Origin of the sequence: Nitrobacter sp. TKz-YC02 (assembly GCF_049852135.1) — a bacterium.
Lineage (GTDB): Bacteria > Pseudomonadota > Alphaproteobacteria > Rhizobiales > Xanthobacteraceae > Nitrobacter > Nitrobacter vulgaris.
In genome coordinates, this window is record NZ_CP180728.1 from 2318581 (window position 1) to 2549266 (window position 230686).

Annotated in this window: 191 protein-coding genes, 12 pseudogenes and 1 riboswitch (1 of these 204 cut by a window edge); of the genes and pseudogenes, 82 read left to right on the forward strand and 121 right to left on the reverse strand. The window is 58.9% G+C overall.

The window, feature by feature from the left end:
* The 10 genes from ACM561_RS11045 to ACM561_RS11090 form a co-directional block, all read right to left on the reverse strand.
* On the reverse strand, window positions 1-400 hold the 5' portion of the coding sequence (locus ACM561_RS11045) for an HlyD family secretion protein (protein ID WP_425905071.1). Its footprint begins 389 nt before the window's first position; the window shows 400 of its 789 coding nt (coding positions 1-400); it begins with the start codon at window positions 398-400; its stop codon lies off the left edge, out of view.
* On the reverse strand, window positions 397-1116 hold the full coding sequence (locus tag ACM561_RS11050; RefSeq protein ID WP_425905073.1) for a TetR/AcrR family transcriptional regulator: 720 nt from the start codon (window positions 1114-1116) through the stop codon (window positions 397-399). The genes ACM561_RS11045 and ACM561_RS11050 overlap by 4 nt, the downstream gene beginning before the upstream one ends.
* A 305-nt stretch (window positions 1117-1421) precedes the next feature.
* On the reverse strand, window positions 1422-3026 hold the full coding sequence (locus ACM561_RS11055) for an NTP transferase domain-containing protein (protein WP_425905075.1): 1605 nt from the start codon (window positions 3024-3026) through the stop codon (window positions 1422-1424).
* Complete coding sequence (locus ACM561_RS11060; RefSeq protein ID WP_425905077.1) at window positions 3023-3715, reverse strand: XdhC family protein; 693 nt, start codon at window positions 3713-3715, stop codon at window positions 3023-3025. Before ACM561_RS11060 ends, ACM561_RS11055 begins: the two co-directional genes overlap by 4 nt.
* 244 nt (window positions 3716-3959) lie before the next feature.
* On the reverse strand, window positions 3960-4283 hold the full coding sequence (locus tag ACM561_RS11065; RefSeq protein WP_425905078.1) for an XdhC family protein: 324 nt from the start codon (window positions 4281-4283) through the stop codon (window positions 3960-3962).
* On the reverse strand, window positions 4267-5493 hold the full coding sequence (locus ACM561_RS11070) for a vWA domain-containing protein (protein ID WP_425905080.1): 1227 nt from the start codon (window positions 5491-5493) through the stop codon (window positions 4267-4269). The genes ACM561_RS11065 and ACM561_RS11070 overlap by 17 nt, the downstream gene beginning before the upstream one ends.
* Before the next feature lie 12 nt (window positions 5494-5505).
* A complete protein-coding gene (locus ACM561_RS11075) occupies window positions 5506-6411 on the reverse strand; it encodes an AAA family ATPase (protein ID WP_425905082.1) in 906 nt (301 codons plus the stop codon).
* 33 nt (window positions 6412-6444) lie between these two features.
* A complete protein-coding gene (locus tag ACM561_RS11080; RefSeq protein WP_425905083.1) occupies window positions 6445-7251 on the reverse strand; it encodes an FAD binding domain-containing protein in 807 nt (268 codons plus the stop codon).
* Between the two features lie 44 nt (window positions 7252-7295).
* A complete protein-coding gene (locus ACM561_RS11085) occupies window positions 7296-7781 on the reverse strand; it encodes a (2Fe-2S)-binding protein (protein ID WP_425905084.1) in 486 nt (161 codons plus the stop codon).
* Between the two features lie 137 nt (window positions 7782-7918).
* On the reverse strand, window positions 7919-8365 hold the full coding sequence (locus ACM561_RS11090) for an SRPBCC family protein (RefSeq protein ID WP_425905086.1): 447 nt from the start codon (window positions 8363-8365) through the stop codon (window positions 7919-7921).
* 178 nt (window positions 8366-8543) lie between these two features.
* Between ACM561_RS11090 and pcaD the strand changes: the two genes are divergently transcribed.
* Window positions 8544-9326: a 3-oxoadipate enol-lactonase gene (gene pcaD / locus ACM561_RS11095; protein WP_425905087.1), complete on the forward strand. Its 783-nt coding sequence runs from the start codon at window positions 8544-8546 to the stop codon at window positions 9324-9326.
* Window positions 9327-9378: 52 nt separating this feature from the next.
* Here the strand turns inward: pcaD and ACM561_RS11100 are convergent, their stop codons facing one another.
* On the reverse strand, window positions 9379-9906 hold the full coding sequence (locus tag ACM561_RS11100; RefSeq protein WP_425905089.1) for a hypothetical protein: 528 nt from the start codon (window positions 9904-9906) through the stop codon (window positions 9379-9381).
* 445 nt (window positions 9907-10351) lie between these two features.
* Here ACM561_RS11100 and ACM561_RS11105 point away from each other — a divergent pair, with 445 nt between their 5' ends.
* The 5 genes from ACM561_RS11105 (at window position 10352) to ACM561_RS11125 (ending at window position 15532) form a co-directional block, all read left to right on the forward strand.
* Window positions 10352-11266, forward strand: coding sequence for an ABC transporter permease subunit (locus ACM561_RS11105; RefSeq protein ID WP_425905091.1), 915 nt, complete (start codon window positions 10352-10354; stop codon window positions 11264-11266).
* 70 nt (window positions 11267-11336) lie between these two features.
* Window positions 11337-12662 (forward strand): high-affinity branched-chain amino acid ABC transporter permease LivM, encoded by a 1326-nt coding sequence (gene livM / locus ACM561_RS11110; RefSeq protein ID WP_425909715.1) that lies wholly within the window; start codon window positions 11337-11339, stop codon window positions 12660-12662.
* Window positions 12659-13495 carry an ABC transporter ATP-binding protein gene (locus ACM561_RS11115; protein ID WP_425905092.1) on the forward strand — a complete coding sequence of 279 codons (837 nt, stop codon included), beginning with the start codon at window positions 12659-12661 and terminating at the stop codon, window positions 13493-13495. The genes livM and ACM561_RS11115 overlap by 4 nt, the downstream gene beginning before the upstream one ends.
* Complete coding sequence (locus ACM561_RS11120; RefSeq protein WP_425905094.1) at window positions 13492-14235, forward strand: ABC transporter ATP-binding protein; 744 nt, start codon at window positions 13492-13494, stop codon at window positions 14233-14235. Before ACM561_RS11115 ends, ACM561_RS11120 begins: the two co-directional genes overlap by 4 nt.
* A gap of 181 nt (window positions 14236-14416) precedes the next feature.
* Complete coding sequence (locus tag ACM561_RS11125) at window positions 14417-15532, forward strand: branched-chain amino acid ABC transporter substrate-binding protein (RefSeq protein ID WP_425905096.1); 1116 nt, start codon at window positions 14417-14419, stop codon at window positions 15530-15532.
* Between the two features lie 96 nt (window positions 15533-15628).
* Here ACM561_RS11125 and ACM561_RS11130 read toward each other — a convergent pair whose 3' ends face one another.
* A complete protein-coding gene (locus ACM561_RS11130; RefSeq protein WP_079447254.1) occupies window positions 15629-16363 on the reverse strand; it encodes a cytochrome c biogenesis CcdA family protein in 735 nt (244 codons plus the stop codon).
* 150 nt (window positions 16364-16513) lie between these two features.
* Between ACM561_RS11130 and ACM561_RS11135 the strand changes: the two genes are divergently transcribed.
* The 3 genes from ACM561_RS11135 (at window position 16514) to ACM561_RS11145 (ending at window position 21117) form a co-directional block, all read left to right on the forward strand.
* Window positions 16514-17512, forward strand: coding sequence for a P1 family peptidase (locus ACM561_RS11135; RefSeq protein WP_425905098.1), 999 nt, complete (start codon window positions 16514-16516; stop codon window positions 17510-17512).
* Between the two features lie 292 nt (window positions 17513-17804).
* A complete protein-coding gene (rpe, locus tag ACM561_RS11140) occupies window positions 17805-18506 on the forward strand; it encodes a ribulose-phosphate 3-epimerase (protein ID WP_079447256.1) in 702 nt (233 codons plus the stop codon).
* A gap of 218 nt (window positions 18507-18724) precedes the next feature.
* Window positions 18725-18919: riboswitch (cobalamin riboswitch) on the forward strand.
* Between the two features lie 113 nt (window positions 18920-19032).
* Entirely contained in the window at window positions 19033-21117 is a 2085-nt protein-coding gene (locus ACM561_RS11145) for a TonB-dependent receptor plug domain-containing protein (RefSeq protein ID WP_425905100.1), read from the forward strand.
* 198 nt (window positions 21118-21315) lie between these two features.
* Here ACM561_RS11145 and ACM561_RS11150 read toward each other — a convergent pair whose 3' ends face one another.
* Window positions 21316-21879: a peptidoglycan-binding domain-containing protein gene (locus tag ACM561_RS11150; protein ID WP_425905101.1), complete on the reverse strand. Its 564-nt coding sequence runs from the start codon at window positions 21877-21879 to the stop codon at window positions 21316-21318.
* Between the two features lie 22 nt (window positions 21880-21901).
* Window positions 21902-23722, reverse strand: coding sequence for an ATP-binding protein (locus tag ACM561_RS11155; RefSeq protein ID WP_425909716.1), 1821 nt, complete (start codon window positions 23720-23722; stop codon window positions 21902-21904).
* A 427-nt stretch (window positions 23723-24149) separates the two neighbouring features.
* Here ACM561_RS11155 and ACM561_RS11160 point away from each other — a divergent pair, with 427 nt between their 5' ends.
* Complete coding sequence (locus ACM561_RS11160) at window positions 24150-24566, forward strand: DUF5330 domain-containing protein (RefSeq protein ID WP_425905103.1); 417 nt, start codon at window positions 24150-24152, stop codon at window positions 24564-24566.
* Between the two features lie 76 nt (window positions 24567-24642).
* The gene (locus tag ACM561_RS11165; RefSeq protein WP_425905104.1) at window positions 24643-25074 is read left to right on the forward strand and encodes a SufE family protein; all 432 of its coding nucleotides are present in this window, start codon (window positions 24643-24645) and stop codon (window positions 25072-25074) included.
* 118 nt (window positions 25075-25192) lie between these two features.
* On the opposite strand, the gene ACM561_RS11170 is transcribed toward ACM561_RS11165, so the two are convergent.
* The 9 genes and pseudogenes from ACM561_RS11170 to ACM561_RS11210 all read right to left on the reverse strand — a co-directional run bounded on the left by ACM561_RS11170 (window position 25193) and on the right by ACM561_RS11210 (window position 33611).
* On the reverse strand, window positions 25193-25810 hold the full coding sequence (locus ACM561_RS11170) for a DUF6456 domain-containing protein (protein WP_425909717.1): 618 nt from the start codon (window positions 25808-25810) through the stop codon (window positions 25193-25195).
* Entirely contained in the window at window positions 25797-26180 is a 384-nt protein-coding gene (locus tag ACM561_RS11175; protein ID WP_425905105.1) for a helix-turn-helix domain-containing protein, read from the reverse strand. Before ACM561_RS11175 ends, ACM561_RS11170 begins: the two co-directional genes overlap by 14 nt.
* A 799-nt stretch (window positions 26181-26979) precedes the next feature.
* Window positions 26980-27318: a hypothetical protein gene (locus ACM561_RS11180; protein WP_425905107.1), complete on the reverse strand. Its 339-nt coding sequence runs from the start codon at window positions 27316-27318 to the stop codon at window positions 26980-26982.
* A 47-nt stretch (window positions 27319-27365) separates the two neighbouring features.
* Window positions 27366-27551: pseudogene (locus ACM561_RS11185) on the reverse strand (IS1595 family transposase); the annotation flags it as partial.
* 9 nt (window positions 27552-27560) lie between these two features.
* Window positions 27561-27974, reverse strand: coding sequence for a MucR family transcriptional regulator (locus ACM561_RS11190; RefSeq protein ID WP_079447268.1), 414 nt, complete (start codon window positions 27972-27974; stop codon window positions 27561-27563).
* A 129-nt stretch (window positions 27975-28103) separates the two neighbouring features.
* The gene (locus tag ACM561_RS11195) at window positions 28104-28892 is read right to left on the reverse strand and encodes a hypothetical protein (protein WP_425905109.1); all 789 of its coding nucleotides are present in this window, start codon (window positions 28890-28892) and stop codon (window positions 28104-28106) included.
* Between the two features lie 299 nt (window positions 28893-29191).
* Entirely contained in the window at window positions 29192-30598 is a 1407-nt protein-coding gene (locus tag ACM561_RS11200; RefSeq protein ID WP_425905110.1) for a M20/M25/M40 family metallo-hydrolase, read from the reverse strand.
* A gap of 36 nt (window positions 30599-30634) precedes the next feature.
* Complete coding sequence (locus ACM561_RS11205; protein WP_425909719.1) at window positions 30635-31930, reverse strand: glycosyltransferase family 87 protein; 1296 nt, start codon at window positions 31928-31930, stop codon at window positions 30635-30637.
* A gap of 115 nt (window positions 31931-32045) precedes the next feature.
* Complete coding sequence (locus ACM561_RS11210; protein WP_425905112.1) at window positions 32046-33611, reverse strand: helicase HerA-like C-terminal domain-containing protein; 1566 nt, start codon at window positions 33609-33611, stop codon at window positions 32046-32048.
* A 313-nt stretch (window positions 33612-33924) separates the two neighbouring features.
* Here ACM561_RS11210 and ACM561_RS11215 point away from each other — a divergent pair, with 313 nt between their 5' ends.
* The 13 genes from ACM561_RS11215 (at window position 33925) to ACM561_RS11275 (ending at window position 46540) form a co-directional block, all read left to right on the forward strand.
* Window positions 33925-34155, forward strand: a complete 231-nt coding sequence (locus tag ACM561_RS11215) for a hypothetical protein (RefSeq protein WP_425905114.1) — start codon at window positions 33925-33927, stop codon at window positions 34153-34155.
* On the forward strand, window positions 34152-34559 hold the full coding sequence (locus tag ACM561_RS11220; protein WP_425905116.1) for a DUF4332 domain-containing protein: 408 nt from the start codon (window positions 34152-34154) through the stop codon (window positions 34557-34559). Before ACM561_RS11215 ends, ACM561_RS11220 begins: the two co-directional genes overlap by 4 nt.
* 101 nt (window positions 34560-34660) lie before the next feature.
* Entirely contained in the window at window positions 34661-35518 is an 858-nt protein-coding gene (folP, locus tag ACM561_RS11225; protein WP_425905118.1) for a dihydropteroate synthase, read from the forward strand.
* The gene (gene folB, locus ACM561_RS11230; RefSeq protein ID WP_425905119.1) at window positions 35515-35880 is read left to right on the forward strand and encodes a dihydroneopterin aldolase; all 366 of its coding nucleotides are present in this window, start codon (window positions 35515-35517) and stop codon (window positions 35878-35880) included. Before folP ends, folB begins: the two co-directional genes overlap by 4 nt.
* An 8-nt stretch (window positions 35881-35888) precedes the next feature.
* A complete protein-coding gene (folK, locus tag ACM561_RS11235) occupies window positions 35889-36380 on the forward strand; it encodes a 2-amino-4-hydroxy-6-hydroxymethyldihydropteridine diphosphokinase (protein ID WP_425905121.1) in 492 nt (163 codons plus the stop codon).
* Window positions 36381-36562: 182 nt separating this feature from the next.
* A complete protein-coding gene (locus ACM561_RS11240; protein ID WP_425905123.1) occupies window positions 36563-38467 on the forward strand; it encodes a methylmalonyl-CoA mutase family protein in 1905 nt (634 codons plus the stop codon).
* Window positions 38452-38916, forward strand: a complete 465-nt coding sequence (locus ACM561_RS11245) for a GFA family protein (RefSeq protein WP_425905124.1) — start codon at window positions 38452-38454, stop codon at window positions 38914-38916. The genes ACM561_RS11240 and ACM561_RS11245 overlap by 16 nt, the downstream gene beginning before the upstream one ends.
* Window positions 38917-38922: 6 nt before the next feature.
* Window positions 38923-41088, forward strand: a complete 2166-nt coding sequence (scpA, locus tag ACM561_RS11250) for a methylmalonyl-CoA mutase (protein ID WP_425909720.1) — start codon at window positions 38923-38925, stop codon at window positions 41086-41088.
* Window positions 41089-41193: 105 nt separating this feature from the next.
* Window positions 41194-42018 (forward strand): PdaC/SigV domain-containing protein, encoded by an 825-nt coding sequence (locus tag ACM561_RS11255; RefSeq protein ID WP_425905126.1) that lies wholly within the window; start codon window positions 41194-41196, stop codon window positions 42016-42018.
* Window positions 42015-42995, forward strand: coding sequence for a methylmalonyl Co-A mutase-associated GTPase MeaB (gene meaB / locus ACM561_RS11260; RefSeq protein ID WP_425905127.1), 981 nt, complete (start codon window positions 42015-42017; stop codon window positions 42993-42995). The genes ACM561_RS11255 and meaB overlap by 4 nt, the downstream gene beginning before the upstream one ends.
* 55 nt (window positions 42996-43050) lie before the next feature.
* The gene (locus ACM561_RS11265; protein ID WP_425905129.1) at window positions 43051-43686 is read left to right on the forward strand and encodes a pyroglutamyl-peptidase I; all 636 of its coding nucleotides are present in this window, start codon (window positions 43051-43053) and stop codon (window positions 43684-43686) included.
* 117 nt (window positions 43687-43803) lie between these two features.
* Window positions 43804-45066 (forward strand): multidrug effflux MFS transporter, encoded by a 1263-nt coding sequence (locus tag ACM561_RS11270; RefSeq protein ID WP_425905131.1) that lies wholly within the window; start codon window positions 43804-43806, stop codon window positions 45064-45066.
* A gap of 106 nt (window positions 45067-45172) precedes the next feature.
* A complete protein-coding gene (locus ACM561_RS11275; RefSeq protein ID WP_425905133.1) occupies window positions 45173-46540 on the forward strand; it encodes a TIGR03808 family TAT-translocated repetitive protein in 1368 nt (455 codons plus the stop codon).
* Between the two features lie 105 nt (window positions 46541-46645).
* On the opposite strand, the gene ACM561_RS11280 is transcribed toward ACM561_RS11275, so the two are convergent.
* Window positions 46646-47044 carry a TIGR03809 family protein gene (locus tag ACM561_RS11280; protein ID WP_425905135.1) on the reverse strand — a complete coding sequence of 133 codons (399 nt, stop codon included), beginning with the start codon at window positions 47042-47044 and terminating at the stop codon, window positions 46646-46648.
* A 311-nt stretch (window positions 47045-47355) separates the two neighbouring features.
* On the reverse strand, window positions 47356-47559 hold the full coding sequence (locus ACM561_RS11285; RefSeq protein ID WP_079447284.1) for a CsbD family protein: 204 nt from the start codon (window positions 47557-47559) through the stop codon (window positions 47356-47358).
* A 527-nt stretch (window positions 47560-48086) separates the two neighbouring features.
* On the opposite strand from ACM561_RS11285, the gene ACM561_RS11290 reads away from it, so the two are divergent.
* Together ACM561_RS11290 and ACM561_RS11295 are read left to right on the forward strand one after the other, a co-directional pair.
* Complete coding sequence (locus tag ACM561_RS11290; protein WP_425905137.1) at window positions 48087-48290, forward strand: hypothetical protein; 204 nt, start codon at window positions 48087-48089, stop codon at window positions 48288-48290.
* Window positions 48291-48718: 428 nt separating this feature from the next.
* Entirely contained in the window at window positions 48719-49039 is a 321-nt protein-coding gene (locus ACM561_RS11295; RefSeq protein WP_425905139.1) for a hypothetical protein, read from the forward strand.
* 906 nt (window positions 49040-49945) lie between these two features.
* Here ACM561_RS11295 and ACM561_RS11300 read toward each other — a convergent pair.
* From ACM561_RS11300 to ACM561_RS11310, 3 genes are read right to left on the reverse strand one after another with little or no spacing between them, the layout of a single operon-like run.
* Window positions 49946-50149, reverse strand: a complete 204-nt coding sequence (locus ACM561_RS11300; protein ID WP_425905140.1) for a hypothetical protein — start codon at window positions 50147-50149, stop codon at window positions 49946-49948.
* Window positions 50146-50424: a hypothetical protein gene (locus ACM561_RS11305; protein ID WP_425905142.1), complete on the reverse strand. Its 279-nt coding sequence runs from the start codon at window positions 50422-50424 to the stop codon at window positions 50146-50148. Before ACM561_RS11305 ends, ACM561_RS11300 begins: the two co-directional genes overlap by 4 nt.
* Before the next feature lies 1 nt (window position 50425).
* Window positions 50426-50590: a hypothetical protein gene (locus ACM561_RS11310; protein ID WP_425905144.1), complete on the reverse strand. Its 165-nt coding sequence runs from the start codon at window positions 50588-50590 to the stop codon at window positions 50426-50428.
* 150 nt (window positions 50591-50740) lie between these two features.
* On the opposite strand from ACM561_RS11310, the gene ACM561_RS11315 reads away from it, so the two are divergent.
* On the forward strand, window positions 50741-50965 hold the full coding sequence (locus tag ACM561_RS11315) for a type II toxin-antitoxin system HicB family antitoxin (RefSeq protein WP_425905146.1): 225 nt from the start codon (window positions 50741-50743) through the stop codon (window positions 50963-50965).
* A 597-nt stretch (window positions 50966-51562) separates the two neighbouring features.
* Here the strand turns inward: ACM561_RS11315 and ACM561_RS11320 are convergent.
* Window positions 51563-51973: a hypothetical protein gene (locus tag ACM561_RS11320; RefSeq protein ID WP_425905148.1), complete on the reverse strand. Its 411-nt coding sequence runs from the start codon at window positions 51971-51973 to the stop codon at window positions 51563-51565.
* 188 nt (window positions 51974-52161) lie between these two features.
* On the opposite strand from ACM561_RS11320, the gene ACM561_RS11325 reads away from it, so the two are divergent.
* Window positions 52162-52896: a tyrosine-type recombinase/integrase gene (locus tag ACM561_RS11325; protein WP_425905149.1), complete on the forward strand. Its 735-nt coding sequence runs from the start codon at window positions 52162-52164 to the stop codon at window positions 52894-52896.
* Between the two features lie 264 nt (window positions 52897-53160).
* On the opposite strand, the gene ACM561_RS11330 is transcribed toward ACM561_RS11325, so the two are convergent.
* Genes ACM561_RS11330 through ACM561_RS11340 form a run of 3 tightly spaced genes read right to left on the reverse strand, consistent with a single transcriptional unit; the run spans window position 53161 to window position 56336 of the window.
* Complete coding sequence (locus ACM561_RS11330) at window positions 53161-55017, reverse strand: S8 family serine peptidase (protein ID WP_425905150.1); 1857 nt, start codon at window positions 55015-55017, stop codon at window positions 53161-53163.
* 60 nt (window positions 55018-55077) lie between these two features.
* Window positions 55078-55770: a hypothetical protein gene (locus tag ACM561_RS11335; RefSeq protein ID WP_425905152.1), complete on the reverse strand. Its 693-nt coding sequence runs from the start codon at window positions 55768-55770 to the stop codon at window positions 55078-55080.
* Window positions 55767-56336, reverse strand: coding sequence for a sigma-70 family RNA polymerase sigma factor (locus ACM561_RS11340; protein WP_079447286.1), 570 nt, complete (start codon window positions 56334-56336; stop codon window positions 55767-55769). The genes ACM561_RS11335 and ACM561_RS11340 overlap by 4 nt, the downstream gene beginning before the upstream one ends.
* 369 nt (window positions 56337-56705) lie before the next feature.
* Between ACM561_RS11340 and ACM561_RS11345 the strand changes: the two genes are divergently transcribed.
* The 4 genes from ACM561_RS11345 to ACM561_RS11360 all read left to right on the forward strand — a co-directional run bounded on the left by ACM561_RS11345 (window position 56706) and on the right by ACM561_RS11360 (window position 60843).
* Window positions 56706-57812 (forward strand): DUF2336 domain-containing protein, encoded by a 1107-nt coding sequence (locus tag ACM561_RS11345; protein ID WP_425905154.1) that lies wholly within the window; start codon window positions 56706-56708, stop codon window positions 57810-57812.
* A 318-nt stretch (window positions 57813-58130) separates the two neighbouring features.
* Window positions 58131-58823: a hypothetical protein gene (locus ACM561_RS11350; protein ID WP_425905156.1), complete on the forward strand. Its 693-nt coding sequence runs from the start codon at window positions 58131-58133 to the stop codon at window positions 58821-58823.
* A 212-nt stretch (window positions 58824-59035) separates the two neighbouring features.
* Window positions 59036-59815 (forward strand): enoyl-CoA hydratase, encoded by a 780-nt coding sequence (locus ACM561_RS11355; protein WP_425905158.1) that lies wholly within the window; start codon window positions 59036-59038, stop codon window positions 59813-59815.
* A gap of 62 nt (window positions 59816-59877) precedes the next feature.
* Window positions 59878-60843 carry an IS481 family transposase gene (locus ACM561_RS11360; RefSeq protein ID WP_425904734.1) on the forward strand — a complete coding sequence of 322 codons (966 nt, stop codon included), beginning with the start codon at window positions 59878-59880 and terminating at the stop codon, window positions 60841-60843.
* Window positions 60844-60880: 37 nt separating this feature from the next.
* Here ACM561_RS11360 and ACM561_RS11365 read toward each other — a convergent pair whose 3' ends face one another.
* The gene (locus ACM561_RS11365) at window positions 60881-62728 is read right to left on the reverse strand and encodes an acetyl-CoA hydrolase/transferase C-terminal domain-containing protein (protein ID WP_425905160.1); all 1848 of its coding nucleotides are present in this window, start codon (window positions 62726-62728) and stop codon (window positions 60881-60883) included.
* A 93-nt stretch (window positions 62729-62821) separates the two neighbouring features.
* A complete protein-coding gene (locus ACM561_RS11370) occupies window positions 62822-64069 on the reverse strand; it encodes a threonine ammonia-lyase (RefSeq protein WP_425905161.1) in 1248 nt (415 codons plus the stop codon).
* Between the two features lie 296 nt (window positions 64070-64365).
* Here ACM561_RS11370 and ACM561_RS11375 point away from each other — a divergent pair, with 296 nt between their 5' ends.
* On the forward strand, window positions 64366-64653 hold the full coding sequence (locus ACM561_RS11375; RefSeq protein WP_079447291.1) for a hypothetical protein: 288 nt from the start codon (window positions 64366-64368) through the stop codon (window positions 64651-64653).
* Window positions 64654-64800: 147 nt separating this feature from the next.
* Here the strand turns inward: ACM561_RS11375 and ACM561_RS11380 are convergent, their stop codons facing one another.
* The 3 genes from ACM561_RS11380 to ACM561_RS11390 are packed head-to-tail and all read right to left on the reverse strand — an operon-like array spanning window position 64801 to window position 70491.
* Complete coding sequence (locus tag ACM561_RS11380) at window positions 64801-68163, reverse strand: error-prone DNA polymerase (RefSeq protein ID WP_425905164.1); 3363 nt, start codon at window positions 68161-68163, stop codon at window positions 64801-64803.
* The gene (locus ACM561_RS11385; RefSeq protein ID WP_425909722.1) at window positions 68160-69770 is read right to left on the reverse strand and encodes a DUF6504 family protein; all 1611 of its coding nucleotides are present in this window, start codon (window positions 69768-69770) and stop codon (window positions 68160-68162) included. Before ACM561_RS11385 ends, ACM561_RS11380 begins: the two co-directional genes overlap by 4 nt.
* Window positions 69679-70491 (reverse strand): ImuA family protein, encoded by an 813-nt coding sequence (locus tag ACM561_RS11390; protein WP_425905166.1) that lies wholly within the window; start codon window positions 70489-70491, stop codon window positions 69679-69681. Before ACM561_RS11390 ends, ACM561_RS11385 begins: the two co-directional genes overlap by 92 nt.
* A gap of 76 nt (window positions 70492-70567) precedes the next feature.
* Here ACM561_RS11390 and ACM561_RS11395 point away from each other — a divergent pair, with 76 nt between their 5' ends.
* Window positions 70568-70768, forward strand: a complete 201-nt coding sequence (locus tag ACM561_RS11395) for a hypothetical protein (RefSeq protein ID WP_425905167.1) — start codon at window positions 70568-70570, stop codon at window positions 70766-70768.
* Window positions 70769-70812: 44 nt separating this feature from the next.
* On the opposite strand, the gene ACM561_RS11400 is transcribed toward ACM561_RS11395, so the two are convergent.
* Both ACM561_RS11400 and hpnO read right to left on the reverse strand, forming a co-directional pair.
* Window positions 70813-71982, reverse strand: a complete 1170-nt coding sequence (locus tag ACM561_RS11400) for a M20 aminoacylase family protein (RefSeq protein ID WP_425905169.1) — start codon at window positions 71980-71982, stop codon at window positions 70813-70815.
* Between the two features lie 61 nt (window positions 71983-72043).
* The gene (hpnO, locus tag ACM561_RS11405) at window positions 72044-73435 is read right to left on the reverse strand and encodes an aminobacteriohopanetriol synthase HpnO (RefSeq protein ID WP_425905170.1); all 1392 of its coding nucleotides are present in this window, start codon (window positions 73433-73435) and stop codon (window positions 72044-72046) included.
* Window positions 73436-73568: 133 nt separating this feature from the next.
* Between hpnO and ACM561_RS11410 the strand changes: the two genes are divergently transcribed.
* Window positions 73569-74192, forward strand: coding sequence for a DUF2147 domain-containing protein (locus ACM561_RS11410; RefSeq protein ID WP_425905171.1), 624 nt, complete (start codon window positions 73569-73571; stop codon window positions 74190-74192).
* Here ACM561_RS11410 and ACM561_RS11415 read toward each other — a convergent pair.
* A complete protein-coding gene (locus ACM561_RS11415; RefSeq protein WP_425905173.1) occupies window positions 74160-76748 on the reverse strand; it encodes an MMPL family transporter in 2589 nt (862 codons plus the stop codon). The two genes, ACM561_RS11410 and ACM561_RS11415, sit on opposite strands and share 33 nt — an antisense overlap.
* Before the next feature lie 472 nt (window positions 76749-77220).
* Here ACM561_RS11415 and ispH point away from each other — a divergent pair, with 472 nt between their 5' ends.
* A complete protein-coding gene (ispH, locus tag ACM561_RS11420) occupies window positions 77221-78147 on the forward strand; it encodes a 4-hydroxy-3-methylbut-2-enyl diphosphate reductase (RefSeq protein ID WP_309773884.1) in 927 nt (308 codons plus the stop codon).
* Window positions 78148-78192: 45 nt separating this feature from the next.
* Window positions 78193-79362 carry an adenosyl-hopene transferase HpnH gene (gene hpnH / locus ACM561_RS11425; protein ID WP_425905174.1) on the forward strand — a complete coding sequence of 390 codons (1170 nt, stop codon included), beginning with the start codon at window positions 78193-78195 and terminating at the stop codon, window positions 79360-79362.
* A gap of 169 nt (window positions 79363-79531) precedes the next feature.
* Here the strand turns inward: hpnH and ACM561_RS11430 are convergent, their stop codons facing one another.
* From ACM561_RS11430 to ACM561_RS11455, 6 genes are all read right to left on the reverse strand, one after another.
* Window positions 79532-80419: a phosphorylase gene (locus ACM561_RS11430; protein ID WP_425905176.1), complete on the reverse strand. Its 888-nt coding sequence runs from the start codon at window positions 80417-80419 to the stop codon at window positions 79532-79534.
* On the reverse strand, window positions 80416-82380 hold the full coding sequence (gene shc / locus ACM561_RS11435; RefSeq protein WP_425905178.1) for a squalene--hopene cyclase: 1965 nt from the start codon (window positions 82378-82380) through the stop codon (window positions 80416-80418). The genes ACM561_RS11430 and shc overlap by 4 nt, the downstream gene beginning before the upstream one ends.
* Window positions 82381-82392: 12 nt before the next feature.
* Window positions 82393-83646, reverse strand: a complete 1254-nt coding sequence (hpnE, locus tag ACM561_RS11440; RefSeq protein ID WP_425905180.1) for a hydroxysqualene dehydroxylase HpnE — start codon at window positions 83644-83646, stop codon at window positions 82393-82395.
* Window positions 83646-84479, reverse strand: coding sequence for a presqualene diphosphate synthase HpnD (gene hpnD / locus ACM561_RS11445; protein WP_425905182.1), 834 nt, complete (start codon window positions 84477-84479; stop codon window positions 83646-83648). The genes hpnE and hpnD overlap by 1 nt, the downstream gene beginning before the upstream one ends.
* The gene (gene hpnC / locus ACM561_RS11450) at window positions 84476-85354 is read right to left on the reverse strand and encodes a squalene synthase HpnC (protein ID WP_425905184.1); all 879 of its coding nucleotides are present in this window, start codon (window positions 85352-85354) and stop codon (window positions 84476-84478) included. The genes hpnD and hpnC overlap by 4 nt, the downstream gene beginning before the upstream one ends.
* Before the next feature lie 183 nt (window positions 85355-85537).
* Complete coding sequence (locus ACM561_RS11455) at window positions 85538-85837, reverse strand: hypothetical protein (RefSeq protein ID WP_425905186.1); 300 nt, start codon at window positions 85835-85837, stop codon at window positions 85538-85540.
* Between the two features lie 571 nt (window positions 85838-86408).
* Here ACM561_RS11455 and ACM561_RS11460 point away from each other — a divergent pair.
* The gene (locus ACM561_RS11460) at window positions 86409-86909 is read left to right on the forward strand and encodes a hypothetical protein (RefSeq protein WP_425905188.1); all 501 of its coding nucleotides are present in this window, start codon (window positions 86409-86411) and stop codon (window positions 86907-86909) included.
* Window positions 86910-86950: 41 nt separating this feature from the next.
* On the opposite strand, the gene ACM561_RS11465 is transcribed toward ACM561_RS11460, so the two are convergent.
* The 11 genes from ACM561_RS11465 to ACM561_RS11515 all read right to left on the reverse strand — a co-directional run bounded on the left by ACM561_RS11465 (window position 86951) and on the right by ACM561_RS11515 (window position 105624).
* Window positions 86951-89317 carry an efflux RND transporter permease subunit gene (locus ACM561_RS11465; protein ID WP_425905190.1) on the reverse strand — a complete coding sequence of 789 codons (2367 nt, stop codon included), beginning with the start codon at window positions 89315-89317 and terminating at the stop codon, window positions 86951-86953.
* Between the two features lie 325 nt (window positions 89318-89642).
* The gene (locus ACM561_RS11470; protein ID WP_425905191.1) at window positions 89643-91226 is read right to left on the reverse strand and encodes a B12-binding domain-containing radical SAM protein; all 1584 of its coding nucleotides are present in this window, start codon (window positions 91224-91226) and stop codon (window positions 89643-89645) included.
* A gap of 249 nt (window positions 91227-91475) precedes the next feature.
* The gene (locus ACM561_RS11475) at window positions 91476-92825 is read right to left on the reverse strand and encodes an amidase (RefSeq protein ID WP_425905192.1); all 1350 of its coding nucleotides are present in this window, start codon (window positions 92823-92825) and stop codon (window positions 91476-91478) included.
* A 33-nt stretch (window positions 92826-92858) separates the two neighbouring features.
* A complete protein-coding gene (ppc, locus tag ACM561_RS11480; protein WP_425905193.1) occupies window positions 92859-95645 on the reverse strand; it encodes a phosphoenolpyruvate carboxylase in 2787 nt (928 codons plus the stop codon).
* 202 nt (window positions 95646-95847) lie between these two features.
* The gene (locus ACM561_RS11485; protein WP_079447350.1) at window positions 95848-96096 is read right to left on the reverse strand and encodes a DUF6489 family protein; all 249 of its coding nucleotides are present in this window, start codon (window positions 96094-96096) and stop codon (window positions 95848-95850) included.
* 99 nt (window positions 96097-96195) lie between these two features.
* The gene (locus tag ACM561_RS11490; RefSeq protein WP_425905194.1) at window positions 96196-97449 is read right to left on the reverse strand and encodes an NAD(P)/FAD-dependent oxidoreductase; all 1254 of its coding nucleotides are present in this window, start codon (window positions 97447-97449) and stop codon (window positions 96196-96198) included.
* Window positions 97450-97643: 194 nt separating this feature from the next.
* On the reverse strand, window positions 97644-100739 hold the full coding sequence (locus tag ACM561_RS11495; RefSeq protein ID WP_425905196.1) for a multidrug efflux RND transporter permease subunit: 3096 nt from the start codon (window positions 100737-100739) through the stop codon (window positions 97644-97646).
* Between the two features lie 96 nt (window positions 100740-100835).
* Complete coding sequence (locus tag ACM561_RS11500; protein ID WP_425905198.1) at window positions 100836-102047, reverse strand: efflux RND transporter periplasmic adaptor subunit; 1212 nt, start codon at window positions 102045-102047, stop codon at window positions 100836-100838.
* Between the two features lies 1 nt (window position 102048).
* A complete protein-coding gene (locus tag ACM561_RS11505; protein WP_425905199.1) occupies window positions 102049-102750 on the reverse strand; it encodes a TetR/AcrR family transcriptional regulator in 702 nt (233 codons plus the stop codon).
* Window positions 102751-102885: 135 nt separating this feature from the next.
* A complete protein-coding gene (locus ACM561_RS11510; RefSeq protein ID WP_425905201.1) occupies window positions 102886-104145 on the reverse strand; it encodes a Glu/Leu/Phe/Val family dehydrogenase in 1260 nt (419 codons plus the stop codon).
* A gap of 258 nt (window positions 104146-104403) precedes the next feature.
* Window positions 104404-105624 carry an NAD(P)/FAD-dependent oxidoreductase gene (locus tag ACM561_RS11515; protein WP_425905203.1) on the reverse strand — a complete coding sequence of 407 codons (1221 nt, stop codon included), beginning with the start codon at window positions 105622-105624 and terminating at the stop codon, window positions 104404-104406.
* 226 nt (window positions 105625-105850) lie between these two features.
* Between ACM561_RS11515 and ACM561_RS11520 the strand changes: the two genes are divergently transcribed.
* Window positions 105851-107125: a serine hydrolase domain-containing protein gene (locus ACM561_RS11520; protein WP_425905205.1), complete on the forward strand. Its 1275-nt coding sequence runs from the start codon at window positions 105851-105853 to the stop codon at window positions 107123-107125.
* A 51-nt stretch (window positions 107126-107176) separates the two neighbouring features.
* On the opposite strand, the gene ACM561_RS11525 is transcribed toward ACM561_RS11520, so the two are convergent.
* A complete protein-coding gene (locus ACM561_RS11525; protein WP_425909723.1) occupies window positions 107177-108094 on the reverse strand; it encodes an HpcH/HpaI aldolase/citrate lyase family protein in 918 nt (305 codons plus the stop codon).
* Window positions 108091-108543, reverse strand: a complete 453-nt coding sequence (locus ACM561_RS11530; RefSeq protein WP_425905207.1) for a MaoC family dehydratase — start codon at window positions 108541-108543, stop codon at window positions 108091-108093. The genes ACM561_RS11525 and ACM561_RS11530 overlap by 4 nt, the downstream gene beginning before the upstream one ends.
* Before the next feature lie 438 nt (window positions 108544-108981).
* Between ACM561_RS11530 and ACM561_RS11535 the strand changes: the two genes are divergently transcribed.
* Window positions 108982-109197, forward strand: a complete 216-nt coding sequence (locus ACM561_RS11535; RefSeq protein WP_425905208.1) for a hypothetical protein — start codon at window positions 108982-108984, stop codon at window positions 109195-109197.
* Between the two features lie 214 nt (window positions 109198-109411).
* On the opposite strand, the gene ACM561_RS11540 is transcribed toward ACM561_RS11535, so the two are convergent.
* The 6 genes from ACM561_RS11540 to ACM561_RS11565 all read right to left on the reverse strand — a co-directional run bounded on the left by ACM561_RS11540 (window position 109412) and on the right by ACM561_RS11565 (window position 116470).
* Entirely contained in the window at window positions 109412-111871 is a 2460-nt protein-coding gene (locus ACM561_RS11540) for a TonB-dependent siderophore receptor (RefSeq protein ID WP_425905209.1), read from the reverse strand.
* 112 nt (window positions 111872-111983) lie between these two features.
* Entirely contained in the window at window positions 111984-112946 is a 963-nt protein-coding gene (locus ACM561_RS11545) for a FecR family protein (RefSeq protein ID WP_425905211.1), read from the reverse strand.
* Window positions 112947-113057: 111 nt separating this feature from the next.
* On the reverse strand, window positions 113058-113558 hold the full coding sequence (locus tag ACM561_RS11550) for an RNA polymerase sigma factor (protein ID WP_425905213.1): 501 nt from the start codon (window positions 113556-113558) through the stop codon (window positions 113058-113060).
* Between the two features lie 322 nt (window positions 113559-113880).
* Window positions 113881-114672: a TOBE domain-containing protein gene (locus tag ACM561_RS11555; RefSeq protein ID WP_425905214.1), complete on the reverse strand. Its 792-nt coding sequence runs from the start codon at window positions 114670-114672 to the stop codon at window positions 113881-113883.
* Between the two features lie 142 nt (window positions 114673-114814).
* Window positions 114815-115648: a molybdenum storage protein subunit alpha gene (locus ACM561_RS11560; RefSeq protein WP_425905215.1), complete on the reverse strand. Its 834-nt coding sequence runs from the start codon at window positions 115646-115648 to the stop codon at window positions 114815-114817.
* 12 nt (window positions 115649-115660) lie between these two features.
* Window positions 115661-116470, reverse strand: coding sequence for a uridine kinase (locus ACM561_RS11565; protein ID WP_425905216.1), 810 nt, complete (start codon window positions 116468-116470; stop codon window positions 115661-115663).
* A gap of 505 nt (window positions 116471-116975) precedes the next feature.
* Between ACM561_RS11565 and ACM561_RS11570 the strand changes: the two genes are divergently transcribed.
* Window positions 116976-117680 (forward strand): class I SAM-dependent methyltransferase, encoded by a 705-nt coding sequence (locus tag ACM561_RS11570; protein ID WP_425905218.1) that lies wholly within the window; start codon window positions 116976-116978, stop codon window positions 117678-117680.
* Window positions 117681-117689: 9 nt separating this feature from the next.
* Here ACM561_RS11570 and asd read toward each other — a convergent pair whose 3' ends face one another.
* The gene (gene asd, locus ACM561_RS11575) at window positions 117690-118592 is read right to left on the reverse strand and encodes an archaetidylserine decarboxylase (RefSeq protein WP_425905220.1); all 903 of its coding nucleotides are present in this window, start codon (window positions 118590-118592) and stop codon (window positions 117690-117692) included.
* 34 nt (window positions 118593-118626) lie between these two features.
* On the opposite strand from asd, the gene ACM561_RS11580 reads away from it, so the two are divergent.
* The gene (locus ACM561_RS11580; protein WP_425909725.1) at window positions 118627-120291 is read left to right on the forward strand and encodes an aminotransferase class III-fold pyridoxal phosphate-dependent enzyme; all 1665 of its coding nucleotides are present in this window, start codon (window positions 118627-118629) and stop codon (window positions 120289-120291) included.
* 29 nt (window positions 120292-120320) lie between these two features.
* On the opposite strand, the gene ACM561_RS11585 is transcribed toward ACM561_RS11580, so the two are convergent.
* The 3 genes from ACM561_RS11585 to ACM561_RS11595 form a co-directional block, all read right to left on the reverse strand.
* Window positions 120321-120944: a hypothetical protein gene (locus tag ACM561_RS11585; protein WP_374708908.1), complete on the reverse strand. Its 624-nt coding sequence runs from the start codon at window positions 120942-120944 to the stop codon at window positions 120321-120323.
* A gap of 125 nt (window positions 120945-121069) precedes the next feature.
* Entirely contained in the window at window positions 121070-121759 is a 690-nt protein-coding gene (locus ACM561_RS11590; protein ID WP_425905221.1) for a methyltransferase domain-containing protein, read from the reverse strand.
* 30 nt (window positions 121760-121789) lie between these two features.
* Window positions 121790-122845, reverse strand: a complete 1056-nt coding sequence (locus tag ACM561_RS11595) for a glycosyltransferase family 4 protein (RefSeq protein ID WP_425909727.1) — start codon at window positions 122843-122845, stop codon at window positions 121790-121792.
* A gap of 665 nt (window positions 122846-123510) precedes the next feature.
* Between ACM561_RS11595 and ACM561_RS11600 the strand changes: the two genes are divergently transcribed.
* Together ACM561_RS11600 and ACM561_RS11605 are read left to right on the forward strand one after the other, a co-directional pair.
* Entirely contained in the window at window positions 123511-124296 is a 786-nt protein-coding gene (locus ACM561_RS11600; protein ID WP_425909729.1) for an RMD1 family protein, read from the forward strand.
* 676 nt (window positions 124297-124972) lie between these two features.
* Window positions 124973-126487: a CHAD domain-containing protein gene (locus ACM561_RS11605; protein WP_425905222.1), complete on the forward strand. Its 1515-nt coding sequence runs from the start codon at window positions 124973-124975 to the stop codon at window positions 126485-126487.
* A 181-nt stretch (window positions 126488-126668) separates the two neighbouring features.
* Here the strand turns inward: ACM561_RS11605 and ACM561_RS11610 are convergent, their stop codons facing one another.
* Together ACM561_RS11610 and ACM561_RS11615 are read right to left on the reverse strand one after the other, a co-directional pair.
* Window positions 126669-126908 (reverse strand): DUF6894 family protein, encoded by a 240-nt coding sequence (locus tag ACM561_RS11610; protein ID WP_425905223.1) that lies wholly within the window; start codon window positions 126906-126908, stop codon window positions 126669-126671.
* Window positions 126909-128201: 1293 nt separating this feature from the next.
* Window positions 128202-130199 carry a PhoX family protein gene (locus tag ACM561_RS11615; protein WP_425905224.1) on the reverse strand — a complete coding sequence of 666 codons (1998 nt, stop codon included), beginning with the start codon at window positions 130197-130199 and terminating at the stop codon, window positions 128202-128204.
* Between the two features lie 273 nt (window positions 130200-130472).
* Here ACM561_RS11615 and ACM561_RS11620 point away from each other — a divergent pair, with 273 nt between their 5' ends.
* Together ACM561_RS11620 and ACM561_RS11625 are read left to right on the forward strand one after the other, a co-directional pair.
* Window positions 130473-130946 (forward strand): DUF1348 family protein, encoded by a 474-nt coding sequence (locus ACM561_RS11620; protein WP_425905226.1) that lies wholly within the window; start codon window positions 130473-130475, stop codon window positions 130944-130946.
* 236 nt (window positions 130947-131182) lie between these two features.
* Window positions 131183-132040 carry a L,D-transpeptidase gene (locus tag ACM561_RS11625; RefSeq protein ID WP_425905228.1) on the forward strand — a complete coding sequence of 286 codons (858 nt, stop codon included), beginning with the start codon at window positions 131183-131185 and terminating at the stop codon, window positions 132038-132040.
* Window positions 132041-132199: 159 nt separating this feature from the next.
* Here the strand turns inward: ACM561_RS11625 and ACM561_RS11630 are convergent, their stop codons facing one another.
* Window positions 132200-132325: a hypothetical protein gene (locus tag ACM561_RS11630; protein ID WP_274533977.1), complete on the reverse strand. Its 126-nt coding sequence runs from the start codon at window positions 132323-132325 to the stop codon at window positions 132200-132202.
* 670 nt (window positions 132326-132995) lie between these two features.
* Window positions 132996-134135, reverse strand: a complete 1140-nt coding sequence (locus ACM561_RS11635) for a PepSY-associated TM helix domain-containing protein (RefSeq protein WP_425905229.1) — start codon at window positions 134133-134135, stop codon at window positions 132996-132998.
* 588 nt (window positions 134136-134723) lie between these two features.
* Here ACM561_RS11635 and ACM561_RS11640 point away from each other — a divergent pair.
* On the forward strand, window positions 134724-135185 hold the full coding sequence (locus ACM561_RS11640) for a hypothetical protein (protein ID WP_425905230.1): 462 nt from the start codon (window positions 134724-134726) through the stop codon (window positions 135183-135185).
* Here the strand turns inward: ACM561_RS11640 and ACM561_RS11645 are convergent.
* The 3 genes from ACM561_RS11645 to ACM561_RS11655 form a co-directional block, all read right to left on the reverse strand.
* Window positions 135164-135289, reverse strand: a complete 126-nt coding sequence (locus tag ACM561_RS11645) for a hypothetical protein (RefSeq protein ID WP_425905231.1) — start codon at window positions 135287-135289, stop codon at window positions 135164-135166. The two genes, ACM561_RS11640 and ACM561_RS11645, sit on opposite strands and share 22 nt — an antisense overlap.
* Entirely contained in the window at window positions 135274-135960 is a 687-nt protein-coding gene (locus tag ACM561_RS11650) for a Fe2+-dependent dioxygenase (RefSeq protein WP_425905232.1), read from the reverse strand. Before ACM561_RS11650 ends, ACM561_RS11645 begins: the two co-directional genes overlap by 16 nt.
* Window positions 135961-136040: 80 nt before the next feature.
* Window positions 136041-138425: a TonB-dependent receptor gene (locus tag ACM561_RS11655; protein ID WP_425905233.1), complete on the reverse strand. Its 2385-nt coding sequence runs from the start codon at window positions 138423-138425 to the stop codon at window positions 136041-136043.
* 484 nt (window positions 138426-138909) lie between these two features.
* Between ACM561_RS11655 and exbB the strand changes: the two genes are divergently transcribed.
* The 8 genes and pseudogenes from exbB (at window position 138910) to ACM561_RS11695 (ending at window position 147232) form a co-directional block, all read left to right on the forward strand.
* Complete coding sequence (gene exbB / locus ACM561_RS11660; RefSeq protein WP_425905234.1) at window positions 138910-139920, forward strand: tonB-system energizer ExbB; 1011 nt, start codon at window positions 138910-138912, stop codon at window positions 139918-139920.
* A 51-nt stretch (window positions 139921-139971) separates the two neighbouring features.
* Window positions 139972-140385, forward strand: coding sequence for a TonB system transport protein ExbD (gene exbD / locus ACM561_RS11665; RefSeq protein ID WP_425909731.1), 414 nt, complete (start codon window positions 139972-139974; stop codon window positions 140383-140385).
* Entirely contained in the window at window positions 140382-141137 is a 756-nt protein-coding gene (locus ACM561_RS11670) for an energy transducer TonB family protein (protein ID WP_425905235.1), read from the forward strand. The genes exbD and ACM561_RS11670 overlap by 4 nt, the downstream gene beginning before the upstream one ends.
* Window positions 141134-143554 (forward strand): preprotein translocase subunit SecA, encoded by a 2421-nt coding sequence (locus ACM561_RS11675; RefSeq protein WP_425905237.1) that lies wholly within the window; start codon window positions 141134-141136, stop codon window positions 143552-143554. Before ACM561_RS11670 ends, ACM561_RS11675 begins: the two co-directional genes overlap by 4 nt.
* A gap of 471 nt (window positions 143555-144025) precedes the next feature.
* Window positions 144026-145357, forward strand: a pseudogene (locus ACM561_RS11680) (AmpG family muropeptide MFS transporter).
* A gap of 347 nt (window positions 145358-145704) precedes the next feature.
* Window positions 145705-146700, forward strand: a complete 996-nt coding sequence (locus ACM561_RS11685; protein WP_425905239.1) for a catalase family peroxidase — start codon at window positions 145705-145707, stop codon at window positions 146698-146700.
* Between the two features lie 117 nt (window positions 146701-146817).
* Window positions 146818-147108, forward strand: a complete 291-nt coding sequence (locus ACM561_RS11690) for an alkyl sulfatase C-terminal domain-containing protein (protein WP_425905240.1) — start codon at window positions 146818-146820, stop codon at window positions 147106-147108.
* Window positions 147035-147232, forward strand: coding sequence for an alkyl sulfatase C-terminal domain-containing protein (locus ACM561_RS11695; protein ID WP_425909732.1), 198 nt, complete (start codon window positions 147035-147037; stop codon window positions 147230-147232). Before ACM561_RS11690 ends, ACM561_RS11695 begins: the two co-directional genes overlap by 74 nt.
* A gap of 74 nt (window positions 147233-147306) precedes the next feature.
* Here the strand turns inward: ACM561_RS11695 and ACM561_RS11700 are convergent, their stop codons facing one another.
* The 4 genes from ACM561_RS11700 to ACM561_RS11715 form a co-directional block, all read right to left on the reverse strand.
* Window positions 147307-147543 (reverse strand): DUF992 domain-containing protein, encoded by a 237-nt coding sequence (locus ACM561_RS11700; RefSeq protein ID WP_425905242.1) that lies wholly within the window; start codon window positions 147541-147543, stop codon window positions 147307-147309.
* The gene (locus tag ACM561_RS11705; protein ID WP_425905243.1) at window positions 147540-147788 is read right to left on the reverse strand and encodes a hypothetical protein; all 249 of its coding nucleotides are present in this window, start codon (window positions 147786-147788) and stop codon (window positions 147540-147542) included. Before ACM561_RS11705 ends, ACM561_RS11700 begins: the two co-directional genes overlap by 4 nt.
* Window positions 147789-147980: 192 nt before the next feature.
* The gene (locus tag ACM561_RS11710) at window positions 147981-149201 is read right to left on the reverse strand and encodes a M14 family metallopeptidase (protein ID WP_425905244.1); all 1221 of its coding nucleotides are present in this window, start codon (window positions 149199-149201) and stop codon (window positions 147981-147983) included.
* 482 nt (window positions 149202-149683) lie between these two features.
* Window positions 149684-150469: a ceramidase domain-containing protein gene (locus ACM561_RS11715; RefSeq protein WP_425905246.1), complete on the reverse strand. Its 786-nt coding sequence runs from the start codon at window positions 150467-150469 to the stop codon at window positions 149684-149686.
* 213 nt (window positions 150470-150682) lie between these two features.
* Here ACM561_RS11715 and ACM561_RS11720 point away from each other — a divergent pair, with 213 nt between their 5' ends.
* The gene (locus ACM561_RS11720; RefSeq protein WP_425905247.1) at window positions 150683-151711 is read left to right on the forward strand and encodes a DUF4105 domain-containing protein; all 1029 of its coding nucleotides are present in this window, start codon (window positions 150683-150685) and stop codon (window positions 151709-151711) included.
* A 129-nt stretch (window positions 151712-151840) separates the two neighbouring features.
* On the opposite strand, the pseudogene ACM561_RS11725 reads toward ACM561_RS11720, so the two are convergent.
* Window positions 151841-151960, reverse strand: a pseudogene (locus ACM561_RS11725) (DNA-binding response regulator); the annotation flags it as partial.
* Window positions 151961-153006: 1046 nt separating this feature from the next.
* On the opposite strand from ACM561_RS11725, the gene ACM561_RS11730 reads away from it, so the two are divergent.
* Entirely contained in the window at window positions 153007-155604 is a 2598-nt protein-coding gene (locus ACM561_RS11730; protein ID WP_425905249.1) for a mechanosensitive ion channel domain-containing protein, read from the forward strand.
* 52 nt (window positions 155605-155656) lie between these two features.
* On the opposite strand, the gene ACM561_RS11735 is transcribed toward ACM561_RS11730, so the two are convergent.
* Window positions 155657-156556, reverse strand: coding sequence for an alpha/beta hydrolase (locus ACM561_RS11735; RefSeq protein ID WP_425905251.1), 900 nt, complete (start codon window positions 156554-156556; stop codon window positions 155657-155659).
* 1045 nt (window positions 156557-157601) lie between these two features.
* Here ACM561_RS11735 and ACM561_RS11740 point away from each other — a divergent pair.
* On the forward strand, window positions 157602-159206 hold the full coding sequence (locus ACM561_RS11740) for an alginate export family protein (protein ID WP_425905253.1): 1605 nt from the start codon (window positions 157602-157604) through the stop codon (window positions 159204-159206).
* A 93-nt stretch (window positions 159207-159299) separates the two neighbouring features.
* Here ACM561_RS11740 and ACM561_RS11745 read toward each other — a convergent pair whose 3' ends face one another.
* Window positions 159300-159851, reverse strand: coding sequence for a tetratricopeptide repeat protein (locus tag ACM561_RS11745; protein WP_425905254.1), 552 nt, complete (start codon window positions 159849-159851; stop codon window positions 159300-159302).
* On the reverse strand, window positions 159823-161526 hold the full coding sequence (locus ACM561_RS11750; RefSeq protein ID WP_425905255.1) for a secretin N-terminal domain-containing protein: 1704 nt from the start codon (window positions 161524-161526) through the stop codon (window positions 159823-159825). Before ACM561_RS11750 ends, ACM561_RS11745 begins: the two co-directional genes overlap by 29 nt.
* Window positions 161527-161613: 87 nt before the next feature.
* Between ACM561_RS11750 and ACM561_RS11755 the strand changes: the two genes are divergently transcribed.
* Window positions 161614-162965 (forward strand): IS3 family transposase gene (locus ACM561_RS11755; protein WP_425905256.1). Its coding sequence is split into 2 segments (ribosomal slippage): window positions 161614-161950 and window positions 161950-162965, totalling 1353 coding nucleotides; the frame shifts between segments, so codons are not numbered across the junction.
* Between the two features lie 324 nt (window positions 162966-163289).
* Here ACM561_RS11755 and ACM561_RS11760 read toward each other — a convergent pair.
* The 14 genes from ACM561_RS11760 to ACM561_RS11825 all read right to left on the reverse strand — a co-directional run bounded on the left by ACM561_RS11760 (window position 163290) and on the right by ACM561_RS11825 (window position 173589).
* The gene (locus ACM561_RS11760) at window positions 163290-164408 is read right to left on the reverse strand and encodes an alpha/beta hydrolase (RefSeq protein ID WP_425905257.1); all 1119 of its coding nucleotides are present in this window, start codon (window positions 164406-164408) and stop codon (window positions 163290-163292) included.
* Between the two features lie 227 nt (window positions 164409-164635).
* Window positions 164636-165070 carry a hypothetical protein gene (locus tag ACM561_RS11765; protein WP_425905259.1) on the reverse strand — a complete coding sequence of 145 codons (435 nt, stop codon included), beginning with the start codon at window positions 165068-165070 and terminating at the stop codon, window positions 164636-164638.
* Window positions 165071-165363: 293 nt separating this feature from the next.
* Window positions 165364-165663: an HdeA/HdeB family chaperone gene (locus ACM561_RS11770; protein ID WP_425905261.1), complete on the reverse strand. Its 300-nt coding sequence runs from the start codon at window positions 165661-165663 to the stop codon at window positions 165364-165366.
* Window positions 165664-165749: 86 nt separating this feature from the next.
* On the reverse strand, window positions 165750-166256 hold the full coding sequence (locus ACM561_RS11775) for a DUF992 domain-containing protein (RefSeq protein WP_425905262.1): 507 nt from the start codon (window positions 166254-166256) through the stop codon (window positions 165750-165752).
* 193 nt (window positions 166257-166449) lie between these two features.
* Window positions 166450-166761 (reverse strand): hypothetical protein, encoded by a 312-nt coding sequence (locus ACM561_RS11780; protein WP_425905264.1) that lies wholly within the window; start codon window positions 166759-166761, stop codon window positions 166450-166452.
* Window positions 166758-167573: a DUF2092 domain-containing protein gene (locus ACM561_RS11785; RefSeq protein WP_425905265.1), complete on the reverse strand. Its 816-nt coding sequence runs from the start codon at window positions 167571-167573 to the stop codon at window positions 166758-166760. Before ACM561_RS11785 ends, ACM561_RS11780 begins: the two co-directional genes overlap by 4 nt.
* 107 nt (window positions 167574-167680) lie before the next feature.
* Window positions 167681-167923 (reverse strand): hypothetical protein, encoded by a 243-nt coding sequence (locus ACM561_RS11790; RefSeq protein ID WP_425905267.1) that lies wholly within the window; start codon window positions 167921-167923, stop codon window positions 167681-167683.
* Window positions 167920-168045 carry a hypothetical protein gene (locus tag ACM561_RS11795; protein WP_425905269.1) on the reverse strand — a complete coding sequence of 42 codons (126 nt, stop codon included), beginning with the start codon at window positions 168043-168045 and terminating at the stop codon, window positions 167920-167922. The genes ACM561_RS11790 and ACM561_RS11795 overlap by 4 nt, the downstream gene beginning before the upstream one ends.
* Window positions 168042-168290 carry a cysteine rich repeat-containing protein gene (locus tag ACM561_RS11800; RefSeq protein ID WP_425905270.1) on the reverse strand — a complete coding sequence of 83 codons (249 nt, stop codon included), beginning with the start codon at window positions 168288-168290 and terminating at the stop codon, window positions 168042-168044. The genes ACM561_RS11795 and ACM561_RS11800 overlap by 4 nt, the downstream gene beginning before the upstream one ends.
* 334 nt (window positions 168291-168624) lie before the next feature.
* Window positions 168625-169245, reverse strand: coding sequence for a DUF2721 domain-containing protein (locus tag ACM561_RS11805; RefSeq protein ID WP_425905272.1), 621 nt, complete (start codon window positions 169243-169245; stop codon window positions 168625-168627).
* A 195-nt stretch (window positions 169246-169440) separates the two neighbouring features.
* Window positions 169441-169995, reverse strand: a complete 555-nt coding sequence (locus ACM561_RS11810; RefSeq protein ID WP_425905273.1) for a thioredoxin family protein — start codon at window positions 169993-169995, stop codon at window positions 169441-169443.
* Window positions 169996-170293: 298 nt separating this feature from the next.
* On the reverse strand, window positions 170294-170542 hold the full coding sequence (locus ACM561_RS11815; RefSeq protein WP_425905275.1) for a hypothetical protein: 249 nt from the start codon (window positions 170540-170542) through the stop codon (window positions 170294-170296).
* A 1-nt stretch (window position 170543) separates the two neighbouring features.
* Window positions 170544-172043 carry a S8 family peptidase gene (locus ACM561_RS11820; RefSeq protein WP_425905277.1) on the reverse strand — a complete coding sequence of 500 codons (1500 nt, stop codon included), beginning with the start codon at window positions 172041-172043 and terminating at the stop codon, window positions 170544-170546.
* Between the two features lie 40 nt (window positions 172044-172083).
* Window positions 172084-173589: a tyrosinase family protein gene (locus ACM561_RS11825; protein ID WP_425905278.1), complete on the reverse strand. Its 1506-nt coding sequence runs from the start codon at window positions 173587-173589 to the stop codon at window positions 172084-172086.
* Between the two features lie 953 nt (window positions 173590-174542).
* Here ACM561_RS11825 and ACM561_RS11830 point away from each other — a divergent pair.
* Window positions 174543-176837 carry a DUF2235 domain-containing protein gene (locus ACM561_RS11830; protein ID WP_425905280.1) on the forward strand — a complete coding sequence of 765 codons (2295 nt, stop codon included), beginning with the start codon at window positions 174543-174545 and terminating at the stop codon, window positions 176835-176837.
* A gap of 85 nt (window positions 176838-176922) precedes the next feature.
* Here ACM561_RS11830 and ACM561_RS11835 read toward each other — a convergent pair whose 3' ends face one another.
* Entirely contained in the window at window positions 176923-177486 is a 564-nt protein-coding gene (locus tag ACM561_RS11835; RefSeq protein WP_425905282.1) for a hypothetical protein, read from the reverse strand.
* A gap of 1011 nt (window positions 177487-178497) precedes the next feature.
* Between ACM561_RS11835 and ACM561_RS11840 the strand changes: the two genes are divergently transcribed.
* Entirely contained in the window at window positions 178498-178977 is a 480-nt protein-coding gene (locus ACM561_RS11840) for a hypothetical protein (RefSeq protein WP_079445802.1), read from the forward strand.
* Between the two features lie 250 nt (window positions 178978-179227).
* Here ACM561_RS11840 and ACM561_RS11845 read toward each other — a convergent pair whose 3' ends face one another.
* The 3 genes from ACM561_RS11845 to ACM561_RS11855 form a co-directional block, all read right to left on the reverse strand.
* A complete protein-coding gene (locus tag ACM561_RS11845; RefSeq protein WP_425905284.1) occupies window positions 179228-181141 on the reverse strand; it encodes a di-heme-cytochrome C peroxidase in 1914 nt (637 codons plus the stop codon).
* Between the two features lie 258 nt (window positions 181142-181399).
* Window positions 181400-182647: a cytochrome P450 gene (locus tag ACM561_RS11850; RefSeq protein ID WP_425905288.1), complete on the reverse strand. Its 1248-nt coding sequence runs from the start codon at window positions 182645-182647 to the stop codon at window positions 181400-181402.
* A gap of 145 nt (window positions 182648-182792) precedes the next feature.
* Window positions 182793-183401: a hypothetical protein gene (locus ACM561_RS11855; RefSeq protein ID WP_425905290.1), complete on the reverse strand. Its 609-nt coding sequence runs from the start codon at window positions 183399-183401 to the stop codon at window positions 182793-182795.
* Between the two features lie 223 nt (window positions 183402-183624).
* On the opposite strand from ACM561_RS11855, the gene ACM561_RS11860 reads away from it, so the two are divergent.
* The 3 genes from ACM561_RS11860 to ACM561_RS11870 all read left to right on the forward strand — a co-directional run bounded on the left by ACM561_RS11860 (window position 183625) and on the right by ACM561_RS11870 (window position 188906).
* Window positions 183625-186468 carry a peroxidase family protein gene (locus ACM561_RS11860; protein ID WP_425905291.1) on the forward strand — a complete coding sequence of 948 codons (2844 nt, stop codon included), beginning with the start codon at window positions 183625-183627 and terminating at the stop codon, window positions 186466-186468.
* A 936-nt stretch (window positions 186469-187404) separates the two neighbouring features.
* Entirely contained in the window at window positions 187405-188193 is a 789-nt protein-coding gene (locus ACM561_RS11865) for a nodulate formation efficiency C protein (protein ID WP_425905293.1), read from the forward strand.
* 398 nt (window positions 188194-188591) lie between these two features.
* Complete coding sequence (locus ACM561_RS11870; RefSeq protein ID WP_425905295.1) at window positions 188592-188906, forward strand: hypothetical protein; 315 nt, start codon at window positions 188592-188594, stop codon at window positions 188904-188906.
* A gap of 52 nt (window positions 188907-188958) precedes the next feature.
* Here ACM561_RS11870 and ACM561_RS11875 read toward each other — a convergent pair whose 3' ends face one another.
* On the reverse strand, window positions 188959-189261 hold the full coding sequence (locus ACM561_RS11875; RefSeq protein WP_425905296.1) for a hypothetical protein: 303 nt from the start codon (window positions 189259-189261) through the stop codon (window positions 188959-188961).
* 407 nt (window positions 189262-189668) lie between these two features.
* On the opposite strand from ACM561_RS11875, the gene ACM561_RS11880 reads away from it, so the two are divergent.
* Window positions 189669-189959 (forward strand): hypothetical protein, encoded by a 291-nt coding sequence (locus ACM561_RS11880; RefSeq protein WP_425905298.1) that lies wholly within the window; start codon window positions 189669-189671, stop codon window positions 189957-189959.
* 248 nt (window positions 189960-190207) lie between these two features.
* Here the strand turns inward: ACM561_RS11880 and ACM561_RS11885 are convergent, their stop codons facing one another.
* Together ACM561_RS11885 and ACM561_RS11890 are read right to left on the reverse strand one after the other, a co-directional pair.
* Entirely contained in the window at window positions 190208-190654 is a 447-nt protein-coding gene (locus tag ACM561_RS11885) for an NUDIX hydrolase (protein WP_425905300.1), read from the reverse strand.
* A gap of 370 nt (window positions 190655-191024) precedes the next feature.
* Complete coding sequence (locus tag ACM561_RS11890; protein WP_425905302.1) at window positions 191025-191486, reverse strand: hypothetical protein; 462 nt, start codon at window positions 191484-191486, stop codon at window positions 191025-191027.
* Window positions 191487-191837: 351 nt separating this feature from the next.
* Between ACM561_RS11890 and ACM561_RS11895 the strand changes: the two genes are divergently transcribed.
* Both ACM561_RS11895 and ACM561_RS11900 read left to right on the forward strand, forming a co-directional pair.
* A complete protein-coding gene (locus ACM561_RS11895) occupies window positions 191838-192281 on the forward strand; it encodes a VOC family protein (RefSeq protein ID WP_425905303.1) in 444 nt (147 codons plus the stop codon).
* A 924-nt stretch (window positions 192282-193205) separates the two neighbouring features.
* A complete protein-coding gene (locus ACM561_RS11900) occupies window positions 193206-194054 on the forward strand; it encodes an AraC family transcriptional regulator (protein ID WP_425905304.1) in 849 nt (282 codons plus the stop codon).
* Window positions 194055-194230: 176 nt separating this feature from the next.
* On the opposite strand, the gene ACM561_RS11905 is transcribed toward ACM561_RS11900, so the two are convergent.
* From ACM561_RS11905 to ACM561_RS11920, 4 genes and pseudogenes are all read right to left on the reverse strand, one after another.
* Entirely contained in the window at window positions 194231-194443 is a 213-nt protein-coding gene (locus ACM561_RS11905; protein WP_425905306.1) for a cold-shock protein, read from the reverse strand.
* 302 nt (window positions 194444-194745) lie between these two features.
* Window positions 194746-194880 (reverse strand): annotated as a pseudogene (locus ACM561_RS11910) (catalase); the annotation flags it as partial.
* Window positions 194881-194920: 40 nt separating this feature from the next.
* Window positions 194921-195190 carry a hypothetical protein gene (locus ACM561_RS11915; RefSeq protein ID WP_425905307.1) on the reverse strand — a complete coding sequence of 90 codons (270 nt, stop codon included), beginning with the start codon at window positions 195188-195190 and terminating at the stop codon, window positions 194921-194923.
* 149 nt (window positions 195191-195339) lie between these two features.
* Window positions 195340-195531: a hypothetical protein gene (locus tag ACM561_RS11920; RefSeq protein ID WP_425905308.1), complete on the reverse strand. Its 192-nt coding sequence runs from the start codon at window positions 195529-195531 to the stop codon at window positions 195340-195342.
* A gap of 236 nt (window positions 195532-195767) precedes the next feature.
* On the opposite strand from ACM561_RS11920, the gene ACM561_RS11925 reads away from it, so the two are divergent.
* The 4 genes and pseudogenes from ACM561_RS11925 to ACM561_RS11940 all read left to right on the forward strand — a co-directional run bounded on the left by ACM561_RS11925 (window position 195768) and on the right by ACM561_RS11940 (window position 199527).
* Entirely contained in the window at window positions 195768-196337 is a 570-nt protein-coding gene (locus ACM561_RS11925) for a hypothetical protein (protein ID WP_425905309.1), read from the forward strand.
* 121 nt (window positions 196338-196458) lie between these two features.
* Window positions 196459-196713: a hypothetical protein gene (locus ACM561_RS11930; RefSeq protein WP_079448348.1), complete on the forward strand. Its 255-nt coding sequence runs from the start codon at window positions 196459-196461 to the stop codon at window positions 196711-196713.
* A gap of 202 nt (window positions 196714-196915) precedes the next feature.
* Window positions 196916-197113: pseudogene (locus tag ACM561_RS11935) on the forward strand (DNA methyltransferase); the annotation flags it as partial.
* Window positions 197114-197193: 80 nt separating this feature from the next.
* Window positions 197194-199527: a Tex family protein gene (locus ACM561_RS11940; RefSeq protein ID WP_425905311.1), complete on the forward strand. Its 2334-nt coding sequence runs from the start codon at window positions 197194-197196 to the stop codon at window positions 199525-199527.
* Window positions 199528-200225: 698 nt separating this feature from the next.
* On the opposite strand, the gene ACM561_RS11945 is transcribed toward ACM561_RS11940, so the two are convergent.
* Entirely contained in the window at window positions 200226-200807 is a 582-nt protein-coding gene (locus ACM561_RS11945) for a GNAT family N-acetyltransferase (RefSeq protein WP_425905313.1), read from the reverse strand.
* Window positions 200808-201443: 636 nt separating this feature from the next.
* Here ACM561_RS11945 and ACM561_RS11950 point away from each other — a divergent pair.
* From ACM561_RS11950 to pflA, 4 genes are all read left to right on the forward strand, one after another.
* Complete coding sequence (locus tag ACM561_RS11950) at window positions 201444-202415, forward strand: phosphate acetyltransferase (RefSeq protein ID WP_425905314.1); 972 nt, start codon at window positions 201444-201446, stop codon at window positions 202413-202415.
* Window positions 202416-202420: 5 nt separating this feature from the next.
* Complete coding sequence (locus tag ACM561_RS11955; RefSeq protein WP_425905316.1) at window positions 202421-203635, forward strand: acetate/propionate family kinase; 1215 nt, start codon at window positions 202421-202423, stop codon at window positions 203633-203635.
* 160 nt (window positions 203636-203795) lie between these two features.
* Window positions 203796-206066 (forward strand): formate C-acetyltransferase, encoded by a 2271-nt coding sequence (gene pflB / locus ACM561_RS11960; RefSeq protein ID WP_425905318.1) that lies wholly within the window; start codon window positions 203796-203798, stop codon window positions 206064-206066.
* Between the two features lie 13 nt (window positions 206067-206079).
* Window positions 206080-206907 carry a pyruvate formate-lyase-activating protein gene (gene pflA, locus ACM561_RS11965; RefSeq protein WP_425905320.1) on the forward strand — a complete coding sequence of 276 codons (828 nt, stop codon included), beginning with the start codon at window positions 206080-206082 and terminating at the stop codon, window positions 206905-206907.
* 51 nt (window positions 206908-206958) lie between these two features.
* Here the strand turns inward: pflA and glgX are convergent, their stop codons facing one another.
* The 5 genes from glgX to ACM561_RS11990 form a co-directional block, all read right to left on the reverse strand.
* A complete protein-coding gene (gene glgX, locus ACM561_RS11970; RefSeq protein ID WP_425905321.1) occupies window positions 206959-209052 on the reverse strand; it encodes a glycogen debranching protein GlgX in 2094 nt (697 codons plus the stop codon).
* Between the two features lie 14 nt (window positions 209053-209066).
* Window positions 209067-211631 carry a glycogen/starch/alpha-glucan phosphorylase gene (locus ACM561_RS11975; protein WP_425905323.1) on the reverse strand — a complete coding sequence of 855 codons (2565 nt, stop codon included), beginning with the start codon at window positions 211629-211631 and terminating at the stop codon, window positions 209067-209069.
* Between the two features lie 255 nt (window positions 211632-211886).
* Entirely contained in the window at window positions 211887-214169 is a 2283-nt protein-coding gene (locus ACM561_RS11980; protein WP_425905325.1) for a glycoside hydrolase family 65 protein, read from the reverse strand.
* Window positions 214170-214204: 35 nt separating this feature from the next.
* Window positions 214205-214957, reverse strand: a complete 753-nt coding sequence (locus ACM561_RS11985) for an HAD family hydrolase (protein ID WP_425905326.1) — start codon at window positions 214955-214957, stop codon at window positions 214205-214207.
* Between the two features lie 142 nt (window positions 214958-215099).
* The gene (locus tag ACM561_RS11990; protein WP_425905327.1) at window positions 215100-217505 is read right to left on the reverse strand and encodes a phosphoketolase family protein; all 2406 of its coding nucleotides are present in this window, start codon (window positions 217503-217505) and stop codon (window positions 215100-215102) included.
* A 608-nt stretch (window positions 217506-218113) separates the two neighbouring features.
* On the opposite strand from ACM561_RS11990, the gene ACM561_RS11995 reads away from it, so the two are divergent.
* From ACM561_RS11995 to ACM561_RS12010, 4 genes and pseudogenes are all read left to right on the forward strand, one after another.
* A complete protein-coding gene (locus tag ACM561_RS11995; protein WP_425905328.1) occupies window positions 218114-218317 on the forward strand; it encodes a hypothetical protein in 204 nt (67 codons plus the stop codon).
* 47 nt (window positions 218318-218364) lie between these two features.
* A complete protein-coding gene (locus ACM561_RS12000; protein WP_425905329.1) occupies window positions 218365-218571 on the forward strand; it encodes a hypothetical protein in 207 nt (68 codons plus the stop codon).
* Window positions 218572-218760: 189 nt separating this feature from the next.
* Window positions 218761-219261: pseudogene (locus ACM561_RS12005) on the forward strand (site-specific integrase).
* Window positions 219262-219931: 670 nt separating this feature from the next.
* Window positions 219932-220243: a hypothetical protein gene (locus tag ACM561_RS12010; RefSeq protein ID WP_425905330.1), complete on the forward strand. Its 312-nt coding sequence runs from the start codon at window positions 219932-219934 to the stop codon at window positions 220241-220243.
* A gap of 1325 nt (window positions 220244-221568) precedes the next feature.
* On the opposite strand, the pseudogene ACM561_RS12015 reads toward ACM561_RS12010, so the two are convergent.
* The 5 genes and pseudogenes from ACM561_RS12015 to ACM561_RS12035 all read right to left on the reverse strand — a co-directional run.
* A pseudogene (locus ACM561_RS12015) lies at window positions 221569-222006 on the reverse strand (ATP-binding cassette domain-containing protein); the annotation flags it as partial.
* Between the two features lie 197 nt (window positions 222007-222203).
* Window positions 222204-225374 (reverse strand): annotated as a pseudogene (locus ACM561_RS12020) (efflux RND transporter permease subunit).
* Window positions 225371-226811, reverse strand: a pseudogene (locus ACM561_RS12025) (efflux RND transporter periplasmic adaptor subunit). The pseudogenes ACM561_RS12020 and ACM561_RS12025 overlap by 4 nt, the downstream one beginning before the upstream one ends.
* On the reverse strand, window positions 226808-227212 hold the full coding sequence (locus ACM561_RS12030) for a FixH family protein (protein ID WP_425905331.1): 405 nt from the start codon (window positions 227210-227212) through the stop codon (window positions 226808-226810). Before ACM561_RS12030 ends, ACM561_RS12025 begins: the two are co-directional and overlap by 4 nt.
* A gap of 568 nt (window positions 227213-227780) precedes the next feature.
* The gene (locus ACM561_RS12035; RefSeq protein WP_425905333.1) at window positions 227781-227903 is read right to left on the reverse strand and encodes a hypothetical protein; all 123 of its coding nucleotides are present in this window, start codon (window positions 227901-227903) and stop codon (window positions 227781-227783) included.
* A 269-nt stretch (window positions 227904-228172) separates the two neighbouring features.
* On the opposite strand from ACM561_RS12035, the gene ACM561_RS12040 reads away from it, so the two are divergent.
* The 3 genes and pseudogenes from ACM561_RS12040 to ACM561_RS12050 form a co-directional block, all read left to right on the forward strand.
* A complete protein-coding gene (locus ACM561_RS12040; protein WP_425905334.1) occupies window positions 228173-228475 on the forward strand; it encodes a hypothetical protein in 303 nt (100 codons plus the stop codon).
* A gap of 348 nt (window positions 228476-228823) precedes the next feature.
* Window positions 228824-229003: pseudogene (locus ACM561_RS12045) on the forward strand (helix-turn-helix domain-containing protein); the annotation flags it as partial.
* Window positions 228919-229588, forward strand: a pseudogene (locus ACM561_RS12050) (integrase core domain-containing protein); the annotation flags it as partial. The pseudogenes ACM561_RS12045 and ACM561_RS12050, both read left to right, overlap by 85 nt.
* On the opposite strand, the pseudogene ACM561_RS12055 reads toward ACM561_RS12050, so the two are convergent.
* Window positions 229588-230187, reverse strand: a pseudogene (locus ACM561_RS12055) (IS110 family transposase); the annotation flags it as partial. The pseudogenes ACM561_RS12050 and ACM561_RS12055 overlap by 1 nt on opposite strands.
* Window positions 230188-230686: the final 499 nt, after the last annotated feature.

Below are 230686 nucleotides of genomic sequence, written 5' to 3' on the forward strand. Positions count from 1 at the left end.
GCCGCGACAGCCGCGTCTGCGAGGTGTTGACCCGCGCCTCGGCGACACGCAACGCCGAGACGGCGGAATCCAGAGTCGCCTGCGTACCGGCCCCGGTTTTCCTCAGCGAGGCCGCACGATCGTAAGTCTGCTGCGCATTCGCCAGCGTCGCTTTGTTCTGATTGAGATCAGCCTGCTGCAGGTCATCGTCGACCGAATAGAGCTGCGCGCCGACCTCGACAGCGTCGCCCTCGCGCACATTCAGTTTGGTAACGCGACCACTCTCGTCGGGACTCACAAAAATCATATCGGCCTCGACCCAACCCTGATAGCCGGGCGGCAGTTTCTGGCCGCAGCCGGCAACGAGAACCGCCAGCGCCAACGCGGTGCCGGCACGCGCGACTGTACGCAGCGCGGTCATGAAGCTCTCCGTTCGCCAAAGATCAGATCGAGATGGACCTTCAACATTGCCATGGCATCGAGCGGCGCATGCCGGCCGAACAGGCCTTGCCACATCACGGCGACCATGGCAGGCGCAATAACGATCTGGGGAAAGTCGGCAAGGCGCGCGTTGCGGATTTCTCCGCGCTCAATACCGTATTCGATCAGCTTGCGCATGCCCGCGAGGCCACGCGAAACGACTTCACGAAAGTAGAAGTCGGCGAGCGACGGAAAGCGCGTGCCCTCCGCCATAATCAAGCGAACGATATCGCCGCGCTTGGTTCCGGCAACGTCGCGCACAAAGGTCTCAGCGAAGCGTTCAAGGATCTCGCGTACCGATCCGCCAGCGGCAGGCACAGTCATCAGATTTTCGATCAGCGGCACGAGCGCCGTGCGCACAAGCTCCTGGAACAGCGCCTCCTTGTCCTTGAAGTGCAGATAGATGGTACCCTTGGCGACGCCTGCCCGCTTTGCCACGTCGTCCAGACGGGTTGCGGCAAAACCACGCGCGGTGAATTCATCGAGTCCCGCCGCGATGATCGCCTCGCGCCGCTGCGCTGCGCGTGCTGCGCGGTCCGGAGGTTTGGCTGCCCTGCCCGTCTGCGTGGAGGTCGCACCGGCTCTGCTTGTGGCAGATCGGCCTTTGGCGGACTTCGCAGTGGCGGCGTTTGGTCGTTTGGGTTTTGCAGCTTTCATCTGATTATTATGACTGACCAGTCAGTCATAATAAAGGTAAACCTTTGCCCCGGGCAGTCAATCCGCCGTGATGCAACCTATCTGTCTGAAATAGCTAGTAAATCTAAGGAAGTCGAAGCGCCGACGGACCCAGTCTGGAGCGGAAATCTCATTGATGCATCGCAAGCCGACCGGATTGAAAGCGGGACCGCACCGCTTTGCAGCGTCGATGCGTCCTGAACAATTCTCCGATGCAGGTCGTGGGCCTGACGTCGCCCGTCAGCGCCCTCTCTGAAGTCCGGACAGCGCCGTCCAGGAGCTCATTATCAGCCGCGTTGAATCGCCGCCAATGCTTGAGGCGTATCTATGTCGAAGAAGGCACCATGAGCATCGACTGAGACTTCCGCCACCGCCTCGGCGTGACGCGCGAGCAGATGGCACGCGCCGACGTCACCTTCAAGCAACATCAGTTCGCCGAAAAAGCGCCGCGACCACAAGACCGGATTGCCGCGCCTGCCGTCGCTGACGGGGACGGCTATTAGCATACCCCGATCCGGAGCAAACGCTGCAATCAGCCGATCGACGAGTTGCGCATCGACCAGCGGCATGTCGCCAAGACAGATCAAGGCGCCGCCGGCCTCTTTAGGAACCGTGCTGATACCGGTTCTGACCGAGCCGGCGAGACCCGTAGAGAAATCCGGATTGTACACAAAGGTAACGTTGAGCCCCCGCAGTGCGCGCTCGACTTCCCTTGCTTCATGGCCGGTAACGACCGTGACGCTCGATGCTTTTGACGCTAGCACCTGCTCGGTCACGATACGGACCAGCGGCTTGCCATTCAGCTCCGCCAAGAGCTTGTTGGGGCCGCCCATGCGGGTTGATCGCCCTGCGGCGAGGACCACCGCTGCAATATTGCTGTTGGTGTCGGTCGCAGGTGAGATACGCGGTTGCGGTCGCGTCACGATTTCCATCAGCAGGCCGCCGACGCCCATGCCGGTCAGGTCACGTCGCGCGACCTTCAATCCGGCGAGCAGCCGCATCAGTACCCAATCGAACCCGTTCTCAACGGGAGACCGCGCGCAACCCGGGGCACCCAGCACCGGCACGCCACGCGCTTTTCCGATCAGAAGCAAGTTGCCCGGATCGACCGGCATACCAAAATGTTGGACCACGCCGCCCGCATCGGTGAGGGCCGCGGGAATGACATCGCGGCGATCCGCAATCGCGGATGCACCGAATACGATAACCAGCTCGGCGCCGAGATCGAGTATCTCCGTGATCGCCGCCGACAGTACGGTTTGGTCATGCGTCACGCGACGATCGGCGATGATCGTCGCACCCGCTGGCGCGAGACGTTCGGCGGTGACGCGCAATGTCTTGTCGATCACCTTCGGCGCAAGGCCAGGGAGCATGGTCGAGACAATGCCAACGCGCTTGATGCTGTAAGGCGCAACCCGCAACACACCACCGCCTGCCGCCGCAATCGCGGCATCGCGCAGCTTCGCTTCAACGCCGAACGGAATCAGCTTGACGGTGGCGATCATCTCGCCCTGGACTACCGGCTTGTAGGCCGAAAGCGTCGCAAAGGTGATCGCTTCGTCCACATTGTTGATGCGGTTGACGGCCACGCGATCGATCACCAGCACGCCAGCCCGCGACGCGAACAGATTAGCCCGGCCGGTAAACGCCCGTTCCACCGTGACACCATCGCCGGCAACCGCTTTCGCGACATCCGCCGCCGCCTCGTCCTCCGATACATCTCCATCATCGAGGCGAACGACGACAACTTCCTTCACACCCGCCCTGTTGAGCGCCTCAACCTCCACTGGCCCAATGATGGTGCCCTTCTTGAGTACAAACGTACCCTGCCGCAGGGTATGAACAGTGACACCGCCAATGGCATCGTCCGGGGTAGCGGGACCAAATTTCATGCAGCGCTCGCTTTCGGCTGCCGTAGCTGCGCCGTGATTTCCGCCATGATGGCCACGGCGATCTCGGAGGGCGAAATCGCGCCGATCTCCAAGCCGATCGGCGCGTGGATGCGCTCGATGTCAGCATTAGAAATGTTTTGTGCTTTCAGGCGGAGGGCACGCTGAACGTGGGTCTTCCGCGAGCCCAATGCCCCGATGTAGAAGCAATCGCACTTCAGCCCGTGCAATAACGCAGGATCGTCGATCTTCGGATCGTGAGTGACAGCAACAAAGGCTGTATAATGATCCATGTTGAGCGGCGGCAGTGCAACATCCGGCCATTCGGCGATCAGCGTCACGTCCGGAAACCGCTCAGGACTTGCAAATGCGGAGCGCGGATCGACCACGGTGACATCATAGCCGAGCGAACGCGCCAGCGGCGCCAGCGCCTGACTAATGTGAACCGCGCCGACGATCACAAGCTTGGCGGTCGGCGCATAGACGTTCAGGAACAGCTTCCGGCCCGCGACTTCAATGGTGCCGCTCTTGCCCATACGCAGATGTCGTTCCAATTCGATATGCAAAGGATCGCTGGCAATGTCAGCGGCGTTTATAAGGCGCTGCTCGCCATTATCGATATCGGTCACCACGATCACCGGCCTCCGCGCGGCCCGCTCGATATTGATCGCTGAAAGTGTGGCAAACTTCACGACAAACGCCTGAGACCGAGATCGTAAACATCCACAGCCCCCCGTTCGAACTCGGAAAACAGGGGTACTCTCGCACTACAAGACTAGTGGAATGGATCTGACATTTGGTGCCCACCTCAGGCGAGTCTACGAACCAAATGTTAGAATCGGACCACTAGTGCCCTTTCGATCGAAGTCCCCGGATGGGCCTCCCATCATATCCCATCATATCCCATCATAACGGAAGAACTTTACGCCAATGACACTAAACGACTTTCTCAACAAAGATGCGGATCCTGCCCCCGCATGACAGGCCGACAGTCCACGCGGTCTCATCCGCGACACCAAACTCCAGCATCCTGGGCGCCCCACTGGAGATCACGTCCAGCGCCTCGGTCACCACGGTGCCTTCGACGCAGCCGCCCGAGACCGAGCCCAGAAACGTGCCGTCTTCGTTGATGACGAGACTCGAACCGGCTGGACGCGGTGCGGAGCCCCAGGTTTCAACGACCGTTGCCAGCGCGACGCCCTTGCCCTCTTTCCTCCAGTTTTCCGCCGCCCTCAGAATGTCTTCATCGCGATCCAGCATGATGCCACTCGTTCAAGCTACGGGGCGAAGGGACCGCGGCCATTGGTCTCGACGCCCGGGAAAGCGCAGCAACCAGCCCCTCGATGGATGATAAACTATGCACCGGGCGAAATTCGTCAACGTGCGGTAGCATCATCTTAATTCCTTGCGCCTTGGGCTCAAAGCCGTCATAGCGCAATAGCGGGTTGAGCCAGATCAACCGACGGCAGGATCGGTGCAGCCGATCCATCTCGAACGCTAGTTTGGAGTCGGCTTCCCGCTCCAGCCCGTCGGTGATCAGCAGTACAATGGCGCCCTGCGCCAGCACGCGCCGGCCCCACAGCTTGTTGAAGTGGTGCAGCGAGGTCGCGATCCGCGTTCCCCCCGCCCAGTCCTCCACCACCGAGGAACAAGCGGCCAGCGCCTCGTCGGGATCGCGCGCGCGCAACGCGCGCGTCACATTAGTCAACCGCGTTCCGAACAGAAAGACCGAAACGCGCTTATGCTCATTTGCGACAGCATGGAGAAAATGCAAAAATAGTCGCGTATATTCGCTCATCGAGCCTGAGATATCGAGCAGGGCTACGATCGGCGCCGACTTGCCGGCCCTGCCGAGGCGTTGAATATCGACGATCTCGCCCCCGGTGCGTAGGCCGCCGCGCAGCGTGCGGCGCAGATCCAGCGACGCTCCTCGTGAATCGGGCCGGGTGCGTCGTGTGCGCAGCTTGGCTTGCGGCAGTTCCATCTTCGCGATCAGCTGCGTCACTTCGGCCATCTCGGCTGCGCTCATCTGGGCGAAATCCTTCCTTTGCAGCACCTCGCGGTCGGAGACAGAAGGCCGGATCTCATGCTCCCGCGACGCCTCGCGCTCACCCGTGATCGCAGGCTGCGACAATGCCTCAAGAACACGCAGACAGGTAGACGACGGCGGTTTCCTGGCCTGGTCCGGCAGCGGAACCGAGTCCAGCATGTTGTTCTGTTGCTCTGCGATACGAAAAAAAAGCTCGAAGGCTTGCGCGAATATCAGCGCATGCTCGTGGCGAGTCAGCAAAACCGCCTGAAGCGTACTGAAAACGTCCGCGCGATTGCCGATGTCGATCAAGCGCAATGCGTTCAGCGCGTCGATGACGGCGGCCGAACCCACGGGAAGACCGGAGGCGCGCAGCGTGCGGGCGAAGCCGATAACGTTGTCCGCAATACGGCCGGTCGGCGAATCGAGATGGATGGCCATGCGAATCCTGCTTTATTGGTTGCTGGCGGCTTCCTTCAATAGGTTTTGCAAAGCGTCGCCCTGCATCCGGCCGATATCATCCTGATATTTCAAGAGCGCGCCGATGGTATCGCCGACAACCTGCGGCGTCAGCAAACGGGTATCGAGCTCGGTCAGCGCCGTCGCCCAGTCGATGGTCTCGGCGACGCCCGGATTCTTGTAGAAATCCCGGTTGCGCAGCGCCTGCACAAAGCCGACGACCTGTTGCGACAATGCGGCGGAGATACCTGCTACCCGTGACCGGACGATCGCAAGTTCGCGCTCGGCGGAAGGATAGTCCACCCAGTGATAGAGACAGCGGCGCTTCAACGCATCATGAACTTCACGCGTCCTGTTCGAAGTCACGATAACGATCGGCGGTGTCACCGCCTTGACGGTACCGGATTCGGGGATCGTCACCTGGAAATCACTGAGGATTTCCAGAAGAAAGGCTTCGAAAGCTTCGTCGGCGCGATCGAGTTCGTCAATCAGGAGTACCGGCGGGCCGCCGACATCCGGCTCCAGGGCCTGGAGCAACGGCCGTTTGATCAAGTATCTCTCGGCAAAGATGTCGCTGGAAAGCTGCTCGCGATCGGTATCACCCGCCGCTTCGGCCAGCCGAATTGCAATCATCTGAGCGTGGCTGTTCCACTCATAGACGGCGGAGGCAACATCCAATCCTTCATAACATTGCAGCCGAATCAGCCTGCGGCCCAGTGCAGCCGATAGCACTTTCGCGATCTCGGTCTTGCCGACACCTGCCTCGCCTTCGACAAACAGCGGCCGCGCCATGCGCAGCGAAAGAAACACGACAGTCGCCAAGGAACGCTCGGCGAAATAGCCATGCTTCGCCAGCAGAGCGAGCGTTGCATCGACGGAAGATGGCAATACCGTCGTCATGAGATCTGACCCAGCGCGGCGAGCATCCGCATGTCATGCCTTACCGTTCGCGCAATCGACTGCTCGCCGCGCAAGCACCCCGATCAGATGCGCGCGATATTCCGCGCTGCCGTGCAAGTCGCTGTTGAGGCCGTCGGAGGGAACGCACAGCCCCTCAAGCGATTTCGATGTGAAGCTTTTTTTCAGAGCTTCTTCGAACGCCGCCAAGCGGAACACGCCATCGGCCCCGGCGCCCGTAACGGCGACACGCACATCCGACGGCCGCCTAGCAACGAACACGCCCACCAGAGCATAGCGGGAAGCCTGATTGCGAAATTTCTGATAGGCTGCCTTCTCCGGCAGCGGAAACATCACCTGGGTGATGATCTCATCCGCGTCCAGCGCGGTGGAAAACATTCCCTGGAAATAGTCATCTGATTTCAGCCGGCGCTTGTTGGTGACGATGGTGGCGCCGAGCGCCAGACAGGCTGCCGGATAATCGGCCGTGGGATCGTTGTTGGCCAGCGAGCCCCCGATGGTACCTTTGTGGCGCACAGCTGGATCGCCGATCATCCCAGCGAGTTCGGCGAGCGCCGGGATAGCCTCGCCCACGATCGGCGAGTCGGCGACATCGGCGTGCTTCGCGGTCGCGCCTATCACCAGCAGGCCCTCCCTCATCTCGATGCTATCAAGACCTTCGATATGCGTAAGATCGATCAGATGTGCGGGGCTTGCGAGCCGCTGCTTCATGACCGGCACCAGCGTGTGGCCGCCCGCGATCAACATGGCGTCCTCGCTCTCGGCCAGGAGGCTGACGGCCTGCTCCAAGGTCGCCGGTCGATGATACTTGAATTCGTACATGGCTCAGGTTCTCTGGTATCGTCTCGCGGCGTGTAACTCTACGCTCATGCGAGATCCGATTTGGCCATTGCCATCGCGCCGGCCGCAATCGATGTGACGATATTCTGATAGCCGGTGCAGCGGCAGAGGTTGCCCTCCAGTTCCTCGCGAATGGTACGATCGTCAAGATCGTAACCCTTGCGGCGGACCATATCGATCGCGGTCATGATCATGCCCGGTGTGCAGAAGCCGCATTGCAAGCCGTGATGCTCGCGAAACGCCTCCTGCATCGGATGCAGGGAGGCCCCGTCCGCTGCGAGACCTTCGATCGTCTTGATCTCGTGCCCATCGGCCATCACCGCCAGCGTAGTACATGACTTCACCGCTTTCCCATCGAGATGCACAATGCAAGCGCCACACTGCGAGGTATCGCATCCGACATGGGTGCCGGTGAGGTGCAGGTTCTCGCGCAAGAACTGCACCAGCAGCGTGCGGGGATCGATATCGGCAGTGGCCGGCCTGCCGTTCACGATCAGCGAAATCTTGGCCATTTGACACTCTCTACGGTCGCACGTCGGAAGGTCGTTTTACAATACACCATATGAGCCATGCCGATAATGGGTTCATACAACGGCAACGCCGGTCACGCCGAAGCGGATCTTTAGATAGGCCTATCCCTGAACCGCCTTTATCCCTGAACGACTTCGGCGAAGCTCGCGAAGAATTGGTCGGCCAGCTTTTTGGCTGTACCGCCGATCAACCGCTGACCCAATTGCGCCAGCTTGCCACCAGTCTGCGCCGCGGCTTCGTATTTCAGAAGTGTGCCGCCATTGTGATCGACCAGCACCACGGTTGCTTCACCCTTTGCAAATCCGGCGACGCCGCCCTCCCCCTCACCTGCAATCTTGTATCCGTTCGGCGGGTCGAGATCGCTAAGGGTCACCTTGCCCTTGAAGCGGGCGGATACCGGACCGATTTTCATCTTGGCGACAGCATGGAATTGGTTCGCGTCGGTCTTGATCAAGTCCTCGCAACCGGGAATGCAAGCTTTCAAGACCTCGGGATCGTTGAGCTTGGCCCAGACACGATCGCGAGAGGCTGCGAGCTCGACTTCGCCGCTCATTGTCATCGCCATGAGCTTGCCTCCTTGATCGGCGGCCACACTGTTCGAAAGCGCTCACCCCTGACGTAGAGTACGACAGCCGCAAAAGAAAGAGGACCGCGGTGGAGAGCTCACACATAAGCGCGGCGATTTCCGATGGTGAAACCGATCGCTCCCGACTAAAACGCTTGAGTCTGGAGGAGAAACGACAATGCCCATGATCGATGCCGAGGGTTGCCTGCTGAATGTTTCCGTCGACGGGCGCGACGGCGGCCCGACGCTGGTGTTGTCGAACGCGCTCGGCTGCACGCTGCAGATGTGGGAGCCGCAGATGGCGACACTGTCGAAGCTGTTCCGAATCATCCGCTATGACCGGCGCGGCCATGGCAAATCCGGTGCGCCACCCGGCCCCTATTCGATGGAGCGCTTTGGCCGGGATGTGCTGGCAATTCTGGACGACCTCAACATCACGAGAGCGCACTGGTGCGGACTATCCATGGGCGGCATGGTCGGTCAATGGCTCGGAGCAAATGCACCGGAGCGGTTCGACCGGATCATTCTCGCCAATACGAATTGCTACTATCCCGATCCGACCAATTGGCACGCCCGCATCAAGGCAGTGAAGGATGGCGGTCTCGCTGCAATCGCCAACACCGTAATCAGCGGCTGGCTGACCGCAAGCTTTCGCGAACGCGAACCTCAGGTCACGGCGAAGATTAAAGCCATGTTGAGCACCTCTCCGGTGGAAGGTTACATCGCCTGCTGTCAGGCGTTGAGTACCCTGGATCAGCGCGCGTTGCTGCCGCGCATCAAAAGCCCTACGCTCGTCATCGCCGGACGGCACGACCTGTCGACGCCTGTCGCGGCCGGTGAATACATCCGCAGCCAGATTCCCTCCGCCAGCATGACCATCCTTGACGCCGCACATATCTCTAACGTCGAACAATCACACGCTTTCACAGAGGCAGTGGCCGGCTTCCTGATGCAGCAGTAGCCAATGAACGCCCTGCAACCGGTCACGCGGTCAAGACAGCCAGCACGATCGTTCAGGAACTGGCATTAGTTGAAGGAGAGACTTCCGGCTGCGAAGGCCATTGCCTCACCGGCGGCGGATCGCGCTGGAACGGCGGCTCGGCCGCCATCAGGATGGCGCCGCCAAGTAGCAATAGCAGTTCGGTCGCATGCAGGCGCACCGCGGCCATTTCGCCGACTCGTGACGCCATCACCATGCTGGCAAAGGCGATGAGGCTGCCGATGCCGAGCGCGAGCGCCAATGCCTCGTCGAAGCTGCCTGACTTCCGGACCGAAGCGCGCGTGGTCATCACCAGGAACACTGCGAAGAACGCGACGACGGTCATCTTGCCGAGCGCCAGGAGCCAGGCTAACCGCACAAGATCCATCGCCGCGAAATGGAGGTGGTCGCTGAGAAACAACGCAACCGACACATTGGCCAGGTCGTAAAGTCCGTGCACCGGCGACGCCACGATCTTGAAAGCGACGAAGGTCCAGGCAGGAATGAAATAGAGCGCCAGCAACGCTCCGTTGACGGTGCTGATGCGCCAGGAATTGGTCATGCGCCATCCCGCTAATCGCGTGGCCGCCGCGTCGGGAACCAGCGCGGCCTTGACGGTGATTAACGTCGGGTAAACCGAGCGGCGCAACGGAAACCCTTTGTTTACCTTAACAGTCCCGCAGCCCTGTGGACAAAACCCCAACGCGAACGGAGCCGCATCGATTGGATTTCGGGAGACTGGGAACTATGATTTGACGGATTTCCAACCGCTTACCCGCCAAATTGCCGTTAGACTGGCCGATTTAACCCCCGCCCCGGCAGCGGCCTGCTTCCGCTGAGCAAACGACGCCGGAGAAATACACAGCCGCCGGTCCCGCTGAAATTGCCGCGGTTGCCGCCCTCGATTCCCACTGTTAGACATTGATTCAAGACGCGCCGGTCCGGCTGCCGGAGCCTAGCATCGCGTCTGATATAGTCACATTCGGATACGCAGATCACGGCAGCGCATGGACTATCTTGCCCAGCAACTCATCAATGGCGTCGTACTCGGCTCGATCTATGGGCTGATCGCGATCGGCTATACGATGGTTTACGGCATCGTCGGCATGATCAATTTCGCTCACGGCGACATCTTCATGATCGGCGGCTTCATCGCGATGATCACCTTCCTCATCCTGATATCGATGGGCCTCTCCGCCGTGCCGCTGATCCTGCTCGTTATGCTCCTCGTTTCAATGGCCGTTACTGCCGTGTACGGCTGGGTTGTCGAGCGCCTTGCCTATAGGCCCCTGCGTCAATCGTTTCGACTCGCGCCGCTCTTGTCGGCGATCGGCATGTCGTTCGTGCTCTTCAATTTTTCTCAGGTTTCGCAAGGCGCGCAGGCCAAGCCCATTCCGCCGCTCATCACCGGCGGCTACACGCTTCACGATTCCGGAAATTTTGCAGTCCAACTATCCAACGTCCAGATCGTGGTGGTGGTTACCACCATCGTTCTGCTCGCGATCTTCAGTTTCATTGTGTCGCGCACGCGCTTCGGCCGCGATATGCGCGCGTGCGAACAGGATCAGACCATGGCGGCGCTGCTCGGCGTGAACGTCGATCGCACCATCTCAATGACCTTCGTGATTGGGGCGGCGCTCGCTGCCGTCGCCGGCATGATGTACTTGCTGTATTATGGCCTGGTTGATTTCTTCATGGGCTTCGTCGCCGGCATCAAGGCATTTACCGCCGCGGTTCTTGGCGGCATAGGTTCGCTGCCTGGCGCGATGCTCGGCGGTCTCGCGATCGGATTGATCGAGACCTTTTGGTCGGCTTACTTTTCGATCGAGTACAAGGATGTCGCCGCCTTCTCGATCCTGATCGTCGTCCTGATTTTCAGGCCGACCGGCCTGCTTGGCCGTCCCGAAGTCGAAAAAGTCTGACGGTTCGGACGTGTCAGCGCCCGCTCTGAGCCAACAAACCGCGGCGCGCGATCATGGCGTCGTCTTCATCATGAAGAAAGCGGTCGTGAGCGCGGTCCTGGCGCTGGTGCTGTTCTCGCTCATGATCGGCATTCGTACAGAATCCGGCTCCTCGGGACAGTTGACCTACTGGACCCGGTTCGGCGAACTCGCGACCACAGTCGGCGCGGTGTTCGTCGGCAGCATCATTGTCGAAACGCTAAGGCGCTGGATCGGACCCGTCGGAAGTGTCGAACTGCCAGCAACCGTGCGTCGTACGTTCTCGATGCTGGGTCGCCTGCTGACGCCCGCGCTTCTGATTTTCGCTTTGCTGGTGCCGGTCATCTTCTACAATCAGCGCTACCTGCTCGACCTTGGGATCCTCGTACTGACCTATGTGATGCTGGGCTGGGGTCTCAACATCGTGGTCGGTCTCGCCGGACTGCTCGACCTCGGCTACGTCGCGTTCTATGCGGTCGGTGCCTATTCCTATGCGCTGCTGGCGCAAAGCGGCCTGCCGTTTCCATATTTCATGGAAACCTATCCCTATCTCGCGATCGACTTCCTGCAACTCGGCCCGTGGGCGTTCTGGGTGCTGTTTCCTGTCTCCGGCCTGCTCGCCGCATTCTGGGGCATGCTGCTTGGCTTCCCGGTGTTGCGGCTTCGCGGCGACTATCTCGCGATCGTTACGCTGGCATTCGGTGAGATCATCCGGCTTGTCATCCTCAACTGGCAGAAACTCACTGGCGGACCGAACGGGATCAGCGGCATCCCGCGGCCTACTGTGTTCGGCATTCCACTGACGCCGGGCGAAGATGGCTTCGCGGCGCTGATCGGCGTGCCGTTCTCGCCAACGCATCGCCTGGTTTTCCTGTTCTACCTTATCCTGGCGCTGGCACTGCTTACGAACTGGGTCACCATCCGCCTGCGACGGCTACCTATCGGTCGTGCCTGGGAAGCCATGCGCGAGGATGAGATCGCCTGTCGGGCGCTCGGCATCAACATCACCACGACGAAACTCTCGGCCTTCGCCATAGGCGCGATGTTCGGCGGCTTTGCGGGCGCGTTCTTCGCAACCCGCCAGGGCTTCATCAGTCCTGAGTCCTTCACCTTTCAGGAATCGGCACTGGTTCTCGCCATCGTCGTGCTCGGAGGTATGGGCTCGCAACTCGGCGTGGCGCTCGCCGCGATCGCAATGATCGGGGGATTTGAGTTGTTTCGCGGCCTTGACCAGTTTCGCATGCTGGTGTTTGGCGGAGTCATGGTGCTGTTGATGGTCTGGCGGCCGCGAGGTCTGGTCAGCCATCGCGCTCCAACCGTGTTCCTGCAAAAACGGACAGAGATATCGTCGTCGCTGGTGAAGGAAGGTCAGGGATGACGACGCCTGTTCCCATCCTCGCCATCGATGGACTGATGATGCGCTTCGGAGGTATCCTTGCCATCAACGAACTGTCGTTCGCCGCGCAGCGCGGCCACATCACTGCGCTGATCGGGCCGAACGGCGCTGGCAAGACCACGGTATTCAACTGCGTAACCGGATTCTATCGGCCCTCGCGAGGCACCATGCGCCTGGTGCACGACGACGGCGCGACCTTCCGGCTCGATCGCCTGCACGACTTTCGCATCTGCAAATTTGCCAAGGTAACGCGCACCTTCCAGAACATCCGCTTGTTTCCCGGCATGACGGCGCTGGAAAACCTGATGGTCGCGCAGCACAATGCCTTGATGCGGGCGTCCGGATTCGGCCTGCTTGGCCTGATCGGCGCTCCGTCGTTCCGGTCCGCGGAGAAGCAAGCGATCAATTCTGCTCGCGACTGGCTCGACCGCATTGGCCTGCTGCAACGCGCCGATGACGCCGCGGGCAATCTGCCCTATGGCGACCAGCGCCGTCTGGAGATCGCGCGCGCAATGTGCACTCATCCCGCGCTGCTCTGCCTTGATGAGCCGGCCGCGGGGCTCAATGCCAACGAGAGTGCCAGTTTGAGCGAGCTCTTGCTATCGATCCGCAGCGACTTCGGTACTTCGATCCTTTTGATCGAACACGACATGAGCGTGGTGATGGAAATCTCCGACCACATCGTTGTGCTCGACCATGGCGTCAAGATCGCCGACGGCACGCCACGCGCGGTGCGCGACGATCCGAAGGTCGTCGCGGCCTATCTCGGCGCCGACGAGGATGCTGCTACGGCGGTCATGGAGGGCGGCGTATGAACGCCGACGCGACGCCCCTGCTCGCCATTCGCGGGCTTCACGCCGCTTATGGCAAGATCGAAGCACTGAAGGGCATCGATCTCGACATCAAGGCCGGCGAGATCGTCGCGTTGATCGGCGCCAACGGCGCAGGAAAATCGACTTTGATGATGACCATTTTCGGTCGTCCTCGCGCCCGCGCCGGCCAGATCCTGTTCGATGGTCAGGACATCAGCTCCATGCCGACGCACGAGGTGGCCCGGTTGCGCATCGCGCAATCCCCGGAGGGACGGCGCATTTTTCCGCGCATGACAGTCGCGGAGAACCTACAGATGGGCGCGGACGCCACGCCCGGCAGCAAGGCTGAGCGAGCTGCCAGCCAGGAGCGCGTGCTTAGATTGTTCCCGCGCTTGCAGGAGCGTATGTCGCAGCGGGGCGGCACGCTGTCCGGCGGAGAGCAACAGATGCTGGCAATCGGCCGCGCGCTGTTGAGCCGACCTCGCCTGTTGTTGCTGGACGAGCCCTCACTTGGTCTTGCGCCGCTGATCACCCGGCAGATTTTCAGCGCTATCCATACGCTGAACCGCGAGGACCATCTCACAGTACTGATCGTCGAGCAGAACGCCAATCACGCCCTTCGCCTCGCCCATCGCGGCTATGTGATGGTGAATGGGTTGATCACGATGAGCGGTGCCGGCATGGAATTGCTGCAACGACCGGAAATACGCGCGGCCTATCTCGAAGGCGGCCGCCACGCCTGAGGAGAGCGCGAGTTTACTGGGCGATGGCGCGCATGCCGAATCGCTCCCCTGACCGATGAGACCAAGTGGCGATCACGGAGTGGCGCTCGAAATTTGTCCATGACACCGACGACAAATCATCGGACAATGCCTGCACAACGGCAAACATGGTACCTGATCCGCCTCCGCGAGGACTGCTCGAATGAAATCATTGAAGCTGATCGGTCTGACCCTTTTCGCCTCGCTGGCGCTTTCGGCCACGACCTTCGCCCAGGATATCACAGTGGCGGTGGCCGGCCCGATGACGGGCAGCGAGTCCGCTTTCGGCCGCCAGTTGCAGAACGGCGCCGAACAGTTCGTTGCCGATGCCAACGATGCGGGTGGCGTGCTCAACAAGAAGCTGAAGCTGTTCATCGGCGACGATGCCTGCGAACCGAAGCAAGCGCGCTCCATCGCAGAAAGAATCGCAAGCCGGGGTATTCCGTTCGTCGCCGGGCATTTCTGCTCGTCGTCATCCATTCCGGCTTCCGAAGCTTACGCCGACGGCAATGTACTGCAGATCACGCCGGCCTCGACCAACCCGCTGTTCACGGAACGCAAGCTGTGGAACGTGCTGCGTGTCTGCGGCCGCGACGACCAGCAAGGCGTCGCCGCCGCTGAATACATCGTCGAAAACTTCAAAGGCAAGAACATCGCCATCCTTAACGACAAGACCACCTACGGCAAGGGCCTCGCCGACGAGACCAAGAAGGCGCTGAACAAGGCCGGATTTCAGGAGAAGATGTTCGAGTCCTACAATAAGGGCGACAAGGACTTTAACTCCATCGTCTCGCGGCTGAAGCGCGACAGCATCGATCTGGTGTTCGTCGGCGGCTATTATCAGGAGGCCGGACTAATCCTGCGCCAGATGCGTGATCAGGGCCTCAAGACCATCCTGATGGCAGGCGACGCCATGAACGACAAGAAGTTCGCATCCATTACCGGCCCTCTTGCCGAGGGCACACTGTTCACCTTCGGCCCGGACCCGCGCAAGAAGCCGACAGCCAAGGCGATCGTCGAGAAATTCAAGGCCAAGGGCGTCGATCCGGAAGGTTACACGCTCTACACCTATGCGGCGATGCAGGTGTGGGCACAGGGCGCTGCCAAAGTGGGCACGACGGATCCTATGAAGGTGATGAAAGTCATCAAGGCAGGCGCGTGGGATACCATTCTCGGCAAGCTGGAATTCGATGCGAAGGGCGACATCAAGCAGATGGGCTATGTCATCTACAAATGGGACGACAAGGGCAACTATGCCGAGATCGACCCCGCCATCTGAGCCGCGACATTCATCATGGCATCGTCCCCGCGAACGCGGGGAAGACCCGCGCGCGTCATCCTACCGAGCGAGAGTAAAGCCAGGTGCCTCGTCCAATCATCCGAAATTCTGCAACGCCGGAAAGGTCTCTAGCAGCCAGATACTAGCGTTGGAGATCGTTCCGGTGAGAAATGCGATGCCGGTCAGCACCATGAGTACGCCAATTCCACGCTCTATCTTAGCGAGATGACGTTTCATCCGATTGAGCAGCGAAGAAAACTGTTCAACCATGAATGCCGCCAGCAGAAACGGAAGGCCGAGCCCGGCCGAATACACCGCAAGCAAACCCGCTCCCTTCACGACGGTGTCCTCCGCCGCCGCCACCGACAGAATCGCCGCCAGGATCGGCCCGATGCACGGCGTCCACCCGAATGCGAACGCGAGCCCCATCACATAGGCGCCCCATAACCCGACCGGCTTCGGCGCCGTGAGCCGTCCTTCGCGCATCAAAAAGCCGATTCGCGTCAGCCCGAGAAAGTGCAGGCCCATGATGATGATGACGATGCCGGCAACGATCGACAATTGCGCCGACCAGGCCCGGATCAGGCTGCCGATGAAGCTCGCACTGGCGCCTAGCGCGACGAAGACCGTGGAAAAGCCGAATACAAACATCAACGCGGCGAGCATCACGGCCCGCTTCGATGCCTTCACTGTCTCGTCGTGAGAAACGTGTTCGATGGTAGTGCCGGTGAGATAGATCAAATAAGGCGGCACCAGCGGAAGAACGCAGGGCGACAGGAAGCTGACAAGGCCCGCGACCATGGCGGCGGGAAAGGAAACGTCGTGAATCATGCGGCTACTTGCCCTGCCATCGCGCCACGATGCAAGGGCTTCGCTTCCTTCCGTGACATTTGTGATCAGGCGTGATCGGTTGACCCGGACACGCCCGTGCCGTCATCTGACGGTCGGCCGTTTCCCATCGCCCGCAAACGAGACCGAACCATGAAGAACCTTCTTACCGACATTTCCGGGGTCCGTGTCGGCCACGCAGACGACACGAAGCTGGCGTCAGGCGTCACGGCGGTGCTTTTCGATACCCCAGTCGTCGCGGCGATGGACGTGCGTGGTGGGGGCCCGGGTACGCGCGACAGCACCCTGCTCGACCCGGTCAATACGGTGGAGCGGATCGACGCTCTCGCGCTGTCAGGCGGCTCTGCTTTTGGAATCGAGGCCGGCGGCGGCGTTCAGGCCTGGCTCGCCGAACAGCGGCGCGGCTTTGCGATCGGCAACGCGGTCATACCCATTGTGCCCGGCGCGGTCGTGTTCGATCTCTTGAACGGTGGCGACAAGCAGTGGGGTCGTTTTGCGCCCTATCGCGATCTCGGCTACGCCGCAGCAGCGGCGGCGGGAAACGATTTCGCACTCGGCAGCACCGGCGCCGGACTTGGCGCTACGACCGCCAATATGAAGGGCGGTGTCGGCTCCGCTTCGGCCGCCACACCAAGTGGCGTGCGGGTGGCGGCGCTCGCCGTGGTGAACGCGGTCGGCAGCGTAACAGTCGGAGACGGCCCCTGGTTCTGGGCGGCGCCATTTGAATCCGGTGACGAATACGGCGGACGTGGGTTGCCGCCGTCGTTCACGCCGGAGATGCTGGCGATGCGATTGAAGGGCGGCGGGACAGCAAACGCTGGCGAAAACACTACGCTCGTTATCGTCATCACCGATGCGGTGCTTACCAAACCGCAAGCCAGACGGCTTGCGATCATCGCCCAAACCGGTTTCGCGCGGGCGATTTATCCAGTTCACGCTCCCCTGGACGGCGATATCGTGTTCGCTGCCGCCACCGGAGCCAAGCGAATCGATCCGCTCGTCGGATTGACCGAACTCGGAATGATCGCAGCCAACACGGTGGCTCGCGCGATCGCACGCGGCGTCTATGAAGCAAAAGCACTTCCGTTTCCGAACGCATTGCCGGCATGGAAGGATCGGTTTGAAAGATGATTCCAATCTGGCGTGCATTTCCGCCATCGAGGATGGCATGTAATTCAAGTATAGTATAAATATATAATTGTATTATTTTGTGTATTTAAGGTTAGTTAGACAACAATCTGACCGGCGGATACTCTCCTCGTGCGCACAGTCGCGCATCTCAGCAATGGAGAAACGTCATGAAGAGAATCCTCGTACTCGCGTTCCGTCCCCCGACCCGGTGCTGACGCCGCTCATTGCCCCCGGACGCGGCTCATGTTACGCGGGGCTCTCTCAAGCTCCGCAGAAATTTTCGGAAACGTTCATGTCCCAGACTTTTGTGCCGCGTCCTCTCGTTATCGCACCGTCGATCCTGGCCTCCGACTTCTCGAAGCTTGGCGAGGAGGTTCGCGCCGTCGATCAGGGGGGGGCCGACTGGATCCACCTCGACGTGATGGACGGCCATTTCGTGCCGAACATCTCCTACGGTCCCGATGTCATCAAGGCGATGCGCCCGCACACGAAGAAGATCTTCGATGCTCATCTGATGATCTCGCCGTGCGATCCTTACCTCGAAGCCTTCGCCAAGGCCGGTTGTGATCACATCACGGTTCACGTCGAAGCGGGACCACACCTGCACCGCTCGCTGCAGGCCATTCGCGCGCTCGGCAAGAAGGCGGGGGTCACACTCAATCCCGCAACGCCGCTCTCCACCATCGAATACGTGCTCGACATGGTCGATCTGGTGTTGGTGATGTCGGTCAATCCCGGTTTCGGCGGCCAGAAGTTCATCTCCTCGGCGGTCGGCAAGATTCGGGATTTGCGTACGATGATCGCTGGACGGCCGATCGACATCGAGGTTGACGGCGGAGTCGGCCCCGACGTTGCGGGTGAACTCGGCGCCGCCGGCGCCAATGCCTTTGTGGCGGGCTCCGCGGTGTTCAAGGGCGGCACCATGGAGTCCTACAAGGCGAACATGGACGCGATCCGCAGCGCCGCCGCGGCAGCACGGGGCGAAGTGGTCTGACGCAAACGCCGGTACCGGCAGCGTATAGCTCCCGCCCCAAACAGGATGGTTGCAAGTCCGCCTGCCCAGACGGCTTGCTCGCATCGGCAACATACAGCCTCGAGAATGCAGACAAAGCAGATCTCGCCGGCGGCAACTTGTTGCTGCGGATATGCAACGCCACGAGGAAAAGCCGTAGCTGAATCGCTCAGTCGATTGACATCGACTTTGTTCCCCCCCAAACAGATCGGCGACGGTTCTCCCTCGGGAGATCAAAAGGGAACGTGGTGCGGGATCATCCTAACGCCACGGCTGCCCCCGCAACTGTAAGCGGTGAATCTGCGTCACACGCCACTGGGATATCTCGGCCCCGGGAAGGCGACGCCAGGTAACGACCCGCGAGCCAGGAGACCTGCCGTCAACCCGTGGTCACACGCGAAGATGTCAGTCGGGGACTACAGACATCCGCTTCATCGGCGCCAACGTAGGCTCCCGTGAAACCTCGTTCGCTGTGACGTGCCACCGACGTCCTGCCGAGGTTTTCTTAATGTTTGGCTCCTTCTTGTCCGGGGTTTATCGCAGAAGCCTGCTTGCATCCACCATCCTCGCCTCGCTGGGATCGGTCGGCCTGAATACGCCTTCGAACGCGCAACAATCCGCCTCTCCCAATCTGCTGCCTCCGATCCGGATCGCGCCGCCGCCGGATAGAACGACAGATTCACGGCCGCCATCGCACCGCGCGGCGTCGCGATCGCGCCGTGCGGCCCGTTCCGCTCCTCGACAACCTCCTATCACTGAGACTCCCGTTCCAGGCACGATGGGCTCTACCGTGGTCAGCCCCACGGGAGTGGTGACGCCTGCAAGGCAATTGGCAAGCTCCATCACCATCGTCACCGAGAAGGATATACAGACCCAGCAGTACCGCACCGTTCCGGATATCCTGAGGACGGCTCCCGGTCTGAATGTGTTGCAAGCCGGCGGACCGGGCGCCCAGACTTCGGTTTTCATGCGAGGCACGAACGCCAACCACACCAAGGTGATCCTCGACGGAATCGACATCGGCGATCCCGGCAACGCGAATGGCGCATTCGACTATGCGCACCTTCTTGCGGCGGACATTCAGCAGATGGAAATTCTCCGGGGTCCGCAAAGCGGACTCTATGGTTCCGACGCAATCGGCGGAGTTATCTCCATCATCACAAAAAAGGGAGAAGGTCCTCCGCGCGCCACCGCGTCAATCGAGTCCGGCTCATTCAAAACGTTCAACCAGACGCTCGGATTGAGCGGCTCCGAAAAGAACTTCAACTATGCGGTCAACGTCGCCCATCTCCATGCCGGAGATGTTCCTGTCACACCGCCGGAGCTTCTCCCGCCGGGACGGCAAGCGATCGGAAACAACTATGACAACATGACTTATTCGACCAAGCTCGGCGTCGATCTCAATGAGAATCTGACCGTCAATTCGGTGGTCCGCTATACTGACGCGACGCTACTCTTCACGGGCGACGGTGGATTTCCAAGCACTCCCAACGCCACCCAGAGCACACACGCCGTCCAGCAACTCTTCAACCGCGAAGAAGCCGTGTGGTCTCTGTTCGACGGGCGCGTCCAGAGCTACTTCGGTGTCAATTACACCAACAGTAGGGGCTACGACGCAGGTCCCGGCAGTCCGGTCACGACTACCACGGGCGAGCGCCTCAAGTTTGACTGGCGCACGGTGGCCGAAATTGCGCGTGACAACCATCTGGTCTTCGGCGCCGAGCATCAGACCGATCGCATCGACACCACCGATCTTGCCGCTAAGAACGGCAACAAAGCAGGCTTCATCGAGTTGCAATCAGCTCTCGCGAACCGCCTTTTCCTCGTTGCGAATGTCCGCCAAGACTCCAACGACCTGTTCGGCGAGCGTATGACCTACCGAGTCGCGCCGGCGATCATTGTTCCCATCACGGAAACGAAACTGAAAGCAAGCTACGGCACGGGATTCAAGGCGCCTTCGCTGAGCCAGCTGTTCCGGGACTTTCCAACCTTCAATTTCTTCGCCAATCGCAACCTGAAACCGGAAGATAGTCGCGGCTACGATGCCGGATTCGAGCAACCGCTGTTCAACGATCGCGTACGGTTCGGCTCGACTTACTTCCACAACGACATCACCAACCTGATCGACTACAATGCCACGTTCACATCGTTGGTGAACGTGAACAGTGCGACGACCGAAGGCACCGAAACTTTCGTTTCGGCACAGATCACCGAGCGTTTCGGAATTCGCGCAGATTACACCTTTACCCGTGCCGTCAATGCAGCCACCGGTATGCAGCTGCTGCGCCGACCGAAGGAAAAGTGGAGCGCAACCGCGACCTGGCTCCCCCTCGATGCATTGACACTGTCGGCGACCGTGCTCCGCGTCAACGACTGGATTGATGTCACCCGCGACGGTTCAATCTCCGGAATTGTAGCGCCGGGCTATACGCTGGTGAACTTGCGTGGCGACTACGCCGTCAATGACCAGGTCAAGATATTCGGGCGGATCGATAATCTCTTTGATGCCCGCTACCAAAACCCGACCGGGTTCCTTGCGCCAGGCCTCGCGATTTTTGGCGGCATCCGGGTGGCAAGTTACGGGGTGCGATAGCTCTCGACCTCTCCCGACGAGGAGAAGTGAAAAGGCGGCGGGAGTCCACGCAACAACGGAGCTCGCTAAAGCTATTTCCGGCTTTGATGAATCAAAGCCGGGCCTTTAGCTTTTTGTTTTGACGTGTTTTCTTTACGCGAACAGGTCATCCATCCTCGGGTCAAGCCCGAGGATATGTTTCGCTCGAAACGCTGTAGTCTAATCGATCGGCCGTCCGGTCAGGGCAACGAGCTCGCGCACGAGACGATCGGACATCTGGCCGGTCACCGGCATCCGGCGAGCCTGCTCGAATTTCCGGATCGCTGCCTGGGTTTCGGGTCCGGCCGTTCCTGTCGGCTTAAATTGACCATAGCCATATTCCGTCAATATCCGCTGCACGGCGGCGACGCGACGATTCGCATTGATAAGATCGGCGACGGGATCGCTATGCGACCCAGTCGTTTTGACAGGATTGGTGGGCGCTTCTCCCGCACTCGCGTGCTGTTCTGTCGTCCCCGTCTGATCCGCCTCGACTGGTCGAGGCCGCGGCAGCGGATTGCTCTGTTGCACCAGCGGCATGGTGACAGCCGATCCGAACATCGGCGACGGATGATGGCCGGCCTGCATGAACATGGCGTTCGTGACGATCGCACCGATGGCGGTAAAAGCTAGGCACCCGGCAACGAGATCTTTCGGGCTATGCAGGAGCACGCGCATCGCGAGACCGCGTTCCTCGTCAACTTCGCTCTTCCTGGTTGCCACGCTGCGACGGCGTGGCCGCATCACACCCTCTTCAACAATTTTTCTAGGCACTCTTCCTCACCCGGTAATCTTGATCCTGCTTGCCGGAGCGGGAGGCCGGCGTCAGCGTCGCGATGTTATTCGATGCCGACTCCGCGTCGGGCACGAGTATCAGCGGCAACATGACGGTTACCGTGGTCCCCTCTTCTACCTTGCTCTGCACGTCGATCTCGCCCTGGTGCAACGCAACCAGACTCTTGACGATCGACAATCCAAGCCCAGTCCCTTCCTGACGTCGTTGATAGGTTTTCCCCGCCTGGAAGAAGGGGTCGCCAATCCGCTTAAGATCTTCCTGCGCGATGCCGACACCGTTGTCCATCACGCGCAGCGCCATGCGCGATCCTTCGACGCGGGCCGAGATCGTAACGCGGCCGCCCCGCTCCGTGAACTTGATGGCATTCGATACCAGATTCAGAACGATTTGTTTGAACGCGCGCGGATCGCCAATCATCTGCGGCAAATTTTCCGGAACGCGCGTGACCAGCTCGATACCGTTGTCGCGCGCCTTGAGCGCGAGCAGATTGCTCCCGTTGAGCAGCACCTCGCGCGGCGTGAACGGCTCGGGCAATATCTCGAAATTCCCGGACTCCATTTTCGACATATCGAGAATGCTGTTGACCACCGATAATAGATGCTGGCCGGAGTCGTTAATGAGCTGGGCATACTCCTTGCGGCGCGTGGCATCGAGCGGCAGCGTCGCTTCCTGAACGATCATCTCTGAAAATCCGATGATGGCATTGAGCGGCGTTCGCAGTTCGTGGCTCATGGTCGCGAGAAACCGTGTCTTGGCAGCGTCAGCACGTTCGGCCGTGGTGCGCGCCAGATCCAGCGCGTGCTCCTGCTGCTTCCGGTCGGTGACGTCCCGCATCACCGCGACGACTTCGGGTTCGGCCAAGGAGGACGGCTCAAGCGGTCGGCACCGCATTTCCACCCATATGAAATCCCCCGAAGACCGCGCCTCTGATTTCGCACCAGACGCGACTTCGCGCCTGAGTCTGAATTCGACGCTTTGGGCGTCCTTGCCAAGTGCAGCCGCCGCGAGCGCAGTGAGATAGGCCGGGCGATCAGCGACGTGGACCCGATCGAACAGACCATGATCCTGCAACTCCGACACCGGCACGCCGAGCAGGGCTTCCGCAGCCGGCGAAATGAACTGCACGGCGCCGTTGCGCCGGTGACGCGAAATCACGTCGCACATGTGGCGCGCCAGCAGGCGATAACGGTCTTCCTCGACATTCAGCAGTGAGGCGCCGGTGCGCATCAGCGCTTCGTAACCGAACGCCACCCCGGCGGCATAGAGCATGGCGGACGCAATACCGAACGCCATGAAAACGCTATGCGCCGCCACGCCGGCATCGGGCAGTGGCAAAACATCAAAATAGCTCATCCCGATCAGCGCGAGCACGCACGACACTGCAAGCATCGCGGCGAAGACGACGACACGGCGGGACGCGGACAGCGCCGCCTCCAGCGGAATCACAACGAGCCAGACGGCAGCGAACGATTCAATCCCACCGGTCGGGAGCGCGATCATCATGACGAGACCGGCGAGCGCGATCGACGACAGCACGTGCGCGCCTTCGTAGCGGCCGGTGCGTGACAGGAAATAGGACAGCAAGATCGGCACGACGAGCCAGGCGAAAGCCACCACTTCCAGTGCCGTCGGTGCACCGCGGATCGCCAGATACATCGGAAACGCCGCGAGCGCGACGAGACTGCCGAGCAGCCGCGGCCCCATGAAGGTTCGATGCCGCGCCCGCGTCAACGCGTCGTATCGCGCCGATGGATGCAGCAACGCGTCGAGACGGTCCTGGATGATGGTCAATGCGGTCACGTTGCTTGCGCTTCAGCTAACGTCGTATCCGACGCGCCGGAACGCCTCCATTTGTGGGCTCAACGTGTCAGAGTGAACTTAAGCGAACGCTAAGGCGAAGCTCACTTCGTCACGAAACAGCACACACGGATGGCTCTTTGTCGCCTTGCAACGCCGTCATCGGTGCGAATGGTGAACGCAAGGTTTCCGCCACCATATACCGATGACACCGAGGACCGGCGTCGCGTCGGCGACCGCGTTCCGCAAACGCGCATCAATCGAAAATTTACGCCGAATCAAATTCTGCAGCCGTTTTGCGGGATTTTGTTTGCCCGAAGGCGCCGAGCATACGGGGGATTCAGGACCATTTGATAGGGAAAGGACAGATTGCGGAATTCAACGCAACGTGACGAAGATCAAAAACGCATAGGGACGCGACATGTTTTTCCTGCTTCGCATGGCATTCTGGCTCGGGCTCGTGCTCGTGCTGCTGCCGAGGGATGAGGCGCCCGAGGCGAACAAGGCACCCAAGATTGGGGCTTCCGACGCTGTATCGGCCGCCACAGCCGCCGTATCGGACATGAGTCAATTCTGCACACGTCAACCGGGTGTTTGCGAGGTCGGTGGCCAGGCTGCCTCCGCAATCGGCCAGCGCGCGCAGGACGGCGCGAGAAAACTCTACCGGATCATCACCGAGAAGCGCCCTCCCGACCATACAGGGTCGATCGACGGTATTCCCTCCGTCGAAACGGCGGCTTCCGGCGACACGCAGCACGACACCCTGACGCCGGAGGATCTGCAGGCGGAATGGCATCTCGCTGCTCCGAAAACCGTCCCGAGGGAACAATTCCCATAGATCGCCGGGTCCATATCGATTTTATGTCTCCATGGCCTTATATTAGCCAGCTGGGACACATTACACATGAGCCGTGATGACGACGATCGACGAGATCAGGGACAACTTTGAGATTCTGGAAGAGTGGGACGACCGCTACCGGTACGTCATCGAACTCGGACGCACCCTTGAGCCCATGAGCGAGGCCGAGCACTCCGCGGCGAACAAGGTGCAGGGCTGCGCCAGTCAGGTCTGGCTGTCGCTCAAAGCCGGTCGCGGCGCTGACAGCCACCCGGTGCTGACCTATGTCGGCGACAGCGACGCGCATATCGTTCGCGGGCTGATTGCGATCCTGCTCACGCTTTTTTCCGGCAGGAAGCCACAGGACATTCTGGACACCGACGCGATCGCCGTCTTCGATGACCTCGGCTTCCGCGAGCATCTCACGCCGCAACGGTCCAACGGGCTGCGCGCAATGGTTGAGCGCATTCGCAGGGACGCGCGCGAAGCGCTGGCTGCCGCAGCCTGAGGCTGGTTTTCGCCTTTCGAATTTCGGGCAAGAGGGAATGTGGGTCGCGCGAACGACGCGCGATCCCATCTGGAGCGTTTTCTTCACGCGAACCGGATTCCACTTCGCTCGAAACGCTCTAGCCGCTCGTAAACCTTGCATCGCTGGCCAACCACGTCCGCACGTAGGCACTCGTGTCTGCACGCGCGTGGAGACCGTAGTGCCTCGCCAGCCTGTCCAGTGCCAGTTGCAGCACGACTTTCGCCGATCGCGGGGGCCACCCGCGTTCGCGTTCGACATCTTCGAGCCCGCGAAGAAAACAGCAGACATCCATCAACAGGCCGGAAAATTCCGGTCCGCACGCTTCCAGCGCCAGCCGCACACGCTGCCGCGCTGCCACGATCAGATCGGTCATCTCACAGGCGCCGGCTCCGGACCCGCGTCCTCCGGTCGGCGCCGACCAGTTCAAGGTCACCCGCGGCGTGAGATTCCCACGCGTAAAATCCGCGCGCAATCTTTCGCCGGCCGCGAACTGATTGGGGCTGATCATGGCGCGTCCATCGCGACCCTTACGCCGCGCCAGCCAGGCGAGAGGGCTCTCGCTGTCATTGGCCATCACGGTCGCAACGCCTGCGTCGGTCACGATCTCGCGCTCGGCAAGCGAGAGATGCTGCGCGCGAAACCGGTCCACGATTTCAACCGGCCGCTCTTTCGGGCGACGCGGCGATTTAGGGCCGCCGCGATTAGAGGCCATCATCGGATGGTCCATCGAGGCGTTCGCCGCAAACCGTGCACATCGCTTCGAGCGCTGCGAGCCGGCGATCAAGCCTGAGGTCATCGCGGCTGTCCTCCACGACGCGGCATGCATGCGAGACCGTGGTGCGATCACGATCGAAGGCACGGCCGATTGCCTCGAAACTCAACGCAAAACCGACGTGAGCCAGATACATGGCGACCTGCCGGGCAAAGGCGGCGTGCGGCGCGCCGCGGGTCGGCGATATCATCGCCGCAGCATCGAGACCAAACTCTCCGGCGACCAGTCGCGCGATATCGTGACAGACGAGCCTTGCCCAGGTTCGCGACCGCCGGCGGGATGCGGGTGAAGTGGACGGATAGGTCAGAAGCATGAAGCAGGCCATCTAGGAAAATAATCACATATCCTAGAGGTTGTTCTCTACCCGGGGATAGCATTTTTTCGTTAAATTTAAAGCTCAGGGTATCGTTGGGGATAATATTCCTAATTATACTTGAAGTACCATTCTATTTGATCAGTATGTCTGGGGTCCGAGACAGGGCAGCAACACAGTTGAGAGTTGAGCTTCCAAAGGCTTTGGAAGTTCACAAAACGTGAAATAGGATTTATCCTCTTTTGAGGATGATGAGTCCTAGAATCACAAAGGCCGCCCCGGGTGGACCCGGAAACGGCCTTTGCTTCGAGCCTCGCATTTCGAACTGCGAGGATGGTGTGGTCCCCGGCTCGAACCGGAGGGATCGCCAGTCAGAAGATGTTGCAGGGCCGATCTACTTTTCGAGGGCGGATCGGTCCCGCTTTTCTCTGACAATTCATATTGTAGGGCTCCCGAGACGATTCGCAAAAACCAATCCCGCCAGTTTCCCGGGGTAATTCCCGAAAAAAACACCAAAAACGCGGGCAAACGACAGAGCACCCTGCTTGCTACTGGAATCCAGAGGTTTTTATTGACGGGAACGAAGCAAAATAAAGAGAACGGGATGAAATCTTGAAGCGGATGCTCAAGATGAAGCCGAAGCCTCATACGGCGACCAAGCCGCCAGCTAAGCCAGCAAAAAAATCTGTCCTTAAGAGAGGGGCGTCCTGAATGCGGCAATGGCTACTGTTTTCTCCTTTTGCAGTAGCGATAGCCACAATCGAAATATGGATTAGAAAAAAACAAGTGGCCGCGATCTTTAGTGACGCTGAAGCCACGTCAAGGCGCGCGTAAATCCCTTGGTGCTGTCAGCCTCCGCGCCGAGTTGGATTATTAGCAGCGCGTCATTGCCCTCCAATATTGGCATTTTGCTCGTTAAAGATGAAACTCCTCCGGGTGACTCAATGCGCGCTCTGATTTGCTGTGGTGCCAAGTCGGTATCGACAAAAAAGCCGAATAAGTCTGCTGGAGCCGACCGAAAAGCGAGTTCAACAGGCTCCTTTGACATCGCACCTAATTCGGCTTGCAGACTAGGAACCAGATTGGAGACGTGAGAGACGGTTGCCTGTCCAAGCTGAACAATAACAAGATAGCGCATATTATCCCTTTGCTTTTCGCTACCGCCAAAACTTTAGCGCCATCTGCTTACGATACCTTGGCTTCGTCAGGTCTGCGATACATTAGGCGTTTGCCAACGATACCCTTAAGCGCGGCTTCGCTGCGCATCGTGTCGTTGTAACCAACTGAAATTCGGGTGCTGCAACGGAAATCAAACTCGGCAAGGTAGCGGTGCAGATGTTGTTCACCGCAATGCTGATAAACGCCTTTCAACCGCTCGCGCTATTTTCGGCGCCGGCGCTGCTGGCCAAGGCCCATGTTCTTGGCCAGTTGCGATCGCGTGACCGCGTAGTTGGGGGCCACCATGGGATAATCCGCGGGGAGCTTCCATTTGTCCCGATACTGCTCGGGGCTCATGTTGTACTGAGACCGCAGATGGCGCTTGAGCGATTTGAAGCGCTTCCCGTCCTCCAGGCAGATCAGGTAGTCGGCCGTCATCGATTTCTTGACCGGCACGGCCGGCTTGGTCGGTTCCGACGGTAATTCACCCCGCCCGGACGACACGCGCAGCAGCGCGGCATGCACCTGGCTGATAAGGGCGGGAATTTCCGAGGCCGGCGTCGTGTTGTTGCTGAGGTAGGCGGAAACGATCTCCGCCGTGAGGTCGAGAAAACTTTTACCCGCTGAATCGCTCATGATCTCAAATTTTCCGGATCGTAAAGCATCGATACGCTCGGAATGCGATCAGAATCGGCCTTTGCGCCCCAAGGAATATGACCGGATTGCTGCCGGCATGACAAGAACGGAAGGCGCGCACGCGGAACTTTATTTGGGAGACGGGCGGTCGGAGCCTTGATCGAGATGGGCGCGCAGTCGATCAATCGAGGCGAAGCGCATCGTGCCCTCCGACAGTTGGGCGTCGATCGTACCGTCGGAATAAAGCGAATAGGCCATTCCGTTGACCACACCGGACCTCAGCACGGTGACGGAGGACGCGTTGTGATCCGGCGGGGCCGACGGGCGGTCGGCTCTCGATGCTGGCCGGGGCGCCTCAGGATCACGAGCATGTCTCGCAAGCGCGGATGAACCAGCCGGCCCGGCTTGGTCCACGACCACCCGCTCGCGCTCCTTCATCATGGACGCAAACAGAAGATTGCGTCGTGGTTTCGGCTGCGATGGCTCGTCGGAGGATGCCGGAAACTCCGCATCCTCGACCGCGACAACGGTCTCGCGGTCACGGTCGAACACGTCCGCTTGCCGGCGTGGCGACAGGACAGAGGCCGTAGCGCTCCGGTCGCTCCCCAGGCTTGGTGCGACCCGATCGCTGTCAGACAGCGGAGGTGGGCGCTCTTCGATGTGCCTGCCCGGCAGAATGGGCGCGTGGGCACTATCATCGCGATCAACAAATGCTCCGGAGCCGAGTTGGTCCGCGACCCTTCGCAATTCGCGGACGACGACCGACAGGCTGATCATAATCAGGCCCGTGCAGGTCACGACCGCGCCGGATACGACCAGGGTATCGCCGAAGCTGAACTCCTTGATGGGAATCCCGAAGGCGATCGTCACCAGACCGGCCACGAATACAACGAACCCGGCGACTAAAAGCACGCTCATCGAAAAGCTCCGTCCCCCCAAAGGAGACGACAGCGCCTGATAGCCAAGCTATCCGGCCTCGCCGCCCGCCATTTCGGTCCCCATTACCGACAACACGATGGCGATGAGGTCAACTGCAAACGACGGAAATGGTTCAATTCAGCGGCAAAGGAGCGCTAGAATCCAGCGATCAGGCCAGCAGATCTGTTCGAACTTGTCTGACGTCGGATTTGGTGTAAGGCTTAGTCACCATCCTCTACACCTCAATCCAACGCCGCCCAATTCCGGGCGGCGTTTGCACATGAAGCCCGAAGCTGGCTTCAGCGCGGCGCTTCCGCAAGCGCAGCGAGAATCCGCGCCCACGACCGGATACCTTTGTGAAAACTTTTCAGGTCGTATTTCTCGTTCGGCGAATGGATGTTGTCGTCCTCGAGGCCGAAGCCGACCAGCACCGTGTCGAGACCCAGCGAGGTCTTGAAATCGGCAACGATAGGAATTGACGCGCCGCAGCCGATCAGCTGCGCCTCCTTATTCCATTCATCGGTCAGCGCCTGCTTCGCGGCCGCCAGTGGCTTCATGTTCCAGTCGAGCGCAATCGCGGGCGCGCCGGCATGATCGAGAAACTCGACCGAGCAGTCCGCCGGCACGCGCTCCTTCACGAACGCACGGAAAGCGTCACGTATTTTTTTGGGCTCCTGCCCCTCGACGAGGCGGAACGAAATTTTCGCCGACGCCTGCGCCGGAATCACCGTCTTGGACCCCTCTCCCGTGTAGCCGCCGACAATTCCGTTGATGTCGCAGGTCGGTCGCGACACGACCTGCTCGATCAGCAAACGATCCTTTTCACCGGCAGGAATCGAGAGTCCGATCGGCTTCAGGAATCGATCCGGCGTCAAATCGAGCTGAGCCCACTGAGCGCGGATGTCGGACGGCAAATCCTTCACGCCATCGTAGAAACCGGGAAGTGTGATGCGGCCGTCATCGTCATGAAGGCCGCCAAGGATTCGGGTCAGGACTCGGATCGGGTTTTGAGCACCGCCGCCGAAAAGGCCGGAATGCAGATCGCGGTTCGCGGCTCTGATGATCACTTCCTCATAGACCAATCCGCGCAGCGACGTGGTGATCGCCGGCGTGTCGGGATCCCACATGCCGGTGTCGCACACCAAAGCGAAATCCGCGGCAAGATCCTTCTTGTTCTGCTCGAGGAAAGGCACGAAGTTTTTCGAGCCCACCTCCTCCTCGCCCTCGATCAAGATCGTCACGTCGAGCGGCAACGAACCGGTCACCGACATCCAGGCGCGGCAAGCCTCGACGAACGTCATCAACTGACCTTTGTCGTCTTCCGCGCCGCGCGCCACAATAATCTTGCGGCCGTCCGCGTGGTTCGTCACCACCGGTTCGAACGGCGGCCGATGCCACAAATTCAGCGGATCGACCGGCTGAACGTCATAGTGGCCATAGAACAGAACATGCGGCCGCGATCCGGTGTTGCCGTTGCTTTTGGCGACGATCGCGGGATGGCCAGCCGTCGGTCGGACCTCCGCGGCAAATTTCAGTGTCGCGATATCGGCTGCGAGATGATCGGCCGCCGCCTTGCAATCGCCAGCAAATGCCGGATCGGCTGAGATCGATTTGATGCGGAGCAGCGCGAACAGCCGGTTCAGGCTGTTGTCGAAGTCGGCGTCGATGTGATCGAGGATGGCTTGCAGTTGCGACGTGCCGGACATTTTTGTTGTCCCCTGAGTTGCGGGTTAAACGACCGTTCAAACTTTTTCTGGCGGAGCGACCGAATGCGGACCACTCGCCAGTGACGGGTGACGGATATGCCACGCCAATGCGGCGATCAGTATGAACGTCGCCGCGAGGTTGTTTCCGGCGGCTTGAAGAATTTTCGGAAACACCGGCAACGACAGCGCCATCAGCGCAAATGATGCACCGAGCGCTAAGCGCGAGATCGCCCGCGCCTTTGGCCGAAAATCGAGCACGGCACGATGAAACAGAATCGTTAATGGAAAGAACAGCCAAACGAAGTAATACTGACGAGCCAGCGGCGATGCGAGCGTCATCAGGCAGAACAGAATCCCGACCTCCTCGGCGATCGATCGCTGCGTCATTTTCGCCCGCGCCGGAATGATGGCGATAAAGCCCAGCCCTATCGCGGCGAAGACAGCCAGCACGATCCCGTTCGCCGTCCTGTAATCGACATTGGCCACGTTCATGTATTGCGCCGGTTTGGCGGGATCGATCTGGTTATAATTGACCGGACGCACAAGCCGATGCGTAACAGCGATGATGGACTGATTGACCCAGGACCAGTTCTGGGCGTCACGCTGCCCGAACCCATGCTCCGAATTCGATCCGATCATTCCGCGGTACCAAGTGGTCAGCTCAGAAACATTGCGGTCGAAGCCACGGATCGGAGCCGGTACCAGAAACAGCAAAACGCCCAGGGACGCGACCATGCTTATCGCGCTCGTCCAATGGCGGCGCCAAAGCAGATACGGCAGCACGGCGACGGGAAAGACCTTGATGGCTGCCGCGAGCGCAAACATGCTTCCCGACAGCCACCCGCATCCCTGCCACAGACACCAGAATCCGAACAGCATCAACGCGAGAAGAACGAGGTTGGGCTGCCCGAGATCGAACATATCGAAGACGAAGGGGATCGTCACGATGCCCGGCAACGCCTCGAGCCAAGGACCAGGCGTCGTGCCCGCCCCTGTCATCGCGTTGGAGAGTTGCGCCGTCATCCACCATGCGGCGGCATTGAGAAGGCACAGTCCAAGATACAGCGGAATCTTTCCGAAGGTGCTCGGTATGGCAAGCAGAATGGCCGACAATGGCGGGTAAAGGAAGGCGAAGCCTTCGCTCGGCCCTTGCGGATACAGATCGCCGCCGTGCAGAATCTGCTGTCCGGCCCAGTACCACAACGGATAATCCTTCGTCTTGCCGTGTCCCCAGATTTCCGGAACAAGAACGTCGGCAGTCAGCAGGATGCAGGCCACGAGAAACAGGACATCCAGCGGGCGCCAGAGCGATGGCCATCTCAGCACGAGCATTTTTCCGTTGTCACGCGGCGGCATCGTCCGCGCGCACTGCGTTATCAGATGCGCTTCCGGCTGCAAACTGTCTCGCACTTCTGCCAAGGCGCAAGCCAAAGAGCAGCCTGGGCGATCAACGCCGCAGCAGCCCTCCGAGAGCGCCGCGCACCAGCGCACGACCGACCGAACCGCCAAGCGAGCCGCCGAGCGACTTGCCGATATCAGCGACGAGCCCCCCGACAACCTTGTTGGTGACGGAGCGGGTGACGCTGCGCGCGATCACCTGCCCGGTCGACAACCTGCCGCGGGGCGTGTTGGTCCCGAATACGCTGCCGACGATCGATCCGATCTGATCAAGAACTCCGCCGTTCGATCCATCCGTAGTCACCGCGGTGTCCTCGACCCGCTTCTGAAGCATCTCGTAAGCCGATTCGGAATCGATCGCAGTGTCGTACTTTCCCTTCACCGGGCTGCCGGCAATGATCGCTTTACGTTCCTCAGGAGTGATCGGGCCGATCCTCGCAGACGGCGGCCGTACCATCACACGCTCGACCATAGCCGGCGTTCCGTTGCCTTCAAGGCACGACACGAGAGCCTCGCCCTTGCCGAGTTCGGTAATGACCTGCGCCGTGTTCAGCTTCGGGTTTGGCCGGAACGTCTGCGCCGCGGCCGCGACGGCCTTCTGGTCGCGGGGCGTGAATGCGCGCAGCGCGTGCTGAACCCTGTTTCCTAGTTGGGCCAGCACCTTGTCCGGGACATCGATCGGATTTTGAGTGACGAAATAAACCCCGACGCCCTTGGAGCGGATCAGCCGCACCACTTGCTCGATCTTATCCATCAACGCTTTGGGCGCATCATTGAACAGAAGGTGGGCTTCGTCGAAGAAGAACACAAGCTTCGGTTTTGGCGGATCGCCGACCTCTGGCAATTGTTCGAACAGCTCCGACAACATCCACAACAGAAACGTCGCATAAAGCCGCGGGCTCTGCATCAGCTTATCGGCAACCAGGATGTTGACCATGCCGCGGCCGTCGCGATCGGTGCGCATGAAATCGTTCAAATCCAGTGCCGGCTCACCGAAAAATTTGTCGCCGCCTTGATTTTCGAGCACCAGAAGCTGGCGCTGGATGGCTCCCACACTTTGCTTCGACACATTGCCGTACTGCGTCGTCAATTCTGCCGCATGTTCGGCAATAAAAGAGAGGATGGCACGAAGATCCTTCATATCGAGCAGAAGCAGCCCCTGTTCGTCTGCTACTCGAAAGGCGATGTTGAGCACGCCCTCCTGAGCCTCGCTCAAATCCATCATGCGGGACAACAGCAACGGACCCATTTCCGACACGGTGGCGCGTACCGGATGGCCCTGCTCACCGAAAACATCCCAGAAAATTGTCGAGAACTGATCAGGCTGGAACCCAAGGCCCATCGTCCTGGCGCGCTCGAGTATGAAGTCCTTGGCTGCGCCAGGCTCTGAAATGCCGGACAGATCGCCTTTGATATCGGCGACGAATACCGGCACACCCGCGCGAGAAAATCCTTCCGCCATCACCTGGAGCGACACGGTTTTTCCAGTTCCAGTGGCGCCAGTGACAAGACCGTGTCGGTTGGCGAGGCCCAGCGTCAGCCACACCGGCTGCTCACCTTTGCCGATGAAGATACCTTGATCGGTATCGCCGATCCCGGTCGCGGTCTTCGCCATGAGCGCCTCTTCGTGATCCCGTCGTCGAACCATCATTCTACTTCAAGTTCCGCGCCGATTGAAACCGGCGAACCCCAACGCGGCGCTCGAAATCTTCTAACGGAGCAGAAGCTTTCTAACTCGCAAATGACCGGCGACCGCGATGTTTTCGGCATAATCGAGTACGCAGGTCTTGCATCTCGGCAACACTCGTCGTGCGATTGCAGATCAACGAGCGTTTGTTCTGCCTGCTGACTTGTCTTTCGCATCCCGAGGGTATCAAGATGAAAGCATAAATAACGAGCCGGCGAGCAACCGGTGGAGGCGGGGTACCATGAACGAACTGGTGGAGCGGCGTGCCGCGACAGTTGGCACCGCTGTCGCGGAAGCAGTCGTCGGCACGATCCCGGACTTTCGCAGCAAAGAAGGTGCTGGCGACAAGGTTCTATCAGCGGTCGTTACGAGAACCGACACGAAAAGCTCGATTGTGGTTTCCCGTAACTGGATAGGCCGCTCAGCGTTCGCCAGCCCTCAATACGCACCGTTAGACCGCCGAACGTCATGACATATCCAATCTCCAAGCTCGAAGGGCTGAGCGCCCCCGACGCCAAAAAGCTGAGATCTATCGGCATTAGAACGACCGATGCCTACCTCGAAGCGGCGCGCACGCCGAAAGGCCGCAAGGCGCTTGCCGCCAAGACCGGCATCAGCGAACAGCAACTCCTAGAGTGGGCCAATCTTGCCGACTACATGCGCATTCCGGGGATGGGCAACGGGAAGACCAAGCTGCTGCGCGCGGCCGGCGTTACCACTGTGCGTGAATTGACGCATCGTAACCCGGCCCGTCTGGCTCAAGCCATGAAAGATGTGAATACCAAGCGCAGGCTTGTCAGCGTTCTTCCTTCGGAGAAGTCGATCGGCACGCTGATTGCGCAAGCGCGGAAGCTTCCACTCAAGATCACCTATTAAGCCGCCCGCTGCTGCACGGCCCGACCCTTTGAAGGGTCTTTTCGAGCCTTGACAGCATGTGCTGGACCGCGCAAAGCCACCGCATGACGTCGGCAGATACCATGTCCAGACCTGTGGCGGACGAGACGCGTCATCCCACGCTCGAAGCGCTGCTGTCGCGGCCGTATCCGGCGGTCATGGGAGTCCTGAATATCACCCCCGACTCATTTTCCGACGGCGGTCAGTTCATGACGCCCGACCGGGCCTTGGCGCAGGCGCGCCGCATGATCGCGGAAGGAGCGGACATCATCGATATCGGCGCGGAATCCACCCGCCCCTACGGATCTCAGCCGGTCTCGCACGATGAGGAGATGCGGCGGCTAAAGCCGGTTCTCGCTGCGGTGGTCGCGCTTGGAGCCCCCATATCCATCGACAGCATGAAGTCCTCGATTGTCGAGTGGGCGCTTGAGAACGGGGTCGCAATCGCCAACGACGTCTGGGGATTGCAGCGCGATCCGGACATGGCCCGCGTGGTGGCGGCGCACAATGCGCCCGTCATTGTCATGCATAACCGGGACAAACCCGACGATACGCTCGACATCATGCGGGACATCGTTGAGTTCTTCGAACGATCGCTGAAGATCGCGGCGAAAGCCGGCATACCTGCCGGCCACATCGTCCTCGATCCGGGCATTGGATTCGGCAAAACGCCGGAACAGAGCATGGTCGTGCTGGCCCGGCTCAATGAATTGCAGACACTCGGATTTCCGATTCTCGTGGGCGCGTCCCGTAAGCGCTTCATCAACACGGTGGTGCCGTCAGAGCCGGACGAACGGCTAGGCGGCTCGCTCGCTGCGCATCTGATCGCGGCAAGAAACGGCGCGCGCATCATCCGCACACACGATGTGGCAGACACGGTGCAGGCGCTGCGGGTGGCGCACGCCATCGAGTCCACAACAGTCGGGATGACCGGACCATGACCGGCACGATCTTTATCCGCGGCCTCGTAATTCACGCGCAGCACGGCGTCATGGAGCACGAGACCGAAGTCGGCCAGCGCTTCGTGATGGACATCGAACTATCGACTGATCTTTCCGAATCCTCCCGCACCGATCGTCTCGCCGATACGGTGTCCTATGCCGGCGTGGTGGCGACAGCCAGCGCCGCGTTCAAGGATGCCAACTACAAGCTGCTCGAACGTGCCGCAGGGGCCGTTGCCGATGCGGTTCTGGCTACTTTTCCGCGCGTGATCACGATCAAAATCACCGTGCACAAGCCGCACGCGCCGATCCCGGCGATTTTCGACGACGTCGGCATTTCGCTCACTCGCAGCAGGGAATAGCTGTCGCGATGGCCAGCGTCCTGATCGCACTCGGGGGAAACGTCGGAGACGTGCGGCAGACTTTTCGCAAGGCCATCGCCAACATATGCGGCATGGCGCAGGCCGAACTTCTTGCCCGTTCGTCCGACTACACCACGCCGCCATGGGGCGACGAGAACCAGGCTCGTTTCATCAACGCCTGCATCGAGATCGACACCCGCCTCGACCCGCACGCGCTGCTGTTCACGCTGCACAAGATCGAGACGAAATTCGGTCGCGACCGCGGCACCGAAAAACGCTGGGGACCGCGCACGCTGGATCTCGATCTGATCGCCTATGACGACGCCGTCCTCGACAAACCGGAACTGACGCTGCCACATCCCCGCCTGTTCGAGCGCGCCTTCGTTCTGGTTCCGCTTGCCGAAATCGCGCCGGACCGCGTGATTGCAGGGCGAACCGCGGCTAAGGAGCTGGCCAACATATCCACCGCCGGAATCGAGCGCCTCCCCGACCTCCACTGATCGATCCACAACGACCGTTTGGCTTGTCAGCCGCCGCGTGGCATTTTGAAAACCCGGAGCATTTCCGCTTCTGATTGAATCAGAAGCGAAGCTCTAGATGTTGTTTTGACGCGTTTTCTTCACGCGAACCGGTATCCACTTCGCTCGAAAACACTGTAGATTTCCCGGAAACGAGCGCACGAATGCCCGCTGCTTCCGACGAGTTCATGAATCCACCGCTGGCGGCCGATTTCGCACCGGCTACAGCAGCCGACTGGCGCAAGCTGGTCGATGACGTGCTGAAGGGCACACCATTCGAGAAGCTGGTTGGAAAGACCTATGACGGTCTTAGGATCGAACCGCTCTATACCCGAGCGAAAGGCGCGTCCGCGATTGGCGGCCGCGCCGCGGCGGCACCATGGCAGATCATGCAGCGGATCGATCATCCCGATCCCGCACAGGCCAACGCACAGGCGCTGCATGACCTCGACAACGGCGCTGGCGGCCTGACGCTGGTGTTCGCGGGCGCCAACGGCGCGCGTGGCTTCGGACTGCCGCCGACCGCAGAAGCTGTTGCCAAGGTGCTGGACGGTGTTTTTCTCGATGCAGGCATCTCCATGGAGTTGCAGATCGGCCCGCAATCGCGCGCGGTCGCGCTCCAAATCGCGGACTACATCAGAACGAAAGGAATTAGTCCGACCACTTGCGATATCCGCTTTGGTTTCGATCCGCTCAGCGCCTGCGCGACATCCGGATCGAGCACGGGCGCGTGGGTTGAGATCATTCCAGCGGTGACGGATGCCGCTAAGGTGCTCGCCGACAGGGGCTTCAAGGGGCCATTCTTTGTCGCCGATGGCCGTGTGATCCACGACGCCGGCGGATCGGAAGCTCAGGAGCTTGCCTTCGTTCTGGCGTCTGCGGTGGCCTATCTTCGGGCTCTTGAAAGCGCCGGCATTACCCTCGATGAGGCGCGCTGCCTGATCTACGCGCGGCTCAGCGCCGATGCCGACCAGTTCCTGACTCTGGCCAAATTCCGCGCGCTGCGGCTCTTGTGGGCGCGGGTCGAGCAGGCTTGCGGCCTCATGCCAAAGCCCTTGCTCATCGCCGCTGAAACCGCATGGCGGATGCTGACCCGGCGCGACCCTTACGTGAATATGCTGCGTGCCACGGTCGCAACATTTTCGGCTGGTCTCGGCGGCGCTGACAGCGTCTGCGTGCTCCCGCATACGCAAGCACTCGGCTTGCCCGACGACTTCGCGCGGCGCATAGCGCGAAACACGCAACTCATCCTGCTGGAGGAAGCTAGCCTCGCCAAAGTCGCAGATCCGGCGGCAGGCTCGGGCGGCATCGAAGCCTTAACGCAGCAGCTTGGTCAGAAGAGCTGGGCGCTGTTTCAGGACATCGAGAAAGCCGGCGAAGCTTTCGCCGCACTCGAACAGAACCTGATCCAGCGCAGCGTTACCATGACGCGCGCTGCACGGGAAATGAATGTCGCAAAACGGCGCGACGTGCTCACCGGCACCAGCGAATTTCCTAACCTGCATGAGAAGCCGGCCAACGTGCTCGACGTCAGGCCGGTCACGCCCGAGCCTTGCGGCGAGGCAGAGATCATCTTCGAGGCGCTGACGCCGATACGGCTCGCTGCCCCCTTCGAAAAGCTGCGCGACCGTTCCGACGATTGGCTCAAGGCCACCGGCGCGCGTCCGAAAATCTTCCTCGCCACTCTCGGCGCCCCTGCCGACTTCGCCGCCCGCGTGACCTTCGCCCGGAGCTTCTTCGAGGCCGGCGGCATCGAGGCGGTCGATTCAAGGTTGGCGGGTAACGGCGGGAACGCAAAAGATCGGCTCGCCGAAGCCTTCAAGGTGTCTGGAGCCCAAATGGTCTGCCTGTGTTCCTCGGATCAGGTCTATGCCGAACAGGCTGCTCTCGCGGTGCAGGCCTTTCATGCCGCAGGTGCAAGCCATATCTATCTGGCGGGCCAACCAAACGAGCTGGAACCCGCTTTGCGCCAGGCAGGCGCGTTCGATTTCATCTTCGCGGGGACCAATGCGTTGGCGGCGCTGAACGACGTCTGGCTGCGATTGGAGCGATCATGGCCGAGAAGATGAAACCGTCGCAGACCGGCGGATGCCAGTGTGGCGCCATCCGCTTCGCGTTGACGGCCCCCCCGGTGCGCATCAGCATTTGTCACTGCCGCATGTGCCAGAAAGCTGCCGGCGCGCCATTTGCGTCTTTTGCCGAGATTCCGCGCGAGAACTTCCGCTGGACCAAGAGTACGCCGGCGACGTTCCGGTCATCCTCCATCGCGGAGCGCGTTTTCTGCGCCGCCTGCGGCACACCGTTGGGTTTCAGCCGCATTGGCGGCCCTTGCATCGAGATCATGACCGGCGCATTCGACCGGCCCGACCTGCTGATGCCAACCGGGCAATACGGAACGGAGTCCCGGCTCGGCTGGATTGCGACCATCGTCAACCTCCCGAGCCATACCACGACCGAAAATTACGGACCGGAAAAGATGGCGACCATCATCAGCCACCAACACCCGGACCAAGACTGAATAATGATGACCCTCATCCCCAATTTCGCCGACGTCGCGTTCGCGCCGGTTGCGCCTCTTTCCGCTGGAAACTTCGAACCATCTCCGGAATTCTGGCTGACCCCAGAAGGCATTCCAGTCAAACCCGCCTACTCCGAAGCCGATCTCGACGGCATCGACTTCCTCGACACATGGCCCGGCATCGCACCTTACCTGCGCGGCCCCTACCCGACCATGTACGTCAACCAGCCCTGGACCATCAGGCAGTATGCCGGGTTCTCGACGGCGGAGGATTCCAACGCCTTCTATCGCCGCAATCTTGCCGCCGGCCAGAAGGGGCTGTCGGTTGCCTTCGACCTCGCCACCCACCGCGGCTACGACTCGGATCACCCGCGCGTTTCGGGTGACGTCGGCATGGCCGGCGTGGCGATCGATTCCATCTACGACATGCGCACACTGTTTGCCGGCATCCCGCTCGACCGGATAAGCGTGTCGATGACCATGAACGGCGCGGTGCTCCCGGTTCTCGCACTGTTCGTTGTGGCAGCCGAAGAACAGGGCGTGCCACCGGAAAAACTCTCTGGCACCATTCAGAACGACATCCTCAAAGAATTCATGGTGCGTAACACCTATATCTATCCGCCCGCGCCTTCGATGCGGATCGTCTCCGACATCTTCGCCTATGCCTCGCGCAAGATGCCGAAGTACAATTCGATTTCGGTCTCCGGCTACCACATGCAGGAAGCAGGCGCGACGCAAGACCTCGAACTCGCCTATACGCTCGCCGACGGCGTCGAGTATGTCCGCGCGGGCCTTAAGGCCGGCCTGGACATCGACCGGTTCGCGCCGCGGCTGTCGTTCTTCTGGGCGACCGGCATGAACTTCTTCATGGAAGTCGCCAAGATGCGCGCCGCGCGGCTGTTGTGGGCCAACCTCATGAAGCCGTTCAATCCGAAAGATGCGCGCTCGCTCTCCTTGCGTACCCATTGCCAGACCTCCGGCTGGTCGCTGACCGCGCAGGATGTCTTCAACAACGTGATCCGCACCACGATCGAAGCAATGGCGGCGACGCAAGGTCATACCCAGTCGCTGCACACCAACGCGCTCGACGAGGCCCTGGCGCTGCCGACCGACTTCTCTGCCCGCATCGCCCGCAACACTCAGCTTTTCCTGCAGCAGGAGAGCGGCACCACGCGCATCGTCGATCCCTGGGGCGGCTCGTATTACGTCGAACGGCTCACGCATGATCTCGTAATGAAGGCCTGGGGCCACATTCGCGAAGTCGAGGAACTCGGCGGCATGGCCAAGGCGATCGAGGCCGGCGTGCCCAAGCTACGCATCGAGGAAGCGGCCGCCAGGACGCAAGCCAGGATCGATGCCGGAAAGCAGGTTGTGATCGGTGTCAACAAGTACAAGCCCGAACACGAGACGCCGATCGACGTGCTCAGGATCGACAACTCGACGGTGCGTGGCTTGCAGATCGAGAAGCTGAAACGGTTGCGCGGCGAGCGCAGGCAGGAGGATGTCGATGCCGCACTCGCGGCGCTGACGCGCTCGGCCGGCGAAGGCAACGGCAACCTGCTGGCGCTCGCCATCGACGCGGCGCGCGCCAAGGCAACCGTCGGCGAAATTTCCGACGCGATGGAGAAGGTGTTCGGCCGGCATCGCGCCGAAATCCGGTCCATCACCGGGGTTTACAAGCGCGAGGCTGCCGCCATGTCCGACAAGGTTTCAAAGGTGCAGGCGCTCATCGACGCCTTCGATGAGGCCGAGGGACGCCGCCCGCGCATCCTCGTCGCCAAGATCGGCCAGGACGGCCACGATCGCGGCCAGAAAGTAATCGCTTCCGCGTTCGCCGACGTCGGATTCGACGTCGATATCGGACCGTTGTTTGCGACAGCGGAAGAAGCCGCGCGGCAGGCGGTCGAAAACGACGTACACATTCTCGGCGTGTCCTCGCTCGCTGCCGCTCACTTGACGACAGTTCCGGAATTGAAGGCCGCACTGAAAAAGCAGGGCCGCGACGACATCATGATCATCGTCGGCGGCGTGGTGCCGCCGCAGGATTACGATGCGCTCTACCAGGCCGGCGCGGAGGCAATCTTTCCACCCGGAACGGTGATCGCGGACGCCGCCGAAGACCTGATCCGCAAGCTCACCACGCGGCTCGGCCATAGCGCGGCAACGGGGTAGCGTAGCCACTTTGACACCGCAGTCATGCCCACGCTTGTCGCAAACCCCTACGTCTTCGTGTAATCATCCCGATCTTGATAGGTGGGCCGAACGTAAAGCCTCGCCATGACGAGTGTTGCCATGATCTGCCACGACTCGCTTTCAATCAAATCTCTCGTCAAACTTTCTTTGTTTGGCGGCCTCATCGCGATTGCATGTGCCAGCGGCGCCCTTGCCAAGTCGAAACCCGACTCCATCGTCAAGACCAAGTACATCGACGCCAGCGTGACGCTCGACAGCGCGATCCGGGCGAATGCGCCGCTGACGGACAACCTTCTCGCGGACGGCAAGCATTGGATCGAGAAGAACCGCGTGGATGCCGCGAAGGAGTTCAAGTCCTCGCCGGAGCTGTTCCGCGATGGCCACGCGTGGACCTTTGAACGCAGCTACGCCCAAACATCGAACGTCGGCGGCCGGTATGTCAGCATCGTGCGCACCGACTATGTCTACACTGGCGGTGCCCATCCCAATACGCTCATCGATACGATCCTGTGGGACGAAGAGGCGAAGAAGCAGATCAGCATACGTCCGTTCTTCAAGGAAACCGCCGACAACGGCCCAACGCTGAAAAGGCTGCGCGATGCCGCCATGGCCGCGATAAAGGTGGAGAAGGAGGCGCGCGGCATTGACGATTCCGGTGCCATCGACTGGTACAAGGAGGTGAAGCCTACGCTGTTGAATGTCGGAGCGATATCGCTGGCCCCCTCCACTATGGCCGGCAAGAGCGCCGGCCTCGCGTTTCATTACTCGCCCTACGCCGTCGGTTCCTACGCTGAAGGTTCATATACCGTGTTCGTGCCGTGGGAGACTTTCAAAGAGAACCTCTCGACGCAGGGTCTTGCAATCTTTGGGGGCGACCAACTTCCTGATACGAAGCCCGACGCCGAATGAACGGCCCGCTTGCGATCCCAAGCATCGCCGCCAACATCCGCGCCGGCAATCGCGCAGCGCTGGCGCGCGCCATCACCCTGATCGAAAGCCGCCGCGCCGATCACGAGGCCACCGCGCGTGAACTGGTGCAGGAACTTCTGCCAGCGACCGGCAATGCCCTTCGCGTCGGCATTACTGGCTCACCCGGCGTCGGAAAATCCACCACCATTGACGCGCTCGGCATGGACCTTATCGCGCGTGGTCACCGGATCGCGGTGCTGGCGGTTGATCCGTCCTCAGTGCGCAGCGGTGGCTCGATTTTGGGCGACAAGACACGGATGGCGCGACTGGCGGCATGCGAGACGGCCTACATCCGGCCCTCGCCCGCCGCGGGAACGCTCGGGGGTGTTGCGGCGAGGACGCGCGAGGCGATGCTTTTGTGCGAAGCGGCGGGCTTCGACGTGATCCTGGTGGAGACGGTGGGAATCGGACAGTCCGAAACCGCCGTGTACGACATGACGGATTTCTTTCTCGCTTTGATGCTGCCCGGCGCCGGCGACGAATTGCAAGGCATCAAGAAGGGCATTGTCGAACTCGCCGATATGATCGCGATCAACAAGGCCGACGGCGATAATCTGCCGCGCGCCAATGCCGCGGCCGCGTCCTACCGTTCCGCGCTAAAAATTCTCGCACCCCGCTCGCAGCATTGGTCCCCGCCGGTCGTGACATACTCGGGGCTGACCGGATCAGGCATCCCGGAGCTGTGGCAGACAATCGTCGAGCACCGCGCCGCGATGAACGCGTCCGGCGAGTTCACGCAGCGACGCAGCCAGCAACAGGTGAAGTGGATGTGGTCGATGTTCGAGGACCGCATGACGACGCGCCTGCGCAACGATCCTTCGATCCGCGCAAAAGTGAAGGCGACCGAGACCGCGGTCGCCGAAGGTCGTCTCACGCCGGGGCTGGGGGCGAGTCAGATCGCGGAACTGCTGAGATGACGGATTACCCTCTCCCGCAGGGGAGAGGGCAAAGAACAAATGGACCCGGTTTGAAATGAGCAAAGGTCTCCGCATTCTCGTCACCGGCTTCGGTCCCTTTCCAGGCGCGCCGTTCAACCCAACCCCACCGCTGGTCGAACGACTCGCGAAGCTGCGTCGACCCGCGCTAAGCGACGTCACGATCACAACCCACATCTTCGATGTCGCGTACGCCACGGTGGATCTTGAACTGCCGCAGCTTCTTGCAACGCATCGTCCGCACGCGCTCTTGATGTTCGGTCTCGCGGCGCGCACACCCTGGCTGCGGATCGAAACCCGCGCGCGAAACGCGGTGACGACGATCTGGCCGGACCGGCGCGGCACGCGGGTTCGTAAGGGCTCGATCGCGGGCATGGCGAATGCGCGTGCGTTCGGACCGCATGTTTTCAGGCTGCTGCGCGCGGCACGCCCGACCGGCATCGACGCCCGCGCCTCGCGCGATGCCGGCAGCTATGTTTGCAATTACCTCTGCTGGCGCGCCATCGAGGCCGCCGATCATCAAACGGGACCGCGCCTCGCTGCGTTCATTCATGTTCCACCGCTGAAGCGCGACGGCTCGGCTCGCGTCCCCGGCGGCATTACGCTGGAGCATCTGGCCGATGCCGGCGAGGCTATATTGCTGGAGCTCGTTAAGGAGGTACGCCGCGCGTAAATCTCGAAAACTCATGGTCCCCTGCGTTCGGCGATGGACAGCCATGTCCGAAACGGGCATTGTGCAGCGCAACAGCGGTATCGATATGGCTGCTTACCGATCTCCCGAGACAAATCGATGACCGACACCGATATGGACGGGTGGGTGTCACAAGCCCATCAGCCGAGAGGGTTTCCTGAGTTTGTCGCCCTCGTCGCCTGCATCATGGCGCTAAACCCAATTGCGACAGACATGATGTTGCCGGCAATGCCGGACGTCGGCAATGCCTACGGGATCGCCAATCCCAACCACGTCCAGGCCGTGATCTCGGTGTATCTGGCCGGCTTCGGCGCAGGCCAGTTCATCATGGGGCCGCTGTCTGACCGGTTCGGCCGCCGTCCGATCCTGATCGGTGGAATGCTGCTCTACAGCGCCGCGGGCCTGTTGTCGGTGATCGCATCCTCGTTTGAAATGATGCTGCTGGCACGGGTGCTGCAGGGCGTTGGAAGTTCGGCCGCCCGCGTCATCGCCACCTCGATCGTGCGCGACTGCTACGCTGGACGGCGGATGGCGAGCGTGATGTCGCTGGCGATGATGATTTTCATCTCGGTGCCCATCCTTGCGCCGTCACTCGGTCAAGCGATTCTGCTGTTCGCAGAGTGGCGCGGCATCTTCGTGGTGTTGACCGCCTACGGTTTGCTCGCCCTGACGTGGTGCGCAATCCGATTGCCGGAGACCCTGCCGGCCGCGGGACGCAAGCCGCTGACCGCTGCAAGCGTGTTCGACGCATTCCGCCAGACTGTCACCAACCGGCAGACCATTGGATATGCACTCGCCGCCGGCGGCATCCAGAGCGTGTTGTTCGCCTATGTGTTCTGCTCACAGCAGATCTTCACCGGAATCTACGGCCTCGGCGACTCTTTTCCGCTCGCTTTCGCCGCCATCGCCACCGGCCTTGCCGCGGCGGGTTTCCTGAATGCGCGCATTGTCGGCCGGTTCGGTATGCGGGTGATCTCGCACGGCGCTCTGACGGGATCGGTGGTGATCGCAGCACTGACGCTGCTCACCGCGTGGCAGGGCTGGCTGTCGTTTCCGATCTATATGATGTTCGCGATCGGCACGATGTTTGCTTTCGGGCTGATGTTCTCGAACTTCACCGCGCTCGCGATGGAACCGCAAGGCCATATCGCGGGAACCGCATCATCCCTGTTCGGCTCGATCACAACGTTGTTAGGCAGCGGCGTCGGCGCCCTGATCGGGCAGGATTTCAATGGCACCATGCTGCCGTTCGCGACCGGCGCTTTCCTTTGCACAATCGCCGCTTTCGTCGTGGTGGTCGTCGTCGAGCGCGGACGATTGTTCGTGCCGCACAATCCAATGGTCCCGACGCCGCCGCATTAACCCTGTCGCCAACAATCGCTCACCTTCGTCGTCGCCCGCCAGCCGTCATCTCCGTTTTCCGGGTTACATCCAGAGGCGTTTGTTCGGCTCAAAAGGATAGCAACCTATGGATATCCATCGACGCCATATCCTTGGAGCTTCCGCCGCCGGCATCGCCGGTGCAGTGGCGATGCCGGCGGATGCAGTCCGTGCGGCACCGCTGACATCGACGCTCGGGCGCGACGCTACTCATTATGGCGTGCGGCCCAACGCAACCGGCGACCAAACCCGCGCGCTGCAACGAGCGATCGACGAGGCGACCCGCGCCAACGCGCCGCTCGCGCTGCCCCCCGGCGTCTACCGCACCGGACCGCTGCAACTTGCCAAAGGCTCGCAACTCATCGGCGTGCGCGGCGCGACCACACTGATGTTCACAGGCGGCGCTTCGCTGCTGGCAGCCGAGGGTACCGACCACATCGGCCTCAGCAACCTCACCCTTGATGGAGACGGCATTCCCCTCCCCGGGCGGCGCGGCTTAATCCATTGCCTTGGCGGGCGCGATGTCCGGATTCTGGATTGCGCAATCACCGGCAGCGGCGGCAACGGCATCTGGCTCGAAAATGTCGCCGGTGAGATTAGCGGCAATATCATCGATAACATTGAAACGACGGGCATTGTCTCCTTCGACGCACTCGGGCTGACGATCGCGCGCAACACCATTCTCGGGACAAAAGACAACGGCATCGAGATCCTGCGTACGGCCATCGGCGACGACGGTTCGATCGTCACCGGCAACCGGATCGAAAACATCAAGGCCGGCCAAGGCGGCTCCGGCCAATACGGCAACGCCATCAACGCGTTTCGCGCCGGCAACGTCATCATCAGCGGCAATCGCATCAGCGACTGCGATTACTCCGCCGTGCGTGGCAACTCGGCATCGAACATTCAAATTACCGGCAACAGCATCACCGGTGTGCGCGAGGTGGCACTGTACTCCGAGTTTGCCTTCGAGGGCGCCGTGATCGCCAACAACACCGTGGACGGCGCGGCGGTCGGGGTCTCCGTCTGCAACTTCAACGAGGGCGGACGGCTTGCGGTCGTTCAGGGCAACATGATCCGCAACCTGTTGCCGAAGCGGCCGATCGGTACCGCCCCTGACGACGATGCCGGCATCGGCATCTACGTCGAGGCGGATACGTCAGTGACCGGAAACGTCATCGAGAACGCGCCGTCGTTCGGCATCATGGCAGGCTGGGACAAATATCTTCGCGATGTCGCGATCACAGGCAACGTGATCCGCAAAACCTTCATTGGCATCGGAGTCTCGGTCGCGGACGGCGCTGGTACCGCGCTGGTCAACACCAATGTGATTTCGGACACGCCGCGCGGCGCGGTGGTGGGACTTGACCACGCCAAGCCCGTGACGCCGGACCTCGCAGCCAATGGCGCTGCTAAATACGCGCAGATCGTTATCGGCGCCAACGCGGTGCGTTGAAATCAAGATGGCCAGCGAAGCGGTGATGGCGACGATTCAAGCCACACCTGCCTCGGCAAGTTACCTCAGAGCCCCGCTTCTGATTCCAACAGAAACGGAAAGGTTCTAGGCCGCTTTTCCAGCCGGCACATCGTTGTTCGCTCGAAGCATCGAGTCCTCTTGTGATCCGGCAATCGCCAGCGCTGCATGCGGCACCGCAGCTCCAGCCGGCACGGTGTCACCCTGAATAGCGGGAGAGTCGGAGGGTCGATTGAGCCACGACCAGTCGACTGCCCGATTGTCCGGCATGGCTTCACGCCGCGCCAGCATTCGCCAGACTTCGACGACGGTCTTTGCCTCCCGCAGGTTTTCCATGAAAGCATTTTCGGAATGGTAACGTCGCCACCTGCCGCTTTCATAAAGCTCGATCAGAAAATCGAGCCGCTGTTCGGCAAGTACACACCAGCGATTGAGGACATCTTGAGCGTGGTCGGGCGCACGCCCGGCATCGTATCGTTGAGTCATTGGGGGACAGTCCGCAGGGAGGGAAACGGACGCAGACGCAACGAACGAATCATTCAAGCTTGCGGGATATTCTGTGGAAAACCTGCGCGAAGTCCAGCGCTTTGTGGCGTGAATATGACGCCATTGTGGAAGCAGTCCACAGGACGGATGTTACAGGCGGCCTCGCAAACGGCAAGGAGATGCTGCGTGGCTGGATCACAAACGTGCGATCGAAACAAACTGTGCTCGCTCCGGCGATGAATGGCAGGCTGCCGACCCACGCTGAAACGCTGATCACAATAAAAAGCCCCGCCTTTTGGCGGGGCTGAGGATCACCACTTCTGGCGACCGTACCAATCATCGATTTCCTTCTTCGCTTGGTCCTTCTGGTAACCGTAGCGTTCCTGAATTTTGCCCTCAAGCTGTTCGCGCCTACCACCGATGACATCAAGATCATCGTCGGTCAGCTTACCCCATTGCTCCTTGACCGCACCTTTGAGTTGCTTCCAGCTTCCTTCGACACGGTTCCAATCCATCGCAAATCTCCTGTTGTTGCGGGGGGTGAAACGCGGAAACAACTCGGTCGTTCCTATGTGTCTTTTGTGCATAGGAGCGCAGAACAAACGCAGGCACATCAAAAGGACACAGAAATGAGAAGACCCGCCCGGTGGGACAACCGGTTCCTGCGAGGATTCCGAAATCCATTTATTTCAGGCGTTCTTGCAATTCGTTGATGTTTGAACTCGTGCCAATTTGCATGAACGGATCTCGAACATCACTCAACTGTGACGCAGAATTGACACAGCCTTGTTCGTCTCCCGTTCTCTCACAGGGAGAGGCGGCATGAGCGGGCGGGTGTCCTCTGTCCTTAAACGAATAGCCCACATAATACTCTTGTGCTCGATACTCACGGCCACGTCAGGAGTCTTGATATTTATCTGGTGGTCTCATGAGTTCGGCGGGAAAGTAGCCCTGACCGGCCTAGTACTATGCTTGGCATCAAGTTTTCTTGGGCTTCTGAGTGTAGGGACTTCCTCCCCTCCCCGTGATGGAGGGCGGTGAGATGGCGGGGCGCTACTTTGCCCGCTCTGCGTCAGATCAAACCGACGATTGGCCATATTGGTTTGTGGTCGATTGCTCTCGTAGCAACCTCAACGTCACCGTTGAACTGATGCCGGAACTTTGGGGGCATCTTCCGTTCCTATCGCGTGACATGGCCGAAGAACTGGCTCGCGTGGTAAATGACCCCGCCTCCGGTTCGGACTAGGATGGGTCAAAAGCGGGGAGGATATTGTGAAGTTGGTACGGACAGGAAGCCACTGCGAGCAAACGCACAACCGCATTTCATCGTCACGGCAAAATCAATCGGTCGAATACTACTTTCGCGCGTTCGGGTTAGGCAACGAGAGGGCCAGCAATTTCCGGTCCGTGATTCAATGGTCCGATATGGAAGATTTGCTAGATCACTTCATTTCTGCCGGGTGTGAAGAAGCCATCGAACTGGTGCGGGCTCGGCAGTTGGCAAATTCGATCAAAGAAGCCGGATGGGAGCAGGTCCGCCGGGCGAAGGCGCGGTGAACCCCCTCTCCAATATCCTCAACGAACCCCGTCTCGGCTTCGTGAAGGAGCATGGATCGAAACGACGGCCGGTGAAGAAGGGCTAGCATCCTACGCCTGCCGCCTTAGATTGGAGAGATGGATTACCTACTCCGTCCCACGGTCATTGCCGGCGACAAGCTGAAGGACGACTATTGCGTCTTCCAAAAGGATCGATGCATCGGGAGGATCAGGCTTGCCGACGAGCGGTCCTGGCAAGGTGTCGTATGGCAGTGGCACGTAACCCCGCTTCTCCCGATCCCGTCATGGTGCAATGGCAACGCCGCTAGTCTGGATGAAGCCAAAGGCGAGTTCAAGGAAGCGTGGGAGCGGTTCTCTGCGTCTCTGACGCCGGAGCAGATCGAAGGCTGGCACCGTGCCGAAGACATAGCCAAAACAAACGCCTCGTGGCTAAGGTAGCCCTACTTGGGATGTCCTAACTCAGCCCGGTTGACAGCGCAGTCCGCAACTTCACGGGTTGATATCGGAGGTCCGCCGCTGCGTACCGCGCATCCGGCCATGTCGGCTTCGGTCGGTCCCGACGGGCCACAGCCGGCCAATAGGAGAAGGGTAATAATGACGATGGCTCTCATGAAGATTCCGATCCGGCGCGAGGTGTGATAGGGTGATTTGGCTTGCTGCGGGCCTTGGCCATTGGATTGGCTGGCGCTCTCGTTATGTGCAGGCACATGACGGCCCCGCCTTGGGGTTCGAGTCCCCTCGCCCGCACCATCAATTTCTTAAGCACCGCTTCGCGTCCCTGATCTGAGACTCGCTCGCCCCAGCTTCCCGGGCCGTCTCCTCAGCCCTCGCCTCTCCGATCCACGCCACCACAGCCCGCACATCGTCACAGGTCGGAGTGACAACCCTTCCCGCTCCTTCGGCCATGAGGCGTTGAAGGCCGGGAGGGATGGGTTTCTCGCCCGCATGCCCATATCCGGCTATCAGACACACGATTCCGAACACCGACCAGATGGCGATCGCGAGAAGGAAGCGGTTAGGGTGCATTAGTACGCTCCATCCACGCCCTGACGTGGGCCAGTGACGAGCCCCCTACCGTGGCGCAAATCCTCGATGACGTTCTGGTTCGTTGCGATCATCTTGCCGTGGTTAGTGACGCGTTCTTCAAGGATGGCGATGCGCGTGTTGTTGTTGCTCTGCTCTTTGATTGCGTCTTCAACCGCCTTCAGGCGTTGAACGAGAAGATCGATCCGGAGCGAAGGCGAACGAAAATCCGACTAGAAGAACGGCCGCGTTTAGGAGCGCACCAAAGGTTATCGTTGGATCAAAGGCCATCACCGCGCGTCGTCCCTTGCGTGAGCATTCTTACTTCGTTGGCCGCTTCCAACCGCAGACCTGAATCCCTGTCTCCTGCGCCTTCCCGATCCATTGCTTGTCTTTCAGGCGCTTGCCTTGGACCGCGAACCCCGGATCAGCGAACACCTTGCATTCGCCCTTGACGCTGGCGGGCATCTGTCCGGCGCACCCGCCAAGCATGGCGGCCGCAGCTATCCAGAGAATGATCCTCATTCCACGTCCTCCAGCTTGCAGCTTTGAGAGATCACGTCCCAATAACCGCTGGTCTCGGTACAAACAGCGGTCTTTTCCTCAACCTTGTTCGCGGCAGCGACGGCCTTGGCGTCCTGCTTCTTCACGGCTTCAATCGCGCTGTGATAGCCCTTGTTGATGTAGTGCTGGCGGATCGCGAGAGCGCCAACAAAGAGCGCCACGATAATGCCCGTATAAACAAGCAACCGGGCCACGCTGATCCCGAACAGGTTCGCGATAAAAAGAAGCGCAGGCATATCAGTCCTCCCTCAAGCACCAGGCGCGCTCACCCCACACCGGATCGTTGCGACGGTTCGCCAAGCCCTGTAGCCGCTTGCCGTTGGCGAAGACGTACTCACGCATCTTGTTGCAGGCGTCTTTCAGGAGGCCCGCGGAAGCGATCTGTGGAGTTCTATGGATCAAATGCGTACCTCCGCGCGGCGGCGGTTCCCATTACAAGGTATCCTATCCGGGCAAGCGCGAGATTCTAACGATCCCTTCAAAAAGGCCCATTAAACCGATATATATCAAAAAGCTGGTCGCCTTCGTGCGAAGCTTACAGGACGCAGAACAATGACCAACAGGCCGCATTACAGCGTGTTGATCGAGCCTCTTTCTCCTGAAGATGGCGGCGGCTTTCTTGCGACCGTCCCTAACCTCCCCGGCTGCATGTCTGACGGCGAGACAGAAGCGGAGGCGCTCTCCAACGTGCAGGACGCCATTGATTGCTGGCTAGAGGCCGCCGAAGAAAATCGCACTCCGATTCCTGAGCCAACAGTGCGCCGCGCAGTCGGTTGAATAATGACACCCGACGACGAACTTCTAGGCACGCGTAGCATCACCCGGATGAGATTATCCATCATCACATTCGCGGCGCTAGCTGTTTTGGTAGCCAACCCAGCTAACGGTGATGTGACTACTTGCTACGGAGACGATTGCACCGTCGTTACCTACGGTGGGGTACGTAAAATGTCTGCGAGTGAGGCTAGGCGCTTTCATAGAGAACAATCAACAGATAGAGTTGATGGCATCGATTGCTCGTATTCAAAAGACCCTCGGCGATGCCAAGCGCTGATGCTCGAGATGAGATCACTTTTCAAATAACCTGTCCTCATCAATGCCATGCAGTATCCCAGCGACCCCGCCAAGTCCGCCACGTAACGCCAATTCCCTAGAAAGAAGCCCTTGAGCCTTGGCAGGAACGCCGGATGATCGCTCCCGATACAATGGCGACCTCTTTCTAAAGAAGCTCATCAACCTTACTTAAGTCCCGTTTTGCTATGGCGTTCGCCAAAGCGCGAGAGCCTCTACCAAGCACTAAAGGGGTTAGCGCCCCAAACACGACTCCTGGCCATCCGATAGTGGAATATCCAGCAGCCCCGCCAGCGCTCGCCATCAAGGTTTGTCCGATACCCCGCCGCCAGCAAACTGATTCCCAACGCCGCGCGCTGTATTGCGCACCTTGCCACCTTCAACGACCGTGTTGAGAGCGCTCAGTTCGGTGTCAGATAGGCCGGATATCTCTTTGGGTTTTTCTAAGACCGCAGCGACTTTTTGCCGGATCGTGTTGTCAAGGTTGCGACCGGAATTTGCGGCTTGTGATCGAGCTTGCGCACGCTCGAGGATACCGGTGTTAGCTCGATCAAGCGCTCCTGTGATGTCGTTGGAACGCATCGCGGCGGCATAGTTTCCTCTCCCGCGCTCAAACAGTTTTTGCGTGGCGGCAGGGGTTCCAGCCACAATACTTTCCGGATCGAGAGACGGAAGGAGCTTATCAAGTCCTCGAATAGATCGAGAAGCAGCCAACTGATCTTTTGCCGCTGCCGGGTTAAAGTTTTGTGCGGTGTTTCCGAGCGATTCCCGGAGGGATTGGAGATTGGATGCTGTCGCGAACGAACCGGGAGGCGCTGTTTCGAGGTCGCGGAGTTTTGCATAGGTAGCTGGCGCATCGACTGGATGAATCCAACTATTGGAAGAACACGCTCGTCAAAGACATGACCGCAGGGTCTATCCGGCAGAGCGCGGTTGAAATTTACCCGCAAGCAGGACCGGCGACGCGCAATCGCCAAGTTATCACCCCTACCCGCGCCGTCATCAACCACTGCGCCGAGTCTGATCTATGCCCGCCGATCCGAGTTCGGAAATTTAAGTTCGAGCAGAAAATAAAGAAGCCGGTCTTGATTGATTGGCTGGACACGTTCTGCGCCCATGCCAGACCTATAACAGCGGCGCTGGCTACGTTCATGTTCGCGACCGCTTGCCGCATATCCGAAGCGCGGCGGGTTGAATGGAACGATATAGACTTCCAATCGTGCACGATCTTGGTTCGGAAGACGAAGAACAAAAAGGGGAGAGCGCCACATATCCCGCAGCGTCTTCTCATAACGCTTGCCAATCTCCCACGTGATCGAAGGCCATTTGGCTACGGAGAGACCACGCTGCGCCGCTGGTGGGACGAAGACATCGAAGCAACAACAGAGGCCGCCAAAGGATTCCAGCGCCTCACCTTCCACAGTTGCCGGCATGGTTTCGCCACGTCGATGCTGCGGAATGGCGTAGACCCAAAGACAGCGGCGGACTTGGGAGGATGGGACTCGGTGACGCTGTTTATGGAGACCTATGCGCACGCCATGCCGAAGGCGAAGCTCACCGATAGCCTATTCGATAATGACCCAAAACTGACACATCAAAAGAAAACATCACTAAAAATCAAAGAGGTATCAAAATGAGAAGACCCGCCCGGGGGGACAACCGGGCGGGTCAAGCCATATGGGCGCTGGGGTGGATGGGCGCTCGCGCCTAATATAGCCTCAGGGGAGTTTGGCCTCCCACACTCATTCTGTCGTCGAGCCCCCTGAAAACGTTCAAGGAAGACAGAAACTTTTTTAACGATCTGGAAAGACTCTGATGGAATCAGAAGCAGAGCTTTATGATTTTGATTTGACGCGTGTTCTTCACGCGAACCAGCATTCACTTCGCTCAAAATGCTCTAGCTATTTCGCGGACGAATCAGTGCCGCTTGGATTCGTACTTACCGGCGCTGGCTGCGGTTCGCTTGAAGGCGCGGCCTCACTGGTCGTCACAGGAACAGCACTGGATGCGGCAGGCACCGGATCAGACACGGCCGTGACGGGCGCGGTTTTGTCAGCGGTCGGAACCGCGTTTTCCGGAACAGCTTGCACAGCGCGACACGCATCCGCCTCGCCAGCACCGAACAGATCGTCACGGCCAGGCACACCGAGATCGCGCGCGCTTGTCGTCAGGATGCCGCGGACTTCGGCGGGTGTCAGCGTTGGACGACGCTCCAGAACCAGTGCAGCGAGACCACTGATGTAAGCTGCGGAGAACGAAGTCCCCGACGTCATCTGATATTTTCCGTTCGGTGCAGGAAGGAAGATATCAACACCGGGAGCAGCGACTGCAACGTGGCTGCCACGATTGGAGGCCGCGAACAACCGGTCGTCGGCATCGGTCGCGCTCACCGCGATCACCTGCGCGTCGGCGGCCGGATGGAGCGGCGGCGATTTCGGACCAGCATTACCGCTCGCGGCCACCATGACGATGCTTTTCGCGGCGGCCGCAGCAATGCCGCGCGAGACCAGCGCATCCTTCGGGCCGGCAAAACTCATGTTGATGATCTGCGCACCATGAGCCGCCGCGTAGTCGAGACTCTTGAGGATGGTGAACGAGGCGCTCTCGGCCGTACCCTCCGTCACACCGAAGGCACGGATTGCGAGAATCTTGGCGGACGGAGCGCTCCCCATCAGCCGCGCATGGGCGACGATCGCGCCGGCAATACCGGTGCCGTGCACGTGCGGCTCGCCCTTGCTGTCGAGTGCATCGAAACTCGCCGCTATCGAACCGGCGAGTTCAGGATGATCCGCATCGATTGCGGAATCGATCACCGCTACAATGACGCCGTTGCCGTGTGCCAACCCATGCGCTTCCGGCAACCGCAGCTTTGCCAGCACATACTGCGCAGGGTCGCCTTCGGTCGCTACCGCCGTCTTCTGATCCTGTAGAATATAACGGAAATTTGGCTGCGCCGAACGCACAGCCGCATCGGCGCGCAGTTCACGTTGCACATCTTCGACCGGCCGGCGGCCGACGATGCGAAACAGACTGACCGTACTGCCCGTCAGCAGAAAATTCTGAGAGAAGACACGCTGCAACCGATGCCGCCGCGCCAGCGCGGTGAGTTGCGCGTCCGGCATCGCGGCCGTCTCAGCGACAATCTCGCCAGGCAGATAGTTGCGCGTCACTGCGGCCTGACTCGCATTGCGGCGAGGCCCGCTGTTTTGACTCTGGGCTGGCGGACCATTGCCTCCGAGGTCGGCCACGAACGGACGGCCGTTGCAATCGCCGCTCATCGCGCCATTGCCGCCTGTGCAAACCGGAAATGTATTAGGCGCGTAGCGAATATAGGAAATGCCTGACGCCGTGACCCCGATGACCGGCTTTCGCGGTTTCTCTTCACGGATAACTGTTTTGCGGGGCCGGGGCCGCAATGGCCGGCTGTTCACACCGCCGTCGCGCTCGATGGCACGGTAAGGTGCTTCGACATAAGGTGCCCTGCTGCGAGTCCCGATAGCACCGAGCATCAGCCCGTAACCTAAGCCCAAGCCCAGGCCGGAGCCTAGCCCCATGCCGCGCGGTCCACCGCCCGGCGAGGGCATCGGCGCGCGCCCTTGCGTACCGAAGCCCGAAGAGCCCCTGGATCCTTGCATATAACCTTGCGCATGTGCCGGCGAAGCATCGCATGCGATCCAGCACAGGCTTGTGAGGGCTAAGAGCGCGGTGCGCCATTTCGTTATGCCCGTCATGCGCTGGCGCATCGCACTGTGCTCCATTGTAGCTCCCCTGGCGTCGCAAAGCGGAAACCGAGTGCGGTCAGACAAAGTTCACGTCCACTACTCGGCAGGAACCGCCAGATTGACGATCGCTTCGCTCTGGAGCTTGCCCAACAGGCCAGGAAAATCCTTGTGCTGATCGAAGCGCAACTGGAACAGGCCGTTGCGGGACACCGAAACAATCGTGGCCTGGTAGGTGTCCAGGAAAGCACTAATGTCGGACATGCGCGCATCCGGCGCGAACCGCACCAACGCCTTCGGTCCCGATTCCACGGCCAGTCCGCGGGTCAATGGCGCATCCGGCGCGCGGTGAGAGGCCGTGCGAAACGATTGGCCGCCATCGTCCTTTGCCAGCATCGCGGCGATCACGCTTGCCTGGAGCACGACCACAAGCGCTCCAACCGCACCGGCCACCGCAAATGTGCGCGGCGACAGGTCGCTAAAGAACTGCGAAATCCGCGCCGACAGGCCGAGGCGCGCTTTCGGTACGCTCAGTGCCGGCTCGGCGTCGATTGCGGCGAACAGTTTTCGCAGCGCGCCTGCAGACGGAGCGCCGAGGCTTTCATTGAGCGAAATGGTTTCAGCATATTCATCCCGGATCACCGCATACTGCTTCGCCAGATCGGGATCGCGCGCGAGCGCTTCCTCAACCCGGCCCACGTCACGTGCGCTTAACGTGCCGGCAGCATGCCACGGTAGCAGCGCCTCGACATCTCCAGGCTCGTCGTCCGTGACCCTCTTCGCCGCTGTCATGGCCAACCTCGTTCTATTCCGGCTGCCTGCAGCAGACCGGCTAGTTTCTTGCGCGCGTAGAACAGTCGCGTCTTAACAGTGTTCTCGGGTATTCCGACAATCTCAGCGACCTCTTCCACCGATTTCTCGTGGTAGTAGACGAGATCGACGATCTCTCGGTGCTCGGCTGAAAGCTGCATCAGACACTTGCGGAGCGCGTTTCCCGTATCCTTCTTCTGTACCGTCACCTCCGGATCGTCGGATTGATCCTCGATTTCATTGGCCGTCTCATCATCGAGTTCGGCATCCTTCCTGCGGCGAAGCGCAGAGAGGGCTTTGAATCGCATAATTGCCAGCAACCAGGTGGAGACCGCGGATCGCCCTTCGAATTTGCCGGCCTGACGCCACACATCGAGAAAAACCTCGCTGATAAGGTCTTCGGCGATCTGTTCGTTCCGCACGAGTCTCAGTCCAAAACGAAAGACCCTGACGTGATGACGCCCGTACAGCACCTGCATGGCGAGGCGGTCGCCTTGAGCGATCCGGGCAATTAGAGCTTCATCGGAAGCCGCCTGAGTCGTACTCACTTGCCGTCTCGTAGAATTGGTCGGGTTTGCGGGGAAGAAGGTTCGAATGGCAAAGCAAAATCTTCTCAAATTACAAGTAACCGGCCGTTCGGCCACGGCTAGGTTGTGCCCGAATCGGCGAAAAGGGCAAGCGCCATGGGTATCTGATAAAGAGCAACGTTCCGTGTGGAACAACCTGCCCGAGGCACATCCCGATAAAAAAACACACCAAACTTAAAGGCTTTTCGCCGTAAATTCCCCGCCCAGCTACTCATCGACGGGCCATTTGAATAGTTTGGCTCCGATCGCTCGATTCCGCAGTGGTCTGCCGCGGCAGCCATCCTGGATCAGCGCGATCGGAACGTCACTGCAGAACTCTAGGATAGAGCCATGCTTTCCAAGTCGGCGGGGTCGGCAAATCTGCTCGAGGAACTCCAGACCGTTCTCACCCATGGCACAATCGCGCGGCGGATCGAAACACTGCAGCGAGTCACCGACCTTTTCCTGAACGACACGGTCGACTATTCCGACGATCAAATCACGCTCTTCGATGACGTTTTTAATTGCTTGATTCATCACATCGAGAGTTCGGCGAAAGCGCTACTTGCCAGACGCCTGGCTCCCGTTGCCAAGGCTCCGCCGCAAATCATTAACGTCCTCGCCTTCGACGATCTAATCGAAGTCGCCGCGCCCGTGCTGTCGCAATCCGAACGGCTCAGCGATGATGTGCTTATCGAGAGCGTCCGTAGCAAAAGCCAGGCTCATTTGCTGGCGATCTCCACGCGGAGAGTCTTAAGCGTCGCGGTCACTGACGTTCTGATCGAGCGAGGCAACGACGAAGTCGTCAATAGCACCGTCAACAATCCGGGCGCTGATTTTTCCGAGCTTGGCTTCACGCAGTTGGTCCAACGCGCCGAAGGCAACGACGACATCGCGACCTGCGTCGGAATGCGGCGGTCGATCCCGCGGCATCACTATTTGAAGCTGATCGCGAAGGCCTCCGCCGCGGTGCGGGCGCGTCTCGCGGCAGCTAACCCAGATCGGGCAAACGACGTTTCGGCCGTCGTTGGCGAGGTAACGCGGCGAGCACGCTCGGCCCCCGGGACCATCAGCAGGGAAACGACGATCGCACATGGGCTGGTCAGGTCGCTGTACGAAGATGGGAGGCTGGACGAGCACGAAGTCGCTGTGTTTGCGGAAGCCAGAAAGTTCGATGAAACGAATGCCGCCATTGCCTGTCTCGCCAATGTCTCGATCGCAGACGCCGAAAAAATGATGATCGAATCCCAAACCGAGGGCGTACTTATTCTGGCTAAGGTAGGCGGCCTCTCCTGGGCAACAGTGAAAACCATCATCGATATGCGCCGCGATCTGACTCATGTTGAGATGACGGACATCGATGCCGCGAAGCGGACCTATGAATGTCTGCGCCTCTCTACTGCGCAACAGGTACTGCGCTTTCATCGAACGCAACAAGCGGCCGCTGCGGACGGCTAGAACCGGATAGAGTTGCGTTAATCTTTAGCCGTATCTTCGATACCCGTATCCTTTGATCGAGTATCCGAAAGCCAGTTTCTTCTTCCGGGATACACGGCCAGCCAGATCAATAACCGGGCGCACCTGCCGCAGGCCCCAAGGCCAAAAACAGGCATCCGCCACCTCATTTTGGTGGTTTCATCGCGATTTGGCCTTTGTGGTCGAAAAATTCCCTTTTTTTGCCCCGGTGTGGCCACTCCGGACGTTTCTTTTGCCGGTCAGGGAACCGACAAACCGGGAGAAATCGTCATGGGCATTGGGGCTAGCGGGCGCTCGGCGTTGATCATCGCAGCCGGACTTTTACTTGGTTTCGCAGGGCCAATGCGCGCGACAGACAGCGTGGCGGAACCCGCCGGAGTAGCCGCCGCCCATACCGAAAAAGCGGTGGCGCCGGTCAGATCCAGCAAACTTGCCAAACACCCATCGCACAAGCGGCAAGCCACACGCACGCGGAAATCGACCAAGCCCGAATCAAAAACCGATAAAAAACCGGAGGAATCAACTGCCTCTGCAATCCAGGATAGCAACAAGCACATACCGCTGCCGCCGACGGTCGCCAACGCAAACGCCAGCACCGATATCTCCCCTGGCACCACGGAAGATTTGTCCAAGGACGAGTCAGCAAAAACCCCAGCGAGCGCACTTGCCAATAGCGCCGGCGAGATGCTGGCTACCAATCAGGGGGATGCAGCGCCACATGCCGACAACACCCCCTCCCTTGCGGCCGCCGTGGATATCGTTCCCTCCGATGAACTCAACGAAATTGACCGCGCCCTGGCCGACAGCCATCAGGACGCACCTCGCCTGGCATTAGCCTCGATTGACATCACGTCGCCCTCTAGTGGCGATACCGGTCAGTCGGCATCAAGCGACAGCTCTGCCTGGAACCATACCTCTCTGATCGGCAAGATCTTCATTGCCTTCGGCGGGTTGCTCACGATCGGGTCCGCCGCCCGGATGTTTATGGCCTGATCCGACATACGGCCGCCAGGATTCCGTTCTCCGAGACTTTATGGTCCGTCGCCCCGGCGGCGGGCCGCCGATTTTCAAGCCGGCGTATATTGACCTGCTGGTGGTGTGGACCTCGTGTTCGCTGCCGCAAGCTTGCCGCGCGACTGGAGCGCAGGCACATTGTCAGCCGCCGCGTCCCCTCACGACCGGCTAATGACAACGCGGGACGGACCATGCGCAGTTTCGAACACATCATCGTCGAGAGTAAGGACCAGGTCGGTGTCATCAGATTGAACCGCCCGAAAATGCTCAATGCGCTGTCGTTCGCGGTGCTTCGCGAAATCGCTGCTGCGGTAGATGAATTCGAAGCCGAATGCGAAATCGGATGCATCCTGATCACCGGCAACGAAAAGGCTTTTGCCGCCGGCGCCGACATCAAGGAGATGCAGCCGAAAAGCTTCATCGACATGTTCAACGAAGACTTCAAAGCGATCGGGGGCGACCGCATCGCCACCTGCGGCAAGCCCACTATCGCGGCGGTCAGCGGCTATGCGCTCGGCGGCGGCTGCGAGCTTGCCATGATGTGCGACATCATCATCGCCTCCGACACCGCGACATTCGGCCAGCCCGAAATAACGCTCGGCACCATTCCCGGCATCGGCGGCACGCAGCGTTTGACCCGCGCCATCGGCAAAGCGAAGGCGATGGACCTCTGCCTCACGGGCCGAATGATGGACGCTGCCGAGGCGGAGCGCTCGGGCCTCGTCAGCCGGGTCGTGCCCGTCGACAAACTGATGGACGAGGCGATGGCCGCCGCGAAAAAAATCGCTTCGATGTCGCGTCCTGCCGCGGCGATGGCCAAGAACGCCGTGAATCGCGCCTTCGAGACGACGCTGTCGGAAGGCGTGAACGTCGAGCGCGACCTGTTTCGTTCGACCTTCGCGCTGGAAGATCGCGCCGAAGGCATGGCGGCGTTCATCGAGAAGCGCAAGCCGAACAACAAGAACCGATGACCTAGGTGTTTGATCCCGGACTTTGATGGTGCAGTCTTTTCCTTGGAATGGAAGGATGCGCTATGGGCCAAATTCTGCACGGGAGCGCCACAACGACAGAGGCGGTCCGTCGAGCGATACAACATAGTCAAGAGAGCCTGAGGGCACTGGCCAAGCGCTATGGGATAAACCAGAAGACGGTCGCCAAGTGGAAGCAGCGCTCGTCGGTCAGCGATTTGCCGACCGGCCCTAAAGAGCCAAAGTCGACGGTTCTTTCCGTCGAGGACGAGGCGATCGTCGTCGCCTTCCGTCGGCATACGTTACTGCCGCTCGATGATTGCCTCTACGCCTTGCAAGCGACGATCCCGCACCTGACGCGCTCGTCATTACATCGTTGCTTGCAACGGCACGGGATCAGTCGGTTACCCGAGGTTGCGGGCGACAGACCACCAAAGAAGAAGTTCAAGTCTTATCCGATAGGCTTCTTTCACATCGACATCGCCGAAGTGCAGACGGCCGAAGGCAAACTCTATCTGTTCGTCGCTATCGATCGCACGAGCAAATTCGCGTTCGTGCAGTTGGTCGAGAGCGCCAACCGTGTGGCCGCCTCAGACTTCCTGGTCGCGTTGATTGCCGCCGTTCCTTACAAGATTCACACGATCCTGACGGACAACGGCATTCAGTTCCGTTTCGCGCCACGCTACGCCGATGGCCCAACCGCCCGCTACATGACACACATGTTCGACATGCGATGCCGCGAGAACGGCATCGAGCATCGCTTCACCAAAATCAATCATCCGTGGACCAATGGTCAGGTCGAGCGAATGAACCGCACTATCAAGGAAGCCACCGTCAAACGCTATCACTACGACAGCCACTACCAACTGCGACGCCATCTCGCTGATTTCGTCGACGCTTACAATTTCGGTCGAAGGCTGAAAACCCTCAAAGGCCTCACGCCTTACGAGTTCATCTGTAAATGCTGGACAAGCGAACCGAAGCGATTCAAACTAAACCCGCTCCAGAAAATGCCGGGACCAAACACCTAGCGTCATCGCTCGATGCGAGACGAGGGTGACGCTGTGTTTACTTCTTGCTCTCCTTCAGCGCGCCGTTGAGAAGCGCACGATAAAGCCTGTCCGAAAACGTATTCGGATGATCAAGCCCCATACGCGCAAGCGCGGGTTGCACCGACGCATCGCCGGGACGCAATCCTTCCATAAGCAACCTGATGAGTGCCAACGGCGAACGTGATGCGTCGCGCAAGATTTCAAGCGCCGATATCAGCCGCTGCTCGATCTCGGTGAAATCGCTACCGAACGGAAACGACGGCAGCAGTCCAGCCGTACACGCTGGGCTCAGCGCGGCTGCGATGCGCGTCGGCGTGTTGTCGCAATGCGCCGCGGGAATCCGATGATCGCGCGGCAGTTTTCCGGCGTCGATCGCCTGCCGCATCAACTGGTCCTGAAAACGCGAGTCCGTTACGTTGAGCATCGCCGCGATCACGTCAGCATCGGCTTTTCCGCGCAGGTCCGCCACCCCATATTCGGTGACGACGATATCGCGCAGGTGGCGCGGAATGGTGGCATGGCCGTAGGTCCAGCGGATATTGGACACCACGCCGCCCTTCTCTCGTCTGGTCGACTCCAGAGTGAGGATCGAGCGCGCGCCCTCGAGCGCAAAAGCCTGCGTCACAAAATTGTATTGTCCGCCGACGCCGCTCACCACCTGACCATTGTCGAGACCATCGGAGATCGCAGTCCCCATCAGGGTTGCGATCATCGCGTTGTTGACGAAGCGTGCGTCAACGCGGGCGCGACGCTTGGCGGCCTCGTCGCCGTAAAGTTCATTCGTAAAGGACACCGCTGTCATCTGGATGCGGGCGCGCTCGTCCGGCGTCATCTCGCGCAACGCACGATAGAACGATTGCGGCCCCAAAAAGAACGCGCCGTGCAGCACCGCACCGTCGATCTCGCGCTTCAACACGCCCGCTCTAATCAGCCCGAGAAACGCCTCGAAAACCATTTCGCTGACGCCATAAAGGCCTGTTGCAAACGGCGCGGTCTCCGCCATTGCACGGTCCGGCGCAAGCCGTGCGGCGATCTCACGAAAGCGCGCGTTGTCGCGGTGACGAACGATCAGGCTTTGCGCCAGCGCATCGCCGGTCTGGCCAATGCCGATCTGCAAACTTCCGCCGTCCTTGATCAGCCCGGCCGCGTGCAAACCGATAGCATACTTGGTGTCGGATACCGGCTCGGACGGCGGCGCGAATAACGGAAAGTCGGTGGCGGGGCTATCGAGGACCGCGCTGAACTCACTGGCCGGCAAATCTCCCGCCCCTGGCATGAACGGCAATTGCGAGTTGACCTGTCCCACCAGTTTGAACGACGCGCGGCCCGCAGCGCGGGCGCTCAGAAGGTCGAGCGTGGTGTCCGTGTTGCTGCTCAGACTGTAGCGCGTCTCACCGTTGACGACGCGCTTCGCCACGAGTTGAGTGATGACGTTGAGGCCGCGGTCGAGGATATAGGACGCGGCGTGAGTGTAATTGGCGGCAATGTAGTGTTGCTGGGCATAGCTGTTGCGCAGCCATTTTCCTGCCAGGAAGAAAAACTCGGTAACCTTGACGTTCGGCGGCAACGCGCCCTTATGCAAAGCGGCGGCGTAATCGAGGTCCGGCCAATCGCCGAACAGGCGATCGATCACTGGCGTAATGAAACGCTTTTCCAACTCGTTCGATGGCCGCGGCTTCTCCAGCGTCAGCGCCGAGAACAATGTGAGGTCGAGATTGCGATCGGCTTCCGCCCGGCGATACAGCGCATTGACGATGTGATTGGCCTTGCCGAGCCCAAGCGGCAGTCCCACCACCAGGCGAGAACCGTTCTCGCGGATGATGTCATCAACGATTGCGGCGGGATCGGTGAAAATCCTGGGCATCAGACCGTCGTCCGCACGTCCATCATGTATGATACGCCTCCATGCACTTCCATGTTCTGGTGCAGGCCGCAACGATCCAATGTAATGGCGTTCTCAATCCCTTGATAGCACCAGCCGGTCGCGGCGGCGCGCTCTCACGCCTTTGGCTTCCAGGCCGGCGACGATGGCGCTGCCGTGCGCGGTGTCCTGCGCCTCGATCACCAGCTCGACCTCGGTCATGTTGGCGGACAGAGCGCTGAACAGACGCTGGTGCTGCACCTCGACGATGTTGCCACGGAGTTCGGCAATGACGCATGCGAGTTCGGCCAGCGCTCCGGGCTTGTCAGAAATCTCCACGACGAGATCGATCAGCCGACCGTCGCGCACCAGCCCGCGCATTAACACATTTGCAAGCGTCCGCGTATCGATGTTACCGCCGGAGACGATCAAGCCAATCTTGCGCCCGACGAACCGTCCGGGATCGCTCATCAGCGCCGCAAGCGCGGCCGCGCCCGCACCTTCCGTCACGGTCTTCTCGATCTCCAGCATCTGGATGACGGCCTTCTCGATCAAACGCTCCGCAACCGTCATCACCTCGATGCCATACTTGCGCAGGATCGCCAGCGGCAGCGAACCGACGTCTCGCACCGCGATGCCTTCGGCGATGGTGGCGCCGCCGACCGAGATCGGATGCCCGGCGAGATGCTGCGCCACGGCGGCGTACGACTCCACTTCGACGCCGATCACCTCGACCGCCGACGCATGACCCGACGCCGCGATCGCGCAACCCGCGACCAGTCCACCGCCACCGACGGGCGTAAGGATACAATCGAGCGCCGGCTGATCTTCCAGCATCTCGAGCGCCACCGTGCCCTGCCCGGCGATCACGGCCGGATCATTGTAGGGATGGACAAAGACAAGATTTTCGTCCGCGGCCAGTTGCCGGGCAAACGCGGCGGACTCCGCCAGCATTTCGCCCTCGAGCCGAACCCGCGCCCCGAGCTTCCTGGTTCGCGACACCTTCACAAAAGGCGTTGATTTCGGCATCACGATCGTGGCGGCGATTCCGAGATTATGAGCGTGATAGGCAACGCCCTGGGCGTGGTTGCCGGCGGACATGGCAATGACGCCGCGCCGCGCCTCCTCAGGTGACAGCGTGAGCAGCTTATTGGCCGCGCCGCGTTCCTTGAAAGAGGCGACGAACTGCTGATTTTCCAGCTTGAGCCAGACCTCGGCCCCGGTGATTTCGGACAGCGTGCGCGAATGAACCAGCGGCGTACGAATCACTCGTCCGGCGAGCCGAGCGGCGGCAGCCTTCAGTTCCGCCATTCCGATGGATTTGCCCTGCTCCGCCTCACTCATACCTGCTTCTCCGTGAATGGTCCGACTGCGGGTTATGTCACCCGCCGCAAGAAATGAAATACGTTATTTGTACCGCCGGCGTCCTCGTTTTCGGGTATGAAGCGGACGATAATCAATAACGTTCTCAGCCGGATTCATAGGGACACGGATAATATCGGCGCCGATCGCAACGTTGATTTCCAGCAAAATGCATACCGGCGCATTAATATTTGCCATCCAACGTCAACTGCCGATGCGATACGGCGCGGGACAGCGCACCGGCCCTATTTCATGTTTATGCGAAGCAAGGAGCAGTCATGGCCGCTATTGATCCCTTGACCGCCGTGGGTGTCGTACTCGCTACCGCGGCGACCGATGCCGTTTATGTGATGTTCACCTCGGCCGTGGTGGCGCGACGGCGCGTTCCGGCGGCGACCTGGAGCAGCATCTGGTACCTGCTCTCGTCCTTCGCCGTGATCAGCTATACCGAGAACTGGGTCTATGTGGCCTTCGCCGCGGTCGGCTCCTGGCTCGGCGCGTTCGCGACGATCACCTTCCTGCATCGCCCGCCGGGCGGACCGCCGGTCGGCGCGTCGGTGGAGTGAGAGGGCACGATCAGGCTTGAGGCCGGCATTTGCCGAACTTGAAGCGGAAATCCATCTTTCAAAGGGAAATGATGGATGCCGGGGTCATAGGCAAGCGAAGCAATGCCGTTCTCCTTCCGGGCGGCTATGCCCGGCATAACGAATAACTCAATGAAAATCCCGCGAGCGCGGCAGAATGCGCACGTTGCGCGGGTGACGAACTCTCTGTGCCGGATTGTCGGGGTGTTCGCGGCGGTCGTCGTTGAGCGGCTCGGCCGGTGTGACCGGCGGCGGCAGCGGATGCCTGGGCACGAGCGCATCGTTCGCCAGATGCATCAGCTCGGTTGAGCGATCGGTCAGCTTGCTTGCGACAAGATGTACGACCTGCTCCGGGCTGCTCTGGATATGGCCCTCCACCTCGATCAGCCGCGCGCCCATCACCTCCTTGCGGTAGCGCTCCATGATCTTCGGCCACACCACGATATTGGCAATTCCGGTCTCGTCTTCCAGCGTCATGAAGACGACGCCCTTGGCGCTGCCCGGCCGCTGCCGCACCAGCACCACGCCCGCACATTTGACGCGCCGCCTGTCATTGGCATGGCAAATCTCGGCGCAACTCACCACGCGCTCGCGGGTGAACATCGCGCGCAGGAATTCCATCGGATGGCCCTTCAACGACAACCGCACGGTCTGATAATCGGCAACCACCTGCTCCGGCAGCGGCATCCCGGGCAGCGGCGCGGCATGTTCGTCCGGCAGCTCGCGCGCGACGGCGCTTTCGAACAATGGCAGCGGCACGTCGTCCGGCAGGCGGCGCACCGCCCACAGCGCCGCGCGGCGGTCGAGCCCGAGCGAGCGAAAAGCATCGGCATCGGCCAACAGGATCAACGCGCGCTTCGGCAGTTTGGCGTCGCGGGCAAAATCCTCAATGGAGGTGAACGAACGACGTTGACGCGCCGCGACAATCCGCTCGCCCCAGTCGTCTAACTCGCTATTCCGGGACCGAATCTTGTCTCGTTTCAAATACTCCTCATCCTTATCAACCCACTTGAATCCGTCGATCTGACGAAAGCCGAGCCGCACCGCGTGATGCGCGCCCGCACGCTCTTCCAGAGTGTTCTGCGAATGGCTGAACGAGACGTCGATCGGCCGCACCTCGACGCCGTTCTTGCGGGCATCACCGACGATCTGCGCCGGTGCGTAAAAGCCCATCGGCTGCGAATTCAATAGACCGCAGCAAAACGCGTCGGGATGGAAACACTTCAGCCATGACGAGACATAGACGAGTTGCGCGAAGCTCGCCGCGTGGCTCTCGGGGAAGCCGTAAGATCCGAATCCCTTGATCTGCTCGAAACAGTTTTTCGCGAACACGGGATCGTAGCCGCGCGCAATCATGCTGCCGACCATTTTCTCCTGAAAGGAGCCAATGGTCCCCACGTTGCGGAACGTCGCCATGGCGCGGCGCAGGCCATTGGCCTCCTCAGATGTGAACTTCGCGGCTTCGATGGCGATCCGCATCGCCTGCTCCTGAAACAACGGCACGCCGAGCGTCTTGTGCAGCACGTTGCGTAGTTCATTCCTGTCGCCACCCTTCGGATAGGGATAGTCGATATCCTCCGGCTTCATGGCTCGCCGCTTCAGATAGGGATGCACCATGTCGCCCTGGATCGGCCCAGGACGGACGATGGCGACCTCGATCACGAGATCATAGAACGTGCGCGGCTTCAGCCGCGGCAGCATGTTCATCTGGGCACGACTTTCGACCTGGAACACGCCGAGGGATTCGCCTCGCTGCAACATCTGATAGACTTCGTCATCGTCCCTCGACTTAATGTCCGCCAGCTCGTAGCGCTTGTCCTTGTGCTCTGCAATGAGGTCAAAGCATTTGCGGATGCAAGTCAGCATGCCGAGCGCGAGTACGTCGACCTTCATCATCCGCATGGCGTCGACATCGTCCTTGTCCCACTCGATAAAGGTGCGATCGTCCATCGCGGCATTACCGATCGGCACGTAGGCATCGAGCCGATCCTGCGTCAGCACATAGCCGCCGACGTGCTGCGATAGATGACGCGGGAATCCGATCAACTCGGTGGCAAGCGCAATGGCGCGGCGCACCATGGGATTTTTCGGATCAAACCCGGCCTGCCTGATCTGCATGTTGCTGACATCATCGCCCCAGCTCCCCCACACCGTGTCGGCGAGCGCCGCCGTGACATCCTCGGTCAGCCCCAGCACCTTTCCGACATCGCGGATGGCGCTGCGCGGCCGATAATGAATGACGGTGGCGATGATCGCGGCGCGATGGCGGCCATAGCGGCGATAGACATACTGCATCACCTCCTCGCGGCGCGAATGCTCGAAATCGACGTCGATGTCCGGAGGCTCCAGCCGCTCTTTCGAGATGAACCGTTCGAACAGAAGATCGGTCTCAGCCGGATTAACCGCGGTGATGCCGAGCACATAGCACACGGCCGAATTCGCCGCCGAGCCCCGCCCCTGGCACAGGATATTCTGGCTGCGCGCCCACTGCACGATGTCATGCACGGTGAGAAAGTAATGCGCGTATTTAAGTTCGGCGATCAGGTTGAGTTCCTTGCGCAGCACCGCACGCAACTTGTCGTCCGACCCTTCCGGGAAATATCTTGCGACACCAGCCCAGGTCAGGTCCTCAAGATGACGCTGCGCCGTTTTTCCGGGCGGCACCGGTTCGTCGGGATACTGATATTGAAGCTGATCGAGGGTGAATGCGATGCGCGATGCGAACGTCACCGTTTCGCCGGTCGCTTCTGGGACATCACGAAACAGCCGCGCCATCTCATGCGCCGGTTTCAGATATCGCTCGGCATTAAATTCAAGCTTTCGCCCGACGGCATCGATCGTGATCTTTTCACGAATGCAGGTGAGGACATCCTGCAACGGACGGCGTGCAGGGTGATGGTACAGCACCTCGTTGGTCGCAAGCAGCGGCACGCGGGCGGCGACCGCGATCCGCTGCAATCGCTGCAAACGGCGCCGGTCGTCACCGCGATAGAGCAGACTTACCGCGAGCCAGACGCCGTCCGCGCGACTCTGCCGCAACCGGTCCAGCACCTTCAGGACTTTCGTCGTTTCAAAACGATGCTGCAAAGTCAGCACGAAAAGCTGGCCTTCGGAAAATTCCAGCAGATCATCCAGCCTCAGATAGCATTCGCCCTTCTCCGCCGCCCGCTTGCCGCGGGTCAACAACCGACAGAGCCGGCCATAGGCGTTGCGATCACTGGGATAGACAAGGATGTCCGGCGTCCCATCGATGAAAACGAGACGCGATCCGATCAGCAGCCGCGGCTTATAACAAACATTTGGATTTTTCAGCTCCGTATAGGCGCGCACCACCCCCGCTAGCGTGTTGCGATCGGCGATACCGATGACGGGCAATCGCAGCTCGCTCGCCTGATGCACATATTCCTGCGGATGCGACGCGCCATGAAGGAACGAGAAATTGGTGGAAATGCCGATTTCGGCATAGGGTAGAATGTCGCGCGGATGCTTCATGCGAACAGCCCGTGGACAAACCATTTTGGCGGTACGGTATCGCCGTTCTCAGCCGCTTCGTCATAAAGACCGTCGCGATAGAGCCAGAACCGCAATCCGCTTTCATCCTCGACGCGAAAGTAATCCCGCGTCGGCCTTGCCTCCTGCGTCCGCCACCACTCCATCGCAATGCGCTCGGGACCTTCGGCACGAACTACCGTATGAGTGACACGCCGCCAGATGAAATGACGCGGTGGTTTGTCCGGCACCTCCGCCAGTTTCACCTCGATCGGCTCCGGCCGCGCAAACATCCGCAACGGCCGCAGCGGCGGCTCGTTCCCGATACGTGCGGGCCACTCGGCGCGCATGGCCGTCACGAGATGCTGTTGCGCCGGTAATGAGAGCGCCTCGCGTTCGGGAATATGCGTATCCTGTGGCAGATGCACGATGACGCGATGGCTGCCGATGCGCGCGGCAATGCGGTCGATCAGCGCCGACACTTCGTCATTGTCTTGAACATGTGCATCGAGGTCGCGCTGCTCCTGCACAACGGACTCGGTTCGCACTGCGGACAGCCGCACCAGATCGAATCCGAAACCAGGATCGAGCGGATCGATCAGCGCATCGAGCCGCTCGCGGAACAGGCGATCGACGATTTCGCCGCGCGCAACGGGGCGGCCGGTCTCCACTGCGATGACTCGCACCGCGCCGTCGGTGCGGAAAAAACTCGCTTCCAGATGCCGCGCGCCCTTGCCATGCTTTTCCATCGCGGCGATGAGTGTGCGCGCAAGACCTGCCAGCGTCATCGCGATTGCGCCGTCGGTGGTGATCGGCTCGGCAAACCGCTTCTCGACGATATAATCCGGCGGCGGCTTGCGTGGATTGATGGGCGCGTCGCACTGCCCCAGCGCCTGTTCCAGGAGCGCTGTGAAAGCAACACCAAAACGCGCGGCGATCTCGTGGCGGCCGCGTGCAGCGACATCGCCGATGGTTTTCAACCCGGCACGGCGCAGCCCGCGCGTGATCGCATCATCCGCCCCCAGCGTGAACACCGGCAGCGGCGCAACAGCTTCTAGCTCCGCGCCGGGCGCGACAATCCGGCCATGAGCATGGCGCGTCAACGCTCGCGCGCAGACCGGTGTGCCCGCGATCACCGCGCTGACAACAAAGCCACGTCGCCTCAGCGCGTCGCACAGCGCATTCATCAGCGCGGCCTCGCCGCCGAACAGATGCGCGCAGCCGGTAATGTCGAGCAGCAGACCGTGCGGCGGATCGAGCGCCACCAACGGCGTGAAGCGGTCGCACCAGTCGGCGATGCCGTTCAATGTTTGCTCGTCCGCAATCTCGTCAGCATCGAACACGTCGATGTCGGGACAGATCGCACGGGCATTGGCCAGCGGCAGCCCGACCGCAAGGCCAAGACGTGCAGCCACATCATCCAGCGCGGTGATGACCAGCGCGTTGTTTTGTTTGGCAACGACGATATGGGGCAACTTTCCCTTCGTCTTTGCCGAGCTAGATTGTGAGTCACATGTTTCATCCAGCCCGCCGAAGCGCAATAACTCGCGCCGGATGCGGTCGGTCGGCAGCCGCGGCAGCCACAGGCTGAGGATGCGTCTCCGAACCATGGAACGGGACGTCACGGAAGAGGCACTCATCACACTTCCACTCCATGATCCATTGGCCGGTCTGGCCATGACGATTACGGACAAGCTGGGTTTCGAGCACGGGGGCGCCCCACGCCTGCCATGCCGCGCCTGGCGGCGAGCGCGCCGGGCGCACGATCCACCGTGTCTCCGCCGTCGAAGGCAGCGGGCTTGCCGCCACCCGCAGCAGCAGCCCGGTAACGCCGGAGGCCCGCGCCGCCAGCGTCAGCCTGCGGCTGGCGACGAGATCGAACAGACGCGTCTCCCCCCAAATCTCGATGACCACGGCGCCGAGCGCATCGCAGGCCAGCGCATCGGCCGCTGTCCGCAACGCGCTCTCCACATCCGGCGCATGGACCGTCACCAAAAGACAGGGGGCGAGGCCGATCTCCCGCCATCCACGCATCGACAGCGCACCGGACTCCCGCGCGGCAAAATCCTGCCGCACCCAGAGTAGCGGCCGATCCTTGCCGACACGCTGCGAAAGACCTGCGATGAACCCTGTCGCCGCCGCGCTATGCCGCCCCTCCGCGAACACCTCATGCACGGCGCCCTGCGCAAGCCCGCCCTGCAGCACGGCATCCGCCTCGCCGTGACCGAGCGCCGTCCGGCCCGACATTCCGCCCCCGTGATCGGTCTCGATGCGCGCGATGCGACCACGCAGGCGCGCAAGCTTCCCTGCGCTGCTTCCGGTTCCAGGCATGATCAAAAATCCGTCCGTGACATCAGAGCCGATGACAAGCCTGAGTGTTCACTATATGTTCTAGTAAATGCCGGCCATGGCCAAGAGTCAACCGGGACTTTCCGGCGATGCTTTCGCCAAGATCGCCAACCTCGTGTTTGTTTGTGAAACCAAAGGATTGCATCCGTCCCATCTGCTGCGGCCGCCGGATCAGGATGCCAGAGCCCTCGAATGTGAGCGCTTTGTCGGCGATCTAAAAATTGCCGCGACGCAGTTGCGCCGCGACAAGGCGGCGTGATGGCCGCTGGTAGCGTCGCGTAGCAAGTTCTGGTGCAAAGCTCCTTATGCCGCCAGCGTGGTCTCGACCAACCTGATCCAGTACGACGTGCCGTACACGATGGCGTCGTCGTTGAAGTTGTAAGCGGGATGATGCAGGCCCGCGCTGTCGCCATTGCCGATGAAGATGAAGGCGCCGGGCCGCGCCTCCAGCATATAGGCGAAATCCTCCGCGCCCATCATCGGCGGCGTCCCGTGAACATTGTTATCGCCAGCAATCTCTTTCGCGATCCTGATCGCGGTATCTGTCTGCTCGGGGTGATTCACCGTGACCGGATAGCCGCGCCGGAATTGGACATGGATCCTGGCGCCGGTCGTCAGCGCCACACCGGCGGCGACCTCTCGAATCCGTTTTTCCATCAAGTCGCGAATATCCGCCCTCAGGGTGCGGACCGTTCCCCGCAGTTCGGCCGTTTGGGAGATGACGTTGCTGGTACTGCCGGCGTGGAACTCACATACGGAAATCACCGCCGATTCCAGCGGATCGACATTGCGCGACACGATCGATTGCAGGGCAACGACAAGCTGCGAGCCGGCCAGCACCGGATCAATACAGAGATGCGGACGCGCGGCGTGGCCGCCGTGGCCCTCGATCCTGAAATCGACGCTGTCGGTCGCCGCCATAATAGGCCCCGGACGGATGGAGAAGGCGCCGAGCGGTAGTCCAGGATTGTTGTGCATGCCATAGACCTGATCGATCCTGAAACGATCCATCAGCCCGTCCTTGATCATCGCCGCAGCACCTGCGCCGCCCTCTTCCGCCGGCTGAAAGATCACGACCGCCTCGCCGGCGAAATTCCGCGTCTCCGCGAGATAGCGCGCGGCACCGAGCAACATCGCCGTATGGCCGTCATGGCCGCAGGCATGCATCTTGCCGGCGGTCTTCGAGGCGTAAGGTAAATTGGTTTCCTCTTGAATCGGCAGCGCGTCCATATCGGCGCGCAGACCGATCACCTTGACTTCCCCGCCAGCGGGACGTCTGCCCTTGATGACGCCGACGACGCCGGTCCTGCCGAGCCCGGTCACGATCTCGTCGCAGCCGAATTCCCGCAAGCGGTCGGCCACGAACGCGGCGGTGCGAGGAACGTCGTACAGCAGCTCCGGCTGCGCGTGGATATCCCTGCGCCAGCCAGCGATTTCGGATTGCAGATCGGCAACGCGGTTGACGATAGGCATCTTTGTTTCCGATCGGGTTGCGAGGATCTTCGCTAAAGCATTTTCAGCCGACGAAAGGGCGTCACGCCGACTTGCGAACGGCATTATCCATCAAAGTCTTGCCGAGTGACCAGATCGCGCCCGGAACCTGGTGGCTTGCGGCAATGACGCTGTCGAATGAGGTCTCGATCCACTTGCAATCTTCATCATTGATGATGAGCGGCGGTAGCAGCTTGATCGTATGGCTGCCGTGACCGGCGACCTGGGTGAGTATCTTGTGATCCTTGAACAACGGCACGGTGATAAGCTGGCAGAACAGGCCCTTGTTGGCAGTCTCCAGCAGATTCCACGATGCCCTCAGTCGCAGCGATTTCGGCGGCCCGAACTCAACGCCGATCATCAGGCCTTTGCCACGGACCTCCTTCAGAAGCTCGTAACCCGGCACCATGCGGTTGAGCGCCAGTTGCAATTCCGCGCCGCGCCGCGCGGCGTTCTCGACCAGTTTCTCGGCCTTCAGCACTTCAAGCGTGGCGATGCCCGCCGCCATCGCGAGATCGTTTTTGGCGAACGTCGAGCCGTGCACCACGGCGCGATCCATCCGGTTGAATATTTTGTCGAAGATGTGCTTGCGAGTCAGCACCACGCCGATCGGCACATGACCGCCGGACAACGCCTTCGCCAGCAGCACCATATCCGGCTCGACGTTCCAGTGCTCGACGGCCAGAAACCGTCCGGTCCGGCCGATGCCGGTTTGAATCTCATCCGCCACGAACAGCGTGCCATATTTCCGACACAGCGCGGCAGCTCCCGGCAGGAATTCATCGGTGGGCATGTTGACGCCCTTGCCCTGGATCGGCTCGACGATGAAGGCCGCGATCTGGCGCGACGACAACGTTTGCTCCAGCGCGGCGAGATCGTTAAAGGGAATCACTTTGCAATCGGGCAGCAGCGGCTCGAATCCGCCGCGGAAATTCTTGTCGTCTGTCAGCGAGAGCGCGCCATAGGTCAGTCCGTGGTAGCCGTGATCGCAGTAAACGATGCCCGTCCGTCCGGTGGCGACACGGGCGAATTTGATGGCAGCCTCGACGCTTTCCGCTCCGGAATTCGCAAAAAAGACCTTGTCGAGGTAGGGAACATGAACGAGCAGCCGCTCAGCCAAAACACCGGCCAGCGTGGAGACATCCATTTGCACAAGATTGGGGAGATCACTGTCGAGGAGGCCTTTCAGGGCATTCCGCAACACAGGATGGTTCCGACCAATCGCAAAAACGCCAAATCCGCTCAATAGATCAAGGTAACGTGCGCCCTCGCGATCGACCAGATATTGGCCCTGTCCACTTTGGAAACCAACGTCGTAGCCGATGGTCTTCAGAACCCTGACAAGCTGTTCATTGAGGTGGCGGACATGCATCGCGCTACGCTGCGCCTGCCGTTCCACAAACATCTCGGAAACGTCTAGATTTGGATATAGCATCCGCTACATAGTTCGGTTGATGGTCGCTTCGTCAACTGAAAAGCACGAACACGGTATTTGACTTTGTCACTGATCCCCAGCCCTTCTACTTAAGCACAGGCTTGAAAACATGTTGCAGCGCCCAGGACATACCATGCGCATTTTAGATTATTGCAGAACTTCCGCTATTTCCTCCCTTGTCGCAACGGCTCTGGTGACAGCGGGATTAGGGTCCGCTCTCGCGGGTGATCCCACCGGGGATTGGCTGGTTGCCGACGGGGTCGCCAAAATCCGGGTGGCCGAATGCAAGGGCAGCATGTGGGGTGCGATCTCCTGGGAGAAGCAGCCGGGCGTCGACAGCAACAATGCCGACCACGCCAAGCAAACCCGGCCCACGCTCGGCATGCCATTGCTGTTTGATATGAAGAAAAAAGCGAACGAAGATCTTTGGGAGGGGCAGGTCTACGACGCGAAAACCACCGGGCGGCTTCAACAGGCCAGCATCCGTCTGCTGGACCCTGATAAGCTCGAGATCAAGGGTTGCATGCTCGGCATCCTATGCGGCGGCGAGACCTGGACCCGCGCCGCTCCCCCGATTCCAAGCAGCCCGTCTAACGGTCCTGCCAGCACCGCGCCGAAGGCAAGCATGGCCAAGACCGCTCCTTCGAAGTCTGCGCACAAGACCATCGGTCAAAAGTCCGCCACCAGTGCCACCCCGCCGACCGATCCTGTCGGCGATATCTGTCTACTTCCCGAGATCGCGGGGACGACCCATTAGCGCGGGCTGAAACAAGAGCACTGCGGCAAGGGTGGTGATGAGCGACAACGCCAACAGCTTACCCATGCTTGCCGTGCCCGGATGACTCGACAACCACAGGCTACCGAAAGCGGTCGCGGTTGTCAGAGCGCTGAAGAAGATCGCCCGCGTGAGGCTTGATTGCAGCAGGTTCGTTCTGCCGGATCGCCAGGCCGTGACATAATAAATCTTGAACGCCACGCCGACGCCGAGCAGCAACGGCAACGCGACAATGTTGGCGAAGTTGAGAGGAAGCCCGATCATCACGCAGATCTCGAGCGTCACCGCTCCCGCCACCAGCAGCGGCACCAGCGTCAGCAGCACATCGGTAATTCGGCGTAGTGCCAGCCAGAGCAGGATGCTGATCGAGATCAAAGCCCAGAGTCCCGCCTCGATAAACGCCTTAACGATGGTGTCGCCGGACTTGAGAATCGATACCGGCCCGCCGATGGCGTTGGGCGCAGCCGCAAGCACAGCGCTGGCAAATTTTCGCAGCGTCTCGTTGTGGTCCGGATCTCCGCGCGGCAACACTTCGACGCGCGTAATGCCGTCTTCGCTCTTCCAGAGCTTCACGAAATCCGGTGGCAAGGATTCAAGGGTGACAGGTTCGGCCTTCAGTAAATTTCGAAGCTGTTCGAACATGATCTTGAGCGGTTCGACGAAGGTGGCTTGCGCTTTTTCACGCATGGCTTCGTTCGAATCGGCCAGCCGGGTAAGATCGTCAGCCAGCCGCTTTGCGGCCGCGGCACCCGGTCCCTGATGAGTGCCGGCCGCTTTCCGCAGACTATCGGCGGTACTCTTCAACGCATCGACATTCTCCTCGTCGGAGGGTGGCGGATCAATCGAATCCGGATTGAGCGCTGGACCAAGAATTTTAGCGCCTCGCGCAATCAGCTTGAGTTTCTCAGGCTGGTCAGCCGGGACAAAGCTATCGAGCGACCGGGTGCGTGCAACTTCAGGCACGTCGGCGAGCCGGGTCTCGACCCGCTGAGCTTCTTGCTCGGACTTGACCATCACGTTGATGGCGTTCGCGCCGGTATCGGGATCTCTCCGCAAATCCAGATATGTGGCGATCGATTCGACCTTTGAGCTCCTGAGGTGGATCGGATTGAAATCGAATCGCAGGAAGTAAAGCGCTGGCGCTCCGAGAATGACAACTGCAATCGTGCCGCCGACGATCGCCACGCGATAGTCTTCGAGAAAACGGTCGAGCGGGGCCAAAAACGCGTAGCCGACCGGCTCTTTCTCACCCGGCGGGTTCAGAAGACGCAGCAACGCCGGAAGAACGGTGATGCTTGCGACAAACGCAATCAGCATACCCACGCCGGCGATTCTGCCGAGTTCCGACACTCCCTTGTAATCCGTCGGCAGGAACGACAGGAAACCCGCCGCAGTCGCCATCGCCGCCAGCGACAGCGGGACCGAGGAACGCTTCGCCGCCACGACCAATGCCTTTTCCAGATCGTTGGTTTTGAACCGCTCGGAACGATAGCGAACGCTATACTGAATGCCGAAATCAACACCGAGACCGACAAATAGCACGGCAAAGGCGATCGACAGCAGATTGAGCGATGTCACCATCATGAGGCCGACCGCCGTCGTGACCGCGAGTCCAACGAACAGCGTCGCAAACACCGCGAAGATGATTTTCGGCGAGCGCAACGCCAGCCAAAGGATCACCAGCACGATCACCACCGTACCCACGCCGTTGAGGATGGCGCCCTCCTGCACGGTGGCAAATTCTTCGTTGGCGATCGGCACCGGCCCGGTCAGTCGGACGCGCGCACTAAATTTGCCGGCAAGATCCAGATCGAAGGCGGCTCTACGGATCGCATCGGTGGCATCCTTGCCCGGCTCGAGCGCATTGAAATCGAGGTACGGCTTGATCTGGATTAGCGAGCGAAGATCGGATTTCGACAGCGGCTTGTCGCTTGCGAGCTGACGCCAGGAGAAGGTGCCGCTTCCCTTGGTCAGGACGTCCTCAACGCTCTGGGCAATCGCCGAGAACGGCCGCGCCGTGCTATCCAGTTCGAACTGACCCTGCTTCAACCCGATCAGCGCCGTTTCGAGCGCGGCGGTCAGTCCGCGCAAGCTCGGATCGCCGGCCATGATCTCGACCAGCGGCGCGGCCTCGCCAAACTGGCCAGTGAGCTGCTTGACCTCCTCAGTGGGAAGGAACAACAGGCCGTTCCGCTCGAAAAACGGCCCTCCGCCGAGTAGCTGAACCGATTCGAAATTGCGGTGGTCGTTCTTGAGCCTCGCGGCCAGCATGGCACCGGCAGTGCTGGCAAATTCCGCCGTGGGAGCCTCCACGACCGCAAGGATCAGTCTTTCCTGGTCGAATGCCTTCTCGAAAGCAATGTCGCGTTGCCGCCAATCCAGATCAGGCGAAATTAACTTATTGATATCAGTATTTATTTCAAAGTATTTCGCCGAATAGAAGACCGCACCGGCGGCCAGCACGATCGCAACCAACGCAGTAACCCAGGCAAACCGTGTGCAAGCCTTAACGATCGAAACAACAATACCTGTCAGCACATTCTTTCTTTCTGCTACCGTGTACGTATACGCACATGAACGGACCCGGCCCGGTTCTTCTGCCTGATCTAACGACTTTTGTATGCTATTTCAGAGAATAAGGTGCGCAACACCTGCGGTGGGTTCTAGTTCGGGAGATTTGCCGACGATTCAAGCGTTTTGATATCGTTGGCTCCGCGGACGGCAAGTGACGAATCAGTGAGGGCCAGTTGGGCGGGTTAGCCCATATCATAATACCGGAAATACCAGTTCCGGATCAATCGCCGACTAAAAAGCCTGCGTCATTGCAACGTTTTGTTCTGACGCAAAGGCCATATATATCATAGCGTTGAAATCCAGAGAGCGCGACCCGCAGATTATATACCTATGACATTTCTTGAAGACGCGTGGGATTATTTAGAAGAACGTTCAGTTCTATGTGGAGTTACAGCATAATGCATAAGGTGCAAATAAATTGACTGATCCTCGTCCAATTGAAATTCTGCTGGCACAGCCGCGTGGATTCTGCGCAGGCGTCGTCCGCGCGATCGAGATCGTCGAGCGCGCGCTGGAGAAGTACGGACCCCCAGTGTATGTCCGCCACGAGATCGTTCACAATAAGTACGTTGTGGAAAGCCTGAAAGATAAAGGGGCAATTTTCGTCGAGGATCTGTCGGAGGTTCCGCCGAAGGCCGTTACCGTGTTCAGCGCTCACGGCGTTGCGCGGAGCGTGGAAGAAGAAGCTTTTGCTCGCGGCCTGCCCGTGCTCAACGCCACCTGCCCGCTGGTCACCAAAGTTCACAACCAGGGCAAACGCTACACGTCCAAGGGGCGAACCCTGATCTTAATTGGCCACGCTGGCCATCCTGAGGTTGAGGGAACTATGGGACAGGTTCCAGGCCCCGTCCTGCTTGTTCAGGATGTGGATGACGTCGCGGCCCTGACGCTGCCTTCCGATACGCCGGTGGCCTATATTACCCAGACGACGCTCAGCGTTGACGACACCAAGGACATCATTCTCGCACTCCAGCAGCGTTTCACCGATATTCAGGGTCCCGACACACGCGATATCTGCTATGCAACACAGAATCGGCAATCTGCGGTAAGGGACCTCAGCAAGCTGGTGGACGTTATTCTAGTGGTCGGCGCAGCCAACAGTTCAAATTCGAACCGGCTGCGCGAAATCGGCACCGAAGTCGGCGTTGCAAGTTACCTCATCGCTGATGGCAGCGAACTCAACGCGGAGTGGTTGAAAGGGGCGAAAGCCGTGGGCATTACGGCCGGTGCCTCGGCTCCGGAGGTCCTTGTCGACGACGTTATTGAGGCCTTGAAGCGCATCGGGCCGATAGCCGTCTCGGTACTGCCGGGACGGGAAGAAAACATCGAATTCCGGCTTCCGTCTGAACTCACCTCAGCTTGATCCCCTTCAAAATTTTAGCTGGTAACTCCAGAGAGAAGACTTGTGATGGCAATACCGTTTTTTAAAGAACTGAAGATCGGCGGATATCTGATCAAGCAGAAGATGCTGGGCCGCAAGCGCTATCCGCTTGTACTGATGCTCGAGCCGCTGTTCCGCTGCAATCTCGCCTGCTCCGGATGTGGCAAGATCGACTATCCCGACGCGATCCTCAACCGTCGTATGAGTGCTCAAGAGTGCTGGGACGCGGCCGAGGAATGCGGCGCACCGATGGTTGCTATTCCCGGCGGCGAGCCGTTGATCCACAAGGAGATCGGCGAGATCGTGCGCGGTCTTGTCGCGCGCAAGAAGTTCGTCTCGCTCTGCACCAACGCGCTGCTGCTGGAGAAGAAGCTCGATCTGTTCGAACCCTCGCCGTATCTGTTCTTCTCGGTGCATCTCGATGGCCTAAAGGAACACCATGATAAATCCGTGTGCCAGGAGGGTGTGTTCGATCGCGCCGTCTCCGCAATCAAGGCTGCGAAGGCGAAAGGCTTTACCGTCAACGTCAACGCCACGATTTTCGACAACTATCCGGCCGAAGAGATCGCAAAGTTCCTCGACTTCACGGCTGAGCTTGGCGTCGGAGTCTCGATGTCGCCGGGTTACGCCTATGAGCGCGCGCCCGATCAGGAGCACTTCCTGAACCGCACCAAGACCAAGACGCTGTTCCGCGACGTGTTCGCGCGCGGCAAGGGCAAGAAGTGGAACTTCATGCACTCCGGCCTGTTCCTCGACTTCCTCGCCGGCAACCAGGAATATCATTGCACGCCCTGGGGAATGCCGGCGCGCAACATTTTTGGCTGGCAGAAGCCTTGCTACCTGCTCGGCGAGGGTTACACCAAGACCTTCAAGGAATTGATGGAGACCACCGACTGGGACAGCTACGGCACCGGCAAGTACGAAAAGTGCGCCAACTGCATGGCGCATTGCGGTTACGAGCCGACCGCCGCCACCGCCGCTCTGAACAATCCGCTCAAGACGATGTTGGTGGCGTTGCGCGGCGTCCGGACGACGGGCCCGATGGCGCCCGAGATCGACCTCAGCAAGCAGCGTCCGGCACAGTACATCTTTGCCGAGCAGGTTCAAAAGAAGCTGTCAGATATCCGCAAGGACGAAGCTGCCGCCGCCGCTGCAAAAGAAGCAGCAAAGGAGCAAAAGGCTTCTACAGCAGCGTGACGTCATCCAACGATAGCGGCACCGGTTCACACCAAGTAGCCGCTAAAGCATGATCCCGAAAACTGGCAACCGGTTTTCGGTCAAGATCATGCTCAATCGCATAGAAGTAAGAAAGAAGTAAGAGAGTCTGATTCAACGACGTTGAAATCCGACTCTCTTGAAACTGACTTTAAAGAGCCGAGCCCGGCTTCAATTCCATCAAAGCCGCACGGGGTTGCGGCACATTCGCTCGCAAACCAGAAAAGCCTCGCGCCGGGACAGACTCTCCGGTGCGACCTTTTCGATGGCCTGGCCCCCTCGGTCTTGCGACCGACGGCGTTGCCATATAATCCGCCGGAACGAGACTCTCGCCGCCTAACAGAAAATTACGGCACCCGCGCAAGGAGCGGAGAGCCCGATTGAAATCGACTCCGGTAGATACCAGTGCGCCCAGGGTGAACGGATTTCGCGCAAGGCCACGGAGCACCTTCTTCAAGTCGATGTTGCCGTTTGGCTTGATCGCGTTGCGGGCGATCGCCGGCAGCGCCCGCGTTGCGGGATCACTGATCACGCGTAAGGCGGCAAAAGGGAGACCCGCCGCGGTAGCATAGGCCGCCGCGATGTGACTTTCCATGTCGACCGCCGAAGCACCGGTCGTAGCATGGAGCACTGCCTTGCCGGCCTGCTCCAGGACGACCTGCTCGGCGCCGGCAAGCCCGGCGCGGACCACTTTCTGGCCGCCTAAACCGGAGCCGTTGATCAATTCCTCGCTGAGCGCAAGGCCTGCCCGCCACCGCGAAGTACCGTTCACAACTTCCGTGGCAACCACGACGTCTCCCGATTTCAGAGACGGATCGAGCCCACCGGCGACGCCGAAGCTGATCACGCCGCGTACCGTAGACGGATCGAACCCTTCGAGAAGCGCTCGCAACTGCCGGGGATTGCTGCTGCTGCAAATGACAGTCATGCCGGGGCCCGCGGCGATGCGGGCTTCCTGAACCAGACCGGTCACAATCAATACCGGCCGCGGGTCAAAGGCATTGCCCGCGGATACGTCAATCGCCGCCCCCAAATTCACATCCCGACCCCTACCGCCTTGCTGTTGGTGCTTCTCAAATTCCGATACCGCGCCAGCGCCCAGAGCGGGAAGAATTTTGAGTAACCATGGTACCTCAGATAAAATACCCGTGGGAACCCCGTGGCCGTGTAGCGCTGCTCATCCCACAGGCCTTTTTTTGCTTGTGTGTCTATCAGGTACCCGATTCCCCGGGCCACTGCTGGATTTTCGACCTCGCCCGCAGCCATCAAGGCAAGCAACGCCCATGCGGTTTGCGAAGCAGTGGTGGGCGCCCCCTCGAACCCCTTATAATCGAGTCGGTAGCTGACCGCATCCTCGCCCCAGCCGCCGTCCGCGTTCTGGATCGAGACCAGCCAATCCACCGCCTTGCGAATCGCCGGATCCTGGCGATCCACCCCGGCGGAGTTGAGGGCGCAGAGAACCGACCAGGTACCATAGATGTAGTTCAGGCCCCAGCGGCCGTACCACGATCCTTCGGCGAGCTGGGTCCGGCGCAGGTACTCAACTCCGGCCGCCAAGGACGGGCTGCTTTCAGCCGTCTCGCCGAGTTGCGCCAGCATCGAAACGCATCGCGCGGTGACATCCTCGGTCGGCGGATCGAGCAGCGCCGCATGGTCGGAGAACGGGATGTTGTTGAGATAGTATTCAAGATTGTCGGCATCGAACGCGGCAAAGCCGCCGTCCCGGCTCTGCATCCCCTCGATCCACTCGCGGCCGCGTGCGATCGCCTCGTCATATTTATCGCTCCCGTCTTGACGGCGTACCCGGTCCATCGCCATGACTACGACAGCGGTGTCATCGAGATCGGGATAATGGCCGTTGGCATATTGAAATGCCCAGCCACCCGGTCGCACGTCCGGGCGTTTCGCCGCCCAGTCGCCCTTAAGAACGAGCTCCTGCTTCGGGAGCAGCCAGTCGAGGCTTTTGCCGGCGCTGTTCAGGGCCTCGGGTCCGCCGGATTCGAGCAGCGTGTGGCAACTCAGCGCGGTATCCCAGATCGGCGATACACAGGGCTGGCAATAGGCCTCATCCTTGCCGATCACCAACAGCTTGTCGATGCCGCGCCGCGTCACCGCACGTGGCGGATGCTCCGGCGGAAACCCCAGCGCATCGTACATCATCACCGTATTGACCATCGGCGGAAAGATCGCACCGAGGCCGTCCTCGCCGTTGAGGCGTTCCTCGACGAACCCAATCGCCTTTTTCATAGCGCGCGCACGCAGCCACTTGGGAAACAGCGGCTCGATCTTTCGCAAGATCCAGTCAAGACCGCTGAACAATGCAAACCAGGCCGGGCTTTGATGCGGAGCTCTCTTCGGCGTGCGGACGGTGGCCGGATCCTGAAGAAAAAGTTCGCGAATGCCGACGCCGCGCGGATTGCGCGCACGCGGCTTCAGCACGGCCAGAACCATCAGCGGTACCATCGTGGTGCGCGCCCAATAGGAAATCTTGTTGAGATGAAACGGCGACCACATCGGCAGCAGCATGATCTCAACCGGCAGGACCGGAACGCTGCGCCATGTCAGAACTTCGAAGAACGAGAGCAGAAAGCGCGTGAAGACGTTCACGTTGGCCGCGCCGCCGCGGGACAGGATCACCTCGCGCGCGCGCGCCATGTGTGGCGCGTCAACGGAATCGCCGACCATCTTCAGCGCGAAGTAGGCCTTCACGCTGGCGCTCATGTCGAATGGGCCATCATGCACCAGCGGCCACCCACCATGCGCGCCCTGAATGCGGCGGAGGTAAGCCGCGATCTTGGCCTCGATCACTGTGTCGACCGGTTCGCCAAGATAGTGTCGCATCAGGATGTATTCGGACGGGATGGTCGCGTCCGCCTCGAGCTCGAACACAAAATGACCGTCCGGCTGCTCAAGGTTCAGCAGTCCGCGGGTAGCGGCGCCGATGCGATCCCCGAGGACGGCATCATCAATCGGCGCGGCCGTGGCGTTCATGGAACTCATGGCGCTGATGTCTCAGATTGAACGGGCTTTCAGAACGTGATCGGCAGCCCGGTTTCCAGAGCGAACCGATCCCTCGATGGTTGCCGGCAACCCCGTATCAGTCCAGTCGCCGGCAAGGAACAGGTTTTTCCACGCCGTCAGCGCTCCTGGACGCAGGGCAGTCTGTTCGGGCGAGGCCTCGAATGTGGCGCGGCGCTCGCGCACGATCTGCCAGGCCGGCATCTCGGCTTCGATACCCGCGACCACGCAGATGTCCTTCCAGATCGCCCGCGCCAGTTCCTCGCGCGGCATGTCCACCAGCCGGTCGCCGCCGCTGATGGTGATGGAAAAGCGGTCCTGAAACGCGAACAGCCATTCAATCAGGCCATTCACGACGCCGATCATCGGGGGGTGATGTGGCGGTGGAACGAAGCGGAAGTGTGCATTGACGATGGCGCGGAATTTCGTCGGCACCGTCAGGCCGGGCACCAGCGTGGCTGCCGATCGCGGCGGCACCGCCATCACAACGGCATCGTCCGGGTCGAGCGCGATGGTCTGATCGCCCAACGAGAGCGCCGTAACCCGATCGTTCGCCATGGTGATCTGCCGTACTTCGTGGCCGATATCGACGCTGCCACCCCTGGCACGAATGTAGTCGATCGCCGGCTCGATCAGTACCGAGCTCAGTCCGTCGCGCGCGATCAGCGGACGGCACGCCTGACCACCCGCCAGCAGCGTTTCGCGAATGATCGTACCGGCGAGACCCGCCGATCCGTCGGGCGGGTCGATGTTCAGCGCCGCAAGCAGGAGCGGCAGCACCAACCGTTTGTAAAGCACGCCTTCGCACTTGATGGCATTGCCGACTCGCGTGCGGGCATTGGCCCAAATCAGCGGCGCGAGGGCAAAATAGTCTGCGGGCGATGTATCCGGCACCCGGCGGTTGCGGTCGAAAACCCAGAACGGAACCCGCCCGTCGTTGATCTGCAAGGTCCAGCGTTTATTGGCGGCAATATCGATAAACTGAAATTCGGCCTTCGGCGGCCCCTGCAAGCCAGCTTCGGAACCAATCTTGCGTGCATAGGCCAGCACACTGTGGTTGCCGGAAAGCACCAGATGGTTGCCGTTATCGATCGTGAGATTGGTCGCGCCGTCGAAATAGGAACGGCAACGGCCGCCCACCTGTTGCGCGGCCTCGTACACGCGAACCCGATAGCCAGCATCGGCCAGACGCACACCCGCTGAAAGACCGGAAATGCCGCCACCGGCGATATGAACGGTTCTTTGCATCAGATCAACGCGTATCGGAGAACAATGGCGATCTTCGCCGCGGGGCTCACGCGGACGGGTAACCGCGGCGACTGAAAGCCGCGATCCTCCAGCAGATCCAATATGGCGTGATAGTATCTCGACATGATGCGCGGCGCGCGCACGGCACGACGCGAGTTGCGATTCATGATTTCGTCCGATTTGGCGAAATGTCCCCGCGCCCGCTCCACCAGCTCGGCACAGACCTGCGGGAGCGCCGGGTTCGATATCACGGCGGCCGGATTGAAGCTGCTAATACCGGCGTGAAGCAAGCCCTCGCGCGGAAGATACAACCGTCCAAGCGCCGCGTCCTCGTCGACGTCACGCAGGATGTTTGTCAACTGCAGTGCACGGCCAAGATGATGACTCAGCAGAATGCCGTCCTGCTCTGGCAATCCAAACACCCGGACCGATAGCCGCCCGACGGCGCTTGCGACGCGATCACAATACAGATCGAGCGTGGCATCGTCGGGCGCAAGGATATCCGCTAGGACGTCCATTTCCATGCCGTCGATGACGGCGAGGAAATCCTCGCGGCGCAGGCCGAAGGCGCGAACGGAGGCGGCGTAATCGCGCAACCGCCCTGGGGCCTGCCCCTGATAGAGCGCATCGATGTCGTCACGCCACTGCTGAAGCGCGGCCTGCCGTTCGGGCCGCGGATGATCCGAATCGGCAATGTCGTCCACGTAACGGCAAAACGTGTAGATCTGGAACATCGCCTCGCGTTGCGTGCGCGGCAGGATACGCATCGCCGCGTAGAACGAGCTGCTGGAGGCAGTCGCTCCCGAACTGGCATCTGTCGTCTCGATTGTCATGCGCCAGCAGCCGGGTTCGACATCGGCCGCCGTCGAACCGAACGGCGGAGCATTTCCGTGGTAATGCCGGCGACGCTGTAGCCGAGCAATTGCAGGGGCTTCAGATGAACCGTCTCGCTCAAGGGATCGCGCACCTTCAGCAGCGCGACGATCCTGTCGGCGAACATCTGGATCACGGCGACTTCAAGTCCTAGCCGCATATCCCTGATCTCACTCGCGAGCGGCCGGCCCTGGTTGAGCAAGGCTTCGGTTCGTCCGGCAAGCGCTTGCAAGCATCGCAGGAGCACCGGCGGGGCTTTGTCGTCCCCGAGCATCTCCACGGAGGCGCCCGATGCAGCAAGCGCATCGCGCGGCAGATAAACGCGGTTGAGGTTTCTGTAATCCTTGGCGCAATCCTGAAGATGGTTGTTGATCTGCAGGCCGGCGCACAGCGCGTCCGACGCGACCCAAGTCTCTTCGCTCTCGCCGTGCACGTCGAGCATGAATCGTCCGACTGGCATCGCCGAATAGCGGCAATAGTCGATCACGTCGTCCCAGGTCTCGTAGCGCAGCTTGGTGACGTCCATCCGGAACGCCTTTAGCACGTCGACGGCATGGCGCGGAGGCATCGACCGTTGCGCCAGCGCCTTGCGAAGGTTCACGGCTTCGGGCTGGCTATCCCCCTGCCCCAGAAGCTCACTCTCGAACAGGTCGAGCCAGGCAATCTTGTCCTTTTCACCGAGCTCGGCGTGATCGGCGATGTCATCCGCCGTCCGGACGAAATTGTAGAACGCGAGAATTAGTCCGCGGTGACGCGGGTGAATAACCCACGACGCGACGGGAAAGTTCTCGTCGCGATGGGTCTTTCCAGATCGCAGTTGGTTCGCGGCAGGCATCAGGACCGGTTACGTTGATTGAATCGCAATCGGGCCTCCCGCCGGTTCCGAAACCGACGGGCTGAGAGTCGCCCGCGCTCCATATAGGGGAAACTGCGGGCTAAACCAATGCTATCTTTCGCTTTTTAGCCCCAGCGTCCGGCGCTGCGACAAAAGGGAACGGATAAAGCGAGATGATATGCTTTACTGGCCATGGTTCGCCAGAACCTGGTTACACGTCTTTGAGATTTTCGGGCGATTCTGCTGCAAGCACGCGAGAACCGCGAAATCGCCCTGATCCATCACTGGACGGCAGAAACGGCTGACGTCCCGCGCGCAGGCGCGGTGTTCCGCTTCAGTCCCGCTGTGCGGTTGCCCTTGGAGCTGCCCACCGTACGGTTGTCCTTGGAGCTGCCCGCCATACGGTTGCCCTCGGACCTGCGCCATCGCCACGGTCGAGCCGAATGATAAAAGGAGAGCGAACGAGAATAAAATCTTGGACATCATAATCCTTCACTGCAACGAGGGAGAGTTCGATCCTGCACAACGCGGCGCATACCGGATGACAGGCATTCCAAATCTTGGAGGGCAATCACGTCACAAACCCTTTATCGATACCATATCGAAAGAGTTCGCAAGAGGATACGGACGTGCCGACGCTGCCACAGTCTGTCTGCCGCGGCACACAACAATCATGATCAACCTGAGCCATTCCTGAGCACATCCTCATGCCAAAAGCGCTGCGAATGCGGCTAAAATTGCGGCAACCGCGGGATACCGCTGCAGCCCAACACCTTATCCCAATAATAATTTCTAACACGCCTGAAATAATCGACTAAAATACAAACGACGATTCAGCTATGTTCACGTGGCAGGTTTGCCGATGGTCAGTCAAGTGCCGTCCGCTTAGTTTGGTGACGGTTCAAATCTGCTCATAGCGGCTACACTGCGGCAACTTCGATGCAGATACCCCGAGGGCATCGGTTGTGCTTTGAAGATTGAACCTCGTGAGGCGCGGTGAGACTAAAGATACAGCACGGAATCATTGCCAAGTACCTTTTGATAGGAAACGGGCATGAAGCTGTTTTCCATCAAGCTGATTCGGAGATCGGCGAGTGCAGCGGCCCTTGTCGCGGTCCTTGCATTGTCTGCCCCGGCTAGCTTCGGCCAGTCTGCTCCGTTTGCAGGCTTCGGGGGAAACTGGTCTGGAAAAGGCTCGGTCACTCTGTCAGACGGATCGAAAGAGAACATCCGCTGCAAAGCGTCCTACAGGGTGGACCGCACAGGCACGACCATGAACCAGAGCCTGCATTGCGCCAGCGACAGCTACAGGTTCGATCTCTCTAGCAACGTTGTCAGCCATGGCAGTGAGATTACCGGGCAATGGAGCGAAGCCAGCCGCAATCTGTTCGGCTCCCTGCGCGGCCGCGCGGGAGGCGGCGAGATCGAAGTGTTCGCGCAAGCCACCGGCTATGCCGCAAACCTGACGATACGCACCCAGGGCAAAAGGCAATCGGTCTGGATCACCTCCAAAGGCGAAATCAGAAACGTTTCCATCACCATGGTACGTAGCTGAGGCCTCAACCTGATAGAGTGTCTGGATCCGCCACCTTAAATTTAATTCGCCGGCTTCGCCTGGCTGCCGCGGCGGAAACGCTCCGCAAAGGTAATCAACCACATCGCCGTGGGGCGAAGGATCAGGAAGTCCGCCACAAGAGCGGCGACCATGGCGAAGGCGCTGAGCCAACCGAACAGGCGCAGCGACGGCAGATCCGAAAACACTGTCACGACCAGACCGCAAGCCAACACCACGGTGGTGAGGATCAGCGCCGGTCCCATCAGCACGGTTGCGCGCTCAACCGCCTTACCGGCGCCGATACCCGGCTGGCTCTCCGATCGCAAGCGGTTGAGAAAATGGATAGTTGCGCTAAGCCCTAGGCCGAACGACACCGTGAGAGCCACCACGCTGGCGAATTGCAGCCCCTCCCCGAGTGCCCACAGCACCGTGCCGGACAGCACGACCGGGAAAATTCCGGGCAGAACACAGGCAAACATCACGACGACCGAACGGAATGCGAGTCCGATGAACACCGCGACCAGCGCAAACTCAATCGTCAGACCGTGGTTGAGTTTCTCGATCATGCTCGCGCTGTTACGAGCGGCGATGGCCGACAGGCCGGTGACGGCGATTTCATAACCGGGATGCGCTGTCCTGACCGCATCCATGGCGTGGTCGAGCTTTTCCACCACCGGCAGTATCTGGCTGGAATCCTTGTCGGGCACGCGGCCTGAGACCACGACTGCCGCCTGGTCTTCAGAGATGAAGCGGCGCACCAGATGTTTTGGAATGACGCTGACATATTCCTTGAGCGTTTCAACGTCATGGCTGCCGGCCTTTTCGGCGAGCCAGCGCCGCAGCGTTTCGAGCGACCAGACGTTGCCGACGCCGGCCTGCTCTTCCACCAGCCTATGGACCTCGGCGATGGTGGCGAGCGTCTGCGGCGAATACAGCGTCTCGCCCTTGGGAAATTCGATAAGAATATCGATCGGGTTGGCGCCGGTGAGTTTTGCATCGAGACGGCCGCTGGCCGCCACCGCCTGCTGCTTGTCGGGCACCTGATCCGCGAGCCGATAGCGCGGTTCGAGGTTGGCGTAGATCACCGCAAGACCGCCGACCACCAGCAGGGCCAGCAAGCTGAAGAAACCGGGGCGCCCCACCATCCGCACCGCGATCCAGGCACAGAATCGGCGCAGCGCCTGCACGCCCCAGTCCGCCGTTTTGAATTTCTCCGCGAAACGCCGCTCGTCACGAACAAGCAAAACTCCGAACACCGGCACCAGCAGCAGCACCGCGAGAAGCGCGATGATCGTCGCCATCAGGCCGGCCTCGCCGAAGCTGCGGATCAAATCCGAGTTGGAAAACTGTAGCGCGAGGAAAGAAATTCCGGCGGTCGCATGGGTCAGGACGCAGGCCGGCCCGACCACGAGGACAGCATTGCGGAAAGCGGAATACTTGTCCTCGCCGGCGATCAAGCGGTCGCGCGCCGCGAACGTCAACTGCATCGAATCGGAAAAACTGATGACCATGATGAGTGGGGTCATCACATTGAGGAACATGTTGAGGCTGAAGTTCGCCCAACCCAGCACGCCCAATGACAGCAGGATGGCAAGGAGCGGCGGGAAGGCCGCAACCACCATGAAGGATACTTTGCGGAAAAACACGATTGCGATCAGGCAGCCAGCCAGAATGCCGGCGACGTTATAGATAATCCCGTCGCGCTCTACCGCGTTGCGGATTTCAAGCTGCATCACCGGCACGCCGGACAGCTCTTTGGTGAGTCCGGTGCCGGCGAGATCGTCGTCCATAACCTTCCGGATCTGGCCAACGGTCGTTTTTAACTTGCTATCGCCGACGATCGACGGTTGCAGCGACAGCACGACCAGCGCCAGCGTGCCATCCTCGGACAGCAGCTTGCCGCGAATGATCTCGTTGGACTTCACGGTCTCGATGAAACTGTCGTAATCGGCACCTACCGGCAGTTCGGGTGGAAACAGCGCTGCAGGCAATTTGCCAGGCTCCGGCGCCTGACGCGCCGAGAACAACGAGATCAGGCCGCGCACGCCGTCGACCAGTTGCAGGTCGGTGACGAGGTCCCGCAGCTTTTCGAGGTTGTCCCGTTCGAGCAGCGTCTTGCCCTCGACCACCACCAGCACATCAAACTCTGTCGACGGAAAACGCTTGGTGACTTCCTCGTACTGGCGATACTCCCTAGTATCGGAACGGAACAACTGGCTGAGCGAATCGTCAATTTTGATCCGCTGGATTCCGAACACCGCGCCGACGACCATGGCCAGCAGAACGATGCAGGACAGGATCGGCGTGCGCATGGCAAGCAGCCCGATACGCTCGAATCCGAAAGCGATGCTGAGCGTCCGTTTGGCCGGCGTGGTCAGATCGGCAGCATCGGGATTTCGCTCATGCATGCGCTGTCCGTCCTGTCGTGAAAACCATCGTCTAGCAAATTTCCAGAAAGACTTTGGAGCTGACGGAAACCACGGGCAATCCGCTCGCCTTGACAGCATGCACCGGTTTTCGGGCGCAACGTTTAGCCGTTTCCCGGATAGACTACAAGCAAGGGCCGACTATGGCTCCCATCCATGCCGCTCACGGCGAAATGATGTCGAAAGGGCGGGCCTTCCAAGCGAGCGCTGTGGCCATCGCAGGCATCGCCTTAGACCGGGGCAGCGTTCGGTGGCCCGCTGAACGCTCGAGCTGTCAGCCTGCGGGGGTCGGTGCGATCGCAGTCGCTTATTCCGCGGGAACCGCGGCTTCCCGCAGTTTCAAAGAATAATAGGAGGCATTGGTTTTGCCGCGAGAGGCCGAGCGCGCAAACATGATCAGGTGATGAGCAACCAGTACCGAGCTGATGAGGTACTCGATCTCGCCGCGAGCCAGCCTGCGTAGCGCGAATTTCCAGAACACACGCCGGTAGTCGCCGCACACGCCGACCTTCCAGAAAATGTTGCGAAGCATGGTCAGGCCGAGCTTGATATTCCGCCATGACCTCTGCTGCGGCGTGCGCGGCTGGATTCGCTTCGGATAGGTTTCGCGGATCTGGTACTCGTAGCGCTCCAGAAGCTTTTCAGGTTCGTACGCGCGGCCCATGCAATCGCGCCATGTCGCCACGACATGGTCGTAAGGCAACCGGAAATCGATGTTGGAATCGCGACCCTCGTCCTCGATCAGGCGATTCTCGCGTTTCAGACGGTCCCACAGCGGCGTCTTCGGTAGCGCCTGCAGAAGATTGATGGTCAACAGCGGTATCTGGGAGTGATCGATGAAATCCAGCAAATGCTGTCCGGTTTCAGGCTTGTCGGTATCGAGCCCGAGGATAATTCCGGACACTACCTCCATGCCGTAGTCGTTCAGCGTCTGGATGGCCTCCATGATGGGGACCATCATGTTGTGATCCTTGTGCATCGCCTTTAGCGCGACAGGGTCCGGTGTCTCGATGCCGCAGAAGATCGTGGCGAAGAATGCTTCACGCATTTGCGAAAGTATCTCCGGGCGTTTGGCGATGTTCAGCGTCGCCTCGCAGGAGAAACGCAGCACGAAACCGGTCTTCTTTTGCCATTCGATCAGGTGCGGCAGAAGATCCAGCGCGGCCTTCCGGTTACCGATAAAATTGTCGTCGACGAAATAGACCGACCCGGTGATGCCGCATTCCAGCAGCTTGTCGAGTTCGCGCGTGATCTGTTCGGGACGTTTGAGACGCGGATTGCGGCCATACAGGCCGGGAATGTCGCAGAATTCGCACTGATACGGGCAGCCGCTGGAATACTGGATGCTTCCCAGGAAGTAACGCTTGATGTCCGCCAGTTCGTAAGCGGGAATGGGAAACTTATCCATGTCCAGCCGGTCGGCTGTTTTGAGGACGACCTGACTCCCGGGCCGTGACGGATCGCGCGCCAGTCGTTCGATCAGATCGTCAGTCGCATCGCCAAGTTCACCGACGTGAAGGTAGTCGAAGGTTGGATAGTAGTCGGGACAGGCGCTGACCGACGGGCCACCGAGCGCGACCGGCAGATTGAAGGCGTGCGCGCGGCGGCAAATATCGTTCATTTGCTGGCGCTGGATGTGCATGCCGCTGACGAACACCGCTTCGGCCCATTCGAAATCCTCATCCGTGGCAAAGCGGATATTCTCGTCGATGAACCGGACATTCCAGTCGGCGGGGAGATAGGCGGCGATCAGCAGAAGCCCCTGCGGCGGCATGAAGGCTTGGACACCACCAGTCAGGGGATAGGCGTGCTCAAATGTCCCGAATGAGGACGTGTAACGGGGAAAGACGCAAAGAATGCGCCGATTGCCATACTGACTCACGCCCCTCATTGCACCTTCCCCGCGCATCTCCCCGTCCTGCAAATGCGCATCAAACAAGAACCCTTATTAACTCTTGGAGCTCGCAATGGTTCCATGTGGCGCTAACGGAATGCGCTGCACGAAACGTGAGCGACAATTTCTTCAACAATGTGACGAAGCTGAAAAGGCCAAGACTTGCTTACCGACCAAGCCAGAACGCCAGGGTCTGCGATATCCGCGAATGCGTTCCGCGTTTTGCGGGAACGAGACAGCGTGGGTTTAGGCGCGAACGATCTTCTCGATACCCGCCGCGAGTTCGAAAATCCTGCGATCCGACCCGCCGGCCGCGGCCAGCATCAACCCCACGGGCGCCTCGCCTTCGCGGTGACAGGGCAGCGAGATCGCGCAGCCATCGAGGGTGTTGATCAGCGCGCAGTTGCGCAGCGACAGCATGTTAGCTTTGGTGTAGGCTGCGTCGTTTGCGAGATCGGCGATCACCGGTGGCGTGATCGCCACCGTCGGCGCGATCAACGCGTCGTAGGGTTCGATCCGGCGCTCGAAGCCTGCGATGATCGCGCGGCGGATACGGAGTAGATCGACATAATCCGCGGCGCTGAGGCTTTCGCCGCGAAGTATGCGGCTGAGGACGCGCGGATCATAGAGCTCGGCCTTTTCCGCGATCAGCGCGCGGTGCCAGGCCCAGCTTTCCGCCGCCGAAAACCCGCCCCCGACGTTCAGCGCCGCGACCTCGCCGAACTCAGGTATGGCGATGCGATCGATCAGGGCGCCGGCCCTGGCCAGTCGGTCCAACGCGCGCTCGAAAGCCCGCGCAACCGCGGAATCAAGGTCGTCCAGCATCACCGTGGTCGGCACCGCGAGCCGCATCCCCTTGATCGGGCGAGGCTCGACCGGCGCGATGGGTTCGGCCGCCAGCACCGCATCCAATACGGCGCAGCAGCCGACCGAGCGCGCGATCGGCCCGTAGCTGTCCAGCGTGACAGACAGTGGGATACCGCCATCGAGCGGAATCCGGCGCGCGGTCGGCTTGTAGCCGACGATGCCGCAATAGGCCGCCGGAATCCGGCAGGAGCCGCCGGTATCGGTGCCGAGCGCGCCATGCGCCATGCCATCAGTGATCGATACCGCCGCACCAGATGACGATCCACCCGGCACATAGCCGACGTCGCGCCGCCAGCAGTTTTTCGGTGTGCCGTAGTGCGGATTGATGCCCAGACCCGAATAGGCGAACTCGGTCATATTGGTGCGTCCGATTACCACGAAGCCGGCGCGGCGTAGACGCGCCACCACCGGCGCATCGTTCGCCGCCGGCGGCGCATCGTCGAGCGCGCGTGAGCCAGCACGCGACAGCTGTCCCTTGATATCGAACAAGTCCTTTATCGATACCGGAATGCCGGCGAACGGCGACGGCTCGGCATTGACCCTGCGCAGTCTGTCCATGGCCTCGGCGGAAGCTACAGCACCGTCCACATCAACGTGGATGAACACGCGTGCGCCCTCGCCCGCTTCGTCGGCGATCTTCGCAAGGCAATTGTCGACTAGCTTGCGTGCCGTGGTGCGGCCCGACGCAAGATCGGCGGCGAGCGTCGCCAGAGTCGGGTGATTTGACATGCAAAACTCGCAGACGGATAGATGGATGCTGCCTTAGCCGCTATTGCGCAGGCCCGCGGAAAGTCCGTTGATGGTGATCTGGATACCCCGCAGCACCTGCTCATCCCCACACTGCGCACGGTGGTCCTTCAAGAGTTCGACCTGCACATGATTGAGCGGATCGAGATACGGGAAGCGGTTGCGGATCGAGCGCTCGAGCAACGGATTACCGGCGAGCAACCGCTCCTGCCCCGTGATGGCGAGCAGCATGTCGATGGTGAGATGCCACTCACGCCGGATGCGTCCGAAGATGGCCTCGCGAAGTTCCACGTCTGGCACCAGATCGGCATAACGCGACGCAATCGCGATCGAGCTTTTTGCGAGCACCATGTCCATGTTGGAGAGTAACATCCGGAAGAACGGCCACTCTCCGTAAAGCTCTTGCAGAAACGCCATGCCTTTGTCGGGATGATCCGCTAGCCACGACTCCATCGCGCTGCCGAACCCGTACCAGCCCGGCAGCATCACACGACATTGCGCCCAACTGAATACCCACGGAATCGCCCTAAGGTCCTCGATCTTGCGCGTCTTCTTGCGCGACGCCGGCCGGCTGCCGATGTTCAGCGTGGAGATCTCGTTGATGACGGTGGAGGCCCAGAAATAGTCCTCGAAACCCGGTGTCTCGTAGACGAGGTTGCGGTAAGCCGTGTAGGCACGCGATGAAAGTGACTCCATCGCGTCGAGATATTCAAGGCTCGGCGCGCTCTGCCGCGGTTGCAACAGGCTGGCCTCCAGCGTTGCAGCGGCGAGGATTTCCAGATTGCTGCGACCCACCTCGGCGTTGGAATACTTGCTGGAGATAATTTCGCCTTGTTCAGTGATCCTGATCTGGCCGTTCACCGCACCACCGGGTTGCGCGAGGATGGCGTCGTAGCTCGGCCCGCCACCGCGTCCGACCGATCCACCGCGGCCGTGAAACAGGCGAAGCCGCACATCGTGGCGCTCGAACACATCAACCAGGCCGATCTCTGCCTTGTAAAGCTCCCAACCCGAGGTGACGAAGCCGCCGTCCTTGTTGCTGTCGGAATAGCCGAGCATCACCTCCTGCAAGCCGCCCCGGCTGTCGACCAGCGCGCGATACACCGGCAGCGATAGCAACCGGTCCATGATGCCGGCACAGGCCTGCAAATCCTCGATGGTCTCGAACAATGGCACGATGTTAATGGCGCTATGTCCCGCGGGGTCGACGAGGTCGGCTTCCTTAAGCAGCAGCGCGACTTCGAGCAGGTCGGAAACGCCCTTGGTCATCGAGACGATGCATTGAGGGATCGCATCGGGGCCGAGCGTCTCGTGCGCCTCTGCGGCGGCATGAAACACCGCGAGCTCGCCCAGCGTCTCTTCGCTGTATGTGATGAACGGGGACGTCAACGGGCGCGCGCTGCGCAGTTCTCGCAGAAGCACGACGATGCGGGCCTCCTCGTCCAGGGTCAGATAGGACGTGCCCGGCGTGGCGGCATCGAGTAGTTCGGCAATCGTTCGTTCATGAACGGTGGAATTCTGCCGCAAGTCGAGACAGGCGAGATGGAAACCGAAGCAGTCGGCTGCGCGGCGCAAATAACGCAGCCGCCCGCGCGCGATCACCTCCGAGTTATTTGCGGTCAGTGAGCGGTGGAGAACGTCAAGATCAGCACTAAGTTCGGCGGCGCTCGCATAGGGCGGAGCCGCGCCGTACGGCGGGCGCAGCGTGTCCGCTTTCAGTTTTATGGCCGTGGCCGAAAGCCGCGCGTAGATGCCGGACACCGCGAGGCGGTAGGGTTCGCCGCGGCGATGCGGCGACGTGTCGGCCGTTCGTTCGGCCAGCACGCGTAGTTCCGGCGAGACATCCGTGAGATCTGCGGCCAGCGACAGCTCGCGGCCAAGTTCGTGCAGTTCATCAAGATAATAACGCAATATCCGCGAGGCCTGCCGTTGGAGAGTGCCGCGCATAACGTCCGCCGTCACGAAGGGATTGCCGTCGCGATCACCGCCGATCCAGCTTCCAATCCGCAGGAACGACGCAATCTCGTTCGTGGCGCTGCCGTCGGAGGGATCTTGCAAACGATCTTCCAGGATGCAGTGCAGCCGCGGCACCTCGCGCAGGAACGTATAGTCGTAGAACGACAGGCCGTTAGCAACTTCGTCGAGCACCGTCAGTTTGGTTCGCCGCAAAAGATTGGTGTGCCACAGCGTCAGCACCGCGCGGCGCAGCTGTTCCTCACTAGCCTCATATTCGTCTGGAGTGAGTTGCATCCGTTCGCGCCGGTCAAGCAGCGCCGCGACCTCCATCTCGCGATCGATGGTGCTCTTACGGCGAACCTCGGTCGGATGAGCGGTCAGCACCGGACTGACCACAGCACTGTCGAAAAAGGCTCGCAACTCCTCCCCGCTGAACCCGGCCTCACGGGCGCAAGCAAGCGTGCGCGACAGCCGACCGTGGTGCGGCTCCCCGCCCGCAAGGGTCTGACTGCGCATCTGGCGAATATTGTTCTGATCTTCGGCGATGTTGGCAAGATGCGAAAAATAGCTGAAGGCGCGGACGACGAGGACTGTTTCCTCCGTCGACATGCCATCGAGGATGGCCTCCAGTTCGTGCCGCGCGGGCTTATCGTCATCGCGGTGAAAGCGGATCGAAGTCTGCCGGATGCGTTCGACAAGATCGAACACATGCGGTCCTTCCTGATCGCGCACGGTATCGCCGAGAATGCGCCCGAGCAGCCGGATATCGTCGCGCAGCCTTGCATCGAGGACGGCCGCGTCAGACTCCGGCTGACCTGCACGAGGTAACGGCATCAGACTGGACATCACGCTGCTCCTGAAAAATCGGTTCTTCAGTCGCAATTTTCGTGCTGCGATGCAAGAAATGCTGGCCGGTTGATGCACAAAAGATGAGCGGCCCAGATCTCAAGTCCGACCGGCGAACTGAGAGGACGCTCACCCGACATGGTGGGGCGTGCAGAAGTCGCAACAGTCGATTATTATAATGAAACCAATGCGATAAGCTTCTCTACTTTTTATCTTTTGTCCGTACGGCCCCGAGTCCCGACATATTAACGAACATATCCTGGAAGCGCTCCGCCATCTTGGGATCAAACCAGTTTTGCATGATTGCTTCGGGCGAGAACTTGTCGATGTTTTCCGCCATCTTCTGCTGAAGCTGGTCCATCACGGCATTCTGCATCGGCTGGACGTCCGGAAGCCCCAAAAACTGACGGGCCTCAAGGGGTGTACACTCGAACTCTATATTCACCTTCATGGAGCGCTCCTTAGATGTGCCGACGCGGCGCAGTATCGCTATGGGGACGCCTGTGGCGCAAGTCATCACGGCAAACGGTGCGGCGACGCAGACCAATATTCAGCGAAAGCGTTCCGCGGCAAACGGTCTCGGGTCTGCAAACGGCGCGGCACCCGTCATCATTTCGGCCAGCAGCCGGCCTGTTGCCGGACCCAGGGTCAGACCGTGATGCTGGTGTCCAAAATTGAACCACAATCCGGCATGGCGGGCCGCCTTTCCAATCACCGGCAGCATATCAGGCATACACGGACGTCTCCCCATCCAGGGCGTCGCATCGATCGCCTCACCCAGGGGAAACAACTCGCGCGCCAGAGGCAGCGTCCTTTCAATCTGCACCGGGGTCGGAGGAGCGTCGCGACGCGCGAACTCCGCACCGGTCGTCAGGCGGATGCCCTGATTCATCGGCGCCAACAGATAGCCGAGATCCGAATCGAGAACAGGACGATTGAGCACCGCATTGCCACGCGGCGCCAGATGCAAGTGATAACCACGCTTGATGCCGAGCGGCATATTGTAACCGAGTCCGCGGAAGACATCATCCGACCACGGCCCCAGAGCAATCACGGCCTCGCGCCCCATCAGCCCTCCGTTCGGACCCTCGATGCGCCATGCCGCCTGACTTTGCGTCAGCGTACGCGCGTCGGCCGCAATAAAACGGCCGCCTCGGCGCAGGAATAACGCCGCATAGGCTTTCGTCAACGCTCCCGGATCCGGGATAAAGCCCGGCGCCGGCCAGTGAATCGCACCGGCGAACGTTCCCGACAAATTCGGCTCGCGTGCGGCGATCCCCTTGGCATCGAGAACATCTCCTTCGACGCCATACCGACGAACGCGCTCGAGGTCCGCGATGCCCTTGTCCAGCGTCGCGTTCGAGCGGAACAGCTTGATCCAGCCGGTCCGGCGCAGAAGCTGGGGCACGCCTGCTTCTGCGATCAGAGTTTCATGCTCGACAAGGCTGCGCTGAATCAGCGGCAACGCCGCCATTGCGCTGCGGAACGCGCGTTCAGGCGAGGATGCAAGAATATAGCGGATCAACCACGGCAGAAACGCAGGCAGATCGCGAAACCGATAATGCGCCTCGGGAAACCGGTTCAGCGCGTAGCGCAGAACCTGCCGCAGATCGTAAGGAAACACGTACGGGAAAACCGACGCGCATTCGATCAAGCCAGCGTTTCCGTAGCTCGTCTCCTCGCCAGCCCTTTCATGCCGGTCGACAAGGATGACATCGCGCCCGCGCTTCTGGAGATGCAGCGCCGCGGAAACGCCGACAATTCCCGCACCCAAGACCAAAACATCGGATTTGATTAGCGCCACGCGGCTCTCCGAACGCAAAAATCGCACGGCTTTGCCGAACGTTGTCCTTCAGACTTAAGTATTGAAGTTCAGGTGCGCAAACCGCCCGGTTGTGGCCGGTGGTTCTGCGACCTCGCGAACATGCAAAGAGCCGGGATGATGGGATTCAACACGGTGAACGCGGCAAATCATGATCGCTGATACATTTTCGATCCTCACGTCGGTCGCAAGGCTTTCGAGTCCGTGTCGAATTCGGCGATCTGCTTGTTGCGTTCCGACCCGATGCCGGCAAGGTGATCGGTCGCGATCGCCACGTAGACAGCCGGAAGCACGAACAGGGTGAACAGCGTTCCAATCATCATGCCCGACACGACGACGAGACCGATCGAGAACCTGCTCGACGCGCCCGCGCCGGACGCGATCAGCAGCGGCAGCAGACCGGTGACCATCGCCGCCGTTGTCATCAGGATCGGACGCAATCTGATCCGGGCAGCCGTCTCGATCGCGGTGCGCTTGTCGAGTCGCTCCTTGAGTTGCAGTTCGTTGGCGAATTCGACCATCAGGATGCCGTGTTTGCTGATGAGGCCGATCAGCGTCAGCAGGCCCACCTGAGTATAAATGTTGATAGTCGCGATGCCGAAGAACAGCGGAATCAGCGCACCCAAAATCGCCATCGGCACGCTAATCATGATGACGAGCGGATCACGCAGGCTTTCGAACTGTGCCGCCAGCACCAGGAAGATGATGATGAGCGCAAAACCGAAAGCGATCGCAAGCTGATTGCCTTCCTTTACGTATTGTCGAGCGTCAGCAAGATAATCGTGACTGAACCCCTTCGGCAGATTTCTCGCCTGTTGCTCGAGGAATTCCACAGCCTTGCCCACCGTCACGCCCGGCATCGGCACCGCCTGGAAGGTCGCCGCGTTGAGCTGATTGTAGTGCGTCAACGCATTGGGATCTGTCTCGGTCTTGATGGACACCAGCGTGGTGAGCGGAATTTGCTGGCCGGTGTTGCTCGGAACATAGTACCCCTCGAGGGATTCCGGCGACAAGCGCTCGCCGCGGGGCACCTGCGGGATGACCTGATAAGAGCGTCCCTGGAGGTTGAAACGGTTCACATAGTTGCCACCGAGCAGCGTCGCCAGCGTCACGCCGATCTGCTGCATGGTGACGCCGAGGTCATTTGCCTTGGTCCGATCGATAGCAACGCGAACCACCGGCTGGTTGTAGTCGAGGTCGCTATCGCTGACGATGAAGAGGCCACTCTTCTTCGCCGCCTCCTTGAGTTTAATCATCTCCTCATAGACCGCCTGGAAACCGGATGTGCTGTAGATCACCATCTGGACCGGCAGACCGCCCGGACCGCCCGGTAGCGGCGGCAGATTGAAGGCGAAGGCGTTGACGCCCTCGACCTTGCTGATTTCAGCTTGCACCAGCGGCTTGACATTGATCGCGGAGCGCTTGCGTTCATCCCACGGTTTCAGCAACATGCCGGCGATGCCGTTATTGATGCCATCGGTGCCGTTGATCATGAAGCGCAGATCAGTCTCGGGGAAACCCGCAAATGCCTTGTCGAGCTTTTCGCCGTAAAAGTCCATGTAGTCGATATTGGCGTATTTCGGTCCCTTGATGACCGAGAACACGATGCCCTGATCCTCTTCCGGCGCCAGCTCCGTTGACGTGTTCATGTAGAGAAAGCCAACCAGTCCGAGGATCGTCACCGCGAATAGGGCAGTTATCGGTCGGTAGTCGAGCGAGCGATCCAGCTTTCGGCCGTACCAATGCGTGACCGAACTAAAGACCTTGTCGACCTTGGTGGCAAACCAGCCCTGCCCGCCGTGCTTGAGCAGCACCGAGCACATCATCGGCGAGAGCGTCAGCGCGATAACTCCGGAAACGATCACCGCACCCGCCAGCGTGAAGGCGAATTCCCGGAACAGCGCCCCGGTAAGGCCACCGAGGAAGCCGATCGGCGCGTACACTGCGGCCAGCGTGATCGTCATCGAGATGACCGGACCGACGATTTCGCGCGCGCCCTGCAATGACGCCTGAACCGCCGTCTTGCCCTCCTCGAGATGGCGGTGGATGTTTTCCACCACCACGATGGCGTCATCGACCACGAGACCGATCGCAAGCACCATCGCCAACAGCGTCAGCAGATTGAAGCTAAATCCCGCTGCCATCATCAGGGCGCAGACGCCAATTAGCGACAGCGGGATCGTTACCACCGGGATGATGACCGAACGCAGTGAGGCAAGAAACAAAAAGATCACAACGATGACGATGAGAACCGCCTCGATCAAAGTGTTCTGCACCTCATGAATCGAGGATCTAATGAATTTGGTCGAGTCGTAAGCCACTTTCATCTTCATCGAGGGAGGAAGGTTGCGCTCGATGTCGGGAAACAGCGCCCGCACGCCGGAGACGATATTCAGCGGGTTGCCCTGCGGGGTTGCCTGCACTCCAATAAAAATCGCGCGCTGCCCGCTGAAAGCGACGCTAGCGTTCGTGCTTTGCGCCGCAAGCTGCACCTCGGCGATGTCTTCCATGCGCACGAAGCCGCCGTCCTTGGCCTTCACTGTCATGCGCTTGAACTGCTCGACGCTTTGCAGGTCGGTATTGGTCGAAACGTTGGAGATCGTATAGTAGCCTTTGGTCTGACCCGCCGCCGCCTGGAAGTTGTTAGCGGCGATCGCGAGGGCGACTTCCGTGGTGGTTACATTGCGTCCGGCCATCTTTATCGGATCGAGCCACACCCGCATCGCGAAGGTCTGGCCGCCGAGGATGTCGGCCGAAGCCACGCCGTCCACAGTCGAAAGGATCGGCTGCACCACGCGCGTCAAGTAGTCGGAGATAGCCGAACCAGAGAGTTCGTCGCTCGAGAAGCCGATATACATCACCGCCGTGGTTTCACCGGTGGACTTCAAAATCACCGGGTCGTTGGCTTCCTTCGGGATCAGGTATCTCACCGAATTGACCTTCGACAAAACCTCAGTGAGCGCTGCATTCGGATCAAAGTTCAGTTTGACGTAGACCTTGATTTGGCTCTGGCTCTGGGTCGAGGACGAGGTGATGTAGTCGACGCCCTCGGCCGACGCGACCGCCTGCTCGATCGGCGTGGTGATAAAGCCTTGCATCAAATCCGCCGACGCGCCCGGATACGCCGTGGTGACGGTGATCACGGTGTTGGATAGCTTCGGATACTGCCGGACCGGCAAATTGTAGGCCGCCGCCATGCCGATCAGCAGGATCAGCAGGCTGACGACGACCGACAATACCGGCCGCTTGATGAAGATGTCCGTGAATGCCATGAGGCGCTCCGTTGACGCGTGGCCGCTCCGTGGATCGAAGCACAACCGCGAGACGTTCGATCGATGCGGGGCCGCCTTGGCGGACCCGTTTTTGAATCAGTTTAGCGGCGGATTCTCCGGAATCTGCGGCAGCGGATCCTTCGAAATCTCGACCGCGGCCCCCGACTGCAGCTTGAGCTGGCCGACTGCAGCGACCTTGTCGCCGGGCTGCAGCCCTTTCTCGATGACAGCGCGGCCATCAATGCGGTCACCGGTACGCACGAAGGTGCGCTCGACAGTCAAGCTGGTCTTGCCGTCATCCTCCTTCTTCTCCTTGATGAGATAGACGGAGTCGCCATATAGCGTGTACTCGACTGCGGTTTCCGCGACCGTGATAACCGGCGGCTTCTCCGGCAGCACCACGATAACATCGGCAAACATGCCGGGTTTAAGGATGTTGTCGGGGTTGGCGATAGTGGCCTGGACGCGGATGTTGCGGGTTTCGGTGGCTATCTGAGGCTCGATGGTCGTGATCCTGCCCTCGAACTTTTTGCCCGGATAGGCATCGACCGATACCCGCACCGTCTGGCCGACGGAAAGCCGTCCACTTTCCTTTTCAGTGACGGTGAAATTCGCAAACAGCGTCGACAGATCGGTCAGCGACACGACCTGTGTGCCGGCGGTGAGGAATTGTCCCACCTCCACCTGACGCACGCCGAGCACGCCATCGAAAGGCGCGCGCACCAGCTTCTGCGAAATGATCGCCTCGGTCTTGGCGATTCCGGCACTGGCCTGGTCGAACGCGGCCTGCGTCGTGTCCACCGTTACCTGTGCGCCGACCTGACGTGCAGCGAGTTGCTTCGCCCGATCCAGCGCGAGCCTGGCCACCGTCGCCTGGGCCTTGTAATTGGCCAGATCGCCTTGCTCCGGCTTGTCGAACAGTTGCACCAGCGGAGTGCCCTTGGTGACGCGACTGCCGGCGGTGAACAGAATGTCGGTGATGCGGCCGCTGACGTCGGAGGTGACGTTGACCTGATGCACCGCGGCCAGACTGCCCACCGCACGCTGCAGATTCGGCAGCACCTCGGACTTCGCCTCGACCGCACTGATCGTCACCGCCGGCGGCTTGTTGTTGGCGAAGAACTGCGCGATCATATGCGCGCGGAACGCGTTGAATCCGACCAACCCGCCGACCAGCAACGCGAGCAGTACGCCTACAATGATAAACCAGCGCATCATGCGCACCGGGCGCGTGCGATGCTTCTCGTCCAGTTCGCGCGGCGGTGCGATAGTCTTGTCGCCGGTATTGCCTTCCCTTCTTACCGTCATGTCATGCACTTTCTGCGGCCGACGTTTGGGCGGCGTTGAATATAGGTTCCCGGTCCAGATGCAAGGCAATTGCCGCTGCATTCAGACCGACCCCTCGAAGAATGAACTCACAAATCTGCCGCTCCAGGTCGGGTCCGCTGCCGTATGACAGGGTTGGAACGGAGGGAAGGTTAGTTAGAACCATCATGAGAACTGTATGATGCGCAAACCAGAACAGATTGAGCGGCTCGCGCCCGACCGGCACCGCATCCCCAGCGACGATCGCGCGCTCAAGTGAGGCCGTGAAAGCTCGGCCAATCAGGTCTCGGATTTTTTCGTATAGCAATCGGGCAAATTCACCATCGTCGAGCTGACTTGAAACCATGAGACGCAGACGCTGCGCCTCCTGCTGATCCGGCGAAGCGGAGGCATTCAGGAAGTGCTTGACCATGCCGCGGATAAGAATGACGAGCGTCTCGGTCGAAGGCTCGCGATCAAGCAAGCGATGCAGCGCCGGATCGGCCTGGCAGGCTTCAGCCAGAATTTCGGCATAGAGCGCAGCCTTGGTGGGAAAGTGTTTGAACAGTAATGCCTCAGAAATCGAGGCAGCGGCCGCAACACTCTTGGTCGTCGTACCGGCGAACCCGTTGTGCGCGAAACACCGTTTCGCAGCGCTCAGGATCAACTCCCGCCGTACATCGCTGGTCATCCGCAGATTGCTCATGGGACGTGAGTAAGCACTCACTCTATCTTAGTCAAGAGAAATGCTGCATCGCATCATTTCAATTAAAACAAAGATGATCGCGGGGCCGGTCGCGCGATACCGGAGAATTACGGATGTGGCTGTCCGGTCAGAGGTTTACGGAAAAAGTCCCCGCGTTGCCTTCGCAGCCCGCACTTTCTCTACGCCGAGCGCCATTGCCGCGGTGCGATGCGAGATATTGTCCTTTTTCGCACGATCGACCATCTGCCCGAAGGCGCGATCCAGGATCTGATATTCGCGGCGCGTCACCTCGTCTTCTTCCCAAAACAGTTGCTGCAGATCCTGAACCCATTCGAAATAGCTCACCACCACGCCACCAGAATTGCAGAGGATGTCGGGAATCAGAAAAATCTCATGCTGACGTGTCTCCAGGATCAGATCCGCTTCAGGCGTCGTGGGCCCGTTAGCGCCCTCCGCCAAAACGCGGCATTTCAGGTTCTCGGCGATATGTGCATCAATCACGCGTTCCACCGCGGCGGGAACGAGTACATCACACGGTAGCGTCAGGATCGCCACGGGATCGTACTGAAGCTGATTGGAATATGCTGCGATACTTCCATGCGTCCCGGCGTGGCGCAGTAGCGCGGGAATATCCAGACCCTTCCTGTCATAAAGCGCACCGGTGTGATCGCTCACCGCGATGATATTGACGCCCGAGTTGTAAAGCTCGAGCGCCGCATGGGATCCGACGTTGCCAAAGCCCTGAACGACGGCGGTCGCACTTCCGAACGCGATGTCGAGCTCGTTCATGACGCGGCGGGCCAGATGGGCGACACCGCGGCCCGTAGCCTCGCGACGCCCAAGCGTGCCGCCCGAGCTTACGGGCTTTCCGGTGACGATCTCGGTGACGGTGCGGCCCTGATGCATGGAATAGGTATCCATGAACCAAGCCATCACCTGCTCGTTAGTGCCCATGTCCGGGGCCATCACATCGGTGTGCGGCCCGACGAACGGAATCATCTCCTGCATGTAACGGCGCGATAGTCCTTCCAATTCGCGCATCGAGATCGATTTGGGATCGACCCTGACGCCGCCTTTGGCTCCGCCATAGGGCAATCCGACCAGCGCGCATTTCCAGCTCATCCAGATGGCGAGTGCTGCCACCTCGCCGATATCCACGCACGGCGCAAAGCGCGTTCCGCCCTTTGTCGGACCCAGCGTGAGGTGATGCTGCACGCGGTATCCCTCGAAGACCGCAATCGACCCGTCGTCGCGATGAACCGGACAGGAAATCGTGATGGCCCGCTTCGGCATCAGGATGCGCTCTCGCTCGTCCATCGGGATCGACAGATGATTGGCGATGACCCCGAACTGCTGAACCGCCATGTCGAAGACCGGGCCGGCGTAAACCGTCATCGTTCTCTCCTTCGTGATCCTTATTCGCGACCGCCTAGGCATTTGATCGCGCGGGATACGCCTCGCCGAGAGCGAGTCGCCTGCTATGCCTTCATGATGTGAACAGTATAGTCACGCAGTCCAACGATAACATCCGTCGCTCAGATTAAAGGCTGTATAAAAGTATCGCCGCCGCACATGAATGTACGATGGTTCAATGGACGCTCCGGTTATCGAGCCTGCCCATGGGACAGGCGATGTCCCCTTGTCGGCAGAATTTCAAGCAAGCGCCCGCTTCAGATCGAAAGCAGGATCGGCAGCCTGCTCCGGCGGGATCGAACCGTTCACAGCCAGAAAGCGGCGGCCGAAGACGTGATCCGATGCACGGTTGACCGATTCGATTCCGATCAGGCGGCCGTCCTTGTAACAGAACGCGGAGAACGACCCCTGCCCGGCGTCGCCACGCACGACGACTTGATCGTAGCCGGTGGTCAGGCCCGCGATCTGCAGCTTGTCAGGTCCCTGATCGCTCCAGAACCACGGAAAACCATCATAGCTCTTCATGTCACCGGTCAGCCGCGCCGCCACGCAGCGGGCCTGATCGGCCGCATTCTGCACGGATTCGAGCCGCAGCGGCGCACCGAAACGCACGCTCTTAAACAGCGCACAATCGCCGATCGCTGAAATATTAGGATCGGCCGTGAGCAGGTGCTCATCGACAATGATGCCGGAGGCCACCGGAAGATCCGCCTCTGCCGCCAGTTCAACGTTGGGCAAAACGCCAACGCCGACGACCACGAGATCGGCTGCGATCGGCCTGCCGTCGCTCAGAGTAACGCCTGTCACACGACCTTCGTCGCTGGTGATGCTCGTCGCCTGCACTCCGAAATGAATCCGAATCCCTGCCTCGCTGTGACGGCGCTGAAAGAACTCCGAAATCTCCGACGTGACCGCACGCGCCATCACGCGAGGCGCAAGCTCCACGACATCGACCTCGAGGCCCTTCGCCCGCGCGGTCGCCGCGAATTCGAGACCGATAAAGCCCGCCCCGACAACCACCACTCGCCGCCTAGTGGGAAAGAGCTGCCGCAGCATCTCACTTTCGTCGAGCGATCGGAGATAGAGGACATCCTTCAGACCGGCATTGGGGATGTCGAGCAGGCGGTTGCGCGCGCCCGTTGCCAGCACAAGGTGTTTGTAAACGCGAGAAGCACCGGAGGCGCAGACGAGTTGAAGCGCGCTGCGGTCGATGGCGACGACGCGATCGGAGATCAGCTCAATGCGCTGATCGTGATAGAATTTCTCTGGCCTGAACATCACCTTATCAGGACCGCCGCCGCCTTTCAGATAGGCTTTCGAGAGCGGAGGCCGCTGATAGGGCAGATGCGGCTCGTCATTGATGAGGCTGACGGGTCCCTCGTACCCGGCCTGACGCAACGACGCCGCTAATTGAAAGCCGGCATGGCCGGCGCCGACGATCAGAATCGGTGCTTCTACCATTCGTCAAACCGACCAGCTTGGAATGATCTGAACGTCCGTCATATCGCCTCCAAAGTGTTCTCTTTCTGCCGCGAGCTTCGCTCCGCGCCGTTTTCTTGCACGAACCCGCCACAGATTGCCACTCCTCACGGGTCCGCGGTTCGCAAACGATCGGATAATGCGACACATTGCGTCCGTAGAACGCCGTGAGCTATCCAATTTGCCCCCTGCCCCGGAGTAATCCCAGATGACAGCCCTCAATCCCAGCTCTCCCGAAGGTTCAGGGATGTCCGGCGCCGCGCTCAAGCGCGTCGATGACCATCTGAGGCGGCGATATATCGATGCCGGCCGGTTTCCGGGCACGCAGCTGATGGTGTATCGCCGCGGCAGCCTCGTGCACAGTTCTGTGCAGGGCTTTGCCGATCTCGAACGCCGGGTGGCGCTGAAGGACAACACCATCTTCCGCATCTATTCCATGACCAAGCCGATCACGTCGGTCGCATTTATGATGTTGGTGGAGCAAGGCCTCGTTGCGCTCGACGAGCCGGTTCACAAGTATATTCCCGAGTGGAAGAACCTTGGCGTGTTTCAGGCGGGCACCGCGCCTGCCTTCATGACCAAACCGCCGACGCGGCCCATGCAGATCATTGACTTGCTCCGTCATACATCCGGGCTAACTTACGGTTTCCAGCAGCGAACCAACGTCGACGCGGCGTATCGCGACAAGCAGATCGGCACGCTCGACCCTGCGGGCACGCTCGATTCGATGATCGCAAGCCTTGCTGACATTCCGCTGGAATTCTCGCCGGGCGAGGCCTGGAATTACTCGGTCTCCACGGACGTGATCGGCTACCTCGTGGGCAAGATCAGCAGCATTTCCTTCGAACAATTCCTGAAAGAGCGCATTTTTAATCCGTTGGGAATGGCCGACACCGACTTCTTCGTGCCGGCCGACAAGGCACAACGACTCGCGGCCTGCTACAATACGACGGTCAGCGGCATGATATCGGCTCAGTCGCTGGATACGAAGGGCGGACTGACGCTGCAGGATGATCCCGCCAAGAGCCCTTTTCTCTCGCTGCCCAGCTTCATCTCGGGAGGCGGCGGCCTGTGCTCGACGGCTGCCGACTATCTCACGTTCTGCCAGGCGCTGCTCAACGGCGGCGAACGCGGCGGCGTCAGGCTGATCGGGCCGAAAACGCTGGCGCTGATGACGACCAATCACCTGCCCGGCAACCGCGATCTGCCGGACATGTCGCGATCGATGTTTGCGGAAACAACCTACGCCGGCATCGGCTTCGGCCTCGGCTTCTCCGTCACCATGGACCCTGCAAAGACGCTAATAGCCGGGAGCCCCGGTGAATACGGCTGGGGCGGCGCTGCGACGACCTCGTTCTGGATCGACCCAGCGGAAGACCTGATCACTATCTTCATGACGCAGGTGATACCCTCGACGGCGTATCCGATCCGCCGAGAACTTCGCACCATGGTGTACGCCGCCATTACCGACGCCAATCTTTGACGCTGCAATCATCCCCGCGTCAGCATTCCAGATAAGCTAGAAGAGACACCGTCAAATACGATTGCGAGTCTTAACGCTTGGATCGTCGACGGCCTCGCCGACCGAGGCCAATGCCCGCTTCGCCGCGATCAGGTGCGGAATGTCATACATCTTGCCCTCGATACCCACCACGCCGGCATCAGGTTGACTGGCGAAGGCAGCGACGACGCGGCGAGCGTGTGCCAGATCGGCTTCGGATGGAGTGAAGCAGGCGTTGATCGTGGCAACCTGGTCCGGATGGATCGCGAGTCGCCCGACGAATCCGTCACGGCGAGCGACACGGCAACTCTCAGCGAGGCCCGCCTGATCCTTGAAATCACTGTACAGCGTCTCAAGCGCAAGAACGCCAGCCGCGTTAGCCGCAAAAAGGCATTGGGCACGCGCAATCTGATAAGGAGACGTCCAATCGCCATTCGGCTCTTTATTGGTCAGCGCGCCAAGCGCGGTGCTGAGGTCTTCAGCGCCCCATGTCATGGCCGCAAGCCTTGCGCTCGCACCTGGATTCCGCCTGACATAGCCGGCAAATCCAAGCATCGCAGCAGGCGTCTCGGTGGCGATAGCCAGCAGCTTCACATGCCCTGGCGGAATGCCCGCGGCCACCTCCAGAACATCGACATAGTGCGAGATCTGCTCGACGTCTTGAATGCCGTTGACCTTCGGAATCAGGATGCCGTCCAGCCCGGGGCGGACGACAGCAGCAAGATCAGCCAGCGTCAGGCCCGTTCCGAGCGCGTTGACCCGCACCAGAAACGTCCAATCTCGAGCAGTCGCGCCGAGAAAGCTCTTCACTGCGTCACGCGCAAGCGCCTTGCGGCCGGGTGCGACAGAGTCTTCCAGATCAAGGACAAGCGCATCCGCGCCGCAGGTGTCGGCCCGCGTGAACTTGCGATCGCTGTCGGCCGGGACGAAAAGGAGCGAGCGCCACTTCATGCCGGCCTCCGCATCATCAGCGCGTTGCGGCGGCAAAACACCACCTCCTCATCTCGCTGGTTGTATCCGCGATGCTCGAAAGTGACGATACCCTGCGTTGGACGCGACTTGCTGGCGCGAACCGAAGCCACTTTCGATTCCGCGCGCAACGTATCGCCCGCGAATACCGGACGCGGAAACCTGGTTTCCTCCATACCAAGGTTTGCGACCGTGGTTCCGAGAGTCGTGTCCTGCACCGAAAGGCCAATGATGAGACCCAGCGTAAAGATGGAATTGATCAGAGGTTTACCGAATTCAGTCGACTTGGCATATTCGTGATCAATGTGCATCGCGGCCGGATTGCAGGTGAGCGAGGAAAACAGAACATTATCCATGTCGGTGACGGTTCGCCGAATTTCGTGAACGAACCTCTGCCCGACGGAAAACTGCTCGAAATACAGTCCGGCCATTCAGCTCTCCTCTCCCGCCGTCGGATTTGAACGCGCGACCAAGCGGAATCCACATTGCGGCTGGCCTGGAGTTTGCCATCCGCTACCACCGGCTGCAATGAGTCGGGCTTATGGCTTCGCCGGGGACGAGAGGTAAGCGGACCGGCGATTAAGACGCGATCAAACGGATAGATGCAGGTGAACCTGCCATGCCAGGCTCATTTCATTGCTATTGAGATTGCGAACCAGAATGGCGTCGATATTTTATCGGCGATGTTCTATAGCGTTTTCGAGCGAAGTGGTTACCGGTTCGCATGAAGAAAACGCGTCAAATCAAAATCATAGAGCCCTGCTTCTGATTCCGTAAGGAGCGGAAAGGCTCTATATCGGGGTGCCCGATCGGATGCCCCTGCGCGATGGCAATTCCGCATTGTTCTCACAAATCCAGAGTCTATCCCCATGGAAACAAAACTGACCCGGAAATTCATCGCCGAAGTCGCTTCGCTCTCTGTCTTCGGAGTCGGGCTCGCCGGCGTCTACATTCTGGCCAAGGCGCTTAAAGGCGAGACGGCGGATTTAACGATCGCGTTGATCGCCACGGCCATATTCGTGGTGTCATATGTCCTTGGTCAGTGGGTCAAACGCACGATCAACCCGCCAGCTGTGGAACGATAATCGCTGGAAACCTTCACTCTCGGCTGGTGTTATTATTGCGTTTCGGCGAAGCATGTCCTCGGGTCTGACCCGAGGATGGATACCGGTTCGCGTGATGAAAACGCATCAGATCAAAAGATGGAGCCTCACCGTTTCCGTGAAGCGGTGAAGGACTCTCGTGACCTGCTGCCGGGTTTTCGGACAAGAAGTCCAGCTTCTGGCGATCGTCTGTCTGCTACCACTTGTACGAAAGGCTTCCCGTGATACGCCGCCGGTCGCCGTAGAAGCACGAGTCCGAACTCGAGCATGTCGCGACGTAGATCGTGTCGGCGACGTTGATGAAGTTAACTGCGGCCCGCCAGTTGTCCCATTCATAATGAACCGCCAGATCACCAAGGACCACGGCCGGCACGGTAAGAGTATTCGCAGCATTCGCAAAAGACGATCCAACGTATCGGACGCCGCCTCCCAGGCCAAAGCCGCTTAGCGCCCCTTCGCGGAAGGTGTAGTCAGTCCACAGCGACGCGAGTTCACGCGGAGTGCCGACCGGCGTTGTTCCCAACAGCGATGTGTCCAGGTCCCTGCTCACAAAGAAATTGAAATTGGTATAGCTGGCCGTGATCTTGAAATCGCGCGTGATGTTGGCAACGGCCTCCAGTTCAAGGCCGCGGGACGTGACCTCGCCGTTTTGAATCTGCAGTTGCGGGTTGTTCGGATCGGTCGTCAGCGCGTTTCTGCGTTTCAGATCGAATAGCGCCACACCGAAACGTGCGTTAAGCCCCGTCGGTTGATATTTCAATCCAACTTCAGATTGCACGGCCGTTTGCGGCAGGAAGATATTTCCGGTGGCGCCATTGATGCCGATGATCGGATTGTAACTGGTTGCATACGAAGCGTAAGGAGCCAGGCCGAAGTCAAAATTATAAATAATGCCACCGCGACCGGAAAACTTGCTGTCCTCTCGGGTCTGATACGACCTGGCAAGATCGTTATCGATTGTGCCAACCCAATCGTTGCGGCCCGACAGGACGAGCGTCAGGCGATCGAACTTGATCTGATCCTGAAGATAGAGTGCGACCTGGTTCTGAGTTACATGCGCATCGCGATATGGCGCATCGCTAAATGGTGCGGTCGGAGTATAGACAGGATTGATCAGACTTATGGGCGCGCCATCTCCAAAGCCCTGCATATCATCGAGGGTGAAGCGTTTTAAGTTGAACCCGCCGAGAACCTTATGGGACACCGGGCCTGTTTCGAATCGGGATTCGAGCTGACTGTCCATGTTGGCCTGGCTTGCTTTGCTGCGCACCAAAAAATTACCTCGAGCGAGACTTGCGGTGGCGGGATCTCCATTTTCATATCCAAGTCCGAACATCGTCGCGTTATAAAGGTCCACATACCCATAACGGGCATTCTGACGGAACGTCACGTTTTCCGATAGATGCTTCTCAAATTGATAACCTACCATCGCCTGATCGCGGCGTTGCCTATCCATGCTTGGTTCGCTGGCGAAGAGATTGGTAGGTATCCGACCGAATGGAGCGTTCACCACCGTACCTTCATAGGGAAGGAAGTTCAGACCGCGCGTCACGCTGTGTGACGCCTGAGCGTAGATCGTCAGTCGCGTATCGATGTCCGGCATCCATGTCATCGACGGCTGGAGGAAATAATTATCGTCGTTGATGAAATTGACCTGCGTGCCTCCGCCCCGGATCTGACCGACTATCCGATAAAAGAGTTTTCCATCGTTTCCTGCATTTAGAGGACCACCGACATCGAACTGGGTGTAGGCATTGCCGAAATTGTTGACGCCTGCCTCGATATAGCGAGTTGGCTCTTCGCCAGCGAACCTGCTGACGGCGTTCACGATGCCGCCAGGGCCGGACCCGCCGTAAAGGATGGCTGAGGGGCCGCGCAGAACCTCGACGCGATCCAGACCGAACGGCTGGATTTTCCAGGTAGCGAAAGACATGGACGTCAGCTGCAAACTGTCCAGAAACGTGCTTTGTTCCTGCACTTGGAATCCGCGAATTTGAAACCAGTCGTTGCGCGGATCGCTGCCGGCCGTGCCCCCGAAAACACCGGCCGTGTAGCGCAGCGTTTCGTCGAACTTGGCGTTGATGTTCTGATCCCGAATCTGCTCCCTGCCGATCACCGATATGGACTGCGGCGTCTCTATGATCGGGGTGTTGGTCTTGGTGCCGGTCATGCTCTGATTGGCGACATAACCGTTAACAGGGCCCAATGGGTTCTCCCCCTGCACGTCGATCGTGTCGAGCGCAACCGCGCCGGCCGGCATCGCGCCAACGCTAGCGCCAGCCGATGAAGGATTAACGATCTGGACCGTGCGGGCGCCGGTGAGCCGCGCGGTCAGTCCGGTGCCGGCCAGCAATTGGTTGACGCCCTCGCGCACGGTGAGCGTACCCGAGACGCCCGGCGTTCGCGCTCCGCTCGGCACCGCGCCATCGAATACGAGATCGACGCCGGCGGCGCGCGAGAAGGCCACGATGCCGGTTGACAAAGACTGCGGCGGGATGGCGAAAGTGATCGACCGTTGCATGGTGCCCGCAGCGGGTGCAGGCGCGGTCTGCGCAAATGCGGACGGAGATGTCAGCAGCAGGACGGCGATCGACGACGACCCAAGCAAAGTCATCAGCCTGGTCGCCTTGACCCTCGAAATAGTCCGCCCCGCCATCGTCGCGCTCCGTCATCAGATTAACGCCGGCATGATGCCGATGTCCCCACAGGGTTAGACGAAGCAGACTTGCGATTATCCGATTGGACGCGAACTTTTTTTCTGAGCGGCGTCAGGCATCGAATACAAGGGTCAGATAGGGGGTCACATTGACGACCTGGATCGGAAGGGCCTCCTCAAGCGTGGCGAGAATATTCCCTGATTTCTCGAGGTCGATGATCAGCGTGACTGGACGGGCCGCCAAGGCCGCTCCCATTACCATCAGCCTGCCCCGCCGCCAGCGATTGAGTGAGGCGATAACCCGTCCGAACGGCTGCGAAAGAAAGATCAAGCGGCCGTCGCGCCAGCCAAGCTCCGAGGCCGGATCAATGCTCTGAGGGACGCCGATGCTGTCGCGGTCATATGTGAGCTGCGATCCCGCGTCCAACCGCGCGTTTTCTGCGCCGACGCGAATGTTTACAGCGTGCCGGGCGACAGTAACACGCACGTCGTCGTCGGAGATATAGTCCACATTGAATGAGGTTCCGGCAGCCATCGTGCGGCCCGCCGCCGCCTCAACCACGAAAGGGCGGGATGTCTCGGGCGCAACCGAGAAGAAAGCCTCGCCTTGATGCAACGTGACTAGGCGAAGGTGCGAACTGAAATCGGCAGACAAGGCTGTCGCGCCGGCCATTTCCACGGTCGAATTGTCGGCGAGGGTTACCGTCCGGCGTTCACCGGCGCCCGTGCGATAGTCCGCGAATGGATGCTGTCGGTAGGCGACCCAGCCGCCTCCACCGACCATAGCAGCGAGCACGCCTTTGCCGAGGGTCCGGCGCGTGATGGCCATCTGTCTTGCGCGACGGCGCGCCTGGACGATCGGAAGTTCTGCGGCTCCCGACCACAGGCGTTCGACCTCCGCATAGGCGGCGCGATGGCGCTCGTCCCGTCGCAGCCAGGCGCGGAAAGCGACCTGATTAGCCTTCGTCACCTCGTCAGCATGCACGGTCGCGAACCACGTCACGGCCTCCTGCGATATCGGATCGAGACTCCCGCCGAAATCATTGTCGTCGGTCCAACTGGGATCCGGCCCCATCAGACACGCTCCTTTGGCAGGCCTGGGACACGACCCAGGACCGGCTGAACTATAGCGCTCTTATTATCTGGAGACGATTTGGAGAGCGAGATATCTCACGCGCACAGAAAATTATTCGTGCGTCCGATCGAGCGCCAACTTGAGATGCATCATGACCTTGAGCATCTGGCTGAACGCCGATTGCGGCGAAATGCCCATGGTCCGGCCAATCTGGGCGAATGTATCTCCTTCGAGACGTGCCAGGAACACCTCCCGCGCCCGCTCCGGAATTTGATTGAGAGCTGCCTGCAAGAGCACCAACTCCTGGCGCGACAGCAGCACGCGCTCCGCGGATGGCGATTCGTCGACAATATGCTTAAGGACATCGTCACTACTGTCGACGAGCGGCATCAGCCGCTGCCTGCGCGCGAGATCAATCGAGAGATTGTTCGCGGTCCGGAAAATATAGGCCTGCACGTTATCGATTGGCGCGACCGGCGTCGCGGTCAGGAGCCTCAGGAAAGTCTCCTGAGTGAGATCGGCGGCGGTTTCGGCGGTCGCACCCCGCCGCCGCAGGAAGCGCCTCAGCTCCTCACTATGCCGCCGAAACAGATCTTGAATATCAAAGGCCACGGGTCAGCCCCTCGGCCGCAAGGATGCGCGGGGGCACCTTCCTGCTTGCAACCGCTGCGCCATTTTCTAGGAGGGCGGAAATTTCCTCGCAATCTCATATACTTTGGATTACTTCTAATATTATGGAATAGCAGTCGAATTCAGGACAAAAGATCAGCGTCGTTGCATTTCTGCAACGGCGGCAAGACGGAGCGGCGATGTCAAACTTCCCGACTTTGTAGATTCGCTTTTTCCCTTACCGGCGCACAACTCGATATATTTTTGATCCAGGAAGCCGGCGGATAGACTGTTCGCGATCAGCCCAAATGCAAAACGACTCATGTCAGTTGATGGCGATGATAACGTGCGCGGCATCGAAAAGGGCGAATGCGGGCTTTCCTGGAGAGAGGCGAAGCGATTTGGCACTTTGCGCAGTGACGCTGGACGCAAGCGTCTTGCCTGCACCGATGTCGAGGACGATCTCGGCGCTCACGGTGGATGTCTCGCATCGGCTGACGATCCCACTGATGCAATTGCGTGCGGATGTCTTCGGCGCTGTTTTACCTGTAGCAATAGCAACGAATGGTGCCTTGATCAGCAGGGTCACCGGCCGGCCCGAGCATAGTCCCAACTCTTCCATGCTGGCGTGCGTGATAAGCGAATAGATCGTCGTTTGGGGCGAGACCGAAATTTCGACTTCGGCACTCAGCGTATCGGACACGATATTGATGATGCTGCCGCGGATCGCGTTGCGTGCGCTGGTCTTCATAAGAAATCCCGAGACAAGATCCAATGGAGAAACGCCGGCCTCGGCGAGCTCAGGTTCGATCGTTCGCAAGACGCGGGCCATCTCCGCTTCCATTCTTCTGAACGCCTCGATGACAGAGTGGCCAGTCGCCGTCAGCGTCGCTCCGCCGCCGGCGCGACCGCCAGCGCGCCCGACAAGCAACGGCTTGCCAAAAAGGTTGGCCATCACATCGAGACCGTCCCATGCGGCTTTGTAGGTGATGCCGACCGCCCGTGCCCCAGCTGAAATGCTGCCCTCGCGCGCAACCGCCTCGAGTAACCTCAACCGCTCCCGCCCGACCGCTGGAACGTTCTCGCCCTTCAAGGTGACCAGCGCTTCAATCGCCATCACGCCCTGCCCCGCGTTATATATTCGATATATATAACGCGTATTGCACCGGGAGCGAAGCCGAATCTGCAAATGCAAAACGGGCCGGAGCGATTGCTCCGACCCGTTTTTCCGATACCAGATCGATAATCTGGAACGAAGCTCAGACCTTATGCGTGCCAGTATGAATGATCGTGCCAACGTGCTCGCCACGCAAAGCGGCGGTGAGCCGTCCCGGTACAAGGCCATTCACAACCTGCACGCGCTCGATATGACGCGCAGTCGCCATGACCTCAGCCAAAGCCGTATCGACCGGCAACGTGCCCTTGAACTTTGCAAGATCGGCGACGCTCATCTCGCGAAGCAATTTCGCCGTCTTTCCTTCGGAGCCGTTGGGGTCCGCAGTAGACACCCCGTCGACATCCTCCACGATCGTGAGGCCGGCCGCACCCAGCGCATCGGCTAGCAGAAACGCGCCGGTATCCGCCCGGTGCTGCGGAATACGAGAGCCTGGAAACTCGTGATGGTGATACGGAGGAAAGGCGCTTCCGACCACGGCGCGGGCCGCGGTGAGGTGAATCGCCAACTGGCTCGCGATGGTCGGGTGCTCGATATAGGAGACGCCTTCCGGAGCGAGGAGCGAGGCGAGAATGTGGCCGTTCTGGCCGGCTTCGCTCGCAGCAAGCGGGGCCAGCGACCCGACCGGAAGGCCGAGATCGAGGCCAACGCCATAGACATGGCGCGCGCGGATTCCGGCACCGGTCAGGATCAGTAGACGGTGTTCAGGCAAAAGCTTTCGGATCTCGTCCACGATCGGAAGGATCGCGTCGCGGCCGCGATCCATGATGGAGCGGCCTCCGATCTTCACCACTTGCAGCCACGGCAGCAGCCGGATCGGCCGCTTGCCGGCGACGGGAGTGGTAAGTTCGCCGTCGAGCAGGGTCTGGCGCGCGAGCGGCGAGGCGACGTGCTTGATGGTGTCAGTTGTGTTGGCCATGACGTGTCCCTTTCAACTCGCGGTGATGATGGTGCCGACGTGCTCGCCAGCAAGCGCACGGGTCAGGTTGCCGGGGACAAGGCCATTCACAACCTGCACCTGACGAACGTGGCGTGCCGAGGCGAGCAGATCGAGCATGCGGAATTCGAGGATCGAGTCCTGCAGCCCCTTGGCCTTCATTTCAGCGACCGAGATCTTTGAAATCAGGGTGGCGCCTTTCGAGGTTTTCGGGTTTGCGGTGTAGAGGCCGTCTTCGTCCTTCACGAAGATCATCGCCTTGCACCCGAACTGTTCAGCGAGGAGGAAGCATCCAGCGTCGGTTCGGTAGGGAGGAATGACGCCCTCGGCGGCGGGACGCGTCCACAGGCCATAAGGCGGCATGCCGCTGAAGACGACGCCGTTCACCTCTGCAAGGTAAAGCGGCACAGCCGAAAGCCCGGCGCCATCGACCGCCGAGATCCCGTGCTTCGCGAGCAGCTGTCCCAGCATCACAGCGTTCTGACCGGCAACCGAGGCCCCGAGTTGCGTGAGCACGCCCGCCGGCAAGCCGAGCCCTGCCGCGATCGAGTAAAGATGCCGGGCCCGGGTTCCTGCACCCGTACCGATCAGCAGCTTGTGTTTCTTGCGGGCAGCGACGATCTCGTCCACGAGCGGATAGACCGCCGCGCGACCGCGATCGATCACGCTCTGTCCGCCGATCTTGAGAACCGTCGCGTCAGGCAAAATCCGAAAATCCGCCGATGCATCCGCAGCCGTTAGAAGTTGCGCGTCGGTCAGCGAGCGCTGCGTGAGCAGCTGCTCAAGTTCCGCAGTGGTGGCCATTGGGGCTTCCTTTCGTTTTGCGACGACCATCTGATCGAAGCCGTCATTCGGGGCGCAGGTCTGCCTTCAGCGATATCCCAGAGATGATCCGGCAGTCTCCGTCCGCCGAAAACAGTGGTGTGTCGCGGAACACATGTCAACCCGACTAAAGACGATAACTTGTTTATTTTCAATGCGTTATGTATATGTAGGTGATAGCGGCATCACTTGAAATTCGAGCTCGGCAATCATGTCGGTCTATGCGAACGGACCTGCATGTCGATCTCCCCACCACTTCGATAAAGAACGCCAAGCTCAATAATGAGATGCGAGTGGCAGGATCGCCCACTCACATCCTTCACAAAATGATTGTGAGCCTTTCCGGGATTACGGTCATCCCGGTACCCAGATCAGCGCGAGACGCTGACCCTCGTGGATCTGCGCGGGCGACGATCGCTTGGCTCGTCATATCCCTGTCGCGCACATATTCCATGAGTGCGCTGCTAACCAGAGAGAGGGCGCATGGATGTTCGCACATTCCCCCGATATGGTCGCAGGTGCCTCGTGGCCTGTCGAAGCAACCCGCCGCATGAACCGAATGTATCGGAGGCAAAGGCACTTTTACGACTCAACGCGGCGATACTACCTTCTCGGACGTGACCAGCTAATCGCCGATCTGCGGCCTGAGGCAGGCGCGGCCATTCTGGAGATCGGATGCGGGACCGGCAGGAATCTAGTTTTAGCCGCAGGCATGTACCCTCAGGCAAGATTTTTCGGAATCGATGTTTCAACGGAGATGCTGACATCGGCGATCTCGAGTATTTCGCGACACGGTCTGGAAGATCGGATTCGAGTCGCGCACGGCGATGCTACCGCGTTAGAGCCGCATCCCTTGTTTGGTACCGAGCGGTTCGATCACGTGCTTATCTGCTACAGCCTGTCGATGATACCAAACTGGCGTCGAGCGCTTGAGAGAGCTGTGAGCCGCTTAAAGCCCGGCGGCCGTTTACACATTGTCGATTTCGGCAGCCAGGAACAGATGCCGACGCTAGCCCGCACGCTGCTACTGAGATGGCTTTCGCTGTTCGATGTGACGCCGCGCAACGAACTGCAGAAAATGCTCACTGCGATGGCGCAACATACCGGAGCCCATTTGCGCTTTGATCGCCTTTTCCGCGATTATACCCAGTACGCCGTACTGACGCTTCCCGAGGGATCAGCGAAGCGGTGAGGACATGGCTTACGCCTGCGGCTCGGCGCGCAGGCAAGGATCACCTGCCCTAACCTTTCGCATGAGGGGCTGACCGGCCTTTATCCGCGCTGATTCCACCACGTTGCCGCAGAACTCGAAGTCCTCTGGCGTCAGCACAATGATCGTTGATCCGTGCTCGAACCAGCCGAGCTCCTCACCCTTTCGCACGCTTGCATCGCAGGAAAAACCCATCGGCCCTCTGGTTTGAGCGTTGAGGGTGGCATCGATGAAATGCAGCCGAATGCTCGCGACCAGAATCGCTGCCACCGGCACCAGGGTCAGCGCCTCCCCGGTTGTCAGCCGCATTTGAAGCACCGCCCGTTCATTCTTGCAGAACAGCCGCTCGACCCGTTTCAGTGCAATCGGGTTCACGTTCCATACGTCGCCATGAATGAAGGCCACGCGATCGATCCGGCAGTCATGCGGCGCATGAAAGCGATGATACATGCTTGACGTCAGCCGCAGGGTGATGAAACGGCCATTTCGGTGCGCATCGACCTGTGCCGGATCGCCGAGCAGGTCCAGTAGCGAATATGGCGCGCCCTTGATCTGAAAAAGCTGCGTGTCGACGATATTTCCAAACGCCCCGATGATGGCATCGCACGGGCTGACCACAATCGCGGGGTCGGCATCCGGCGGGCGCAAGCCTGGACGCAACTCCCGCGTAAAACAATCATGCAGGCTCTTGAAACTGGTTTTGCGCGCTTCGCTAAGGTCGAGGTCTGAAAACAGACGCCAGCAAGCCATCGAGAGATCCCGGATCAGGGGCTGTTCGATCTTGCTAAACCATCCCATGAACCAGGTTAGGGTTGCCCGCGGAATCCGGTTGGTCAGCAGGAAATTCAAATCCTCCTGCTGGGTCAGGCCCGAGATCAGTTTTCTCATTGTCATGAACCTGTCAGAGGCGTTGGATAGCGCTGGCGGCATGGATTTGCCTCTTCCGATTCTGGCCTTGTCTGCCGCCGCGGTTGCCGGCGCAGCAGTTGCCTTTCCCAAACTGAACGCCCGGTTGGCGCTTTCGCGGGCCAAACACCGCTCGCTGACCGGTCATTCCAAGTTGTCCAAGACGGTTGCCCGGCTGCTGCCGTTCTACGAGTTCGATAACAATGACTTCTTCGGTTCCGACGGCGCGCCGCGCGAAGTCGTCAAACAAAGGCGGGAAGCCTTCTTTCGGCTCGCGCGCCTTTATGAAGAACGCTACGCCAAGGGTCGACAACTGACCGCAGAGGCGTCGAGCCAGATCTCCGACCTGCGATTCACCGAGACCTATCGGGTGCCCTTTCAGTACAGCCGGATGGTGCGGGAGCATCTTTCGACCAGCGCCTTCATGCAGTCCTCGTGCGGCGTCACCGTCACCGACGTCGATGGCAATGTCTCCTACGACCTGGCCGGCTCCTACGGCGTCAATATCTTCGGCAACGACTTCTACAAGGATTGCATCGCCGCCGCGGAACAGCGCGCACATGCGTTGGGGCCGGTGCTCGGCCCCTACCATCCCGTGATTACGGACAATGTGCGCCGGCTCTGCGAGATTTCCGGTCTTGACGAAGTCTCGTTTCACATGTCCGGCACCGAAGCTGTGATGCAGGCAGTGCGGCTCGCCCGCTATCATACGCGCCGATCGCATCTGGTTCGCTTCGCCGGAGCTTATCATGGGTGGTGGGGCGACGTTCAGCCTGGCGTGGGCAATCCAATTTCTCCGCACGAAACCTATACTCTTGCCGACATGTCGGAGCGGACGCTCCATGTCCTGAGAACGCGGCACGATATCGCCTGCGTTCTCGTGAACCCCTTGCAGGCACTTCATCCCAACGGCAATGCACCGGCTGATTCCGCCCTGGTCGACAGCTCTCGCAAAAGCCAGTTCGACCGCGCCGCCTACGGAGAATGGCTGAAGCGGCTGCGCGAGGTCTGCACCGAGCGGAGCATCGTACTGATCTTCGATGAAATCTTCGTTGGCTTCCGTCTTGCCGCCGGGGGCGCGCAGGAATATTTCGGCGTCAGCGCCGACATGGTGACCTATGGCAAGAGCCTCGCCGGCGGTCTTCCCGTAGGTGCGGTCTGCGGTCGTAAGGATCTGATGCGACGCTTCCGCGACGATCGTCCCGCCGATGTCTGCTTCGCCCGCGGTACTTTCAATTCGCATCCCTACGTCATGACGGCGATGGGCGAGTTCCTGAGCCGACTCGCCGATCCGAACTTCCTGTCGATTTATGACGGCCTTGATGAGACCTGGAACGGACGCGCCAAGCAGCTGAATGACCTGCTCAGCGCGCGAGGCCTTGCGGTGCGGGTTAGCAACCTGTCGTCGATCTGGACGGTTCACTATACTGAGCCGTCCCGCTACAACTGGATGTTTCAATATTATCTGCGGGCCGAAGGGCTCGCCTTGAGTTGGGTTGGTACCGGTCGTCTGATCTTCAGCCTGAATTACAACGACGCTGACTTTTCCGTAGTCGCCGATCGCTTCGTGACGGCGGCCGAAAACATGAAGCGGGATGGCTGGTGGTGGCACAGTCCTTCGCTCACCAACAAGAGCGTACGCCGGCAAATCCTGAAGGAGATGATCACGCGAAGACGGCCGCGGTAAGCCAGCGACCGTCGTCGTGCGGATCATTTTCAGTTCGAGCGTGCTTTGCGCACTTGTACTTGTCCAAGGCCTGGATCGATCAACTCGCCCTTCATCAAATACAGCGGTGCTTTGTAGTATAGTTTGAGATCGTTAAACGGGTCAGTCAGGATCTTGGTCATCCACACAAGACCCGTCTCGACATCGCGAATGAAGAACAAATGAACGGTTCGAAATAGCACGCCGCCAATTCCAATTGCGAGCCATATTTTGGCGACTTGCCGCATGAAATCAGCCGGCGAGGCCCATGGCGTAAAGACACCAAACAGTGTCGGATCGAAGAAGAGAACCAGCGGCGAAAGCGCCCAGATGGCCATCAGAACGATCTTCCGATTCAAATTATATCCGACCTTGATATCCTCCTTGTGGTCGTGAGTCGCCTGGTTGACGTGGTCATAACCTTTCGGCTCGAAGAAGAAATGACCCGCCTGCCTCGTGGTCATAGAGAACAGCCAGCCGACCAATGCGGCGGCAACCGGGTCGACGAATAGCAAGGCATACGCAACGAGAAAGCTGAAGGCGCTGACAAAGTGCAGGCTCTGGTTGATGCGGCTGTGATGGTAAAAGCGATGGTCATCCCATCGTTGAATGCGCAGCTGATCTCGAAAGCTCATATTCATTCTCTGTCCAGAATACGGTTTATTCGGTTTACAAGGATTCGATGTACGCAAGATGACATTATGCAAATGTCACAAGACGCGTCGCGAGGATGCGCTCGCGCGGACCTCGATCGTCTCAATCAGGCGGCGACTGTCGTCGTGGTTTTTCGAATACGGAGCAGCGAGAAGTGGCCGAGCGGCGGTATCGGCCGGTTCTCCACCAATCCCATTTCGGCTGCACCTGCCAGCCATTGTGCATAGCGCGACCAGGTGAATTCGGCTGTCCGAAAGCCAAGCGGACGCACCACAGGTTGCAATCGACGCTCGATGAAGCGGCGCACCCCGGCATCGGCGCTGATCCGAGTCAGGATTATCAGCTCGCCGCCCGGCCGTAGCACGCGAGCGAACTCATCAAGGGCTGCTTCCGGGTTCGGTACCGCCGTCACAACATATTGCGCCATCACCACGTCGAATGAATTATCCGGAAATTCGAGCTTCTCCGCATCCATGACCGCGAGTTCTTCGACGTTCTTTAGACCGAGATCATTGACCCTGCGTTTCGCCTTTTGCAACATCGCTTCCGAAATGTCGGTACCGAAGATGCGAAGGTGGGATGCATATTGCGGTAGCGAGATTCCCGTGCCGACGCCAACCTCAAGTACGCGCCCGCCGACCCTGTTGGTTGCCTGAATAGCCGCCTTGCGACCCTTACTGAACACGCCGCCAAACACGAAGTCGTAAACCGGAGCCCAACGATCGTAAGCCTGCTCAACCGTCGCACGGTCGAAGTCCAGCTGCTCGACGTCATCCAGCTTAAAGATTTCTGCCATGATAATTTCGATTTCCTCTTTCTCGCCTGGTTAGCCCTGCGCAGCACTTGGCGCCATCAGGCGGCCGCGAGGTCGCAATGAACGGCTCGGCTGCAATGCACTAAGATTTCCGATGAACTGCCTTGCGCTATTTTCCCAGGAGCGTTGCAAGGCAAAATCCCTACAGGCCTCGCGTGAAATCCTGAGTGCGCGGATACAGGCGCTTCTTAAGTTCATATCCAATGCACCAACCGGAAAATCGGCAATCACATCCAACGGTCCGGTAACCGGAAATGCAGCGACAGGAGTGCCACATGCCAGCGCCTCGAGTTGCACAATGCCGAATGTGTCCGTCAGGCTTGGAAAAACAAAGACGTCAGCCGCGGCCAAGTGCGCGCTGAGTTCACGGCCGGTCTTCTCGCCCAGGAACTTGACTTTCGGAAACCGGATTTCCAGCTCCGGCTTCTGTGGCCCGTCGCCGACCACTACCTTGGATCCCGGCAGGTTCAGCGAGAGAAACGCGTCAAGGTTCTTTTCGACCGCTACACGACCTACGCTCATAAAAATAGGTCTCGACAAATCGAGCTCGGACGCATCATCGGGCGTGAACAACTCGGTATCGACCCCCCGTGTCCAGGTTCCGAGCTTTTTGAAGCCTCTCGCGGTCAATTGCTGCCTGAGCGAGGAAGTGGCAACCATCGTCATGGCCGCAGCCGCATGAAAATGACGGAGTACCGCATAGCTCATCGACAACGGGACGATCGAGCGTGCGGCGATGTATTCCGGGAAGCGCGTTGTATATGAAGTTGTGAAGGCCAGCTTCCGACGACAACAATAGTCTCGCACCATCCAACCGACCGGTCCCTCGGTCGCGATGTGAATGGCATCCGGTGACGCCGCTTCTATCCTGCGGGCAATCTCGCCGCGGCTTGGTAAGGCTACTCTCAACCCTGGATAGGTTGGAAGAGGCACTGACGGAAAGCCTTCCGGAGTCAAAAATTTGATGTCAGCTCCAAGCGCCGACGCGCTGCGGGCCAGCGACGTTAGTGTGCGGACTACGCCGTTAACCTGCGGATGCCAGGCATCGGTCGCCACCAGAATTCGCATCGAGGTCTCGAGTTTTGTGATTCTCAATTCCACGACGTTCGCCCAACGATGTTTCAAGCGTATGACGCATCGACAATGGACGGTCGCATCTTCCAATGCGACATTCTATCGAACATCACGGCCATTAGCTTTGCGGAGCTTTCGCTAATGGTCTGCAACTTAGACGAGCCTGCGACCTTGACCGGTCATCTAAGGCCGCAGAGACGGTTCCGAGATAAGCAAAGATCTATGCATGCATGAAATCTGGCTGTCACGAATCATCAGTAGATCACTTTTTGGACGCTAGGTCCTCCGACCCCTTTGGGCCAGCCGCTCCCGACTTGCCCGGTGCAGCGGTTGCGCCGGGCCTTTTCTTTTGAGACGGAACCGTGAGGCGATGGGTGACGAACGCTTCGTCTCCATTGAAGGCTTCCAAAACCTCACCACAGACCGGGCATCGGAATTCGCCGCCTTGATTGGGCAACGACACCAGCTCTAGTCGCCGGAACCCGGCTCCGCACTTCGTGCAAGCGACATCGGTCTGTCTCATGGCGCCCCTGTGTTTTATGGTCGTCATAATCGCTGTCACTTCGGATGATACGCTATCGCCCTTCATGAGGTGAAGGAAAAAGCATGACGCGCGGAGACGATACGTGGTGAGCACACCGGCGGATTTCTCTGCGGAAATGGGTACGCGGGTCACCGCGCATGCCCTGTATGTTGGAGACCGGATCAACACGGTGGGGTTCGAAGGCGAAGTGCTTTCGGCTCTTCCCCTCGCGATCCGGATTGGTGAGGCTCGTGTCGCTGTTTTGTTTCGCTACGGCGTCGCGGTGCTGATCGGCCTTTCACCCGAAGAAGAAGTCAAATTTTTGGAAGCGTTGAAGCCCCGGATCGGTGGCCAGCTCGTGCGTTTTGAGGAAGAAACTGCGATTGTCACGATCGCTAGTGAAACCGAAGATCAGGTTCAGGCGGGAGGTCCGCTTCAGTTGCGGGACATGTCGCCCGACAGGCTTCTGGTCGTTGCCGATGTCCTTGCGAAGAGCGTTGTGCTTGCCCATGACGAACGCGAAGTGGCAAAAGTGTTCGAGATCATCGAGCCATTTGCGAAAGAGTTGGCAGATCACGGACGTACTCGGCGTAACCGAAAAGGGATGCTGAAACTGCTCGGAAATGCTCTGCTGGTACAGCACCGTGTATCAGGCCGCGTTGCGGTAGCGGAAAAGCCGGATGTTTTGTGGGACCGTCCAGATCTGGAGCGGCTCTATGCACGGCTCGAAGACGAATACGAACTAAAAGAGCGCGTTGATGCGCTCAATCGGAAGCTCGCCGTAGTGGCCGAAACGGCCAACACTCTCGCTGACATCATCGATACGCGCCGATCGCTGCACCTTGAACTTATTATCGTCGTGTTGATTGCGGTCGAGATTATCGTCACCTTTTATCAAATTTATGCTGCTGGAGGTCATTGATCTGCTGTCGACTCCGCTTCCCGAGGCCGTACCATCCCGATCGGTTTGGAAGCTCGCTAGTTATCTATACTGACCAAACCTCGCTCGCCAGATCATCGCTCCGACGGCACTAGCAACTTTGTGCGGCCCGTCCGATGTCTCACAACGCCGGCCTTTTTATCACTCATCCGATCGGGTCCATGGCTTGCCGCGCGAGCGCTTGCTTTACCCCCTCGTCCGCTTCCATATGCGTGCGGTACGCTTTCAGCGCCGGATAGTCGCCGATTGACAGCGGCGTCTTCTCTGATGGCGAGATAATATTCCTTTTTCTGGTCGCCATAGGGAATGTTGTGAATTTCGACCGGGGCGTCGAGCCAGGCGACAGCGATGTTCGGCGAAAGCGAACAAGTGCCAGGCATCGTGTAGAGGGTCGGCATCTGATATTCTCCTTCTGTGCTTGGGTTCTGGCTGCGCGGACCACGCCAGTCGATCGTATGCCAGAATTCAATAGTCCAGACGAAACCGTTACTGCGCCGTTACCCTATCTCTCTTCGTAAAGAAGTGGCGAATTTGGTCAGTGTCGAGGGCCTGAAAAGCGGACAGATGTACGGACGGAGACCGCCACCCCACATAACTAGCATTAAAACGCCTCGCCATCAGAACGTTGAGTTTGGATTTGTCAGAGGAGAGACAACCCGTGGGCACGGAGATCGAACTCAAGCTCACCACGTCGAAAGACGGTCTGCACCGGGCGATGATGCTGCCTTGGTTAAAAAAACAGGCTAGTGAAAGCGGCCGCAAGCAAGCACTCACATCGGTCTATTTCGACACCGACGATTTCGCTTTGCGCGAACACGGCGTCAGCTTGCGGGTGCGCAAGGTTGACGGATATCGACTTCAAACCATCAAAGCCAATTCCAGTGCGCTTATAACGCGCGACGAGTGGGAAACAGCAATCGACCGCGATCAGCCAAATCTGGAGTTCGCTCGCGACACTGCACTCGCGCCGCTACTGACTGCAGAGCTTACAGAGCGGCTGAGTCCCGTCTTCGAGACGCAGGTGGAGCGCGTGGTCATTCCCTTGCATTTTGGCAACAGCGACATCGAACTTGCCTTCGATCACGGTCGCGTGGCCACCATGGATGCGAAGCTCGACCTGGCGGAAATCGAGATCGAATTGAAATATGGTGATCGGCGTGACGCGGCACGACTTGCAAAAAGGCTTGCGCGCAGCATTCCCATCATGCTGTCCGTGGGTTCCAAGGCAGAGCGAGGCTATGCGTTGCTCGAGGGCGCGCTGGATGCCCCTGTCTTTTCCGAGCCGGTCACGATTGCGAAAAAGGCCACGGTCGCCGAGGCTTTCATCGCGGTGAGCTTCGCCTGTCTGCGCCAAATCGCGGGGAACTACGGCGCTGTGCGGCACGGCGATCCCGAAGGCATTCACCAAATGCGGGTCGGCTTGAGACGGCTGCGCACGTCGCTATCGCTGTTCAAGAAGATATTGCACGATGGCAAGGTCACCAAACTGAAACGAGAGCTGAAATGGCTCACTGGGCAGCTCGGTCAGGCGCGCGACTATGATGTTTTCGTCAGGAAGGCCCTAGTTTCGTATCGCGCTGAGCACAGGGATCGGCGCGAGCTCGAAATACTGCAGAATGAACTCGAAAGAACCCGCAACGCTGGTTTCGCAACCGCGAGAGCGGCCGTTGACAGCGAACGTTTCCGTCGCCTTTTGCTGGACGTCGCGTTAAGGCTGCTCGATAGCGGGTATCACAACGACAGTGATGCTCTAGCGCGGGCTTTAGGTGGATGCCCGGCGCGGACGTTCGCGCAGAACGAGCTGGCGCGCCGTATCCGCAAGATCAACAAGCGGTTACGCAAGCTTAAGCAGCTTGATGGGCGTAGACGTCACAAACTGCGGATTGCAGCGAAGAAGGTACGGTATGGTCGCGAATTCTTTAGGACTCTCCGCACCGGTGGCCGAAAGTCCGGGCGTAAGCTCGATCACGCCCTGGAAAAGCTACAGAGTGGGCTCGGCGACCTCAACGACATGCGGATGCATCTTCAGCAAGCACTCGACTTCGCGCGATCCAGCCCAGCAGCACAAAGGGCTTTCGCGATTGGCTGTCTCATCGGCCACGAGGAGGCTACTGCAAACGACGTACTGGCGGAGGTGATTGCGGCGGGGAAGCGCTTGCGGAAGACGGCATGACTTCTCTGCAGCGAACGAACCGGTCGCTTGGCTAATCCGGAAGCCGCCGGTCTGTCATACTCCGGTTCGGTGGCTTCGTTGTAAGTCGGTCTGCCTCTCGTTCAGGCGTAGTGGGCGCACGGCTGCCCTCTGACAGTAACCCTGCCTTCGAAGCGGTTGATCGAAAACATGGCCGGTCGGGCTATGATTTCACATGAACTGTAAAGCGTGCTTGCAAGACAGGACCTTTATCATCACGAACCTCAACCGCTAAAAGACCGCCCTGACCGTCGATACGGCGACTACGGATGGCATCCTTTGCAAGGTCAGCTAACGATAGCGCGGCTTCCTCCTGTGCAGAGTGGGACGAAGCGAGCTCAAGCCCTTCATCATCGGGCATAAGGTCATCTCCATCGCGCAAATCGAAATAGTAACGAGTCATCGGCAAGTCCCTGATCAATCGGATACAACCCGTAAGCGCCAGATTTGTTCAGCCGCGCGTGCGTCTGCGGGTGATAAGGTTCGCCAAGTTCGTAAAGCTCGAAGACAACCGCGTGATGACGCCGTCTGGAGCTGCGGTGCTGACTACTTAATTTCCGTCACGGGGAAGCAAATCGTTGTCGACCGATCACGGAATTTCGCCGAGATCACCAAGGCGATTTTCAGCACCGATATGGACACACTCACACTGAATGTCGAAAAACGGCCTGTCGGTATCATCACTCTGGCTTAAGGCAACGGCGGTAACGGCTCGAGTGTGATCAGCGACCACACTGAGGTCCCGCACATTAGCCGTCTGGTTGAGCACACCCTGAAGGAACTTGAACTGAGCTCCAGGCCGAACCCGCAGGAGCCGGATTAACCCTCTATCGGTCATCCAGGGTGGGAAAGGTGTCCTCATGCTGGAGCTCAACTCACCGCGCAGAGGCGCAAGCTCTCCGGAGGCGCGAGCCAGATCTGGGACGACAATAATCCGGCGGTCGGGCTAGCTTAAATGACAGTTTTGCGACAAAAAAGCGCATAGCACAGATTTATTTTCAGGATCAACATGCCCGAAAATGCCGGTCTTCAATAGGGCTGGCGTCCGGTCGCACTATTGCGCCGCCGAACGAGCCCGGAGATTGATCCATGAGGTGCTCGAGCTCTCTGCGCACCACCATTCTCGCTGCGACCATCGCTATGCTCGGCGTGAGCGTCCAGGCCAGGCCGATGCCGACACACATGGCGACGATAAAATCGATCGTTCATCAAAACACTACCGAAGCGCGCTGGGGCAGCGGCTGGCGCACCGGGGCTGGGGCTACCACGACTATGGCTACCCGTCCCTGTCCTGCTATGATAGCAGCCCTGGGAACGGCTACGGCTATAGCGGCAGCTATTGTCCGCGCCCTTTGGCGGCCACGCCGGGTAATAAGGTCCAAAACCGGGACCTCTGGAACGACCCTATTGATAGGTTACCCTGGACAGATTGATGGACTTTCCGAAAAGGAGGGTTCTGCTTTATCTTAGCCGCAAGGATTGCAGATGAAGCAGAAATCCGGGCCGGGAAAACGCCGGCAGACCAAATTTTGAAGGACATCCGCCGACAGACACGTCGACATTATCCGGCAGAAGAAAATATCCGCGCACAGGTGGCCTTGAAGCGTTGGCCGATCATCGCTCACAACCCTCCCCCGTCTGAGATCGTATCTCGTCATCATTCGGGCATCGCTGCACAGTGGTGTGAGCAGACCGATCAAGCTCCGACGATACCACCATCCTCGCGGGTAATCACAAGCGTCGCCGACCGCGGCACTGCTGAACCGCCGGCTGGCCAGTGGCTACCAAGACGTCCTTGCGCAAACTCATCGGCGCTCGTATGCGCACCTGGATGCTGGACGTTGACGAACATGGTGCGGCCGTCCGGCGTCGTCGTCACGCCAGTGATCTCCTGCCCCAGCGGTCCTGTCAGAAATCGACGAATCTCTCCCGTCAGTGGATCTGCGCATAGCATTGCGTTGTTTCCGAACGGCTCATAGCGGCCCTTGTTCAATGCGCAGTCGCCAATGTCGGTCTGGATCCACAATCGGCCGTTGGCGTCGAACCACAGCCCATCAGGACAAGCGAACAGGCTGTTATCGTCCAGCGGACGCCCAGTCAGGTCGCGGCCAGAGGCCGGGTCGCCACCAATGACAAACAGATCCCAGCGGAAGCTTATCGCTGCGTGGTCAGCGCCTTCTTCGGTCCAACGCACGATATGCCCGAAATAATTCTCAGCGCGTGGATTTGCCTTGTCGACCTCATCCGGCTTGCGCTTAACATTGCTCGTGAGACTGAAGTAGACCGCGCCGGTCGTTGGCTCAATCGCACCCGATTCCGGCCGGTCCATACGGGTGGCGCCGACATGTTTCGCCGCGGCGCGGGTGTTGACCAGCACCTCGGCCTGACTGCTGAATCCGTTTTCAGACGTCAGGCCGTTCTGACCAACCGCAAGCGCCAGCCAGTCGCCGCTCCCGTCATCATTGAACCGCGCGACATATAGCGTTCCGTCATCGAGCAGATGGCCGCCCGCGCTGGCGTTGCTATAGGGCTGCGCGCTGACGAATTTGTAAATGAACTGGAACATGGCATCGTCGCCAGAATAGCAGACCAGCGGCTTGCCTTCGATCGTCGGCGCGAAGACAACACCCTCATGCGCGAAGCGCCCCAGCGCGGTGCGCTTGACCGGTACCGCACCGGGTCGCGATGGATCGATCTCCACCATCCAGCCGAAGGCGTTTGGCTCGTTGCGATAGTCCTCGGCCGGGCTTTGCGCTTTGCGCGAGGCATCGAAGCGAACGAAAGCATCGTCGCCGTTGTCGGCCAGTTCCCAATGATAGCGCGTCTTGCCGCGCGGCACCCGATACTGGCTGTGTTCCCGCGGCTGATCCGGCTTGCCTTCCTTGCTGTCGTCGTTGCGAAAATACAGCGCCCAGTTCTCTTCTGCGGCAAGATAGGTGTTCCACGGTGTCGCGCTCGACGCACAATTGCTCAGCGTACCGCGTACGCAGGTGCCGTCTGGGCTGTATTTCGTTTTGACGAAGTCGCTCCCGCGCACGGGTCCAGCCAGCTCCATCGGCGTGAGCGCCGTGACGCGGCGATTGCGAGGATCGGCGACAGTCGCCCATCGGCCACCGGCCTCGCGGCGGATTCGAACGACACTAACACCATGCGCATTCATTTCCTTGAGCACCTCGTCAGCCGGTCGGCGGCCATCGATGAGATATGCATCTTCGGCGCAGAGTTTGAGACCGGAGGCGGAGATGTGCACTAACCGCGGCTCGACGTATTCGTGGTTGATAACAAGTAGCCCGTCATCGGTATGGCCATCGATTGCGAAGAAATGCATCCCGTCATGGTGACTACCGACCTGCATCGCCTGATCCTCGCCGCTGTTGTCGATCGTGAAGGCTGGCATGCGACCCAGGATTGGCTCACCCCATGGCAGGATGAACTGCACGCGGTATCCTTCGGGGACGGCCACTCTATCGGCACGGCTGACCGGGACTGCTTTGAAATCGAGGCGGCCCTCGCCGGCTCTTCCATCACCAGGGCGGACGAACAACGCGGCGACCGCTGTAGCCAGCGCGCCAGCGAGCACGTCCCGGCGCTTCAAACGCCGCACGACAAGATCGCCAAAACGCGGGTTTCCAGTCTCAAGGCATGGTGGCTCATCACCGCCGTCGCCGCGAATAATCTCGATGGTCTGGCTCATCTCGGACCTCAAATAAAAGGGTTCGAAATTACCGCTGCTGTATGACAGTTAGTTCACGCCATCAATGGCAGGCGAAAATGGTCTAAGCCCGATGGTTCTATAAGGACGATCTGAAAGATCAGCTTGGCCATTTGATTAGTCCCTTTTATTGTTCCTGCTCCAAGGACGAACTGCTCACACAATTCCGGCAACGCTCTGGAATTTCTGATCACACCGGCCACGACTGAAAATCGGGCCTGCGTGCCATCGCTAACATCAACAGGAGAATTACAAATGTCCGAAGTTCGTCCGCCAGTCCCGCCGTTCACGCACGAAACCGCAGTCCTCAAGGTGCGAGGAGCCGAGGACGGCTGGAATTCCCGCAATCCAGAAAAGGTCAGCCTCGCATATACTTTGGACAGCCGCTGGCGGAATCGGAATGAGATTTTCTCCGGCCGCAAGGCGATCGTCGAGTTCCTGACCCGCAAATGGGAGAAGGAACGAGAATATCGCCTCATCAAGGAATTGTGGGCATTCAGCGATTCACGCATCGCCGTGCGCTTTGCGTACGAATGGCAAGACGCGGGCGGCAATTGGTTTCGCTCTTACGGTAACGAAAACTGGCAGTTCAACGAAGCTGGCCTCATGGCTGTTCGCCATGCCAGCATCAACGACCTCTCGATCACAGAGAACGCACGCCTCTTCCATTGGGCTATCGGCGGCCGCCGCCCGGATGATCATCCGAGCCTGAGTGATCTCAATCTTTGAGTATCCTAGATCTCCTGCCTCCTCGGCCACGCACCGTGTTCTTCAGGTCGCCGATCGCGGTGAAGCGGGTTGTCCCGCTTACCGCAACCTCTGTAGTGCGGAGATTAGAGACCGATTTTGGTTTGCCAAACGAGCATTAACGACGCCTGACGATCTCCGGCCCAAGCGGAATCGCTTCAAAGTTTATTATAATTTGCTGAGATACTTCTTCCCACAAAACGGATCTGGGAAGAAATATGGGTAAGCGGGCCAAACGTGGAAAGACAGAATCGATAACACTTCCGGTCGCAGGAAGAGTTGCGGTCGGCGTCATGGCCGCTGCCGCATTGGGGTACATTTTTCTGTCTCGCCCTGCGAGCGTCGAACCAATACGGAGGCCGTCCGCGCGCTCAGTCCAGGCACCGTCGACTCCGGCTCACGTATCAACTTCAGTTCGTGCAGCGTCAACTCAAGCTGCAATCCCTGCCCCGACGCCTCGGGTCGAAACACCAAAAGCCGCTGACGCTCCCGGTAGACTTGTTCGGCAGGTGGTTGACTACGTCAGCCACCAGACGCCAGGCACGGTCATCATCGATACAGGAAACACATTCCTTTATCTCGTTTTGAACGACGGGCAAGCGATGCGCTACGGTATCGGTGTTGGCCGCAAAGGTTTTACATGGTCCGGCGAGCAAGCTGTGGCCCGCAAAACAGAATGGCCGGATTGGCGTCCACCTGCAGAGATGCTGTCTCGTCAGCCTTATCTGCCACGCTTTATGGCAGGCGGTCCCGGCAATCCACTCGGCGCTCGGGCGATGTATCTGGGCGAGACCGAATATAGGATTCACGGCACCAACAAGCCCGATACGATTGGTAAGCGGGTTTCGTCCGGCTGTATTCGGCTGACCAATGAGGACGTGATGGACCTTTATGAACGAGTGAAAGTCGGAGCGAAAGTGATCGTGCTTCCGGTAACCGCTGCTCAGCGACCATTGCAGGGAACCCCGTCCGACCCCGCCTTCCGATCGCCGGACCCGGCATTGCCATCGAACCGGCCCTCGGCAACCAACACGCTGGCGCCATCATCTCGACCGAAGATGGCCAAGGCTCAGTAACTTCACCCGCAGCCTATGTTCCTATTCGAGAGTTAAATGGGTGATGCGGGGACTAAATAGTCGTCGACAGACCCGGAGCGCCCCGTTTGGTCGAAGCGGGCGTGGATGGCGCGTAAGAGGCGAAGACAACGCCAGCGATCAGACGCCAGCGTGGATCCACTACAATTCTGAAGGATCATCCGGCCTTAGATAAGGGCCATAGAGCACGTCCTGCCGCCACTCATAGAGCTTCACAACAACAGCACCCATCGCAACCACAACAAAAAATAGAGCTACCTCGAACATCGTCGATCTCCAATCGTGCGACAACACTTCGATCGACGCGATGGATCGGTCAACGATATCTAGGGGGTAGTGTTAATATGCATAGCGGGCGGGCATCGAGCCGTCGCGTTGCAGTTCCAGATTTAACCCGAAGCCGCAACATCAAGCTTAATGCGCGAGTTTCATTGCGCGGAGACTCAGGAAGGCTAAAGCTTCTTCTCACCGGGCAATTGCCACTAGCCCGGGCCCATCCTGACGAAGCCGCCGGCGATGATATTCCGCTCGGCGGTTTCGTTTTAGATACGGCGCCACGACGCCAAATATGTCCCGTAGTTCTCGTCCTCTACAACGGGTGACGACTCTCCCCGGCAAGAAAAAAGAGCCGGCCTTGTCAGCTCCAGACCAGACTCAAGTCAAAGCTCGACGCGCATTACGTGCCTGAAGTTAGGCGGTGAAGGCCAGATTTGCCACAGACACTTCGGGAGATAGACCGGCCCTTAATCCAGTAAAAAGCTGAGATTGTTACCGGCACAGCGAGCGCCAACCACGAAACCGCGTCCGAAAGACCATTGCCCAAAAGAGCAAACGTCAGCCCTGCTGTGGTGACAGCGGCTATAAGGACAGGCACACGGAAAACTTCCCAAACCGTTCTGTGAACGACTTTTTGCCGGGGAATGTGGATTTGAGGCATTCAATACTCACGCTTCGGATCAACCATCCGAGGTATGCTGCGAGAGGTGCGATCGATCCCAAAGGATCGTTTTTTAATTGCCCATAAGTAAAGGCCGCTCAACAGGATGATGATCGTAATAATATCGAAAAGCGCCCAGATGATTTTTAGAGGCAATTCCCCATAGTCTCCAAAATGGAGCGGACGTGAAACCTGCAATACCTTGAGATACCAAGGAACCTGCGGCGCAATCATGTTTGACGCGTCGTTTGCATCGACCAGGATGGGTTCACGCATCCGAGCCGTGAATGGCGTGCTGCCCTTGGTCCCCACGATGAGGTGTTGCGGGCTTCCGAAACGGCCAGAGGTCGGCATGATGATCTGCGTGATGATCCGGTCCGGGAATTTCTCTTGCACGTTATCAACGACCGCTTGAATGGACGGAATCCGCGCAACTGGCTTTCCTACATAGGAAGCAAGCAGGGTCGGCAAATACTGAGCACGCCAGAGGTCGGACAACGGAACCGCAAGTGTGTTGATTGTACCCGTCAGCCCAACAACCAGCGCCCAGGTTACGGTCACGATACCCAGAAGATTGTGCGCGTCCAGCCACTTCACACGAGACGATGTGTAGCGAATTGAGCCGAAATCCAGCCGCCTCATGAACGGCCAGTAAATGACAATGCCCGACACAATAGAGACCACGAAAACAAGGCCCATCACGCCGAGAAAAAGCTCGCCGGGCAGACCGACGAACATATCCCTGTGAATCCGCAATATGATGTTCATGACGTCCAGATGCGGCACCTCATCTCCCAGTACTTCAACGGTCCGCGCATCGAACGTCGTGCGACGGAACATGCCTGGGAGTGGAACTGCAGTGGCCGATGTGGCAACGCTCACTACCGGTTCAGTCTGACTTGGCTGCATGAAAAGGATGAATTGGCCGGGGTATAGTTTTTGGGCAGCCTCAACTACACGATCCAACGATGCCCGAGGGGTATTCGCTGCCATCGGGGGCGCGGATATTTCCTCTTCGAATAGCTCATCAATCTCATGATGAAAGATCAGCGGCAGCCCGGTCACGCATAGCATCAGCAAAAACAACATGCTGACGAGCGATGTCCACGTATGGATGCGAGACCATATTTTGATCGTCATTTGTACATCAGAAGTTGGATGTGGCCGACACTAGGTTAAGCCCGAGGAGTTGCAAGCGCGATAGCTCTGCTATGCGGCCGACGCCCAGTAAGCCTGGTTTCCGACATTCTACCATCCCCCGGACAATAATCGGTTTTCTGTTCCAAGGCGAGGCAAAGGTGTATCGCGATCTCATCTGCTATTGGAAGCGCTACAAATTAGATTGTTCCGTTGAGCGACATTTGTCGCTCCTATCGCGCGAGTTTCTCGCAGCGACCGGTATCTGAAACCGTGATTGATCAGCCGAACGGCGGATACATCAATGATGCTGACGCGAGAATGATGCTGACGCGAGCGTGCTCAGACAAAGACCCATCTACTCAGTCAAGGTACGGATACGCGTACTGCCCGTCGCCTTCCCTTTGACCCTAGTATTACGTGACGAACGGGCCTGCCAAAGCCTGAGGGATCGAAGGCACCGTTCCGCCCCTTAGGGTTACGCCAGCGCAGAGTGGAAGCCGGTTTTGGACAAGATCATACTCGATCAAAGATCAGGTTAGAGGTGCAGCGCGGTTGAATCAAACATCCACCAATACGAGGAGATTGCCCGTGCTCACGCCAGCTAAGGATGATTTCTCCGTCCAGCAGGATTCGTCGCCGCGTCAGCGAGATTACAACCGGCGTCGCTTCCTCGCATGGCTCCGCGACGAGGTCGCGATCCTGCGTACGCTTGGCATGGATCATCGGCGCATCGCCGCGCAGCTCGATATCGAGGAGCACGATGTGCGAGCGTTTTGCCCGAAGCCACGCGAGAAAGACCCGCGCCGCCACCTGCCGCGTCGCGCCGTGGAAGCGCTGCTTCATGGCCGTCACGCCTCGATCGGCGGCAGGACCATCGCCAAGCGCAGCCGCCATCTCGCCGTGATTGCCGCCGCCTACACCTGGGACGAATTGTTGTCCGAGCCGGGCGTCGGATCCGTCACCGCAAACCAGATCCGCCTCTGGCTCGAAGAGCGTGGCGGGATGTTGCGTTACGGGACAGCAGACCCTCAGTCGAACAATACCGAATGATCGCCATTGTTGCGCAATGCATCAACTTCAGCGTTCACGGCCGTTCCAGCAATCTTTATCTCGCCGCTTGGGCCATGCACGTTGGATTTCAGGTCTGCGCCCATTGTCGCAGCAGGTTGTGATAAAGTGAGGTCAACGACACCACGGTTGGATGCTCGGGGTGGTCAGCGTTGAGACGAATGATCGACATATCCAGATCGAACATCATAGCACGTCGCGACACATCGCTGATCATGCTTTCAGTCCAGAAGAACGACGCGACACGCGAGCCTCGGGTCACCTTGGTGACATGGTGGACGCTGGTGCCAGGATACACGATCATGTCGCCGGCCGGCAGCTTCACGGAATGGGCACCGTAGGTGTCTTCGATGACCAACTCGCCTCCGTCGTATTCCTCCGGAGACGAAAGAAACAGCGTTGACGATACGTCAGTCCGCACACGCATTCCTGTGCCGGGAACCATACGGATGGCGTTGTCGACGTGCGAGCCGAAATTCATCTCGCCGTCGGCATCGTAGCGGTTGAACAGCGGCGGAAAGATCGTCTTCGGTAGCACCGCCGACACAAATAGCGGATTGCGGTTGAGGGCCGCCAGCACAATGTCACCGAGCTCGCGGGCTTCCGGCGTTCCCTCCGGCAATTGCAGATTGCGCTTGACCTGCGCCGATTGATGCCCGGCCGTAATTCGCCCGTCCACCCATTCGGCACGCGCCATCACCTCTCGGCAATGTTGCACCTGCTCCGGCGTCAGGACATTCGGAACTCGCACTAGCACCGGGATACTCCTTGAGATAAAGAGCCGGCGCCTTACGACGCCGGCTCCGATATCGTTATCCTCGACTACCGTAACGCGAGTTATTTGCTCACGTAACGCTCGGCCTTCACCGGATAATCCTGAACCGGCGGCGGCGGCACAAAGCTATAGCGATAGGTCAGCATCGCGGTTCGTCCGGCGGCCGGCACGGCTTGACCCTGGTAATATTGGGCGTAATAAAGCTCATCCGTCAGGTTGTAGATGTTGAGCTGCAGCATCGAGTCCTTCGTGACCTTATAGCTCGTCATCAGATCGAGCTTCCAGTAGTTGGGCACGTAGGTTGTATTTTGTATATTGGCGAAGGTTCGCGCCGCATAGGTGGCGCCGCCGCCGACAGTCCACTGCGGCGTCAGTTCGTAAGTGGTCCACAGCGTAAAATTATGCGGCGGCGTTTGGGGGAGCTGGTTGCCCAACTGCGCAAGGTCGGTCGTATTGACGATCTTGGAGTCGAGATAGCTGTAGCCCGCGAACAGGCCCCACTTATCGGTGAGCTTGCCCGCGGCGCCCACTTCCACGCCATCCACGCGCGCCAGACCACCGAGCACCAGCGCCGCATTCGTGGCCGGATCGATCGGAATGCGCAAGTTGGTTTTCTCGATGCGGAACACCGCACCGCTCAGCGTCAACTTGCCGTGTAGAAGATCGACCTTGGTGCCGACTTCCATCGTCGTGTTGCGCTCGGGAGCTAGCCTGGAGTTCGCCGCGTTGTTGCCGGCGTCGCTCAGCACGTCGAACTCCGCCGCCGGATTATTCGACACGCCATAGGCGGCGTAGACCATTGAATTATGGGTCGGATGAAAGACACCGCCAACGCGCCAGGCGACCATCTGGTCGGCCCGACTGAGCCGCTGGCTCGCGGGCGGTACCGCCGCGAGATTGGTATATGTCGTTCGGAAATCGTCGTAGCGGATCGATCCGAGCAATTCGAAGTACTCGTTGATCTTAACCTGATCGAAGCCGTAAACCGCGTAGTCCGTCGAGATGGTGTAGTTCGGCAAGAGGAAACCGTTGTTCGGTCCGCCATAGGTCGTATCGACCGGAGCGAAGGCGCTGGTCCGGCACGCCGGATCGGTTGGCACGCAGTAATTGGCACGCATCTGATCGCGGGTTTGCTGCGAGGCTAAAGCACCCAGCGTGAAGGTATGCTCCAGGCTGCCGGTGTGGAACTTGCCGGTCAGATCGGTCTGATTGATGAACAGCGTGTTATCGGTCAACGTCTCAAAGTGTTGCCGCCCGATCGTCATCAGTTCGACCGGATAGCCCGGGGTGATCGGGCTAACGTTATCGGCCTGCGCCTCGTTGCGCGGGGCTGTCGGCCGCGCCATGCGGTTGACGCTGACGTATCGCGTCGCGTTCGAAATCTTCAAATTGTTGTCGAAATCATGTTCGAACCGGGCTGTCGCGATGTGAGTGTTGATGAGCTGGCGGTCGGCCAGCGGCCCGCCCGCCACGCCATAAAAGACTTGGCGAGGGACCGGCATCGGCGACGTCGCTGCGCCATTGCCGAAATAGCCGGGGTTGGTCATAGCGCCGGTCGTTGAACTGTAAACCGGCGCCGGCAGGTAGCGATGCCCATAATCCGGCACGCCATCCTCACCTTGATAAACGTAGCTGAAGATTGCGCGGGTATCCGGTGTAAACTCCGCTTTGAGCGACGGCGCGACACCCCAGCGCCTTGCGAAAATGTGATTTCGGTCCTGGACAGGAATGTCCTGATACATCGCAGCAATACGGCCGGACAAATTCCCCCGTGTCCCATTGGCATCGACATCGGCGCGATAACCACCGCTGCTGACGCCGCTGACGGTGCTATTCACGAAGGTGGTCGCTTGCGGCACCTTCGAGACGGTGTTGATCGCGGCGCCGGTCGAACCGCGACCGAAGGCAAATCCCGACGGCCCTTTGTAAACTTCGACGCGATCGCTGCTGAACATGTCGCGCGTGTACCAGCCCGGATCGAGAAGGCCGTCGCGGAACATGTCGCCGCGTGCCGCGAAGCCGCGCACAATCGGCGTATCTCCCTGGAAGCCACCTTCGCCGGCGCTGAACGTGATGCCCGGCACCGTCCGTAGCGCATCTTCCATAGTGAGAAGGCGCTGCTCCTGGATCACCTGTTGCGTCACCACGTTGACGGTTTGCGGCGTATTGGAGAGCGGCACCGGAAGACGAGCCATTCCTGCCTGCGCAGGCGCCTGATAGCCAGTGACGCCATGCGCGTCGCCGAGCATGGGATTGACCTGAACGTTGCTCGGCGCGGCAGCGACAACTGGCGCTGGGGCGACGTGTGCAGGCGCGTGATGTACGGTTCTTTTCTTGGCTTGCCGCTTTGGCGCCGTGACACGAACCTGCGGAAGATCCTCTCCGCTGGGCGCCGGCTGAGCATCGGCGAAATCGGGGATCAACATGACCGCGGCAACGCCGATCATTGCTCTCCCCCATCCAACTATCGACGAATCCTCTGCTTGTCCGTCAACACTGCGTGTACCACCCGTATGATCTGCCGATGAAATACCCATAGCCCCCAATTCCTCGATTGCCGACCTCTCGGAAACAAAAACAGTATCCGCGATGGCGGCCCGCTATTAGCTTTAGACATTGTCTTTGAGCAATATGTCTGAGGCACAATTTGAAGCCGTTTATAGAAGTTCTAACGCCGTCCATCAGCGTATCCCTAGCGAAATCAACCGGCGCGAGTAATGAACGTCTTCGCGCTGCAGCTCTTAAAGAGATTCTAAAAATGTTCGCCGGTTTGCCTGTTTGATTTGGAAAGCCCAGACGCTAGACCACTCGCTAGATGCCTGCGCATTTGTTCTTGGCCCCTCGGATGGCCCAGACCGGTGCATGATTGTAGAGTTTTTCACCATGAATCTGTCCCTGAATGTCTCACGCACAATGGTGGGAAACGACCGAATGCGGATCGCAAAGGCTTCAGCAATCGGGCTTGCATGCCTCTTGATGTTGGCGCTTGGACCGCACCCCGCTTACGCTCAGTCATTATCGCGGCCCGCCTCTCACGACGCCGTTTCTTCTGGCCAAAGTCCTTCGCTAGGCGTGCAATCAACGCCTGCCGTACCGCAGACGACGCAACTTAATTCCCAGCAACCCGCGCCGCAGGCCGCACCTGACGCAAAAACGTCTCCCGCCGAGCAATCGGCCGCGCCGGCGACGCCGTCAGTCGAACATCAAACGCCGCCGGCAACCGAACTAGTCGAAGTCTCCGAGTCGATCCTGCCGCATGAACTGACGCCTATAGGCATGTTCATGGCGGCCGACTCCATCGTGAAAGCGGTGATGATCGGTCTGGCGCTCGCTTCTGTCGTGACCTGGTCGGTTTGGCTTGCCAAGACGATTGAGTTGCTCAGTGCACGGAGCAAACTGGTGCGCGATCTTCATAGCGTGGAGGACGTTCGCTCACTTGACGAAGCGAGCAAGATATTGCGGCAGTCCGGCAGCGATATAGCCATCCTTACCAAGGCCGCGCGCGCTGAGATTCATCGTTCGCAGGACGCCATGAACCATGACGGTGTCAAGGAACGAGTCGCTTCGCTGTTCAGCCGCATTGAGGCGGCCGCGTCACGGCGCATGACCCGCGGGACCAGCATTCTGGCCACTATCGGATCGACCGCACCGTTTGTCGGGCTTTTCGGCACCGTCTGGGGCATCATGAATGCCTTCATCGGCATTTCGAAGACGCAAACCACAAACCTCGCCGTCGTCGCGCCTGGCATCGCCGAGGCTTTGCTGGCGACAGCCATGGGGCTTGTCGCGGCGATTCCGGCGGTGATGATCTACAACATGTTTTCGCGCTCCATCACCGGCTATCGCGGCTTACTCGGAGACGGTTCGGCGGAGCTGATGCGCATGGTGAGCAGAGATCTCAATCGTGCGGAGATGATACCTCATCGGATAGCTGCGGAGTAAGGAGTAACACCCGTGGGCGTTTCGCTTCAGTCGGCATCGTCCGAGGACGAGATGACGCAGGTCAGCGACATCAACGTGACGCCGTTCATCGACGTCATTCTCGTGCTGCTGATTATTTTCATGATTGCCGCGCCTTTGGCGACCGTCGACATCCCCGTCGACCTGCCGGCATCGACGGCGGTGCGCCAGCCACGTCCGGAAAAGCCGATCTTCATTACGCTCAAGGCCGACCGTACGCTGGCGGTCGGGGAGACGCCGCTCTCGCGTATGGCGCTAGCTGCCTCGCTGGCCTCGCTGACATCGTCGGATCACAGCAAGCGTCTGTTCGTTCGCGCTGACAAGACCGTTCCCTATGGCGAGGTGATGTCGCTGATGAACGATTTGCGGTCTGCGGGGTATCTGAAGATCGCCCTGGTCGGGCTTGAGTCCGCGAGCGAAGCGCAATCCGGGGAAACCGCGCAATGAGCATGTCGCGCCTTTACAGCCACGTTACGCGGAAAGAAATGCTGCGCTGGGGCACCTGCTTCGTTGCAATGTTGTCGCTACATGGCGCGGTCGCGGCCGCCCTGCTCATGAATCCGGCCGAAGGCGATACCTTCGATACCGTCACGGCAATCGAAGTCGATTTTACGACCGAGTCGTTCCGCGACGCCGAGGCCAGAGACGTGGCGCCGGGCGAAGAGCAAATGCAGACCGACGAGGCCCCTCCGCCTCAGGAGAAGGCCGAAGTCAAGACCGAGAAGGAGCCGGAGCCCGAACCGCCGCTTCCGCAGGTAGCCGAACCGGATGTTGCGCTGGAGACCCCTCCTGAGCAGAAGAAACAGGAGGAGGAGAAAAAAGAAGAAAAAGAAAAGACTCCGAACGCAACGCCACCGGTGGTCGCCTCGTCCGTCACGACGGCGCCAACCGCCGCAGCTGCACGTAAGGCACCACTCGTGAGCTGGAAACGGAAGCTGGCCCTTCACCTTCAGCGCAATAAGCGATACCCGCGGGATGCCCAGGCCCACCATGAAACCGGAACAGCGCGGGTGTTCTTCATCGTTGACCGCAATGGTCACGTTATTTCCAGCCAAATCGCGAAAGGCAGCGGTTCTGCAGCTCTCGATCGCGAAACGCTCGAACTCCTGCAACGCGCGCAGCCATTGCCTCAGCCTCCGAACGACGTCGGCGGTACTCAGTTTGCTTTTACGATGCCGATTCTTTTTGAGTTTCAATGATCCCACGCCTGGCAAGGCGCGCGCTTAGTTTCGGCACTCGTCGGAAACTGACACAATACGAAACGACAGCCGACCGGATCCTTGCCCAGGAATCGGATTGTCGACGACTATCTTCCGGCGGGTTGCTTGATCGCGTTGCCGAACTGCGCCGGCGGGTGCAGGCCGGCACGGCCATCGATGGGATCAAGCAAGAGGCTTTCGCGCTGGCTCGCGAAGCTGCGTGGCGTGCGCTGAGCGAGCACCCTGTTCCGGTGCAGATCATCGGCGCTCTCGCCCTTCATGACGGTCATCTCGCTGAGATGAAGACCGGTGAAGGAAAGACGCTAACTGCCGCGCTCGTCTGCTCGCTCAATGCTTTGACGGGCCGGGGCGTTCACGTCGCCACCCCGAACGACTATCTGGCTGAGCGCGACGCCGCCTGGATGCGGCCGTTCTACGACCTACTCGGACTCAGCACCGGGGTCATCACGCAGGAGATGGACGACGACAGCCGGCGCGAAGCCTATCGTTGCGATATTACCTATGGCATTGCCAGCGAGTTCGGTTTCGACTATCTGCGCGACAACCTGAAATTTTCGGCCGCGGAAACTGTGCAGCGCGGCCATGCATTCGCATTGGTTGACGAGGCCGACGCTACCCTGATCGACGAGGCCAGCATGCCCTTGGCGCTGTTTGGGCCGCTTGGCGATCACTCCGGCTTTTATCACGCGATCGATGCCGAGATCGCCTCGTTGCAGCCCTCGCACTACGAGATAGATCATCGTCGGCGCGTCGCGCTGACCGAGGCGGGATACAGTGAGATCGAGTTGCGGCTGCAGCAACAAAGATTGCTGAAGGCTTCGACGACGCTGCATGACATTGCGTCGATCTCACTGCTCCACCACGTTATGCAGTCGCTGCGGGCTCATGTGGTGCTCGCGCGCGACCGCGACTATGTGGTTGAGAACGGCAGCGTGACCATTGTCGATCGGCTGACGGGCCGACCGATGCCAGGGCGGCGCTATGATGAAGGGCTGCATCAGGCCCTCGAAGCCAAGGAAGGTTGCGCCATCGGAGAGGAAACGCGTACGCTCGCCGCGATCACGTTCCAGACCTATTTCCAACGCTACGCCAAGCTAGCCGGCATGACCGGCACAGCAAAAGCGGATGCAGAAGAATACCGAGATATCTACGGCCTCGACGTAATCTCAATCCCGACACACCGACCGATGATCCGTGTCGACGAAACCGTGCTCCACTCCACCGCCGCCGGTAAGTTTCAGGCGATCCTGCGGGAGTTGGAAGGCGCCGCCGCGCGGGGTCAGCCCGTTCTGATCGGCGTTCCATCAATTGAACGATCAGAAACGCTGGCAGCGATGCTCCAAGCCAACGGCTGGCGGCAGCAAAACGCAACAGCTCAGAATCCAGGTTCAAGCCGCACCTTCTCCGTCCTTAACGCCAAGCATCACGCCCGCGAAGCCGAGATCATTGCTGAAGCCGGCGCTCCGGGCGCGGTGACGATCGCCACCGCAATGGCCGGCCGGGGCACGGATATACGGCTTGGCGGCGAACATGCCGATGCGCCAACACGCGCCAGGGTGATTGCCGCAGGCGGGCTGCTGGTTATCGGCACCACCCATTACGATCACGGGCGGATGGATGAACAATTGCGCGGTCGTGCCGGAAGGCAAGGCGATCCGGGGCGATCGGTCATCCACGCCTCGCTTCAAGACGAGCCTCTGCGGACTGCTGCGATCAACGCGCCGCCAACACTGCTAACAGAACAAGCCGCCACGATCGCGCCTTCGGTTGCGACCCGCCTGATCGAGGCGGCGCAGAAGCGGCATGAAATGCGCAGTTTCGATCGCCGCCTTGGACTCCTGCGTTTCGACACAATCATTCAACGCCAGCGCGACAACGTTTTCGATTTGCGGCAAAGCATCCGCGACGGGAGCGATACGCTCATGTTGGTAAAGCGCTTGCGTCATGAGACGGTCGACGACCTGATAAATCGTTTCGCCACGCCAACCGCTCCATGGGACATTGCCGGGCTAGATCACGCCATCCGGTCCGTCTTGACTCTTGCCATTGATATCAGACCTCCATCGAGCGATCCCAAAGCCGACGCAAAGGTCCTCACCCAGCTCATCACTGCGGCGGCCGATCGCTGGATCGACGGCAAGATAGCCAGCATGGGTGAGACGATGTTTATTGATATCCTTCGCCGGCTGATGATGGCGCTGATCGATCACCTCTGGTCGGAGCAATCGGAACGCCTCGACCATCTCAAGCGCAGGATCGGCGACCGCGGGCTTCCGCCGCATAAAGTCGTTGCGGAATTTCAGCTTGAGGCATTCGCACTATTCGAGCAAACGATCATCGATTTCCGTCGCGACGTGACGGCCTACTCCATGCGCGTCGGTATTCTTCCGACGTGAGACGCCTGCACTGCCCCTCGTCAAACGTCCATCCATAAGCTCCCGCCAAGGTCCTTCTTCGCCACAGGCTGCGGCGGGCGTATTGCCTGTCAATCGCGTTACCGGTCTCCAAGAACTCCTTGGACCAGCGGTAGCACATTGGAGCGACGATCCCCTCGCGTCAGCCAAGCTTGTTCAAAGCGTTTTCAAGTATTGTATCAACGCATCTCGTTCGGCCTAGGTCAGACTGCTGCCAATGATGCCATTCGGTAGCTTGGTCTTGTCAATCTCGCGTCTTGGCGCGTCGTAGACAAACCGCTCGTAAAGGCGCGCTCTGATTTCTAAGGATGACTTGCGATAGCTTGGAAAATGATAGGCTTTGTAGGACACACTCCACTTCGGGTGGTTTCGTGCGGCTCTCATGAAGCCGACAGAACGTAGGCGGTAGAATGAGCTCCCGGCATCGGCCGGCTATTAATGCGAGGACCCGGGATGCAGACGACGATCACAAGTACCGGTGCCGAACGCGTCCCGTTCTGGTCGGCCCTCGTCAAGGACAGACGGATGGCTCCGGCCCTGGGGCTTGGGTTCACGTCGGGCATGCCGTTTCTGCTAACCTATTCCACGCAATCGGCTTGGCTCACTGATGCGGGGGTGCCGCTGGCGACGATCGGCCTGCTCAGCGAACTGACCCTCGCCTACAAATTCAAGTTCGTGTGAGCGCCATTTCTCGATCAATACGATCCGCCGATAATCGGACGTATGCTCGGGCGGCGGCGCGGTTGGTTGATCGTGGCCATTCTCGCTGTCATGGCCATGCTGACCGGGATCGCTTTTGGCAATCCAGGATATTGGATCTGGTGGACAGTCGGTTTCTCAATCGCACTCGGAATCGCGGGCGCAACGCTCGATCTGGTGCTCGACGGTTGGCGTATCACGAGCGTACGCCCACCGGAGAAGCAGGCGGTGCTGTCCTCATGGACCGAGATCGGCTGGCGGGTCGGCAATCTCGCCGCCGGCGCGGGCGCGCTTTACCTTGCGGATCGCATCGGTTGGAAGGGCGCCTATCTGTGCATGGCTATCCTGATGCTAGTAGGCATTGTGGCGACGCTATGCGCACCCGAGCCACCCTCCGATATGGTGCCCCACAAGCCGCATGCCGGCTTCGTCGAAACAATCTGGGCGCCAATCCACGACCTTCTCAAGCGATTGGGTCCGATGGCCGTCGTGATCCTGCTGCTCGTCGCGGGCTTTCGCATGCCGGACTACATTGCTAGCGCGATGGCGGTGCCGCTCTTCAAGCACCAGGGATTCACAAATACCGACATCGCGACCGTGACCAAGGTCTTCGGTTTCTGGATTGCGCTTGGTGGCACCTTCATGGCCGGTTGGCTGATCCCGCGTATCGGCATGATGTCGAGCCTCCTCATTGGCACCGTCGCGGGCTCGGCCTCTCATCTTGCGCTTGCGTTTCTGGCGGCACATGGCGGGGATGGAGGTAAGGCGTTCGGGACCTTTGCGCTGGCCGTCGGCATTGAAGGCTTTGCCTACGCCTTCGCGTCGGTCGTGCTCATCACTTACATGTCGACGCTCGCTTCAGTGGAACACGCGGCAAGCCAGTTCGGCCTGCTGACCTCCCTCTGCGCCTTTCCGGGCAGCATTCTGGCTGGATTTTCGGGCTTCGTGATCGAGCATACGGGATTCGTCTGGTTCTTCATCTGGACCTCCCTCCTCGGCATCCCCGTCGCGCTGCTTGCGGTCTTTATATGGTCCCGCGTGGGGATTTCGGACGAGGCGCAGATCCAGATCCGGGAAGGGCATTAGCATTTTTTGAAGTCGATCGAGTTTCACGCTTAAGTTTTGGGAAACGTCGGCTGTGGGCGCAATAGCATTCACCAATATGGCTGAAGTCGGAGACAGATGAACGTGGCGGGACGTTTTCTGAACGGAGCGGATGTGTTGCACCGCTCGCAGGAATACCGGTCATCCAGAGTTCTAATCACGATCGAAGTTTTGCTGAAAGCCGACCTCGTTGGCACAGGGCTCGCAAATGGTTTTCAGTCTGCCATTCCGACTATATTGGGCGTGCGATTTAGTTTAGACTCACCGCCGGTATTCTGCTCTCCTTTCGCAGCTTTCTTATACGCTTCTCGTAATCAGAGAGGATAATCGTGCGATCGTTTCAACGTCTTGCTATGAGCATCGCATTCTCCGCGGCGATCGCGGTAGGAGCTACCAACGTTTGCGCCGAAGACGAGCCGCTTGGCGTTCGGTTGGTCAATCAAATGAACGCGCGCTACGGCCAGCATACGGGCGTTCGCGCGAACCACGCTAAGGGTGCCGTGTTTGAAGGTATCTTCACGCCGGCGCAAGGCGCGGACTCCTTCAGCTCGGCTGTCTTTCTCAAAGGCGCCCCGACGCCGTTGGTCATTCGATTCTCAAATGCAGGCGGCATCCCTGATGCGCCCGACACCCACCCTTCTACCGGCGGTATTCGCGGCATGGCCATCAAGTTTCGTCTCTCGGATGGCAGCGAGCAAGACATTGTCTGTATATCGGCCAATGGGTTTCCGGTGGCAACCGGCGAGGATTTTCTAGCTCTGCTCCAAGCCGTCGGTGCGAGCGGTCCCAATGTCCCCAAGCCGACGCCTATGGAGAAATTCTTGTCGATTCACCCTGCGGCTGCGGTGTTTGTCACCACGCCTCGGCCCGTGGCTGTCAGTTACGGCACGCAACCTTTCTTCGGCGTGAACGCGTTCAAGTTCACCAACACGCAAAAAACAAGCAAGTTTGGCCGCTATCGCATCGTACCGGAGAGCGGCCCGGCCTACGTGACCGACGAGGAGGCGGCGAAGCGTCCTCCGAATGCATTAGCTGACAATCTACGGACGTCACTCGAAGCAGGACCGGTCAAGTTTCACCTTTTGGTGCAGGTTGCTGCCGCTGACGATCCAACCGCGGACGCTACGAAAGTCTGGCCGGATAGCCGTCCGACGATAGAACTCGGAGAAATCGCAGTCATCAAGGCGTTGGATACGAAGAAGATCGAGAACGATCTGCTATTCCTACCGACCAATGTGACGACCGGCATCGAAGCTTCGGATGACCCGATCATTAATACGCGTACCGAGGCGTATGCCGAGTCGTTCAGTCGCCGCACCAAATAGATCGTTCGCCAGGTCATATTGACAAAGTCGTGACCATAAGAAGATCCGCCGCCTCATATAGACGAAGATCATCGCCACGACCGACAGCCAGACGAATACCAGCCCGATCCTTGTGTGATGTCCACGGAGCAATGGCTCGACTTCATCGGCATCAGCCTAGACCCGAAGAAAGCCGACGGAATGCAGTTCACCATCAACCTCGTTACGCCTGACAATGGCGAGCAGTACGCAATCGAAATGAGCAATGCGACGCTCACCAACATCCGGGGCTTCCAGGCCAAGAATCCGACCCTCACGGTGACCGTGAACCGCGCCGATCTCAAACCAAGTGATGATGGGTCAAGCGTCGTTCGACGATTTGATCGCGTCTGGCAGGGCTCGGTTCGACGGAGATCGGAGCGGTTTTGATCGCCTCCGCGCCATGCTTGTCCCTTTCACACCCGACTTCGAAATTCTTCCGGGCACCGCGGCGAAGGAGTCGACATCCCCACCGAAGCCGTTTGAGGTCCACAACCTGATCGTGAGCGACTGAATTTTAGCGCGGCTGTCGGCATACCCGGAGCCTCCGAGCGCTGGTATGGCTCTGGGGTTTACCCGGGCTCGATCTCAGCCGAGCAGACCCACGACACCACTTGCCGCGAAATTTAGCCCGACCGATCTTTCGGTCGATAGCGGCTGGAGGATGATCGTGCGGCGGAATCCACCGATCAGCGCGTTGGCCCCAAAGCCCGGCCCAAATGCGATATTACCGCTGATACCTACATAATTGCCGCGCAGTGTGCCAGGACCGATGCATGAGTTCCTAGCAAGAACGGCCCACGAAAGGACCGCTCCGCTGGTCACTCCGAGGTCAAGACCGACACGCCTGATCCTCCCTTCATAAACAGCAGCATGATGTTCATCGCAACAGCGATCCAGTGTAGCGCCTGGGTCCAGACGAGTTGCATCGTGAACACGAGCATGATGACGAGCGTCAGAAGAATGGTGAGAGACAACGCGGCAAACTTCGAAAGCCTTGCCTCAAGTGCCTTTTGAATCGGCCAGACGAGCGCCATACCGAAGAGTACGAAGGCTATGGGTTCAAACAATGGTCGCGCAAGGTAAAGCGCAGCGGCTACCGGAAAGACCGCAAGGAGAAGCTGGACGCTGTGACCGGTTTCAAATCGACTCGGATTTGGCGACTGCCCCTCATTTAGTGGAGGCGAAATCGTCATTAGCGAGAGTCATCCGCTGTCGCCGTAATAACCTCGGCGTCCTTGTTTCCACATCTCGACGATCCATTATTCTGGATAAGAGTATTCAGTCTCGACATGCACACCATGCCGAGCGGGAGTATCCAACTCGCGGACCATAATGAACGCCAATATGTTCCCTGGCTCCGACATCGAGTCGGTGCGATAGGCGGCCATTATCCCGTTCTGCGCAGCAACGTATTCTGCAACGGTCTCGCCGAACATATTTCGTTGCACGGCAATCTTCTGGCCGGCTTTGACCTCCTCGTCGAGCTTCGCCAGATATTCGACGAGACCGCCGTGGGTTGCTATGATCGGAGCTGCCCCATTACCGATCTTCATGCCGGCATCCGCCGCGGTGCGCCCAATCGCGCCACCGATCACACCGTAGTGCTTCAGAACGTTTGTAGTGCCTTCGACAAACAGGCCGATCATGTCGCCATTGAGAATCCGCGCGGCACCAACTTCAGGTGTGAAGCACGGGATGCCGGCGTCGACGAACGCATTATGCAGAACGCCGGGATAGGCCGCATCGTCCCACATTTGCCCGACGGGATAGAGATCCGTCATGGTCTTCACGTCGGGGATGCTGCGATCGCCGATAATGAACGCAGCGATTTCCAGACCCGTAGCTCCGGTATGGAAGTCGATCGCAAGGTCGGAATTCGGTTTCAGAAGCCGATTGAACAGAAGGCCGGCGTGACGACTCGTGGCGCTCGCCCCGTTCTCGTTTCCCGGCCACTCGCGATTCATGTCGATGAGGCCGATGCCGCGCCCAGAATTGGGCCACCGGCGTTGCATGCTCTCCAAGGCCGGTCGCGCGATGTCCAGCACTGCCATGACCGTTCCGGACATCTGCTTCGGATCGAGTTGCTCCATCACGGCTTGCACCGTGCGGATCGAGCTCATTTCATCGCCATGCACACCGCTGGTCAAAGTGAAACGCTTGCCGGGTCGAGCGCCCTTGGCCACGACGACCGACACGTACCAGTACTGGCCGCCCGGCGCCTGCACACCTTGAAAATAGAGCTGGTGCTTTTTTCCGGGCTCGAGATCCGCAACATCAAGCCGGCTGACAACCTTTCTCTCCTGAACCGTTTCACCTGTATAGATGGTCCCGGCCCTCGCCTCCTCTTTTCCAGAAGTCTGCTGCGCGGTCGCGGTGGCGGCTTCCCCGATGACGATGGCCGCCGCCCCAGCAGCAGCGATGGAGCCGGTCATGAAGTCGCGCCGATCAAGAATATCTCTGTCTTTAGCTGAAGCCGACATGGGCACTCCCCCACGGGTGGGAACTTTGATCACGCGCCGTTTCACAACGATATCTCGACGGTCAGGAAGTGCGACGCTGCGATCGGCGTCCATTTGACGCCCTGCGGATTAAGCAGTTCAGCATACATACGGAAACGGCTGATGGATATGGACATTTATTCAGATGCCATGCTCTTTGCCATCAGGTAGGTCCGCTGAGAGGGCGCGGGCAAGACAGCGCGAAATAGTCATCACGTACTCAATCCTGCACTTCACCATTACCATCAAGTCGCTTCCGAAATTGCAGCATGGCATCCGGACTTGCCGGCCCATTGAAGCTAATAGCGGCATCCCATCAACGTCTATCGGAAGAAACCCCGAACCGAGACAGGAGGGATACTCCCAAACGGTTCGGCAGAATCTGCGGAGAAGACACTCCGCGCCGTGCGTTGAACTACTATTTGCGTCACTTGCGCCGACACGTGCCGCGCTTTGCTTTGGAGCTAATCGCTACGAGCAATAGTTTCCAGCGGCCGTCTCACCTGGAATAGCTTCAGAATTGCGAAGCAGGCGGATGCCGCAGCAAGGTGCTTCAGCGTGTGTCCGCTAAGAATTCCACCGAATGAATAAACCTGATGGTCATAATGCTCCAGCAACTTGGCTAATGCATAAAGCGCCACAGCGGCGCCCCAGTAGGAAGCGCCGGTGTATTTGGGCGAAAACAGGCTTAGAATTAACACCAGTGCAGTAAATGGGAAAAATTGAGCCCACGCGTATAGTCGCAGATCATCTGTCCAGCGCCACATCAGAAGACTGAAAATGCCGACTGCAAGCAGCGGCCGCAGCAACACCACACCGGCCTTTGGATCCACGCGCTCCTCAACCACCGCCGAAAGTATCGCGGCGAAGCAGAGCGTCATCGGTAATCGATCCCAGAACAACGTCGGGTCGCTGGGATTGAGATGATAATAGGATGAGCCGAACCCGGTGAGGAAAATTCCGCCAAATAATACGAAAGTTGTTGCGCTGCGCCCAAACTGCACGAGACCAACCGCGCCCACGGCGATAAATGGAAGATTGGACACGACATTCCAGAAATTCGGTATGCCGAGCACCTCGCGCTGGTCGGCAAACTGATGATAGTCCTGGTTCTGCAACAAGGGCGGAATCGGCAGTAACGCCGCAAGCGTAACAATCATCAATCCGTACAGAAATAGTACCGGACGATCGCGAACTATTCTGCCAATTTTCATCAGCGATGCGCCCTGAAGCGCTGTCGGATTGCGCAACACTTCATTACTCGAAAGTATATATCGCGATGGTAGCGCAATGGCGTCCGGTAGCAAGAGATGGACACAAGATCAGTTTTGATTTCACGGCAACGATTTGGCGAACCGCACTTGGCAAACAAAACCTGGCGGACGATCGTTTGCTGGCATGCCGCTGATCATGATATCTGATGCAAGCTTACGTTCGGCATCCGTAATAGTTCGACGACGCTGGTGGAAGAAGCCATGAGTGTGCTTTTCAGGTTTCTGACTTCATCTTTGCGCTGGCTGATGAAGGCTTTTGGCTTTTTCTGTCTCGCTCTGGCCCTGACATGGGCGACTCTGGCCATCTACTATTCAAACCTCCCATGGCCCGGACTGCGCATCGCGCTAGCGATAGTCTTTGCAGCGTTCACGATTTGGGCCATCTGGTTTTCCCATCGGCGGCGCATGTCCGTGATGGCAACTCTGCTGTTCGTCGGCGTGGTCGCATGGTGGATAGCCATTCCCCCTTCGCATGATCGTCCCTGGCGACAGGAAGTCGCGGTGATGCCACGAGCCATCATCGACGGCGACAATGTGCACTTCACTGGCGTCCGCGACTTCGACTATCGCAGCCGGAGCGACTTCACGGTCCGCTACCAGGAGCGGGATGTTCAGCTGTCTCATCTGACCGGCCTCGACTTCTACGTAGCCTACTTTGCTGAGGGGCCGGTCGGGCACACCTTCGTGAGCTTCATATTCGACAATGCCGAGCCGATGAGCATCTCCATCGAAACACGGCCGGAGGTTGGCGAAGGCTTTGCGCCCGTCGCCTCCCTCTTCAAGCAATTTGAATTGATCTACATAGTCGGCAGCGAACGTGATCTGGTGGGTGTGCGCACCAATCACCGTCACGAACCGGTATATTTATATCGCCTGAATACCCCTGCGGAGAGTGCGCGCCGACTATTTCTTGTCTATCTGAACCGGATCAACGAACTTGCCGACACGCCTGAATTCTATCACCTGCTGACCAATAGCTGCACCATCAATATTATCCGCTACGCCAACGCCGCAGGCAGGCAGGGGCGGTTCGATATCCGCCACCTGCTCAACGGCTTGATCGATAGCTATCTTTACCACTCGGGCCGAGTGGACACGACGTTGCCGTTTGAAGAACTGAGGCGACGCTCTCTAATCAATGAGGCCGCGCAGGCCGCCGACGGGAAATCATATTTTTCTGAGCTCATCCGGGCCAATCTGCCAACGATTCCGCGATGAATTACGCAATGTGCCGTCCACCTCGTCAGATATTGTTGTTGGTCCAATCTATGCCCGCAACCGAAGTGAGGTGAGGTGAGAATATTTCCTCAAGTCCTGCGATTATTGGAAAGATCAATCGCCGTTCTGTTACGGCTCTATCATATTGGACCTCACCGCGTATCGCACGAGGCTTGCGATTGAGTTGATCTCTAATTTCAATTTCCGCATGGCCGTCGCACGATGAGCTTCGGTGGTCTTCACACTGAGAAGAGGGAGCTAATCTGCCTAAGTGGGCGCGCATTCGCATGAGACTAAGGCTTGCGGCAATCAGGTGCTGGCACGTGGAGTCATGGAGCTCCGATGCGAGCCGCTGATGGATGTCCTCCTGAATGGAAGCAAGGCTAACATTGCTACGAATGTCATCCTCCCCGCACAAGATCCGGTGGCAACCGATCAATCGGACGCCACCGCCTGGATGGATGACCGGAACGGCCGTCGTCTCCGCGTCATGCCTTGAACCTCCAAATGCGAGTCCGTGACGGACCCTAACCTCACTCCCTTGTGCAACACATGCCTGGAAAGCTGAGCAAATTAATCGAGCGTCTTCCGCGCCCATATAGCCGAAGACATCCAGCTTCCGGACGTTCCGTGACGAAATTCCAAGAGCAGCCTCGAAGGCCGGATTGATAGCCTCATACGTAAAGCTTCCCGCGTCCAAAGGACGTACCGCAAAAAGAAGATCCGAAGTACGATTCCAGTAAAGCTGATCGTAACTTCCTTCCGAACCGGTCAGTGACACCTCGCCAAGCACGGTTCTGCGCGTCATCATGCTGCCCATTATTCACAGAGTAAATACTCTACTATCTTGAATATGCATGTGGGCGCCTAAGCATCACAAGACACCCCTTCATAATATTCAAGATCCCGCCGGGGAGGAGATCAACACCGGGATAGCTTCCCGATTCGTCGCGAAGATATCTCCGAATTGGACCATTGCTTTGCCGCTTGCACCTGATCAAGACCGCGCCGAGGCGGCCCTTGACCGTGAGAATCGAATCCTCCCAGGCTATTCAGTGCGGCCTTTGGAGCGATAGGAAAAGCGGTAGCGGCCGTCGGAGCGCGTGGAATTGCGGAGACGGAGCCGCGTAGGCTCGGATTTGTGGGTTCGGCGGTCTCGATCGATACACGCACCACCGTAGCTGACCCCGGAATTGCACATTTGGTCATTGTCTGGCCATCAAGTTTTCGGAGACGGCTGAGGGGAATCTACCGTTCGGGTTTCAAAGTTATCATCGAATAAGGGAGAGCTGCCGATGATCCGCCGACTGTGGGTCGTAGCGTGGGCGTTGTGTCTCTTTTCTATGCTGGTTGTGGCCGGCGCTCAGGCTCAGACCGCAAAGGCGCCGACATCACCCAAACCAGATGTGACACAGCGGGCAGATTCTCCTTCGGATGCGCCAGCCACCGCGCAGCCAGCAAAACCGCCTGCTGCTTCGCTCAACACGGCCGAGATCGTTGCACGTGCCAACAAAAATGTCGGCGTCGACATCGAGAAGAGTATCAACGGCTGGGAGCAGGAGCTTTCGCGCCTGGAGAGTGATCTAAAAAAGCCACGCTTGAGCTATTCCGAACTGAACGACCTCCGTGACAAGCTCCAGCGCGTCCGCAGCGAGATTGGAAGCTTTGGCAAGCAACTTGAACCTGTACTCGCGGCCGCCAAGGACCAATTGGGCCTGCTCGGGCCGGCGCCGGCCGCCGGTCAACCACCCGAGCCGGATGACGTCGCACGAAGTCGGGCCGACCGGACCTATTACCATGGAGTGTTGACCGGAGGTCAGAAGGAGATCGACTCCGCCAATCTGCGCATCGACAAGCTCATCGATGCCATCCAAGACATCCGTCGAAAGAATTTCGCGACGCGCCTGTTGCAGCCGCTCCCTGGCATTTACTCGTCTGAGACCTGGGCGCGTGTGCCGGACTATGTTCCATTAGCCACATACCGCGTTCGCGACATCGTGACCGACTGGTGGGGCAGTCTCGGCGATCAGGACGATGTGAAGCTCCTCGTTTTCGAAGCCGGACTGCTCATGCTCGGGCTCGCTGTTGCCGCCGCCTTCGGAACCTGGCGGTTGCGCCGCCGGAGATCCGAGGACGTTGATCAGCCGTTCTGGCGGCGGGCTGCAGTCGCGGGCGCCATCGCCTTGCTGTGGCTCTTGCCGGTCTTGCCGATCGCTTTCCTCTACGGGCTCGTCGCCGACACGCATCAACTGCCTAAACGTGTCGATTGGCTGCTGTACACGACTGCGCAATCCATCATCACCGTTCTCGCGGTCAGCGTGCTTGTCATCAGCGCGTTCGCACCGAGGATGCCGCATTGGCGGTTGATCCCCGTCTCTGATCGTACAGCACGTCGAATTTGCGGACTCCTTCTGGCGCTCGCAATCGCGTACGGCGTGACCAGCTTGCTCTACATGGTCACCCGTGTTGTGCAGGCCCCCTTTGCGCTGACGATCGCGGTTGCGCTTCCGTCGAGCCTGCTTTTGGCTGGAATCATCGTTGCCATCCTTCTTACGCCGCTAGTGGGGCAGCACAAGGACCAAAGCCTCTCACCGCGGCTCCTCGCCGTGCTGCGGGCCCCTGTTTGGATCGCAGTCGTCGCGATCATCATCTCGGCATTTGCCGGATACTTGGCGCTTGCTCGGTTTCTCGCGCAACAATTGGTCGTGACCGTCTCCATTATGGCGTTTGCCTACCTCCTGCTGCTGTGGGTCGATGGACTGATGCAGGGCTTGGGCGACGACCGTGCAGCGACAGGCCGCTGGCTCAAGGAAAGCTTTGGTGAGCAACACCAGCGGCACGAGCAGTTGGCTTTGCCGATTGGCCTGCTCCTTAAGGCCATTGTGGTCATACTGTCGGTGCCCCTCATTTTGCTCCAGTGGGGGTACAGTTGGCCGGAAGTCTACGACTGGTACTCGCAGCTCTTCTTCGGTTTCCGGGTTGGCAACACCCAAGTATCCATTGCGGTGCTCCTCGCGTCGGTGATGGTGTTCGGGCTCGCCTATGGTGCCGCGCGACTTTTCCAGGGCTGGCTCGATGAGCGGGTTCTCAAGGCGGCGGGTATTTCGGGCGGCCTCCGCGATTCGATTCGCGTTGGAGTGGGATACGGCGGCGTCGTCATCGCAACGCTTGTGGCCTTCTCTTACGCAGGCTTCGACCTGTCCAATCTCGCGATCCTGGCCGGCGCATTCTCCGTCGGCATCGGGTTCGGTTTGCAAAGTATCGTCAATAATTTCGTGTCGGGGCTGATCCTTCTGGCTGAGCGCCCCATCAGGGTCGGTGACTTGGTCGTCGTCGGAGGCGAAGAAGGTTATGTTCGCAAGATCAGCGTGCGTTCGACCGAGGTCGAGACGTCTGAGCGAGCGAGTGTTGTGATTCCGAACTCCTACTTCATCACGGAGAAGGTGAAGAACTGGACATTGCGCGATAACAGACGTCGTATCGCGATCCCGGTTAAGGTTGCGAATGGCTCCGATCCGCGGGCGGTCAAATCGATTCTGCTCAAGGTCGCCCAAGACCACCCCAGTGTCCTGACACTGCCTGCGCCGTCGTTCGATTTTGAAGATTTTGGTGTAGATGGCCTCACGTTCAAACTTTACGCTTTTGTCGATGTGCGCGCGGGCGGCAACGTGACCGCGGATCTAAGGATCGCTATTTTGGAAGCCTTCCAGGAGGCCGGGATTTTGATCCCGTCCCGGCATGCGGAGGTCACGCTGCAGACAATCGATCTGTTGCGTGAGACGGCGGAACATCTCTCAGGTGACACTCAAAAGACAAAGGTCAAAGCCAAAGGGTCTGCTTCAGGGCAGCTTGCCAATCTACCAAGACAGTCGGCAAATCTCGTCAGGCCCTAGGCTTGTTGCAAATGCGGAAACCTTGCAATTTGAAAGGCGCTCTTCAATGAGCTTAGGGGACTCGCTCTAACAACCTGCGTTTCATGAACTGTCCGGCTGACTTGAGCGCCAGCCGGCCATCCGTAAGGCTGGCATTCCAGAGAGGCCACGCATGAATCATTTCTGGCCACACCTCCAAAGTCGTCGCAACGTTGGCTTCCGCGGCAGCTTCCGCAAAACGTGTTGAGTCCGAGAGCAATGTTTCAGCAGAGCCGACTTGAATGAGCGTCGGTGGAAATCCTGCAAGGACCGAAAACAAAGGGGAAAGAAGTGGGTTCCTGCGGTCGAGTGATGTGGGAGCATAGGCATCAGCTAACTCCACCAGGTAGCCACGGTGGATAATTGGATCGATATGATCCTTGCTCTCCAACGTCCTTCCGGACATGGTGAGATCAGTCCAGGGTGAAACCAGCCACGCGCACGCCGGCAAATCTTCGCTCGCCTCGCGCAAGGCGTTGATCAGGGCGATCGTGAGATTGCCGCCGGCGCTGTCGCCGCCAACTACAATATTCCGCGCGTCGATGCCTTGTTGGCGCAGATATCGCCAACCGATCATGGCATCGTCATGCGCAGCAGGAAACGGATGTTCCGGCGCTAGCCGATAGGAAATCGCCAACGTGCTTATACCAGCGGCGCGCCCGACCTCTGTAACAAGGCGTCGATGGCTCGCAATTGAGCCCGAACAGTAGCCGCCGCCATGAAAATACAGAAGTACCCGTGTGGCGTCCGCCCCGGGCGAAAGCGACCATTCCCCTGCTACATCTCCGCAATCGACTGTTCGTAGCTCTACATCGTCCGCCACCGGCCAAATTGAGCCGACTTCATCGAGACGTTGCCTTCGCTGCTCCCATCCGATCGGACGAGGCTTTGAAGACAATATTGCGCGGATACTTTCAATCTCTCCCTCAGCCAAGCTGTCTCCCCTCGATAGCCACCAAAAACAAATGGGGACCGTATTGCGTAGATACCTGCCGCGCGGTCTATCTCGACGCGCCGAACCTCACAGGCGCTTCACCCTCAGTGGTCAATGGAGTCCCCTGACAGAGGGAAGAGCACCATGCCGCAGTATTGTTTTCACTTTATAAACGGGAATCCACTGATCAGCCGTAATCGTGGATTTGTCTGACCTCGACGCAGCCAAAGCCGAGGTAGCAAAATTCGTTGGCGCGGTTTTGATGTCGGAACAACCCGCCCACAATCAGTTCGATTCAGAACTCAGTGACGTTTACGAAAAATATGACCGCACTGTCCCCCCAGCAACCGGAGGCATTGCCTCGTTATGTATATACAACTATACGGCGCAACCGAAGTCATTCGGAATTCATTCTGACGGTATGTGCTGGATGTTTTTGAGAATGAGAATCATCACTGGATAGACGATGCGACGCGGATTATTGATTCAATTTCTCTCGTCGCTACCGACGTCGGCCTTTCCGTCGAGCGCCCCTCATTGACTTCGATCCTCAACGTTGTCCCTGCGAAGGTAGAAACAATACACCCCGTGGACGATGTTGAGACCAATGTTGTCGTGACGGTCGGACAGACCAAAGCTGCTTGCTCGTGTAACGCGGTGGGCGGTCACCATGTTGGATCCCACGGTTGATCAGAAGCTCTGCGCGCAAATAAAATCCCTATCATTGATCACAGAGCGGCAATCATCGGTTGCATGAACCGGCTTTAGTGTTGCCTTTCAGTCCCACCCGGAAGTTTCCCTCACCTAAAAGAAATGCCTGCATGTTGACACCGCGCCATACGATGTATAGCGAGAAACATATCGATAGACTATCGACCGGGGGGCATCCCGAGTCGTCCTGTTTTTAGATGATCGCTGTTCTGGGTGGTCGCGCGCGTTCCTCGTTAATGAGGAGCGCTCGGGCATGCGCGGACGGCTGCGGTCAGCCAACGACTGCGCGAAACGTTTTTCGAATGTTGCGGCTTCAGCGGGGATCCGAACCCGCATGACACAGCAACAGGGGAACATGGGGGGTGATATGAATCGTTTGAAGAGTTCTTTCCTCGGCTCGACAGCAGGGCTGGCATTCCTGTCCACCGTCCTGCTTGTCGCCACCCCATCGAACCCGGCGCAGGCACAGTCCCAAGCCGAGCGGCAGGCGCAGGGAAGGCGGGACTATGCCCCACTCGCCGCCCCGAGCTGGGCGGATACCTATGCTCAGGGTTGGACGGAAAGCCAGGTTCAGGCGCTGACGTTTCCTTACTTCAAGGCGAACACGACGAAGCCGGTGTTCACGCTCTACGACGCACTGGGACGACCCGAGAATCTCAAGATCGGGGGCAGTTTCCGGGCCCGCATGGAAGGGATCAACAACCAGTTCCGGCCAGCGCCTGCCCCACAGGACGACGTGTTGCTCGCACTCCGCACCAACATTTTCGCCGAGTACGATACCGGTCACAAGATCAAGATCGGCGGCGAAGTGTTCGACAGCCGCGGCTATCTGCAGAAACCGAATTCGACGGCCTCCACCACGGAGGTGAACGCCCTCGAGCTCACCCAGGCCTATCTCAACTTCGATCTCTCCGACCAAACGGGCAATGGTTCGAAGAGCAGCATCACCACCGGCCGGTTCACGAAGGACGTCGGCTCACGCCGCCTCATGGCGCGTAACGACTACCGAAACACCATCAATGCCTTCACCGGCGCGTCCTTCGACTGGCAGGGCGCGAACAAAGATCAGATGACCGTGTTCTGGACCATGCCGCACAATCGGTTGCCCAACGACGTGCCGGGCATCCTCGACAATGCGATCGTGTTGGATGAGGAGAACCTGGATCTGCAATTTTACGGCGGTTCCTATACCTTCGCGAACGTATTCGGCGGAACCCTCGAGCTCTATGGCTACGGCCTGTACGAGGATGATACCGGGTCAGGCCTGCGATCGTTGCAGACCCGTAACCGTCGCCTGTTCACCCCCGGCTTCCGGCTATGGAAGGCGCCGAAGCCTGCGCAGTGGGACTGGGAGGTCGAAACGACTTACCAGACGGGTCGCGCCCGGGAGACGGCCGCCATCACCGACAGGCGCGATCTCCATGTCTCGGCCTACTTCTTCCATACGCAGGCAGGCTACACCTTCAATACGGCGTGGCTGCCGCGGGTCTCGTTTCAATACGATCAAGCCAGCGGCGACAGCGCCAACCCTGCCACCTTCACCCGTTTCGACACGTTGTTCGGCGCCCGGCGCTGGGAATACGGTCCGACCAGCCTTTACGGCGCGGTGCAGCGGTCCAACCTGATCTCGCCGGGCATACGCCTGGAGGTCACGCCGAGCCCGATCTGGGATGCCTTCGTCACCTACCGCCCGCTCTTCTTGGCGGACGCGACCGACTCCTTCGCCACCACAGGAGTACGGGACCGTACCGGCCGATCCGGCAACTTCGCCGGCCAGCAGATCGAGACTCGCCTGCGGTACTGGCTCATCCCGAATGCCTGGCTGCTCGATACCGGGGTCACCTACCTGATCAAAGGCAGATTCCTGCAGACCGCCCCCAACGCGCCTGCCACAGCCGACACCTTCTACGGCTATCTCCAGACCAGCTTCTTCTTCTAAAACGAGTTTCTTCTTCCAAAGACCGCGCCGGCCCAACAGCAAATGCCTGTGGGCCGGCACCACATCTGCCGTCATGTCCCGGCCTTTCCTGGCTTACAATCGTCCCGGTGCCCAGATCAGCGCGAGATGCTGCCCCTCGTGAATCTGCGCAGGCGACATTTTGGATGCCACGGCGTTTCGCAGTCGCAGGTAGTAGTCGCGCTCGCGCCGCGGAGCGTGGGCAGCCGCAAGATTCAGCCATTTATAGGCCAGCACGACATCCCGCGGCACGCCGTGGCCTTTGTCATACATCAAACCCAGCATGCCCTGCCCGAATGGATTACCCTGGATCGCCGCGTCGAGGTACAGATCAACTGCGGCGTCATAGGCTTGCGGCGCGCCGTAGCCGTTTTCGTACATAAAGCCAAGAAGGACCTGCGCTTTGGCATTGCTCCGCAGGGCAAGCGGCGTCAGTATTCGGACGGCGCTGACATAATCGCCCCGCGAATAGGCCGCGTTAGCGCGCGTTAGCGCATCAGCCGAGGCGGCCCGCAGCGGCATGAGACAGCAGGCGAACAGAACGAAACCCGTCGCCCAGATACTTCGCCGCGAACGTTTTTTCCGGCGCGCCACTGTATCAGTGGACGGTGCGAACGCGAAGGTCATCAATACTCGCTCCCACACTGCCGCGCAATTTCGAGCGCAGTTCCTCGGCGACGTGATGCGCGTCGGTGCCATCTCGGATAATCTGCGGACGGATGAAAATAATTAACTCAGTGCGGGTGCCTTTCTTGCGCTGGTGCGCGAAGGCGTCCCCAAAACCCTGGATTTCGTCAAGCAGAGGGATGCCGTTGCGTCCGCCGTTCTGTTGTTCGCTAATCAGTCCGGCCAATAGCACAGTCTGACCGCTGGCAACCGAAATCGAACTCTTCACCCGCCGCTCTGCCACGGTCGGTGTCAGCGTAGAGGTAGCGGTTGGCTGGACGCTGCTGATTTCCTGCTCGACCTCGAGCCGGACATTGCCGTTCACGTTGATGCGCGGCGAAACGCGCAGGATGACGCCGGTGTTACGATAGTCGATGCTGTTGACCACGTTGTTGTTGCTGTTCAGGACCGTGGCAGTGCCAGTCGAAATCGGGACCGTGTCGCCGACCTGCAACGTCGCCATCTGGTTGTTGATCACGACCAGTGAAGGATTCGAAAGTACTTTGACGCTTGTGACTGCATGAAGAGCATCGAGAATGACGGCCGGTTGCGCTTCCGAGCCGACCAGGAAGTTGAAGCCGGGAAGCGCGCGGTTAATGAAAGCGTTGGCTATCGAACCGGCCGCTGCGGCCGCATCGGTGCCGCTTGAGCTTGGTATCGGTGCCGAACCTGACTGCGTGTTGAGGATCGAACCCTGATTCGCCTTCAGACCTAGGTTCTTGCTGGTCAGATAAGATTGCACACCGTAGCTCAATTCGTTGGTAAGGGTTACCTCGGCGATCGTCGCATCGATGGCCACCTGCAACTGCGGTTGATCGACCTGATGCAGTGTGGCTTCAATGATCTTGTAGTTGGCCTGATCGGCGTAGATAAGCAGCGTGTTGTTGACAACATCGGGAGTGATGCGCACCCCCTGCATCAGCGGCTGCCCATTGCCACCGCCGCCGGCACTGAGCGCGTCGCTGCCTACCGACGTGCTCGTACCGGTCCCAATCCCAGTCCCGGAGCTTGCCGTCAACGGCTTAGCTCCTGAAGAATCGCCGGCTCCGCCCGTTCCGGAACGCGAACGAGATCCAGAACTCCCAGCCGACGACGGCGAGTTTGCATTTGCCGACAGCTTGTCGATGCCGGAGGTCAAGGACGAGCCCGACCCCGGAGCGAGTTGATTGTCGGCGCTATCCAGCGAGGATGACAATCCGCCGATGAACATCGCGGTGAGAACACGCGCAATCTGCTTCGCCTCACCATACTTCACCCGGTAAACATGCACGCTGGTCCGCGCGGTATCGGCCTGGTCGAGTCGCCGGATCCAGGTCGAAGCAGTATGCAACAATGCTGGCTTACGGCTCACGACGAGAATGGCGTTGAGCCGGCTTACCGGTTGGAACTTGACCACGCTTTGGCTGAGGCCGCTATCGCCAGAATCCATAATCTTTTCTAGTTCCGCGATGATCGGCTCCGGCGCACTGTTGCTGATAGGATATATCCCCACCGATTGGCCGCGCATCCAATCGGCGTCGAAGCTCATGGCAGTGTCGACCGCGGCGCGGCGCTCAGAGCCAGTACCCTGAATCAGCAACAGATTGTGGGGCCCATCAGCACGCACGCTGCCTGGTTTGGTTACAAAAGAATCCATCAGCTGTCCGGGATCAGCGCCTATGGCACAGAATTGAAGGTATGATTTAAGGAGAGTTCGGTTCTCGTCGATGACGAAGGAACGAACATGACTACGAAGTCTCGCAGCAGGAAAAGTTCTGCCGAACGGGTTGTCAAAGACATTCGCCGCGCCACCCGGCGCCATTTCTCGGCGGAAGATAAAATCCGGATTGTGCTTGATGGCTTGCGCGGTGAAGACAGCATCGCTGAACTGTGCCGCAAGGAAGGGATCGCTCAGGGCCTTTACTACGTCTGGTCGAAGGAGTTCATGGAGGCAGGCAAGCGGCGGCTGGCCGGTGATACGGCGCGAGCTGCGACAAGTGGTGAAGTGCAAGACCTTCGCCGTGAGGCGCATGCCCTGAAGGAGGTGGTTGCCGATCTGACGCTGGAGAACCGTCTGCTCAAAAAAAGCATGATCGCGGATGGGGGCGAAGGCGAATGAGATATCCCGCATCCGAAAAGCTTGAGATCATCAGGCTCGTCGAGCAATCGCATCTGCCGGCGAAGAAGACACTCGACAAACTGGGCATTGCACGTCGAAGCTTCTATCGCTGGTATGACCGTTACCTTGAGGGCGGGCCGGAAGCGTTGGAAGATCGTCCTTCCCGGCCAGGTCGCGTGTGGAACCGCATCGATGCCGATATCCAGGGTCAGATCATCGAGATGGCGCTGGAGCAATCCGAACTTTCATCGCGCGAACTGGCAGTGCGCTTTACCGATGAGAAGCGCTACTTCGTCTCCGAAGCCAGTGTCTATCGCCTGCTCAAGGCCCACGATCTCATCACCAGCCCAGCCTTCATTGTGGTCAAGGCGGCTGATGAGTTCAAAGACAAGACGACAGCACCCAACCAGATGTGGCAGACCGACTTCACCTACTTCAAGATCATCGGCTGGGGGTGGGTGTATCTGTCCACCGTACTCGATGACTTCTCTCGATATGTCATTGCCTGGAAGCTGTGCTCGACCATGCGCGCCGAGGACGTCACCGATACGCTCGAACTGGCCCTTGCAGCTTCAGGCTGCGACAACACCAAGGTGTTGCACAAGCCCAGACTGCTCAGCGACAATGGTCCCAGTTACATCGCCGCCGAGCTTGCCGAATGGATCGATGCCAACGGCATGAGCCATATCCGCGGCGCACCGCTGCATCCGCAAACCCAAGGCAAGATCGAGCGATGGCATCAAACCCTCAAGAACCGCATCCTGCTCGAGAACTACTTCCTGCCCGGCGATCTCGAGTGTCAGATCGAGGCATTCATCGAGCATTACAATCATCGCCGTTATCACGAGGGCATCGGCAACGTCACACCCGCCGACGTCTACTTCGGACGTGCACAATCCATCATCAAACAGCGTGAAAGGATCAAACGACAGACAATCAAATATCGGCGCTTGCTCCACCGCAAAATCGCCGCTTAACATCAACCAACAAATGAGGCCCGCTCTCCGCTAAATCTCGCCGCTCTTTGCGCCAAATGTTTTGATGACGGACAGGCTCGCTAGAACCGGCCGTGCCGACTAGTACGGCAAACGAGAGCGGTGCCTAAGCCAAACTATTCCATGACTTCTTCGTCTCAAGAAAGATGCAATAGAACCGCCATCTCAGCTCGAGGGTGATCTTGTTGATCTCTCGGACAAGCACCCGTCTCAGGACCCGAAGCCGATGCCTTCGACAACCGGCGTCTGCTTGTTGATGTCAACGTCTAGGGTCTCGTACACTTCGCGATATTTACCGCGAGCCGATCATTGAGCCACCCGATTTCCAATGTCGATTGGTCGTAAGAACGTGTCATCATCGGTAAAGATGAACGTGCCTGCAGTGTTGCGGTATCGCAAGGTTTTCTCGTGCGACCTTGAATAAAGCACGGCAACACTTACAAACCGATCATGCCCGAGGTCATCGTGTTTTGCGAGCCTCGAAATATCGACGACTTGAACCTTCTCTTTCAGGGCAGCCTCGCGCACAATGGGATTGTCGACATCGATGTCTCCCGCACGAGCAATACAACCATCAAGAAAACTAGAGGCTCGAAGCGCACCATCATCCTTGGAAACCAGAACAAGCAAAGGTGGCTTTAGCGGACCGATAGCTTGTACGTTGGTACGGAACGTTCTTGCATTGATGTCGGGTGCCGCGAGCACCACCCGGCTTAACCTGGCGATCACCCGGTCTTTGCCTTCAGTACGAAGCTGGCGCAGAGCTTCAACGGTCAACATGGCACCCATGCTGTGGGCTACCACCATAATGTCGCTGACCTCGGAATTACTGCTAAGCATCGTTAGGAGAGCCATCAGATAGTCGCGAGAATAGTTTGCCGATTGCTTGTCTATTTCATAAGCCCCTACCCGACCTTGCGATGGCCACGCGAACAGTATCGGAATTCCGTCGATCTTCATGTCCGCTTGTAATTGCGTGATTCGGAACAGTGACTCTTGAAAGGTGTTGTTGAACCCGTGCACGAAAACAAAAACTTTGTGCTTTTTACGCTGGGTATTGGTTTGATGAGTAACAGCTTGACGAAACTCGGGTTCGCTAAGTGCGGCCCTATCAACGACAGCAAAGTCTCTTTCTGGATCTGGAGTTGCGGTCGGCATTTCAATCTTGCCGGACTTGTGGTTAGGGGGAACTGAGACGGAAAACCTTGCAAAGTTGAGTGCATTGGCAAGGTTCGCGGTGAACGCGTTTTGTGACAAATCGCGTTCGCGCGTAGTTGCCACGTAAATTTGCATAGTCTTTCCGCCAGCCGAGGCCGCCACCGGCGTCAGAGCCTCCGAACCAAGTCTGGCAGCACAACCGACCAAAAGGAATGAGAATAGAATGGCGACTGTGCCTAGCGTACGACCGCCACTCCATGTCGACATGACAACAGACTCCCCACCACCGTGTAGCACCGATGCTGCTGTTCTTAAATTCCCCGAGACGAACAGTGGCTTGCAAAGCATCCTAACAATTTTCTCGTAACCCGTGACTGCTTAGCGCCGCACACGCCTAACCCCAAGTCCCGCAAAGCCTGTTGTCGCATCTGCACGAAGCGGACCAGTCGCACGTGTGAGCATCAAGCGCACCGTGCGACCTGGCCGCCTCACGCTTATTTAAACCTGACCGTTACCCCGCCTACTGCGGCCGACACTTCAGCGCCGACCTTGGGGCCGCTAAGCTGCAGGATTACGCCATTGGCATTCTGCAATTGAACGCCTGCCGCCCCGGCCGCAACTGCACCGCCAGCTCCAATCGCGCTGTAGTTACCCTGAAACGCAGCGGGGCTATTCAGATTGAGAGCTCGTCCAACCAGTTTGGTCGTCGAGGCTCCGATCGTAAATCCGATACTCATGCCCGAAACGGTGAACGGATAGCGCCTGCCCTTGAAGGTAAGGATACCTTCGCCACCCCCGGCCCCGACGATGAATCCTCCTTTTGTGAATACGACGGAAACCTGACCAGTTTCGGCCCGCAATGGCGCGCTAAAGCCGGCTACGCCAACAAGCAAGGCAACAAAAGCTGCGTTTAGAAAAAATCTTCTCATGACATTTTCCTCTGAAAGAGACAGCAACGGCTGGTTCAGTATCCGATCTGCCGCGAGAATCGACGGCGATCACTTTAGATTTTTACCTCCGCGATCCCCGCGGAGTCATTGTCGGAATGCCGTCTTGCGCGAGCAACTTGCGAGGTAACCGTTCTGGCCTCCAGTGGCCTACAAAGTCTCCTAACGATTTGCTCGCACCCCCCAAATTTCCGTACCTGTTGTTACATCTGCGCGAAGCGGACCAGTCGCTCGAGGAAACGAGGAGGTCTCGGCTGCCACCTCTTAAGCTGCGACTACTTCTTCAGCTTGATGTTGTTCTCGGTCCTGTACTGTTTGAACACCACGTCGATGGCTTCGATGACTTTCTTGCCTGGATTGGCCTTGCAATAAACAATGACTTCGTGTTGCAGCGCCTTTGCGCGGGTGACATTCACCATGTGCTTCTTGGCGAGGCCATTGTACCAACCGCTATACCAGGCAGCCAAATAGTCGGCGTCTTCCTGGAACGTGCCCGCCAGTTGCGCGCAGGTCAGCTTCTGAACATCGAGATGCCCGTCTTGATCCGCGTAGGTGTTGAGTTCGACCTGAGCCACGGCAAGCAACAAGAAACGCAACGCAAGACAAGATGAGTTTTTTCGCGATCATTTGGATAAATCCTTTCGTTGCCTGGATTCGGTGTTCAATTGATTGGCTTGAGTTTCATGCGAGCGACGCCGAGCGCGAGATTGCCGCCGACCTGTCCTTCTACCGACAACGGTTGCAGCGAAACCGATTTGCGCGTGCCGCCGACCAGCAGGTTGGCGCCAACACCAAGACCGGCCGAAATGTCGCCGCTGGCGCCGACAAATTCTCCCGCCAGTGCGCCAGATGGAATAGTGGGCGTGCTCGCCAGCACCGCCCACGTCATCACGCCGCCGGCAGTAAACCCGATATCGAACCCGAGGCGGCCGATGGTGCCGAAGTAATTCTGGGTCCGACCGCTCTCCGATCTAAACTGACAACGAAGCCGCTGGCGTGATCCGACGAGAAGGCCGACACTTGCCGATATCCGGCAGGTCAATACCCCCTGACGAATCGTGTTGCCCTGCGCCAAGGCTGGCGCTGTCGAAAGCAGGAACGCCGTCAGCAACGCTGCGCTCACGTGGGGCAGTCTCGGTGACGAAACTATCCTTGTTGTCACTGACATGTCTGGCCCTCCCGCTACTGGATTCGAACAGTCTTTCGCCGCCGGGCAAGACGCACGATTGCAGCAATCATCAAACTTGTAGCCGATGCGCGCCGTTGCTCAGTTGTTGCACCAGTACCGACGCCGGGTGCGGTGACACCGCCCCCGCAACTGGTGGGCTTCAGGACAACGCCGGGTGAGCCATGCGGCCAACTCACCGGCAAACGGTGGCGACCCGCCCATAGACGTCCACAACCTGTGTGCAAGCCGGCGTGACCACCACGGGCGCAGCCACGACAGCCGCCGTACCCGCAGCTACCGCCCCGACGGCCACGGCCCGCCGGGTGGTTCGCCTGGCAACGCCGGCGTAGCTCATTGGCGTCAGCGGACGTCCTATGCGGGCCTCAGCTGCGGACACCAGCGACGCTTGGGGATCGACGGGCAGTTGCCCATTCCACGACAGCACAGCGGCGCCGAGTGCGGTGCCTATCGAAAGACGAACGAGAGCGGCTAATTTGCGGGTCATTTCCTTGCTCCTGCCTTAGCGGCGCCATGAGGTACTTCGTCGATGTCGCCGAGTTCGCCGAGCGTGATCTTCTTGGATGCAGAATCCGGTTTGAATGCAAAGGCATCGGCTGCAACGTCTGTCTTCCAGTCCTTGATCCGTAGCGTGTATTGCGGCGCTTCCGCGACACCCTTGCTGGTGATGATGTATTTTCGCGGGATGGGCTTCGCACCCGTTTCGATCCAGATCTGCCAGTCGGTGTCGACGTTGCGAAACGCCAGATGATCGCATTCAACGCCGTCGACGACGCCCTTGCCGATCACGGCGGCATCGACCACGTCCGCCATCATGACGTTGAATACGTTGGTGAGCAGCAAATCGGCGCCAGGGGCTACCACGCCGTGCTTTTCACGTAGCACATCGATCAATTCCTCAGTGGTGCCGGTGGTCTCGATCTGAGCATAGCCCTTGTCGTCCTTGTTGTTCACCGTGAGCAGCTTGCCATCGAACACGATCTCCATGTCGCGATAACCGCCCGTGCGCCTGACGCGGAGCTTGTCCGGTCGGTTCAATTGCACCTGGCCAGAGCTGGTAAACTGGATCTTCTGAAGATTGGAGGTAATCACTTCAACGTCGGAGTCGTAGGTTACGTTCAGCGCCTTCTGGCTGGCCACGTAATCCGCCATTCCCTTCAAGATTTTCTCGGCATCGCTGCTCTGTGCACTCGCTGGAGATAGAAGCGAAACGCTCATAGTCAACAACGTTCCAACCAGGACGGGCCACCGCGCTGCCGCGTCAATCGATTTGATCGCAGTCTCCTGCGTTTCGTTCATCGCCTCTCTCCCGTTTGCTTTGATGGAAAATCGATATCAAAGGTAGTGACAGCCAACCATTGGCCCTGGGTACAATGGGCAGGACGACCGGTATCGCCTGGACACCTCTAGGGAACGAGGCCACGACGATTGCAGTGTCCATACTCGTCACATTTCTTCATCATCTGCCTTCGGAGAATGGCCAAGCGTGTTCGGAGATGCCCAAGGTAACAACCACGCTGCTCGATCGGCTTAGCGCCGCGCTTGTTCTCCGCGTGCTTGATACGGCCCCACCTCTCGAAGCTTGAGAGTATCTTCGACTTGATGAAATCCGGCAGCGCCTCGACCTCCTCGGCCGTCGCCGTATTCACGTCGTCTCGTCGTGGACGACGTTGAGCAGGCACTTCTGCCCGAGCAGGGTCTCGAAGTCGAAGCTGTCGCGCCTCCTTGGGGGACGTGCATCAGACGCTAGGCTCGAACTAAACTTCGTCACTTACCCATCTTAGCTTTGATCGATTTCAACTCCTTAGCACAACCGATGGTCACGTCGTCCTTATGTTGCTTAAGACACTGAATTATTTTGCCACCGCCCGGCTCTATGCCAGGACATATTCTGGCCGCGTCTGCTTTGCAGGCAGCAAGCGCACCGGCTTGAGCTTTGGATTCTTGAGATGCGGAAATCGTGAACAGGAGGACCGCAAGCAGCGAACCCGTAACTTGGTGTGTAAGCATTGCCATACTCTCGTTTCCTCCCACAAAGCAACAAAGCGCTAGATGGATTATTGATGCAGCGCCCGAACAATTGCCTTGATCTAAGTCAATGCAAATGTGAACGCGTTTCGAAGCTGTCGGTGATGCTCACACCGGACGACCTTGCAAGATGAGCTCACTTTCCGAAGTAAGCTTCCTTTCAGGAAACACTCGGATGAGGGATCGAGCCGCTTCAAATGCAGTGAATGACCATTCGTGCAGTCCCCGCATCTCATTCGGCCGATGCGCAAGTCTTCGGAGATATGGTCGTTGTAACGCGTTCAGGACGCGACGATGCTTGCCGCCAAGTTCAAATTGCAGCTTACCGGTAAAGGTCGACCTCGTGGAGGGCCAATCTGGTCTCGCGGGCCAGATCAACTAATGAAACACTGAACAGGATCATGGCGGCCATAAACAAGAGCGCGATTCCATACTCGTGCCGGAGATGAAGAAACGCACTAACGAATGCTCCGAAGATGATCAGAGCGGTTGTGATTGCGGCCAGGATCGAGCAGAAGAGCGACCGGTTCAAAAGGACAGCGCGACGCCTGAGCCGAGGCAAATCACTTCGAAAGTGGAGTCTCGAAACGTCGTCATCGGGGATACTGTGGATGAAATGCAATCGGTCGATCACGCGATTGATGCGCGATATCACGACGGAGATGAAAGACGCGACCGCACCGAGCAGAAATGCCGGGGCAGCAACATTCGAAATTATCCGAGCGAATTGATCGATCGAAGGCGTTACCGGTAGCAGTCCAATCACAGTTCCCATGGGTTCATGCCAACTTAAAAAATGATTGAAAACAGTCTGCCGCTTGAATGAAGCTGAGACTCGCTCTGAGCGCAAGACGTCGTAGACAAGCGTCTCGTCAGGAACAAGTTTCAGATCGATCCCGTCGAATGAATGGCTTTGCCCAGTCGCAAAATTTCGGAAGGGCATTCTATGCTTGTCGCCTTTCTTGGCGTCAAGCTCATGGACAGAGCAGGTAAAGCCAAAAGTCGGAGCCAACTTGCAATCGCATCCGGTTCCAGTAGGCGCGTTAGAATACTTCTGCCACCGGAGGCTTCGAGAGTGCGGCAATGGTTGCACCAGCCAGGCGCCGCGTAGCTGGTGCGGCTCGATGACAGGCTCGGCTTATGCATCCTTCCATTTGATCGAGCAGCCAAGGGACGGATTTTGATCAGTTGGCGCCACACCGGTCCTCGCAATCGCGCGCATGGCCTCGACGAGCTCTCGAGGCGCCTCCGCGCGGGGCGCAGTTTTGCGGCCTTCGTCGAGGCGACCCCGGTACTTGAGCTTGCGGTCGGCGCTGTAGCCGAAGAAGTCCGGCGTACACACCGCTCCATATGCCCGCGCGACCGCTTGGGTCTCGTCGTGCAGATAAGGAAATGGGAAACCATGAGCCTTGGCGAAATGCCGCATATTCTCAAATGAATCTTCGGGACGGTTCGCCGCATCGTTCGAGCAAATCGCCACAAAACCAACGCCCTCAGACATCAGTACCCGCGCATCCGCAACCATGCGGTCGATCACCGCTTTGACGTAGGGGCAATGATTGCAGATGAAGACGACAACGGTGCCCTTTTGGCCCGCAAGGTCGTCCAGTCCGTAAGTCTTGCCGTCGGTCGCTGGAAGCCGAAACTCAACCGCCGGCGTATCGAAAGTAACTTGGTCGGCTGTGATCGCCATCTCGCATCTCCAATTAGAAATATGTGATCGGGTTTTAAAGTTTGACTCCCTTCTCGGCTGCAGGGAGATGATGAGATCGTTTTTCGGCCCGCGATCCCGACCCGTCGCCCTGAGGGTCGTGAACTCCTGCCCGTACGCTCGGATGGTGGACTAAAGCAGATGATGTACGGCATCTTATCTCGAAAGCGGATGACCAGTTCAAAGCCTTTTTAATATTGTATGAGCCTTCCATCCTTCATGCCTGTTGCCACAGCTGCATGCCGTCTCGCGATAGGGCGACTGACCTCGTGAGTGACGATCAAGGCTTGCGTCTCGGAGGCCGTGCAGATTCCTGGAACGGCTTCACGGGGCTATATTGCCGCTCCTCTGAAAATTGCAGCCCAAGTTGCCCGTCCGTTACAGCCTGCAAATCTTCGCTGGTGCCCTCGACCCGCAACATCTTCGTCGAGCGTTCAATGATTTGAAGGCCAGGGTGGTTCTTCACCACTTCGACCACCTGATCGGGTAGCGGCCCCGGGCCTCGTTGCCTTAGAATGAAAACGACCATCTTACGCGTCGCCTCCTTCATACGGTATCCCAGCCCCCTGCAGATCGGCAGGGAAGCCGAGCGAGGCCGCAGCGCCCAACACTAGCTGCGCGAGACGCGTCGAACGCTCTGACCTCCGAGGCATGCTGAGGACCTCTGCGTTGCGAGCGAGCATCCGTGCTGCCATTGCACTAACAACCGGACAGGCCATCGAGGTCCCACTCAACACTCCGTACCCGCCCGGCACTGTTGAGACCACGCCAGCCCCCGGTGCTGTGAGGTCCACCTCGAGGCCCGCGTTGGAGAACGCGGCGATATAGTCGTCGGAATCAAGACCAAACGGCGGCGTCACGTCGGCCGCCTCGACCGACTCATCCGGAAAGGTTCCCCTTCGGCCTAGCGCTGAAACCGCAAGGCAGAGCGAGTCGCGCGCCGGAAATCCCACGCTTTGGCGAAACGAGTTCCCCGTAGCTGCAACCGGTAGCACCCCACCTTCGCGTGCATCCTCAATCGCGGTGCGCACAGCCGGATCTTCAACACCATCTTCAAGGATGAAACTCATGTTGAGGATGTCGCAGCCGTCACGAACCGCGGCGTCGATCGCCTTTGCAACCGAGAAATTGGATGCAAGACCGCCTGCTGAGCCGAACGCCCGGTAACTTCGAATCCGAGCGCCCGGGGCAATACCCCGAACTCCCGCCGGGGCCGTGCCCCGGCTCGCAATGATTCCGGCCACGTGAGTGCCGTGCCCGGAGCCGTTGTCCGCGTCGCCCTCACAGACTAGGTCTGCATGAGGCCCGACACCACCATCAATAACTCCGACCGTGACGCCGGCACCAGTGTCAGCTTTAGCGCTCGGAAAGAAGTGTCTAAGGCTGTCGGCGCGCGTCAAATCGATCGGCTGCAAAGAGATGGTCGCTCCATCGTTGAGCACGAAGTCGGATTGAAAAAGCCCCCAATAGCCGGCGAGTGGCGGGTATACGTATAGCCTCTCAAGCCGCACCGGCATGGTCTCGAACGCGAGCAAAGCCAGTCCGTCCTCGTCGGATACGCCATTCCGCCCCTCCCGGGTCGCGAAATTCGTAAGAGCCACGACTTGAGCGCCTTGAACGGGGCGTCCCGTCAGCCTATCGACGATCCTGAGAGAAAGCGAACCTACGCTTCCAGAATCAGTAGCCACAGAGAGCGCTGCAGGTCGGGGGGCCAAAGCAGGCCGGTAATGAACGACCGGAACCAAGTCAAGCTCGGGGAATGCCGCCCGAAGAGCTGGAATGTCGCGCCTGATCACCTCAATCAGCTTGGGCCCATCTCCGCGGATCGAATCGATGACATGGCAGCGAACACCCTTCGCCAGGGTCACGGCTGCGCGAAGTCCAGGCAGCCGATCCTTTTCGTGCAGAACATCCACCAGCGAGTCCAGCTTGCGCAGAACCCTCCTGGCGGCCAGCGACAGGGACGGTCCCCGAGCGCGCAACCTGCGCCGGGACATGAGTATCAGTTGCTCGATACGGTCGTCGTTCATTGGCCAAGCTCCCGGGGCCACGCCGACAGGCCGGCCCAGACTACTGCCGTACGAGGGCAACCGACCCAACCGCTGGCCGCGCGTCCGCTGCCGCCGCGCCCGCGGGCGCGATGCGCACCGTCGGAGGAGTGCTATTGCCCGCCGCGGCGCCAGTGACCCTGCCCGTCACGTCAAAGCTGTAGAACTTATCGGACTGTGCCATGCCGCCGTGCTCGCCGTGTCCCACAGCGTCGAAGAAGTTGATCGCACCCACGGGGCCCGAAGCCGGGCCGGAGGGAGCGCCAGACGGCGGATCGAGATAGACGTTGTAGCGGATTCCGGGCTGGGCGTGTGCCTGCAGATTTTGCAGGACCAGGAAGACTCGCTGGTTTTGGCCGCCCGCCGCGATCTGCGCGCTCATCGGCACCGCGGCAGTCGTCGTGAGAGGCACTGATACCGCCGCCCCGCTCAGATTGACAGGCCCGGGCTGCACTTGCTGGGCGATGATCGATGGAGCAAAAGCAGCAACCATAGCTCCAGCGGGCGTCGGCGGAAGCGGCGGCACTGGTAATGGCTGATCGTAGGTATAGGCACCGTTCTCGATCGCCTCGGGCTCCACGAAGTCACGGTTGACCGGGTCCACCCGGCTGCTGTTTTCGTTGGCAAACGCGAAACTCTGGTCGAGCCAACTCGTACTGGTCGGGTTCTTTCGCCCCGCCTTATTCCAACTCCACCACATACGGTCGATGTTGCAGTGATGGAGCCAGAAGATCGGGTCCCGAGCTGCCCATGGCACGCTGCCCATGTTCGAAGTGTTTCCGACGAGCACGTGGACATCGCCGTGAATCCCCCTCTCAACATCAGCGCTAAAACCGAGCGCGACACCTTTTATGTCGAAATCCCGCCGGGCAAGCGCATCAAGATTTAACGGCGCATCCGCATCCTGATCGATGGGCTGCCCTCCATTCACATTGGCCGTGCCAGGAATGGAGCCGTCGTTGCGATTTGCGCGGAAGAGCACCTTGTACAAAGGATCATTCGGTCTGCGAAACTGTTCAGGAATCGCCTTCTTTCCGTCGGTCGTGTAGTCCCAATATGGGAGCGTGAAGGTGGCGTCGTTGAGCTGTTTCTGAATGATCCGCTCGAAGAGATAGACGTACATGCGATGCCATGGGAGGAACATTCGCTGTTGCTGCGGTAGTCCGTTCGCTTGATGCGGTTGGCATGTATTCCACGTCGCGAGCGCGAGAAGCCGGCTCGGATCGTTCGGCGGTGCCCCGGAATAAAGCCGTGCGACCTCGGCCGCCATTCCCTTAGTGGGATCGACCGAGTGCGTGTACCATTGGAACAGCCAAGATAACGGACTGGCCTCCGGTGTCTGCACCATCATCTTGGCGACGGCTCGGGCATATTTTTCTAGCATTCCCTGTCCCTGCGGGCTTGTCGCCTCGTACCGAGTCAGGACGGTAGCTGGTTGTGCGTGCGCTTGATGAACCCAGGCCGGCAGCGGAATTGTCGTAAGAGCCGCACCGCTGGCAATGAAGTTTCTACGTGAAAGCACGGGCATGGTCGTCCTCCTCGAAGCTGCACCGGAGGAGAGTACACGAACAACTATGAGCAGCAACAGCTTACCCACACCCGCAAATCGATTCGCCCATTGCGCCCGCGGTTACCGGGCGTCCAGCCTAATCACGCCAATAGAAACGGCAGCCCGCTCCAAGAGGGCATGCAAACGAGACCACTCCTGGGAGCCAGGCGCTGCAGCCTCGGATCGCGCTCCGACCGCAGGCCGTATCGTCACGACAAGTATGCCCCGCGAGTTTGACGCAACCAGAGACCGAAATCGCTCTGTTATATCAAAACTTAGAAGTTCTCGAGTTTCAAAAAGATTGAAGCGACCAACACGCTCGTAAGAACCCGGCGCACTTTCATCTCCAATGAGCACCTCAAACAGAATGCCGGGTGGCTGGTCAAAGCGGACATGCTCCAGGACAAGGTACACCCTCGCGGCGTTTCCTATATCTGCGCTGATATCCGCAAGAGGGCGATCGCCGAGTGGAATATGGGTCGGCTCGGAGCCAAGCTTGATAGGGCCCTTCTGCACCGAAATCCGTGCCAAACCTGTGGCCTCGCTATTCCTTGTTGCCTTTTGAGCAACCGAGTCGCCGTTTCCGCCGGCCATTGCCGCAGTTCCAAGACTCACAGCGAATAAAGTTGCTAGGTACTTATTCATGGCTCTGCCGAGAACACATATAGGTAACGGTCGCGGCAACATCGAGGGTAGCCCCAGCGATGGAAATAACCCCTCAGCCTCCGCGTTTGACTGCATTGATGATGTCTTACGGTCATCTGTCCATTGTAAGGATCAGGTCGCGGTCTGCTTGGCTAGGTATTTTGGCTAGGTATTAATGTCTCGCACACCATCTGGCTTTTTAGGCGCTAGCGCGTTCGAGTGCTTCGCGGACATCTCTGGCTCAACAACGCCATTCGTTGTATTTTTGCAGCGTCCTAGGGGGCCGAGTGGCAGCAGAGAAAATCGTAATCCTGTCCGATGGCACGGGCAATGCGGCGTCGAGCGTGTGGCGCACCAATGTCTGGCGCGTCTTCCAGGCGTTGGACCTGCGGAGCAACAAGCAGGCCGCGAAATATGATGACGGCGTGGGAACGTCATCGTTCCTGCCGCTGGCGATACTGGGAGGTGTGTTCGGTTACGGGCTCAAGCGTAATATCCTTGATGCGTACGAGTTCATCTGCCGCAACTATGATACGCTGCCGCCTTCCAAGATCTATCTATTCGGCTTCAGCCGCGGGGCATTCACTGCCCGCGTGCTTGCGGCCCTGGTGCTCGATCAAGGTCTTGTCCAGGCGAACACAGGCGCCGAGTTGCACAATGGCGCCCTCAAAGCGTATCGAGCCTACCGCGCCAAGAATTATCACTCGATCTGGCGCATAGAGGTGCCGTTCAGGTTATTTCGAGACTACGTACTGGTACCGATCTGTGACAAGCTTCGCGGACGCCAGTCTTATTCCAAGATCACATTTACCCCGGTCCCGTCCTTGGAATTCCTCGGGTTGTGGGACACGGTGGCAGCCTACGGGTTGCCGATCGACGAGATGACGCGGGGCATAAGCAATTGGGTCTGGCCGCTCGAACTGCCGAACCGGGTACTCAGCGACAAAGTAAAATTCGCACGACACGCCCTGGCACTCGACGATGAAAGGACCACGTTCCACCCGGTCCTTTGGACCGAACAGCCGCCCGGAAAACCAGTGTCGCCTGTGCCGGAAAGTATCGCCGGGGAGCGTCTGGTTCAGGCCTGGTTTACCGGGATGCATGCCAATGTCGGGGGCGGTTATCCGGACGACGCGCTCGCGTTCGTCCCTCTCTACTGGCTGATCCAGGAAGCGCAGAAATGCGGGCTGTCATTCAAGTCCGCGCCGACGGCCGATCCAGACGCCTTAATCGCGATGGCTTCATCGCAAGACAAGGACGGGCGCCTGTATGACTCGCGTGCCGGTCTCGGCTCCTATTATCGCTACGGTCCGCGCAAGGTCTTCGACTTGTGCAACGATCCGGCGGTAGGGGTTAGCATCCCCATGCCCAAGATTCATGAAAGTGTCTTCGGCCGCATCGACAGCGGCGCCAATGCTTACGCGCCGATTGGCCTGCCACCGGAGTATGTTGTCTTGCTCGGCGATGGCACCGTGCAGCCGCTTGGTGCAACGACGTTCGAGACGCCTGCGCAGGCCGCCGCGCGTCATGTTCAGCAGGAACGGCTGTGGAATTACGTCTGGCTTCGGCGTCTTGCCTATTTTGCCACTCTTGCAGCATCGTTCCACCTGGCCGCGTTCTGGCTCTTTCACCATCTTCGCCCCGAGCATGAGTTCACATCAAGCGTCCGGCTAGTTTCGGAGGTTGTAAGGTTTTTCGAGTCGTTCCTGCCGAGATCGGTCCATTGGTGGACCGACTGGTATGCGACTAATCCGGAGTGGTTCCTGGCAGGAATTGCCGCGATCGCGCTGTTCATGAGCCTCGGTTCATCCCTGAGCGGCAGGATTCACGATGGGATGCGAGTGATCTGGCAGTCGCGTGGCAGCCAATCAATCTTGCCGGACAGCCTGGTCCACAAAGTCATTTACTGGTTTCGCAACCTGCGCATCTACCGATGGGTCATCCGAGTCGGCAGGCGGCATGTGCTGCCGCTTTTCTTCACCTTGGCGATTGTGTGGATCGTTGCGACAGCTCTCAGCCATCTGGTGTTCAACATTGCGGACTCGGCTGGGGCTTTCTGCGCGGGGTCTGCAAAGGCGGAGTTGAGGGCTGTGAACCTCGGCATCCCGCAGCCCGCCAAGGATTTCTCGACCGACACGTTCTGTGCGCCGACCGGGCTGGCAGTCAAGGCGGGGTATCTATACGAGATTGTTGTAATGATCGATGCTCCCTGGGCCGACGATAAGATCCCGACCACGCCGGTCGGTTTTCGGACCTCGACATTGGAAGGCGTGCAGGAATGGGCATTCAGGAGCGCCATCCTTCTCAGGCGTGTTCTTTTCCGGCCGTGGTTCAGGCTCATCGCCAGGATCGGCGAGAAAGGTGTAGATGAATATTTCCTCGACCCTGTGAAGGTCAGGGGCAGTACGCCGGTGTCGTTCAGGGATACGATCAGGGCTCAACGCAGTGGGGAGCTTTTCCTCTATGTAAATGATGCGGTGATTGGTCTGCCGTGGATTTACTCGTCTTTCTATGGCCCGAACAACAATCGGGGCAGCGCGAAAGTCACGGTCAGGCTTTGCGGTCAGAAATGCCGGGAATGAGCTGATGTGAACGAGGCATCGCGTCCGACGCCTTCAATACGCCGGTTAATCGCGCGCAGCTTCGATTGTATCGACGGCGCCGTATTCACATCGGCGGCGTCAATCCGTCTTTGCCATACGTGATGCGTGGAGCTTGCAGGGTTCCATCAGATTGCTTTTTCGCTGCGACAAAGATCTTGGTCCCCGGTTTAAGTTCGCTCCTGTCACCGGTGACGAAGGTGACGATTGCCGTGTCGGGGGTAACATGAATCTTCTTTTCTATGCCCTTGTACTTGACGGAAAGTATCTGTCCATCAACCCCGGCGACAGTCTGCTCAACATTCGCGTTGGTCATTTTGCTCTGCGGCTTGAGGTCCCAGTCATAGTGGCCTTCGCCTGTTCCCCGCATCGATTCCGGGAAGATGTGCACCTCGATCGCCCTTTGGCTGCCGTCTGCTTGCGTCATTCCGGTTGAGCCGACGAACATGCCGGACTTGATCTCGGCCATCGTCGACTTCACGATTGCTACAAAGAGCGGTTTGTCGGTGAGGGTCAGCTTCACCTCTGCACCGTCGCGATTCTTGATCACGAATATCGGCCCGTCGACATGTTCAATCGTACCCCGGATACGAACGGTTTCCTGCGCCGATACAGGCAATGCGGCGCACATCAGGGCGAAGCTTGCGGCTGCGAACGCGCTCCGTTTCAAGTCTGGCATACTGATCCCTTTCTGTGCTGCATTTCCTCGGGGTAATCTGATCCTGCCAAGGTTCTCGGCTGGCCGAGACGATCTTGATTGAACGTCAGCACAGGCGCATTCTTCGATAAGACCCAGGCAAAATTCCGCTCGGGTCTCGTCGCAGCTTTCCATTCGACTCAAATCTGCCTTGCCTCCTCCGGCTCACCGGATGCAAACTCTACCGAAAACTGCGGAGAAGTTAATCCGTTCGCTCTGAGGGAGATACGAGGGTGAAGAGCTTTGGCCTATCCACCGCAGTCGGCTTCTTACTTGCAGTCGCCCTGACGTGGTGGGTTAGACCGGACACTAGTTCGGGAACGATCTTCCTCGTCGTGACAGTGACGCTGTTTTGCACGGTCATGGGCACGATTTTTAGCTTTCTTCTTGGCGCAATCAGGAAGGAGAAATGACATGGCCAAATCGCTACTTCGCTTCACTTGCTTTGCTGCTTTGGCTCTGTGCCTCAGCTTGGCCAGCGCTCGTGCTGATTGCGATCCGCGAGACCGAAATTGTGACCAAAGCTATGGCTCCGGCTCTGCTCGAACAAAGGCTAATTCGTTCCGCAACTCGTCGCCGGAAGGGGTCGGCAGTCATAAGAAGAAACGCAAAGGCAGATCGGGACGCTTCGTTGGAGAGTCCGGGCGTGGACATTCAGGAAATGCCAGCTCTGGCCGGTCCAGCTACCGCAACGGCACCGGGGGCGGTGGCGGTGGCGGTGCCGGCGCTACCAACGGAAATGTAGGTCATGGACCCCGCTCCGCACCTACCATAGGTCGCCCAAGCCCCTCAATCGGCGAACGTGGTGACTCTGCATCGCATAGGCCACTACAGCCTGTCCGAGCATATCTGCGGGCACAAGAGATACCGCCGTCAGATGCAGGAGCCTATGGCTTACTCGTACTACACTCAAAGCCTACTGCAGCAAGCCGTGCCAAGCTTCTGATGGTCTGCAAGGCCTTCGTTGCCTTTTTTCCGCGAAGCGAAACTTCGAGTGTTCCAGTCGTCGATCAGATGGTGACGATCTGGCCGTTGGATGATCCTCAGGCCAGCCAGGCAAAGGCTGATGACTGCGAGTTTGTCCTGGATCATTACGATCTTGTGGCCTCACAGCTCGCCATTTCAGATGCACAGAAGCAACACGTAAACTTCGAGGGAGAAGGTCCATTCCTTGTCGGTTGGTCGCCATCTAAAGCGAGAGGGGTACCTGACGCTCTAGTACTCGTCGTTGACATGTCCGCCGACAACAATCAGGCAGACATCGACCACAAGTTCAGATTTTGGAAAAACAAGATCATTGAAGATCCGTCGCTGTGGCGAAACGGCTGGTCGGTGGAGCAAGTTCGTCAAGCGATCCATAATTTTGCAGAGGAATATGGGCAGTCGATGCTAGAGGCTATCAAGCTCTTCGGCGCTAAACCTTGACCACCCTGAGCCAAAATCGAACACACATGCACCGTCAAGTCTTCCCGTAGCGCTGGGGAGATTTAGGACCAGTCTGCGGAAAAGCCGCTGAATGCTGACCAAATTGACGGCCTGCGCGCGGAGCGCGGCCGCCTATGAGGTTGCTCCGCACGCGCCGTCAGCCATGACACGCCATCTCGTGACGAAAAAAGTTGGACTTGCTCGTACCCTAGTTGCTTGGCACTGCCGCCGCCCTTCATCGGCGACGGGCTCATATCGTCTTTAAAAATTCAATCAGTGCCCGCCGCTCGTCCGGCATAAGCTTGCGTCCGATTACACCATTCGCATGTGGCCCATCATTGAATTCATGGCCGGTATTGCGGTTGCCTCGCAACGCTGTATCCAGCTTGAAACCGCCAGTGAACCGTCCCGCTTCCGGATCGGTTTTTGAGCCGAGGCAACGCAGGTCAAGATTGTCCTCAGGCGCGGCCGATGCCGTTATCTGATAGCCCATGCAGACGGGATCGTACTCTCGCCGACCCAGATAGAAGGTCTTTGGCCGCTCCGAAACCGGTGAAAGTAGCGCGTAAATATTGGGGACAGCGCCGTTATGAATGAAAGGCGGCGTTGCCCACACTCCGTTAAGTGGCCGCATCTTGTAGGCGAGCGGATGTTGGATCAAGTTTGGCCGAAACCCATTCAACTCGGGACGCTCGGATTCGGAAACGTTGTGAGCGTCATACCAATGAGTCACTACCTTCTCGACCAGTTGGCCGAGGGCTGGTCCGAACTCGTTTGTGGCGATTCCTAAACTGTCCGGAATCACCACCTTCCGATTCCTCATGTCCTCCGCCTGCGCTGGATCGGTACCGAGGTCGGCGATCGTCTTTGTTTTAATTTCAAGATAGCGCTGGTTAAAACCGTTTGGCGGTAACCACGCCTTCGAGTCCCAGAATGCCTTGGTGCCAACCGGCGGCAGATGGCAACCCTTGCATAAATCGTCATAAAGAGCCCCGCCTCTCGCGGCGAGTGCGGTGTCGATGGGTCCCAGAATCTCCTCTGGCCATTTCGGCGCCGTCAGCCCCGTGAAGCCGTTCGTTTCGCTTGGCTGATTCCCCGCGATTGACTTCTCAATGTTGGCAAGCGCCTTCACCTGAACCTCGGAACTGAACAATCCTTTCCCGGGGTCGGTTAGATTGATCAACGCAGAAACCCCCATCGCCTCGCCTGCGTTGCGCACCATCGGCTGCATAATCGACGCGTTGTACTGCACCCAATCGAACCAGGGAGTGGTCCAGATGTGAGGGAAGTTCACTGGCGCCGTGGTGGCGGCGTAGTTCTTTTCTCTGGCTTCAGGCCCCAAGGAGAGCCCGAACACCTGGTTCCCGATGCGGTTCAAGGCGTCAAGACGGCCGTAGCCTTCGTCAACGCTCTTCTCAGCGACTTTCTTGTCGAGCTTCCTGATGACATCGAGCTGGTCCCACACAGCGGTCAGCTGTTGGCGCAATTCCGCCTTGTCTTCCTTACTAGCGTCCTCCCCGAGAACATTTTTCGCAAATCGATCGAAGCGGTCGGAGAAAAGGCTCAGAAAGCGGCCGGAAGAGAGCTTCGTAAGCAGAACCGATATCCCGAGTCCTTGTCGGAACTTGCCGAGGTCGGTCAGAGCCGGGCCACCCTCTATAAGTACGGTCGTGCCGCGATAAGCGAGCCGGCCGGTGTGGCAGGCAGCGCAGGTAAATCCGAGCCGTGTCATGGGCTCTTTGGTTCGCGGGTTGAGCCACGGCTGCCCTGTCACCGTGCGCATCGTCCCTGCTCGTGCAAACCCTACCGGTAACTGGTTCTCGCCGCCCTTGGTAGCACCCGGGATGAATCCATATCGGTCGAGATAAGCCGGGTCGCTTAAGCGACCGACATCGCCCACGAGCGACAACCGCGGCTGCTCCAGCGCGATGAACCACTCATAGGGTATGTTGAGCGTCTGGGTCCCCTGATCGGCGTGATGAAATTTTTCACGTTGATTCTGGTCCCAGCCTTGATCGAGCCACACGGCTTTCTTAATGGGCGCGTAATCTGGCAAGCTGACCGTCAGCTTGTCTCGATAAAGCTTGAAGCCAACAAGCGACACGGCAACGATCACGACCGCGACGATACCGATTCCGGTCTTCACCCCACGTTTCGTAATCACTCTCCCCTCCCGCTCCACCACTGAAAGCCAAAATTCGATTCGTTACGACAGAATGATCTTCTAATCGACAATTGGACCGACGTGCGAGCAAAACGTCCAACCAGCAGCTGTGACGCGCTGATCATCGCAGCTGGTGACGGCCGCATTGCACGGGGCTCAGTCGGAACGTGCGGCCGCAAAGAGAGCAGAGTTCACCGAACCGAAACGGTATTTCACCGTGCATGCAGCTCCCGCTGAGGGCTCGCGCCCCGTTTAATCCTACGCGCCTGCCCCGTGTCCGATGACAAAATGCTCGGCGAAAGGGCCGCCGGCCATGTCGATGTGCCCGGCATCGCCCTCGATCAGCCGGATACCAGGCAGCAGAAGAATCTGCCGGATCGTCTCCGGAATGATAGCATAGGCGACGAATTGGCCGAGGCATTCGTGCGGTCCAAAGCCCGTATGCAGATAAGATGTGCGGCGGCGGACGCGAAATTCGTTCGGCTCGGGGAAAACACCTGGATCGAACATGGCCGAGCCAATGCCGACCGCAATAACCGACCCGGCCGCCACCGTGGTCTCGTGCGGGCTGCCCGGGGCGAGCACCGCCCGTTCGGCGGCGACGCGGGCGACGAAAGTGGTCATCGGGTTAAACCGCAGCGCTTCCCAGACGATTGCATCGAATGCTGCGGTATCCGAGGATCGAGCCGCTTCAATCGCTCGCACGGTGACGTCGTGACGCAACAGGATCTGCTCGGTAGCGTTAACGATAGCTTGCGACGTTGTTTCGATCGCTCCGACCAGCAGGCCACAGATGTTGCTCACCACCTGCTCGGTATCGAGGCCAGAGAGACTGCCCGCGGTCATTCGCAGCAAACGCGACACGCTATCCTCGCCCTGCGCGTCGCTCCAAGGCTCGCGTTCGACAAGAAACGAACGAATCCATGTCCGCATCTCGGCACCGGCCGCATTGCAGGCGTCAAGCAGGGAGCGGTCGTTTGTCGGGTTGTGGAACATATCGGCCTGCGTCGCCCACGACCAGCGCAACATGTGCTTATCGTCCGGCCCCGGGAAACCAAAGCTTTGCTGCACGACGCGCAGCGGCACGAGCCGGGAGACTGTCTGCACGACGTCAACCGTAGGCGGCGGCACGGCGGCGAGGGCTTCGGCCGCCGTGACTGCCGCCAGCGCACGGATTGCCGGCACGTCCTCCCAACGGAGTATCGCGCGCATCACTGATTTGTCGCGCCAGTTCTCCACCGCCCCGTCGCGGGCCAGCATGAACGGACCGACTGAGTCATCCATATGCGGCGCGTAGGGTACGCGGAACGTCTCGTTGCGGGAAAGCGTATCGACGACGTCCGACCAGCGCGCCAGAACCGTGAAGGGCGGTAGTGTCATGACCGGTCGGTGCTCGCGCAATTCGCTGAACAGCGCCCTCCAGTCGCGTCTGAGCCACTGATAGAACAGTTCGGTGCGAGCGGGATCGTTTGCGGGCAGAGCATCGAGCGCTTCGAGGAATGGCATGACGTCGTCACCAATTGCTGTGGCCAGAAGGCAAAGCTTGTGCCGATCGCACAAGGGCAGATCCCAGAATTAGATCATGGTGGGCGCGTAATGCTTTCAGGCCGAATCAAATATTCCATACCTGCTTCAGGCTTGTCCGCACAGTCTAGAACACCGGCTTGGTTGGTGGATTATGTGGATCCTGAGGCTCTATGTTCACCTCATAGGCCAAAGGCCGAGTGGTAATGATTTGGAATCTGCCGTTGACGATTCTCATGGAATAGAGACCGGCGCTAGCGCCCCTCGGCGGTATGCAAGATTTGGTTTCGCCGACGCGACGGGTGTTCAGATCGACGGTTCTGAAGGTGCTATGTTCGTAATCGATGTTGTCCTTGGTCATGCGCGCTGTGCCGACCGCTTTCCCGAAACCTGCATTAGAGTCCTTCACGCACGCACCATGATTGCCGACCTTGCGCGACGTCACATCATCATAATGGCACGACCCATCTCGCGATTTAGACCACATCTTGTGGGCATATTGCAGTACGCCGCCATCATACTTGATAAACGCAAGCGCCAGGCATTGGTAATGGCCACCGACCCGCTTGGAGCGAGCATCGACGTCTCTAACCTCGCCATAGTAGACCGGGTCGCCCGTCTCCTGCGTCCAGAGCTTGAGATGCGATACAACCTCGGAAGGGTCGGTGATAGTCTGCGCAGCAACGCTCGATGACGCGCCAGCAATCGCAATGATCGAGATCAATGCTCTCCACATGATCTATCCTCTCTTATAAAATTCAGGCACTAAGTTCTCACGGTCTTCAGACTTGAGCAAGAACTTCGGTATCGCAAGCCCGGAGCGGTAAACAAAAGCTTGCCGAAGCGAGAACGCCGGCCGACGCAGTTGCTGTTCGAGAAGTTGCGCGGGCACGGATATGACGGTACCGTCGTTGGCAGACAGTCGCTGTTTTGCATCGCGGCCCGGTAGGGAGAAAAATATGCGCCGGTCATATCTCGTTATCGGAAGCATCATCTGCGCGACCGCGATGGTTGCGAGCGTGGGAACACCAGCGCCTGCGCAGGAGAATAGGCTGGATGATCTTGGGGTCCTGCGGGCATGCATCGCCCTCGGCCTGCAAAGCCTTGATGAAGAGAAGCCGCTCCGCCCGATCGCGACGCAGCGTAGCGAGCGCTTCCAGGGGAAGGTCGCGGAGACGAACCGCCTGATGTGCCGCGGCGGATCAAGCGCGGTTCAACAACGGCCGACCCCGTGGGTTGACTGGTCGAACTATTTCGGTACCGCCTCGAAGAGATCGATGCTCGACGTCCGCGACCAACGCGGCATCACAGGCGCCCTGATCGATCTCGAATATCAGCGAATGGAGCTGATTAAATTCAATTTGTTCGACAATAAGACCTTTGCGCAATATGCCAGTTCTCCGACCGGGCCGGTGCTAAAAAAGTGGAGCGAGATGCGGCTCGAGCCGACGCATCCAAGCTTCGCCAGCGTCGGCGGCAATGGACCGCAGCGCTGCGACGGAGACTTGATCCGCCATCGCACACTGACCGGCATCTGCAACGACATCGAGAATCCCGCAATGGGAGCCAGCGGGCAGCTTTTCGCCCGCAACGTGGAGTTCGAAAGCACGTTTCCTGATATTGGCGCCAACGAGCTCGCCAAGAATCGGCACGGCGACCGGCTCGGGTTGCTCAAGCCAGATCCGCAGCTGATTAGCCGCAAGCTATTCACACGCGACCAGGCCGGGGCGCGGAATTGCAATCAAGGGCATGGTGCGTCCGATTCGGTCGACGCCGACTGCCCGTACCGGAAGGCGCCGTCCTTCAATGTGCTCGCCGCCTTCTGGATCCAGTTCATGACGCACGACTGGTTCTCACACCTCGACGATTCGCGGAACGACCAGTCGCACATCATGACGAGCCTCGGCTGCGCGACGCCGGAGGCGGTCCAACTCGGCTGCCGCCCCGGCGACAAGATGGACGCGGCACTGATCGCCGACTCCACCGCTCCCGCAATGTTCAAGGCCGGGGAGAGTGGGACCGAACGACCCGCGCGGTCCTACAAGACGACGCGCAACACGGTCACGGCCTGGTGGGACGCGTCGCAGATCTATGGCTACGACGAGCGCTCGGAGCGACGCACCAAGCGTGATGCGGCTGATCGCGCGAAGTTCGACATGCGGCCAGGTCACACCGGTGAGAAACTTGGGTATTTGCCCGTGTTCGGGAGCGCGTGCCCGCCTGGGGCGACGACCGGACAGTGCGATCCGATTCAGCCCGAATGGGCCGGCCAAGAAGCTACGGCCTTTCCGGACAACTGGTCGATTGGCATGAGCTTCTATCACAATCTGTTCGTGCGCGAGCACAACAACTTCGTGGATGAATTTCGCAAGCAGGCGGCACTCACGCCGAACGCCGATTCGGGTCTGCGCAACCCCGCCGATCCGCGGCAAGTCATCACCTATTCGCAAGTCACGCCTGAGGAGCTCTTCCAAGTGGCGCGGCTCGTGGTGTCGGCCGAGATCGCGAAGATCCACACAATCGAATGGACGACGCAGCTTCTCTATAACGAGCCGCTATACCGGGCGATGAACTCCAACTGGTCCGGCCTTATCGATCAGGACAAATACCCGGTTATGAACCGGATCGTCGAGCGCATCCGCGACAAGTTCAGGGCGTCAAGCGACCCCAGGGACGCCAACGTGCTCGCATCGGCGGTGTCGTCGGGACCTGGGATCATCGCGACCGGCGCGAACAAGAAACTGGTCGACGAGGGTACGGGAAAGTGGGACCCGAAGATCGTGAACGGAGGCACCAGCCATTTCGGATCGCCGTTCAACTTTCCGGAGGAATTTCCGACGGTCTACCGCTTGCACCCGCTCGTGCCAGACCTGCTCGAATTCCGCCAGATTGAGAACGACCCGAACCAGATCCGTAAGAAGGTGGCGGTCATCGACACCTTCCGCGGCAAGGCGACCGCCCGGATGCACGACGGCGGACTGGCAAACTGGGCCCTGACGATGGGCCGCCAGCGCCTCGGTCTGCTGTTCTTGCGCAATCATCCCCAGTTCATGCAGAATCTCGATCTTGCCCCGCGCCTCGACACCAAGATCGACGTTGCCGCCCTCGACCTCATCCGCGACCGCGAGCGTGGCTTGCCCCGCTTCAATGAACTGCGGCGGCAGATCGGCCTGCGCCAGTTGACCAGCTTTGAGGACTTCATCGACAAACGACCTGACGTCTCCGAGGCGGATAAAAAGCTTCAGCGGGAACTAGTGGATTCTCTGCGGGCGATCTACGGCACGCACAAGTGCGACGTGAGCAAGCAGATCACCTCAGCGCAGCGCAATCCCGACGGCTCGCCGATCAACGACTGCCTCGGCAATGCGAATGGTAGCGAGGTCGACAACATCGAGGACGTCGACATGGTGGTCGGATGGCTCGCCGAGACGACCCGCCCGCATGGCTCCGCCATTTCAGAAACTCAGTTCCATCTGTTCATCCTGAACGCCTCGCGCCGCTTATTTAGCGACCGGTTCTTCACGTCGAGCTACCGCCCAGAGTTCTACACGACCTTCGGGCTCGATTGGGTCAATAACAACGGCCCGGGTGGCAAGCGGATGGAGCAAGGCGAGCCGAACGGCCACGAACAGGAGGTCGCTCCGCTTAAGCGCATCCTGCTACGCAACGCCCCTGAGCTGGAGCCCGAGCTCAGGCACGTGATCAATACGTTTGATCCGTGGGCGCGTGATCGCGGCGAATACTACTCCCTCGAGTGGAAAGCGCGCGTAGACGCAAAGAGCGATCCGTCATTCAAAAAGTGACCCAGATCGCAGTGCTCGTGAATGCTTGGCAGGTCCGGTCGGACCAATCGGACCTGCCTTTTCGTTGCGCGCATGTCGCTCGCGGGAAGCCGGCGCCATCCTGGATTGACCGAAGACCCCGCTGGACGAGAGTGCTGCGTTGCGCTCGCTTTCTCGCTTGCACTGGACATGCTCGTTCACCCTCTGACTTTGTTCCGTTCTCAAAGAACGAATCAACATCGCCATACAACCCGGCGTAACTCCTAACAGTCAGTGAAGAAGCCATAGAACCATTATCGCCCACATTCGCGAAAGCGACCGTTGGCGAAGCCTCCAGCTTCACCAACGGGACGGCTGAGACTTCCGTTGACCAAAAGCACGACCTTGATCGCACTTAAGGGATTGCGACGAGATCTCTCCACCGCGCCATTTTATCAAACTCTTTAGCTAACTAGCTCGCGCGAGACACGCGTCGTTGCCTTGCGCAAAACGCGCGATCTGCTAAACCGCGCGTTTTGCGATTGAAGGAATGAAGATTTGCCCATGAAGAAAACAGCCGTTCGTCGCGAGTGGACGAAGGACGACGTTCGCACTCTTAAGGCGCTTGCGAAGCAGAAGGCAGGCGTGGCGAAGATTGCAAGAATGTTGAAACGAACACCAGGTGCAACGGCAGCCAAGGCGCATACCATGGGTGTGTCGTTAAGCACTCGATAGTGGTGTCAGCGCTGAAGCGCAACGGCTTAGATACTCTTACCTGCCCTGTTCATTCTTACGATTGGGCCGCTTGGCTTGCGTCCGACGTTTGGGCACCCAAATGCAGAGCGATTGCTCGCACTCTCTGTGCTGGGGTTTGCCTTCTCTCCTGCCTATCCCCGTCGACTCATTGTCATCTTAATTCTGTTTGCGGGGATGAGGCACGGTTAGATTGATTGCAACTCGCTGGGGCGCAAAACTCCCATGATGCATCGTTGGCTGTTACTCTTTGCTACGCTCACAACAACGGGTGTAATTTTTGGTCGTGCATACGCCGAAGATGACGTGTTGATAAAACACGTCAAGACCACGTGGCGAGCGCAAGATGGAGCGACGATAAACGATATACTGTCCCGCGCGGCCAAGATTGCCCATTTTGTCCCGAGAGGTTGGGAAGTCGGTCAGAAACATGACACTGAAACCCCCGTGGTCTTTTTGTGGGCTAGAAGCCAAGGCGACAAGCCTGACGACGCATATACAATCTCTTGGAATATATCGGCCAAGGGCGACATGTCACTTGGTCCATCTTACGCGAAGACAATGCAACTCGGTTGGCAACCGTTCGCGTTGTCCCTCATTGCCAGAGAGATGGCAGACGAATACCCGCAGCCTAACGTTGCCTTTTTACATGACACGTCCAGCTACGACTTTGTTGTTACAGCGCAGGGTGGACTAGGCGATCTTTTGAAGAAAGGACGCTGCACAATAGGCCATCCTGTATCTCTCGACTACGTTGTTCTGCCCAAGGAGGCTCCCAAGGAGGATGTTTGGCGGCTTCAGATTTCGGTAAATTGCGAGATCGCCGGCCCGTCATATTTTACGCGCGACGGCGTCATTATCTTCAAAAAGACAAATCGCGACCCGTGGCAGCCGGCATCATTTTTTGCCCGTCGCATCGCGAAGTATCCTCCCGGCCATTGGTTCGAACAGGTCGAACCGGATGAGCAAAAAGCGTTTGATGCGGTCCGTAAAGCGCTCAAAGGACCACGGTAGCAGTACGGATCGAGTGCCGGACTTTTTCTTCTTCCGGATTGTCATGTTACTCAGACACCGCTCCGCATCCGCTCGTTCCTGACGATTGTCGTTCCTCTATTTCCTTTAGGTCGTGCGGTTCTCGACGCCGACTGTGTGGCGTAGGTACTGAGATGCCGAGTGATTGGAGCGTGAAGATCATGGGCACGCTTGTGTTCCAGCGATCATTCAATCGCGCGTCATGAGGGTGATGCAACCTCCACTCACCCTTGCAGGAGATAATAACGCAATCCTGACTCCTTGCATCATAGTGCCGCGTTCACGCCACCGCGAAAACAAAGAAGCGGAGCACACTACCGGGCGGCGTCCCCGAGCGCTGAAATTGATCCGGTTACGGAAGGACGAAGAGAGCGCTTCCAATGAGTTCGACATCACTACACAAACAAATTGCCACCACGCTCGTTGATAACGCGGTCAACGACGGCTTTATCATCTCCATCAACAACGGGGACGAGACGATCGTGGACCAGTCACGGAATAGCAGCGAGATCATCAGCGCGATGTTTCATGCCGAAATGGACACGCTCATGCTAAACGTCGAAGAGCGGCGCGTTGGCTTCATCACTTTAATCTACGACAACGAAAGAAACGGGCTCGATGTGATCAGCGATCACACTGACATCCCTCACATTAATCGTCTGGTTGAGCACACCATGAGGGAGTTTGAGCGCTGATCTCTGCGCCGCGCATCTCGTCGGTGATTCCACTCGCGCCAGCGGCATTTTGTCAAAGTTCGCGACGAGCGGGCTTCTTGGTTCCGCTGGCCTTACGCTTGCGCGGCTGTCTTTGCTCGCCGATCTCGGCAAACGGATTTGGCAGCATCATTTTCATATCGATCAGACGAGACGCGGGAAAATGACTGCGGTCGGCCCGCGATATGTGGCGTCGCGCCGCCATCCGATCAGCTAGATCATTCGGGGTGCTAAGCATCGCGATACTCCACGTGCGACACTTGAAATGTAACCCTCGCGCCGGAGATTGGGAGTTCAGTATTGCGTGATCGATTGGTTCAGGCAGCAGCACCAACACCGCCCGCTCCGTCGCTGCCTGGCATCTTTCCCGACTAACCAACGCCAATCGCGTAACGCGCCGCAGGGACGTGAGATATCGTGCGCCTGGGTCATTCCGAGCACTCTGCGCAGAACCGCCCTGTACGCCTCCGTATTCGAATATGAACAGATATTCAGCTACTTAGCGCAAATTTCTGGGTGATGCGCCGGAACGCAAACCGTCCGTGTTAATTAGCCTTCCACACGTTAATGGGAGTTGGCTTATGAACAAGTTGATTGTAGCGATGACGGTTGGCGCGGCTGTACTGTTCAGTGTTTCCGCTGCAAACGCAGCCAAGCAAAAGGGCCTGACCGAGGTCGCCCAGTTGTCAACCGGCAGTAAATCTCAAAATCGGCACTATCGACACTCTTCTGGGCGTAAGCACGATGGCCACCGCCATAGCCGGCACTATGGCCAATCTGGCCATGGTTACTATCGTCAGCAAGGAAGCGATAGTTACGCTCCGCATGGCGGCAACTATGGTGGCTCAGGTTATGGCGGGGGCGGCTATGGCCAAGGCGGCGGCTACGGTGGCCCAGGTTACGGCGGAGGATATGGCCCCGGTTACGGCGGGGGCGGCTATGGTGGGCCGGGGGTTGGCGTCGGCAGAGGCGGATACGGTGGTTGGTGAAAAAGAAGCCCGCAGCGATGCGGGCTTTTTACATCAACGCCCTTAGGGACGTACAGGCGAGATCGCTATGAAAAGGATCATGGTCTCAGGCTTGACCACTTTCTTCTCAGCCATTCCGTTGCTTCCCGCTTAGTAGAAGCGGGCGAGGATGGCGACGTAAGAGGCAAAGACAACGCCAGCGATCACGCACCGGCCTGGATCAAGCTAAACTTATGAAGTCTGAAGGGTACACCAGAATCTAACGCTCATTGGTCGCAATAGATAAATCCGAGATAGTTGCGGCCACGATCACTCTCATCGGCCGGCCGGAGAGATTTGACGGCTCATGAAGACGTTCACTGCCTGTAGAGTTGTTGGCGTCAGCTTCGATTGCATTTTCCTAATGGCGTCTGGAAGAACTATCAAAAGTTTACCTTCGGTAATCACTAAGGCGTCGGTCGGAACATCATAAGCAACGAAAAATTCCCCTCTCAGGTGACCGCCAGATCGCTCCGGATCAGCTCCGTCCAAGCTGAATAGATGTTGAAATCGTTCGGCAGGAATATGCTGGCTGATTTCTTCGGCGATCTCTCGGACAACACACTCCAAGAATGTTTCCTCGCCTTCCCTGTGCCCCCCGAATAGGCCGACTTTTCCGGGCTGAATGATGTGGGGAATATTATCGCGCTGCTGCAGAAGCACGTTGCCGTTAACATCGATCAGGAGTGCCGCTGCGATTTCGCGGGTATAGGAATTGTTCATCGAAAACCTAAGGACAGGACTTTACGACTTCGGGCTATGGGAAAAGCTGCACACCGGAGCGACCGGCGAGTTCATGGACTGCAATATCGGAACGTGACAGCTTCATCGAGAAAATCCGTTTCATCTGGAGGGACGAATTTGAGAACATCTTTGAGAACATCCGAGTTTCGTCCAGAGGTTTCTGGACGAAACTCGGTGCTAAAAAACACCATAAAAATAATTCAAACGGTCACAACATGTTCTGCGTAAAGACTCGCAATATACAACGCTCGCAACGAGCGTGAACCGGCAGATCCCGCTGAGCTTGCATGGGCAATGCCTCGCGTGAGCCCATGGCTAAACTCTAACCCGCCGGCTCTCATGCTCCGAATCAATACCAACCATAGGGCTGGTAGCAGCCGTTCCACTGGTACCCGCCGCCCCACCCCCAACAACCGTTACCATAGCCATACGGATAGCCTCCGCCCCAGCCACCGTACGGATAGCCCCAGCCCCCGCCCCATCCCCAGCCGCCGAGGCCAACCGCAACAGGAAAGCCCCATCCCCAGCCCCGCCGCCATCCCCAGCCTCCTCCGGCCCAATGTCTACCCCCCCAGCCCACGCGCCTGAACCCGCCGCCGGCGAACCCGCCTCTAAACCCGCCGGGCATCCCCATTCCAAATCCACCGCCCCGAAAACCGCCAAATCCGCCGCCGCGGAAACCACCGCCTCCAAATCCGCCGCCACCCCTAAAGCCCCCTCCTCTCTGCGCCGACGCCTGATCCGGCACCAGCGTGAGAACCGATGCGGCGATTGCCACGCCACTCAAGATGGCCAACACTTTCTTACGCATTGCACACTCCTTCGGGTTGAGCGTTTCGCACTTGCATCAGGCCGGCTTTGACTGCGTCAATGGCCCAGTGCGATCCGCCCAGGACGAACACTCGACGTGCAGTCACACATCTCCCGGCCGTTCCTACAACGTTAGCATTGTTTACTCGTTCCTGCGCGGGTAGATCGCAAGTCGTGGTCTGATGGCGACTTCCGGTCTTGGCCAGCGACCTCGCGCACGAACCGGCGCGGTGAAACATTGAGCCAGCCTTGCCTACCGTGTGGCGGGGCGAGCTGATAGGCTTGTAAAAGCGGAGGGCCGGATGACGGTGGTTTGCGCACGGATGATGTGCGGCGCTAGTGACGCTGAGTGATGATGATACTCAATCCGGATCATATTACGATTGAAGTGGCAGACACCGGCCCGGCGATCGAGCTCTTCGCGCTCCTTGGCTTCAGAAAGGATCACGTCGCGATAATCGACGGCGGACTCCCTGCCCGCTACATGGGCATGCCGGACATGAAGGCGCAACACATCACTCTCGCTCTCGAAGGAGCCGATCCCCAATTCGAGATTCAGCTTCTTGAATTTGAACCTACCCCAGGGGCCGATCCGGGTGTGCACCCAACGAACCTGCGACGACTAGGCTTCAATCATCTCGCCTTCCGCGTCGACGACCTTGAGGCAACCACTGCACACCTCGTGGCTAATGGCGTGACGGTGCTCAGCGACGAGATGGACTACATCAGCCGAAAGCTGCGGCTCTTCGAAGGTCCCGAGGGCATCACCATCGAGTTGGTACAGCGGGACGGCTAGATGCTCTTAGCTTGGACCTCAAGGCACGCCGGTACTGACATGTCAAAAACGCGAGCGTCTAAGGGCGGAGCGGCTGGCTCGTGAGCCTGTCGAGCCACCTCGTCTCCGAAGCGGGGCCGAAGGCGAAGCGGTAGCTTCGCGTCCCTTTTCTCGCGGTACAATCCGAGCTAGGTTCCGACGATCCGAAGACGGTATTCGGCATCAAGAGAAACGCCCAATGCGAAGGAAGTTGATCGCTACGGCCCTGTTCGGGTTCACTGCTTGGGCGATCGTCACGTTTGCCATGATGGTAGCGAAGTGGACCAGCCAAGTGCAGTCCAGATCCAGCGTTACTCACACGACCCCTAGGTGAGGGTTGCAGAGCCAGAATTGTTTATGGACTTCCATAAACTCTCTGATCATGCCCTTGTTGAGTGCGTCGGATGCAACCTGGTCACAACCTTGTGACCTACAAATTTGCAACTAGGGGTTCAAAAGCGATTTGCTCGAACGTCTAACTATAGAGGTCCTTTGACCCTGGGGAATGGCTTGGTCGGGGACATCGGGCGCTGCCTTCCTTGAGGGTAATCTTCGGCCTGCCTCCTCCTATAGCTCCCGATGAAGCTCTGGATCGCCGCCTGGAAGATCGGGCTGAAGACGAACCGGTAGCGCCGACATCCGGAATCCAGCGAACCGGAGTTACATCGGCACTCTCTCAAAGAACCTTTCTTAGTGTTCTTCGCCGCGCTCTCTTCTCCGGGTTGCCAAGGCATCCCGACTTGGAGACGCCGACCGGATCGACGTGTCCTTTATCGATCCGCTTCTGCCCATTTCCTTTTCTTTTAGAACCGCAAGATCGGTCAAGCATATCGTGCCAATTAAGGACTAACTGAGCCGCCACGGAAGGGAAAGATGAAGGCGGCGTAACAAAACTACCAAGCACGAATGCGGCGAGTGCTGGACTATATTGACCGGCATCTTGATGATGATTTGAGCTTGGAAACGTTGAGCGGCATTGCTGCCTTCTCGAAGTTTCATTTTCACCGGCAATTCACGGCGAGCTATGGGCTGTCCGTGCATCGCTATGTCCAGTTGGCCCGGCTGAAGCGCGCATCACACCAGCTAGCCTATATGAACACACGCAGCGTCACAGACATTGCGATGGAAGCCGGCTACGACGCGCCGGACGCATTCGCTCGCGCCTTTCAGAAACGGTTTGGGCAATCGCCATCGTCATTCCGAAAATCTCCCAAATGGAAGCCGTGGCTTTCGGCCTTAGGGCCACTCGACGAAGTCAGGAGCAAACTCATGAAAAAGATCTTCAGCGATGACGACGTGACGATCCGGAATGTGCCCACCACACGGGTGGCGACTATGGAGCATCGTGGAGACACGGCGACGTTGGGCAGCACGATCCAAAGGTTCATCGCGTGGCGAAGGGCAGCTGGGCTGCACCCGAAGACCAATCCCACTTTCAATGTCTGGCGTTCTGAGCGGCGTCCTGTATCGCCTGCCGACTACAGCGTCGACCTTTGTGTTGGGACGGACGAACAAGTTGAAGCGAACGGCGCGGAGATTAGAGTCGGGGAAATCCCCGGAGGACGCTGCGCTGTTCTACGCGTCGCCGGCAACACCAGTAATCTGGAGCCCGCCGCGCTCTATCTTTATCGTGACTGGCTTCCGACAAGTGGCGAAGAAGCACGAGACTTCCCGATCTACTGCCAGCGGCTCAGTTTCTTCCCGGACGTGCCAGAGCACGAAGCGGTTGCGGAACTATTTCTGCCGCTGAGATAGCGCGAGCCGCCGTGTCTCTGCGAACTCCTCGAATGTCTTCTCGTGTTCCGGGTCGCAGCAAAAACGCGACCAACCGTCTTCCTCGCCCTCGCATTCCGCGAAAAAAGAGGAGGATTGGCGACATCCGGAACGCAAATGGCCCGAAGCTTTGCCTCGGGCCATCCACATCGACTCACTCAGTCAAATATACCGATTCGAAGGTTTTCCGCGCTTTCCGTGCCACGGTTCGCGACGACTTCATAAGAGACCTTTACGCCCTCAATAAGCGTGCTGAAGCCCGCCATCTCCACGGCTGAGATATAGACGAACACGTCCTTGCCGCCGCTATCGGGCTCGATAAGACCAAAACCTTTCGCCGCGTTGAACCACTTTACAATACCAGTCGCCACTGCCGCACTCCGTTTTGGAGTGACTTCTCAACCTGAGTTATAACGCTCCCGAACTTGTTCGTTCCATGTTGCTTGACCGAACGTTTCTCTGACCCGGACGTATTGAATGGACGACCTGCGCTCGAACGCACGCGCTTGATCTCCGTCGTCTTGGCCTTCTCTCGAAGGCGACGCTTCCGCCTACGAACCGAATCTCAACTCCGGAAACGCGGTACAGAACTTCCCAGGGACCGACCGCGTCGAGAGCCGTCACTCCGGATAAAGGAGAAAAGTGAGCTGCAGCGGTACGCCGGTGTACCTGGCACTGATTCTGGCGTCAGACTGATAAAGTCCCAGAAGCTATCATGCGCGGACAGCACCTGTGGAAATGCCCGGTCCGGCTCTTCCTTGACGACATGGACCATATCCGGAAACTTAATGGCGTCCTGGATGAAGAAGTTCAGGCCACAAGCAAAGCCGCCGACTGCATCGCTACTGTCAGCCTTTGATGCCGGACGCGGTGACGGGCTCGTGCAGGATGCGAAACCAGTTCGCTTTCCTGGCCTGCTCTACGGCACCGATCGCCCTGTTGGCGAGCCAGACTCGATGGCGCCTGCCGGTCGCCCACTCCTCGAAAATGACCTGGCCGCAGAAGCGCTCGGTCTGCGAGAGCGGAAAGGCCTGGCCCGTGCGCTCGAGGTAATCCATCGCGATATCCAACGCGTCCTCAAGAGCGGGAACCTGCGGTATAGGAAACAAATATGACATGGGGATCATCCGGCAGATGGGCGGGTAAAAACCGCCGCGCTTCCGAATCGTTCCCCGCCGCGGCGCGCATTTCCAAAGCGCGTTTCGCGGAACGCATGCGGAGCGCGCCGGTTATCCCTGGCGGGTTTCGTTTGCGGCGCATCTCATCCCTAGGGCTGCGCTTGCGTTGCGGGCGGCGGCGGATTCTCGGCGGACTTATCGTGCGTGTTGCGGCCGGGGGAGATCAGCAGGATGCCAAACAGCACCAGGATGACCACGCCCGCGATAGCCCAGCGGGCGGTTTTGGTGCGCTTCGCATCGCTTGTTGCCCTGGGACGCTCGTCGTTATTGGGGAATGCCATGGCTGCGCTCCATGCGTGTTCGGGATAGCAACCTCACCGGGCCGTGACCGTTCCCGGAAGGCCGCACACGGGCGCGTAATAGTCGCCTCCTCTCTCGTTACGCCTCCTCTCTCGTTACAAGGCTGCTAGAGACATTCTGCGAGGAGATAAACGGCGGCGCCTCGGTTCAGAATGTCCACATGCTTGGTTTGTCAAAGGCAAGACACGATAGTAAGCCTCTTGATCGGAGGGATGTTATGTTGAAAGGATCGATGATCGCTGCGGTGGCTGCCGTTTCGGCGCTGGTGGTGCTTCTGGCCATGCCCGGAAGCTCAAAGACCGAAGCGGCCCTTCCCGACAACGGCGAGCGGGACGCCTATTCAGTTTCCGATTATTACGGAGGCGAATACGACTGGCCGAGGCTGAAGCTTGCAGAGCCGTCGACAAAGCAGAGCATCACGCGTGACATCGTCCCGCAGGTTGAGAGCCTCACGCCTGACCAATTGGCGCGCCTCGCGAAGCAGGACGATTTTTGCTCAGGTCCTTTCTCGATCAGATGCTTCGGGATTCCGACCAGCAAGCTGAGAGGATATGTCGAATGGGCCTTGGGCCGGCACGTCCATACCATGGCAATCCAGTCCGCACTGGCAGCCGAGCGCTCCGCCGCTTCCGAACGCCAGGCAAACACGGCCGCAACGCGCGCAGGCGATATCGCGAGCCGCGCCATCATGTGGGCCGGCCTGAGCATCGCTATTGCAGTCGGCGCCTTATTATTTGTCCTTTGGAAGGCGCTCCGACCTGCCTCGGGCGTGTTGGTCTCAAAGTGAGGCGGAGGGTTTGCCTCCCACAACGAAAGCACGCAAGGGCCGCAGACGCAGGATTCCGAGGTTTACTAGCCGGACTCAACGAGGTACGCGTTCTGCCTTGTTTAATTGGAGAACGGCTCCTATGAAGAGACTCGCGCTGAGCGCGCTTATTGCGTTTGCGGCCGCGCCGGCGTTCGCCGAGACGGTGGTCCATCACGAGGAATACTACGTCATCCGCGATGCCGCGACGAAGAAGTGCACCATCGTGGACAAGAGGCCAGCGACCACCACGAACATCCCGACAACCCCGTCGACTATCGTCGGCCTCGGCGTCTTCAAGACCCGGTCAGAAGCGGAGGCCGGCATGAAGAAGATGGAGGTTTGCGACGACGACTAATGCGCTCCGGCCGGAGACGCGCGCAGAGACCCGACGCATCGCGGAAATCCCGCAATTGATTGGACAAATTAACGGATGTGCCACTGAGTTCGGTCCCTCCGAACTGGGTGGTGGCGGACGCAGGGCAACCGCACATCCAGGATTAACGTGAAGGAAGGGATGCTAAAAAACTATCGACGACCGCTCTTAGCGGCAATCGTCCCATAGAAAGGGTATTGTCCTTGACGCTTTTGCCGGTTCCGGCACGACATTTATTGCGGCCGAGCAGATGGGCCGCCGCGGCCACGGTATCGAAATCGATCCGCGATATTGTGACGTCATTGTCCGCAGGCTGCGCACAGCATGCATCATTGCGATCGAAGTTCGTCCCCAGACTAATTTGTTTGTTCCAAGAGGTTGATCAGTCAGTCGACGGTAGTTCATAAGCGTCATTTCGCGGCGAGACTTTTTATTCGTCGCGATGGTTCAGGATGACGGCGCGTGGCAAACATCAATCGACGGATCGCGGAAGAGCTCGGCGTTCACGAGCAGCAAGTTGAAGCGACGGTTGCGTTGCTCGATGGGGGCGCAACCGTTCCGTTCATTGCTCGTTACCGGAAGGAAATCACGGGTTCCCTGGATGATGCTCAATTGCGGGCACTCGAAGATCGTTTGAATTATCTGCGTGAACTCGAAGACCGTCGTGCCGCGATTCTCAATTCGGTTCGCGAACAGGGAAAGCTCGACGCCATATTGGAAGCAGCAATTCTCGCTGCCGATAGCAAGGGGCGTCTGGAAGACATTTACCTTCCGTTCAAGCCGAAGCGCCGCACCAAGGCTGAGATCGCCAAAGAGCGCGGACTGGAGCCGCTGGCTCAATTGCTGTTGGCGGAACCGCAGAATGATCCGAAGACGGTAGCAGAGCCGTTCGTAAACGTCGACAACTCGATCGCCGATGTTGCGGCTGCGCTGGACGGCGCCCGCGCCATTCTGGTGGAACGTTTCGCGGAAGATGCTGACCTGATCGGCGTGCTGCGAGAACAGATGTGGTCGAACGGTGTGATGTCGTCCACCGTGCGGAGCGGCAAGAAGACCGAGGGCGAAAAATTCAAGGACTATTTCGAATTCAGCGAGCCGCTCACCAAGCTGCCGTCACATCGCATCCTTGCAATGTTTCGCGGTGAGAAAGAGGATATTCTCGACCTTCAGATATTGCCCGAACCAGCTACGGCTACGCCAGCTGCGGTCAGCACCTACGAATTGAAGATCATGCAGCGTTTCGCGATTTCCGATCGTGGACGGCCCGGCGACAAATGGCTAACAGAAACGGTGCGCTGGGCCTGGCGGACCAAGATTCAGATTCATCTCAATATCGATTTGCGGATGCGGCTTTGGAACACAGCCGAACACGAGGCAGTACGTGTGTTCGCGTCGAATTTGCGCGACCTGTTGCTCGCGGCGCCAGCGGGGGCACGCGTTACCATGGGGCTCGACCCCGGATTCCGCTCCGGAGTCAAGGTCGCTATTGTCGATGCGACGGGCAAAGTGGTGGCCACCACGGCGGTCTATCCGCACGAGCCTCAGCGGCAATGGGATGCGGCACTCGCCACGCTCGGCAAGCTCGCCGTTCAACATGGCGTTGACTTGATCGCGATCGGCAACGGTACGGCGTCGCGCGAGACCGACAGGCTCGCTATGGATCTGGTAAAATCCCTGCCCGATATGAAAATGTCGAAGATCGTGGTGTCGGAAGCCGGCGCTTCGGTTTATTCGGCGTCGGCTTTTGCGTCAGAGGAATTGCCCGAACTCGACGTCACGCTGCGCGGGGCGGTATCGATTGCGCGGCGGCTACAGGATCCATTGGCCGAATTGGTCAAGATCGATCCGAAAGCGATCGGCGTAGGACAGTATCAGCATGATCTTGGCGAGAGTAAACTGGCTCGCTCCCTTGATGCGGTGGTCGAGGATTGTGTTAACGCGGTCGGAGTCGATGCCAACACTGCTTCTGTGCCGCTCCTCGCACGCGTCTCAGGGATCGGCGCGGGATTGGCGCAAGCCATTGTCCAATACCGTGATAACAACGGGCCGTTCAAGGCGCGTAAAGGGCTAAAGCAGGTGCCTCGACTGGGGCCGAAAGCGTTCGAACAATGCGCCGGCTTCCTGCGGATCACTGGTGGCGACGATCCGCTCGATGCCTCGGGAGTCCACCCCGAGGCTTACCCCGTCGTACGCAAAATTCTTGCTGCCACCAAAAGCAACATCAAGGCGCTCATCGGAAACACGGATATCCTCCGCCAGGTCAAGCCGCAGAATTTCGTTGATGACACCTTCGGTTTGCCGACCGTGATCGACATTCTACGCGAGCTTGAAAAACCCGGTCGCGACCCGCGGCCGGCCTTTAAGACTGCGGTCTTCAAAGAAGGAGTCGAGACCCTCAAAGATGTGAAGCCTGGCATGATCCTCGAAGGTGCCGTAACCAACGTAGCCGCCTTCGGCGCCTTCGTCGATATCGGCGTCCATCAAGATGGACTGATACACATTTCGGCGATGTCGAAGTCTTTCATCAAAGACCCGCGCGACGTCGTCAAATCAGGTGACGTAGTCAAGGTGAAGGTACTGGATATCGATGTCGCCCGTAAACGGATCGCATTGACGCTCCGCCTCGATGATGAGCTCGGCGGCATGAGCGAGCGGCCATCGCAAGGCATCCCAAAAGACAAAAGCCGGCGAATGACGTCGACGCCGGGCAAGCCGCATCAGCAATCCGGCGGCGGAGCGCTTGCTGAAGCTCTGCGGCGCGCTAACGAGAAGAGCGGAAACGGTAAGACTAAATAGCCCTACTGCGCTCTCTGCTGCCCGGCGAAACCATGCATTTCATCTAGGCGGATCAGAGCTAGTGCTCCGACGATGACCGCTGCGCGCTGAAGCTTTCCTCCAAGCGCAGGCAAATCATTTTCAGGAAATCGAGGCCGAACGCTCCGGACCGAGCTGACTTCAAAAGTGGAGAGCCGAGGCGTCGACCGAAATCAATCCGTTGCGGTCAGATGGATCGAGACAGATTCTTCTGGCGGAAAATCCTCCATATTTGCGCTCGGCCATCAACTCCCACTTGTTTTCAGCGCGCCAAGCCAAAGTTCTAGCTAGCCTCGCTCGTTACTCTTTCAATCCTCTGACACATTGGCCCCTTTGTCCGTGTCCTCCCCTCGTCGTCACCGGCGCGAAAAGTGACATGCCTTAGCGCTCGCTCGCCCACCAATAGTTCGCGACTCGCATGCAGATTACGACACGCTTGCCTGCCTCTTCTTCTGAGAATAGTACCGACTGCCCAATCGAGCGCTATACGACTCGACGGAAGCGACGCGAGAACATCATGATCTGTAAAATCTTTCGAATGGTAGGCTCAAATATTGAAGATTGCGATCTTGTCCAGCGAGCTTTCCCAGTCTCCGAAATACCAATCTATTCTTTCGCCAGATGTATCCCGTTGTGCCGGGATTACTTGGCGAGCTCGCTTCCCGCCTCGAAGCCTCTTCCTAAGAAAGCTTCAGCACGAGATGGGTTATATGCGGGTCCTGGTGCGCGGCGGGCGTGAAGCCAACTTTTTCGAATACTTTTCTCATTGGGACGTTCTCGGACAGAACGTCAGCCGTTAATTCCTGTAACCCAGCATCGCTCGCCAGCTTGACGAGATGACGCATTAGAATGGAGCCAACGCCTCGTCCCTGCCAGGCATCGACAACGACAAACGCCATCTCGGCCCGTCCGGGGTCGAAGACAATATATCTGCCGCCTCCGGCAATCGCTTTGCGCCCGGCATCCTCTGCGAGAGCGACAATCGCGACATGGTTCTTGAAATCGACGTTCATGAAGAAGGCGCGCTCTTGCTCGGAGAAACGGCGCTTCATGACGAAGAAGCGACGCTGCAGTGATTGCGCACTAGTCCGTTCGATTGCGGCGAGCATGAGGGCTTCATCTTCCTGCCGGAGCGCGCGGATTTCGACTTTTCTGCCGTCGTGCAGAAGCTCCCGTGCAGTATAGTTTATAGCGTCAGCCATCGACCGCTCGTACCCGCAACCAGTACAGCAGCATCGATTTGAACCGCCAGTTGGAGCCAAGCCAACTCACATTTCCTCGATCTGGCAGGCGGCACTATCCACGCAGAATCTCAGGGCGTCATCGGTCGCAATCATCCAATCCCTGTTGACCGGCATCTGCTTCAAGCTGGCAGGTTTTCCCAGCACCGGCCTGTAGGGATCGCAGTTATGATCCTGTCAAATCAGCGCCATTACCCGGTTAATCGCCGAACGTTGACCTAAATCAACGGCCGATGCCTCGATGTTCCTTGAATAGATTGCACGACCGCTGTGCCAGGACATATCGATCGACAAAGTAATACTGCTGGGCTGTTTTAGGTCAGCGGTTTTGTTACTTCGGCTGTGAGGTACATGATGGGATGTGGGTCAACCCAGCGTCCTTAACATCCCGTCTCTACGAAGCCGAAGCGGCTTTCGAGACCAAAGGTGCCGACACGCCGAATGCGGCCTAGTCTCGGCCAAGCTGCTTTTACAGCCATTGGCGAAGTGTTGTCCGCCAGTGTCGAAATTTCGGCTGAGGCCGCGAAGCGTTTAAAACGTGTTGCCGAGCTTTACAGTATCGATGCGGAAGAATTTTCGGATCAGGACTCTAGCCGCCCCCTCGATCCCAGAGCGACGGCATCGTAGCCGTTAATCGGAAAGATCCGGAGCCACACCATGAACGCTATGTTAGACAATTCAGGAAACGCGCGCTCCCTCAGCAAGTATGACCGTCTGATCGCTGCAGCTAAGGCGGTGCCGCCGGCGGCGACGATTGTCGTGCATCCCTGCGATGAAACCTCGTTGCGCGGCGTCGTCGAAAGTACGACGGCAGGCATTATCCGGCCGACACTGGTCGGACCAGAAGGGAAAATCAAAGAAACGGCTAGCAAGTGTGGCTTGGACGTCTCCGGCTTCAAGATTGTTGACGTTTCGCACAGCGAGGCTGCGGCCGCAAAGAGCGTTGAGCTCATCCATGCTGCCGAGGGCGAGATGCTGATGAAAGGAAGTTTGCACACCGACGAATTGATGCGCAGCATTACGGCAAAGGTGGGCGGGCTGCGGACCAACCGGCGGATCAGCCATGTATTCGTCATGGATGTACCGGCCTATGCCGAAACATTGTTTGTGACGGATGCTGCCATCAACATCTTCCCCGATCTCGACGCGAAACGAGATATCATTCAGAACGCCATTGATCTGTACACACAAACCGGGTACGGGAAATTACCGCGTGTGGCGATTCTGTCGGCGGTCGAGACCGTTACTCCGAGTATCCCGTCTACGATCGAGGCGGCGGCACTCTGCAAAATGGCCGATCGAGGGCAGATTACCGGCGGCGTGCTCGACGGACCGCTTGCCTTCGACAATGCGATCGATGTGGAGGCGGCACGGATCAAGGGGATCAGGTCCGAGGTTGCCGGCCGAGCGCAGATTCTGCTCGTGCCCGACCTCGAAGCTGGCAATATGCTGGCGAAGAATCTCGCCTACTTCGCCAAGGCAGACGGCGCGGGTATTGTGCTTGGTGCCCGGGTGCCTGTCGTTTTGACATCTCGTGCAGACTCGGCGCGCGCTCGGATGGCTTCCTGCGCGGTCGCGGCTCTCTACGCGAATGCAAGGCGCCAACAGGCTCCAACAGTTGCCGCGTGATCGCTATGGATACTATCCTCGTCGTCAATGCAGGCTCCTCAAGCGTCAAGTTTCAGATCTTTTCGATCGAAGGAGAAGGGAGGCTACGCCGGCAGATCAAGGGCCAGATCGACGGAATTGGCAGCCGTCCCCGCCTACGTGCGAGCGGCGTGCGTGGCGAACCACTAGCCCACCGCGCCTATCCGATCGAATTGGTTTCGGATGTTCCAACAGCAATGGGCATCGCCGGCGGATGGTTGCGCGACGAACTCGGCATGAGCCCGATGGCTGTCGGCCATCGCGTGGTTCACGGCGGACCGGATTATGACCGGCCGGTGTTGATCGACCACGGCGTCGTAGCGCGGCTGGAACGGCTTGTGGCTCTGGCTCCGATTCATCAGCCGCATAATTTGGCTCCGGTCCGGTCACTTCTCGCTAATTTTCCAACACTCCCACAGGTGGCTTGTTTCGATACTGCGTTTCACCGCACGCGTGACGCTGTCTCTGACCTCTATGCGATTCCTCACCAGTTATATGCCGAGGGTGTGCGGCGTTACGGATTTCACGGTCTCTCATATGAGTATATCGCGAAGACTTTGCCGCACGTCGCGCCCGAGATCGCCAAGGGCCGGGTGATTGTCGCGCATCTCGGTAGCGGGGCCTCGATGTGCGCGTTAAAGGGGGGACGCAGCATCGAGAGTACCATGGGGTTCACGGCACTCGACGGGCTACCTATGGGAACGCGTCCAGGCCAAATCGATCCCGGTGTCGTGCTCTATCTGATCTCAGAGAAGGGAATGTCACCTGCTAAAGTACAAGACTTCCTTTACCGGGATTGCGGATTGAAAGGACTCTCGGGTGTCAGCAACGATATGCGCGAACTGGAGGCGAGCGAGGACCCTAAGGCGAAACTTGCGATTGATTATTTCGTTTATCGGGTCGGCCTCGATGCTGGCATGCTCGCAGCCGCGCTGCAGGGTCTCGACGCTTTCGTCTTTACCGCCGGTATCGGCGAAAACTCGACCCGGATTCGGGCGCGCATCGTCGATCAACTGAGGTGGCTTGGTGTTACGCTTAGTGCTGACGAGAATTCCCGCAATGCGCAACTCATATCACGTTCCGACAGCCGCATCCCGGTTTACATCATACCGACCGACGAAGAGTTGATGATTGCGAAGCACACATTGTCGCTGCTGCTGGAGAGGCCATCGCCGAATGCCCGACATAACAATGTGTCGTGATACCAGAACTCCGTGACACCAAGGCTTTCCTTGAAGCGCAAGAAAGACCTGATCGTCGTTGATTTGAATCAAGGCTGGAGGTGCTGGCGCTTGTCACGGTTCCCGCGGAATTGTCACCATGGCAGCTACCTTATCTGTCGAGGCCTGTGGGAGATTCACCATGAAGGCAGGTGCAGCCCGGAAAAAGGAAACCAAGGCCGGAGATTTCTGGAACGATTTTCAGCCTGGCGATTGGCTCAGTTCCATCGACGTTCGTAATTTCATCGTCCGAAATGCTACGCCTTACATAGGCGACGAATCCTTTCTCACTGGACCATCGCAGCGCACCAGGGCCGTCTGGGCGAAATTGCAACCCTACTTCGCTGAGGAACAGAAAAAGGGGGTGCTTGCAGTCGACGCTCAGACTCCCTCGACATTGCTTTCTCACAAGGCCGGCTACATCGACCGCGAAAACGAAATTATCGTAGGGCTTCAGACCGACCAACCTTTCAAGCGGGCGATTTTTCCCTTCGGGGGATTGCGGATGGTCGAATCGGGCCTCAAGGCCGCAGGCTTCCAGCCCGACCCCGTCGTCCACGAGGTTTTCACAAAATATAGGAAATCACATAACGACGGGGTCTTCGATACCTATACGTCCGAGATCATGAATTGCCGAAGGTCCGGGATTATCACCGGCCTGCCGGATGCTTACGGTCGCGGCCGTATTATCGGGGATTATCGGCGAGTCGCTCTTTACGGGATTGACCGCCTTCTCGCAGCCAAGCGCGCCGAGCGGAAACAGATCGACGGCATGTGGTCGAGTGATGACGTCATTCGGCTGCGCGAAGAACTGTCCGAACAGATGCGCGCGCTCGCGGACCTTTCTTCGATGGCCAGGCTGTATGGCATCGATATATCGAAGCCCGCTCACGATGCTCAGGAAGCATTCCAGTGGACTTATTTTGCCTATCTAGGAGCAATCAAGGAAGCCAATGGGGCAGCGATGTCCATTGGCCGCATATCGAGCTTCCTTGATATCTACATTGAGCGGGATCTGAAGCAGGGGGTTTTGGATGAAGGCAAAGCACAGGAACTCTGGGATCAGCTCGTTCAAAAGCTTCGTATCGTCCGTTTTCTGCGTACGCCAGAATACGACGCGCTGTTTAGCGGAGATCCTTATTGGGCAACCGAGTGTGTCGGCGGTATGGATCTCGACGGGCGCACGCTGGTGACCAAGAGCAGCTTTCGCATGCTGCACACGCTTACAAATCTTGGCCCGGCGCCCGAGCCGAATATTACGGTTCTCTGGTCCAACCATATGCCCGCAGCATTCAAGCGCTATTGTGCCAAGGTCAGCCGCGATACGTCCTCGCTTCAATACGAGAACGACGATCTGATGCGTCCCTTCTGGGGTGACGATTACGGCATTGCCTGCTGCGTTTCGGCGATGCGCCTCGGCAAGCAGATGCAGTTTTTTGGTGCCCGTGTAAACCTGGCGAAGGCGCTTCTGTATGCGATTAACGGCGGTCGCGATGAAATCACAGGCGAGCAGATAGCTCCCGAAATGCGGCCAGTCGCGGGCGACTTCCTCGACTACGACGATGTGATGGCCAAGTTCGACGCCACCATGGAGTGGCTGGCACGCACGTATGTCCACGCAATGAACTGCATCCACTATATGCACGACAAGTATTTCTACGAACGCCTAGAGATGGCTTTACATGATCGCGATATCCTCAGAACAATGGCATTCGGCATCGCCGGCCTGTCAGTGGTGGCCGATAGCCTCAGCGCGATCAAGTACGGCAAGATCCGCGTTTCCCGCGATGTGACAGGATTGGTGGTCGACTTTCAAAATGAAGAGAACAAGGCGAGCCCACAATTCGGAAACAATGATGATCGCGTGGATCAGCTGGCGGCAAACATCGTCACCAGCTTCATGGGGAAGATCCGAAAACACCCCACTTACCGCAATGCGACGCACACGCAGAGCGTGCTCACCATTACTTCGAACGTAGTTTATGGAAAGGCTACGGGAAATACCCCCGATGGTCGGAGAAGGGGCGAGCCATTCGGACCGGGCGCCAACCCGATGCACGGTCGGGACAGCCATGGCTGGCTCGCTTCCTGTCTGTCTGTTGCAAAGATTCCTTACAAGGAAGCGCAGGACGGCATCAGCTATACGGTCTCCGTCGCTCCACAGAAGGCGCATCTGTCGGAAAGCCAGCTGATCGATGAAGCTGTCAAGGCGTTCGACCTCTACTTCGATCGAGGGGGGTTCCACATGAACCTGAACGTGATCGATAAAAATACGCTTGAGGATGCTATGAAGAATCCGGACAAGTACCCTCAGCTCACCATTCGAGTTTCTGGCTATGCCGTCAATTTCGTCCGTCTTACTCCGGAACAGCAGAGAGATGTGATTAACCGCACTTTCCACGGCCAGATCTGAAACGAGGTGCACCATGGCGACGGTGCAGTTACTTGAACCCGGAAGTCGCCATGACCTCCGGGTAGGAATTTCGCCCGACGCTCCAGACGAAGGCCAGCTCAAGGACAAAGAGGGCGCGTTCGGGTATTGCCACTCCTACGAAACTTCGTCCCGATATGATGGGCCGGGTTTGCGCGTCGTGATCTTCGTCTCCGGCTGCTTATTGCGGTGCACGTACTGCCATAACCCGGATACGTGGCATCTGAAGGACGGGACTTACGTTTCGGCCGATCAGGTGCTTCGTCGCTTAGGTGATTTCGCGCCCGCACTTCTTCTACTCTCGGGGGGGCTTACAATTTCCGGCGGTGAACCGATGGTTCAACTTGCATTTACCCGACGGATATTTGCCGGAGCAAAGGCATTGGGTCTACACACGGCGATTCAAACCTCCGGATTTCTGGGGGATCGCGCCGACGAAAGCTATCTGTCGAACATCGACCTTGTGCTGCTCGACATCAAAAGCTCGGATCCCGACACCTACCGACGAGTGACAGGTCGCGACCTCGCACCGACGCTGCGCTTCGCTGAGCGGCTCGCCTCGCTGTCCAAGCCGGTATGGGTTCGTTTCACTCTCGTCCCCGGCGAGACCGCCGATCCTGCAAACATCGACGGCATCGTTCGATTCGTCGCGCCGATGAAGAACGTCGAGTGGGTCGAGGTACAGCCGTTCCATCAGCTGGGTTCTTTTAAGTGGAAGGCGATGGGGCTCGACTACAAGCTGCACAACACCCCGCCCCCCAGCAAAGACCTGGTGAACCGAGTCATCGAACAGTTCCGAGCGGCAGGTTGCCACGCGCGTTAACAGACTCCGGTCTCGCAGAGCGTCCCAGCGATAGCCAAATCGTCATTGACATCATTCCACTTCTGAAACATTTCCTTCAAGCGCTCGCGCCAGAAGGACCATGGACCGTGGCTGCGCCAGATACGTCGTCGGCCTTACGACAGGTGCGCTCTCCCAAGGGGATATATCATCTGGCGAATCGAGCGAGGTGTCGATACAGCGCCGCCACTCCTGCTGATGCTCAGCGGGCACCGGCGGCAGTTCGAAGGACAGCGGCTCCCAATAGGCGTTGAGTATCCCGTGAAGCAGAAAGCGGGCGCGCAAGCTTCGCAGCGTGAAGGCAAGAGAATGCGAGTGGTCGCTCCAGTCTGGACGGTTGAGCTCCACTCCATGCCACTCGATGCGCGCCCGGTGAAGGAGTTGATTGAGGCTGAGCGCGGCCCCTTCCGTCACGACATCACGCCGTTGGCGAAATCCGATCAGCCCTTTGACGAAACGGTGGATGTCGCTGTGCTGTTTCAGCAGACTCCAGTCGAGCCAGCTGATATCAGAGTCTTGGCAATAGGCATTGTTATTGCCTCTCTGTGTTCGGCGCACCTCGTCACCCATGAGCAGCATTGGTGTCCCCGCCGCCAACAGCTCCAGTACGAAGAAATTCTTGACCTGACGATTGCGTATCGCCTCGACTATGGGACCGTCGGCCGGTCCCTCCGCGCCGCAGCTCCAACTTAAATTGTTGTCGGAACCATCGCGGTTGTTCTCGCCATTGGCCTCGTTGTGCTTGTGGTTGTACGAGACCAGATCGTTGAGGGTAAAGCCGTCGTGACAGGTCACGAAATTGATACTTTGCTCGGCTTCGCGCTCCTCGTGGCCGTAAATGTCGGGGCTACCCAAAATCCGCGTAGCCACAGCCGACACCGTGCCGTTGTCGCCTCTCAGAAAACTTCGCACGTCGTCGCGGAACCGGCCGTTCCACTCCTGCCATCTGTCCCCGATGAAGCTTCCCACCTGATAGAGGCCTGCGGCGTCCCACGCCTCAGCAATCAGCTTAGTGCCAGCCAGCAACGGGTCTGATTCAATGTCCCAGAGAACGGGCGGGTTCGCTAGCGGGCGCCCCTCCTCGTCGCGCGACAGGATCGACGCGAGATCGAATCGGAATCCGTCCACATGCATCTGAGACACCCAGTAACGTAGGCTGTCCTGAATCAGGCGGCGCACGATCGACTGGTTGGCATTGAGCGTGTTGCCACAGCCGGTGTAGTCGGCGTAACGGGATTTTTCTTTGTCGAGGATGTAATAGACGTCGTTCGCCAGACCGCGATAAGAGAAGGTCGGCCCGGTCCGCCCGCCTTCTGCTGTGTGATTGAATACCACATCCAGGATCACTTCGAGGCCAGCGCGGTGAAGCGCCTTGACCATGTCCCGAAATTCGTCGAGAGCTGCAAGCGAACCCGTTTGTGAGCTGTACGCCTGATGCGGCGCGAAGAATGAGACGGGCGCATAGCCCCAGTAGTTTGTCTTACCTGGCGGGCAGTCCTGCGCGTCGAACTGGAATATCGGCAGCAGCTCCACCGCTGTGATGCCGAGATCTTTGAGGTAAGGGATCTTTTCGATTAGTCCCGCGTATGTACCGCGCTTCTCGACTGGAACGCCCGAGCTGGAATGGCGAGTAAAGCCGTGCACATGCAGCTCGTAAATCACACTCTCGGCAAAAGGCCGCCTAAGCGGTAGATCGCCCTGCCAATCGTATCGATTGGGATCGGCCACGACGCTCTTCATTGCCACAGCGGCATTATCGCCGGGCCGCGCGGCAGCCCAGCGGTCGTATGTCTCGGGGAGGACTACGGCCAGCCCGTAAGGGTCCAGGAGTATCTTGCTAGGGTCAAACCAAGATCCGCGATCCGGGTCGAAGACGCCGTGCGCCCGGTACGCATACACCTGACCGGGCCGAAGGTTTGGCACAAAGACGTGCCAGTAATGGTGCGTGCGATGTTTAATGGCGTCGAGGGGGATAATCCGTGACGGCTGGGCGGCGTTCTCACTATCAAACAGAAGCAACTCGAGCATGACGGCATGCTTCGAGAATATGCTGAAATTAACGCCGCCCGGAAGCACTGTCGCACCGAGAGGAGCGCTCGTGCCCGATGTGACATCACCGGCGCTCATCGCCCGTCTCCTGCTCATCTCTCGTCAGGAACAATCGGCCTAACGTTCCAGATGTCGCGGCAGTACTCCCGGATCGAGCGGTCGGATGAGAAGCGACCGACTCGCGCGCAGTTCAGAATGGACATGCGCGTCCATGCGCTCTGATCGGAGTAGGCTCGACTGACGCTTTGTTGGCATTCCACGTAGGCCTGATAGTCGGCTAGCAGCATGTAGTCGTCGCGGGTGATCAGCGATTCGACGAGAGGCTGGAAGAGTGCGCGATCACCGTTCGAAAAGAACCCCGAACTGATGAGATCGATCGCTTCGCGCAGCTCCGAATTTGACTCGTAGAATTCGCGCGGCGCGTAGCCCCCAATCTTCAATCGCTCGACCTCTGCGGCCGTCAGGCCGAACAGGAAGAAATTCTCGGGACCCACGGCGTCGCGAATCTCGACGTTGGCGCCGTCCAAGGTGCCAATTGTCAATGCTCCGTTCATGGCGAATTTCATATTGCCTGTGCCAGACGCCTCCTTGCCCGCCGTGGAGATCTGCTCTGACAGATCCGCGGCGGGATATACGCGGTGACTGTTTTTGACGTTGAAGTCCGGCAGGAACACCACCTTGAGAACCTGAGAGACAACCGGGTCCTGATCGATGGCTGTCGCGACTGAGTTAATCAGCTTGATGATGAGCTTGGCCATGCGGTATCCGGGAGCAGCCTTGCCGCCAAAGATGACCGTTCGGGGAATTTCCGCGGCGCTGGGAGCACGCCTTAGTCTGTTGAAAAGAGTGATCAGGTACAAAACGTTCAGGTGCTGACGCTTGTACTCGTGCAGCCGCTTGACCTGAATGTCGAAGAGCGAGCGCGGATCAACGATGACGCCGGCTCGTTCCTTGATGAGATCCGCCAGCACACGTTTGTTATCGGCCTTAACGGCTTGCCAATCTTTCTGGAAGTCTGCGTCTACAGCTAACGGCTCGAGGTGTTCGAACTCCTTCTCCAAATCTGCTAACCATCGGTCACCAATCTTCCGGGTAATCAGAGCGCTCAGGTTCGGGTTGCTCAGAGCGATCCAGCGGCGCGGCGTCACACCATTGGTCACATTGAAAAATTTTCCCGGCGCCACTCTGTAGAAGTCGCTCAGCACCGTCTGCTTCAGAAGTTCGGTATGGAGAGCCGCAACACCGTTAATCGCGTGGCTGCCTACGCTGGCGAGATGCGCCATGCGTATATATTTTCCTCCCGTCTCGTCGATCAGCGAGAGCCGCCGGAGGAGCTGATCATCGCTCGGATAACGCAGCCGAATATCGTCCAGGAAACGACGATTGATCTCGTAAATGATCTCCAGATGGCGCGGCAGCAGTCGGGCAAACAACGATAGCGGCCATCGCTCAAGCGCTTCGGCAAGAAGCGTGTGGTTCGTGTAGCCGCAGGTCTGCTGGGTGATAGCCCAGGCCTGATCCCACTCCATCGCGTGTTCGTCCACAAGGAGCCGCATCAACTCGGCGACGGCGATAGAGGGATGCGTATCATTCAACTGCGCGGCCCAGTATAAGTGGAACTCGTGGAGCGGCTTGCCGCGCAAGATGAGCAACCGGATCATGTCCTGGAGCGAGCAGGACACGAAGAAGTACTGCTGCGCCAGCCGCAGCTGCTTCCCGGCTTCGGGTTCGTCATTCGGATATAGAATCTTGGTGATGGTTTCCGATTCAATCTTCTCGTCAACCGCCCGGTAATAGTCGCCGACGTTGAATGCTTCAAAATCAAAAGATTCCGTGGCTTCGGCCTTCCATAAGCGCAGCAGATTTGTGGTGGGCGCACGATAGCCTGGGACCGGCGTGTCGTAGGCGACGCCCTTGACCACTTTCTCAGGAATCCAGCGTACGCGCCAGCAACCGGCCTCGTCGCGATAGCGCTCCGTGCGTCCGCCAAGCTTCACATCGAACGCGATCTCGGAGCGAATGATCTCCCAGGGATTACCAAAGCGTAGCCACTTGTCCGTCAGTTCGACCTGCCAGCCGTCACGGATCGCTTGATCGAAGATCCCGAACTCATAGCGAATGCCATAGCCGATCGCAGGAACGTTGAGCGTCGCGAGCGAGTCCATGTAACACGCGGCCAACCGGCCAAGACCTCCATTGCCTAACCCAGGTTCCTCCTCTTGGTCCAAAAGGCTCGATAAATCGCCCTGCCCCACTCGCGACAGCGCATCCTCTACTGCTCGCCAAATACCGAGATTGACGAGGCTGTTTCCAAGATGCGGCCCGGTCAGAAACTCCGCAGAAAGATATGCAACGACCTTGGCGTCCGGATTCGTTTCGGTAATGGATTCTAACGTTGCTACATAGCGCTCCATCATGCGATCGCGAACGGTGTAAGCGAGACACATGTACCAGTCATTTCGTGTCGCGTATCGTGGCAGTTTTCCAAGAAGGCAGTGCAAATTCTCGATTAAGGCTGCGGCGATCGCATCCGCACCGAGTCCGGTGCGAACGTTCGTGAGAGCGATCGGGCTGGACGAGTTGGCTCCGGAATAACTCGCGGTTGCAGATCCCATAGGTTCGTCCTCCATGCTTGGCCCAACCGCATCCTGACTCATGAAGCCAGATCACCTTTCTGGCCATCTTGGTGCACATCGATTTTTGTCGACGGAGCTCTCCGATCCAGAAAACCGCACCCTTTCCATGCCTGCTATGTGGTCGCCATCCGAGCCTGCTCCTATAAAACCTCTTGTCCGTCCGGCATCTAGATTGTCGGCCCCCTGCTAATCGGCCGGACCGCGACCGGATTTTCCCGAGTTAACTCGATCTCTTCCCTTTCATGGCGGACCACAAGACGTTCACCTTCGCGCAGCTTATACTCCACGGTGTCCAGGCCGATTCCAACTTTCCAGCATCTGGCCGCGGTAGACTAAGGGAAATCGAAGGATCGCATTCTCTTCAGGCGCGCGACGTGGCCAGAACGACAACATCCCGTCAGAATCCCGCATCCCTCCGAAACCGTAGGTGAGCATCATCCAGGTGCCGCCCATTGAGGCGATATGGCAGCCGTCTCTCACGTTGCCGCCGACGTCGGCCAAGTCCATGAGGAGCGCCGCCATTCCGTATCGAATCGCTTTGTCCATATCACCCGTCTGTGCGGCGACAATTGCTTCGACGCACGACGACAAAGATGAATCGCCCGTCGTCAAAGGATCGTAGAAATCAAAGTTGCGTTTCTTCGCCTCAGTTGGAAAAGCATCACCCAACAGGAACATGGCTAGAAGCACGTCCGCCTGTTTGATCACTCGTTTTCGATAAATGTTCAGTGGATGATAAAACAAGAGCAGCGGATAACGCTCGCGCGGCGTATTCTGGAAATCCCACGGCTCTCGGTCCAGAAAGCTGTCGTCCTGAGGGATGATCTCCAGCTTCTCGTCATATGGGACATACATGTTTTCTGCCGCGCGAATCCATGCTGTCACCTCAGAGGGCTCGAGTGCCGTTTTGTGCACAAGAGTATTGTATGCGTCCGGTTCTGTCTTGCGCATGGATTCGACAACGTGAGCTGCGTAGCGCAAGTTTTCGCGGGCCATCAAGTTCGTGTATGCATTGTTGTTTACGACTGCATTGTATTCGTCTGGCCCGGTGACGCCGTTGATACAGAACCTGTCGCCTTTAGCATCCGAATAGAAGCCCAGGTCCGCCCACAAACGTGCAGTTTCGACGAGCATTTCGGCGCCGTAGTCCCGCAGAAACGATTCATCGCCCGTTGCCTGCACGTACTTGCGCAGCGCGTATATAATGTCTGCGTTGATGTGATATTGTGCGGTACCTGCGGCGTAATATGCCGATGCTTCTTCGCCGCTAATGGTGCGCCACGGAAACATCGCTCCCCGGTGGCCTAACTCCTTCGCGCGGGCCCGTGCCTGAGGCAGCATCTTGTAGCGGAATGCCAGCAGATTTCTGGCGATGCGGGGCGAGGTGTACGTCAGAAACGGCAGAAGGTAGATTTCGGTGTCCCAGAAGTAGTGCCCTTCATAGGCCTGTCCGGTTAAGCCCTTCGCCGGCACACCCCTGTCTTCGGCACACGCCGAGGCTTGCAGGATGTGAAAAAGATTGAACCGGATTGCCTGCTGGATCTCGGCTGTACTGCGTTTTGTTCGATCCTCCCTGACGTCCTTGATCCGAACATCGCTTCTGCGCCAGAAATCGTCCATGTATTGCTCCTGGGAGGCGAGCAAATTCTGGAACCCCTGGCTCACCACGCGATCCATTGTCCACCCAGCACGGCTGCAGATCTGTTCGGGAGAATCCGTCTGCGAGGCGTGATAGGCCATGAATTTGGTAAGCTGGATGGAGCAGCTCGGCCGCGCTTCGATTGTGAAGGCGACTTGGCCGGAGTCACCACTATGGGCGACTTTGTAGGAATGCGGGCACGCGCTCTCTATCGCATGGTCAGTCGCGCATGCGAGGACGAACCGGCTTCTTTCGGTCGAATGGCACAGCACGATGCGGCGGTCTTTGGAATGGGTGGACCGCTGATGCAGCACGCGGCCTGGATGGGCTTTCGCCAGTCGTGGATCGTCTTCCTTGCTGCGAGTGCCGCGTTCGTCTGCGGTCATCTCCGAAGAGATCACGACAAAAGCTTGTGCATTGAGTATTGTTACACGATAGGAGATGGCGGCCACGTGCCTATTGACGAAGGAGACCAAACGTCGGGATATAATGGACACCTGTTTGCCAGATGGAGTTTCCCAAACAATCTCCCTGTCTAGTGTTCCCGCCTTCATATTGAGTCGTCGGTCATAGTTCAAAAGGTGCGCATGGGGCAGCCAGAACGGCTCGTCGTCGACGAAAAGTTTGATGACTTTGCAGTCGGTCACGTTACAGATCGTCTGACCAGTCCTTGCGAAACCGTAGGCTTCTTCTCCATAGATGATCGGCCACGTTTCATAGAACCCATTAATGAAAGTGCCGTTTTCAGAGTTTGGGCCGCCCTCCTCCGGGCACCCCCGTATGCAGAGGTACCCGTTACCGAGCGCTAGCATCGTTTCGAGCTGAGCCAGCAATTCGGGATGAAACGCTTTTTCGACGACGTTCCATTCGTCGGCCGGATAATCGTGGGATGGCGGTCTGAGACGTTCATGATGCAGCATCGGGCTGTTTCTCCAAAGGCATCGCGAGGCGTTCGTCAGTCCAGCAGTTCGGCTAAATCCTGGACTACCAAGTGAGCCCCATGACGCTTCAGTTCCTCGGTATTCCCCTTGTGCGCAATACCGATCACAAGCCCGAAGTTCCCATTAACTCCAGCCTGCACTCCGGAAATAGCATCCTCAATGACAACGGACCGTGCCGGGTCAGCCCCCAGTAGCTTTGCCGCTATCAAAAACGTATCCGGGGCGGGTTTCCCGGAAAGACCTTGCGCATCGATGGTATCACCATCAACCCGCACCTCGAAGAAGTCGTCCAACTGGGCGATCTGAAGCACTGCCGTGCAATTATGACTTGAGGTGACGACGGCAATTTTGAATCCATTGCGGCGAAGCTGATGGATAAATTGCACGGTTCCCTGGTAGGGCTCTACACCTACATCCGCTATAATCTGGTTGATGAGGTCGTTCTTGCGGTTGCCAAGTCCACACACTGTCTCAACCTCTGCAGGGTCATCAGGGTTTCCTTCGTGGAGTTGGATTCCGCGAGAGCGGAGAAAGTCGCGAACACCGTCGAAACGGGGCTTGCCATCCACATAGAGCCGGTAGTCCGCGGCGAGATCGAAGGGACGGAATGCTTCCCCGCTATGCCTCGAACGCTTTTGAAGGTACTCGTCGAACATCTGTTTCCAGCACTTCGCGTGGAGGCCGGCGGTGTCCGTTACGACACCGTCGAGATCAAAGAGGACGGCGTCGTACTGATCGCGGCTGACGCGCCTGATATGCTGCCGCATGATCCTTCTCCAAAGACATCCCCGAGTTTTCTGCCACAGAACTGGATCGCAGCCAGACTATTCAAGTTTTCGTTCAATCGCGTTTCAGTCTCCTAATCGTTCGATCATCACGCCGCCGCTTCGAGGAGAGGCCTGTTCCAAATTAGACGTTGTCGGCCTCGGTCGAGTGAACGACCGCAGAAGACGCCTCCTGCCCCCATCTCCAGCCAGTGATCTCCGGCATATCGTCCCCATACCGAGCGATGAAGGCCCTGTGGTCGATGAGCTTGTCGCGGATGGCCTGCTTGGCATAGGCAGCGCGAGATCCGAGCTTCGGCACGCGATCGATTACGTCGCTTACGAGGTGGAAGCGATCTAGCTCGTTAAGCACGCACATATCGAACGGTGTCGTGGTGGTGCCCTCTTCCTTGTAACCCCGCACATGCACGTTGTTGTGGCCCGTGCGCCGGTAGGTCAGTCTGTGAATCAGCCACGGGTACCCGTGGAACGCAAAGATGATCGGCTTGTCAGTCGTGAAAAGCGCGTCGAAATCATGATCAGACAGACCGTGCGGATGCTCGCTCGGAGGCTGCAGCTTCATCAGATTGACGATATTGATGACGCGGACTTTCAGATCTGGCGCGTATCTTCGAAGGAGATCGACAGCGGCGAGCGTCTCCAGCGTTGGCACGTCACCACAGCAAGCCATTACGACATCGGGCTCGCCACCATGGTCATTGCTGGCCCATTCCCAAATACCCAATCCAGCTTCGCAATGCTTGACAGCCTCGTCCATCGTCAACCATTGAGGAGCGGGCTGCTTCCCCGCGACGACGACGTTGACGTAGTTTCGGCTGCGCAGACAATGATCAGTGACCGAGAGCAAGCAATTAGCGTCAGGGGGGAGATAGACGCGGATGACCTCAGCTTTTTTGTTAATGACGTGGTCGATAAACCCTGGGTCTTGATGGCTGAAGCCGTTGTGGTCCTGGCGCCAGACATGGCTCGACAATAAGTAGTTTAGCGAGCCAATAGGCCGTCGCCATGGAATGTGATTGCAAACCTTCAGCCACTTGGCGTGCTGATTGAACATCGAGTCAATGATGTGGATGAACGCCTCATAGCAGGAGAAAAAGCCGTGCCGGCCGGTCAGAAGATAGCCCTCGAGCCAGCCCTGGCATTGATGCTCGCTGAGCATTTCCATAATCCGCCCATCGGGTGCTAGATGATCATCCCAGGAGAAGGTGTTTGCGGCCCAGGCACGATTGGTGACTTCTAGTACATCCTGCCAGCGGTTCGAGTTGTTCTCGTCTGGACTGAAGAGCCGGAAATTACGGGCCTCCATATTTAGCTTCATTACATCGCGAAGGAACCGACCCATGGCTCTCGTAGATTCGGCGGTTTCGGCGCCGGGTGCGGTCACGTCGACAGCGTAATCGCGAAAATTTGGCAGCCGCAGTTCGCGCAGGATCAACCCGCCATTGGTATGCGGGTTGGCGCTCATGCGACGTGCGCCTCGAGGGGCGAGGTCGGCCAACTCGGGGTGGAGCTGGCCGCTGTCATCGAACAGCTCTGAAGGTCGATAGCTCCTCATCCACTCTTCGAGGAGACGCACATGGGCCGCGTTCCGATGCATCTCACCCATCGGCACCTGGTGAGATCGCCAATAATCCTCTGTGCGCTTGCCATCAATTTCCTTCGGACATGTCCAGCCTTTGGGTGTGCGGAGTACAATCATCGGCCATAGTGGGCGCTCCTCAAATCCAACTTTGAGTGCAGCGGATTTAATGCGCTGAATTTCCCCGACAACCTTATCCATGGTTGCGGCCATCAGCTCGTGCATTTTTTCCGGCTCATCCCCCTCGACGAAATATGGCGTATAGCCGTAACCACGAAATAGATGATCCAATTCATCATGACTGATGCGCGCGAGAATGCAGGGATTGGCGATCTTGTAGCCGTTCAAGTGAAGTATCGGTAAGACCACCCCATCGGTCGCCGGGTTCAAGAACTTGTTGGAATGCCAGCTCGTTGCCAGCGGTCCAGTTTCCGCTTCGCCGTCGCCGACGACACAGGCCACGATTAAATTGGGGTTGTCGAAGGCCGCTCCGTAGGCATGTGAGAGGGCGTAGCCGAGTTCCCCGCCTTCGTGAATTGAGCCAGGGGTCTCCGGTGCAACGTGGCTCGGGATACCGCCCGGGAAGGAGAATTGGGTGAATAGTCGCTTCATTCCCTCTTCATCGGGAGAAATGTTCGGATAGACCTCGCTGTAGGTCCCCTCCAGGTAAGCGTTCGCGACCAGCCCGGGACCACCGTGTCCGGGGCCGGTGACGTAGATCACGTCGAGATCGTGCTTATTTATCACCCGGTTAAGGTGGACATAGATGAAGTTCAGGCCTGGCGTCGTTCCCCAGTGGCCAAGAAGCCTCGGCTTGATGTGATCCTTTGTGAGCGATTGCTTAAGCAGCGGGTTGTCGTAGAGATAGATCTGGCCGACCGAAAGGTAATTGGCCGCCCGCCAGTACGCATCCATCATCGCCCGCTCTTTGCTAGAAAGCGTGCTTGCCATCCCTACCTCCCAGCGATACCTGCAACGTTAAACCTGTTGTCAGTCCTCACCTAGAAGCTCCGATCCGCATCGCCATCGGCCCGCCCTCCCCCAGCATCACTTCCGTTCCCGGAAGATTGTCGCTGTGAACTCGGATGCGAATTCCGCCGGCCTTCCATACCTTTCACCGTTTGATGGTCATCCCGAAACCGAACAGCCAGTTTGATCTAGATCAAGAGCTGCCGATCGGACGTTGCAAAAGCGTAACCTGTATACGCTGTAGCATGAGTGCACAGACTGGCCGCCCGATCCCGTGAACAATTGGCGAAAGCAATCGAACCACGCATCGTGGGGGCGCTTTGATCGGCTATCAGAGAAGGGAGCAATTCCCTTTGGTCACCAGGCTCGCGTAGGTTCCTCTGCGGGGTGATCAAGAGCGCTTCAAAGCGATACTTGATGGCAATCGTGACGCTCCGCTTCGAACGATGGCAACTCCCAACATGGATCGGGACGCCGCAGCCAAGTTGACTCACAGATTCGGTGATCCATCATGGCTTGGCGAATGCTTGGCGGGTGAAAGAAAACCAATTTGGAACTGACAGTCTTTTTCAACGAGAAGGTGTATTTTTATGAGTGATTTGAAACTTCAAGGTCCAGACCTCAACTTTGAAACCTTTAGTGAGGGATTACGCATTACGCGAATTGCGGACAGTGAGCAGCGTACTTCGAACAGCGCTGAAGCGGTCGCGATCTTTGCAAAGATGGTCACGACGGAAATGCCGGGTACGTATCGAGAAAGGCTGTTTGGATTGATGTTCGATGCGCTGGCATAACCGCGCCGATCCAGACAGTGCCTTTTGGGGAGAGGGGGATTTTTCTGATGGACGATTTGAAACTCAGCACATCTGAGTTCATTTTTGAGGCTTCGAATACGGGCGTTATCATGACGCGCGTTGCCGATGGTCGATGGGTAGCGGGCATAAGCGCTGTTGCGACGGTGTATTCGAAAATGTTGAAGGCCGCTGACCCAGCGCGGCGGCCGATGCTTCTGGATTTGATGTTTAGAGCACTCGATTCGGATGACTAGATGCGACCCGGTTCAACCTATTCTCAGATTCGGGAAACCTGTTCTCGGAAAAAGGCTACCTAAAAATCATTTAGGTTTTTGTTGGCTATGCGGCATTTGCCTAGTGGCGACGGCGGTTCGGATGTTTTGAAGCTCCTCGCCGCCCTCGCCGGCGACGCAAAACACTCGCCAAAAGGCCAGCAGGTCGTGATGTCGCCGCACGTCACCGCCACGATAAGATTTCTGATGCTGGCTGGATGCAGGCTGCGGGAAATTTTGGATCTTCGATGGAAAGAGGTCGACCTCAATCGAGGCGTATTGCGCCTGGCAGACTCAAAGACAGGAAAGAATGTCGTATTCCTGCCAAGCGCGGCGACCGACATTCTGACGAACATTCCGCGCATCGGTGCATTTGTGATCGCGGGAGAGTCAGCTGGCACCAAGAAGGAGAAACCACGCGCCGACCTAAAGTGACCTTGGCAAGCCATTATCAAACGCGCTGGCGTGAAGGAGGCTCGTTTGCACGATCTGCGACACTCATTCGCCGCCGTAGGCGCTGGGCAAGGGCATGGTCTCCCGGCAATTAGCGCCCTCCTCGGCCTCGCGAACGCAAGCACCACGAAACGCTACGCTCACATCGCTGACGAAGTACCGCGGCGCGCGGCTGATGCGATCGGATCGGAAATAGCGAAGGCCATTAGTGGAAAGTAGCCCGCCCCGTTTGGTGAGGCGGGCCAAATTATTCAAGTTTGAATAGTTTCAGGCCGCCAGCCTCTCGTCGGTGGACGATGCCGATTAGCCTGCCATGCAGCCAACAATGCGTCCGCCACTTGTTGCGACGTTATTCCGGCACCGGCGCGAAGGGGATTCTGTCTATTACCCCCTAGCTCGTCCATAACGACATCGGCGTTGTTGACGTGGCGGGTGATCGATCGAGCAGCCAACTGGCACCATTAGACAACTCGACGTTGTTTCCTAGAAACTCCTCTAGCACCTGCACAGCGGAAAAAATGTCGTCGATTTGCTGACGTACGGCGTGAATAGCACAGTCGAGCTCGCCCCTGATTGGAACGGTTGTGGTAGTTTCAGAGGTAGCCATGATCGCTACTAGACGGCGGTTGCGGTTAGGGCCGGACGCGAGATCGCCACTTTGCTCCAGCCTGTTTTCGTGTTAACATGGCTTCATGAAGAATTTGAGTCGTGATAACATCAAAACACCAAAAAGGAGAGCGCCCGCTACTGGCGATCTAATTGGCGTTCGCGTCCAGCCCGGTATGGCCAAGGCCCTCGACGACTGGCGTCGGAAACAAGACGACCTACCTGGCCGTCCGGAAGCGGTTCGGAGGCTGGTAGAGATTGGGCTGAAAGCGAGGAGGGATAGATGAGCGAACCTACGGATTCTGAGCTAACCACGATCTTCCTCGTTCTGAACGAGGGCAGCCCGGATGAGCATGGTGTGCGCGTAGGCACCGTAAACTTGTCGTCGGAAGACGAGCGTATGCAGGAACTGATCGGGACCCCAAAAGTGTATGGCCTGGTCCAGGAGGCGCTAACGGCAGCGGGCGAAACAGTGGGCGCTCAGAGTTGCTTTGCATTCATCCCGGCTACCGACGAGGAGCGTAAAGCTTGGGAACAGGAGCGCCTGGGCACTCGCGAGGGTGTGTACTTTCTGCCCTATGAAGCGAGGAAGTGATGGCAAGGTGCCGCCTACAGACTGTTCATCGTCAACGCCTGCATTAAGAAACTGATGGCCTTTAGGGATCTGGCGCTCCGATGCAACCGGCAGCACCTCAACCAAGGACTGATTTGGAATGGTCTCACTCCACTCGGCCGGAAGGGTCGTGCCTGCATGACCTCATTTTGTTTATTCAATCAGCTTTGAAATACCGCACAGACCATCAGTCCCTCAGACGCGCCGTCATACGTTGGCAAAACCGTGATCGTTCAAGGGGCCGTTGATGAGGTTCACACGTCATAAACATGGGCGGCCACTGCCCGAACCAAGTCTTTACCGGATTCATTCGATTACAGGGCATAGCCCGCGTGATGTTGAGGAGATTCTGAAGGCGCACTACCCCGGCGGGCAGAGCGAGTTAGCTGATCAGGCGATCGTCAAGATGGTCGCGAAGGCTAGTCTAAGAACGATTGATCGTTCTCAGTCAGCCGTCTGAGCCGCAACCGGCGCTGTTGCGGGACTTCCGTCGTCGACTGGAATACGATGCGTCGAGTTGGTTCCACTGGAGGCTGGATTTGCCCAAGCGGGAGTTCAAGCTCATCTTCACGACGCAGGAGAACCTTGGGCTCTGGCCACTTCCGAGGCGGCGGTAGCTTAGGTCGACGAAGCGCTTTCTCAACCGCTTGAATTTCGTCCTGACTTAAGTCGTCCGCAGCCGCGTTTAGCTCGCCACAGAGGCGGCCCAGTTCTTTTTGCACGTCCTTCGGACTTAGCTCCGATAGAGATCGTTCTAATTTTTCTAGCCGTTTGGTGATGCGGTAGAGTTTTCCCGGAGTTTTCAGCCTTCGTTCAAATCGATAAATGTCTTTGACGGGAATCCCGGCCCTTTCGCTGAAGGGGCTGCACACGTCGAACGGAAAAATCGCGGGCCCTCCTCCAGTTCGACATGAACTAGGACGTCGCCTCCGTAGATTTCGCCAGCAACCTCTATGGCAATGCGCTGGGCGTATTCTCCTAGTGCCCGAATCTGTCGATCGGATGCCTTGTACGGCCTGAAATGAATGTAAGCTTCTGCAAGCTGCGCCAACGAAACGAATTCCTCTGCCTATTCACCCGCAGGTAGAATGGCTTAGACTTCGGTTCCGCGAAACAGAAAAAGAACAGGAATTGCAAACCGAAGAGCAAACCGGATAATCCGTTCTGCGTCTGATCCGGCTCAATGCCCTGTAAGTCTTTGAATTTGTTGGTGGCGGACGCAGTCAGATGCGAACGGGTCTTTCGAGCTTTACGGGAATTAAGCGCGGGTCGAATATGATCAAGATCAAGCGCACATTAAAAAAGTATTACGCCGTCACTTCCTGAATGAGCAGAATAATGGCTAAGATTACGAGCGGCCGTAAGCCGCCCCCGATTGAATACCGCTTTCTCAAAGGCAAGTCAGGCAACCCGCGGGGCCGGCCAAAGGGGCGATCAGCCAGCGCTCGATCGTGTGGCGGGTCGCCCTGAAAAAGGTTCGGGGGGCTTACGACGGCGAGCCCGTTTTCGGTCCGGCCACGCACAACGCTGCGCGTTTTCTCCTGAATCACCCGCTCGCTTTCATAGTCCAGCGCGCTGGTTGCCTCATCGAAAATCAGGATTCGAGGGTTTCCCACCAAGGCACGGGCAATGGCAACGCGCTGCCGTTGGCCCCCTGAGAGGCTGGCGCCGCGCTCACCGACCATGGTGTCGTAGCCTTCCGGGAGTTCCAGAATGAAGTCATGCGCCCCGGCGAGCTTCGCGGCGGTATGATGCTTCGCGACCAATCGTCATCATGTCGCCAGGGACGGCCATCATCGCCCAGAAATGTGGTCGGCGTGGTTCCAGTGAGATTTACGAGCGTGGCGATCAGGAGGACGAGCACAACCACGGCCAAAGGGCCAACGATGCCATTCCCCAGCCTAGATTACCTCATCGTGTCGTGCATCATCGCAGTCTCCTTTCATTCGGCGGCGGCTCGGAGATCGACGGGTCTGTCTTCGGGTTTTGTGGCTGGCTGGTTCCGCGTCAACCCCCAACCTTTGACGAGAGCGTAGATGGCTGGAATGACGACGAGGGTGAGCATGGTCGATGAGACCATGCCCCCGATCATCGGCACGGCGATGCGCTGCATGACTTCGGAACCGGCGCCGGTGCTCCAGAGGATCGGCACGAGACCTGCCATGATGGTAACAACGGTCATCATCTTAGGCCGCACGCGCTCAACAGCGCCGACCATGATTGCCTCATAAAGATCGGCCCGAGTGAACCTCCGACCCTGCTTGGCGCGCTTCGCTTTCACTTCAGTCATGGCTTGATCGAGATAAATCAGCATAACGACGCCCGTTTCAGCAGCAACGCCGGCAAGCGCGATGAATCCAACGGCTACGGCTACGGACATGTTGAAGCCGAGCCACCACATTAGCCACACGCCTCCAACGAGGGCGAACGGCAAGGACAGCATGACGATCAGCGTCTCTGTCAGCGCCCGAAAATTGAGATAGAGTAGCAGGAAGATAATCAGCAGCGTCACCGGTACGACGATCTTCAATCTTGCCTCGGCACGTTGCAGATATTCGTATTGGCCGCTCCAGCCGACCGAGTAACCCATCGGCAGCTTCACCGAAGCCGCAACCGCCCTTTGTGCATCCGCAATGTAGCCGCCAAGGTCGCGGCCGCTGATATCGACGTAGATAAAGGTCGCAAGCTGGCCGTTTTCGGTGCGGATCGCGGTCGCGCCACGGGTGAGCTGAACCTTCGCTACCTCGCCGAGCGGGATCGCGCCGCCGCCGGCAAGCGGGATTTCCACAACCGAGGCTATGGCCTGTGGGCTGGAGCGCAAGTCGCGCGGGTAGCGGATGTTAACGCCATAGCGTTCGCGCCCTTCGACCGTCGTCGTCACCGTCTGGCCGCCGAGCGCGGTGGCGATGACGTCCTGCACACCACCGATGGTAAGGCCGTAGCGGCCGAGCGCTTCCCGGTCGGGCACGATGTCGAGGTAATAACCGCCGATCACGCGCTAGGCATAGGCGCTCGATGTGCCGGGCAACGTGCGCAGCACCGCTTCGATCTGGCGGGCGATCTTCTCCATCTCGCCGAGATCGGTGCCAAACACTTTCACGCCTACCGGCGTACGGATGCCGGTCGAGAGCATGTCGATGCGGGCGCGAATAGGCATCGTCCAGGCGTTTGAGACACCAGGGAATTGCAGCGCCTTATCCATCTCAGCCTTGAGGCTATCGACGGTGATCCCCGGCCGCCACTGGTCCTTCGGCTTCAGGTTGATGATCGTCTCGAACATCTCCGTTGGAGCCGGATCAGTTGCCGTCGCGGCGCGCCCAGCCTTGCCATAGACTGACTCCACCTCCGGGAAGGACTTGATGATACGATCTTGCGTCTGCAGAAGCTCGGCCGCCTTCGTCACCGAGATACCCGGCAACGTCGTTGGCATGTAGAGTAGCGTGCCTTCATTCAGATTTGGCATGAACTCGGAGCCGAGCTGGCGCGCCGGCCAGATGCTGACGGCGAGCGCGACGAGCGCGAGCAGGATAGTCAAGGTCTTCGCCTTGAGCACCTCACGGATGATCGGCCGATAGGCCCAGATCAGGAACCGGTTGATCGGGTTCTTGTGCTCCGGGATGATGCGTCCACGCACGAAGACCACCATCAGCGCCGGCACGAGCGTCACGGATAGGAACGCTGCGGCCGCCATCGCAAACGTCTTGGTGAAGGCGAGCGGTCCGAAGAGCCGTCCCTCCTGCGATTCCAGTGTGAAGATCGGTAGGAACGAGACGGTAATGACCAACAGGCTGAAGAACAGGGCTGGCCCGACTTCGCCTGCCGCATCGATGAGAATCTGAACGCGCGGTTTGTCGGGCGGGGCACGCTCCAGATGTTTGTGTGCGTTCTCGATCATGACAATGGCGGCATCGATCATCGCGCCGACCGCAATCGCAATACCGCCCAAGCTCATGATGTTAGAACCGAGCCCGATGGCCTTCATGCCGATAAAAGCAATCAGGAGCCCGACCGGCAGCATCAGGATCGCGACGAGCGCGCTGCGCAGATGCAGCAGGAAGACCACGCACACAAGCGCGACGATGATGCTCTCCTCGGTCAGCGTGTGACGCAGCGTCTCCACAGCGGCTTTGATAAGGTGCGAGCGGTCATAGACCGGCACAATCTCCGCACCTTTCGGGAGGCTGCCGGCGATGTCGGCGAGGCGCTGCTTGACGCTGTCGATCACGGTCAATGCATTGGCGCCAAAGCGTTGCAGCACGATGCCGCTTGCGACCTCGCCTTCACCATTGAGCTCGGTGATGCCGCGCCGCTCGTCCGGGCCGATCTCGACGCGCGACACGTCCTTCAGGCGAAGCGGCACGCCCTGTTCGGACTTCAGGACGATGTTCTCGATGTCGGCCGGCGATTTGATGTAGCCGCGCCCGCGCACCATGAACTCGAACTCGGATAGCTCAAGCGTGCGACCGCCGACATCCTGGTTACTGTTGCGTACAGCATCACGTACGACAGCGAGGGAAATCCCCTGCGCTCGCAGGCGCAGCGGATCGACGACGATGTTGTATTGCTTGACGAAGCCGCCAACGCTCGCGACTTCGGCAACGCCTTCGGCCTTCGAGGCAACGAAACGGATCACCCAGTCCTGCAGCGAGCGTAGCTCGGCAAGGCTCATCTCGTTGGCGATAACGGCGTATTGATAGACCCAACCCACGCCCGTCGCATCGGGTCCGAGGCCCGGCGTCACGCCTGCTGGCAAACGCTTTGCAGCAGTGTTGAGATATTCGAGCACACGGCTGCGCGCCCAATAGGGGTCGGTGCCGTCCTCGAAGATCACATACACAAAGGAGACCCCGAAGAAAGAGAAGCCGCGCACTACCTTCGACTTTGGTACCGTCAGCATCGCGGTTGTCAGCGGATAGGTGACCTGGTCTTCGACCACCTGCGGAGCTTGGCCGGGGTAATCAGTGTAGACGATGACCTGGACGTCCGAGAGGTCCGGAATAGCATCCAGCGGCAGGGTCTTGAGAGCGTAGACGCCGGTGGCGACGGCGAAGACGGTGCCGACGAAAATCAGGACGAGATTGCGCGCCGACCACGCGATCAAGCGAGCGATCATGGCGTACCGCCCCCCGAGGTCAGACTGGTGAGCGCAGACTTGAGATTGCTTTCCGCATCGATCAGGAAGTTGGCGGAGATAACGACGCGGTCACCAGCCGCGATTCCGCCTCGAATTTCGGTGTAGCCACCACCGCGAGTGCCGATCTTGACCTCACGGGGCTCGAAGTGGCCTTCACCCTGATCGATAATGAGAATTTGACGGTTCCCGCTGTCGATTACCGCGTTGTCGGGAACGGTCACAACCTGATCGCTCGAACCGCTCGCGATTTCGACATCGGCATACATGTCCGGAAGCAAGGCTCCATCCGGATTGGGCATTTCAATGCGGACTTTGGCGGTGCGTGTCTCCCGAGCCACCCGCGGATAGATTAGGGCGACGCGACCGCTGAACGTTCGGCCTGGCGCTGCGTAATCGGATCGTGGCAGCAGCTCCGACGGCCACGGCACCAAGTTGAAATTCGGACACATCAGCGACGATCCAAACTGTCGAAATGTCGGCGATTCGGAAGAGGACCTCCCCGGACGTTGCCTTCATGCCCTCGACGGCATTTCGTTCCAATACGACGCCGCTTCGGGGCGCTCGCCATGTCATCGAAAGCGGTGGCCTGCGGGTCCTTTCAATTTCGGCGATGTCCTGAGTTGGAATGCCTAGATTTTCAAGCCTTTGCCGCCCGCCGCCGCGGGCGTTGTCCTTATCGCGAATGTTAAGGTCCGTCAGAAACTGCGCGCCGGCCACCGCGACCTCGGGCGAATAAAACTCTAGAAGGGTCTGGCCTTTGGTAATTCTGTCGCCTGTCGTCACCGCTGCGACCTTGCCGATGAAGGCGTCAGAGCGAGTCGCCACCACCGTCACCAGACGCTCGTCAAGCTGCACCGTGCCTGGGGCTCGCACGGAACTGACGATAGCCCTCTTAACAGCGACGTCTGTTCGCACGCCGGTTCGTTGCAGCTTGCGCACACTGATCTCGACGGACAAGCCATCGTCATCTTCGCCGGCATAGACAGGGATGTAGTCCATCCCCATCGAGTCCTTCTTTGGCACCGGTGAGGTGTCGGGCAGACCCATGGGATTGCGATAGTAGAGAATCTTTCTTGGTTCGCCGTTTACCGGCGGAGCGGCTTCCGCGATCGCCACTGGCTTCTCATCAAAACTGATGTCCTCGCTCGCATGCACAGCGAGGAAGTCACGCCTGTCAGCCGTCCTGCGCGGCTCAGCCGAGTAGACGGGACGGCCATCCGGGTCGCGATAGTAGATGATTGGCCCGGATACTGCGGGACCAGCATGGGCAACCGATGCTGCGCTATCTGACGAAGAAATCGCTCGGTTCCATGGGAAGGGAGGCAGCGCGATGGCGCGCTGGCCTGCCCAATAGCCTCCAGCCCCCGCCGCCAGAATGGCGGCGAAGGCGAGGCCTGTGCGGCCCGCTCGGTTCATGGTACGGCTCTAAAGACGAGCTTGTTTTCGACGGAGCCGGTCTCGCCCTGGACCTTCGCGCCGATCGAAAGCTGCCAGCCGCCGGCCATGCTGAGGTTGGCCTTGAACTGGTAGATGCCCGGTTCAGGGCTGGGGACCGGTGTCATCTTCGTCGCCATCTCCTGCATGCCGTCAGGCGCCATATCGAGCCGGGTCGCGAAGATCACGGCGTTTGGCACGGGCTTGCCGGCCACCTTGTTGATCAGGCGCACCGCGATCACGGCCTCGCCCTTCTTGATTTCGCTCTCAACGAGCTGAAACTCATAATCCTGAATGGCAGCCAAGGTCGGCGAGACGGTGCTGATGGAGGCAAGGCTGATCAGCGCCGCCGCCGCAGCGCACTTCAAGTTCGACTGTTTCATTGTCCGAGATTCCTAAAATCATCGTTCGAGCACGCGGATGCGCGGGGCTGATGGCAGGATCTTGCGATCAAGCCATGCGGCTTCACCGCGTGACCGTTTGGCCATGCGGTGCATGCGGCTCACGAAGGGCCGGCGATGGAATTCAGGCTCGGGGAGGTTTAGGCGGAGGTGGGTCCAGTAAAACGTCCCGCCAGATATCATCCCACGACATCTTCACGGCGGCCACGACAATGCGGGCCGGAATGGCCGCAGAGGCGGCAGGAGTGCCGGAAAAGCACTTCGCCATGCACAAGACCGCCATCGGGCAGGACTTTGAACAATCCGGCAGGGCGGGTTTTTGGTCAGGGCAGCATGGCATGCCGGCCGGCATTGAAGCCATTTCAGACATGGACGCATCATCCATCGCCGCGCTCGATGGGTTTGCCATCGGGGCAGTCAAAAGGCCCAGGATCGCGAGGATCGAGAGCAGACGGCATATGAGCGAACCAAGCTGCACACAGTTACGATGCCACAGAGCGCGTCGCGAGAGAAGGGTCAATTGGAACACATTCAGTTCAGTTTTACCGACCTACAGCGCTCCTGCGGTAGCCAGACTTTCGCTCTTCGTCCGGTGATCCTCGTGGCCGTCCTCGGTCTTGTGGTGAACCTCGTCAGCGCCTGGCTGCTCAAGGACAACGATGACCATCATCACGGTTGCGGCCTCACCATGGTCACACGCACGATTACCACGACCATGATCACGACGAGTCAGCCGCCCACAAGGGCCGTACGTCAGAACCTTCCAGCATGCCTGGGCCTATGCATGGCGATGACAAAGTAAGCCACAGGACAACCGCGTGCCGCTGGGGGGCCGAGTAAAAGCAGCGTCGAGCGGGATGTTTCCTAAAGTTTTTTTAAGTGTTTTGAAAGATCGTCATCCTTGTTATTCGTGCTCTCTCGCCAACAGCAGATGGATAAGAAATGAGGAAGTTAGCTGCGGCGGTCCTTGCGACCGGCTTCATCGTTGGCTCGCTCGTGGCGTCCCCTCCTGAAGCAAGGGCCGACGGCGGCCAAATTGCCGCAGGTGTAGCTGGGGGACTCCTCGGCGGGGTGCTTCTCGGCAGCGCTCTCGCCGGCCCCCGCGTCTATGCCGCTCCACCTCCTCCCCCTGTCTACTACGCACCGGAACCGGTCTATGTCGAAGAGACGGAATGCAGACTGGTCCGCAAGCGATATTGGGATGATTACGGCTATCGGATCCGACACGTACAAGTTTGCGACTGAGGTAGCACGCGAGGCAATCTATCGACGGAGAACACAGACGGTGACGCGGACCTTTGAGCGGGTACGACCAGCACAAGTTCGACGGCGGCTAGACGGTGGTGAAGAATAAACGTTACCTCGATCACGATGCAGATCCGGACGATCTTATCGCACAGCGACGGGTTAATTGTTTAACCGTCGCTGTCCAGGAAATAACCAACATGTAGGAATGTACGGACTTGCGAGACATCCTTTCTCTTGAACCTCAATGGCAGGAAGGATGATCGGGATGCACAAGTTTCGGCGAGATGTGGACCACAAGCTGCGGGTGCTCCAGCACGCTGACAAGATTGGCGATGTCGGAAAGGCCTGCCGGTATTTCGGCGTCGGCGGGCTAGCTTCTACCGTTGGCGAACAGCCTATCGACAGCACGGCCTGGCAGGCCTTGAGAATCGTAAGACGGCGCCAAAGAACCCTGCCAATCGCACGCCTCCCGAGATCGTCGAGAAGGTGCTGCATCTGCGCAAGACCTACCGGCTGGGGCCAATCCGCATCGTCTGGTATCTGGCGCGCTATCACCATTTCCGACGCCGGGGTCTATCGCATTCAAGGCGCAATAGCCTCAGCCGGCTGCCGGGCGGCACACGTGTCCGCAAGATCCATACCCAGCGATATCAGCAACAGGTGCCGGGCCACCAAATCCAGGTCGACGTCACGTTCTTGAAATTTGAAGGCAAAGACGGAAAGCCCATCAAGCGCTATCAGTACACGGCTATCGACGATGCCACCCGCGTCCGCGCCCTGAAGATTTACGACCGCCAGAATCAGTCAAACGCGATCGACTTCATCAATACCATCATCGACAAATTCCCGTTCCGAATCCGCGAGGTTCGAACCGACAATGGTCATGAATTTTAGGTTCAATTCCATTGGCATGTTGAGGACCTCGGCATTCGCCACGCCTACATCAAACCTGCGTCGCCGCATCTGAACGGCAAGGTCGAGCGGTCGCACCAAACAGATGAGCAGGAGTTCTATCAGCTCCTCACCTACACCGACGATGTCGATCTTCGCGTAAGGCTCTCCGAGTGGGAGCAGTTCTACAACCTCTCCCGGCCTCACGGTACATTCAACAGCACTGTGATACTTGCCGACGTCGGACAGGCGTCGAGGAAGGCGAAGAACCAATCGCTACGGCTATTGCCCCGAAAGCGTTCGATCTCGGGAAAATACAGCGGCAGATAGTGCGTCAGAATGCGATGCTGAATCTCCGTCTTGGCGTTGGCGATTGCTTCATGCGTCTTCGATAGTTCCTGGACATCGTTGATGCCGGCGCGGAGCGGATCGAGGTAGTGCTGGGTCGCCTGGATCCTGAGCATGCGCAGGATCACCTGTGCATCCTTGGGATCGTTCTTGTCCCAACCGTTATGCAAAGCCTCTCGTGTCCGCGCCAGCGCCAGTGACGAAACCAGCCGCACCTCGAAGCCGGCTTCAGCCAAACGCCAGGCGATCGGCCGGTGATAGTTGCCCGTCGCCTCGAGGGCGCAGACGACCGGGCGCCCATATAACCGCCGGACTTCGACCAACCGATCTTGTTCCGCGCGGTTATTGAGAACTGACAATCAGCGTCTGCCCTTATGATCGGGGCTCTCAATCAGAACTTCATTGCGCACCTTGGCGATATCGATCGCTACCAGCACGGCATCCGTGGGTGTAAAATCTAGGGTGGTCATGACCGGTTTCTCCGGAATGAGTTGTGAACAGACACATCCTAGAGAAACTCTGACTAGCCACGGCCGCCGGCGCACGCGTGCTATCAAAAGCTGCGCGCACCGGCACGGCGGTCGCAACTCAACAGACATCCATCTGGCGTAGCTTCGCGACGATCTCTTCCGCCTTGTGCTTCTTCTGGGGCATTCCAAATCCTCTCTAACGGCTAATAGCCTAATTCAGGGAGGACCACTTTTCAGAGAGCAGAACAGCGCTAGCTGGGCGCACGTCGATCAGGAAGGATACGTGCTCGATGAAATCGTGCGCAAGTCCACCGCAACGTTTAGAGCAAAGTGATTCAAATTTGTTAGAGCTCGCCCAAGATAATGTGAGCTTATCCAGTGAAGTAACGGGCTTCACAGTTAGAAGCTCTATAATCAGGATCGAATGATCTTGTTCGTTATGTAAGGTTCTCGTAAGGAATCGAAGTGGGCGCACCGCTCGCTTGTCGGACCGCAAACC

Bases quoted from the DNA above. Each gene is read 5' to 3' on its own strand.
- ACM561_RS11455 (WP_425905186.1), bottom strand. From the start codon at position 85,837: ATGTCCAAGATTTTATTCTCGTTCGCTCTCCTTTTATCATTCGGCTCG.
- ACM561_RS11245 (WP_425905124.1), top strand. From the start codon at position 38,452: ATGGCCGAGAAGATGAAACCGTCGCAGACCGGCGGATGCCAGTGTGGC.
- ACM561_RS11630 (WP_274533977.1), bottom strand. From the start codon at position 132,325: ATGTTCGAGGTAGCTCTATTTTTTGTTGTGGTTGCGATGGGTGCTGTT.
- hpnH (WP_425905174.1), top strand. From the start codon at position 78,193: ATGGCAATACCGTTTTTTAAAGAACTGAAGATCGGCGGATATCTGATC.
- ACM561_RS11885 (WP_425905300.1), bottom strand. From the start codon at position 190,654: ATGAACAATTCCTATACCCGCGAAATCGCAGCGGCACTCCTGATCGAT.
- ACM561_RS11890 (WP_425905302.1), bottom strand. From the start codon at position 191,486: ATGCGTAAGAAAGTGTTGGCCATCTTGAGTGGCGTGGCAATCGCCGCA.
- pflA (WP_425905320.1), top strand. From the start codon at position 206,080: ATGGCGACGGTGCAGTTACTTGAACCCGGAAGTCGCCATGACCTCCGG.
- ACM561_RS11600 (WP_425909729.1), top strand. From the start codon at position 123,511: ATGGGTACGCGGGTCACCGCGCATGCCCTGTATGTTGGAGACCGGATC.
- ACM561_RS11820 (WP_425905277.1), bottom strand. From the start codon at position 172,043: ATGAACGACGACCGTATCGAGCAACTGATACTCATGTCCCGGCGCAGG.
- ACM561_RS11465 (WP_425905190.1), bottom strand. From the start codon at position 89,317: ATGCATGAGCGAAATCCCGATGCTGCCGATCTGACCACGCCGGCCAAA.
- ACM561_RS11090 (WP_425905086.1), bottom strand. From the start codon at position 8,365: ATGGCGATGACAATGAGCGGCGAAGTCGAGCTCGCAGCCTCTCGCGAT.
- ACM561_RS11635 (WP_425905229.1), bottom strand. From the start codon at position 134,135: ATGACGATCAAAATATGGTCTCGCATCCATACGTGGACATCGCTCGTC.
- ACM561_RS11100 (WP_425905089.1), bottom strand. From the start codon at position 9,906: ATGACCAATTCCTGGCGCATCAGCACCGTCAACGGAGCGTTGCTGGCG.
- pflB (WP_425905318.1), top strand. From the start codon at position 203,796: ATGAAGGCAGGTGCAGCCCGGAAAAAGGAAACCAAGGCCGGAGATTTC.
- ACM561_RS11670 (WP_425905235.1), top strand. From the start codon at position 140,382: ATGAGCATGTCGCGCCTTTACAGCCACGTTACGCGGAAAGAAATGCTG.
- ACM561_RS11745 (WP_425905254.1), bottom strand. From the start codon at position 159,851: ATGACCTTCGCGTTCGCACCGTCCACTGATACAGTGGCGCGCCGGAAA.
- ACM561_RS12040 (WP_425905334.1), top strand. From the start codon at position 228,173: ATGAGGAAGTTAGCTGCGGCGGTCCTTGCGACCGGCTTCATCGTTGGC.
- ACM561_RS11695 (WP_425909732.1), top strand. From the start codon at position 147,035: ATGGGTCAAGCGTCGTTCGACGATTTGATCGCGTCTGGCAGGGCTCGG.
- ACM561_RS11585 (WP_374708908.1), bottom strand. From the start codon at position 120,944: ATGAGCTTTCGAGATCAGCTGCGCATTCAACGATGGGATGACCATCGC.
- ACM561_RS11190 (WP_079447268.1), bottom strand. From the start codon at position 27,974: ATGAGCGATTCAGCGGGTAAAAGTTTTCTCGACCTCACGGCGGAGATC.
- ACM561_RS11300 (WP_425905140.1), bottom strand. From the start codon at position 50,149: ATGAGGATCATTCTCTGGATAGCTGCGGCCGCCATGCTTGGCGGGTGC.
- ACM561_RS11130 (WP_079447254.1), bottom strand. From the start codon at position 16,363: ATGATTCACGACGTTTCCTTTCCCGCCGCCATGGTCGCGGGCCTTGTC.
- ACM561_RS11625 (WP_425905228.1), top strand. From the start codon at position 131,183: ATGGGTAAGCGGGCCAAACGTGGAAAGACAGAATCGATAACACTTCCG.
- ACM561_RS11780 (WP_425905264.1), bottom strand. From the start codon at position 166,761: ATGACCCGCAAATTAGCCGCTCTCGTTCGTCTTTCGATAGGCACCGCA.
- ACM561_RS11500 (WP_425905198.1), bottom strand. From the start codon at position 102,047: ATGACGGTAAGAAGGGAAGGCAATACCGGCGACAAGACTATCGCACCG.
- ACM561_RS11520 (WP_425905205.1), top strand. From the start codon at position 105,851: ATGACAGCCCTCAATCCCAGCTCTCCCGAAGGTTCAGGGATGTCCGGC.
- ACM561_RS11210 (WP_425905112.1), bottom strand. From the start codon at position 33,611: ATGGCGAAGACCGCGACCGGGATCGGCGATACCGATCAAGGTATCTTC.
- ACM561_RS11920 (WP_425905308.1), bottom strand. From the start codon at position 195,531: ATGGCATTCCCCAATAACGACGAGCGTCCCAGGGCAACAAGCGATGCG.
- hpnO (WP_425905170.1), bottom strand. From the start codon at position 73,435: ATGCTATATCCAAATCTAGACGTTTCCGAGATGTTTGTGGAACGGCAG.
- folB (WP_425905119.1), top strand. From the start codon at position 35,515: ATGACCGGCACGATCTTTATCCGCGGCCTCGTAATTCACGCGCAGCAC.
- ACM561_RS11485 (WP_079447350.1), bottom strand. From the start codon at position 96,096: ATGAAGGTGAATATAGAGTTCGAGTGTACACCCCTTGAGGCCCGTCAG.
- ACM561_RS11175 (WP_425905105.1), bottom strand. From the start codon at position 26,180: ATGCTTCTGACCTATCCGTCCACTTCACCCGCATCCCGCCGGCGGTCG.
- hpnE (WP_425905180.1), bottom strand. From the start codon at position 83,646: ATGCAAAGAACCGTTCATATCGCCGGTGGCGGCATTTCCGGTCTTTCA.
- scpA (WP_425909720.1), top strand. From the start codon at position 38,923: ATGACCCTCATCCCCAATTTCGCCGACGTCGCGTTCGCGCCGGTTGCG.
- ACM561_RS11240 (WP_425905123.1), top strand. From the start codon at position 36,563: ATGCCCGCTGCTTCCGACGAGTTCATGAATCCACCGCTGGCGGCCGAT.
- ACM561_RS11065 (WP_425905078.1), bottom strand. From the start codon at position 4,283: ATGCTGGATCGCGATGAAGACATTCTGAGGGCGGCGGAAAACTGGAGG.
- hpnD (WP_425905182.1), bottom strand. From the start codon at position 84,479: ATGACAATCGAGACGACAGATGCCAGTTCGGGAGCGACTGCCTCCAGC.
- ACM561_RS11540 (WP_425905209.1), bottom strand. From the start codon at position 111,871: ATGGCGGGGCGGACTATTTCGAGGGTCAAGGCGACCAGGCTGATGACT.
- ACM561_RS11645 (WP_425905231.1), bottom strand. From the start codon at position 135,289: ATGGGCGCAGACCTGAAATCCAACGTGCATGGCCCAAGCGGCGAGATA.
- ACM561_RS11280 (WP_425905135.1), bottom strand. From the start codon at position 47,044: ATGACTCAACGATACGATGCCGGGCGTGCGCCCGACCACGCTCAAGAT.
- ACM561_RS11895 (WP_425905303.1), top strand. From the start codon at position 191,838: ATGATGATACTCAATCCGGATCATATTACGATTGAAGTGGCAGACACC.
- shc (WP_425905178.1), bottom strand. From the start codon at position 82,380: ATGAGTTCCATGAACGCCACGGCCGCGCCGATTGATGATGCCGTCCTC.
- ACM561_RS11330 (WP_425905150.1), bottom strand. From the start codon at position 55,017: ATGGAGCACAGTGCGATGCGCCAGCGCATGACGGGCATAACGAAATGG.
- ACM561_RS11955 (WP_425905316.1), top strand. From the start codon at position 202,421: ATGGATACTATCCTCGTCGTCAATGCAGGCTCCTCAAGCGTCAAGTTT.
- ACM561_RS11170 (WP_425909717.1), bottom strand. From the start codon at position 25,810: ATGATGGCCTCTAATCGCGGCGGCCCTAAATCGCCGCGTCGCCCGAAA.
- ACM561_RS11925 (WP_425905309.1), top strand. From the start codon at position 195,768: ATGTTGAAAGGATCGATGATCGCTGCGGTGGCTGCCGTTTCGGCGCTG.
- ACM561_RS11385 (WP_425909722.1), bottom strand. From the start codon at position 69,770: ATGGTTCGGAGACGCATCCTCAGCCTGTGGCTGCCGCGGCTGCCGACC.
- ACM561_RS11135 (WP_425905098.1), top strand. From the start codon at position 16,514: ATGAAGAACCTTCTTACCGACATTTCCGGGGTCCGTGTCGGCCACGCA.
- ACM561_RS11855 (WP_425905290.1), bottom strand. From the start codon at position 183,401: ATGTGGAGAGCATTGATCTCGATCATTGCGATTGCTGGCGCGTCATCG.
- ACM561_RS11220 (WP_425905116.1), top strand. From the start codon at position 34,152: ATGACATATCCAATCTCCAAGCTCGAAGGGCTGAGCGCCCCCGACGCC.
- rpe (WP_079447256.1), top strand. From the start codon at position 17,805: ATGTCCCAGACTTTTGTGCCGCGTCCTCTCGTTATCGCACCGTCGATC.
- ACM561_RS11055 (WP_425905075.1), bottom strand. From the start codon at position 3,026: ATGAAATTTGGTCCCGCTACCCCGGACGATGCCATTGGCGGTGTCACT.
- ACM561_RS11765 (WP_425905259.1), bottom strand. From the start codon at position 165,070: ATGAGAAGATTTTTTCTAAACGCAGCTTTTGTTGCCTTGCTTGTTGGC.
- glgX (WP_425905321.1), bottom strand. From the start codon at position 209,052: ATGAGCGCCGGTGATGTCACATCGGGCACGAGCGCTCCTCTCGGTGCG.
- ACM561_RS11530 (WP_425905207.1), bottom strand. From the start codon at position 108,543: ATGGCCGGACTGTATTTCGAGCAGTTTTCCGTCGGGCAGAGGTTCGTT.
- ACM561_RS12000 (WP_425905329.1), top strand. From the start codon at position 218,365: ATGGACGATTTGAAACTCAGCACATCTGAGTTCATTTTTGAGGCTTCG.
- ACM561_RS11470 (WP_425905191.1), bottom strand. From the start codon at position 91,226: ATGAGGGGCGTGAGTCAGTATGGCAATCGGCGCATTCTTTGCGTCTTT.
- ACM561_RS11050 (WP_425905073.1), bottom strand. From the start codon at position 1,116: ATGAAAGCTGCAAAACCCAAACGACCAAACGCCGCCACTGCGAAGTCC.
- ACM561_RS11545 (WP_425905211.1), bottom strand. From the start codon at position 112,946: ATGGGGCCGGATCCCAGTTGGACCGACGACAATGATTTCGGCGGGAGT.
- ACM561_RS11265 (WP_425905129.1), top strand. From the start codon at position 43,051: ATGAGCAAAGGTCTCCGCATTCTCGTCACCGGCTTCGGTCCCTTTCCA.
- ACM561_RS11070 (WP_425905080.1), bottom strand. From the start codon at position 5,493: ATGGCCATCCATCTCGATTCGCCGACCGGCCGTATTGCGGACAACGTT.
- ACM561_RS11850 (WP_425905288.1), bottom strand. From the start codon at position 182,647: ATGCCATTCCTCGAAGCGCTCGATGCTCTGCCCGCAAACGATCCCGCT.
- ACM561_RS11560 (WP_425905215.1), bottom strand. From the start codon at position 115,648: ATGGCCAACACAACTGACACCATCAAGCACGTCGCCTCGCCGCTCGCG.
- ACM561_RS11275 (WP_425905133.1), top strand. From the start codon at position 45,173: ATGGATATCCATCGACGCCATATCCTTGGAGCTTCCGCCGCCGGCATC.
- ACM561_RS11080 (WP_425905083.1), bottom strand. From the start codon at position 7,251: ATGTACGAATTCAAGTATCATCGACCGGCGACCTTGGAGCAGGCCGTC.
- ACM561_RS11400 (WP_425905169.1), bottom strand. From the start codon at position 71,982: ATGCCTATCGTCAACCGCGTTGCCGATCTGCAATCCGAAATCGCTGGC.
- ACM561_RS11620 (WP_425905226.1), top strand. From the start codon at position 130,473: ATGTCCGAAGTTCGTCCGCCAGTCCCGCCGTTCACGCACGAAACCGCA.
- ACM561_RS11205 (WP_425909719.1), bottom strand. From the start codon at position 31,930: ATGCTCGTGCTGAGATGGCCATCGCTCTGGCGCCCGCTGGATGTCCTG.
- ACM561_RS11915 (WP_425905307.1), bottom strand. From the start codon at position 195,190: ATGTCATATTTGTTTCCTATACCGCAGGTTCCCGCTCTTGAGGACGCG.
- ACM561_RS11995 (WP_425905328.1), top strand. From the start codon at position 218,114: ATGAGTGATTTGAAACTTCAAGGTCCAGACCTCAACTTTGAAACCTTT.
- asd (WP_425905220.1), bottom strand. From the start codon at position 118,592: ATGACAATGAGAAAACTGATCTCGGGCCTGACCCAGCAGGAGGATTTG.
- ACM561_RS11150 (WP_425905101.1), bottom strand. From the start codon at position 21,879: ATGCGGCCACGCCGTCGCAGCGTGGCAACCAGGAAGAGCGAAGTTGAC.
- ACM561_RS11460 (WP_425905188.1), top strand. From the start codon at position 86,409: ATGAAGCTGTTTTCCATCAAGCTGATTCGGAGATCGGCGAGTGCAGCG.
- ACM561_RS11825 (WP_425905278.1), bottom strand. From the start codon at position 173,589: ATGCCCGTGCTTTCACGTAGAAACTTCATTGCCAGCGGTGCGGCTCTT.
- exbD (WP_425909731.1), top strand. From the start codon at position 139,972: ATGACGCAGGTCAGCGACATCAACGTGACGCCGTTCATCGACGTCATT.
- ACM561_RS11105 (WP_425905091.1), top strand. From the start codon at position 10,352: ATGGACTATCTTGCCCAGCAACTCATCAATGGCGTCGTACTCGGCTCG.
- ACM561_RS11410 (WP_425905171.1), top strand. From the start codon at position 73,569: ATGCGCATTTTAGATTATTGCAGAACTTCCGCTATTTCCTCCCTTGTC.
- ACM561_RS11165 (WP_425905104.1), top strand. From the start codon at position 24,643: ATGACGACGATCGACGAGATCAGGGACAACTTTGAGATTCTGGAAGAG.
- ACM561_RS11800 (WP_425905270.1), bottom strand. From the start codon at position 168,290: ATGGCAATGCTTACACACCAAGTTACGGGTTCGCTGCTTGCGGTCCTC.
- ACM561_RS11610 (WP_425905223.1), bottom strand. From the start codon at position 126,908: ATGACTCGTTACTATTTCGATTTGCGCGATGGAGATGACCTTATGCCC.
- ACM561_RS11370 (WP_425905161.1), bottom strand. From the start codon at position 64,069: ATGAGTGAGGCGGAGCAGGGCAAATCCATCGGAATGGCGGAACTGAAG.
- ACM561_RS11305 (WP_425905142.1), bottom strand. From the start codon at position 50,424: ATGCCTGCGCTTCTTTTTATCGCGAACCTGTTCGGGATCAGCGTGGCC.
- ACM561_RS12010 (WP_425905330.1), top strand. From the start codon at position 219,932: ATGAGCGAACCTACGGATTCTGAGCTAACCACGATCTTCCTCGTTCTG.
- ACM561_RS11740 (WP_425905253.1), top strand. From the start codon at position 157,602: ATGACACAGCAACAGGGGAACATGGGGGGTGATATGAATCGTTTGAAG.
- ACM561_RS11395 (WP_425905167.1), top strand. From the start codon at position 70,568: ATGGCCAAGAGTCAACCGGGACTTTCCGGCGATGCTTTCGCCAAGATC.
- ACM561_RS11570 (WP_425905218.1), top strand. From the start codon at position 116,976: ATGTTCGCACATTCCCCCGATATGGTCGCAGGTGCCTCGTGGCCTGTC.
- ACM561_RS11160 (WP_425905103.1), top strand. From the start codon at position 24,150: ATGTTTTTCCTGCTTCGCATGGCATTCTGGCTCGGGCTCGTGCTCGTG.
- ACM561_RS11510 (WP_425905201.1), bottom strand. From the start codon at position 104,145: ATGACGGTTTACGCCGGCCCGGTCTTCGACATGGCGGTTCAGCAGTTC.
- ACM561_RS11360 (WP_425904734.1), top strand. From the start codon at position 59,878: ATGGGCCAAATTCTGCACGGGAGCGCCACAACGACAGAGGCGGTCCGT.
- ACM561_RS11125 (WP_425905096.1), top strand. From the start codon at position 14,417: ATGAAATCATTGAAGCTGATCGGTCTGACCCTTTTCGCCTCGCTGGCG.
- ACM561_RS11870 (WP_425905295.1), top strand. From the start codon at position 188,592: ATGAGTTCGACATCACTACACAAACAAATTGCCACCACGCTCGTTGAT.
- hpnC (WP_425905184.1), bottom strand. From the start codon at position 85,354: ATGCCTGCCGCGAACCAACTGCGATCTGGAAAGACCCATCGCGACGAG.
- ACM561_RS12030 (WP_425905331.1), bottom strand. From the start codon at position 227,212: ATGAAACAGTCGAACTTGAAGTGCGCTGCGGCGGCGGCGCTGATCAGC.
- ACM561_RS11180 (WP_425905107.1), bottom strand. From the start codon at position 27,318: ATGCGCTATCTTGTTATTGTTCAGCTTGGACAGGCAACCGTCTCTCAC.
- ACM561_RS11580 (WP_425909725.1), top strand. From the start codon at position 118,627: ATGGATTTGCCTCTTCCGATTCTGGCCTTGTCTGCCGCCGCGGTTGCC.
- ACM561_RS11930 (WP_079448348.1), top strand. From the start codon at position 196,459: ATGAAGAGACTCGCGCTGAGCGCGCTTATTGCGTTTGCGGCCGCGCCG.
- ACM561_RS11355 (WP_425905158.1), top strand. From the start codon at position 59,036: ATGCGCAGTTTCGAACACATCATCGTCGAGAGTAAGGACCAGGTCGGT.
- exbB (WP_425905234.1), top strand. From the start codon at position 138,910: ATGCGGATCGCAAAGGCTTCAGCAATCGGGCTTGCATGCCTCTTGATG.
- ACM561_RS11810 (WP_425905273.1), bottom strand. From the start codon at position 169,995: ATGGCGATCACAGCCGACCAAGTTACTTTCGATACGCCGGCGGTTGAG.
- ACM561_RS11515 (WP_425905203.1), bottom strand. From the start codon at position 105,624: ATGGTAGAAGCACCGATTCTGATCGTCGGCGCCGGCCATGCCGGCTTT.
- ACM561_RS11750 (WP_425905255.1), bottom strand. From the start codon at position 161,526: ATGGATTCTTTTGTAACCAAACCAGGCAGCGTGCGTGCTGATGGGCCC.
- ACM561_RS11815 (WP_425905275.1), bottom strand. From the start codon at position 170,542: ATGGTCGTTTTCATTCTAAGGCAACGAGGCCCGGGGCCGCTACCCGAT.
- ACM561_RS11690 (WP_425905240.1), top strand. From the start codon at position 146,818: ATGTCCACGGAGCAATGGCTCGACTTCATCGGCATCAGCCTAGACCCG.
- ACM561_RS11555 (WP_425905214.1), bottom strand. From the start codon at position 114,672: ATGGCGATTGAAGCGCTGGTCACCTTGAAGGGCGAGAACGTTCCAGCG.
- ppc (WP_425905193.1), bottom strand. From the start codon at position 95,645: ATGTCCAGTCTGATGCCGTTACCTCGTGCAGGTCAGCCGGAGTCTGAC.
- ACM561_RS11290 (WP_425905137.1), top strand. From the start codon at position 48,087: ATGGCGGGGCGCTACTTTGCCCGCTCTGCGTCAGATCAAACCGACGAT.
- ACM561_RS11950 (WP_425905314.1), top strand. From the start codon at position 201,444: ATGAACGCTATGTTAGACAATTCAGGAAACGCGCGCTCCCTCAGCAAG.
- ACM561_RS11785 (WP_425905265.1), bottom strand. From the start codon at position 167,573: ATGAACGAAACGCAGGAGACTGCGATCAAATCGATTGACGCGGCAGCG.
- ACM561_RS11655 (WP_425905233.1), bottom strand. From the start codon at position 138,425: ATGATCGGCGTTGCCGCGGTCATGTTGATCCCCGATTTCGCCGATGCT.
- ACM561_RS11365 (WP_425905160.1), bottom strand. From the start codon at position 62,728: ATGCCCAGGATTTTCACCGATCCCGCCGCAATCGTTGATGACATCATC.
- livM (WP_425909715.1), top strand. From the start codon at position 11,337: ATGAAGAAAGCGGTCGTGAGCGCGGTCCTGGCGCTGGTGCTGTTCTCG.
- ACM561_RS11345 (WP_425905154.1), top strand. From the start codon at position 56,706: ATGCTTTCCAAGTCGGCGGGGTCGGCAAATCTGCTCGAGGAACTCCAG.
- folP (WP_425905118.1), top strand. From the start codon at position 34,661: ATGTCCAGACCTGTGGCGGACGAGACGCGTCATCCCACGCTCGAAGCG.
- ACM561_RS11325 (WP_425905149.1), top strand. From the start codon at position 52,162: ATGACCGCAGGGTCTATCCGGCAGAGCGCGGTTGAAATTTACCCGCAA.
- ACM561_RS11115 (WP_425905092.1), top strand. From the start codon at position 12,659: ATGACGACGCCTGTTCCCATCCTCGCCATCGATGGACTGATGATGCGC.
- ACM561_RS11085 (WP_425905084.1), bottom strand. From the start codon at position 7,781: ATGGCCAAGATTTCGCTGATCGTGAACGGCAGGCCGGCCACTGCCGAT.
- ACM561_RS11835 (WP_425905282.1), bottom strand. From the start codon at position 177,486: ATGTGCGCCGCATTGCCTGTATCGGCGCAGGAAACCGTTCGTATCCGG.
- ACM561_RS11195 (WP_425905109.1), bottom strand. From the start codon at position 28,892: ATGAGCGTGCTTTTAGTCGCCGGGTTCGTTGTATTCGTGGCCGGTCTG.
- ACM561_RS11590 (WP_425905221.1), bottom strand. From the start codon at position 121,759: ATGGCAGAAATCTTTAAGCTGGATGACGTCGAGCAGCTGGACTTCGAC.
- ACM561_RS11380 (WP_425905164.1), bottom strand. From the start codon at position 68,163: ATGAAGCATCCGCGCGACATTCTACCCTATGCCGAAATCGGCATTTCC.
- ACM561_RS11865 (WP_425905293.1), top strand. From the start codon at position 187,405: ATGATGCATCGTTGGCTGTTACTCTTTGCTACGCTCACAACAACGGGT.
- ACM561_RS11285 (WP_079447284.1), bottom strand. From the start codon at position 47,559: ATGGATTGGAACCGTGTCGAAGGAAGCTGGAAGCAACTCAAAGGTGCG.
- ACM561_RS11390 (WP_425905166.1), bottom strand. From the start codon at position 70,491: ATGCCTGGAACCGGAAGCAGCGCAGGGAAGCTTGCGCGCCTGCGTGGT.
- ACM561_RS11710 (WP_425905244.1), bottom strand. From the start codon at position 149,201: ATGTCGGCTTCAGCTAAAGACAGAGATATTCTTGATCGGCGCGACTTC.
- folK (WP_425905121.1), top strand. From the start codon at position 35,889: ATGGCCAGCGTCCTGATCGCACTCGGGGGAAACGTCGGAGACGTGCGG.
- meaB (WP_425905127.1), top strand. From the start codon at position 42,015: ATGAACGGCCCGCTTGCGATCCCAAGCATCGCCGCCAACATCCGCGCC.
- ACM561_RS11255 (WP_425905126.1), top strand. From the start codon at position 41,194: ATGACGAGTGTTGCCATGATCTGCCACGACTCGCTTTCAATCAAATCT.
- ACM561_RS11840 (WP_079445802.1), top strand. From the start codon at position 178,498: ATGGTCTGCAAGGCCTTCGTTGCCTTTTTTCCGCGAAGCGAAACTTCG.
- ACM561_RS11615 (WP_425905224.1), bottom strand. From the start codon at position 130,199: ATGAGCCAGACCATCGAGATTATTCGCGGCGACGGCGGTGATGAGCCA.
- ACM561_RS11215 (WP_425905114.1), top strand. From the start codon at position 33,925: ATGAACGAACTGGTGGAGCGGCGTGCCGCGACAGTTGGCACCGCTGTC.
- ACM561_RS11145 (WP_425905100.1), top strand. From the start codon at position 19,033: ATGTTTGGCTCCTTCTTGTCCGGGGTTTATCGCAGAAGCCTGCTTGCA.
- ACM561_RS11980 (WP_425905325.1), bottom strand. From the start codon at position 214,169: ATGCTGCATCATGAACGTCTCAGACCGCCATCCCACGATTATCCGGCC.
- ACM561_RS11565 (WP_425905216.1), bottom strand. From the start codon at position 116,470: ATGGCCACCACTGCGGAACTTGAGCAGCTGCTCACGCAGCGCTCGCTG.
- ACM561_RS11535 (WP_425905208.1), top strand. From the start codon at position 108,982: ATGGAAACAAAACTGACCCGGAAATTCATCGCCGAAGTCGCTTCGCTC.
- ACM561_RS11760 (WP_425905257.1), bottom strand. From the start codon at position 164,408: ATGTCGACATGGAGTGGCGGTCGTACGCTAGGCACAGTCGCCATTCTA.
- ACM561_RS11295 (WP_425905139.1), top strand. From the start codon at position 48,719: ATGGATTACCTACTCCGTCCCACGGTCATTGCCGGCGACAAGCTGAAG.
- ACM561_RS11495 (WP_425905196.1), bottom strand. From the start codon at position 100,739: ATGGCATTCACGGACATCTTCATCAAGCGGCCGGTATTGTCGGTCGTC.
- ACM561_RS11525 (WP_425909723.1), bottom strand. From the start codon at position 108,094: ATGAAGTGGCGCTCGCTCCTTTTCGTCCCGGCCGACAGCGATCGCAAG.
- ACM561_RS11335 (WP_425905152.1), bottom strand. From the start codon at position 55,770: ATGACAGCGGCGAAGAGGGTCACGGACGACGAGCCTGGAGATGTCGAG.
- ACM561_RS11990 (WP_425905327.1), bottom strand. From the start codon at position 217,505: ATGGCAAGCACGCTTTCTAGCAAAGAGCGGGCGATGATGGATGCGTAC.
- ACM561_RS11595 (WP_425909727.1), bottom strand. From the start codon at position 122,845: ATGCGAATTCTGGTGGCGACCGATGCCTGGCATCCGCAGGTTAACGGC.
- ACM561_RS11675 (WP_425905237.1), top strand. From the start codon at position 141,134: ATGATCCCACGCCTGGCAAGGCGCGCGCTTAGTTTCGGCACTCGTCGG.
- ACM561_RS11375 (WP_079447291.1), top strand. From the start codon at position 64,366: ATGGCCGCTATTGATCCCTTGACCGCCGTGGGTGTCGTACTCGCTACC.
- ACM561_RS11505 (WP_425905199.1), bottom strand. From the start codon at position 102,750: ATGAGCAATCTGCGGATGACCAGCGATGTACGGCGGGAGTTGATCCTG.
- ACM561_RS11475 (WP_425905192.1), bottom strand. From the start codon at position 92,825: ATGTCAAATCACCCGACTCTGGCGACGCTCGCCGCCGATCTTGCGTCG.
- ACM561_RS11120 (WP_425905094.1), top strand. From the start codon at position 13,492: ATGAACGCCGACGCGACGCCCCTGCTCGCCATTCGCGGGCTTCACGCC.
- ACM561_RS11975 (WP_425905323.1), bottom strand. From the start codon at position 211,631: ATGAGTCAGGATGCGGTTGGGCCAAGCATGGAGGACGAACCTATGGGA.
- ACM561_RS11880 (WP_425905298.1), top strand. From the start codon at position 189,669: ATGGCCACCGCCATAGCCGGCACTATGGCCAATCTGGCCATGGTTACT.
- ACM561_RS11200 (WP_425905110.1), bottom strand. From the start codon at position 30,598: ATGTCCGGCACGTCGCAACTGCAAGCCATCCTCGATCACATCGACGCC.
- ACM561_RS11730 (WP_425905249.1), top strand. From the start codon at position 153,007: ATGATCCGCCGACTGTGGGTCGTAGCGTGGGCGTTGTGTCTCTTTTCT.
- ACM561_RS11270 (WP_425905131.1), top strand. From the start codon at position 43,804: ATGACCGACACCGATATGGACGGGTGGGTGTCACAAGCCCATCAGCCG.
- ACM561_RS11900 (WP_425905304.1), top strand. From the start codon at position 193,206: ATGCGGCGAGTGCTGGACTATATTGACCGGCATCTTGATGATGATTTG.
- pcaD (WP_425905087.1), top strand. From the start codon at position 8,544: ATGCCCATGATCGATGCCGAGGGTTGCCTGCTGAATGTTTCCGTCGAC.
- ACM561_RS11985 (WP_425905326.1), bottom strand. From the start codon at position 214,957: ATGCGGCAGCATATCAGGCGCGTCAGCCGCGATCAGTACGACGCCGTC.
- ACM561_RS11805 (WP_425905272.1), bottom strand. From the start codon at position 169,245: ATGCCCTTCCGAAATTTTGCGACTGGGCAAAGCCATTCATTCGACGGG.
- ACM561_RS11860 (WP_425905291.1), top strand. From the start codon at position 183,625: ATGCGCCGGTCATATCTCGTTATCGGAAGCATCATCTGCGCGACCGCG.
- ACM561_RS11075 (WP_425905082.1), bottom strand. From the start codon at position 6,411: ATGACGACGGTATTGCCATCTTCCGTCGATGCAACGCTCGCTCTGCTG.
- ACM561_RS11315 (WP_425905146.1), top strand. From the start codon at position 50,741: ATGACCAACAGGCCGCATTACAGCGTGTTGATCGAGCCTCTTTCTCCT.
- ACM561_RS11775 (WP_425905262.1), bottom strand. From the start codon at position 166,256: ATGTCAGTGACAACAAGGATAGTTTCGTCACCGAGACTGCCCCACGTG.